The following is a 230,686-nucleotide window of genomic DNA, read 5'->3' on the forward strand; positions in this document are numbered from 1 at the left end:
TTTATTTTTTTCTTCATCGACTATTATAATTTTATTTATATCCTTATCTTGAACTTTGATTTCTTCCTTTTCATTCTCTTTATTTAACACAAGTACTTTAATTAATTCTTGTTGACTCTCATTTGTATCTACATTACTAATATTATCTTTATTCAAAAAAACCAAACATCGATTTATTCCATTTTTCTCTTTTTGTATTCCCCAAAAAGTATTCCTACCATCTTTTGAACTTAATTCTGTAATATTATATTCATAATGTCTAGACATCATATCTATAAGAAACTTACTAAACTCTTCTTTTTTCATACTCTATCCTCCAACATTCTTATGGTATATGTAAAGAAAAAATTACAGTTATAAACACTTTATTTCCATAAGTATCTATAACTGTAAATTTAATTTCTGTCATTGTTATTTTCACACTACAGATTCAATAACAACATCACTATGCTTCAACAAATCAATCTCATAAAAAGGTATTCCTTTTCGCGTTTCTATCTCATATAAAACTCTTATAATAGGTCTGTCTGGAAATCCTTTATTTTGCTTTATTACGTATCCCTCTATACTATTTGAAAGTCTAACACAGCAACCTAGGGGATAAATGGCAAAAGTATCTTTAAAATTTTGTACCATATCTACATCAAACATTTTTCCGCTTCCCGCCAAAATCATCTCATATGCTTCATTGGGACTGAATTTATTTCTATAGCTCCTATCATTACTAATGGCATCATAAACATCGCATATAGAAACTACTTTACCATATTTTGAAATTTGATTTCCTGATAAACCATATGGGTATCCACTACCATCAACTCTCTCATGATGTTGTTCTACTGCCTTAAGTATATCCGTTGGTATTTGTATATTATTTTCTAATATTTTTCTACCATATATAGGGTGCTTCTTTATTTCTAAAAATTCTTTATCTGTTAAAGAACCTTTTTTATTAATAATCTTACTAGATATTTTAGTCTTACCAATGTCATGAAGTATTGCGCTAATTCCTAATCCCTTTAATTCACACTCACTAAAATTCATAGATACCCCTAAAAAAGCGGACATAATACCTGTATCTAAGCAGTGTACATATGTGTAATTATCATATGTCTGTATATCATATAAGCTTTTATTTACATCGCCTGCATCAATTATATATTCTATTAGATTTTCTACAATTCTAAAGGAATCTCTAGTTTCCGCCTTATTAGCCGCATGAATGTTCTTAATTATTTTAGCCATATTCTTCATAGCAACCTGTTTTAACTTAACAAGACGTTCATCTTCCATCATAACATCATCTAATCTTTCGTCCTCTATATAAACATATAACACACCTAATGTTTTAAGCTTTGATATATATTGTTCACTTAATTGTACTCCTGCTCTTAAAAGAACCCCTCCATCATTGGTAAGAATACTCTTTCCTAAAACCTCTTTCTCTTTAACCCTATTTATAAATTCAAGTCTCATATTACACCTCATAGTAACCCTGTATTTCCGTTTTTAATACATCAATTACTTCTATTATATTACAATTTATTAAACATTTCATTAATTTCCTGCATATTTTTTAACATTTGGAAATACTTTTTGGTATAAATATGGTTAAACTTAAATTCATATTAAATTCGTTTTTTATTTATCCAGCATATCTAAAAGTTCATTAAATCTATTTATTGTATCCTCTATTGGCTTTGAAGTTGTCATGTCGACTCCTGCTTTTTTAAGGATATTTATAGGATAATCTGCTCCTCCACTCTTTAAGAAACCTTTATATTTTTCTACAGCACTTTTGCCTTCCTGTACAATATTTTTAACAAAAGAATTTGCTGCTGAATATCCTGTCGCATATTGATATACATAAAAATCTCTATAGAAATGTGGAATTCTAGACCATTCCATATCGATCTCTTTATCTATAATCATATCTTTTCCAAAATATTTAACATTTAAATCGTGATATATGCTGCATAAATCTTCAGAAGTCAGAGGCTCACCATTATCAATCTTCTCATGAGTAATCTTCTCAAATTCAGCAAACATTATCTGTCTAAACACAGTCGTTCTAATTTGCTCAAGTTGAGTATTTATAAGATATAATCTCTTTTTTTCATCCTTCTCATTATCTATAAGATAATTTATAAGTAAACACTCATTTACTGTAGAAGCCACTTCTGCACAGAATAAAGTATAATCAGCATATACATATGGCTGTTCCTTTCTTGAATAATATGAGTGTATAGAGTGTCCCATTTCATGAGCAAGAGTTGATACATCATTTAATTCATAATTATAGTTTAAAAGTACATAAGGCATTGTATCATAGCATCCCCATGAATAAGCTCCTGTTCTTTTACCCTTGTTTTCATATATATCTATCCACTTTTTCTCTATTCCTTCATTAAATATCTTTAAATACTCTTCTCCTAATGGCTTAATAGCTTCTTTTACTGTTTTAACTCCTTCGTCAAATTCAATATGAGTCTTTGGTGTATCTATTACAGGCACATACAAATCATACATATGAATTTCGTCTAACCCCAATAATTTTTTCTTTACTCTTACATATCTATGAAGACTTTCTATATTCTTATTTATAGTCTCAATAGCATTTTCATAAACCCTTACTGGAATATCATTTGGCTCCAAAGAACTTTCTATAGAATTTCTGTATTTACGAGTTTTTGACATAAAAGAAAAATTCTTTATAGATGAAGTAAGCGATGAAGCTAAGGTATTTTTATATTTTTCATAAGTTCCAAATAAAGCTTTGAATGCAGCCTCTCTAACCTTTCTATCTTTAGATTTTATATACTTTGAATAGTTTCCTTCTGTTAACTCTACTTCATTTCCTTCTTCATCTTTAATATTAGGAAAAGTCATATCTGCATTTGATAACATACTAAAAATATTACTTGGTGCATTTAAGCAATCAGATACTGATGCCATAAGCTCTTCCATCTCGCCGCTTAATGTATGAGGTTTTCTCTTTAATATTTTTTTAAGCATAAACTCATACATTTTAAGTTCAGGCAGCTCTTCAATTGCCTTTTCAATTGTTCCTTCTTCATAAGATAATATTTCTGGAACAAAAAATGATCCTGCAGCCATAAGTTCAGCTAAATATGTTTCAATCTTACTCTTTAATGCTTGAAAGGTTGTATTGGTAGTATCCTCATCTGATCTTAAGAAAGCATAAACAGTTAGTCTATCTGCAAGTCTTGATATCTCTTCATCTAGCTTTAGAAAAGCAAGCAGCTCTTTAGCATCATTTAGTTTTCCCTTAAACGCTCTAAGCTTTGGAGTAGTTTCTTTAAGTCTTAAAAAATCCTTTTCCCACTCTTCAATACCTGAATAAACCTTTTCTATATCCCACTTATACTCATTTGAAATTTCTTCTCTCTTTTTAACTATCCTTACATCACTCACAATATCACACCCCAATCTTTTAAAGGTATTCTTCTTTTTTCTTTTCTGCCTCTTCAAAAGCATTCTTTATTTCTACGCTGATAAGCTCGCAAACATCAGTTAGCTTTTCTTTCATATCACTATGCTCCTCAATATAGTCAAACTCAACAATCCATGTTGGATTATATTCATCATCCTTCTCTTCTATTCCATATCCCTTCTCTTCAAAGGCTTCTAAATTAAATAAATCATATATAGCAGTATACTGCCACTCTTCAACATCTTCTTTAGTATCAAAATATAAATTTATTTTATCCTCTTTGTAAAAAAACTTAGTTACATATTCAGCTCCTTCTAAAACATCATAGCTTCCAAGTTCTCCTACAAATTTATTATCCTTGTCTACTTCCATAAGTACTAATGATGAAAATTCCATTTTATTATCCCTACCTTTTCAAATTATTTTTTACTTACTTTCCATTTTTCAATTTCTTTTCTTTCATTTAAAGGTTGATTCATTCTACATTCTTCACAAATACACCTTAATTTAATCTCCTTTTCTATAAAGGTGAATCCTGTTTTACTCTTTATTATTTCTTCAACTTGTATCATAGGACAGTCAATCTGTACTTCTTTATGACACAAATGGCAAAATATCGTATGCTTGTGGCACTTGTTTTTTAATATGTAATTATATTTTCCTTCACCTACATCAAACTTATTCAATATATCTTTTTCTTCCAGCAAATCAAAGGTTCTATAAACTGTAGATAAATCCACCTTTTGTCCTTTCTCTTTACATTTCTCAAAAATATATTCCGCAGTAACTGATGCTTCACTTTCCTCTAAAACTTTCATTATAGCTATTCTATTTTTAGTACTTCTTATATTATTTTCCTTTAAAATCATTTCTATATTCATATTACCACCTTAGAATAGTTTTACCACAATTATAACATAAAAAAGCCAATAGAACATTTAGATTTCACGTTCCACTGGCCGTAGTTATCACATTAAATAGCTGTTTCTTTAGTTTTGTTCCACTCTAAAAATTGTATTTCCTGGGCAACAACCTGACTTATATATCTCTTCACTCCATCTTTACCTTCATAGGAAATCATCTGAAGTCTTCCGATTACACTAATAAGATTTCCTTTCTTTGTATGCTTAGCTAACTTCTCAGCATTTCTTTCCCACGCAACTACTGGAATAAAATCTGTTACCCTTTCACCTTTTTCATTAAGAAATGGTCTATCAACTGCTAAAGTAAAATTGGTAACATTTTTGTCATTTTCCTTTATATGTTTTAGTTCTATATCTTTTGTAAGCCTGCCTATAAACAAAACCTTATTCATATATATTCCTCCAATAAACTGTAATTTTTATTTTAAATTATAACCATATAAATTTTTATTAATCAGCAGGATTTTAAATTTATAGAAATATCATCTTAAGCCCAAATAAAATCAAAATAATTCCTCCAACATAATCCGCATACTTTGCAACAACTTTAATTTTTCTCAAATATTTTGAAATAACAAAAGCAAAACCTGACATAATAAGAGAAACTAAACCTATAAATAAAGTATATTTAAGCAATAACAACTTGTTAGCTATATTGTTAAAAACCGTAAACCCAACAACTGCTGCATCTATACTTACAGAAATACCAAGAATAAAATACATTTTTTTATCTAAAAGAATATTTTCATCCTTTTCTTCTAAGCCTTCTTTTAACATAAGTGCTCCTACAACAGCTATTATTACTCCACCTATAACCTTTGGCAAAGCCAATACATATGTAGTAAATAAAAATCCTGCATAAGCACCTATAAAAGCAAAAAGAAATTGAAAAAATCCAAAAGATGTAGAAAACCAAAGTTTATTTTTAAATTTTATTCCTTTATTTATGCCTATACTTAAAGCTACTCCAAAAGCATCTAATGCTAAGGCTAAAGCTATTATTAACAGTGAATACAGATCCATAAAACTTTCTCCTTGTAATATACAAAATATATACATATATTATGAAAAATTCTTTTGGATTATTCATATCTAGTAATTTTATCTATTGTCATCAGCATAAATTTGCACCTCATATGTTCCTGCTTCTGTAAAAGTTAAATATATCTTAGCTGTTACCTTCTCTGTAATTTCACCTAAATCATATTCTTCATTTTTATTTGCTTGAATTTCAGTATAGTCTTGCTTATTTTTATTCTTTGAAACTATTACACCAGTATTATTATTTAAATTTAGCATTAGATGTGCGTTATGAAATCCTAACTTGTTAATCACCTTTTCTGATACATTAATAAATACTGTTTCTCCACTCTTTACATTTAAAGTAATTTTTCCTTTCATATCTTTAGAATCATTACTACCTTCCACTATTTCACCAGTTAAGTTAATTGGATCTACTCCTTTTTTATTTATAGTAACCTTCTCTTTTACTTTTATAAGTTCAGGAAGTTCACCATCAATAACTATATCTACAAATTCTCCGTCAGCAGAATCTAAAGTTACTTTCTTATCTACAATACCCTTTGGTAAATTATATTCTCCCCCTTTTAATTTAATTACCTGTCCCTCATCAGCAGCCTTTATTGCCTCATTTATCTCTGAATATGTATATTTATCTCCATCTCCAACGTCAACTTCTCTTTCCACTACAATTGTTGTAGTTAACGAATTTGATATCTGTTTTGCAAATACTTTTGTTGAACAATTTAGTACAGCCAGTGCTGCACCCATTAATACTATAATCTTAAAAATTTTATTTCTTATCATCTTATTATCCTCCTACTATTCTTTATAGTTTTCAGCATAAACTCTCAGATTGTATGCACCTTTTTTCTTGAAAATAACACTTACAGTATAAGTTTTATCATTCTTCACCTTACTTTCCTTTATAATTTGATATTTGCCTTTATAACCCTTAAGCTCTTTATCTTTATAAATTAAAGTAATATCATTTTCTGATATATCCTTATCAGATTTTTTCCACTCCATCACATAAGCTACATTTTCTACAGCGTCAGTATTATTTTTCAATTTAGAAAAGATAGTGATATTCATCTTTCCTCCTGTAGTATTTATTGAATTTACATTATTCCACGAAAGGATAATAGGTCTATCACATTCTTCATCTACATTATTTTTAAATGTATCTACTGCTTCCTTATTCTTTAAGGTTTTATCAAAATCATAGTTAAAGACTATAATACTTAAGAATACAACTAACAAAAGACATAAAAAACTTACTATAACTTTAGTGTTTTTCATCTTAACACCTCATTCTTAAAGCTCATTCACTTTACATCATATCCCTTTTTTTATAATTTAAACCATATAATTATCTTTATTTCCAATTTTAGATGTTCTATATTGCTTTTATAAAATATATATTAGAATAAAGATTTTTTTTCACAATAGGGGTGATATAATTAATGAGAGTAAAGAAAGCAATAATACCTGCAGCAGGATTAGGTACAAGATTCTTGCCTGCAACCAAAGCGCAACCTAAAGAAATGCTCCCTATAGTTGATAAACCTACCATTCAATATATAATTGAAGAAGCTGTAGCATCTGATATAGAAGAAATATTAATTATAACTGGAAGAAATAAGAGAGCAATAGAAGACCATTTTGATAAATCTATAGAACTTGAATATCAGCTACACCAAAATAATAAAACTGAATTACTAGAGTTGGTAAAAAACATATCCAATATAGTAAACATCCATTATATAAGACAAAAAGAACCAAGGGGACTTGGCCATGCCATAAGCTGTGCTAAAACCTTTGTAGGAAACGAACCTTTTGCTGTTATGCTTGGAGATGATATAGTTGACAATGAAGTTCCCTGCTTAAAACAATTAATAGATTGCTTTAATGAATATAAAACAAGTATTATAGGAGTACAGCCTGTTCATGAAAAAGATGTATATAAATATGGAATAGTAAATGGACTGCATATAGAAGATAAAGTTTATAAAGTTAAAGACCTTGTAGAAAAGCCAAGTATAGATGAGGCTCCATCAAATATAGCAATACTAGGAAGATATATAATAACACCTGAAATATTTAACATATTAGATCACACTAAGCCAGGAAAAGGTGGAGAAATTCAACTTACCGATGCTCTTAGAACCTTAATCTCAAAAGAAGCTATGTATGCTTATACTTTTGAAGGAAGAAGATATGACGTAGGAGATAAATTAGGGTTTTTGCAGGCTACTGTAGAATTTGCCCTAAGAAAAGAAGAGCTGCAAAAGCCTTTTATAGAATATTTGGGGAAATTACTCGATGATCCTCAATTTAAAAAACTCTACTCTGAACTAGAATAAAAAATAATCCAGCAGAACTTCAATGTTCTACTGGATTTATTTTTATATTTTTATATAAAAATTGTGACCTGACCCCAAATTTCTCTTATTTAACTACTATCTTCATCACTGCTCCTGCAGTTAAAGATTTTCCAGCTTTACTTTTTATCTTATCATTTACAATGAAATAATATGTCTGATTTTCTTTAAAACCTTCTTTTAAATTTACAACTACTTTATTTTCCTTATCTAAAGTAAATTCCACAGGAACTTTTTCAATACTACCTTCTGCAACTAATTCTATATTTTCATTATTTACAGTGTTTGCATCTATCTCTTGATTAAATGTTATAGATATAGTTTTATCATTTTTATCTTTTACAATCTCTTTTAATTCTTTGCTGTTAAGTTTAAATAACTTTCCATCCTCATTTATATTAGATAGAAGTAATGCTGCTGTCTCAAAAGAATCCTTGGTAGACGTCTCAAAATCTGGAGTAATACCTTTATGCTGAATTACATTTCCCTTAGGAGAGAAAAACTTAGACGTTGTAATCTTAATAAAACTTCCATCACTCAAAGGAAACATATTTTGAGCAACCCCTTTTCCATAAGTAGTTTTACCTATGAAAAAGGCTTTTCCATAATCCTTCACTGCTGCTGATAAAATTTCAGAAGCACTGGCACTGTATTCATTTACAAGGAATATTATAGGCTTTTCTACAATTTTATTATGATCATACCCATAATAAGTATAAGTTCTTTCAGCATTATCCTTCATTACAACTACAGGCTTGTGCCCAACAAAATGTCCTCCAATATCAAGGGCTTGAGTTACATATCCTCCCCCATTAAATCTTAAATCTATTATATAACTCTTTACGTTTTCCTCTTCTAGTTTATTTAAACTATTTAAAAATTCATCTCCTGTTTTTTCTCCAAAAGAAGAAATTCTTATATATCCTATATCATTCTTTAAGACTTCATTAATTACTGTTGGATTAGTTATAACTCCTCTTGTAACCTGAAAGTTTAAAAGTTTTGATTCTCTTTTTACTACAAGCTGAATCTTAGTTCCTTCTTCCCCTCTTAAATATTTAGAGGCTTCTTCTGAAGATTTTCCTTGAAGAGTATTTCCATCTACCTTTATTATGATGTCACCAGATTGAAGTCCCGCTTCTTCTGCTGGTGAATTTCCAATAGTAGATAAAACCTTAACCCCTTCATCCACTATATCTAAATAAATACCTATGCCGCAGAACTTATTATCTATAATATTTACAAAGCTCTCATATTCTTCTTTTGTAAAATAGCTTGAGTAAGGATCATCTAAAGCTTCAATCATTTCAGAAACAGATTTTGAATCCTCAATTTTGTCACTTACGTCTTCTATATAGTAGTTATTTATTAAGGCTCTTGCTTGTGTTAAAGTTGTAAAAGCTTCTGTCTCTGTTGAAACTTCTACTACCTGACCCTGCTCTGCAATCTTATCTGCAGCAGAAACATTTACATAAGAAAAGTTTAATGCATATATTAATGATACTAAAAATAAGAAAAGCGTGTTCATCTTATTATTAATTTTTTTACTTTTAAATAAATTCATGTTTTTCACCTACTGTTCTCATAAAATTAGAACTGCCCTCTTTTTGAAGGCAGTTCCTTAAATATATTAATTTCAAAGTTCTATTCAATAGAAGTTATTTCTAGAGCATCCTCTGCTCCTTGGCTTCCTGTATCCTTATCAGAGTAAGTTATCTTACCGTTACTTGCAGTTACATCCTTTACAATCTTAGGTACAGTAGTCATAGTTGCTCCTTTATTTTCAGTAAAATCATCTAATGAGAATGCTTTATTATTGATATTTGCATCCATAAATGCTTTTTTTACTTCTTCATAATCAACATATTTTTTTGTATCATCATGAAAAGCGTATAGACCATTCTTTGAGAATAATCTTTTGTAATCATCGTATAATGCATCAGAACCATTAATATTATAGTTCATAAAAGATTTTACTAGGGCTTGTCTATCAAATTCATATACAGTACCTGTACTCTTATCTTTAATTAAGTACGCATCTGTCTTGGCATTAGCCTTTGCACCCATTCCTAACGCAACACATCCAGCTATAGCCAAAGTAGCTAAAACCTTTACTCTTTTTTTCATGAAACCATCCCTCCATAACTTTAAGCATAAGTATCTTTTTATTTTTTCATAAATTAGATATTCAATATCTATTAATAAATAACCCAAACCTAATCAAAGTTCGCAGGAAATCTCACAAACTAGGATCTTTGATATTGGTTCCTATTTCTTTAAAGCAACTTTTACATTACTTCTTATTGCATTTTCATCTGTAGTTTGTATAACTCCATGGAATAACTTCTTAGAAGGAACATACTCAAGCTTTTGTCCCATTACTTCTACGGAATATTTAGTAGGATCGTCAGTTTTTAACGTTATAGCTACATATCTATCCATTTCAGTTAAACCACTTTTTATAGTTATAGTTTTCTCTGGTATATTATCGTCTTTTTTTGCCTCATCTTTAGGCGTATCATATATATTAGATTCTGATACTTTTTCACCATCATATACTACATCAACACTTACATCTTTTCCTTTATTCTTCTCTTTAAGTTCTTTAGCAAGTTGATCTGCAACCTTGTCCGCTTGAATTTTATTTGCTTCTGAAGTAATAGTAATTGTAGCTTTTACTACTTTATCTCCAGCTTCAATCTTTGCATTTTGCATGTCTTTTTTTAGACCTTCAGTTATTTCCTTATTAATTGGTTGAGTTACTTCTTTACCATTTTCCTTCTGCTTGCTTTTTCCGCCTCTTAAAGAAGCTATAGTTGCAAACGTACTGCCTACAAGCGCTAATGTAAGTAACGCAACTAATATTCTTTGAGTCTTTTTTCTGCTATTATTGTTCATCTTTCTTCTCATCTCCTGTGGAAATAGTATTCGTCATAGTAAAATTAACTTTCCATTTGCTTAAATTAGCCCTAGCTTTATTTATTTCATTTTTAGAAAACGTAAAGCTGTAAATTCTAGCCTTTAAAGGACTTATTATAACATTATCTAAATAGAATATTCCAGCTGCAGCTATCTCTCCTGTTGCATCTAAAATTGTTATTGGAACTTTTTTCACTCTAATTCCCTTATCATATCCATTACGTATTACTATAGTTACTGATATTCCACCATCATCCGTTTTTACAACTTCGTAAGTGGACATAGTAAATTTTCCTTTTTTAAGCAAAGGAAGACTCTTTAAAAACTTAGTATATTTCTCTTTATTTTCCATAGAAATTTTCTTAGGAAGATTTTCATACTCTACCGTAACAATAGTTTCAGCCTTTAATTTTTTTTCAAAAACAAGCTTTAACTTTGTAAGATCCTGTCCTTCCAAATCCACCTCATCTTTAGAAAAATATATTTTCCAAGGTCTTACTCCATGTGGTGGTATATTTCCCGCTTCTCTCAAATCAAAAAGCTTTCTTGCCAGAATCTTTTCTTCACTATCTACTATAATAAAAGGAACATATTGAAGCATTAAATCCTGCTGAAGACCATTTCTTATGAAAATACTTGTTTCATAGTTGTCTTCCATATCAAATATAAAATCTGTAGTTATATCAACCTCTCCTTCTCTTATAGATGGCAATTCAGAAATTTCATCCTCCAAACATTCTTTTTGGAAATCAGAAAGTCTATCTTCTATCTCAGGATGAATGGAAAGCTTAGTATCAACCACTTTTCTTTCATCATTTGAATTCATTGTCATAGTTTCCCTCCAACTTTTATGAATTTTATCATATTTATAACATTATAAGTATACCATATCTGTCTAATTTATAGAATAATATTTTCTTTCATATTAAGTAACTAAATTGTTAACTTTCTATGATATTTAAATAATGTTTAAACTTACAAGGAAAAGCCCCTGAAAGAATATTTCTTCCCTGGGCTAGTTATAGTTAATACTATATGTTTAAAATTTATGTCAGTTCAAATTTATGGAGTAACATCTGTGATTGCTTTATATACTCCTGTTGTAGATTCTCCAACTGTATTCTTTGTATATACTGCTAAATGAGTTACTCCTGCTGATGGTGTACCTACTACAATATCATACTCATTTGTTCCTACTGCTACTTCTCCTAATTTTGTTCCTTTTGTACTTCCATCTGTTGATGTATATATCACATAATGCGTTACATTTGATACATCTGCTGGTGCTGTCCATGTAATCTTTCCACCAATTTGATTCACACCTGTATCTCCATCTGTAAATTCTACTGCTGATACTTGTGCTGTTGGCACACTTGCTTCAACACTAACTACCTCTTTAGCCTCAATAACTGCACTTTGAATATTCTTACACATAGTCTTACTTCCATTTATGCCAACTGCTATTACTGCTATATATATGCTCTTTTCAGCAGCATCATTATTAGTAAAACGAACTGTACCTGTACGTTTATCAGCTGCAAAAACTGTACCAGCATTTGATAATGTAGGCTGACTACCTTCTTTTACAACTACTTCATAACGTGCTATATTATTTGACTCTGGTGCTTCCCAAGTTACTGTAATTTCACTAGTTACATCATCTATTTTATTTACAGTCACAGGATTCATATTAACTTCTATCTGTTTTACTGTAACATACAATTTCTTTATAGCTGTTTCTGACCCTTTAGTTATAGTAGCAGTTAGTGTAACTCTTTCATCTCTACCTACTGGTCTGTTTACCTTTCCTAGATTAGACCCTACACTAGAAAGTATGGAATTTTTATCAGAAATCCATGTAATATTAACATCATTTCTGAATTTACCTTTTGTTGGTAAAACTATATCTTCTGTTATATTACTCATATTCTCTATTGTAAGCCCATTCTTCTCAGCAAGAACTATTTCCTGATCTGTAGCATTTGCATCTGGCACACCAATGTCAATCATAATTGTCTTCAATCTATCTGCTGCATTATCTATATCTCTTTGAGAAACATTTTTAAAGTTTGTTGCATTCATATGAACTTCTTTAGCCTTAATAACAGCATCATTTAATTTTCTTCTGCTGTCACCATCTAATGTTAATAACACTCCATTAGCTTGATCAATTAAACCCTTCAAAATATCTAAATGTATCCATACCGTAACATATTTTACTTCTGAAATATTTCCTACCTCATCAACAGCTACTATTTGATAATTTGTATTTATATTTGTAGTAGCTGCTTCCAGCTTATCGGTACTCATATATTTAGGAATTCCAGTTCTTGCACTTCTAAATTCTTTACCGATTTTAGCTTTAACAGCTTCATTAATTAAATCTATGCTGTCTATATTTCTAATATCTTTACTTATAATATATAGATCACTATTTTCATCACTAGTAGCTTTGAAAGCTTCTCCAAGATATAACTTAGCTGCATCGCCTACATCAACTCTATCCCATAATGTTACTGTAGGTTTTTTGTTATCTACAATGACTGTATAATCTGAAACTGGAGATGCTCCAACATTATTAGTAATTACAAGTTTGTATTCTATATCTTTATAGTTTGGATCATTTGGCTCCATTCCCTTTGGTGCATTCATAACTTTAGTAGCACCATCACCTTCTAAACGGGTAACTGTCTTATTAGCAATATCAGTACTAGTAAATGGCCATGGTTTTCCACTTAGTGTTGTCCAATTTACTACTTCACCTATTCTACTAACAGGTATTAACCAAGCTGTTTCTCCTCTAGCTGGTGTTGTATTTAACTTAACATCATCATATTTTTTAACCTTTTGCTTAGAAAAACTTGGTTTTTTAGGAAGCATCTCATCGTCCACATCTATAGTTACACCATCACTACATACATATCCTTCTACATCTGGATCCTTACCTCTGTCGTCTGATGAAGCCCATCCCTCAAACTTACCTGCTACATATATATTGTATTTACCTTTTCTAAATGTAGTTCTCTTACTGTCCTTTGTTAATTTTTCATCTCCATGCCATGTGCTTCCAGTAGTTGAATTTCTAACACCTATTTCATCTATTTTATCAAAGTCACTCTTACTTAAATCAAGTTTAGTACTACCATAAAGTATATATACATGATACTTCTCAGGAGATCTTACTTGAGAAGGTACCCATTCCACTATTTCAAAATCTTTTCCGCTTACTCCTATACCTTCATCGTCTCCATCTTCCGCTCTAAGTATAGAAGGTATATCTGCCTGCTTAACTTGTGTTGGTTTACTTTCTGCCTTTCCTTTTCTCATAACTGTAATCCAAATGCTCTTTTGTCCATATTTATCTAATTCTAATCTTTGAACTGTTGCTCTATTATATTTTCCTATCCTAGTTACAGTAGCCTTCCCTAGAGATTTCACACAATCTTCACTATCATAAATATTTATTACATCACCAATATTAAGCTTTCTTGGCTTAGCTGATGGATTGTTGTCAAATACATTTTCCACCTCAATTATATCTGTATTTCTGCCAGGATTGTTGTAAATTCTTATTGTATTAGTTTCATTAAGCTTTTCTGAAGCTAACCAAAGCTCTAACTTAATTTTTCTATTAAATCCAACAATCTCTCCATTATAAGTACGCACACCATTTCTCATAGTCGCTTTTTCAGTATCCCAAATTACAGAAAATTGATGCATTGTATTATCATCCATAATTCCTGAAACTTTCTCAGGTAAATATTCATCTTCTAACTCTGAAATTTCCAAATTGACATCTGAATAATCAACAGTTACCTTAATGTCATCCATTTCTATTATTTTACTTGCAGTTTTACTTTTTCCTATAGCTTCTGCCTTTTCTTTTCCATTTGTATCACTAGGAAGCTTATAAAGCTTTCCTTTACTTGTATAATAAATAAAATTATTTACTATACTAATGTAATCAACTTTCTCATTAGTTAATTTATATTTAGTACCACTTCCATCTGTACTAATCTTATACAGTTTTCCACCGTCCTGATGGTTGCTATAATAAATCCATTTTCCAACTACATTTAAATGGAATCCCTTATCAAACTCTCTAGTTTGTCCTTGTATAGGAATAATGCTTCCAGTACCATCCTTTTTAACTTTACTTAAAACTCCTGTACTAGAAGTATAGTAAACCCAATCTCCCTTAACTTGTATTGAATTTGCCCATTCATCACTTAACTTAGAAACATAGTTTCCACTCCTATTAATTACATAAGGTTTGTGTCTATCATTTATGTTTGTGTAATATATCCATTCTCCACATACATTAATATAAGCTACTTCATCCTTTAATATACTGCTAACTACTTTTCTTTCAGTACCATTTGTTCTTATTTTATACAATCTTCCACCATCTGAATGATTGCTGTAATAAATCCAATCTCCTGATATAGTAACATACGCAGCCATATCATCAGATATTTTTTTTCTTCCAGTACCATCTTTTCTTATTTTGTATAGTTTTCCGCCATCTGAATAGTTACTATAGTATACCCAGTCATTAAAAACATTTATGTATTGAGCCTTATCATTACAGATAGCATTATTAAATACACCATTTGTATCTAGCTTGTACAGTTTACCACTATCTCCTGTATTATTGAAATACAAATATCCATCTCCATCTTCTGTTACATATCCATTGTTATTTATGTTTCCAGCTGTATTACCGTCAAGGTCACTATTTGCAATTCTAAGAGAGTTTTTACGATCATTAGAATTTAAAGTATATAAATTTCCTGTAGCTAAAACAGTTTTGTTACTAGATAAAATTTCAATTTTCTCTACATAACTTGAAGATGCAAACACAATACGGTCACCTATTTTTTTCATACTGTTGCCGTGTTGTACTCTAAAATATTCAGCCCCTTCAATACCTTGTACACTATCTACCGTAACCGTTATAACCTTAGCACTCGAATTAACTGTTACGTCTGCATATACAGCCGGTTCAACCAATTCATATTCTGATATTTTTTTATTCCATTCATATATTAGCTTTTCTCCATTTGGACCAATATAAGTCATTTTATCATAGTGTTTAGGCTTATTTTTACCACTAATATCTATATCCCCAAAGATATTTTTTATCTTTCTAGCAGTAGGTGTATAAGCATAATAAACATCATAATGCTCATTTAGAAGTTCATTTTTTAGTCTAGAATTTTTTGCAAGATAATCTATTGAATATGCTGTATCCTTTAAAATAATCAATCCATCTTCGGAAGGAAGTCCTGCATATACATTTTTTACTATAAAAGAAATTTTATTAGCCTTAACTAATTTTTTACCATGTTTAGACTTGATATCTTTTAAAATTATATAATACTGCTTACCCTGAAGGTAATCAGATATTGGTTTTATAGTTATCTCTTTTTTATCTTCTGATACATGTAAATTCGTGTAAAATTTGCTTCCCTCAGAATCTTCCACATATACATTTGAAGAGTGTATAGTACTTTCATCTAATTCTCTGTTAAATTTTATTTTCCACTCCTTGTCAACTGGAACTCCTTCATTTCTATAGGTTACCTTATAGTCTATTTTTTTATCTTTTTTGTCCTTAGTTGTATATGCCAAAGCTGTTTCCGGCATAACTAAAAAGACTATAAGCAATAATAGAGATATTACCCTATTAAACTGATTTCTTCTCAAAGTTCTCCCCCCTTAATAAATTTAAAAGATAAATTTAAAATATTCATCTTTTTTGGTCATCATTAGTATAAATGATATTTTTCTAATTAAATATAATTTATAATTAAATATAATTAAATATAATTTATAATAATATTATAAATTATATTATTTAGAATGTCCATTAATATACAGTAATTTAAGGTAATTACAATAACATTGCCTCTATATGTGTATATACGTAATAAAATTATAAAAGTTCTATATATTTTTATTATTCTCTTCTTTAATCATAATTGCCATTTTCTTAATTACTCTATTTTTTCTCTTGCAGCAGGCTTGATATTTCATATTTTTAATTTTTGCATAATTCACCATAGCTCCTCTTTCATTTTTGTAAATGTATTCTACTAATTCTCTATCCTTTGCCGGAAGCTTGTCCAGCATGTTACCAAATTCCCAGTGCTTTTCTTTCTTTATATACTCTTCTTCTATATTATACTCTATATTATAAGAGGTATAAAATACTTCTTTTTCCATTCCACATTCTATAATTTTATCTAAACTTGCTTCATAATTTCTTTTACTCATTTTTCTTATATTATTATAGTAGTTATTTTTTATAGTCTTTATAAGATAGGCTGTAAAGTTTTTGTTCTTACTGCTATCATAAAGTTTAATAGCCTTCATTATAGATAGATATCCTATTTGTTTTATATCCTCCATTTCATATCCCTTTATATATATACCGCTTGCTGTTTTTGCCACATATTTAGTAAAGCGATTTATTATTTCTTCTGCTGCCTCCTTATCATTTAATTTAGCTTTTTCAACTAATTCATCTAGGTCTACTTCCCCTTTCATAACATATCCTCCTATTTTATTAACATTATTTTTCCTTATAATGTAATTATATCAGAACTTATGTTCGGCATAAAGATATATTTGATAATTATTCCAATTTCCACTAGACAGAAAACATAAAAAAGTCCTATGTTTTTACATAGGACTTTCAAACTTAATATTTATTTTTTCCTAATATGTTCCCGCTTTTACTTCTACACCATTTGCATAGTTATCATTTTTGCTGTCATTGTAATCAACTAAAGATTTCATATTTAATATGTATTCTTTATTATCGTCCATATCTTCAAATTTTAAAATAATTGTTGTTGGATTTACATATTTAACTTCGCTACAGCCTATAGTTATTTTTTTATTTTCTCCTTCAGTACGTTCCAATAAATAATTTAACGGATCTATATTAGAATCTCCATTTTTCATTTCTTGTCCAAATTCAACTTTTACATGATTTTTACCTACAGTTACAACATTCTTAATATATGGAAGCTCATCTGAACTGCCTAATCCTTCAAAATTATGCTTAATATCTTTTGTAGACTCCTCTCCATATTCATCTTTAAGGTTATCTGAAGCAATTACTCTGTAGGTCTTATTATAACTTAGTGATTTTCCTAAATACAGTTTTACAGTTTTACCATCCTCTTCTTTATCAAAGAATACATCTCCTGGTGTCTCCTTACTGTAAGATTTATCTGTGACTCCTTCAACTTTAAAATTATATCTATCTAAAGCTTTTTTTTCATCTAAGTTTCTATCAAATTTCACAACAACAACCCTATTTGATAGAGCTTCTGCACTTACAATAGAAAGATTGTAATCACTTGCACTCATTTTTTCACTTAAATAATCTGTTTCACTAAAAGTGCTCTCTTTTATGTTATCTTTAATATTTCTAACATTTATTTTATACTTGTGATCCTTTTTAAGAGTACCTTCTACTTCTAAAACTACCTTGTCTCCTTCTTTACTGACTGTAGCTTTAGTTACCTTTCTTGTTTCGCTCTTTTCTGTATCTCTTACAGAATAATTCTCAATATTTTCAGCTGTTTTAATGTCAACTGCCTTATTAAAGCTTAGTTCAAGATGATTACTGTTTCTTACTACAGCTTCTAATAAAGAAAGTTCTACATTTTCCTCTGAAGTACCTTTGAAGTCCAATTCATCTCCAAACCCATCTAAAAGTCTAACACCATAACCACTTGTTAAATCTCCAAGGATTTTCATTGTATAGTTTTCATCTTCTGATAAACTCTCTTCTTTTAAATAAATTTGAACACCATTGTTACAGTCTTTAAGAGCTTGTACATCCATACTTCTATATCCACCCTTAACAAAACTTGATCCATCTTCAAGAATTTCATAATATAGCGACTGCTGAGCTTCCTCATTTATTGGATGAGTAAAATATACATTAATAACATTTTTACTAACAGCTTCTATATTTCTTATTTTAAAATAATCTGAATCTATTTTCTTTACCTTGAATTGAAGCTTATAAGGAGTTACTAATTTTCTTCCTCCCTTAGATTTTACTCCATTACTTACACATATTGAGTAAGTTTCATTTTGTGTATATTCCTTTGTTGGAATAATCTTAACTTCCTTAACCTCTTTCAATCCATCGGTTGAACCTTCTATATCACTTTCTACAGGTTCTATTTTAATATCCTCAAACTTTCTTTTCTTTGAATCTTCTATGTATATGTTGCTATCTGTAAGTGTTCTTTCATCTACCCCTGTAGTAAAAGTAATTTTCCACTCCTTATCCGGAAGTACAGATTCCTCTTTTACTTCTGTATTCCAATTTTGTGTTTCGGCTGCAGCAAAGGCTTCTTTTAAATTAAATGAAAAGACACCTAATACCAGAGCTAAAAACATAATAAAATTCAAAATTCTCCTATTGTTCATTCACAATTCCTCCCACTGTATGTACCATTTTTTCACTATACATTATAACATAAAAAATTATTACTCTAGTTACAATTTATGCGAATAATTTTAAATATTTTTGAAAAAAGTATTTACATCACTCTTCTTTATTAGTGTGATATATTGTCTATTTTAAATAGAATTTAATCTCTATTATTATATAATGTGTCAATTATGGACATTAATGTGTTGACAATTTTAAACATTAATGTTACTATTACCACATAATATCCATGGTATTCCATGGTAATATAGTTATACATAGTATTAATTTAGGAAGGACATGAAAAAAATGGACATCGGAAAAAATATTCAGAACTTGAGAAAGAAGACTAATATGACACAACAAGATTTAGCAGATACTTTAGGCATAAGTCGTTCAGCTGTTTCTCGTCTAGAAAGCAAACCATCAATAGATACTAGCTTACTAGAAAAAATTTCAACTGCCTTCAACGTACCTATAATATCTTTAATTTGTAACGAAAATGAAGATACATCAGATGCTATAGCAGCTGATGTAATTAATTCTGTTAAATCTATAAGAACACTGCACTCTAATAGCATAGAATTATATAGAAAATTACCTGACAAAACTAGAAATTTCACAAGAGCTTTAGGTATTGAAATATATAAAGAAATTATTGAATGTGAATGTGCTTCTATAAAAAAATTTGCAACAAGCTTAAAAATAAATATAAATCCTTTATTTGATAATAATAATAATAAACTACAAAAAAACTGCACACAGTTTATAGATACTTTTACAGCAGATTGGATCGAAAATACTTATAAATGGAAGGAGCTATAGACTTGTTACTAAGAGATGCAATTAAAAGATTCAAACAATATTTAGTAATGACAGACAAAAGCAGCGAAACAATTCGCTCTTATTCAACAGACCTTGCTAACTTCGAAAAATTTCTTGAACATAAATATAACTGTCCACTATATCTAAATGAAATACAAGTAACGGATATAGAAGACTACCTATACTATCTAAAAAAGAAAAATTTACAAACAGCCAGCAGAAGTAGAAATTTACATACTCTACGTTCTTTTTGGAATTATTCATGTAAAAATAAATTGTGTAATTTTAACCTTGCCATGACTGTTGAACCAATTAAAATTCAAAAAAAAGAACGTACATATCTTTCAACAGAAGAGGCATTTCAGCTCATAGATGCAATTGAGCATCCTTTGATTAAGTTAGTTATAAAGACACTATACTATACTGGACTTAGGATAAATGAATGTCTTAACCTCAATATAAATGATGTTGACCTTGAAAACAAAATTATCCATGTTATAGGTGGGAAAGGTAATAAAAACAGGGATATTCCTATAAACCAAAATCTTATTCCCCTATTTGAAAATTACTTGGCCAATGAAAGACCTCATGTAAATAGCCAATATTTCTTTGCCACAAAGAAAACTGGCAGTTTAAGTGCTAACTATGTAAATCAATCTTTGAGAGAAACAGTTCGAAAGCTTGGCTGGAAAAAGCATGTTAGTGCTCACATACTACGTCACAGCTTTGCATCTAATCTAATAAAGAATGGTGTAAACCTAGTTTATGTACAAAAATTATTAGGTCACTCAAATTTAAAAGTAACTTCCATATATACTCACGCAAATATAGAAGAATTAAATAAATCAGTCAATGTATTATAAAACATCAAATTACTAGAAAGAAGTGAATTTTATGACTATACAAACTAGCAATAATACTTTTTCTCGGTATGAAGAAATCACCAGAAGTGAAATTGCATCAAATATAAAAGCAACATATGATGAAAACTATATAGTAAAAAGCTTATTCTCTGGAAAAACCCGTGATGAGTTAGCAAAAGAATTTAATCATAAAAGCTACAGAACCTTAGATATGTTCATGAGAAGACGTGGATATGTTTGGAATTCTGTTAAACAAAATTATGTAATAAAACCATTAGAAACTCCAAAAGTTGAAATAAATCCTAGTACATTTAAGGTTGAAAAAATAATTTCCTTGTTTGCTGCTGGACTTGAACCAATAGAAATTGCAAAAAAAGTAGGAATGAGGGATCACCGAACCATAGCTATGTATATGAAAGATAAAGGCTACATATGGTCCAGTGAAAAACAAAATTATGTTCTTTTAAAAGGTGAGCAGCCTGAAGTAGATTTTATTGATGATAGTTACGAAGAAGAAATTGCTGTAAATTCTACTTCTAATGATTTTTCTCCTTCTTACTACGATAATTTTTCAAATGATTTTAATAATGAAGAACTTCCTCAAATGGATAGGTTTCAAAAGCTAATTCCTATGCTGGAAATGATTGATCGTAATAAAGATAAACTTGCTGAACTTCTCTCTATAAATACTGGGGGAACTATTCCCCGTTATGTAGTTGGAGGAATAACTATTACAAAATCTCTTTGTATGTCCCATAATCTTGCAGAGCTTATAAAAGACTTCAGCAAAGAAAAGAATATAAGCCAAAGAGAGATATTTGAAGTAGCAGTTATAGAATTTTTGAAAAAATACGGTTATGAAATTGAAGTAAATGCATTGTTTACATCTTAACTTTAATTATGAAAAGGTGGTTTTTGCAAAAGCAAAACCACCTTTTTAATATACAAAATAAAAATTAATATTTGAATTTAATTATAACTTCTTTAATTTCACCCTTACTATTCTTTCTAATATTAAAGTTCTTTATATCTTCATAATCATTTTCTAATTGATGGTTTAATTCATTGATAGTTGCTTTTATTTTTTTTACTACGTCATTATCTTCTACTACTGTATATCTATCTTTTCTTGTAACAACTTCTTGTTGTTTATTGTCTAAAATAACATAGTAATTGTCCCCCTCTTCAATTACTACATACTCACTTCCTTTAGTAATTGTTGAACATAAATAATCATCTACACATTTAACTTTCATAAAATGCCCTCCTCCATATTATAGTGTTATGTATTCCAAATATACTACTAAAATTCACACTTATATTATACCAATATAGGAAATATAATAAAAGGAAAAGCTGAATTTGATTTATAAATTCTATTTTTATTTATTTATTACTTATTATGGGTTTACTTTATTTTTATAATATTATTTATTGTAAACAATATTTTTATAATATTAAATTATTAATGTTTTTTTTACTAATATTATAAATTGCACTATTATTATAATAAATGTTTTACACTTGTAGAATTTTCCCACACCTCCGTGGACAAGCCATATAGCCATTCTCCCCTTGGAAAATAATTCAATTTTTTTTGGAAATATAAGTGCTATTAACGCCGCACAAGTTAAAGTAACATTCAGTAACACATTAACAGGAGATACTAAAGACGAAGCAACAGATTTAGATAACTATACTTTAAACAACTCTAAAGGTAACGAAATAGAAGATGCATTTAAAGCTGTTGATGTAGAAGAAGGATCAAAAGAAGCTATCTTAACAGTTGACTTCTCTAAAATCGGGGATGGAGACGACGACTACCAAAACCAAGCTGATTTTGAATTAGTTTTAAACAAAGATATTACAGGCGAAGAAACTAAAAAAGAATTCAAAGTTTCAGACTTTGATATTCCAGAAGTTGAATCAGCTGAAGTTGCTGGTATCAGAACAATAAAAGTAAAATTATCAGAACCAGTAGTTTCTAAAGCAAGAGCAGGAGCGGATTTATACAAAGACTTAGAAAATGCTTTTGAAGTTAATGATGGGGACTATTCAATAGAAAAAGTTGAAGCTATCAACAATGGTAAAGAATTAAACATCGTTCTTTACAGTGACTTAAAAGATGGAGAAAAATTAACAGTTGAAGTTAAATCAGAAGCAGAAGACTATGCTGGATATTCATTAAAGAAGAGTTCACATGATGTAACTGTAGATATCAATAAAGATGACGTAGCTGTAGTTGGTTATGAAAAAGCTAAAGACAGTGAAATAACTTTAGTATTTAACAAAGATGTTAAATTCCACGATTATGAAGATGAAACTAAATTAGTTAAAACTTCAGTTAAAGATCAATATGCTGGATACAAAGACTTAGCAGACGATAATGATGTATTTGGTAAGTTCTACCACACTACAAGCAAAAATGAAGTAGAAGCTGTTGAAATAGATGGAAATAAAGTTACTTTACACTTTGCTTCTGATGACTTATTACCAGAAACAGCATATATATTCGTAGATTCTGATGCATTAGAAGATCTATGGAACAAAACTAACAATGACTTAAATCAAAAAGTTACTATAACTAAAGACTCAACTAAACCAGAAATAAAAGAACTTAAACAAGATGATGATTCTAATAGAAAAGTAGTTATAACTTTCACAGAAGAATTAGATAAAGAATCAGCTGAAAAAGAATCAAATTACACTGTTACAGATAAAGATGGAAAAACTGTAAGAGTATCTGATGCTAAATTAACAGATGAAGAAGAAGTTACATTAACTTTATCAAAAGATTTAGACGATAGCGAAAAATATAAAGTAGCTATTGAAGATGTTGAAGATAAAGCTGGAAACAAAATATCTGATGTTACTAAAGAATTTACAGCTAAAGAAACTGAAGCAGTTACAAGTGTAACAGCAAGATACTATGATCAAGGTAAGAGCAGCCAAAAAGTAGTTATTGACTTTGATACAAAAATGTTAGCTGATGGAAGCAGATATGCTATCAACAACCTTGATAACTATGATTTAAAAGTAGTTAAAGGCGGACAAACTTACACACTTAACTTAGCTGATTATGATGATGCTAGCATAAAATCAGTAGAAGATGCTCATAAAGCAGAAATTAAACTTCCAGGAAATGATGAAGATTTAGATGATAGATTTGATTTCACAGGTGCAACTGTTACTGTAACAATAAATAAAGTAGACGATATTAATGAAAACAGAAGTGAAATAATATCAAATGTAACAGTTAATCCAAAAGCTACAAATATTGGATTAGATTCAGATAATGATGCTCCAATAGCAGTAGATACAGAAACTGTAAAAGTAATATTTGATGATGAACTTAGCTTTGAAAAAGATGATGTTCAAATTGGTTACATGGACGCTGGTACATTTACACAAGTAACACCATCTTCTACAAGAGTTGATAAAGAAAACGGTAAAACAACTGTAACTTATACTTTAAAAGAAGCAGATCAATTACAATATGACGGAACTTACGCAGGTGATAAGCAATTCGTTGTTAAAACTATTGCAAGCCCTGAATCAGAAAATAGCTATGGAGATACATTAGCTGCAAGCCAAACATGGAACCTTAAAGATGAAATAGTTCCTGTTTTAGCTAAATTAGCTGAAACAAGTGGTGGAGATGCAACAGCAACAGTTAAATTTGACGTAGCATTAGATGATAGAGATGATTATGAAGATGCAGTAAAAGTAGTTAATTACAATTCAGCTGATAAAACAGCTTCTGTAGAATTAACATTCCAAGAAGAATTAACTAATGCTAACATCAACAAATATGTATTCAAAACTGATGATGATGATGTAGATGTAACAGCAGCTGCACTTAAAGATGGAGATGCTAAGACAGTAGTATTAACACTTGATGCAAGTGGAGATGGATACACTGCAGCAGCAGACTTTGTTGGATTAGGAATTTCAACAGGTTCTAATGAATTATTTGATACAGCTGCAGAAGCTAACAAAGCTGTAGTTGATGCTGAAATAGAAATCGTAGATACAGATGCTATAGATGCTATAGCAGCTAAAGAAGCAGCTAAAACAGCATTAAATGCTAAAATAACAGCTGCACAACAAGCTCATGACGTTGCAACAGAAGGTGCTGTAGTTGGAAATACTATAGTAGGTTCAAAAGCTACATTACAAACTGCAATTACTGCTGCACAAGCTGTATATAATAACGCAGCAGCAACAACTGCACAACTTACTCAAGCAACAACTGACTTAAATACTGCAGTAACTACATTTGAAGCTTCTAAGGTTGTAGCTTTAACAGGATTAACAGCTCCAACAGGTCTTAAAATGGATGCTGCTAATGGTGGAGCAGGTGCTGTAACAGCTGGAGCTATCACAGGCGTAACAGCTGGAGCTGGTGAAACATTAGAAGTAACAAGTGGTGACACAAATGTATTAACAATTAATGCTGCAACTGGATTAGATGTAACTGGAAAAGCGGCAGGTACTGCTACAGTAACAGTTAAAGTATTAAATACAGCTGGAGAAGTAATTAAAGTAGGAACTGTTGACGTTACTGTTGGTGCTTAATAAGTAGCAATCGTAGTATAAACAAAAAGACAAGCAACATTCTGAGAAGGATAGCTTAGCTATCCTTCTCAATTTCAAAAGAACGGATTAAAATAAAAGATTTATAAAGAACGGAAACAATTCAAAATAAATCATATCTAAAAAACACAAATAATAAATACACTGCATTATATACTGCAGGTCCCCCCAAAAAAGTTCTTATAAATTTCAATTCTAAAAAAGACTAACAGGCATTTGCCTGTTAGTCTTTTTACTTATATAAAGAAAACCACCAGCTTAGCTGGTGGTTTTTTATTATAAAGCTCTTTTATTATAATTCTTGAATTTTTCTACTGCTACATAATAGTTTAGCTTTGCTCTGTTATATTCACATGAAGCCATTAAAACACTTTCTTCTGCTGCATCACACTGTATCTTTGTACTTCTGCCTGCATCAAATTTAGCTTTCTCAGTCTTTAATAAAGTTTGTGCTTTTTCATAATCTAGCTTCTTAACTTGAACATCATCTTTTGCATTCAATATACTGTTGTAATCCATTCTAATCTTTGCTTCTATGCTTTTCTTCTCATCATCCATTTTATATTTTAATTCTATTAATTGATCTTCTAAATCCTCTATTCTTGCCTTATAATCACCACTTGGATTTGCAGCTCTTTCTAATTCACTAGCATTGGTTGCATTCTCATAATCCTCTAAAATATCTTTTTCTTTAATATCTATCTTTTGTTCTTCTATCATAGAAGTTATAGTGTGAGATTTTGTTAACATCTTTTCAATAACAGCTTCTAAATTTTTAACCTCATAAGGTTTATAAGGAATCTCTGCCTTCTTTAAATTAAGCTTTTTATCTACAGGATTACCTATTTTCATGTTCAGCTCCATTCTAAGGCTTTCCTCAGAGTTTTTAAGCTGCTGTAGTTTCATCTCCGCATCCTTCAAGTTTGTCTCATCATCAATCAACGAAGTAGCTGCCTCTGTTCCAATCTTAATCTTTTCTTTCTTGTATTCTAAAAGCTTTTTCAATCTTTCTATTTTTTTCTCTTGAAGTTCTATCATCTGATTTTGAAGCATTATATCATAATAAGCTTTAGTTGTAGACAGTACAACTTCATCTTGTTTCTGATCTTTCTGCCACTCAAGATTTTTGATTTCTTCCTGTCTTCTAAAAGGATTAATATATTTCCTCATATCCTTTTGATAATTTGATTCCTTGCTCTTTTCCTCCAAAGCATCATGATACCATTTATCTCTTACTTCTATTTTCTGTTTAAAAACACTTAACTCTGAATTATTAGATGTAGTAAGTCTGATTATATCATTTATATCAATCTGTGAATTTTTATCAGCGGCTCCCCATGCAGATTTAGCCCCCACGCTTAAAATTCCAACTAAAGCAATTGCTGCAGTTAATACTTTTATTTTCTTATTCATCTTAATTTATAACTCCCTTCCTCTAATATGCTGGTCCTATTTTACTAGCTTTTTCAAGTTTATATAATGCTATATTGTAGTTTCTTACAGCAGTGTTGTAATCCATTTTTGCTTTGTTTAATCCAAGCTCTGCATCCCAAGTTAATGATACAGGTTTGGTTCCAAGCTTATAAGCTTTTAAAGCAGAATCAAGCTGCTGCTTTGCCTTCTCTAGGTTTTTAGAAGCTAAATCTATTTGTCCTTTTTTATGAATAACGTTCAAATAAGCATTTTGCATATTCTCTTCTACATCCTTTTTAGCTTCATCTAGTGCCAACTGTGCTTCATCCAATGCCTTTTGAGCATTCATATATTCATAGTCTTCATCATCAAAATAATCTTTTAGAATATCCATAGTTCTTTTCTTTTCTTTCAAATCCACGTCAGCGTCAAATATTTCGCTTCTAGTACCCAAGGCACTACTTAAGTATTTTTCGTAGCTTAGAGGGGCTTTCACGTCCATATTTAAAGTATCTATAAGTTGTATTTCACGTGATAAATTTACACCCAAAGCATTTTTAAATTGAATTTCACCATTTTCTATATCTCTTGATAACTTATCTAACTCCAATTTTGTTTTATCAAGTTCAATTTTAGTCAAATTCTTTTGAAGCTCAGAAGCTTGACCAACTTCACAAGTCTTAACTAAATCATTATATCCTTTAAGCATTCTGTCGTATAATTGTTTTTTTAGCTTATAACCTTCCTGAGCATAAAGAAGATTATCATAAGCTTCTTTTATCATAACATCAGCCATAACATTAGCTACTTCTTTCTTCTTAACTGTCTTTTCAATCATGCATTGAACAGTATACCAACCTATATCCTTAGGCATAATAAAGAAATTATATTCTTCTTTTGCTGTTAAATTTTTTGGCTTTCCAGTATCCTTATCAGCAAGACCAGTAGCAATAAGTTTTGCTTTAGCAGCATTAAATTCTGCAAGTTGAGTTTCCATTTCAGCATATTTTTCTCTCATATCATCTATGGTAGCTGGTTTAATTTCATTCTCTATATACTTCATAACACCCTGTGCCTGAGCAATTCCTGCTTTTATTTGTGCAATAACCTCTTCTGGTGTACCTTCAGGAAGGCTTGCTAATTTTTCTTGTAATTCCTTAAGTGTTTTCTCAGCTTCGTTGTAACCTTCAACAGCATCTACTAATTTCTTGCTTTGTTCTTTAAACTCATCACTATTAATCTTTTTATAAGCATCTTTGTAATCCTCAAATCCATCCATAGCTTCTTCAGCTTCTTGGCTTAACTTCTTATACTTTTTAAATTTTCTATCCAGCGTATCCATTCCAGTATCAAGCCTTTTCATATTATTACTGTTTTTTATTGACAGCTGGACAGCTTGTTCCTTCGTTAGACTCAGCACACCCTTTGAAGGTGCAGCACTTACTGAAAGCACTGCACCTCCTACAAAGATGGATGCAAAGCCTAATGATAACATCTTAAATATAGATTTTTTTTTCATAGCTTTTTCTCATCCCTTCAAAGTATTTCCATTATTCATTTTAACCTGCTTTACTTTGTTTTTTAACTGCGCAGAACGACTTTCAATTAAATGATATAAGACAGGTATAACAACCAGTGTTAACAATGTAGATACAATCAATCCACACATCAATGCAACTGCCATAGGAACAAACATAGGATTCTTAGATGCCACTATAGGTGCAAGACCCATAACTGTTGTAAAAGCACTTAATATAATAGGGCTAAATCTCTTACTCATTGCATCTTTACAAGCATCCTCCAGTGAAAAACCTTCATCTCTTGCCTTATTGATATATTCAATTAGCAATATAGCATTTTTTACAACTATTCCAACCAAACTTACAATTCCCATAAGAGCCATTAGGGATAGTGGTTGTTTAAATATAAATAATCCTACAATTGCACCTATAAAAGACAATGGTATTGTTAAGAAAATAATAAATGGTTGCATAAATGAATTAAATTGTATAAGCAATATTATATAAATAAAGAAAATCGCAACTCCTGCTGACACTCCTAATTTACCGAAGTATTTTACTATATCTTCTTTTTCACCATGGAACTCTATTCTAATTCCAGGTAAGTCCATAGTTTTTAATTTTTCTTCTATAATGTTCTGAATATCTACAGCATTGCCGCCTGGTTTAACACCAACATATACATTAACGCAGTTTTCTTTATTGTATCTTTTTATGGTGTCAATTTGAGGGCGTAGTTTAATTGCTGCAATTTCCTTTAAAAGAACCTTATGACCTGCAAGAGTAGATTTTATTCCTAAGTTCTCCAGCTTTTCTTTAGTGTCAATATTACTGCTTACAATAATACTAAATTCTTTACCATTCTTCCTGTATACAGAGGCTTCTGTACCTCTTAAAGCAATATTTATCTGTCTTTCAATATCATACTTCATAATTCCAAGCTCTGATGCCAAATCTGAGTCTATATCCACTTTGTATTGATATGTTCTCTCTGCTGCATCATCACGAATCTTACATGTACCTTCAATTTCTCTAGCCATTGCCTGAAGTTTTTCAGATGCTGAATATATTTTCTCCATATCCTCGCCTAAAACCCTCATTCCAATAGGAGCTTCCTTAGGCATTGCATACTGAAGGGGATAAACTGTTGACTTAGCACCTACAATCTTGGTATCAAGCTGTTCTTGAAGATAATTTGCAAACTCCTCATTACTTTCAAATCTTTCACCTTTTTTCAAATCAAAATCAATTTTAGTCTGTGAAAAATCATTAGAAGGCACTGCAGTTGGCATAGCAACCCAGAATTTAGGTACTCCATCTCCTATTCCTGTGGTGTAGTTTTTAATTTCAGGTTGAGCTTTTAAAACCTTCTCAACATCTGCTGAAACCTTTTCTGTTGCTTTTAAATCACCTTTCTTTTCTATAGTTGTGTTTATATACATCATGTTCTTATTGGCATAAGGGAAAAACTCAAGTCCTAATGTTGTAGCTAATAAAGCTGTTAACCCTAAAAGTACAACAGCAATTGCAATTGTAGTTCTTCTCCTTTTAAGTCCAAAGTCTAATAACTTCTCAAAAACACTACGAACTTTTGTTATACCTCTACCTTTTTTCTTATCTTTAGTTTTCTTGAAGAATAAAGAAGCTAAAGGTGGAGTTATAAGCATAGCACATATATAAGATGCAATTAAAGAAATAATAACAACTTTAGGAATACATTCTACATATTTTCCTGGTATACCTGGTATTGTAAGTAGCGGTGCGAAAGAAGCAACAGTTGTCAATGTAGATGTAAATATAGGTACAGCTGATTCCTTTGCTCCATCAAAGGCAGCTTTCATGCTGTCTATTCCTTCATCAACCTTAACCTGCACTACGTCACTTATTACAATAGCATTATCCACCAGAATACCCAGTGCAATAATAAGAGCCATAGTTGAAATCTGGTGTATTTTTATCCCCAAAACTTCCATGATAACAAAACTGATTAATATTGATATAGGAAGAGCAGTGGACACAACTATAGAATTTCTTATTCCAACTCCTGCAAATATTACAACAACAACTAATATGATACCTTCTACCAAATTAGCCATAAAATCTGAAACTGCGTTATCTACATCTGTTGGCTGGTACAGTACCTCGTAGAAATTCAAATCACTTGGTAAAGATTTTTTTATTTTATCTAATTCTATTCTAACATCTTTACCTATTAATACAATGTTTTTGTTTTCTTCAAAATGTCCTGTAAGCAAAATAGCATTTTTACCGTCCTGCTTATATTTGGAAGCATCATCTTCATATGCCATATGAATCTTTGCAATATCCTTAAGTCTTACAACAGCTCCTGTATCCTCTGAAATATATACAATTACATTTTCAATATCCTTTACAGATTCAAAACCATTGCTTGTAATTACATCTATTTTTGAGCTTTCATTTTCTATAGCTCCTGGTGGTATTTTTATATTTTGAGCTTGAAGAGCCTTTGTCACATCTTCTACAGAAATAGGGTAGTTATTTAACCTTTCAATGTCTATGTCTATCTTAACTTCCTTATTAAGCTTACCATCTACATCAAATCGCGTAACTCCATCTATTTTACTTAGTTTTCCTTTAATTTCTTCTGCATAGGAATCTAACTGATCGTAAGAATAATTATCTCCTGACAAGCTTATTATCATTCCTGCTGTTGAAACTAAATCAGTATTAATTTCACTAGCAAAGCACTCTTTTGGAATCTCTGCTTTTTTATCTTCTACGTTCTGTCTTAATTCTCTCCAAGATTTATCCTGATCGGCATCATCTTTTAAATACACAATTAAAACAGAAACACTATTTTTAGAATAAGATTCCACATAGTCAAAACCATCTATTTCTGAAGCTGCATCTTCTAACTTCTTAGTAACTAAATTCTTTACATCATCTGGAGTTCCTCCTGGGTATATAGTTAACACCCTTGCTATTCCAACAGAAGCATCGGGATTTTCCTGCTTAGGTATTATTCCATAAATCTTAAATCCAAATATTAATATCAATATAGTCAAAAATATAGTTATCTTTCGCTGTTTAATTGCACTTTTAACTAAACCTGACATATCTCCATCCCCTCTTATTTAACAACTTTTACTTTATAACCTGGTTTAATATTTTTCAAACCTTCAGTTACAATCTTGTCACTTAGGGATACTCCATCTATTAAAACCTTATCTCCGTATATACTTTTAATGATTATATTCTTTCTTGAAATTCTATCTTTGTCTACTACATAAACATAATCTTCCCCATCATTTAAGATTGTTGTTATCGGCAGCCATATACCTTTTTTATTTTCTAATTTAATATTAACCTTTGATACAGAGCCTACATAAAATTTATCCTGTGGAATTCTCTTATTCATCTTAATCTTTGCCTTATATGTTCTGCTTTTAACATCAGGTGTCTGCTCTATTTCGGTAACCACACCTTCCGTTTCTATGTCATTAATTTTTATGCTAGCCTTTGTACCTGTAGTTATTCTTTGTATATCATTTTGAGCTATTTGTATATCAATAACCTGCTCTTCTGTACGAATTACCACAACAGGATATCCAGCAGCTGTATTTTCACCAGCTTTATTTAGTACCTTCACTACATATCCCGATATTCCTGATTTAAGAACTGTATCCTTCAACATGCTCTGCTTGGCTTCATATTGAGTTGTTGCTGCTTCATATTGTGATTGTGCTGCTTCGTATTGAGCCTTTGCTCCATTATACACAGCAAGAGCACTTTCCTTATCCTCAGCTCTAGCTCCATTTTCAGCCTTAGACAGTACTTCCTTTGAACTATCTAAAGCAACCTTAGCACCATCAAGCTTAATCTTTATGTCATCAAGCTGTTGTTTTGAAACAATTCCTTCCTTATACAGTTTTTCTGCTCTACCATGGCTTTCTTTTGCATAATTGTAGTTGTTCTCAGCATTTTTAACAGCTAATCTAGCATTATTTATGTCTTCCTTCTGAGCTCCATTCATAGCTTTATCATACTGTGCCTTTGCAGCATCTGCTTGAGCCTGTGCCATAGATACTTTTCCTTTTGCAGCTTCCATCTGTCCTCTTGCTCCATCAACTGCAAAATTGTAATCTTGATTATCCAATACGGCAATCACTTGTCCTTGTTTAACATACTCCCCTTCTTTAACAGATATTTGTGCAATTTTTCCTGGTACTTTAAAACTATATTTTATGATATCTTCTGAATTTGTATTACCTAAATACTCTAATAAAATAGGGTAATTTTCTTCTTTTGCTTCCATAACCTTTACAGGTATTATTTTTTCTTGTTCACCAGCTTCAGCATTTTTACTGCATCCAGCCATTGAAAACACCATAGCTCCTGTAAGCAAAAATGAAACTAATTTTTTCATAGAATCCCCCCAGAAGAATTATTTAGTTGTAGCGACCACCTTGTCGCTCAATATAAAATAATATTATCACACCATGAAAATACTGTCAATTAGCATAATATTAACTTTAACAATAAGTTAATATTGACAATATTCTCTAAAGGTTTTATACTTTAAAGTGACTAGATGGTCGCTTGTTGGGAGGGGATTATTTGCCAAAACAAACTTTTTTAAATCTACCTATAGAAAGACAAAAAGAAATTATTGATATATCCTTAAAAGAATTTTCAGATCACAACTTTGAAACAGCATCTATGAATAAAATAATTACTGAAATTGGTGTGGCAAAAGGAAGCTTTTATAGATATTTTGAAAATAAAAAGGATTTATATTTATTTTTGCTTGAACATGCATTAAATAAAAAAATAGACTATTTAGAAAAGAATATAGATACAACTACTACAGGAGATTTTTTTGAAATCTATAAAAGTACCGTATTTAACTATATGAAATTTGACTTAACATTTCCAATCATAAGCAAGTTTTTAAGAACTGCTGTTGAAAGTAAATATATTGAGGAAACACAAGTCCTAAACTCTCTACATGGAAAAACCTTTATAACAAATCTAGTATCAAAAGGGCAGGGGGAAGGACAGATAAAACAATCTTTAGATATTGATTTTGTGATTTTGTGCATAATGAATTTATCAGAAGCTATGCTAAACTACATAAATGTTAAACTGGGACTTAGCTATAAAGAGCTGCTTGAAATAATGGAAGGTGAAGTTACTACTTCTAAAACTGAACTACAGAATATATTTGCACAATTGATGGAGGTTTTAAAGACAGGACTAAAGCCAGCAGAAGCTTAAAATAAGCTCTGCTGGCTTTTATTATTTCTCAATTAATATATTTGCTACGTTCTTACCACCTTGTACTGCCTGCACATTGATAGTCATACCTTTATATTCTTCTTGTAAATTCTTATACTGTTTCTTTAGTTCCTGAGCATATTGATTAGCTATTTTAGTAATATTCTCTTGCTTAACTCCTTTTTTTATAATCATAGTAGCTGTTATTGTCTTTCCTTTAATATAAACCTTGCTACCAGATACAATATCTTCTTTTGTTATCTTTTCAGTCATTGCTTTATCTTCCACCTTTGCCTTTTCATCTTTTGGTGGTGCAACTGGCTTTGGTTTACCGCAAGCAGCAAGCGATGCTGAAAGGGCTAATATAGAAACTAAGGCTGTTATTTTTTTTCTTAATGATTTTTTTGTCATTTCAATATCCTCCATTATTATTTAATTGTGCATTTAATTATACTATAGTGAAAAAAATAATTCTAGTTAAGAAAAACATGTTAACATATTATTTAAAATAATGCAGCATAATAATTTATGCAATGATTTTGAGGAGGTAAAACTATGCAAAATAAAAGAAAATCCATATTATTTGTAGTTATATCAATACTTGCTTTAAACCTATTTGGCTGCGCACCAAAATCTAAATATAAAGGAACTGTATTAGAGCCTATAGATAAGCTGGTAAATGTGCTGTATTTCAATACTGGTACATATTCAGATTATAAAGCTATATTCACTAACCCTGATACTGCTTTAACCGAAGAAGAATTTAATAACTTTAGAAAAAATCCAGATAAAAATGAATTTAAATATGGGACAGATTCACCTGATGAAATTATGTCCCATATAAAAGCTATTCCAGAAAATGATAATCTCGCCACTGTATACTATTTAGAAGACGTAAATAAAACAGATGAGTCTGAATCATCTATGCAGTGGAAAGTTGAAAACAAAGCGGGAAAATGGCTTCTTAAAAATGATTAAAGATAAAGACTAATGGGTAGATAATGCCTATTAGTCTTTATTTTTTTCTTAACTGTAATATTGTAATCCCTGTTAAACTAACATCTAATAAAGATTTTCTCACTACATTACACTTTATAGAAATACCCCACTAAAAAAAGTTGTCCACTTTTTTAAACCTACTGCATATTTAAAAAATAAAGAGATTTTTTACGAAAGGAGACAACCTTACCATGAATAATAATGAAACAAAAAAGCCAAGTAGTTCTTTTGGCAATATATTTGAAAATAATAATACATACTGCAAATATGTAAAGAAAAATATAGTTCCAGTATCCAACTTTATAATTAATCCTCTATATGTAGTGGAAGGAGAAAATGAAAGTGAAATTACTTCACAAATAATATGCAAGGATGGGTCTGTATTTGAAAGAACCTTTAATCTAAACACCTTTTCAGATATTGCAAGCTTTAGAAAGTCACTAAATAATCTAAAGCTTTGTTTTGCAGGAAATATAGAACAACTTCAATATATCAAATCTATAATATCTAGCAAACCTTATAAACATATCAAAGGAGTACAAGCTGTTGGATTCCATAAAATAGATGGAGTAGAATTATTTATAACAGGAGATGCAACGGTAGACAAAAATATGAATCTCTATGAAAAAGCAGCTATGATAAGAGGCTATGAAGAACTTACTACAGATATTTTAAGATACACTGAAATCTCAAAAGATGAACTAGAAAGTATAGCAAAATCTCTATTCAACTTTAATACCCTAAACATTACTTCTACTATAATGGGCTACATAGGCAATACTTTCTTAAAAGGTAAGTTTTGTGGAAACAATATAAAATACAACCATCTGATTATAGAAGGACAGAGCGGCAGCGGCAAAAGTGAAACTCTTGAAAATATAATAATGCCCATTTTGTCTATAAGCAAAAATCCTATGAATGCCAGCGAATGTACTCCCTTTGCATTAAATAGATCTGCCAGCAGTTCAAATTTTGTACCGCTTATATTAGATGAATACAAACCAAGTAAAATGGGAGCAAATAAGCTTTCAGCTATATCCAACATAATGAGAAACTCCTACGACAAGCATACTACCATAAAAGGAGTATCTACGCTAAAAAAGAACAAGGAATTTAAGGTACAAGCCTCTTTAATCATATCTGGTGAAGGTGGAATTACTGAAACTGCCAATATTGAAAGAAGCCTTAGAGTTATATTTTCAACCTCTTTTCACAGCGAAAAAAGAGAAAAGCATATTAAACATCTAAAGAAAAACAAAGTTCTTTTAAATAAACTTGGAAAAAGTCTTTTGTCCCTAGGAATGAAGATGGACAGCCAGCAGCTTATGGAAGTTTACAATAAAATAGAAAACAGTATATGTGCAGATGTTATTAAAAATAGCAGAATTAAAAACTCTGTAGTAAATGCTTTTTTAGGTATTGTACTTATAAAAGCACTTTTTAAAACTCTAGATTTAGATTTTGAAAAATCTGTAGGACATACCATAAAAGAAATAAAAAACGCCATAATAGATAATGCTAGAAGTGATTTGTTAGATGACAGCTGTGGAAGTAAGGGTGTTATAGATTATACCCTTGAAACCATAAATAGAATGGCTATAAACGGAATAATAAATAAAGAACATGATTATGCAGTAGTAAAGGATAAAAATAAAAATACTATTTTAAAACTAAATTACATATCCTTCTACGATAGATTCTTAAAATATTGCAGAGAACACTGTATAGAGCATGAGGTGCTCCCTCTAAGCAGCTTTAAAAAGCAGCTTAGCAAGATGGAATACTGTATGAGTTTTAACAAACCGCTAAGCTTTAAAACATTCTCAGGATATATTAATGAATACAAAACCTTTAGATGTGCAGTTCTTGATGTAAACTTATTAAAAAATATAAATATTGATTTAGATTATATTTTGAATATAAATTGAAGAATTAATAATAACCCCTATATAAAAAAAGTATAATATTGATAAATTTTAGGCTGAAAGTGTTGATATGCCTAGAATTACAATATTACACCTATTTTAAAGGTCTCTAGCTAATAAGTAACCATTACATCGCCTTTATTAGTTTTAATCTTTATAGGAGTATCTTTTTTACTAGGTACAACTACTTTATTACCAGTAACATTATAATCATCTGGTTTTAAGTCATTTCCAGATACATTAACTCCTGAAACTTCTATGCCCTTTGGAAGGGTTATAGTTACTATATCACCTAATATTAAGTTATAACTTACTGTGCCCTTAGCAGTAATATCTGTTTTTGAAGATTTATTTTCTTTGTCTTCACCTGACTCTTTCACAGTAGAGCTTGTATTATTTTTATTTTGAGTATCCTGTTTTTTATTAGAAGTATTATTAGAATCAGAAGATTTTTTATCTGATGCTGATTTGTCAGAATTAACAGCTTCAACTTTTTCTACAGGTTTAACATTATCTTTAACACTACTATTAGATTTTGAACTACACCCAACTAATGATATTAATGACGCTATTACTAAACTTGTTGCTATATTTTTTATCGATTTCTTATTCATTTAAACTTTCCTCCATGTTACTTAAATTATCCATACAAACATATTATAATTACCTCAATTAAATAATTAAGTTAATTAATTTTATTATTTGCAAATTTAACAGATAATTTTTCTAAATTATATTGACTTAAATCTAATTTATCAGTATTGACAACAATATTAAATATCTTAGCCTTTAGTGAACTTACTTCTAGTGACTCAATATTTAAAATATCAGACCAAATAATTTTATTATCAGCATCATAAAGTGTTAATGGAAGCTTTTCGACTTTAATTTTTTTATTATGACCATTACGTATTACAATTGCAATATATATTTTGTTGTCAACTTCTATTTTTATATCATATGTATTTAAACTTATATCTCCTCGTTTTAATAAAGGAAGATTTTCTAAATACTCATTAAGTTTGTTTTTTAGTGATACTGCTAGATTATCTGGAGCATTTTCATATGCTACCTTAACAGTTTTTAAAGCTTGGATATTTCCTCCAAAAACAATTTTACAATTATCCTTTGATACTTCCTCAGCAAATACATTTTCTTTATCAAAAAGCAACTTCCAAGGTCTTGCACTTAAAGGAGGGATATCTCCTATTTCTCTTAAATCAAAAATTTGACTAGCTAGTACATTTTCATTACTATCTATTATAGATATAGGAATTTTATCAAAATTAATTTTTTTCTTAAGTCCATTTCTAAAAAAAATACTTGCTTCTAATTTGTCACCTAAGTCAAAAATATAAGAAGTACTAATATTTATATCATTCTCTTTTATATCTGGAAATTTTTCTAACTCATCGTTTATTAGTTCTTTTTGCAGTTTTGACATTATTTCACTAGCTTTTTGATCTAGTGATAATTCTAATTGAACATCTTTTTTTTCGTTATTTAGTTGATTTTTGCTACTCATAATTACCTCCATATCTCTAAAATTTTCATAAATATAGTATATCATCAAAGGGTACAGATTAAAATATATTATAGATAATATTTACTATTTTTAATAAATAGAGTTATAATTAGAAAACTTTACAATATAAAAAGACCGATGGATATAAAGATACCCATCAGCCTTTTAGATATGTTATTTCGATATGATTATTTAGTTTTCACTGCAAGATGTGAGTGCAGTATGTTTATGAATTTAAGATATGATTTTTTTGAAAAGTTTCCGTTCATTTATTTGAATTTGAGAAGGATTGCTAACTATTCAGCAGCTTTTACTGTTATTGTTGTAACATCTACAGGAACAGTTTTTCCGTCAGCTGTTATAGTAATTACTATTTCTCCTTTATCATCAGCAGCACCAGAAGTAACTTTTAGTTTTGAATCAGCAATAGCAACTTTTCTTGCAGTATCGCCAACTTTATTAGTTACAGCTGATTTTGCATTAATCATACCTAATGTAATATCATCATCTGCAGAATATCCGTCATTAGCAACTTCTATATAGATAGTTCCATCTGCATTTATTTCAACTTTGTCATCACCTGTTATTGCTACATCTTTAACTATATTATTTAAAGCTAGTTCTCCATCTCCAGCCATTGTTAAGTCTGAACCAAAAGTAACTCCTGTCATTGATGGTGTTGAATCTTCAACTTTAACTGTATATGAAGCTCTAACTACTGTTCCTTCTAAAATATTAATTGTAGCTGTACCTGTCTTAGTACCAGCTGCAACTGATATAGCACCCTTTGCATCAACTGCTACAGTAGCTATATCCTTGTCTGAAGTAGTTACAGCATAAGTTTTTCCTGTTTCTGCTATATCAGTTTCGGCTCCAACTAAGTATCCATTTTCATTATATTTATTATAGCTTAATACAATTTTATTATCTTCGGCATTATATATATCTATAACATTATCTTCAGCACTAGTTTCTAATTTTCTTGTTACATTTTCACCAATAGCTTCAACTGAAACTGGTATACTTAATAACGTCTTGTCATCTGATTTAATTTCAATGTTACCTGTTCCGACTTTAGCTGCCTCTGCTGTTACAGTTAATTCAACTTTTCCATCCTTATTGGAAGCATCTGGATTAGCTATAGTTGCTATCTTATCTTCTGTTCCTGTTTTTACAACATTGATAGCATCTAAATCAAGTCCTGCAAATAAATCATCATATTGGTCTTTAACAACAAGATTTACTACTTTTTCACCACTATTTACAAGTTTAACATTTGTAGCATCTGCAGTTACAGTAGTAGCTTTTCTACTTTCAGCAACAATTACTACAGGTACTTCTAAAGAAACATCACCTTTAGTAATTGTAAGTACTACTGAACCTGGTGATACTGGAGTTATCTTTCCACTAGCATCAATAAGAACTACTTTATTGTCAGATGATTTGAAAGTTGCATCTGCAATTGTTGAGTCTTCTGTTCCAGCTAATAAAGTTCCTTTAACATCTCCAAGTGTAACTACGTCATCTAAAGCAATTTTTCCGCTCTTAATTTCCACAGCTTTATTTGTTTTTAAAGTATATGAAGTAATTTCTGTTACTGTTGTAGCATAATCAACAACTGTAACCTTTACTAAATCAGATTTAGCAACTTCTTTTCCGTCTTTAGAAATCACAACTTCATATTCAAAAGTTGTTGCTGCTACTAAAGCATCTGCAATTTTTCCATCTGCTGCAACTTTTGCGCTAGTTGAATTAAACTTTACAGTATAACCAGCTTCAGTTAATTTTGCAACATCAGCAGCTTCAGTTTTACCGTTAATAGCAAACTTTAATTGTTGACCTGCCTTAGCATCAATTGACTCAGTAATAGCTTTAACTGAATTTACCACTAATCCTTGATTAAAATCATCTGCTGGTCCTACTTCTTTAACTGTTTCTACAGCTTTAAATATGTTTTCAGCAGTTCTATCTCCTTCAGGTATTGCTCCAACTTTTGTATTAACTTCTGCAAAATTATATACTTTTCCATTATGTTCATAACCATATTGATCTGCAGTTAATGCAGTATCGAATGCAAAATGCATTTTTTCTTTAAAACTTTGGCTGTGGCTTAATACCATTTCTTTAGTATCTAATTTATAAAAATCACCATCTGCTGCAAATGCTGTATCTACAGTAGCCATTGTCATAATCCCTGCTATTGCAGCTGTTGATAATACTGCTACATATTTATTCTTATTCAACGTTGACTCCTCCTCTTATTTTCAATGTTAGATTTCTCTTGAAACTAGAATAGCTTCAAGAGAAATCTTAATATTGTTCTTATCTATAATTAGAATTTTACAGTTACATCTTTTTCGTCTGCTGTAATTACGATATTACTCTTTGATGTAGCTTGTAAAGTGATTGTATTTCCTTTTTTAACCATATCATCTTCAGTTAAAACAGTGTCATCTACTTTTACTGCAGTAACTTTGCTCATATCTGAAACAGTAACTGATACTACATTACCACCTATAGCTATGTTATAGCCTAAGTCTTTTCCAACTGCAGTAAATACTCCAGCTGCTGCTTTAACTTCAGCAATTTTATCTTCTACAGCTTTAATGTTAGCATAATTAGTTAATTCAGAAGTTTTAGCTCCTAAATCTGTTGCTTTTTTAACTTCAGCTTTAGCTGCATCTACTTTAGCTTGTGCTGCATCAGCTGTATCAACTGTTATAGTATCAACTGCTGGTAATGCTGCTATTGCTACATTAGCTGCTTTAATTGCTTTTTCTTTTGCAGTTTCTTCTGGTGTAGCAGCATCTTCATCTACGATTTCTACTGCAGCATCAACTTTAGCTCTATTAACATCTGAAGCTGTATCAAATAATTCATTAGAACCAGTTGTAACTCCTAATTCTTTGAAGTCAGCTATCTTAGTATAGTTATCGCCAGCATCAGTTGAATCAAGTGTTAATAATATTGCACTGTTTGATCCAAATTCACCATCTACAAGTTTAGCATCTTTTACATCTACATCATCATCATCAGTTTTGAATGTGTGTTCGTTAATGTTAGCTGAAGATAATGATTCTTGGAATTCTAATCTTACAACAGCTTTATGAGTGTCATTGTCATAGCTAACTATTTTTACTGCATCATCAAAATCATCTCTATCATCTAATGGCACATTAAATTTAACTTCTGTTGTTGATTCTTCATCGCTATCTTGTTTTAATTTAGCTAATGCAGGAGCAATTTCATCTTTAAGAGTCCATTCTTTGCTTCCAATTAATGTATCTCCATAGTTATTTTCTGATTCAGGAGTTGGTACAGTTTTAACTATGAAATCGTAACCGCCTTTATATTTTCCATCATATTGTAATTCATCATCGTCTTTTAATGTATAAGTTACAATTGTTTTACCATTATCTTTCTTTATGTCTGTAGAAGATGGTGTTACTTCTTCAAATTTGTTATCTGCATTATAGTAACCAAGTTTAATATCTGATTTTTCAATTTTTAATTCATCAGCAAAGATTACTTTTACAGTTTCTGAATCTACTGCTATTGGTCTGTCATCATCTTCGTCTAATCCAATATTTGTATCTTTTGATTTAACATCAATACCAGAGAATACAGTACTCTTGTTTTCATTAGCATCTTCTACTTTATTTACTTTTAAAGTAAGTTTTGCATTTTCAAAGTTAAATCTGTCATCTAAATCTTCATTATTTCCTGGAAGTTTGATTTCAGCTTTATGAGCATCTTCTACTGCTTTTATGCTAGCATCATCATAGTCATCTAAGCCAATTTCATATGTTTCTCCACCTTTAACTATTGTTAAGTCATAGTTTTCAAGGTTATTGATAGCATATCTGCTTCCATCAGCTAACATTTTCTTGTCAAAGTCAACAACTATTTTTTGACTGCTCTTATGAGCATCATAGTATCTTACTTTTATATCTGATTTTGAAACTGCATCAGCATCTTTAGCTGTAAATTCTTTAGTTACATCAGAAATTTTGTTTTCAGCTTTATCTTCAACATCTTCTATAGATACTTTATATTTGTCTCCATCTTCTAAGTCTTTTCCTAGAGTTAATGTAACTTCATCGCCATCTAATTCAGCTTTAGCTACTCTTACAGTCTTATCGTCTTTATCTTTAACACTATAGTTTGATGATTTTTCAGCTGATTTTTTATCCATGTCTTCTGTGAAAGTTATAACTATTTTTCTATTTGAATCTTCATCTTGTTCAAGTTCTTTAATTTCTGGTTTAGTCATGTCTTTAGTTACTTTAACTTTTACATTTAAATCATTGTTTTTCTTTTCCCATAGATCTTGTAATACATCAGCTTCTACGAATACATATGCTGTTTCAGGTAATAAATCATCTGAATTGAAATGTAAAGTAACTTTGTTTCCATCTATTTCAATAGCTTCTGCTTCATTTTTAGCTGAAGAATGATAGAAAGAATCAAATATGTCATTGCTGCTTCCTACTTCTTTAAATTCTTTATTATCTTTATCAGTATTATATTTAGAATCAACATTGCTCTTAACTATTTTAGTATCATCTTCAAAATCTGTGAATTTAACATCTTTGTTAAATACTAAAGTAATTTCGCTATCTTTAGCTTTTTCATAACCAACTATAGCTAAATCTTCTTTATTAACATCTACTGTTGTTTTAAATGTGCCTTTCTTTAATGAATATCCAGCATAGTCTACAGCTTCTGATTTAACTTTAACTGTTAATTCTTTTCCATCTTTTAAGTCACTGTAAAGAACGATGTTTAATTCTTTACCGTTGTCGATAGGATCAACTTTTTCTATTGAATAATCACCATCGTTAACTTCAAAAGCTTCATCTAATTCTGTATATAAATCTTTAAAATCGTTACTTTCTCTCTTTTTAGCAACTACTGGTTCAGATAATTTCACTTTTATTGTTCTGATACCAGCAACTTCAACTGATTCAACTTCAGGAGTTTCAAAGTCTTCAACTTTGAAGTCTTTTTTAACTTCTTGTCCTGTAATGTTTTCATCAAAAATTAAAGTATATTTAGTTTGGTTTTGATAATTGTCTTCTTCATCGTCTCCAAGTTTAGAGTAGTCTACTGTTAATATAGCTTCTTTTGAACCTTCTTCCATGTCAACAGCTTTGAATACATCTTCTATTTCATTACCTTCAAGATTTTCTAATTTGTAGTTTTCTACATCAGTTGCTTCGTCTTTAGCATCTTCAGTTAGAACTTTGTTAAATGTAACTTTTACTTGTGCAGCATTAATAGCACTTACTGATGTAACTTTTAAGTCACCAGTTTGAGAATCGTCTCCATCATATACAACTTCACCATCAACAAGAGTTGCTTTTTTAACTGTAGGAATTTCTACAACTTCAGCTTCTTCTGATTCAGTGAAAGTATCTAATGCGAAAGATTTAGTGTCATCAGTTTGAGCAGCTAAGAAAGCTTGCTTTGCTGATTCATAGCTTACATATCCTTTAACATCATCGTTGAATGAATGTAATCCGTTTTCTTTCATTTTTCCTGCGAAATCTTCGTATAATTCTGCTCCTTCTTGTTCAGTTTGAGCAGCTAAGAATGATTTTGTTAAATCAGCTCTGTCATATTGGAAAACATCTTCCCCTACTTTAACTTGATAAGAATCAACTTTTGCAAAAGCTTGAGATGATAAAGCAGCTGATGCTACTAATCCAGCTAATGCTGCTGTTGAAAGAACTTTAACAGCTTTTCTTTGTTTTGCCATAATTAAGTTACCTCCCTGGATATTATATTTAAAATAATATATTTTTAAATTTAATAATTAATTAATTTAGTTAGTTTGATTATTTTGCTTCAACAACCGCTCCAGCTTTAATAGCTTCTTCGTCTGTTGAGTTAACTACTCCGTTGAATATTCCTTTTGATTCAACATATTCTAATTCTGTTCCTAAAACAGTTACTTTGTAGTCTTGTGGAGTTTCAGTATCTAATTTAACTTCAACATATCTGTCAAATCCAGTCATTGTTGCTCCAACTGTTACTGTTGCGTCTACATCTACTTTTGGAGCTGCTACTAATTTAACTTCTGCTCCAGCTTTGATAGCTTCTTCATCAGTTGAGTTAACTACTCCGTTGAAGATTCCTTTTGATGCAACATATTCTAATTCTGTTCCTAAAACAGATACTTTGTAATCTTCTGGTTTGTCAGTGTCTAATTTAACTTCAACATATCTGTCAAATCCAGTCATTGTTGCTCCAACTGTTACTGTTGCAGTTGGTAATTCAGTTGATTGTCCTTCTGTTACTGTTACAGCTTTAAGAACCCAACCGTCATATTTGTTTGTGCTGTCAGCTTTCTTACCCCAAACGTCAACAAGGTAAACACCTGGTTTTTCGAATTTGTAAGTAGTAGCTTCAGCGCCTTCGTATGAATCATCTATCATCCATCCTTCTGCTCTTACTGGAACTGATGGATCGTAGATGTGTAATTTATATTGATCGTCTCCTTGAAGAGTTACGCTTTCACCTACTTTGTAAGTGTCTTTAATTCCTAGTTCGTCCATGTTTGCTCTTTCAGCAAAATATCCATCTTTTTGGATTTTGAAGTTTCTTACAGCATAGCTGTCAAATTTAGCTTCTGAACCAGCTTTTCTTACCCAGATAGAAGCTTTGTATGATCCTGCTTCTAAGTCAGCAATTGTTGCTGGTACGAAAGGATTTGTTCCTACTTCTGATAATTGGTAACCATCAGTAAGTTCTATCCATTTACCTGTTTTAACATTTTGAGCCCATACTCTGTACTCAACTGCTTCATTAGTACTTGCTTGAAGAGCAAATTCCATTTTGTTATCAGTTTCAATCATTGTTCTTGCTGGTGCTGCATAAGTTACTGCTACTTTAGTGTCTGCTACTGCTTTAGTTGCTGGACTAGCTACTGCAACTCCTGATGCTACTAGTACTGCAGCTAAAAGCATGCTCATTTTCTTTTTAACCACTTTAATTCCCTCCCATTTTGATTAAATTAAAAGTTTTATAATTTTTTAAATTATTAACTAATTGATTGAATAATTTATATGAAATTGGGAAACATAACTCATATAAAATTATATTTCCTTATTATCATCTTAACTCAAAAATAATTTTAGTGCATTATTTCAATATTCTACAATGAAAGAAAATTTCCTTCTTTTTCTCTGTAAAATCTTGATTTTTAATGCGAAATGTATCTATTCATGCCTTGTTGTCGTGTGTGGCAACTTAGCACATTAATAATTATATAGGTTTTTGTCCTATATATCAACATAAATTATACATTTCATGCGTGGTAATTAATAACATAGATTGTTTTACCACTTTCTCTTATTCATTTCATAAAATTTACCTTATCGTTATGATTTTATACTATCTTGGCATAAAATGCAATACTTTTCATTGATTCTTTTACATTTCACGGGTATTACCTTATATCTTATTTTCTTATCTTCATAAATATTCTTAGGAGTTTTTAGAGCTTTTATCTCTTCTCTCCCTGTCCTATTTATTTTTCGTTCTTAATGTCCCTTACTTTATACCCTTTTTATTAGTAATGTTTTCTAAAGAATGTAAGGTTTTATGCCCTTTTCCATCTTCTTCATTTTCATTGATAATGCAAAGGTTTCAGATGTTTAATCTCATTTCCTTTTGTCTTATATCATTTTTCGATATTAAGTTCCCTTACTTTATACCTTTTTTCTTAGCAATGTTTTCTAAAAGATGTAGACTTTATGTCTGTATTTGTTCATTTTCACTTAGTATTACGTATTTATTTTATAAAAAGTTACTCATTAGTCATAAAAACTTTAATTTTTTTTATTATTTATTATAAAATTTCTTTAGGTTGAATATTACTACTATAATTAACAAAATATATTCTAGGTAAATACTTTATTATTATAAATGTGATTGAGGGGTTATGAAATTGAAAAGTAAATTAAACAAATCTGTTTTTCTAAGGCTGTTAAACAAGTTAAGAGAAGATGATATTTTTGCTTTAGGCTCCCAACTTGCCTACAGCTTGCTTTTAGCATTTTTTCCTTTTCTCATTTTTTTAATGACTGTTATTGGCTTTAGTTCTGTAACAAGCAGCGATGTTCTATTTAACCTAGAAAAGATATTACCTGGACCTGCATATGAATTAATTTCTACTACTATAGTAGAAATCTTTGATTCTCAAAATAGTGATTTGCTGTCCTTCAGTTTACTTATTACTATTTGGGTATCTTCTAATGGATTTTATGCTGTTATAAAAGGACTTAATAAAGCTTATGCTGATAATGAAGAGCGTCCTTTTTGGAAGCTTCGTATTACATCAATTTTATGTACATTTGTTCTTATTTTGATGATTATATTTTCTTTGCTTCTTTTAGTGCTTGGAAATTTACTCGGAATTTATTTAACTAGGTGGCTGAATCTGTCTTCGAGCTTTAATCTGTTTTGGCAAATTTTAAGATATATTCTTACACTTATATCTATGGTGTTTACTTTTGCTATCATTTATATACTTACGCCTACTAGGAACTTAGTTCTTAAGCAAGTTCTGCCTGGAGCTGTTTTTGCTACTATAGGCTGGATTCTTGTTTCTATAGGTTTTGCTTTTTACGTGGATAATTTTAATAACTATTCCCGAGTCTACGGAAGCATAGGTGCTGTTATTATTCTTATGATATGGTTATTTTTAAGTTCAGTTATTCTTCTTATTGGAGGCGAGATTAACAGTCTATATAATGATACAAAAAATAAATTGACCAGTTGAGAATTGTCAACTGGTCAATTTGTTTTTATACTGTTAATTCTTTTTTTCTTCTCTTCTTTCTAAACCTTCTAGTTCTAAGGTCATCAAATAAAGTATACACTACAGGTATAAATACTAAAGTTAATACTGTAGAGAATAATAGTCCTGAAATAACTACTACCGCCATTGGCGCTTGCATTTCTGAACCTTCTGCAATACCTAGTGCCATAGGTAAAAGTCCTAACATTGTTGTTAAGGCAGTCATTAAAATAGGTCTTAGTCTTGTTGGACCTGCAGTAAGAATAGCTTCTTCTCTTTCTTCTCCTCTGCTTCGCCTTATGTTTATATAGTCTATTAAAACTATGGCATTATTAACTACTATACCCGAAAGAACTATAACTCCTAAGAAAGCTGGAACAGATAAAGTTTTTCCTGTTACAAATAGTCCTAAAGCTCCTCCTGCAAGAGCTAATGGTACTGTGAACATAATTATAAATGGATTTAATAAGGATTCAAATTGTGAAGCTAGTATCATATATACAAGAAGCACAGCAACTATTAACGCTTGAGCTAAGCTAATAAATGCTTCCATCATTTCTTTATTGTCTCCACCTATTTCATATCTGTATCCCTGCGGCATCTCTATCTTACTTATACGCTGGTTAACATCTTTCATAACACTACTTAAGTCTCTACCATATATTTGGCTTGAAACAGTTAGAACTCTTGTTTGATTTTCCCTTTGTATCTGTACAGGCCCTTTTTCTATTTTTACATCTGCTACTAGGTTTAATGGTATACTCATTCCACTAGCAGTTTTAATATTTATATTTTGAAGGTTTGATATACTTTCTCTGTATATTTCATCCCCTTTTACAACTACATCTATTTCATCACCATCAGCAAGCTTGTATGTGGTAGCTGTTTTACCTGAGATAACCATATCTACTTGTGATGCAACTGTTCCTGCTGTAATTCCATATTGAGATGCATTTTTTCTATTCAATTTTATTCTTACTTCTGGTTTTCCTTCTCCAAAACTTGTTTCTACTTCTCTTGTTCCTTTTACTTTAGAAATCTCCCCTACAAATTTATCTCCTAATTCTTGAAGAGTATCTAAGTTGTCACCTTCTATTTTTATGGATACAGGAGATGAGCTTCCCCCCATAGCCTGCTGAGAGCTAAAGCTTAGTTCAGCACCTGGAACATCTTTAGTTTCTTTTCTTACCCAGTCTACAATTTCATCTGTGCTTCTTTTTCTTTCTTTAAGATCTTTTAATTTAACTGAAATTGAAGCTTGATTTTTACCACTTTGTCCAAACATAGAAGCTCCACCTATTTGTACATATACTGTATCTATCTCTTTTACTTTTTCAAGTACAGCTTCTATTTGATTTGTAACTTCTTGCGTATCATTAAGGTTTGCTCCTATTGGAAGCTCTGCATTTATTGTAAACTGCCCCATATCTGATGCTGGCATAAATTCAGCTCCAACCATAGTTAAAGACAGCATACTTACTATAAATATTGCTATACCTGCAAATACTGTAGATTTTCTGTGTTTTAATGCCCATTTCAATATCTTTTTATATTTTGTTTCTACAGAGATAAAGCCTCTTTCAAAAGCATCTCCAATCTTTGTGAATATATTTGTTTTTCTTACTACATCTGCCCCTTCTATTATTTTTTCTTCTTTTAATAATTTAGAAGAAAGCATTGGTATAAGTGTAAGTGCTATTATTAATGAAGCAACTAGTGAGAATATAACTGTCAAAGATAATTCTTTAAACATCATTCCAGTTATACCAGCAGTAAACATTATAGGGAAAAATACTGCTATGGTAGTAAGTGTAGATGCTATAACTGACATTGTTACTTCCGATGCACCCTTGACTGCTGCTTCTTTTACTGGATATCCTTCCTGTATGAATCGATATATATTTTCAAGTACAACTATGGCGTTATCCACCAGCATACCTATTCCCAGTGATAACCCTCCAAGAGTCATTAAGTTAAGTGTTATATTATTAAGATATAATAAGCAAAATGTACCTATTATAGAAATTGGTATAGCTGTTCCTATTATTAATGTACTTCTTATATTTCTTAAGAAAACTAATAGAACTAAAATCGCTAACAATCCACCTTGGATTGCAACACCTGAAACACCATCTATGGATTTATTTATTGGTTCTGCCATGTCCATTAGAATTCTAATATCTAAATCTGGATAGGCTTTTTTAAGGTTTTCTACCTCTTTTTTTACCCCCTCAGCTACTTCAACTGTATTTGCATCGGATTGTTTTTGTATACTTATACTTAAACAAGTTTCTTTATTAGCTGTGGATATTTGACTTACTTCCTTATTATTACGGTTTACTTCTGCTACGTCTTTTAATGTAATAACTCCACCAGTTTGAAGTGGTATCGGAATTTCTTTTACTTCTTCAACAGATTTAAATTCCCCCATAGTTCTTACTAACAGTTCCTGATTACCTTTATATACTTGACCAGAAGGTAAATTTAAATTTTCTCCACGTAATATATTAGAAATATAATCTATACTAAGGCCGTACCCCTGAAGTCTTTCTTCATTTACTCTTATCTCTATCTGTTCTTCTACTCCTCCAGATATATCAGCTGAGGCAACACCCTTTACTCTTTCAAGCTTGGATTGAATATTTTCTTCTACTATATTTTGTAGTTTAGCTAGGTCCTTAGCTTTTTTTTCAGTTACGCCTAAAATCATAATCGCTTGAGCATTTGGGTCTATTTTCATAACCATAGGGTTCTTAACACCATCTGGAAGATACCCTTTAATCATGTCTACTTTTTCTCTCATATGAAGAGCTGCAAACTCCATATCTGTACCATCTTTAAATTCTGCTATGATAAGAGAATTTCCTTCACTATTTCTAGAGCTTACCTTATCTATACCTTGTACTGTAGCTATCGCTTGTTCTATAGGTTTTGTTACAAGCTTCTCTACTTCTTCAGGTCCTACATTTGGGTAGGATGTAGATACAATAGCTATTGGCAACTCTATCTTTGGGAACATGTCTACAGACAATCCCAAAAGAGATATTGTACCGAAAAGTATGATAATAAGCATGCACATTATTGTTGTTACAGGTCTTTTAACAGAGAATTGAGGCAAATTCACTATTTTTCACCCCCCACTCCATTTTCTTTAGGAGTTTTATCATCGATAATTTTTACATTAGAACTGTTTTGTACATATTGTTGTCCTTTTACAATAATTTGTTCTCCTTCTTGTATTCCGCTTTTTATTTCTGTATATTTTCCATTATCCATTCCTACTTCAACTTCTTTTTTATGAGCTTTTCCATCTTTCACTACATATATAATAGTCTTTCCTTCTTCTACAAGTATGGCTTCACTCTTAACTACTATTACATTGTTTATAAAGTCTGTCTTGAAGTAAACTTTACCAAACATTCCTGGTTTAATTCTATGATCTTTGTTGTCCATTTCTATTTTTACAGCATACAAATTAGTTCTTGAATCTGCTGCTGGACTTATAGTATATATTTTACCTTTTACTTCTTTTGCACCTATAGATGCTATATCTACATCAACTTCACTGCCTTTTTTTAATTTGTTAACTAAGTTTTCTGTTACACTAACTTCAACATAAACCTTATCCATGTTAACAATAGTCATAGCTGGCTGTGCATTTGATGCCATTTCTCCTTTTTCAATGGTTATACTTGATACCATCCCACTAATAGGCGATGTAACTGTCATATCATTTAAAGCCTGTACTGCTTGGTTATAGCCAACTTGAGCTTGACTATATCCTGCTTGAGCTTGTTTAACACCAACATTTGAATTCTGAGATGATGCCATTGTTTGTTCAAAAGATTTTTTTGCTTGATTATATCCTGCTTCTGCTTGATTAAGCTGTGCTTTAAATATTTCTATGGAATTATCAGAAGCTGCAAGTTGTGCCTGCTCATATTCAGCCTTTGAAACTATTCCTTGTTCATAAAGACTTTTTACTCTTTCTAAATTAAGCTTTGCATTTTGAATTTTTTCATTATTCAATTCATAACTTGCTTTTGCAGTTTCATAAGAAGCTTTTGCAGATTCAAGCCCTGCTTTTGCCGTTTCTATACCTTTATCTGTAGAAGTTACACCAACTTGTGCTTGTTCAACTGCAGCAGATGCTGAATCTAAACCCGCTTTTGCTTGCTGAACTTTATTTTGTGCATCTGTTTTATCTAGAGTAAATAACGTTGTGCCTACATTTACAGCATCTCCAACTTTTACCCCTACACTCTCTACCTTTCCAGGTATTTTAGGTAAAATTACTGTGTCCTTATCTGCGGTAATTTTACCTGTTATAACAACAGAATTATATAATTGATCTCTTTTAATATTTTCAACTTTAACTGGTGTGTAATTTTCCTCCTGAGCTTGAGCTGCATTTTTAGTTCCTTTACCGCATCCAGTTAAAATACCCATTCCCAAAACCAATGCCATTCCTATTGATAGTGCTCTTTTTTTCATTCTGGCTCCTCCCCGTAACATGATTTTATTTATTTGTTTTTATGAATCTTGTTCATAAAAAAACATACCCATAATTAGACCCAACTATTCTTAATGTATTACATTCAGGTAAATTTGTCAAGTAAATACATTTGAGCATTGAGTAAAATTATGGGGCATATTAAAATTTCTACATATATATAATTTTAAATAATTCGTTCAAGAATTTAATATTTTTTTCTTTTTCATCTTGATATCTAAAATGTTCTATTGCTGTTAATATAACAAAAGCTTCACTAAATCTATCTTCCATGTCCTCACTAATCTTGAGCCCATGCTTTTCTTTGATTTTAGATATTATGTCTTGCATCATTGCAGTTAATCGTCCAAAGAACTCTTTTCTTATATCTATCATCATTTCAAATTCCCTTTGGGATGTAGTATTTCTTAAATGACGATCAATGCCTTTTCTAATATTTAGATCCTGATGTACTATTTCAATAAATAAATTCACCTTTTCCACTGGTTCATTTGGTATTTTCATTGCTTTCTCTAATTTACATACTGTATCCTGCCAGCTCAACTTTAACACACTTATAAAAAGTTGGTTTTTATTTTTATAATAATTGTATAAAGTCCCTACACCTACACCAGCCTTTTGTGCAATTTTTCTCATATCTATACTTTCCCATCCACCTTCATTAAAAAGTTCATAGGCTGCATTTAGTATCTTTGTTTCTATGTCTTCTATAATTTTAGGCACAAAAACCCTCCTTTTACTCTTTTTCAATAAAGGCCAATCCAACAAGTCCTGGTCCGCTGTGCATTCCTGAAACTGGACTTATCTGTCCTCCAAACTGTATAGATTTGACGCTATCTAACTTACTTATTTCTTCATACACGCCTTGCGCATCCTTGTAACCGTTACCGTGCATTACATATACATCACATTTTTTACCCTGAGTAACTTCTTTAAAGATATTCAGAAGCTTGCTTAGTGATTGCTTTCTTCCTCTAACCTTATCATAGGTAAAGTATTTTCCGTCTTCTCCAATACTGATTATAGGCTTAATATTTAAAAGTTGTCCTATAGTACCTGCTACCCTACCTATTCTTCCACCTTTTTTTAGATACTCAAGAGTCTTAACTACAAAAAATACATGTGATTTTTTTACTAATGAAGGAAGAGTGTTAACAATTTCTTCAAAACTTTTCCCTGCTTCTATCATCTTGCCGCATTCTTCTACAAGAATGCCTTCTCCTAAAGATATAGATTTAGAATCACATACATAAGTAGTTATATTTTCATGGTTTTCACTTACTAGTTTTACTGCATTTGAAATTCCTGATAAGCCTGATGATAATGTTATAGCAACTGCATGAGTATATCCTTCTTCTTTTAATTTGGTGAATATCTCATCCATATCATTCATTGATGGAAGAGATGAAGTTGGAACTTCATTAGGAAGTTCATCATAAACCTGCTCTGGTGTAATTTCTATTTTATCTTTATACTCTCTATCTTTATAAATAATTCTAAAAGGTAATACTTTTATATTATATTTCTTTATTACTTCTTCCGTTAAATCTGCTGTAGTATCAGTTATTAAAGCTATCTTACTCACCCATATTCCTCCTTCTTTTGTTGCCTAAAACTATATTAAACTTGTTAAAAGTTAATTGTCTAAGCTGTGTAAATTGAACATTATACTTATTAAACATTTTTGAAAAATAATATATTGTTATAAATATAATTTTATAAGTATATTTTGTGTTAAAAAGAATTTATTAATCTTTAATTTTAACAATAGATTATCAACTATAATGAACTATAATTTTTAGAGTTAGTTATCTATGTTAATGTACTATTAATATTTTATGAATTTTATTTTAACATTACTTTTAATTTTATTACCTTATATAAAATTTGTAAATAAAATTTTCTTATTTTGTAATAAATACTAACTTTTTGTCAGTTAATCATGATATATTTATATTATAACATTTAAAGTGTTAAAACTTAATTTTTATTAAGAATTTTAAAAGCAAAGTATCCTTAACTACAATAAATATGTCTTATCTTACGAAAGGATGTGCCTTTTTATGAAAAGAAAATTTAGTATTTATTATATAATTCTCAGCATTTTATTTTTTTGTGTAGGTTGCTCTAATGACAAGCCTACAGTTTCTAAAATCTCTAGTACAGTTTTACCTGTATCATCTACAATTCCCTCAAAAACTGCATTAGTAAAAGAAGATAAAAAAACTGAAGTAAATGCTGCTAAGACAGCTCCTCTCACTAAAAGAGAAGGGGGAATACCTGTACTTATGTATCATTCTATAGGTTTTGAAAAAGACAATCCTGTTAGGCTTCCTGTTAAAAACCTTGAAAAACAAATGAAATATCTAAAGGATAATAACTACACTACCTTATCTTTAGATGAGGTTTATGATTATTTTCAAAACAATAAACCTATTCCTGAAAAGTCTATAGTACTTACCTTTGATGATGGTTATTTAGACAATTACACTAAATTGTATGCAGTGATGAAGAAATATGAATTTAAAGGAACTATATTTGTTATAACAAAGGCTATTAACAATGAAAAAGATTATTTAACTTCTAAGCAGCTTAAAGAATTGGAAAATAATAATTTATCTATAGAAAGCCATACTGCTTGCCATGAAAATTTGTCAGAATTATCTTATGATAAACAATTAAAAACACTAAAAAATTCAAAGGAGTTTTTAGAAAAGACTCTAAATAAAAAGGTTAAATATATTGCCTATCCTTATGGAAAATACAATAAAGATACTCTAAAGGCTGTCAAGGAAGCAGGATATGTTATGGCCTTTACTACTGATGGAAAATGGTCCGATAAATCTGACGGAATTCTAACTTTAGATAGAGTTTATGTTAGTGGTTTCTTTGATATGGATACCTTTATAAACAGGGTAACTAATCCAAACTATGAGTATAATTAAAATTTAAAATTAAGGGGTCAGGTCACAACTTTTATGTGGAAAAATGGGGGTCAGGTCACAAACTTTCAGCTTTAAGAAGCAACATAACTTTTTGGGTCAGGTCACAATTAAAAAGATAGCATGAATTTAAGTTCATGCTATCTTTTTATGATACATATGATAAACTAAATTTTAAAGGAGAAGTCTTAATAATGTACTTGCTAAAATTAACATGAACGCTCCACCTATACGGGATGATATTTGTGCGAAAGGCATAAGTTCCATTCTTTTTGATGCTGAAAGAACTGCTACGTCTCCAGTACCACCCATGTTTGCCATACAAAGTCCTGCTGTTATAGCCGCTTCTATTGGATAGAACCCAACTAATCTTCCTCCAAATCCTGCACCTATTACTGCACCTATTATTACAACTGCTACAAGAACTATATATTGCCAGTTAAATGCTGCTACAACTTGACCAAGATTTGTGTATGCAACTCCTATTCCTACTAAAAGTGCTCCAGTTAGGTTAGTCATTACAAATGTGAACCACTGTTTTGCTGCAAGTTCATATTTTCTTGGTATAATTCCAAGCATTTTTACTGCTGCTACTGTAATTATCATCCATGCATAAGTATGGATTACTGGTAAGAATTTATTTACTATACTTCCAAAAGTATAGAAAGTTACTGCCATTAATAATCCTGTTCCCATCATTTTTAAATCAATTTTGTTTTCTTCTTCTTCTTCAACTACATCGTTTCCTGAATCTTCTACAAGTAGTTTTCCGTTTCCTGTTAGAGAAGGTTTTAATTTTCCAAGTCTAGCAAGTAATCCACCTATAACTATTGCCATTGCATTTCCAAGAGCTACTGCTGGTACCATAACTGATAACATTTGTGCTGGGTCTGTTGACATTGCTTCACCAAATATTTTTGCAAGAGGTACAGCACCTGCACCCATACCACCTCCCATGATAGGGATGCCTATATAAAATATTGCCTTTTGCGCTCCATAACCTATAAGTGCTCCAACTGCTCCTACAAGTCCCATTGATACTAATACTCCACATATGATTGCTGGTAAATATCTAACTGATGCTTTCATTAATAATTTTCTGCTCATTCCAAGAATACTACCTGTTATAAGTGCTGCAATATAAAAGTTTAAGAATCCGCCACTTTTCATGAATGTTGTTACATTATCTACTGCTGCTTTTGGAAGTATATTGTACGTTACAAGTGCTGCTGAACCGAAAATAATTACTATTGGACCTCCACCTAAAAAGCTGTTAACTATAGGAGTTTTGTTTCCTATTTCATTTAATATTGCCCCTAATACCATCATTAATGCTAGTGCCCCTATCATTCCTTTTGGCAATTTTCCTATAGAAGTTGCGGCAAAAATTACTGCTGCTATGATTGCGAAGGCTGCTACTGGAAGCCCTAATATTTTATAGCCTTGTTTCTCACTTACTTTTGCAACATTTTGCATACCCTTTCCTCCTTTGGTTTTTATTTTATATATTATTTTAATTATTACCTTTTATATTTTAGCGATTCCTGTTTCTCTTGCTATTCTAGCTACTTCCTCAGCTACAATTGGTGCTACTCTTTCATCAAAAGCTCCTGGAATAATATATTCTTCATTTAATTCTTCATCGGAAATTATACTTGCTATTGCTTTTGCTGCTGCTAATTTCATTTCTTCAGTAATATCAGTTGCTCTAACATCTAAAGCCCCTCTAAAGATTCCTGGGAATACTAAAACATTGTTAATTTGGTTTGGAAAATCTGATCTTCCTGTTGCAATTACTCTTGCTCCACCTTCTTTAGCTTCATCTGGCATTATTTCTGGTACTGGATTTGCCATAGCAAATATAATTGCATCTTTGTTCATAGTTTTAACCATATCTGCATTTAACACGTTAGGTCCTGAAACTCCTATAAATACATCTTTTTCTTTTATGATTTCTTCTATTGTTCCCTCTTGCATATCTCTATTTGTTCTCTTTGCTATTTCTGCTTGAGCTGGATTCATCCATTCTGCACCTTCTACTAGTGCCCCTTTTCTATCACACATTGTTATGTTTTTAGCTCCGTATGAAAGTAAGAGTTTACAAATTGAAATTCCTGCTGAGCCTGCTCCATTTATAACTATTCTTGCATCCTCAAAAGTTTTTCCTACTAGTTTTACTGCATTTATAAGTCCTGCTAAAACTACTATTGCAGTACCATGTTGGTCATCATGAAATACTGGAATATCTAACTCTTCTTTTAATCTTCTTTCTATTTCAAAACATCTTGGTGCTGAAATATCCTCTAAATTTATACCTCCAAAAGTTGGTGCCAGGTATTTTACTGTTTTTATAATTTCCTCAACATCTTTTGTATCAAGACATATTGGGAAAGCATCAACATCTGCAAATTCTTTGAATAATATTGCTTTTCCCTCCATAACTGGCATTGCAGCTTCTGGACCTATATCTCCAAGACCAAGTACTGCTGTTCCATCTGAAACTACTGCTACAAGATTTCCTTTAGCTGTATATTTGTATACGTTTTCACCATTTTCATGAATTTTTCTACAAGGCTCAGCAACTCCTGGCGTATAAGCAGTGCTTAATTGCTCTCTATTCTTTACAGAAACTTTGGATACTACTCCTACTTTTCCTTTATTTTCTTCATGCATTTTCAAACTTAATTCTTTGTAATTCATTCTTGCTTCCTCCTTTAAATTTTGTAGCCTTTTACAAGTTTGTAACTTTTGTAGTTCTTTACAAGTTTATAGGTTTGTATTTTTTTAAAAGGTTTGTGAATTTGTATGACTTGATTTTTCTTCAAGTTCGGGATTTACTTATATTTTAATTTAAACTTCCAAAAAAAAATACATTTAGAAATTAATCTAAATGTTTTGTAAATAAAATAAATATTGTTATTTTGTTAACGTTTTCTTAACAAATTATGAAGTGTTGCATTCTTCTAAAAATTGTGACCTGACCCCAACTTTTAGTCTTTCCATTTATACTTAGTGCTTGGCCTTCCAACAGTTCCATATTCTATATCACTTTTTATATCCCCTACTTCAGCCATATAATTCATATATCTTCTTATAGTAACTCTAGACAAAACCACTGCTTCTGCAACCTCTTCGCTTGTGAAATATCTATCACTGTGATCTTTCATGAAGTCTCTAATCCTCTGTAGAGTTCTTTTATGAAGACCTTTTTGCAGTTCAGTATTTAAATTCACCTTATTTCTACTGGTAATTTTATCAATATCTTCTTGCTTTATAACCTTTTGCTCTTTAAAAAATTTATATCTCATTACGAATCTATTAAGAGCTTCTTTAAATCTCTCATATTCAAATGGTTTTATGAGATAATCTACTGCCCCCAGCTTTAAAACCTCATCCAATTTATCTACTTCATGAGCAGCCGTAACCATTATTACGTCTGTCATTATATTGTGCTTCCTCATTTCCTTTAAAAAGGTTATTCCGTCCATCTTGGGCATGTAAACATCTAGAATTATCAAATCTATTTCCGTATTTTTTATAGTTTCTAAAGCTTCTTTTCCATCCTTACACACCCCAATTACACTTAAACCTTTTATGCTTTCTGTATATGACTTGTTAATTTGAGCTACCATTGGATCATCTTCTACTATTAGTACTTTAATCATTCTTTTCCTCCTTTGGTATGGTTATTATAAATTTTGTTCCTTCTCCCCTTTCTGTTCTAATGTCTATTCTTCCATTTAAATTATCTATAATATTTTTTATTAAAAATAACCCTGTACCCCTATTTTCTCCTTTAGTAGAAAAGCCTTTATTGAAAATTTTAGATAACTGACTCTCTTTTATTCCACCCCCTGTATCCTCTACTCTAATTGTAATTGTGTCATCAGTTTCAAACATCAGTACTTTTATAACCTTTTCTCCTTCTTCGGTTAAATTTATTGCTTCTATAGAATTTTCTATTAGATTTCCTAGGATAGTGACTAATGCATTGCTATTTATTCTGCCACTTATTTTTTTTAAACAACTTTTAGAATCTAAATATAAGTTTATCCCTGCTTCTTTTGCTCTACTTATTTTTCCAAGCATAAGTGCCGCAATAGTGGGTTCTTCTATTTTTCTCATGATTAAGCTTGCCTTTTGCTGCTGTTCCTCTGTTACATTTAAAATATATTTTTTTGCTTCCTCTGGTTCTTCAATTTGGATTAATCCTAAAATTACATGGAGTTTATTCATAAATTCATGAGTATTTGCCCTGAGTGCTTCTACTATTTGTTTTACCCCCGTAAGCTCCTCTGCAAGTCTTGTAACCTCTGTTTTGTCTCTAAAAATTGCAACAGCACCTATTATTTTATTATTTTGCTTAATTGGAATTCTACTGCTTAATATTAATGTTTCATTTATTATCATATCTTTGTTGTATTCAGATTTATCACTTTTCATAATTAAAGGAAGTCTGGAATTAGGCACAATGTTATAAATATTTCTTCCTATTATATGTTTATTTTTTATATTAAGCATTTGTATAGCTGCATTATTAAATAAAGTAACGTTTCCATTTTCATCTATAGCAATTATTCCTTCAGCCATAGCATCTAATACTTCTTCTTTTTGCAAATAAAGCTTTGTTATCTGCTCTGGCTCATATCCTAAAAGAGTCTCTTTTATATTTTCAGACAATATTACCGCACCAATAGTACCTATTACAAACCCTATTAAAGATAGAAAAAGTAATGTTACTGTAGCATCCCACTTTTCCTTTTCTATACTTTCTGTTAATGTACTTGCCATAACAAAACCAACCTGTTTCCCCTGCTTATCTATTACAGGAACAAATGCTCTCATTTGCTGTCCAATTGTTCCTACAGCCACTGATACATATCGTTCACCTGTGTCTATTACTTTTTTTTCATCTCCTCCAACAAATTCTAGTCCTACTTTCTCCGTATGTGGATGAGCATATCTTATACTCTTCATATCTGCAACTGTAATAATATCTATCTTTTTAGTACTGTTTAATATTCCTTGAACATATTTTTGAACTTCATATCCTGGACTTTGATTCTCTAATGAATCAACCACTAAAGGAGATTGCGCAACAATTTCTGCAACATTCATAATATTAATTTCAATTTCTTTTTTTATATTAGCAATTTTAGATCTAGTAATGAAAAACATTGTAATTACTAAAGAAACAAAAATTAAAGATACATTTAATAGAGTTATTTTTGTTTGAAGTTTTAAATTAATTTTTTTCTTCATTTTTTACTCCTTCTTAATCTTAATCCTTTGTTTTTTCTTGGATTTTTATCTTCATTATTTCCTTTGTCTAATTTCATTTTAATTTTGTCTTTATTTCTTTAATTAATTATATATTATTTGTTAATAATTATAAAGTAATGGGGGCAGGTCACAATTTTTATCTATATTTAAAAATTCTTCATAAGTCTGTCATCAAACTGTAACAAAACAAAGTTACTATATACTCATAGCAACGCAACACCTATTAAAATAAATAGTTGGATCATGTCACAAACTTGAAAAGATTATATAATTATAAGTCATGTAGGCTAAACTATTAAAAAGCTACTGATTGCATTATTCTATAACAATTATTTACTAATTCATAAATACTTTAGGAGGTAATCTATATGAGTATGTTTAACAACAATGATGATTTTAACAAGGAAAGAAAATTTATTGAGGGAGAAATTATTGAAACTAACTCAATACAAAATGAATATATAAAAACTGATTCTACAACAATATCTAAAAATAATAAAAGAAAAGGGTTCGGCAAAAGAATTATGTCCTATGTCCTTGTTGGATTACTTTGTGCTTCACTGGGCGGTACTGTTTCAACAATAGCAACTATAAAATATCTAAATAAAACATCTTCACAGGAAAAAACTAGTCAAAGTGAAAATAATATTAACAATAATATTAGTAAAACATCATCAAATACAGTACCTCTTTCTGTAGCTAATATAGCAAAGCAAGTAGGTCCAGCAGTAGTAGGTGTTTCTACAAAAAGCATTAAATCAGTTGATAGGTTTGGTTTTCCGGAGCAACAAGAGGGAATGGGTTCTGGAATAATCTTTAACGAAGATGGATATATACTTACCAACTACCATGTTGTAGCTGGTGCAAGACAGATAAATGTAATTTTCAATGATGGTAATTCAGGTAAAGAAATACCAGCAAAACTAGTTAACTACAACGCTGAAATGGATATAGCTGTTATAAAACTAACACAAAAAGTAAAAGTGCCTGCAGTTGCTGAATTTGGTGATTCAGATAGTCTTCAAGTTGGTGATGCTGCAATAGCTATTGGTAACCCTCTTGGAAAAGAATTTTTGGGTACTGTAACCTCTGGAGTTATAAGTGCTGTGAATAGAGAAATAGCTATTGATGGGCAAAAGCATAAATATATTCAAACAGATGCAGCTATAAATCCTGGAAACAGCGGTGGTGCTCTTGTAAATGCATATGGACAGGTAATTGGAGTTAATAGTGCTAAAATTGGCGGAAGTCAAGTGGAAGGTATTGGATTTGCTATCCCTATTAATGCGATTAAACCTGAAATCGAAGGTCTTTTAAAGCCTATCTTAAAAATTGGTATTGGTGTAAGAGATATAGATGAAAAAATTTCTAAACGATATGATATTCCTGTGGGAATCTATGTGCAACAAGTTGAGGAATTCAGCCCTGCTGAAAAAGCTGGATTAATGCCTGGAGATGTAATTACAAAATTTGATGGTAAAAAAGTTAAAACTGTAAAAGAACTTAATGAATTAAAACAAAAACACAATGTTAATGATACTGTAAGTATAGAAATTATTAGAGATGGTAAGAAAAAGGCTTTAAGCTTAAAGTTAGCTGAATAAGATATAAATCAAATAGCAAAATTCACTAAAATTGTGTTAAATATAAAATAAGCTGCTGCATTTCCCCCTATAATATAGCAGCTTATGCAAAAGGGGGTCAGGTTATAAAGTTTAGAAACTTTATAACCTGACCCCCTTTTTCTTATTTCTTAGGTTTATTTATTATTTTTCTGTTAATAATCAAAATATAATTTTATTTTATAAAACAAATATTTATTAATGACAAAATATTAAAGAAAGGATGATTTTTGTAATATGCCAAGATCATTAAGAAACACTGACATTTATGGAACAAATCATATAATGAATAGAGGCAGCAGTGATACGATTATATTTGAAAATGACAAGGATAAAAAAGTATTTTTAAACATAGTAAAAAAAGCTCAGAAAATTTATAACTTTGTTCTATATTCCTATTGCATAATGGATACTCATTTTCACTTATTGATTTATTCTAACGGAGCAAATATAAGTACTTATATGAAATATATTCAGCAATGTTTTGCTATCTATTATAATAAAACTTATTGTAGACATGGCCATGTTTTTGCTGATAGATTCAAAAGCGTTCCAGCTAAGGCTGATTGTCGTTTACCTATTTCTTTAGCAGAATTGAATATTTCAGCTTATATTCATAATAACCCTAAAGATGTTCAGGGGTATAACAGCAACATGGAAAACTATACATATTGCAGCTTTGGCATATATATGGGAATAAAAAAAGATAAGTTAAATATTTTAAATACTGATTATATACTTTCATTTTTTCATTCTAAAAATAAAGGTATTGCTAGAAAAAAATACAGAGATTTTGTTTATCAATTTCATAATATTGAGATAAAAGAAAACATAGAATTTCAGAGCGAACCTTTGAAATATCACTCAGATAAAAAACTCTTAGTGAATAAATTTACTCCTAAACAAATTATAGATTTTGTATCCGTATATACTGGAGAAGATTTTTGTGTACATATGAAATATAATCATAAAAATTTTAAAATGAAGTCTTTGTGCGTAATCCTTATGAGATCTGTATGTGGGCTAACACTTAAGGAGATAAGTTCAATATTAGGTAATGTAACTTCATCTAATGTATGGAAACTATGTGAAAATGGACTTACACTTATAAATAAAGAATACAAGAATATTATTGATGATTTTATAAAATATAATAAAATTCACTGTAATTAAGCAATCAAAATATGTTGAATAACTATAAAACTTTCTCTTTTACTGATCATTATACTGCTTAAGCAAATTTTTTTAAAATTTTGTATTTTGAATTGCATTTTCTTTTTCTACAAGGACAAGCACTAACTCTTTCTTTGTTTATTAGATAAAATTCATGGGGTCAGGTTACAAAATTTATTTATGTAAATTTTGTAACCTGACCCTTCTATCTTAATTCTAAAGTAAAATAAAATTTAACACCATTCTCAGTATTTTCAGCTCCATATTCACTTTTATGAAGTTGTAAAATATTTTTAACTATTGCAAGTCCTAGTCCAGTTCCTCCAAGACTTCTATTCCTTGATTTATCTACCTTATAAAATCTATCCCATATCTTTGAAATTTCATCTTCTGGTATTTGATTTCCTTCATTTTCTATTTCAATCAATACCTTATCTTCTCTTAATATTGTTCTAACAAAAATTCTCCTATTATCCTTTGTATGCCTAAGTGCATTAGTTAAAAAGTTAGTTATAACCTCTTCAATTCTCACCTCATCACCTAAAACTACTAAATCACTTTCAATGTTAGTTATTATCTTAACACCTTTTTCTTCGTCTTTTTGTGACCTGACCCCATTCAGTCTTCTTATTATTTCTGAGATTGTATTGTCTAAAGCAAATTCCTTAATATTAATCTTAAAATTTCCTGATTCCAGTCGCGAAAGCTCCAACATATCTGATACAAGCCTTCCCATTTTATGAGACTCATCTATGATTACCTCCAAATAATATTCCATATCTTCACCTTGAACAATTCCATCTTTTATTCCTTCTGCATAACCCTCAATCAAACTTATAGGAGTTTTTAACTCATGTGAAACAGAAGCTACAAATTCCTTTCTCATCTTTTCAAGTTCTTTTTCTTTTTCTATATCCTGCTTTAATTTTTTATTGGATGCTGTAAGTGAAGTCAGGGCAGAATGTAAATTTTCAGATAAAAAATTTAATGTACGTGCAAGGTTTCCTATTTCATCCTCTCTATCACTATAACATTTTTCTGTAAAATCAAATCTAGCCATTTTCGAAGCAGTTTTATTCAAATCTACCAAAGGCTTTGATATCATCCCTGAATATACAAAAGATAAAATCAAAATTAGTCCAACAGCAGCTATATATATGTATATATAAAATTCCTTCATTACGTTGGCAGCTTCATCAACTGGCTGTAGTGATGTTAATGCAAATATAACCTTAGCTGGAATATTATTAACGAGTACTGGACATACGCTTACAATATTTTTTATATTGTAAAACTTGCTATCAAATCTATAAGTAATTGTCTCATCTTTTTTTTGCATTTCAATAAAAGCATCAGGATTAGATGTCCACTGATTAATTATTGACTTTATTACATTAATTTTAGCAGAGTCATTTAACTCATTTTTAAAATCAGTTATATAATTTAACAATCCATTACTTTCTAAAATAACTATTTTTGCATTATTAGTTTCTTCAAAATCCTGAATAATCCTTAATGTTTCTTTTCCCCGTCTAATATTCCTTATATAATCTTTTTCAAATTTCTCAAGCTGAGTTTTAAGATTATTAGTTTTTCTACTTATATAAAATTTTTGAAAAAATAAAGATTGAAAAAGAAGCTGTATACTTATAAAAGATATAAAGAATACCGCTGTTACTATAAATAATTTTAGAGTAATATTTTTCTTCATTTTTTCACCTCAAATTTGTACCCACTTCCTCTGACAGTTTTAATAAGTTCAGCCTTAGATTTTAACTTTTCTCTAAGTCTTTTAACATGAGTATCTACAGTTCTTAAACCTCCATAATAATCATATCCCCATACCTTATCTAAAATTTTTTCCCTACTTAATGCTATACTTTCATTTTTTGCAAAAAACAAAAGTAAGTCATATTCCTTAGGTGAAAGCATCACATCCTCACCCTCTATTTTTATTTCATGATATAATTCATTTATTTCTAATCCCTCAAAATTCATAGTTGAATCTTCAGTTCTATTTTCCGAATTAACTCTTTTTAATAATGCTTTTCCCTTAGCCACTAGTACCTTTGGACTAAAAGGCTTTGTCACATAATCATCTGCTCCTAGTTCATATCCCAAAAGCTTGTCATCTTCTTCTGATTTAGCGGTTAAAATAATTATTGGCACCTCAGAACTTTTTCTTATATTTTTACAAACTGTCCACCCATCCATATAAGGCATCATTATATCAAGAATTACTAAATCTATTTTATTATTTTTAAATGTCTCTAAAGCTTTTATACCATTTTCAGCCTCAAATATTTTGTATCCACTAATAATAAAATAATCCTTTAAAAGTTTTCTCATTCTTTGTTCATCTTCAACTAGCAAAATAACTTGTTCCATTATGCCACCTCCTAAAATCACCTAAAATTATGCCCTGCAAAATTGTAACCTGACCCCATTTACTATATAATTATTTTAGCACACTTACAGTAATTTTTGTGACCTCACCCTTTCAACTTTATTATGTAACTACTAAGGAATTTTTGTGACCTGACCCCAATTTTCACCCCCTATTTTAATCAAAAAAGCACGCTAAAACCTCATCACTTGATATATTTGCAAAATATCTATTTATATCAACTTTATACAAAATTGTTTTAATCTCTTCCTTTTTATATCTTATTCCCTCTATCATTTTTTCTAAGTTCTTAATATCCTTAGTTCCCAAAAAATCTCCATGAATATTACACTGTTTTATTATTCCATCCTTAATATCTAAAGCTACTTCAATTCCTCCACCTGAGAATCGCTTATAATTCTTATAGTTAAAAGCAGGAGATTTTCCATAATTCCACTGCCACGTAGAATACTTTTCTTTAACCAGTTTCTCTATTGCTTCTAACTGTTCTTTATTAAAAGTACATCTCTCAATTTTACTTCCTTCAAATTCAAATATATATTTTAAAATTAATTCCCTAAACACCTCAATATTTATGTTTTTATTCAGATATTTACTTATATTAGTTACTCTACCTCTTACGGATTTTACACCTTTTGATTGAAATTTTTCTTTTTTAACCTTCAATGCTTTCTGAAGCGCATTAAGATCTGAATTAAATAGAAGTGTCCCATGATTAAGCACTCTTTTTTTATAAATACTTTGTGAAATTCCTGAAATTTTTTTTCCATCAATGGTTATATCATTTCTTCCTGTTAGTTCTGCATTTATTCCCATACTTTTTAAAGCGTTTCTAACTGGAATAGTATATTTTTTAAAATCTATTTCTCTAATATCTTGTGCATTAGTAATAAAGGTAAAATTTAAATTTCCTAAATCGTGATATACTGCCCCTCCACCTGTTATTCGTCTAACTACGTTTATATTACGTTCTTTTACATATTGAAAATTAATTTCTTCAATAGTATTTTGATTTTTCCCAACAATAATTGATGGTTCATTTCTCCATAGAATTACATACTCATCCGCATAATTTAACTTTTTAAATACATATTCCTCTAAAGCCAAATTATAATGAGAGTCTAAAAAATTATTTTCTATATACTTCATTCCTTTCGTCACTCCTTAAACTATAAGTTTAATAAATTTTATTAAAAATACTCTGTTACTATTCTAAAAATATATCATCTTTATCTTTCTATAAATATATAAAAAATAGTGCACAATAAATGCACTATTTCAAAGTAAACTATTTTAATATGCCACTTTTATCTATGTTTTCTATAGCCTTTAAAATTCTTTCCTCAGACTGCACTAAAGCAAACCTTACAAATCCTTCTCCCCTATTTCCAAAGCTGCTTCCTGGAACTACTATAACACCAGTTTTCTCTAATAAATCAAAGGTAAAATCTATTGATGAAGTATATTTATCAGGTATAAGAGCCCAAAGAAACATAGTTCCTTTAGATTTATCAATCTCCCACCCAATTTTTTTAAGTCCTTCTACAAGTATCTCACCTCTATTTTTATAAATTTCTCTAGTCCTATCAACACAGTCTTGAGGTCCACTTAAAGCTGCAATAGCTGCCCTTTGAACTGGAAGAAAAACACCATAATCAATATTAGATTTTAAATTTCTAAGCTGACGAATTATATTTTTATTTCCTAAGGCAAAAGCAATTCTCATGCCTGGTATACTATAAGTTTTTGATAATGAATTAAATTCAACTCCTACCTCTTTTGCTCCTTTAATACTCAAAAAACTATTAGATTCTATATTATCGAATACAAGCTCATTATAAGCATTATCATGAATAACTGCTATATCATATTTTTTAGCAAACCATACTAATTTCTCATAAAATTCCATAGGTGCAATTGCAGTAGTTGGGTTGTTAGGATAAGATACTATCATCATTTTAGTTTTATAAGCTATATCAGAACTTATTGAATCTAAGTCCATTATGTAGTTATTTTTTTTAAGAAGTGGTATTCTTTCAACTTTTGCTCCTGACAAGAACGGTCCAATATTAAATATTGGATAACCAGGATCTGGAGTTAATACTGTATCTCCTTCATTAACTAGAGTTAATGCAATATGAGCAAGTCCCTCCTGAGAACCTTGCAAAGATACTATTTCTTCTTTTTTTAATTCTACACCATACCTTCTGTCATACCACTTTATAACCATTTCCGTTAGTTCAGGTAAATCATTTACTGCATATCTATAGTTCAAAGGATCAGCCACTGCCTCTTCTATAGCCTTTACAATATGTGGTGCAGGTAAAATATCTGGTGAACCAATACTAAAATCAATAACCTCTTGCCCCTGTGCTAATAATTCTTCTTTTTTATCTCTTAGCTGTGAAAATATTGCTGATGTTAGCCCCTCCATCTTTCTTGAAAAATTCATCTTTAGCCCCCCTATAAAATAATTCAGAATTAATAAATTATCAAATAATATTTTTACTTGTACCTATAGATTTAATAACTATTATTTCTTATCTTTAAGTTTTTATTGAATTTGTTAAAATTATTATATTTGTTAAAATTTAACCAGTCAACATATTATTCTCTTACAATTCAAAATATTATGTAACTTAGGGGTCAGGTCACAATTAAAAATTGTGACCTGACCCCTTTTTTTCTTGCATCAATAACCAATTTATGGTAAATTAGATATGTTCGCATTATTTTTAAAACTCTTTTTCAATAATTATGTATGTATATTACATGATAAATAAGCTATACTGTTCATGCAATTATACAATCACATAAAACTATATATCATATACTATTTCTATTTATTATATGATATAATACTATTATTAATTTTAACTTAGACATTATTCATAAATATTAAAGGAGGAAAACACATGACCTTCTGTGATGAAAACAATATAGAATTAATCAAAAATGATTTACGTTATTTAGAATTACTTGCAAAGCAATATCCTGATGTTTCTTGTGCAAGTACAGAAATTATTAACCTACAAGCAATTTTAAATCTTCCGAAAAGTACTGAGCATTTTATAAGCGACATTCATGGAGAATATGAATCCTTTACTCATATGCTGAAAAATGCTTCAGGTGTTATAAAACGAAAGATAGATGACATATTTGGAAATTCCTTGAGAGAAAGTGAAAAATCCAATCTAGCCACTTTAGTTTATTACCCTGAACAAAAGCTAGATTTAATAAAACGTACAGAAGATAATTTAGACGATTGGTATAAAATAACTCTATATAGACTTATTGAATTGTGCAGAGTAGTTTCTTCAAAATATACCCGTTCAAGAGTTAGAAAAGCTCTTCCAAGTGATTTTGCTTATATCATTGAAGAATTACTCCACGAGCAAGATGGAAAAATAAACAAGCATGAATATTACAATGGAATAATTAACACAATAATTGACCTTGACCGTTCTCCAGATTTTATAATTGCTATCGCTAAAGTTATTCAAAAACTTATTGTAGATAGACTTCACATTATAGGTGATATTTATGACAGAGGTCCTGGAGCTGAAATAATAATGGAAGCATTGATGAAGCATCATTGTGTAGATATTCAATGGGGAAATCATGATATTTTATGGATGGGTGCTGCTGCTGGTTCTGAGGCTTGTATATGCAATGTACTTAGAATTTCTCTAAGATATGCAAACCTTAATACTATTGAAGATGGATACGGAATAAATTTACTTCCTCTAGCTACTTTCGCTATGGAAGCTTATGAAAATGATCCATGTAAAAGCTTTACTCCAAAAACCTTAGATAAACAGATAAGCAAAAAAGATCTTGTACTGCTTTCAAAAATGCATAAAGCTATCTCTATTATTCAATTTAAATTAGAAGGACAAATTATAAAAAAACGTCCTGAATTTACAATGGATGATAGACTTTTACTAGAAAAAATCAATTACGAAAAAGGTACTATTGATATTTATGGGAAAACTTACACATTAAACGATAAAAATTTTTCTACTATAGATCCTAAAGATCCTTATAAGCTTACTCCTCAAGAGAAATGTTTAATTGCTAAATTAAAACGCTCCTTTGTTCATAGTGAAAAACTTCAAAGACATATTCGTTTTATGTATAGCAAAGGAAGTATGTACTTAGTATATAACTCAAACTTACTTTATCACAGCTGCATACCACTTAATGAAGATGGTACTTTTAAAGAAGCTAGAATTGGTGATAAAAAATATACAGGCAAATCTTTACTAGACAAGTATGATACCCTTGCAAGAGAAGCTTATTTCTTTAAAAATGATTCTAGTAAGAAAATTTATGCTATGGATATGATGTGGTATTTATGGTGTGGACCTGATTCTCCTGAATTCGGTAAAAACAGAATGACAACTTTTGAAAGATATTTTGTAAATGATAAACAAACTCACATAGAAAATAAAAATCCTTACTATAAATATAGAGATGACGAAGTATTATGTAAAAACATACTTAAAGAATTTAATTTGGATCCAACTTCTTCTCATATAATAAATGGACATATTCCTGTCAAAACTAAAGAAGGAGAAAGTCCTATTAAAGCAAACGGTAGACTTCTTGTAATAGATGGAGGTTTCTGTCGAGCTTATCAACCACAGACCGGAATAGCTGGATATACTTTAATATACAATTCTTATGGTCTTCTTCTAACATCTCATGAACCTTTCGAATCTATTAGAAAGGCGATAGAAGAAGAAAAGGATATTTTATCCTCAACAATCATATTAGAACATGTTGTAGCTAGAAAAAGAGTGGAAGATACTGATATTGGTGCAGAACTAAAAAAACAAATTAAAGATTTGGAAATGCTGCTTGTAGCATACCGTAAAGGACTTATTAAAGAAAATAAATAAAGAACGAGGTATAATATAGATTTTCTCTATACTATACCTCGTTCTTTTAACTTAAATATAATTTTGCCTCAACAAAAACATCTTCACTTTTATCTCTAAACTCTCAACTACAGCTTTCCTTACGCCTTCATAATATTAACTTTATCATGAATTAAGTATGAAGGATATTCAAATTCATACCATTTTTTTACTTTAGCCTTGTCCCCTAATAGTTTAAACTTTGGAGAATACTCTTTTGTAAAATCAATATCCGTAAGAGTATTAAATAAGAAAATTCCATCTGCTCCTGCTTCGTAAGCCTCATAAGCTCTTGCCAGATAATCTTCTGCAGTCAGATATTCATTTTTAGGTACGTAAATTCCTTGTTTAATTAACTCTTCAGTTTCTGGCGTTAAATCTTTTCCTTTAAGATTAGCTGAAACTCCAATATATAATTCAACCTTTGTTCCTTTTACCATATCTGCAAACTTATCTATATCATAAAAGTCCTCGTATCCTATAGATGAAGGAATTAATCTATCAATAAGCCCTTCTTTAGCCCAAGTTTCCACATCAAGACCATATGAAAGAGTATTAAGCCAAGGTACTCTTACAGATATTTTTTTATTAGGAATTTCCTTTCTAACTCTTCTTAAAAACTCATTCATAATTCTAATCTTTTGTTGTTGTGAAGCTTCTTTTCCCATAACTGTTGGATATCTACAAAAATCAAGCGTTATAGCTTCAACATTATCAACTCTTGAAACTTCCTTAAGTACATTCATTATATAATTTCTATATCTTGGGTAAAAATAGCTTAGTACATAACTGTCTTCCTGAGTACAATTCTTATATTGATCATACATCTTCCCATTTAAAAATTTTGTAGCGATATCACTATAAAATGAATTCATACGCATAGAAGCACTTACTCTTATTCCTTTTTCTTTTCCTCTCTCTGCAACAATTTCTAGAGGTGATTTTCCTGTATCTAATATATTAAGAATTTGTTTTCTTGCTAATTTATCTCCATCTCTGGTATATGAATCATATTTATGAGAACCTTCAAAAGCTTTTCCTGCATAAGCACTATTATAATTAAGGAATCCTGTAGTTCCTATTTCATAATTAACTTCACCAGTTCTTGCTCCCTTTAAAGAATCTACAGCTACATTTTTTAATTCATCAACACTTGGACACTTTCCCCAGAAGAAATCTGAAAATCCATCGTTATCATAAACTACCCTACTATATCTTCTATATTCATTATAGCTATTGTATAATTTAATTTGGTCATCTGTTAATCCAACTAATCTTATATATGCGATTCTCCCTTTTTTTCCTTCTACACCTTCAATAGAAATTGTCTCATCCTTAAAATCTGCTGCAAAGGCAAAAGCTTCATTAAGATACTCTACGCCCTTGACATATTCTATTCCATTTTTATCATCAAATACCTTAATGTTTTCTTCTTTACCTGCACCCTTTACTTTAATCTCTTCTGTACCTGTAACATAACCTATGTATACTCCAAACCAGCCATTAAGCTTTGTTTGAAGGTGTAATTCTTCTGCATTTTTAGTACTTTCTATATATATTTTATTAGAATTAAATTTATTTAAGGTATATACTGACGCTTTCCAATTTGTATAAACTACTTCCCTGCCATCTGCATCTGTAAGTTTGTTTACTTTATCATAAAAATATTCTTTTCCCTCTTCTGAAGTTATACTACTTCCTTCTTTTATTTTTACAGCATCTTCATATCTATCTACTTTTTTTATAGCAAATTTTATTTCTTTACTTTTTTTCATCTTATTATTTTTAGAAGACTGTATATCTTTTGCAATCTTTAATGTATAAATTTCTCCCTCAGTATATTGTTTTATTGGTGGCTTTACCAAAATAGCTTTACCATCCTTACTAAGTTGTAAACTAATATTAACCTTATATCCATTTTTATCAACTACACTAATTTGATTCCTTGTATTCTCATCTAATTTTACTTTTTTGCTAAAATTGATACTCCACACTTTATTTTTATCTACTACTTTAACATCATTAGTCTTTGCAGTAACAGCTTGTCCACCAAAACTTATTAACATTAAACTTAACATTAAAATTCCAACCAATTTTTTGTATATTATTCTAATCATTTTTTCCCCCTCTAGATGCATAATAATTCAAAGCGTTAATTTACATTCTTCTCTATTATAAACCATTACTCTGAAAAAAATCTATCTCTTTATATTAATTTATGACGAATTATATTATTTTTTCTATTTTTTATAAAAAAAATGAGAATTTTCCTTAAAGAAAATTCTCATTCACTACTAATTATATTAAATAAATTTCTAAACTTCTTCGTCTTTTTCTACTCCTATAATAGTAATATTTCTTAAATTCCAATCTCCTGTCAGATCATATACTTCACCATTTTCTAAAATCTTTACTACTGGACGTGTTGAGCATTCCTCATTATTTTCCATTACAATCGCCTTTTTTCCGGTACTCAGCTTTACTATTGTTCCTAAAGGATAAGGAGCTACTTTTCTTAAAAATAATTTAACTAGTTTAGGATCAAATATACTTCCATTATAAGCCATAATATATTCAATAGCGTCTGATGGAAGATATGCTTTTTTATTTGGCATCTCAGAAATCAAGTTATCATAAGCATCACAAAGACAAATTATTCTTCCAAAAAGAGATATATTTTCACCTTTTTTACCATCTGGATATCCTTTTCCATCATAGCGTTCATGATGCTGTAATATTCCTACATAAGATGTTACTGGAATATTGTAATACTTCTTTATATATCTATATCCTTTCTCTGCATGAGAGTTCATGATTTCTTTTTCTTTATCTGTTAAATTTTCTTGTCTATTAAGAATTGCTCTAGGTATAAATACCTTTCCAATATCATGTAGCATGGCTGAAGTTATTAATTTTTCTAACTTTACCTCATCTAAATTTAATGCTATTCCTATTACAGCAGATAAAACTCCCACATTAACTGAATGGCTGTATAAGAAGTCATCAAAGGACTTTATATCAATCATATTTATCATTATGCTTTTATTTGCTAATATTTGATCCATCATGTTTTTAGCCATAATTTCTACTAAATCTAAACTCTTAACTATACTGCTTGGATTATTATAAATGTCCTTTATGGTTTTAACTGCACCAACTCTAAGTTCTTCTGATATTACATTTTCAATTTTTATATTTTCAGATAAACTATCCTCTATATATACTCCATTGATTACAAGCTTATGTATATCCTCAATATACTTTTTTGTTAATACAACATCTTTAGCAAGTAAAACTATGCCACTTTTAGAATATACATTTCTTGCCAATTTCATTCCTTCACGCAAACAATTTGCTGGAACATATCTCATACGCACACCTACTTCTTGTTTTTATTAAAATTTAAATAATATATAATTTCAAATTTAAATTAATATAATTATATTATCGTATATGAATCACATAAGTATAGTGTTTTTGCATTGTAATTTTATGTAATACACTCCAATTACTAGTGACAACACTCAGTTACTAGTACCAATTGATAATAAAAGATACTTTGCTTTAGTAAATTTAATATATTTTAGCTTTGCAATAGCAAAGCACCTTTTACTCTCAGCTATTCATTCTTCATTTTCAACTATATAGAATCCTATTTATACTAGTAGCTAAAAACTTATTTTATTGAACTTATTAATATATACGTAAAAAATAACTATTTTGACCGGGTATTTGTGACTAATAATTAAATAATTTTTTTTACATCATACAAAGAGTTCAAAATTAACCAATTTTGTGGGAAATATTTTGTTATCGTCCAATAACTTATTCCTCCAAGTTTATATTTGTTAGCCGTTTCCAGCTTAGCTTTTATGCTCCGTGCATCTTCAAACCATACCTCATGCTGCTTTCCATTCATATCGTAGTACTCAAAAAATGGTGCTTGAGCTTTCCAGTCATATTGTATGATTGCACCTTCTTTGAATGCCAAATCCACAGCCTCAGTATTTGATACTGTCCTTGCCATTGTTCCCTTTACATAAGGTAATGACCAATCATATCCATAATTAGGTATACCCATAAATATTTTTTCTCTAGGTATAGCACTTATAGCATAGTTAAGTACTTTTACAACTTCATTTAATGGGGCAACCGCCATTGGTGGACTAAAAGTATATCCCCATTCATATGTCATTAGTATAACATGTTCTGCCAAAGCTCCATGAACAGGATAATCATGAGCTTCATATAATATACCTTTCTGATCTTGTGAGGTCTTAGGTGCCAAAGCAGTAGTTACTGAATATCCTAAGTCATTAAGTCTTTTCACAGTCTTTCTTAAAAAATTATTGTAATCTTCTCTGTTTTCAGGATATATATACTCAAAATCTATATCCAGTCCAAAATAATTTTTAGCCTTAAGAGTTTGAATTACATTATTCAATAAATTTTCTTGTGCAGTATCATTTGTAAGTATTGCTTTAGCTATGTCACTATTAAAGCCTTTTCCTTCTTCTATATTGGTAATTACCATAATCGGTGCAACATTAAACTCTCTTGCAGCTTCTATTAAAGGTATATCATCAATACTCTTTAAATTTCCGTCTTTCATTACTTGATAACTAAATATACTTAGATAAGTTAAATTAGGAAGAGTTTTTCTGAGGGTTTTCATATCAATTTCAGGAAATGAATATCCATTTACTTCTATGGTTCCAAATTTTTTTGTTCTTTCTGGAATGATTATGATTTGTCCTGCAGAAATTGCAGAAGGATTTGTTATCTCAGGATTAGCTTCTAATATATCTCTTATACTTAAACCATAATTACTAGCTATTTTGTAAATTGATTCACCAGTAGCTGCAGTATGCTTTCGTTCTCCCTCTATTATTACAAGACTTTGTCCTATTACTAGATGACGAGGATATTTTAATTCATTATCCTTTGCTATTTTATTAGGTGAAAGTCCATATATACGTGATATAGAATATAAACTTTCTCCTGGCCTTACTACATGAATAATCAAACATATCACCTCTTATCTATACTAATTTACTATATGCAAATTAATATAAATAAGACACTCTTATAACAGTTGAAAGCTAAAAAGTATAATTATTTATAAAATTTATTCAAAGATATTAATATCTCCACAACTTTGTACATATATTTCCTATATACAAATGTTAGATGTGAGGTGTTATTTATATTTATTGTAATAAAAAAATCTAAATTAATTTTAATATTTTTAAGTATTCTAGCTATAATATCTATGATATTTTTATATTACTTTTCTCATCCAACAAATACAAAATTTTTAGTAGATGCTTCAGATAAAGAAAAAATAGCTAATGAGGTAACAGAACTATTTCAAATTAGAAATAAAGCCATTCTTATGCAAGATTTAGAAGCAATAGACTACATATATGACAAAAATACTAAATATGGAACTTGGGCCTATAATCATGAAATAAAAAAAATGAAGTATTTGATTAATTGGTCTGAAAAACAAGGCGTAAAATTTGTAGATATCGTTCCTATGGTAGTGATAAGAAGTATTAAAGGCTCTAATAATTATTATTCTGTAAATCTTATCTGCTCTACAGAATACAAGTATGTATATGAAAATGAAGAGTTAGGTGATGGAAATAAAGTAAATATGTTTAGAATAGGTACAGCTCACTCTGTAAAATTAGCTAATAAAGATGGTATTTGGCAAATAACCAAAGAATGGTATACAGATCCCTTTGCTGACTCTCTAAATTTAGAAAATATAAAAGCTGATAGCATTAAAAAATATATTTTATCTCAACCTTATAGAGATTTTTCAAATCTAAGTAAAAGAAGAAGTTCTGCTGTGGCATATGCTGATAAATACTGTGGTATAGCCAGCGATGAAGAATTCGGCTTTAAATATAATAAAAAATATGGTGACTATAATCCACTTGGTGGCGATTGTGCTAATTTTGCTTCTCAAATATTATTTGAAGGCGGAAAATTCAAAAAAACCTCTACATGGAATTTTGATGGAGGAGGTGGCAGTAAAGCTTGGTTAAATGCCAATGCCTTCAAAGATTTTATGATAAATAATGGTAGAGCCTCTTTAATAGCTCGAGGCACCTATGAGAAAGTATACAAAGCAGCTTATAAACTTAAACCGGGAGATTTTGTTGCCTATGAAAAGAATGGTAAGGTTGTTCATATCTCTACGGTAACTGGAGCAGATTCAAAAGGATATTCTTTAGTAAATTGTCATAACACTGATAGATATAGAGTTCCTTGGGACCTTGGCTGGAGTAATAGGAAAATTAAATTTTGGTTAGTTCATGTACACTATTAAATAATGTTGCAAAGCAATATTATTCTAGTAACCAGTACCCATATACCAGTAACCAATAAAGTAAGTTTTACTAACACAAAACCTAAATTCAACTAAAAAAAGTAAGAACATAGAGATTTTCTATATTCTTGCTCTTTTTTATGCTTCTTTTTATTCTCTTTTCTTATTCACCATCCTCCAGAGGAACCACCGCCGCCGCTGTCTCCTCCTCCGAAGCCACCGAAGCCGCCTCCTGAACCACCGCCTCTGCCGCCGCGTCCTCCACCAAAGAAGGAATTCCAAAATAACATTTCAAGAATAAATCTTATAATTCTTCCTCTATTAAATATTACATCTAAGAAAACCAATCCCATTATTATATAAATAGGAATAGAATTTCCTTGTGTATTTCTTGCTTTTCCATAATTTAAATCTATTTGGTTATTTTTTTCTAATGTTACTCCATATTCCTTAGCTATATTATCTACAAAAACAGAATAGGCATTCTTTAGTCCCACTCCAAAGTTATTTTTCTTAAATGCAGGTACAGCAACATCCTGCATAACTCTATTAGTTAAAATATCGGGTATCGCACCTTCAAGTCCTCTCCCTACTTCTACTGACCATGATCTTTCCTCCATAGCCATCAAAATTAACAAACCATTATCTTTGTCTTTTTGCCCTATTCCCCATTTTCTAAAAAGCTTAATTCCATAGTCTCTAATTTCATTTCCTTCTAATGAATTTACAACAACAATAACAGCTTGTGCGCCTGTTTTATCTTCTAGTTCTTTTCCCACCGATACTATATATTCTTTTGCTTCATTATCTAATATTCCAACATAATCATTGACATACTTTAAACTTGTAGGTGCTGGATATACTGTTTCAGCCTCTATTTTCTGAAAGGGAATTAATAATGTAAGTAGTACAAATATAGCAATTAAAAAGTTACTAAATTTCTCTTTTAAATTTTTCATTTTTTAGCCCCCTTCTTTTTTAAGGTTGCCAGATTATCAGAGTACCAAATGAATTATTTAGTAAAATCAACTTTTGGTACATCTTTAGCTCCTTCTGCAGCTTTATAATAATCTTTAGATTCAAATCTAAAAATACCTGCAATTATTGAATTAGGAAACTTTCTGATTGTAGTATTGTAAGTATCAACCATTTTGTTATAATCCTGCCTTGATATATTAATTCTATTTTCAGTTCCTTCCAGAGCCACTGTTAAATCTTTAAAATTTGCACTAGATTTCAAATCTGGATATCTTTCTACCACTACTAGTAATCTAGATAAAGCTGAAGATAGTTCACTGTCTGCATTAGCTTTTTCACTAACTGTCTGAGCTCCACCAAGCTTTGCTCTAGCATTTGCAATGTCAGTAAATATCTCTTTTTCTTGTGCTGCATATCCTTTAACGGTACTTACAAGGTTAGGAATCAAATCACTTCTTCTTTGTAACTGAGTGTCTATATTAGATTCTGCTCTTTTAACCTTTTGATCTAAGCTAACCATTGTATTGTAGCTTCCTATTATAGGTACTGTTATTACCAATATCACAGCAATAACTATCAGTACTGTTTTAAGTGTTTTATTCATTTTCTTACCTCCAACAAATTACATTCATAATAATATTATTATCAGCACTGCCCAATTAATACACTTACTTTAAATTTATTGATTAAACTGTTTCAAGAACAAAGGTATATATTGCTATAAAGACGTTTCACTTCACTAAGAAAGTCTAATTTATTTTCTTAGATATATGCTGAAAAACATAAACTCGCTATTGCTCAAACATATGTCTTTCTTTACGCATATATCACGAAAATAAATAAGACTTTCTAAAGTTTGTTCAAATGCCTTTTACACAATATATACTTTTTTAGGATACTTAAGGTTGGAAATTATAAAATTTCAAACAATATTTTATACTACCACTAAAAGTTATCCACAAGTTTAAAATTTTATAATTTCCTACAGCAAAATAAAAGAATGTTGCGACGCAACATTCTTATAAGTATAGTCTAGTTCCTATTCTTCTATCGTATTGTGACCACGTATTAGGTTCTGTAATCTGTTTAACCTGCCATATCTTATTAAGAACAGCATCTACACTATCTGCAAGGTTAAGAATAAATGACTCCTCTAAGCTAGCAGCTTTAGGTGAACCAAATTCTACTTTACCATGGTGCTGTACAATACATCCCTTCATTCTGCTTTTAAACTCCTCGCTGTATATATCTCCACCAGCCTGAAAAGCTTCTTCTAACATAGTTATACCTATAACTATGTGTCCTTCCATATCTCCTCTTAATGTTACATCAAAAGGACCATTTGTAAAATATTCTTCTATTTTTCCAATATCATGAAGCTTTGCTGCAAGAATAGCAATTTCTTTATTTCTACAATCATACCTATACGCAAGAGTTTTTGTTATATACATTACATTTAAAGTATGTTCCGCAAGTCCACCTATATAATTATGATGCTGTCTAAGTCCTCCAATACCCTTTTTGAACTTATCTACAAACTCTTTATTTCCGAAGAAATATTCATTTAAAGCTCTGCTTTCTTCACTTTTAAATTCTTCATCTGATATTTTTTTAATTTCTTCCATAATATCTTTTATATCAGCATCAACTGTAGGAAGAAAATCTTCTATTTCATATTCTTCTTCCTTTGTAAATTCCTCAATTACTGATAGCCTGCTATCAAAACGAACCTTAGCATTAATTACATCCCCAACCTTTAAAGTATCCTCAATATTCCTAATAGATGCTTTAATATCTCCTGTCTTATCTCCAATATAGGCAATAATATTTTCCCCTTCTCTGTCTAATATCTTCATTATCATAAAACTTATTTCTATAGTTTGGTTTTCTTCTAAATCAATAGACTTTAAATCTTCTGTAAACATATTTTTCATAGTTATCGCCTCACTATTTCATATCAAGATATATGATTATTTTTCACCAAACTATTTTTTTTATCCCTAAGCTTTTGAAACAGTAAATACACTTCCTACTGCTATACAAGAATAAAATGTAATAATTCTCCAAAGAAGTATGGCTGGCATTATGGTACTCTGCTTAAAAAATAAGCTAAAAAGTAAATAAAATCCACCTTCCGAACCTCCTGATGCTCCAGGAAGAGGTATAACAGCTACAATCATATTTAAAAATGTTTCGGCAGCAACCATGTTCCAAAAACTTGCTGAATTCATATTAAAACCCCTATAAATAAAATAAGGGATAATAAAATATGATGTTAATTGAACAAAGGTAAGAACTGAGCACTTAACCAAGATTTCAAAATTCTTACTCATTTCAACTGCATTTTTATGAAAATTAGATAATTCGCCTTCTATCTTTATTAAATTTCCCTTCACATCTTTAACCAAACGAATTTTATTTAAAAATGTAAATATACCTTTTAAAATAGACTTTGTCATTTTTTTGTTAACAGAAGCTATTAATAAAAATAAAATTACTCCTGTGTTTATTATGAACCCTATAATGGATATGTAAAAAAAATTGGGTAAATTTTCTTGAAAAAAAGTAAATTTTAAAATAATTGCAATAAGAGAATATATAGTTAATACCCCTTGATATACAATCAATTTCATAGTCAAAATAGAACTAGCAGACCCTCCATTAATACCTCTTTTCATCATAAAATATAATTGGGCTGGTTGTCCTCCAGAAGCAAAAGGAGTAACTGAATTAAAAAATTGTCCTACCATAGTTATTTTTAAAGACTCTCTAAGTTTCTGCCTCAAATTTAGTGATTGTATAAAAATATTCAGTACAATACTCTCAATTATCCAATACATGAGCATACAAAAAACTGCTAGTAAAATCCACATATAATTTAAATTTTTTAATTGACTAATTAAATGCTCAAGTCCCTTTGAAAATATAACAAATCCCAAAAGTATTGCAGTAGATAATACAATTATTGTTGTATTAAAAAGTTTATTCTTCATTTCGTTGCTTACACCTCTTAATTATTTATAAACTCCTATCTCTATCTATTTCTTTAAATCCATTTTTAAACCAATACTGCAATGATTTATAAATAGCTTTATCCTCTCCATCTTCTCTTGAATATGTCTTTAAGCTTTTATATCTATTTATAGACATTGATAGATAATTTACAGCATATTGAGTAATATTATTTATAGAAACAGCAGGTCTAATTACCTCTTCCCCCTTTTTGCACTTAGCTGAATCTGATACGGTAAAAAATTTTCTACAATTAAAGGGTCTTACTTCATATATAGAACACGAATTATCCTCTTTTAGAAAAATACAAGGTATGTTTTTCTTACTGTAATCTGCAATTACCTTATCCTTATTTTCTTCATTTAATACATCTTTATATGAAGGAACTTCATTTATAGTAGCTTCAATCTTCTTTTCAAGCTCCATAATCTTCTCTTCACTAAAATTTTTCACAACGTATTCTCGAACAAGTTCTGCTTCAACTGCTGTACAGTCCATGTATATATGGCAGCAGTGACTACATCCCTTGCTACAAGGAGCATACTTAGTGAATTGTTTCATTCCTTCTTCTTCCATACTATATAGTTTCTTTAAAATTTCTTTTCCCTTTGTAACACTAATCCCACCATCTGCAATTTGCGAAAGAAGAAGTTGAGATATTTCATCATATTTTCTGCTGCTCTCAGTATAGTCAAATATTATTTCTCTATCTTCATAATTTTCCCCCAAAATTCTGTATTCATGTTTTTTATCTCTACAGCAGTTTTTAAACTTTAAACCACTGCCACAAACACACTTATCATTTGGATTTATTTTAATTTGTTTTTCAACATTAGTCATTCTATTTTTCATGTCCTCACTCCCACTCATTTCTATTCACATTATTATATCACACCTATTTTTTAGGTTGCTAGTTTGCCCGGAACCAGTAAGTAATAGTTAAATTTTCATTTCTTTTAATGAATAAAGTATTACTAATAGATTGTATATAAACTCACGATAAGTAAATACTAATTCTAGGGTGATGTTGATGGTTAACAATAACATTGAAGAAAAAATTAATTTTATTCTAAATGAAGTGGGACTCAAAAATCCTTTAGTTGTAAAAAAATTTTTTATTGGAAAAAAGAATCCTTTATTAGCTTCTCTTATCTACATAGATGACTTAACTAACAAAACTATAATTAATAGAGATATTCTAACTCCATTGATGTTTAAAATAGAAGAAGAGTTACTTATAGAAAAAGCTACTATAGATTACATATGTAGAAAATACATTCCTATGAGTAATACTATTATTAAAACTGACCTTAACACGGCTGTAGATTCTATAAAAATAGGTAAAACAGTCATTTTAATAGACGGACTTGAAGATTTTATAATTACAGACACTGTAGGTGGAGAACACCGAAGTATATCCGACCCATTGAATGAATCGGCCATAAGAGGTTCTAGAGAAGGCTTTGTTGAAAATGTCAAAACTAATATAAGTATATTAAGGCGAAAAATAAAAGACCAAAATTTATCTCAAGAAACTTATAAGATAGGAAGACGTTCTCAAACTGATTTAGTTCTTCTGTATATTGATGATATTGTTGATAAGGATGTTTTAGAAGAAGTGCGCAGCAGAATTAAAGCTATTGATATTGACTCAATTAATGATACAGGTATGCTTGGACAATACATAGAAGATCACCCTTATTCTCCTTTTCCACAAGTTTATGGAACAGAAAGACCCGATATTGTAAAAGCCAACTTAATGGAAGGGAAAATAGCTTTTTTGTTGAATGGGACCCCTCATGTCATTACAGCTCCCGCTACATTTGTAGAATTTTTCCAAGGAGTTGAGGATTATCATGAAAGAACCTTAGTGTCTTCTTTTTCTAGAATTCTTAGACTTCTATCAGTTTTAATAATAATAACCTTATCACCTATATATTTAACTCTGATAAACTACAATGTAGAACTAATACCAATTAAGTTTATAACACCTATTATTGAATCAAGAAAAGGTATAGCTTTACCTCCATTTCTTGAAATATTGTCCATGGAGGTAGTAGTAGAGTTTTTAAGAGAAGGTGGACTTAGGTTACCACCTAAAGTAGCTGGGACCTTAAGTATAGTTGGAGGTATTATTATAGGAAATACAGCAGTTGACTCTAAAGTTGTAAGTCCTACTACCTTATTAGTGGTAGGTATATCCGTTGTTTCTACCTTTTTAATACCTAATTATGAAATGTCTTTAAGCATAAGATTTTTAAGATTTCCTATGCTTGTTCTAGCCAATGCTATGGGATTTTTAGGCTTAGCAGCTGGTTTGTTCTTCTTATTAATTCTTCTTTCATACATGAAAAGCTTTGGGATATCCTATTTTTCAATAAAAAGCAGCGATTTAAAAGATATATTTATAAGAGCACCTTTATGGTATATGAATAAAACTCCTGAAGCAGTACCAAGTAATAATCCTGTTCGCCAAACAGATTTTAGAAAAAAATTATGGAGGAAAAGAAAAAAGAATGAATAAATCAGAGACTGAATTTTTAACAACTAATCAGATCACTGCCTTATTGGTAGGATTTACTGTTGGTCCAGGATTATTGAGATCTCCTAACGTACTTGTAAAGATTGCTAAGCAAGATGCATGGATTTCTTCTATTATAGGTCTAATTTATCCAGCTTATATTCTTCTTGTAAGTAATTATATTATAAAAAAATATCCTAAAGATAATATCTTAAGTTTGAGTAGGCGGTGTTTTGGTAATACATTAGGTACTCTCTTAAATTTTATCTTTATATGTCAGTGGACTCTTTATGCTGCAACTATAACATCAGATTTAATTAAAATATCTAGAATTTACTTTGTAAGTTTTTTAACTCCCCTAAAAGTTGCCCTTGCTATAGTTACTATAACCTTTTGTGCAGCTTATACCCAAATAAAATCTTTAGGAAAAATAAATGAAGTATGTATGTATCTCTTAACAGTTATAATGCTTTTTTCAATAGCTTCATTAAAATACGGAAATATATTGAATGTTCAACCAATATTTAATACCAGCTTAAAGGATATGCTAAGGGCGAGTATACTATCTGTATATTATTATGCAGGTTTTGAATGTTTACTTTTAATTCATCCCTTTGCCCAAAACACTAATGAAATAAAAAAAGCAAGTATGCAAGCTTTATTTATTTCTGGATTAATATGGGTATGGATTGCTTTTATAACAATCTATTATCTAGGCATAGATATAATTCCCAAAAGTCATTGGTCTTTTATATTAGTTTTTGAAAGTATTAATATCCCCGTAATCAATAATTTTAGATATGTATTTATGTTTGTCTGGAGTTTTATAGTATTTAGAATAACATCTAATTTTTGCTTTATTACATACTTTTTTCTAAACATGATAACAAAAATAGATATAAAAAAAATACTAATTTTTCTATATCCATTAATATTAATTTTATCCTTACAATTTTTAAATACAGCATTGTACCAAAAGGTATTAAAGGTTATTTCTCCAGCCTTTACTTTATTTAATATTATATATATCTCTTTTATAGCCTTATCCATATTGGTTAAAAACAAAAATACTGTACTTTACAAAAGCTAGTATTAATCACCGATAATTATTGTAAAATAAATTCAGGAGGAAAAAATGAATTACAAGAAATTTTTAGTTATTTTATTTTTCTGTCTAGGAATATATATTTTTTATACTCGTGGTATAAATTTTGTTCCTGCAGAGGAACTTGCAATACCATCTACTATTGGCTTTGATATTACTCAAGAAGATTCTGGAGAAATAAAGTTCAGCATACCTATTGCAGTATATAATTTCACTGGTGAAGCAACGCCTTCCACGCTTATACAAACAGGTGTAGGTAAAACCATAGGTGACACTAGGGAAGACCGTCAGGCAAAAGCTGATCTCAAATTTATATTAGGTCTTGAAAAAATAATTATTTGGGGAGAAGCTGCAGCCCAATATGGATTAGAACCTGAAATTGATATATTATTTGCCAATCCTAATGTAAATGATACAGGACTTAATGCAGTGTGCAAAGGAGATGCTATGGATATACTTAAGTCTAATGTTGAAGGATATCCTAATCCTGGTGATTATCTATCAAATGTAATAAAACATGCTACTGAATTTAATTTTTTTTCAGATAACTATAAATTAATGGATATATATGTAAGGATAGGTGCAGAAGGAAGATCCTTAGTTCTTCCTTACATAGAAATAAAAGATAAAAAGCCTGCAATTACTGGAATAGCTCTCTTTGTCAAAGATAAAATGGTAAAAAAAATAGGTATGAAAGAAGCAAAAATCTTAAATCTTCTAAAAGTAGATAATGTTAAAGGGATACTTTCATTGGGTGATAATTCAAAAGAATATATAGATTATTATGCAACTTCTAAGAAAAAAGTTAAGTGTGAAAAAGTTAAAGATAAATATACCTTTTATATTGATTTATCTTTAACAGGAGATATAACAAATAATAATTTATATGAAGATATAGCTAATAATCCTGATATGGCAAAAAAATTTGAAGGCAATATGAATAAAAAAGTAGAACAAATGTGCTATGAATTTATTGATAAAATGCAAAATGAATATAAAATTGACTGTCTTGGTCTTGGAAGAGTAGCAGCAGCAAAATACGGAAGACATACGGGTACTGATTGGAATAAAGCAGTGTCCGAAGCTGATATAGTAGTTAAGGTAAAAACTAAAATAGATAGATTTGGTAGAGGAGATTATTAAAGACCAGCCAATTAGCTGGTCTTATTTAGCATATGAATAGCTTCTCCTTGCAATCCCATAACACTTTCATAAAAAGCTTCTGATAAGGTTGGATGTGCATGAATTACCTCTTTTATATCCTCTACCTTCATCTTTTTACTTACAGCAAGTGCTCCTTCATGAATGAGATCAGAGGCATGAGGTCCCATAATATGAACACCTATAATCCTATTATCATCCTTTCTTCCTATAACCTTTACCATTCCCTCCTCTTCCCCAAGAGCAAGAGCTTTACCATTTGCACCAAAGCTAAACTTGCTAACCTTATAATCTATTTTCTTTAATTTTGCTTCCTCCTCAGTAATACCTATAGAAGCAATTTCAGGGAAGACAAAAATGCAGCTTGGTATCAAATTATTTTTTTTCTGGCTTCTTACCCCCATTATGTTTTCTACAGCAGCTATTCCCTGATGTGCCGCTGCATGAGCCAACATGCATTTTCCATTTACATCTCCTATAGCATAAATACCTTTAACATTGGTTTCAAAATTAGAATCTACTTTTATACCTTCTCTTGTAAACTCTACTTCTGTCTTTTCTAAATTCAAACCTTCAGTTAGAGGAATGCGCCCTACAGATATTAATACTGTATCTCCTTTAAACTGAAGTTTACCCTTTTTCCCTTCAGCATAGACTATAAGTTCCTCATTACTTTTTTCTATTTTGCAAACCTTTGTAGAAATATTAATTTTTATACCTTTCTTTTTAGCTAAAATGGAAAACCTTTTGCTTATTTCCCTATCAACTGAAGATAAAATATTAGGTAAAGCTTCTATTACACTAACCTTTGCTCCCATAGAGTTAAATATAGCTGCAAACTCCATACCAATAACTCCACCCCCAATTATAATTAAGTCTTTTGGTATTTTAGTTAAGTTTAAGATTTCTTCACTTTTCATTACTTCCGATAAATATGCTCCTTCTATAGGTAATGATGTAGCTTTAGAACCTGTAGCTATAATTATATTTTTAGTAGAAATTTTTATTTCTTCTCCCTTTTTATTCTTTACCAATACAGTATTTCTATCTAATATTGATGCTGTTCCTTCTATCACTTCTACTCCATTTCTCTTTAAAAGTAGTTCCACTCCACTTACCAATTTATCCACAATACCTTGCTTTCTTTTCATAATTTTATCTACATTTATTTTATATTCGTGAATATTTATTCCAAATTTTTCAGTATTCTTTAAAGTATTAAGTATCTCTGCATTTCTGTATAATGCCTTTGTTGGTATGCACCCTCTATTTAAACAAGTACCTCCTAATCTATCCTTTTCAATTAAACATACCCTTCCTCCCAATTGAGCTGCTCGTATGGCTGCTGTATATCCTCCTGGACCTCCACCAATTACAACAATATCCTTATCCATTTTTCTCACTCCATTTCAAAATAGGTTTTCTTGCAGCTTTAACCTCATCAAGCCTTTTTACAGGAGTAGAATGTGGTGCCTCTATTAAAAGCTCAGGACTCTTTTCTTCTTCTTTTGCTATTTCTTTCATAGCCTCAATAAATCTATCTAAGGTTTCTAAGCTTTCTGTTTCTGTAGGTTCTATCATAATTGCATTATCTATTATTAATGGAAAATATATTGTTGGTGGGTGGTACCCATAGTCAAGAAGTCGTTTTGCAACATGTACAGTAGATATTCCTCTGTTTTTTGTCTTCAATCCTGACAACACAAATTCATGTTTACATACTTCATCAATAGGAAGTTTATAATATTTTTTCAAGTTATTTTTTAGATAATTAGCATTAAGTACAGCAATTTCACTAGCTTTTTTAAGTCCTTCTGCTCCCATAGTAAGAATATATGAATAAGCCTTTATCATAACACCAAAGTTGCCATAAAAATTCTTAACTTTACCTATAGATTTTTGTATATCATAATTAAAAAAATACCTATCTTCTTTTTTATCCACAACAGGCACCGGAAGAAAATCTTCTAACTTTTTCTTTACTCCTACAGGCCCACATCCAGGACCGCCGCCTCCATGAGGCGTTGAAAAGGTCTTATGAATATTTAAATGAACCACATCAAAACCCATATCTCCTGGTCTTGCTATACCCATAATGGCATTTAAATTTGCACCATCATAATAAAGTAATCCTCCTGTTTCATGAACAAGTTTAGAAATTTCCTTTATATCTTTTTCAAATAATCCTAATGTATTTGGATTAGTCAGCATAAGTCCTGCTACTTCATCATCCAAAGCTGCTTTAAGACTTTCTAAATCTACTTTTCCTTCCCTATTTGACTTTATCTCTACAACCTGAAATCCAGCCTGCTTGGCACTGGCAGGATTAGTTCCATGAGCAGCATCAGGAATAATTATCTTTTTTCTTTTATAATCTCCTTTACTTTCATGATAAGCTTTTATAAGCATAAGTCCTGTCAGTTCTCCATGCGCACCAGCTGCAGGATGTAGAACTACCTTATCCATTCCAGTGATTTCTTCTAATTTATGACTAAGCTCATACATTAATTCTAAAGCTCCCTGTACAGTCTCCTCTCTCTGATAAGGGTGAAGATTTATAAATTTTGAAATACCCGCCATATCTTCATTTATTTTAGGATTATATTTCATGGTACAGGAACCAAGAGGATAAAAACCTGTATCCACACCATAATTTTTATTCGATAAAGCTGTATAATGTCTTACTACATCTACTTCACAAACCTCTGGAAGCTGTAAGTCTGTTTCACGTAAAAATTCTTCACCTATAATTTCTTTAAGTTCAGTATGGGGCACATCATTTTTAGGTAATGTATAAGCTTTTCTGCCTTTCTTTGAAATTTCAAAAATTAATTTATCATATTCCATTACTGCACCCCCTTGAAAATCCTAGCCAAAGTATCTATTTCTTCTTTTGTCCTTTTTTCTGTTACACATAATAATAAGGAATTATTAAGAGAATAATCTCTTCTTAAGTCATAACCTCCAATAATTCCTTTATTTAAGAGTTCCCTATTTATCCTTCCTGCAGCAACCTCACTTGTTACTGCAAATTCCTTGAAGAAAGGTTTATCAAATAAGGGCTTAAATTTTCCTTTCTTAGTAATCTCTTTAAAAGCATAGTGAGCTTTTTGAGTACACTGCAATGCAACCTCTTTAATTCCTTCTTTACCCATGGTTGAAAAATATACAGCTGCTGCTAGAGCATTTAAAGCTTCATTGGAGCATATATTTGAAGTGGCTTTTTCTCTTCTGATGTGTTGTTCTCTAGTCTGCAAAGTTAACACAAAACCTCTTTTTCCTTCAATATCTTCTGTCTGTCCTACAATTCTTCCTGGAATTTTGCGCATAAGCTTGGAAGTTACCGCCATAAATCCAATGTATGGGCCTCCAAAACTCAGAGTACTGCCTAAAGACTGACCTTCTCCTACAGCAATATCAGCTCCAATTTCTCCTGGAGTTTTTAATATACCTAGAGAGATCGGATCTACACTCATAATTAAAAGTGAATTATTTTTGTGAGTTATTTTTTCAATCTCTGTAAAATCCTCAATTATTCCAAAGAAATTAGGATTTTGAACAATTACTCCAGCAGTATTCTTATCTACTGCCTTTTCTAATTTTTCTATATCTGTAACACCATCTAAATAATCAATTTCTATTACTTCTATCCCCTTAAATCTCATATAAGTATTAATAATTTTTCTGGTCTCTGGGTGAACAGTTTTAGATACAACTATTGAACCCCTATTTCTCTTCTCTCTAACAGCCAGCATAGCTGCTTCAGCTGCTGCAGTGCCTCCATCATATATAGAAGCGTTAGATACATCCATACCTGTAAGATTACATATCATTGTTTCGTATTCAAATATTGACTGAAGAGTTCCCTGACTTATTTCCGGTTGATAGGGAGTATAGGCTGTATAAAATTCTGACCTGGAAGTTATATGCTTTATTACTGAGGGTATATAATGATCATAAGCTCCTGCCCCTAAAAAACATACTAATTCATCCAAACTCTTATTTTTATTAGAAAGCTTTTTCATATATTTTGAAAGTTCTAATTCTGACATAGGATTTCCAATATTCAATTCTCCTTTTAAACGAATATCCTGTGGAATATCAGTAAATAAATCTTCTATAGAATCTACACCAATACTTTTAAGCATTTTTTCTTGTTCTAAAACATTTGGTATATAGGGAAACATTATCATTCCTCCCTGCTGGAAAATTCTTTATACTCTTCAGCATTCATAAGCTCATCTATTTGTGACTCGTCATATAACTCTACCTTTACCATCCAATTTTTATAGGCATTATTATTTACAAGTTCAGGCTCATCTACTATATCTTCATTTATTTCTAAAACCTTACCATCTACAGGAATATAAATATCCGATGCAGCCTTTACCGATTCAACTACACCCAAAGTATCACCAGCTGTAAACTCTGTCTCCTCTTCTGGAAGGTCAACATATACTATATCTCCTAAAGCCTGCTGTGCATAATCTGTAATTCCAATATAAGCCTCATGTCCATCAACTTTTATCCATTCATGATCTTCTGTGTAATATAAATTTTTTAATACTTTCATTGTTTATCCCCCTCTATTTTTTATGATTTTTATTATAAAATTTTTTCTTTATTATCTTTGCTCTAACTCGCTTCTTTCTTATGATTACCTCAATTTCTGTACCAAGTTTGGTATATTTTGTATCAAGAATAGCATGACCAATGCTTTTCTTTAATGTAGGTGAAAAATACCCTGTAGTTACAAATCCTATTTCTTCATCATTCTTTATAATAGAATAACCATGTCTTGGAATTCCCCTTCCTATCATTTCAAAACCTACAATTCTTCTCTTTACTCCATCTTTATTCTGCATAACTAAAGCATTTTTTCCTATAAAACTAGCTTTATTAAGCTTTACAAAATAGCCCAAGCCTGCTTCTAAAGGAGTAATATCCTCTGAAAGCTCATTCCCGTACAACGGAAGAGCAGCTTCAAATCTCAGGGTATCTCTACATCCAAGACCTGCTGGTTTAATCCCATCTTCTTTTCCAGTTTCTAATATTTTATTCCACAGCCTTTCTGAATTTTCAGTCCCAGTATATATTTCAAAGCCATCCTCTCCTGTATACCCGGTTCTTGAAACTAAGCATTTAACACCATCTATCATTACATTTTTGTTGAAGCGAAAAAATTTTATATCTGAAAGCTTGAAAGGCGTTAGTTTTTGAAGAATTTTTTCACTTGTAGGTCCCTGTAGTGCCAACTGTGCAATCTTATGAGAAATATTGTTGATTTCCACATTAAAATTATCTTTATTGCTGCAAACCCATAAATAGTCCTTGTCCACATTACTTGCATTTACCACAAGAAGGTAATGTTTATCTGAAAACTTATATACCAAAAGGTCATCTGCCACTCCTCCGTCATTAAAGCACATTAAAGTATATAAAATTTCATTATCTTTTAGTACAGAAACATCATTAGTAATTAAGTTTTGTAAAAAACTAAAAGCATCTTCACCTTTTATCTCTATCTCTCCCATATGTGATACATCAAAAAGGCCTGCTGCATTTCTTACTGCCTCATGTTCTTTTATAATACCTTCAAACTGAACCGGTAGCGCCCATCCAGTAAAATTAATAATTTTTCCTCCATATTTTTGATAAGCATTAAACAAAGGCGTTCTTTTTAAAAATTCCATTTTAACTCCCCTTTTCAATATCTTCTTTGTACTATGAATATTTATTTAGGTATAAGAAAAGACCAGCTATTTTGCTGGTCTTTGTTAAAATCTACTATATTCAATTACAATATCAAATAAATATAATATTAATATGCTACATTTCCAACAACAGTTAAACCTCTTCTTTCACCATAAAATATTTGAGTTACTGATGAATAACCTGTAAAGTATCCACATACTTCAATATAATCATCTTTATTAATGTGAGTAAAATCTCCTGTCATAAATAAATCTATTAAATAACCTTCATCAGAAAGTATATATATCCTACCTACATTTTTTTGTCCATTAAGAATAGAATAAGGATTACTCGCTGATAATTCTTCAATATTAATAACAGTACCACTTATTCTCAAATCTGTACCTATATATTTAGTAGGTGATTTATGTACTTCTTTTACCATAATATTTTGACTATGATCAAATATATAATCTGGTGATATTTTTTGTAATTTTCTTATTGCAATAGGTGTATTAAGATTTACATCCGCATCTACACTCAACTTGTTCCAAATTACTTTACTTTCTTTATCTTTTTCCTGCTTATCTTTTTTCTTATTAAAAATACTTGTAAATTTTGATAAAATACTTCCTTTATTATTACTAGCATTTTCTTCACTTTGTGTTGGAACTTCTATTTTTCCTTCTTCAATTTTTTTATCTCTTTCGTTTAAAGCGGCTATTTGTGCTGCTGCCATTTCTTCGCCCTTTTCTTTTATCTGTACTATATCTTTGCTAACAGCATCCTTCATTTCTGAAAATTTAGATACTTTAATCTCACTTTTTACAAGTTGAGACTTACTCAAATCACTAATTCCTACTTTTTCATTAATACCCTTTACAGTATATATATTATTATACTCTCTAGTTTCTTCTTTCCCATCTGTATAGTATATATTTATCTTTTCATTAACCTTAGCCGAATATTCATTTTTGTTTAATTCCTTTATTTCTGCTAACTCATAACCTAATAGATTTATCTTCTTTATGTTTTGAGATTTCTTCTCAATATTTTCTTTTTTACTATTATAAAAATTACTTTCAGTTAATATGTATTTTTCAACCTTTTTAAAATCTTTACCATTAACAGCTTTAACATTTGCCTTCTCATAATCCTTTATTAATTTTTTTACTGTGGCTTCATCCAGACTTTTCATATTATTTAATCGTTCTCTTTCAGCTTCCTTAACGGCTTTTTCCTTCATTGCTTGCTGCTTCTGCAATTCTTTATACTGAGGTGATTCAAATTTTGAAAGTCCTCCTATTGCACTACTTAATAGAATGACAGTAACGCAATACCCTAAAATATTATATAAAACCTTTCTTTTTTTGAACAATGGTAGCTTGTTCCTAATATTTGCTACATTAGTAATAAGTAAAAATGGAATAATAAAAAGTATTAAATATTCAATTATACCTAAAATCCTGTCTCCTACAGTTACTCCTGTTGGCGTAAAAATTCCACTGATCATTATAATATACCCTATAACTGCAATGAACATTTTCCACCTTTTTCCCGTCCTAAATCCTGGAATGTGTTTCAATATTCGACTTAACATTACATAACCTCCTTATATTCCCTAAAATTATACTATATTATTTGAAAACATTCCACACAATGTTAAAAATTTGAATATAAAGAAGGACATACAGCACACAAAATGTATGCCATATGTCCTTTTTTATCTAATCATAAGTTAATACTTTATTCTCACTGCACGTTATAGTTACTTCTTTTCCTTTTAAAACAGTTTTAAGACAAACCCTATGCTTCCACAAATCTACGATATATTTTACTGTTTCTTTTGCATAATCAAGCTGTAGGTCTCTTCCATCATAAACATGCTCTAAAGTTAACGTTTTATCTCCCTTTGCCATATCTACTACTCTAATGTGTGGAATCATTCCCATTCCGCAGGAACTACTTAAAGTATTCCTTATTTTTTTCCATCCTTCCTCATCCGATACCTCTGTAATTACATAATTCATATTCTTTTTAGCATATTCAAAAAGATTTACCTCTTCACATAGTTCTTTTGTTAAATATCTTCTTATAAATGATTCGTCTCTTTCAAGGTATCTAACCTCAAATATTTTTTCAACTCCATGTTTTTCTACTAAGTCCTCATATATCTTAAATCCTAAGAAATATGGATTTATACGTCCTATCATTGGAGTTATTACATCATTGTGTCTTTTAATAAATTCTAAATGAAGAGAAGGCTCTAAATCTAATTTTTTTAGAATATTATAGTGCCAATAACTAGCCCATCCCTCATTCATGATTTTAGTTTCTATTTGAGGAACAAAGTATCTAGTTTCTTTTCTAACTATTTCTAAAATATTCTTTTCCCACTCAGCTAAATCTCCGTAATGACTTATAAAATAAAGTAAATCATCTTCTGGATTTAATGGTACCTTATCTACATTTGGAGGTTCTTCCTTTACATACGGCTCAATAATACTATAATTTGAATTCTTTTTCTTATAGTCATCAATTATTCTTTTCTTTAATTCTTCATCAGTTACTCTTTTTTCCCCAATAGCCCTTGAAGTCTGAAGCTTAATACCATGAGCTCCATTTAAAAGCTTTTCTACATTTTCATATCCTATACTAGGATCATTTATATAACTTCTTATATTATTGCCGTGGTTTTTAAACATTTCTAAAGTGTACTTAGCATGAGTTCCTTCTCTGAACAATCTATTATTCTTAAAAAAATCATTATGTCCATAAACATGAGCAATAGTCAATATCTGAAGAAGTAATGTATTGTCCTTCATAAGATAAGCTATGCAGGGGTCAGAATTAATAACCATTTCATAAGGAAGTCCTGTTAAATTATATTTATAAAGAGTTCTAAGCCTTTCATAAGCTTTTCCAAAGCTCCAGTGAGGATATCTTGATGGCATTCCTACATATACTTCATAAGCAAGCATGTCATTATAGCTTATCATTTCAAACTCTTGTGGATAATAATCAAGTCCTACCTTTTTAACAATAGCCTCAATTCTTTCATTCCATTTTTCTAAATCTCTTACCGTATATTCCAAGATATCACCCCTCTTTTTCATTGCCTTTTAGCATATCTCTTAATGAAGGCCAAAGTTCTTCTTTATTTTTCATTGTTGTAACAACAAAATTTTTGTGTTGTATTTCCTGTGTATATTTTTTCTTTATTGTACTTAAGACTGTTCCTGGCATAACTTCTGCATAACCAAAAAGATTACATACGTCACAAAGCTCTTTAGCTTTTTGCACTGCTTTTTGATTATCCTCACTCCAGTTATCTCCATCACTTACATGAAAGGCATATATATTCCAAGCTTCTGGATTATACTTATCATCTATAATTTCAAGAGCCTTACTATATCCACTAGAAATATAGGTTCCGCCTGACTCCATCTTATGGAAAAAATCATTTTCATTTACAACTTTAGCACGAGTAGAATGAGCTACAAATACTACCTCTACCTTTTGATATCTCATCTTTACAAATTGATATAGTAAGAAGAAAAAGGATCTTGCCAGATATTTCTTTGTTCTATCCATAGATGATGAAGTATCCATAATACACATAACTACTGCATTATATTCCCTTTTTACGGTTTGCTTAATTCTATGATATCTTAAGTCATCTTCCTTAAAAGGAAATCTTTCTATCTCTTCATCTCTGTTTGTTTCTTGCAAAGCTCTTTTATATCCTTGCTTTCGCTTTAATTTTTCAACTACAGTACGCTTTTTAGCAAGCCTTGGTCTTATACCATTTTTTTGATATCCTGCTCTTTTTTTAGCATGTTCAGACATAATTTCAGCAGATTTTTTCTTATCAAGATTAGGAAGCTTTAATTCTTCAAAAAGATAGTTTATTACATCCTCAATGGATACTTCTGCCTCATATACATCATCTCCATCAGCGTTACCAGCTCCACCACTTCCTTTACCTTGCCCCTGTTTTTTACCAGTTCCTATTTTATCTCCTCTTTTTTCTTCTCCTGTTCCACTTCCTACTCCAGAGGCATTTTCTCCAAATATAAATTGAAATTCCTTTAGTCCCTTTATAGGAATTTTAATCTTTTTATCTTTACTCTGACCTATTATGCTTTCTTCTGATAAAATATCAACTAAATTTTTCTTTATAGAATCTTCTACAAGCTCTTTATGTCTCCTCTTATCTTCTACAGCTCTATCATGGTCTATAGGATTGAAATCTCTAAATATTGCCATATTATCAATCCTTCCAAAGGTTATTTGCGGCATATTTCAGTATGACATCACAACAGTGATCGCAATATCCATTAGCCTTCATTTCCTCTACCATAGAATTATATTTTTTACCTTGATCCTTATCTCTAACTTTTGATTGAGTAATAACTCTTGATAAATCTCTTACAGAAGCAGTTAATTTCTTTTCAATGGCTTCTTTTAAAGGCTCATAAGAATCATAATTTATTTTTCCACCATTTCTGATTAGATAGAACATATAAGAGGTAACATCCAATCTGAATCCTTTTGCAGAACTTTCACTTACTCCTATTTGACCTTCAATAGAACGCATAAATGTTTCATCTGGTTCTAATTCTTCTCCTGTATATTGATCCTTAAGTTTTGTTTTATTTACATAAGCTTCTGCATTATCAAGATAATTATTGAAAAGACTTTCTGCCTGCTCTTTAAAGCTGCTTATAAATGCTTTTGTTACTTCTTTTTCTAAAATTTTGTTGTATTCTTTTCTTATAGTGTCCTGAACAAAAGCTAAATACTTCTTCTTATCCTCTTCATTCGTATCTAAATCTTTAATAGATTTTATTATACTTTCCATTACACTTAAAGGATTGATACAGTCATATTCAGAATTTGAAAGAGCATTATCGATGGCTTTTACTATAAATCTAGTAGATATTCCTGCCATACCTTCTCTAAGTCCAGCTTCTTCTCTTAATTCTATAATATCTATCTTTTTAGTAGTTCCTTTTTCAACTATTTCTTCTCCATTATATATTTTTACCTTTGTAAGAGGATCAACCTTAGTTGATGGTGCCATTCTTGAAAGTACTGCAAACATTGCTGCAACCTCAATAGTATGTGGAGCAATATGAGCTTTAAAATTACTCTTACCCAAAATTTTCTCATATATTTTTATCTCTTCATTTAATTCAAGACAATAAGGAACCTCTACTTTTACTATTCTATCTAATATAGCTTCATTTGTATGATCTGATTTAAACTTATTCCACTCAGCTTCATTAGAATGAGCCACAATTACTCCATCGAAATATATCATAGAATTTTTTCCTGGAGATGGTATAGACTTTTCTTGTGTCGCTGTTATTATTGTATGAAGATATTCTACATCATTTTTAAATACCTCTATAAATTCTACCATTCCTCTATTACCAACATTGAAAGCACCATTTAATGAAAGAATACGTGGATCATCCTCTGGATATAAATCCATCTTAGATATATCTACAGAACCTGTAAGCACGGAAGTATCTTGGTTGTTAGGATCAACAGGTGGAACAACTCCTATTCCTTTTCTTGATCTTATTGAAAAATCTGTACTTACAACAGGGAATTTTTCATATTCTCCATGGAATTCATTTTTTAATCTATGTCTACATACTGGACACAAATCGCCTTCTACTTTTATTCCAAGTTCATCTTCAAACTCACCTCTTAAATGCTTCGGAATTAAATGTAGAGGCTCTTCTCTCATAGGACATCCCTCTAATGCATATACAGGTGGACAGTTTTCTATTGCTTTTTTAAGAGCTTCTACTAATGAAGATTTACCTGCTCCAACTGGTCCTACTAAATACAATACCTGCCTTGCTTCTTCTCCTTGCATAGCTGCTGAGTAAAAATAACTTACTAACTTCATTAATACCTTATCAATACCATAGAAATCCTTCTTAAAAAAGTTATAGCTCTTTATAACGTCATTTCCATATATTTTTCTTATTCTTCTGTTTTCCTCGGGTTTTAAAACTTCAAATCCTTGCGCCATAATAATGTCATACATTCTTTTATGGGAAAGCTTAACTATATCTGGGTTTTTCTTAACAAATTCAAGATATTCTAATAATGTTCCATTAAACTTATTCTTCTTTTTATTTTCTCTATCCATTTTAATAATCTGTTTAAAATCCACTAAGTCTCCCTCCTTTTAAAAACCTTTATATAATTTTAAATTATGTTTGTATCAGTTTATTTTAATTTATATGTATGCTTTTTGCATATTATGCAAAAAAAACAAAAGACCAGCTATTTAGCTAGTCTCTTCTAAAATTACTTTAGTTCAAATTCCACTTCCACTGGATTATGATCTGAATTTTTAAATTCTAAAGAATATCCTTTAACATTTTTAATTTCAATATTGGATGAAACCAAGAATCCATCTATTATTGATAAATAGTTAATTCCTTTCTTATAAGGTATATCTATGCTTCTATTACTAGGCACTAACGTATCTACTGCCCACTTAAAATCTTCTGATTCAAAATCCTTCGGAATTTTTTTAAGCCATTCAGGCCACTCCTGTTCAGATTTGAAAATATTGGGGTCAGTTCCCGGAATCACATGATTCCAATCGCCTCCTACTATTATATAGTTTCCTTGTTTATATTCTTTTTCTATGTAATCTTTTAAAAATTGCAGCTGCTGTTTTCTTATTGTTCCACCTTTGTCATAAGCTGAAAGATGTGAATTAATTAATATAAGTTCTTTACCACCTTCAACTTTTAATCTACTTTCTATGAAACATCTATCTAATAAAGCAAGCTGTCTTGGCCATTTTTCATTTCCAGGATATTGATATCTATCAGATTTCTCTATATTATACTGGGAAAATGTTGCTAGTCCAGCTTCAACTTTTCCATGAGGCTTAAAAATAGGTACAGGAACCCACGGTACTTTATAATTTAATGCAAAGGTTGAACTGTAATCTTTTAGATTATCTTTTACATACTTATACTCATTAATGTAGAAGCTTCGTGTACAATTCACATCTATCTCCTGTAAAAATATAATAGAACTCTTTTCTTTCTTTAAAAACTCAGTAATTTCATTAAGATTTTCTAAAGTTTTTTCTTTGCTTTGTGAACGTGACCCTGTACCACCATCCATAAAGAAATCCTGGTCTTTATCTAAACCACAAAATCCAATATTAAAAGTTAATATTCTTAACGGAATATTCTTTTTTATTACATCTTGCTTATTATTTTCAATCTTTAAACTTATAACATCCTTAGGTTTATAATCAGTTACTGTCATAAATATCAGATAAGATGCCAAAATTATTACAAAAATTACAATTATCCATAAAATAAACTTTAAGGTTTTTCTTATCATACTCTCCTCCTGATGGTTAAATTATTTAATTATTCCTTATAACTATAATATACCTGTACATCATTATACATACTTTTGCAATAAGTGGCAAAAAATTAAACATTAGCAATTATGCTAATGTTTAATTCTACTTAACTTATAAAAGCTATTTATAGCTTAAATTTATTAACCTCTTCCATTGTTTTACCAGCCATAACAGAAAGCATTTCTGCACTGCCTGCTACCTCTTCTGATGAAGAATTCATTTCTTGCGCTGAAGCTGATATCTCCTCTGAAGTAGCTGAGTTTTCTTCTGCCACTGCTGAAGCTGTTTCTACCTTACTAATAATTTCATTTTTATCATTATTAACTCTATTAATTTCAGAATTTACACTTTCTATTAGAGGTAGTATATTTTCTATAGCATCTATTATTTCTTTAAAAGAATCTATAGAACTATCTATTATACTAACTTGATTTGTAAGTTCTCCATTTACTTCATTTGTTGTATTAATAACACCATTAGTTTCTGATGTAATTAAAGTTAATACATTATCAATTTCTGTTGAGGAACTTTTACTTTGTTCAGCTAATTTTCTAATTTCATCTGCAACAACAGCAAAGCCTTTTCCAGCTTCCCCTGCTCTTGCTGCTTCAATAGCAGCATTTAATGCAAGTAAATTTGTTTGATCAGCTATGTTATTTATAAGAGCTGTAATTTCATTAATTTTATTAACACTCATTCCAAGGTTAGATATTTTTGTGCTTACATCTTCAAAAGATTTATTTATATTATTAATAGATGTAACCAATTGCGTTAACTGATCGTTACTTCCTTTAGCCATTTTATCTATATTTTTAGCATTAGCATCAACATCTTCTACAGATAAAACAATATTATCTACAGCATTTCCAAAAGTATTTAAAGTATTCGCCATTTCTACCAGTTCGCTAGCTTGTGATGTTGAACCTTCTGCTACTCCCTGTACAGCATTAGCAACTTCTTGTGAGGATGAAGTCATCTCTTCTGAAACTGCTGATAAAGACATAGATTGCTCATTTATTGTATCTGTATTTTCCTTAACTGATTTTAATATATTAGCTATTGAAGAAATTGTTAAAGCTAATTCTTTTTTCATAACTCCAAATTCATTCTTTTTATCTTTTTCTATTTCTACTGTAAAATCTCCAGAAGAAAGTATATTCAATATTCCTGTGAATTCTTTTATAGAAGTTCTTATTGAAACAAGAATTAAAAGTGATAATCCTGTTACAAAAGTAATTAATAAAATTAATATTATTATAAAAGTAGATTTGCTATTATTATACTTGTCAATAGATTCCTTGTGAATAACTTCTGCAGCTTGTTTCTCATATTCTACTAAAGTTACAATTTCAGCAGATATTTTATCACCAAGTCCCTGTATTGGTTTCATATCTATTGCTTCACCACGTAATTTTTGTCCTTTTATGGAACTATACCCCTTCATATAGCTTCCGTAATTTTCCATCAAAGAATTGATTATTTCTAATTTTTTATCATCCTTGCTAACCGCTTTAACTTGTTGTAGTTTTTCCCTAATTAATTTATCATTTTCTTCTACAATTTTAGTATATTCCTCACTATACTCTCTCTCTATTACCTTTGTAAAAGCATTCCTCAAAACTCCCATTTCTCCATTAACTTCCCCTATTACTACAATTTCTAAAAGGTGTTTATTGTAAATTTTCTCAATATTTGTGCTTAAATTCTTCATGTTCATGAATCCTGTTACCCCTATTACAACTGTACTAATAAGAGATAAACACCAAAGCAAAATTATTCCATGTATTATTTTAAAATTTTTGAATTTTTCAAACACTTTACTTCCTCCTATCTCATCTTTTGTTGTTTGTAATCATATTATCGTAATTACGCCTTAAATCTTTCCATGATATTTATGGAAATTATTTATTTATTTTTTAGTTCTATACCATATTTCATGATGATTATATATAAATTTATATAAATAAAAAAGACTAGCAATTAAGCTAATCTTTCTTAACTCGAACAAATTTAAGCAACTTGTTTCCTTACATTACTATGTTCTTCTAATTTTAATATCTTAGCTAATAATTTAGAAGTACTCGCTTGGAAAGTAAGGGTTACTATTATGGCCATAAAAGTTACTGATGATATAATTTGAGCATTTGGAATTTTCATAGTAACCATCATTCCTGCTAATGCTGCTGGTATTACTCCAGTTTCTCTAATCCACATCATATATACAATTTCTTTAAAATTCCATTTTGCTTTTCTATCAAGAGAAATAGATATAAAAGCTGACACTGGTCTGGAAACAAAGATAAGTACAGCAACTATAAGTAAAGACGCTTTCCAGTATTTAGCCAAAATTTCAAATTGTACTTGGGTACCTAGAAGTATAAAAATCATCATTCTTAAAATTACAGTTAAAACTTCTTTAAATCTAAGATGTGTTATGTAGCTTTCTTCTGGAAGTCTTAGATTTACCATTTTTTTATTTCCACATATCATACCTACAATGAAAGTTGACATGTATCCACTAAATCCAAGCTTTTCTGAAATAAGATAGGCAACTCCTACTCCAGCTATAGCCAGTTGTGAAGGATATTCTTTTAATATGCCGTATTTATCTTCAGATATCAATATAGAATTTATAACACCAACTACAACACCAACTAATATACCTCCACCAGCACTTAAAGCTAATTTTAAAAGACTACCTTTTAGTGAAAATGTTCCTCCTTGTATAATTCCTAAAATAGCAAAAGTAATTATTGCTGCTGCTACATCATTAAAAGCTGATTCTGATATTATTGTTTGTTTTAATTTACTGCTTATATTCATATTCTTGAATAAGGGTATCAATACTGAAGGATCTGTAGAAGCTATAATTACTCCTAATAAAAGTGCACACATAAAATCAATATGAAGTATCTTATATGCAAAATATCCGGTAATAAATGTTGAAATAATGACCCCCATAGTAGCTAACAAAATAACTGTATACTTTACTTTATTTAATATCTTCAATTCTACTTCTCTACCACCATCATATAAAATATAAGCTGCACCAAAAGTTAAAATAAATTGATTTCCTATAGGATATTTATCTATATTAATCCAATTTAAAACATGAGGCCCTAAAAGTATACCTGCAAATATAAATAAAACTACATCAGGTAAATGGACCTTCTCACTTATCTTGGCAAAAACAACACCTGATAATAAAACTAAAACTAATAATTCCAATAATTTTTCACTTGCAACAATTGCAGTAGACTCCATATATATATACCTCCTTTGTAAAATTGTATATAAAATTTAATTAACAATTTCTAATAATAACAGCTTAAAATTCCTTTTTCAATAGAAAAACAAATGTAAACATTCTCAATTTTTACCAAATCATTACCCTTTAATCCTGATGTTTTTACACCTTAATATAGCTATAAATACTGCAAAAGAACATAAAAAAAACTAGCCTATATGGCTAGTTTAACTTGCTATTATTTACCTGGCATATGTTTTATATCCTTAGTATTTACTATACTTCTTTCTCTACTGTATCCTCCATTATTATTACTGCTTACTACAATCATATACGGCCACCAATTATCCATTGAACTTCTAACATCTTCTGAAGAATAATATCTATCTTTTCCTTTTTTTGAACCATTTTCATAAACTTCGCCCCAGCTGTTAGGATCATATACTTCAAAGTAAGTTTTATCATCTACCACCTTATATCCTTTTATAACTATAAAATGACCTCCTCCGAATTCATAATGGCGTCCCACATGTTCTTCTTTATTTGGATTATAAGTTATATAATTACTATCAATACAAAGTATTAAAACATTCCCATCTTTTAATTGATTTTTCACAGAATTTTCCGTTATATCCTCTACTACATAATTCTCAATCTTATATTTATCTAAATAATTTGTAATATCATAAGTATACCACCATCCACCTTCACTTCTATAAGTATTTCTAGCATCTTGTGCTGTTTTATCAAAAGAAGGGTTGGCCCACTTTATAGCCATAGTAACACTTGAAGGTCCACAGTTTTCATAGTTATGAGTTCCTGTGTTAAATTGATCTATATACCATTCATACTCTCTGTCATTATGAACGTATTCTGTTTCATATTTTCCAAGTCCTAATGATTGTTCTAAATGTTTTCTAACTCCAAAACTAACTTCTTTAGATTGTTTTAATTTTGAACCTGAAACACTTTTTATATTTGTTCCAACAGTTAATGTATATCCCTCTCCTAGTTTGTATCCTTCTACTGGTGAACTGACTAATATACTTTTAGAATCATCGCCTAGTTCTATATTTACAGAAATAGGATTATCTTTACTATCTTTAACTTTAATTTCATTCTTAGTAGAAGCATCAATTTCAATCTCTTTATTAAAATTAATCTTCCATACCTTATCTGTATCTACTATCTTATCGTATTGATGTTTGCTTTCTTCACCTTCTTTTTCTTGTGTAGAACTTTTATCTATTTCTATATATTGCTTGTACACATATCCATAAGAAGAGTTTAGTTTAATTTTATACCAGTCTCCAATAGTATCTACTATTTTTACAGAACTATTAGGTTCTAATTTAAATAGAATCTGTGATTCTAAACTTGGACCTTTTCTTACATTTAAATTGGTACTCGTTGTAACCATGCCTTTAGGTGAATTTATTGTTTTAGCTAAAGACGTTGATCCAACAATAGGACTTAAAGCTATTGAAAACGCCAGAATAGCTGATAGTATTTTTTTATTCTTCATATTTCCTCCTCATATACATATATATTTTTTATTTATCTTTCTATAAATTATATTGTATAATTTGACCATTTACTATTATTTTTTTCATTTTAACTCCATTTATATTATAACATTAATATTTTCTAAATGTCATATATTTGCACATATACTTTTTCCAATACATATACTGTATTGGATACATATTCTTATTTAAAAGAGGTGATGTTATATAGGTAATTTAATAATACACGCCTGTAAAACTTTAACCATATCAAGTAAATTTCCACAAGAAAATATAAATGGAGAAACAATAATAGTTGGTAATGATGGAAACGATTTTTACGGAAGTTATCTTTTTTTCGATACTTCCTCTATACCTGATAACATTTCAATACACTCATCTGAAATTGTGCTGTTTAAAGTTACAGATTTTTTTTATGATTATAATAAAAATTTTTCTATCTGTCCTATTGCAGATTATTTTAGTAGCTTTACCTCTTATGAAACTCGTCCCAAAATATATAAAAATTTTTCAGAAATCTTTAACCCATTTACATGTGGTGTAGCTGTAGAAATTGATATCACGAATATAGTACGCGGCTGGTTACAAAATCTCATTATAAACAAAGGTTTGTTTTTGTATAGTAGTAATTCTAACTCATCATTAACTTCCTTTGGTTCAGCCTTAAGTAAAGATAACTATCTGATACCTATTTTAAGAGTAAGTTTTAAAAAATCACCTATTCCAGTTAATTTGCCATATGTACCTATAAATAAATATCCTTATATTTTATCTAATCCTTAAAAATTATCCACAAGTTTAAAATTTTATAATTTTCTATAGAATAAAAAAATAAGACCTCCTATTAGAGAAGGTCTTATTTTTTATATATTTTAAGTGAAAGGTAATTATATATTTAAATTTTATAATTAGGTCTGTTACTTATCAAATGATAGTTACTATACTAATATTCCTGCTAAAACTGCAGTCATGAAGGCTGCTAATGAACCACCTATTAATGATTTCATTCCTAATTTAGCAATTTCAGAACGTCTTTCAGGAGCAAGTCCACCTATTCCCCCGATTTGTACTGCAATTGAACTGAAGTTAGCAAATCCACAAAGAGCATATGTTAATATAGTTACAGTTTTAGGACTTAAAGTTGCATTTTCTATATGTGGCGCTAAATTAGCATAAGCAACAAATTCATTTAAAACTATTTTTTGTCCTAATAAATCTCCTGCTGCAATAATATCATTAGCAGGTACACCCATTATATATGCTATAGGTGCAAATAGTCTTCCTAGTATCCAGTTTAGACTTAAGTAGTCCATTCCTACTAATCCACCTATCCATCCAATTAAAGCATTTACAAGTGCAACAAGAGCTACAAAAGCAAGTAACATAGCTCCAACATTTAACGCAAGAGAAAGACCTTCACTAGCACCGTTAGCAGCAGCATCTATAACATTTGCACTTGTTGATTCAAGTTCCATTTCTACTTTTCCTTTAGTTACTGGAGTTTCAGTTTCAGGAACCATTATTTTTGCAATAATAAGACTAGCTGGCGCTGACATTATGCTAGCGGCCATTAAGTGACCTGCATTTACTCCCATAGCAACATATCCAGCCATAACGCCTCCAGCAACTGTTGCCATACCACCTGTCATTACAGTTAATAATTCTGATTTTGTCATAGATTTTATGAAAGGTTTGATAACTAAAGGTGCTTCAGTTTGTCCAACAAAGATGTTTGCTGTTGCTGATAAAGTTTCTGCACCACTTGTTCCAAGTAGTTTAGCCATTACTTTAGCAAGACCTTTAATTATAGGTTGCATAGCACCCACGTGATATAAAACGCTCATTAATGCTGAGAAGAATATTATTGTAGGTAAGATTTGTAATGCAAATAAAAATCCAAATTTGTCAACTTTTATTAAATCACCAAATAAAAAAGCAGTTCCTTCCTTGGTAAAATCCAATAATTTAGTAATACAATCACTTGCAACTGCAAAAGCTTTTTGTCCTGGTGGAAATTTAAGAATTAAAAGAGCAAATACCAATTGTAATACAATTCCTGTAATAACTAATTTCCAATCAATTTTTTTCTTGTTATCTGATAATAAATAAGCAATAAAAACTAGAACAAATAAACCTAATATACCTATTAATTTATCCACTTTTAATTTCTCCTTTGTAAATTTAATTTTTTCATTTGTTTTTTATTATTTTATTCTTTCGTTAATCTTCATTTTATTACATAATAGTATAATTATTACATCGAATTCCGTCACCTAATACCCAGTCCCCAGGTGAAAAATCTCCTTTACTGGTGACTGGCTATTGGTAACTATAATAATATGAGTTCTAAAACTTTATTAAACTTCTTTTATAATGTTTCTCATCAGCTTAATGAACTTTTCTCTAGCCATTGCTGAAGTTTCCATTACTTCACTATGATCTAATGGTTGATCTAAAATTCCAGCTGCCATATTGGTCATGCAAGAAACTCCAATTACTTTAACTCCACTGTGAACAGCTACTATTACTTCTGGAGCTGTAGACATACCTACAGCATCTCCGCCTAAAGTACGTACCATTCTAATTTCAGCAGGTGTTTCATATGTTGGGCCACTCATGCAAGCATAAACACCTTCTTGTAGTTCTATATTTAAAGATTTTGCTATTCCCTTAACTTTTTCTCTTAATTCTTTATTATATGGATCTGACATATCTGGGAATCTAGTTCCAAATTCTACTAAGTTCTTTCCTATTAATGGATTGTTTCCTGATAAATTTAAGTGATCTTTTATAAGCATTAAATCTCCTGGTTTATAACTTGTGTTTACAGCTCCTGCAGCGTTTGTAACTATTAAAGTTTCAATTCCTAATAACTTCATTACACGAACTGGGAAAGTAACTTCTTGCATATGATATCCTTCATAGTAATGAAAACGTCCTTGCATTGCTACAACTTTTTTTCCCTCTAAAGTTCCTATAACTAAACGACCTGCATGACCTTCTACAGTTGAAACTGGAAAATGTGGAATTTCATTATAAGGATAAAACTCTGCATCTTCTATTTGATCTGCAATAGCTCCAAGTCCTGATCCTAATATAAGTCCCATTTCAGGTTTAACCTTTGTTTTTTCTAAAATATACTTAGCTGCTTCATTTATTTTAACTTGTAAATCCATACTCTTATCTCCCCTTATACTATTTAATAATTTTATCCGATAACTAACAATTCTAACACTCCCTTCTCTACAAGAGGGAGCTAAGAATTGTAAAGTTCCTGGATTGGTTCAACTAGAATTTAGATGGAGTAAAAATTCCATCTTAATTAAGTTTCACTTTATCTAAGAAACTTTCTCCATTTTTAATAGGTTCTACTGAAAATATTTCTGCAACTGTTTGACCCATATCAGCAAAAGTTGTTCTAGTTCCTAAATTAACATTGGATTTTAATGCTTTACCATATGCTAAGAAAGGAACATATTCTCTTGAATGGTCAGTTCCAGGCATAGTTGGATCACAACCATGATCAGCGGTAATAAATAATATATCTGTATCTTTCATTGCCTTTAATATTTCAGGAAGTCTTGCGTCAAAAGCTTCTAAGCCTTTTCCATAAGCCTCTACATCATTACGATGTCCCCATTTCATATCAAAATCAACAAGGTTTGTAAAAATAAGACCTTTTTTATCTTCTTTGATGTAGTTTAAAGTTTCATCTACCCCATTCATATTATCTTTAGTATGAACAGCCTCTGTAACTCCTTGACCTGAGAAGATATCTTCTATTTTTCCAACTGCCATCACATTTAAATTATTCTTTTTCAAAATATCTAATACAGTATCGTGTGGTGGCGTTAGTGAAAAATCTCTTCTATTTGCAGTTCTTACAAAGTTTCCTGGTTCTCCAACAAAAGGTCTAGCAATTACACGTGCAACTGCATGATCTCCTGTTAAAATATTACGAGCTGTTTCACACATTTTATATAATTCTTCAACAGAAATAACTTCTTCATGTGCAGCAATTTGGAATACGCTATCAGCAGAAGTATATACAATAGGATTTCCTGTTTTCACATGTTCTTCTCCAAGTTCTTCTATAATTGCAGTACCAGAAGCTGGCTTATTTGCTATCATTTTTCTCCCTATTGCACTTTCAAATGCATCTACAACTTCTTTAGGGAATCCATTTGGATATGTTGGGAAAGGATTTTCTGAATATATACCTGCCATTTCCCAGTGACCTGTAGTTGTATCTTTTCCATCTGACATTTCTTCAAAGCGAGAATAACACCCTATTGGATTTTCTACTTTGTTAAGCCCTTTTATACCTTCAATATTTCCAAGTCCTAGTTTTTCCATGTTAGGAAGCTTTAATCCGCCTAAAGCTTTTGATATATTTCCAATTGTATTGCTACCTACATCTCCATATTTTTCAGCATCAGGTAATGCTCCCATTCCAACACTATCTAGTACAATCCATATAACTCTATCTATCACTTTAACCCCTCCTAAATGCTACTCTAAATTAAATTAGTATCCAGCATTTTCAGTCTTAGTTCCTTCAACAATTGCTATTGAAGCACTAGCACCTATTCTATTAGCACCTGCTGCAATAACAGCTTCAGCATCTTCTTTAGTTCTTACTCCACCAGATGCTTTAACTCCCATTTCAGGTCCAACAGTTTCTCTCATTAGCTTTAAGTCTTCAACAGTTGCTCCTCCTGTAGAGAATCCAGTTGAAGTCTTTACAAAATCAGCTCCAGCTTCTTTTGATAATTCACATGCTTTAACAATTTCCTCTTTTGTTAAAAGACAATTTTCAAGGATAACTTTTACTAAAGCTTTTTCCTTTGCTGCATCTACTACTGCTTTAATATCTTCCTTCACTACATCATACTTTTTATCTTTTAACGCACCAACGTTTATTACCATATCAACTTCATTTGCACCATTTTCGATAGCCTGTTTTGTTTCAAACGCTTTCACTTCTTTTGTTGTAGCACCTAGCGGGAAACCTACAACTACACAAGTTTTTACGTTAGTTCCTTGTAACTCTTTACTTACTAATGAAGTATAGTATGCATTTACACATACTGAAGCAAATTCATATTTCTTAGCTTCTTCACAAATTTTTATAACTTGTTCTTCTGTTGCTTGTGGTTTTAATAATGTATGGTCTATGTATCCATGTAGCTTCATTTTTATCCTCTCCTTTTATTTTTAATTTATTATTGTCATTTCAACAACTTTTTATTTTATAACTTTCTTTTCTTAACTTTTGATCAATCTTGTGTACATTTAATTTTTTTGATGTGAAAGCGCTTACATACAAAGTAAATTTTAAAATGTGAATAGTATAAATCCACATCTTATTTTTTTATATACTTCTCTGACCCATTTAAAACAAGTTCTGGTAAAAGAGTAATTCTTTTTATTTCCTTCTTTTCTTCGTTCTTTAGAATATCAATAAGCAACTTCATGCCAATACTGCCCATTTCTCTAGTAGGTCCATTAATAAAGCTAATATTCATTCCAGCTATAGTTAATATTTCTATCCTATCAAAACCTATAATAGCCATATCCTCTGGTATCTTCAAATCATCTTCATGAAGTGCTTTGATACATCCCAAAGTCATCAAGTTACTGCATACAAAAATAGCAGTAGGTCCATCTTCCATCATTACCATTTCTTTTGTAAACTTATATCCACTTTCTTGTCTATAATCCCCATAAAAAATATATCTTTCATCTATAGGTATATTATTCATCGCTAAAGCTTTTTTATATCCAATCAATCTATCCTTTGCAGGTTTAGAATTCATACGTCCTGTAATTATAGCTACTTTTCTATGCCCCGCTTTTATTAAAGCTTCAGTTCCTTCATAAGCCCCTTTTATATTGTCAACAAAAACTCCACTAAATGTAGAATATTTTACATGTCCATCTACTAAAACAATTGGAATTCCTAAATTTTCAAGTGTACTTAAATATTCACTATTGAAATCATCTTCAACGGAAGTTGGAGTTATTATTATTCCTTGAATTCTCTGCTCCTTTAGAAGCTTAAGAGCTTTTAATTCTTTTTGCATACTTTCATCAGTGTCACAAAGAATTATATTTAAATCATGTTTATCAGCTATTTCACTGATTCCTTTTATTACTTCCCCAAAGAATGGGTTATTTATGTCTGGAACTATAACGCCTATAGTATTCGTTTTATTTGTAGATAAACTTCTTGCTATAGCACTAGGAGTATAGTTTAGTTCTTTTATTATTTTTAAAATCTTTTCTCTTGTTTCTTGCTTTACATATCCTGAATTATTTAAAACTCTTGATACTGTTGCTGGGGATACTCCTGCTGTTTTAGCAATATCACTTATTGTAACTGACATTTTAGTTCCTCCTCATATCTTTAGGAAATCGCTTACACATCTTTTGTACATTCACAATATTATTATAAAACATAATTGTAAAAATTTAAATATACTTTGTGCAAATTATCTAAAAATAATTATCAATAAATCTATCATCAAGAATATATAAAGTTTTTATCTTATTTAAAATTCAACCGAAACTATATGTTAGCGGTTTCATATTTAATATACATTAATTTTCGACACTTTTCAATATATTTTAGTGTATTTCTTTATATTACCATACGTTTTTATAAATATTTCTTTATTATGATTTAAATTTAACAAAAACATTTGTCAAACAATTCATTTAGCTATTTCAATTTATGCAACTTCATCTATTTCAATTTTATCAAGATTGTTATTTTGGGTCAGAATATTCAGAATTATATTGGTTAATTTTTCAGAAGTGTATCCTAATAAGGATCCTATAGTCATAGAGATAACCGTTATACTAAAGTTCATTCCAGATGCAATAAATGCAGACCATCCAATAAAAGATGCAGGAATAAATGCTACTAAGTGTAATTTAGACTGTATGCAAATACCTGCTGATCCTAGTCCATTTCCTATAGTTATTCCAGTTACTTCGCCTAAATGTGGTGACAATAAATTAGATAGTTGAAGAGTTAAAAATCCCCAACATATTCCACTTAAATTAGCTATTAGTGCTTTTTTTACTCCTTTTTGGCCTCCTCCTGCTGCAAAAAAGCTAGACCAAGCTAAAAAACCTGCAACAGTACTTAATCCCAAAGAAAAACTACCTATTGTCCACAATACTGCAATGATACCACTACTAATTCCTATAGCTACTACCTTTTTCATAAAAAACCTCCTCATTAATATTTTATGTAAAAAAATAGTCCCTATACATATTCTGATAAATTTACAGATATATATAGGGACGAATTATATTCGTGTTATCACCCTGTTCTACGATTATAAAATCGTATTCACCATGTAACAGTGGTTAGCCATAAATCTTAAAAGATCTCTAGTTTTATTAACTTTTTTCGACACAAAATACTATAATATATTTTTTTATGTTTATCAAGTGGAATTTAAAGTAAGATTTCACTAAGTTAGCTTTGTAATTTCTTTCATTTATTTTAATCAAATTTAAATTTAGTATCAAATTTACAATTATTCCAAATTGGTTTCTATTAAATAATGCCCTTTATCATTACCAAGCAATATTTTTATCTCTTTCAATATTTTGTTTCACTATTTTTTATTTTATTAGATATTTAAGTATTTAAAAATTCAATTATAGTTTAAATTTCACTTGACAAATAATCTAAAAAATTGTATATTTTGAAATGAAAATTCAAGAAATTTGTAAAAGTTTCCGGTATGCCACCGTTATATGGTTGATATAGATTTTGAATCTATATCATAGGGTGATAACACGAATTTTATTTCGTCCCTTAGATAAATTACACAATTTATCTAAGGGACTCTTTTTTGTTGCATCTTTTTATAAGATTTTACATTTCTAATTAATTTATAGAAAATATAATATACTAGGAGGAAAAATGAAATGAATAATACAAACAAAATTAGAGAAAGTTATTTGTTAGTTGCTATATCCGCAGCTTGTTGGGGTATGATGGCAATATTAACACGAAAGTTAGAAGAATTAGGCTTTGATTCCATATCAATATCAGCACTTAGGCCTACTGTCGCAGTACTTTTTTACGTGTTATTTACTTTAATCAAAAATCCTAAATGTTTTAAGACTGATTTGAAAGGTATTTTATTTTTTATTGTATATGGTGTAATTGCTTTAGATGGAATGTTTCTTTCTTTTACTTATGCAGTTAAATATACAAGTATTGCAACAGCTTCAGTTCTATTGTTTACAAATCCAATATTTGTAATGATTATGTCATATTTTGTTTTTAAAGAAAAATTTACGCTAAAGAAAGTTCTTTCATTGTTATTAGCTATTTTAGGATGTTTTTTAATTTCTAGAGGATATGATAGTCAAGCATTTAAAATTGATAATTTATTTGGAATAGGTATGGGAGTATTATCTGGCTTTACTGTTGCATTGCAAAATGTATTAGGTAAGATTGGTGGAAAAAAATATCCTCCAAAAACTCTTTTGGTTTATTCTTTTATATTTGCTACTATATTTTTGTGGTTCTTTAGATCTCCAATATCATTGATACAACATACTAACAATTTAACAGCACTTTTTTATGTTATTGCAATAGGTTTTGTAGCAACAGTTATACCAAATGGATTATTTGTAAAAGCATTACAACATGTTGAATCTAGTAAAGCAAGTATAGTATGTAGTATAGAACCTATAATAGCAGCCATATTAGGTTATGTTATTTATAAAGAAGTTCTAGAAATTCCTCAAGTTATAGGAATGGTATTAATATTATTTTCAGTAGTATTAATTCAGTTAAAAGATAAAAAAACTAAAGATTATATGAATGAAACTGCAGAATACCCAAAAGCATCTTAATCCTATAAAGATTTGATTTTAATCTTTATAAAATTATAATAAATAAAATTGAAGATATGTATTAAATTATAAAAACAATTCAATATAAAAATTGAATTGTTTTTATTGTATTTTCGTTTATTTAAGAGTTGGGAAAGTATTTGCTCCATGAGTCATAACATACGTTTTTAAATTTTCACCTTTTTGTTTATACGTAATTTCTAATGCTTCTTCTATAGTTTTAACTGCAGTTATGTTAGCTTTCTTTAGAAGATTTGAATCTATATCAGATACTAAAATCACATCAAACTTATCTGCTATATCACAAATAATATAAGCTATGTCTTTTGAAATACTATATTTTTCTCTTAAATCTTTTTCTCTGTCTAATAGATTATCAAAATTAAGTAATATATGTTGAACATCAGCATTTCCACCAAGTCCTTCTGAACATTGACTTAAAACTATTATTGTTCCACCTTCTTTTACAGCTTCTCTTGCATTCATAAGAGTTTTACTTGCTTGATAAAGGTTTATATCCTTAGGATATCCTCCAGCTGTTGCAATAGCAAGGTCAGCTTTTTGATCTATATATACTCCATCTATACTCTCAACTATTTTACATCCCTCAATATGTGCTTTTATATAATCCCCAGCAACAGCAGCTCCAATGTTACCATTCGGCTCCATAATTACATTAAATATGAATGAAGGTTTTACAAATGCTGAAGCTTCCATCATATCTTCATGTACAGGATTGCCTTTTAATTTTCCGCCTCCTGCTTCTTTGTTTTTTCCTTCTCCTAATGTTTTACTAAGTGAAAGTTCATGGTTTTTCATTATAGTATCATAAGATACTATTCCTGGAAGAATACTCTTTCTCCCCCCTGACCAACCAGCAAGAAAATGGTACACAATTCCACCTGCTAATACTATATGATCGCATTCCACAGCTTTTTTGTTTACATGTATTTTATTTCCAAAAGATGTTTCTCCAACAAAAACTAAATTATCTTTATCAAAACAATCATGGTCTAAAACATCAAATCTTTCGATTAATTCTTTACCTATAAGCATTTCATGTTCTTCTTTTGTTTGCTTTCTGTGAGAACCTGCTGCACTTATAATTACTATATCTTCATCTTTAATACCACCTTCATTTAATTCCCTAATGATTTCTGGAAGAAATTTAGGTGTTTGCTGCCACCCTCTTGTAATATCAGGAATTACTAAACATACAGTTTCTCCTTCCTTTACAATATCTTTAAGTCTCGAACTTCCTATAGGATTATGTAGAGCATCAGTTATTATTTCATCTACTGTTTTTGTAACTTCAAATGGATTTCCTTCAATTTCTCTAAGTAAATTTTCTTCTTTAACAGGTACATTCATTTTTATTTTTCCATACTTCATCTTAAAGTTTTTCATAGGTTATCCTCCCTAAAAATTAAAATTTATAAAAATCACTCTGTCACAAAGGTTGTTATGAGTACAAATTATAATCTGCAGTAAATTTTTTTTCAACTAAACTTTTCCCTGATATATATGAATAACATTAAAAAAGTAGAAATTACTCTATAAAACACTTTAAAACAACACATTTCATAAATCTCACCATAAAAGTATAGCCAAATATCTCAGATTATGTTATTATATTTTCATCATTGTGTTACACAATATCTATTATTACACCAGATATGTGTTATACTATATTCAGGTATATATAAACAAAGGAGGAAATTATATGAATACTTATTTATTATTTTTTATAGCATTAGCGCCTATAGTATGGTTAATGTTATCCTTAGGTGTACTTAAAATGCCTGGACACAAAACATGTCCAATAACATTAATTGTAACTATTTTATTAGCAGTATCGGTATGGAAAATGCCTATTCCACACGCTATGACTGCAACCCTTGAAGGTATTACCCTTGGGCTATGGCCTATAATGCTTGTAATTGTTGCCGCAGTTTTTACTTACAACCTTTCTATTCATACAAAGAGTATGGATGTTATAAAACAAATGTTAACAGGTATTACTACAGATAAAAGAATTTTAGTACTTATTTTAGCATGGGGATTCGGAAGTTTTTTAGAAGCTATTGCAGGTTTTGGTACAGCAGTTGCAATACCAGCAAGTATTATGGTAGCTCTTGGATTTGAACCAGTTTTCGCTGCTATTATATGTCTTATAGCTAATACTACGCCTACTATTTTTGGAGGTATTGGAATACCTACAGTTACATTAGCTAAGGTTACAAACCTTGATGCTGCAGCTCTTAGCTATCCAATAATACTTCAAATTTCAATATTAAGTTTAATAATACCTATAGTACTCGTAATACTAACTGGTAAAAGTGTCAAAGCTATTAAAGGAGTATTAGGCGTAACCCTTATTTCAGGCTTATCATTTGCACTTCCATCATTTTTAGCAGCAAAGTATATGGGAGCTGAACTACCATCACTCCTTGGAAGTATAATATGTATGGGTACTACAATTTTGGTAACTAAACTATTTTATAAAGATGCCTCTACTAATGATATTGAGAAGGTTTCTATGAAAAAAGGTATTATGGCTTGGCTTCCTTTTATATTAGTATTTTTATTTATTATACTTACAACACCATTGTTCCCAGCTATACACAATTCACTTTCATCAATTAAATCATCTATCCCTATATATACAGGACCTAACGCAAAACCTTTTGTATTTAAATGGATAGCAACTCCTGGTTCGTTAATTATAATTGCTACATTTTTAGGAGGACTTATTCAGGGTGCAAAATTTAATGAAATTGCAGGAGTTTTTGTACAAACATGTAAACAAATGACCAAAACAGCAGTGACTATTTTATCTATTATAGCCATTGCAAAAGTAATGGGATACAGCGGAATGATAAAATCTATCGCTCAAGTGCTTGTAATAATAACTGGTGATGCTTATCCAATATTTGCACCAATTATAGGGTCTCTTGGAACATTTGTTACAGGAAGTGTTACTTCTTCAAATGTTTTATTTGGTGGGCTTCAAGTTGAAGTTGCTAAATCATTAGGAATGAATCCTTATTGGCTTGCAGCAGCAAATGGTTGTGGTGCTACAGCCGGTAAAATGATATCTCCTCAAAGTATAGCAGTCGCTACAGCTGCTATAGGTATGCAGGGATCTGAAGGAAAAATATTAAATGCAACTTTAAAAGTTTGTGTAGTGTATGTAGCATTTTTAGGAATCATTTCATATTTTGCAGCACCATTGTTTGGAATTTAATAAAAATAGAATTTATGTTAAGATATCTATGGAAACGTAAAACCATACTATTCTAAGGACGTGATTAATTTGTACTATATGGATTATCATTTACATTCGCAGCATTCTTTTGATGGAAAATCAACATTGAGTGCTATATGCAATAGTGCTGTAAATAAAGGTATAAAAGAGGTTTGCTTTACAGAACATTTTTCCGTAGATCCTGAAGTTCCTACTTATGGATATTTAGATTTTCATAAATACTTTTCTGAAATAGATGAATGTAAAAATAAGTACTCTAAAAATTTAATAATCAGAAAAGGTGTAGAAATATGTGAGCCACATTTAAATAGTAAAAAATTACAACAAACTTTAAAGGATAAAGATTTAGATTTTATAATAGGCTCTGTACACAATATAGACAAGTTAAAATTAAGAAATTATATTAAAAATAAAAATAACTTTGAAGCATATAAGGGATATTTTAAAGAAGTATATAATGCAGTATCTTTAGGTGATATGGATATTTTAGGTCATCTAGATTTATTAAAAAGATATGCTTATAATGATTTAGGTAACTACATATTTCCTAAGTTTGAAGATATTCTAACTAAAATACTAAAAAAACTTATCGAAAGAAATATAGGACTTGAACTTAATACTTCTGGACTTCGAAGTGATGTTAAAGAAATTTTTCCATCTGTACATGTGTTAAAGCTATATAAAAACTTAGGTGGTGAAATTATTACCATTGGTTCTGATTCTCACTCCAGTGAACTTATAGGAGAAGGTTTTAAATTAGGAATAAACATCCTTAAAAGCTGTGATTTTAAATATGTATTTACCTTTGAAAAAAGAAAACCTAATGCAGTAAAAATATAAATATCTAAATATAAATTAGGAGTGCTATATGAGCACTCCTAATTTATTTTCCAAAAACATTTTTTACTATACATTCCACAATTTAATTCTATTCAAAAACTTTAATCATTCGATAATTGTATTATATGATAATAACCAAGGAGGAATGTAAATGAAACACAAAAGTAAAATTTTAGCACTAGTAATGATTTTTAGTTTAATTTTCTCATCATTTCTACAAGCACTTGCTGCACCTAAATCCAAAAGATCAACAGCACCTGCAGCGCCCTCTTCAATTTCTGCTTCGCAAATAACAGAAACTGAAATTACATTAAATTGGTCAAGAGTTAGAAAGGTTTCTGGATATAAATTGTATATAGCAGAAAATATTGATTCTAACTATTCTTTAATTGCAACTACTACTTCAACATCTTTTAAAGTTACAGGTCTTAAACCCAATACTGATTATTGGTTTTTCGTGAAGTCTTATAAATCCTCTAGTGATTCTGCTGATTCCAAGCATATAAAAGCAACTACTTTAGCACCAGCTCTTCCTCCCGAAGAACCTGTACCTCCTGTAGATACTGAGTCTGCTAAATTAGTTTTAGGCTTCACAACTTACTATTATTCTGGTGATAAATCATCTTACAATTCATTAGTAAACAATTCTCAGTTAATTGATGAGATGGCAGCAGCAGCATATTCCATAGATGGACAAGGTAATATTTCTGGTCTTGTTCCTACTGAACAAATTACTTATTCAAACGATAATGGAATTACTTCACTAGCTCTTGTTGCAAACAATTTTGATGGTAGCATAGCAAAAACACTTCTTGAAAGTGCTGAAAACAGAAAAAATTTCATTAATAATCTTATTATAGAACTAGAAAAATATAATTTTAAAGGTGTAAATATTGATTTTGAAGGTGTTTATTACTATGATAGAAATTTTTACACTACATTTTTAAGTGAACTGTATAACACTTTAAATCCGCTAGGATATATTGTATCAGTAAGTGTACCTGCAAAAACTAGTGACAGCCCAACAAACAGTTGGAGCGGAGCCTATGACTATGCTCAAATTGCAAATTTTGCAGATCAAATAATCATAATGACTTATGATGAGCATTATCCTGGTGGTTCTCCTGGTCCTGTAGCTTCTATTAATTGGTTTCAAAAAGTAGCAGAATATGCAGCTTCAGTAATACCTAAGGATAAAATTATACTTGGTACTGCTGCTTATGGATATGATTGGTCTCAAAATGGCACAAAAGCATATAGTATAAATGGTATGTATAATTTAGCCGCTTCATATAACGCTGAAATAAAATGGGATTCTACTTCACAATGTCCTTACTTTAACTATACTGACAGTACTGGTATTTATCATACTGTTTGGTTTGAAAATAGTACAAGCCTTTCTTATAAATTAGATGTAGTCAATAATATGGATTTAAAAGGTATTGGAATATGGCGTTTAGGTATTGAGGATGCTGACTATTGGACAACTATAAAAACAAAATTTAATAAATAAGAATTCATTTTTTGTTATATTTTCAAAGACCCTATGTTAAAAAACATAGGGTCTTGTCAATAATCTCCACTTTCTTATACATTATCAGAAAAACTTACAAAAAAGCAAATGTCCTCCCCTTCACACTGAGTCCAAATCTTGCCTCCATGCATTTCAACAATACTCTTAGAAATAGCAAGTCCAAGACCACTTCCACCACTTTCTGATGCCCTTGATTTATCCACTTTATAAAATCTTTCAAATAAATACTGAAGTTCTTCTTTCGGTATATTCTTACTTTTATTTTTAATACCTACTATTATATTATCTTCTTTTTTATAAATACTTATTTTAACCTTTCCAGGTTTAAAACTATACTTTACAGCGTTCATAATTAAATTTTCAAATACTCTTACTATTTTATCTGGATCTAATTGAACACTAAATTTTTCTTCTGAAAATTCTTTTTCTATTTCCAACTCATTTTCTTCAAATACAGGAACAAATTCTTCTACTAATTGAGCTAAAAGTTCATTCAATATAATTTCTCTTTTATTTAATTTCATACCTTTATTTGCTGCTTTAGTATATTCAAACAAATCATCTATTAATATTTTTAATTTTTCAGATTTGTTGAATGCAATATTGGTATATTCATTTAACTGTTTCTCATCATTATATCGCTTTTCTTTTATAAGTCCTAAGTATCCCATTATTGAAGTTAAAGGTGTTCTTAAATCATGAGATACATTAGTAATGAGATCATTTTTAACCTTTTCTATTTCTCTTTCTTTCTTTAGCCTATATTCTAATTCTTTTGCCATATAATTTATATTAACCGCAAGCTGTGAAAGTTCATCTTTTCCCTTTTCAGCTATTGTATAATGTAAATTTCCATTTGACATTTGTTTAACTCCATTATTAATCTGCTGTATATAGTTAACTTTTCTTTTAGTTATCAACAAAAACAATAAAATAAATATCAAAACTCCTAAAATAACTACTGCTGCAAACTCTTCATCTTTTAATACAGTATTATATTCTATTTCTCCTTCTGGTACACCTTTTACTATAAAATAAACTTTATTATTATTAACTTTTATTGGATAGAGACATACATATTCTTTATTGCCTAATTCATCAAAATCTCCATGCCTCTCAAAGCTTTTATTTTTTAATTCCATAATGTTCTTCATTGTAGTGTATATATCTATCTGAACTTCATCCACATTATCTGACTTATATATAACTTTTCCATCTAAATCTACAACCATACAGTTATATCTGTCATCTATGTCATTTTGTTTCAATATCTCTTTTATGCTTTCATTATTTTTAATTTTGTTCTGATTCTTATTAATTTCAGCCGCTGCATTTTCAGCTTTGTGTAACATCATATTTATACTGTAGCTATAATCTATTGATATCTCTCTACTCGCCATATACCTGCCACTAACCGAATAAACTCCAAATGCTGCCAAAGCACAGATTGTACAGGTTAAAATAAGCTCGATTCTAATATCTTTTTTCATCTTATCTATAAGTAAATTGATTGAATCACAACTCCATTTAATAAATTTTATTTCTAAAATCTTTCTTTTAAAATTCAATAGTTTTTCTTTAACCGTCAACCTTATATCCCACTCCCCATACTGTCTTAATATATTCTGGCTTTCTCGGATTCTTTTCTATCTTTTCTCTTATCTTTCTAATGTGAACCATAACTGTATTATCAGAATCAAAAAAATCTACCTTCCATACCTTCTCATAAATTTTCTCTATGCTAAATACAACACCTTTATTTATTGCTAAAAGTTTTAATATATCAAATTCCGTAGGTGTAAGTTTAATATTTTTTCCTTCTACTTTAACTTCATGGGTATCAACATTTATGAGTAAATCATCTATTTCTATAATAGAATTATTGACAGGTTTTGAGGTGTTTAATTTAAAATATCTTCTAAGCTGTGATTTTATTCTAGCAACTAGCTCTAATGGGTTAAAAGGCTTTGTGACATAATCATCTGCTCCTGTTGTAAGGCCCATAATCTTATCCATATCTTCACTTTTAGCTGAAAGCATAATGATAGGCATATTTCTGTTTTTTCTAATTTTTAGACAAGCTTCTATTCCATCCATTTTGGGCATCATTATATCCAATACAATCAGATGAACTTCATCATTTTCAAGAACCTCTAATGCTGCTTCTCCATCTTCAGCTAAGATAACATTATACCCTTCATTCTCCAAATATATCTTAATCAATTCTCTAATTTCTTTTTCATCGTCAACAACAAGAATACTCTCTTTTTCCATATAGTTTCACATTCTCCTAACATCAACTTGCTATTTTGTATAATAGGAAATATAAAATCTTAAATTGCTTCTTTGTAATTTTTAAGGTCTAATTCACTCTTAGCACACGAGAATACAAAAGCTGGAGGAATATTTTTAATTTCAAAAGTTATTTTAATATCACTAAAAAATTGGTTAATTAGCTTTCTCTTTAACAAAGTATACTGAAAAGTAATAAACTTTCCATCTTTATTTAAAGTTTTCAAAGTATTATCTAAGATATTTTTTGTTAACTGCTCTGGGAAAGCTGCAAAAGGTAATCCTGATACTATGTAATCTGCATTTTTAAATCCATGTTGTTCTACATATTCCCCTACCTTTTCTGCAGAATCATTGATAATGTATACATTTTTAGTTTTTTCATATTTCTTTTGTAAAGAATTAAATAACTCCTCATTTAATTCTAAGACTAATAAAACAGTATCTTCTTTCTTTCTCTTTATTAGCTCATTTGTAAATACTCCTGTTCCTGGCCCATATTCCACAATACATTTTGCATTTTTAAAATCAACATTTGCTACCATTTTTTTAGCAAGATATTTTGAACTTGGGCAAACAGCTCCAATCATTTTAGGATATTTTATATAGTTTTTTAAAAAAGAAATAGCTTGCATCTATAATCTCTCCTTATTTTTTATTAATAATCAATAATTTTTACTTCTTATTGTAATATTATAACAAAAATATCTTAACAAAACCCCTTCTAAATTCTTAAGAAATTCTTAAATATTAAAATTTACAACTTAGATACAAGTAAACAACAATTTTGAAACAACCCAATAATATAATTTTAACACCAAGTATTTACTTAAAGATGAAGATATATCAAAGTAGATATGCTTTTAAATACAAAAATTAATTTTGAGGATGTGCATAAAATGAAAAGAAATTTATCTGGACTAATATTATCTTTAATAATATCAGTTACAGCTATATTTATGCTAACAAATTGTACTCATAATGATCAATTTACAGTTTGTATAGATGCTGGACATGGTGGATATGATAATGGTACTAAAAGTCCTACTAGTATCTTAGAAAAAGATATTAACTTAAAGGTTGCACTTAAACTTGGTAAGATTTTAGAAAAAAACAATATTAAAGTAGTATACACTCGAACTAATGATAAAGTGCCATGGCCTTCTAATCAAAAATCTTCTCTTAAAGAGAGATGTTACATATCCAATAAAGCTAAAGCAGATTTATTTATATCTATACATTGTAATTATGATGAATTTTCTTCTATAACAAGAGGTCCAGAAACCTGGTGTAGATTCTCTGAAACCCCTGAAGAAAATCTAGCTAAAAACATACAAAATGAATTAGTTAACTTGAAATATTCACATAATAGAGGATTGAAATATGAAAAAAATGGAGGATTATATGTTTTAAGACATACTAAAGCAGTTTCTGCATTAGTTGAACTAGGTTTCTTAAGCAACTCAAAAGATACTAAATTTTTAATTACTAATAAAGCTCAAGAGAAATGTGCCCAAGCTATAGCTAGAGGAATACTTAATTTCAAAAACTATAAAAGTTAAATAATTTCTTATTTCAATATCCCTCATATGTTAATACATATGGGGGATAAATTTACATAAACATATTGTAACCATCATGTAAACACGAATATATTATGTACTAAGCCCACTAATAAATCAAACCTAAATATGGGTTTATCTATAATTCTGAACAAGAAGGGATATAAAGTGAGTAAACATAATTCAAATAATGTGATTACTATAGCCGAAGCAAGAAATCAACTCAAACGCACAAAGGTTAAAGTACAAGGAATTGTTACTTGTAACAAAGACGAAGTATTCATACAAGATAATACAGCTGGAATCAATTTGTATAAAAAAGTTTATGGAGATACTTTTGATGAAGGAGATTTGATAGAGGTAAAAGGTAAGATAAAAATATATAAAGGATTAGTTAGAATAAAAAAATATAAAGTTAAAAAAATATCATCAGGAAATGCTCTTCCACCCCCTCTCAATACAACAATACAAGATATTATTAATGAAACACAAAATAATTATGCATCTAAACTTATAAAAATAAAAAATGTTAAAATTGAAAATCTTAATTTGCCAATACCTCTTAGGATAGTAGATAATAAGGGAAATAAATTATATATATGCAATAACTTAAATTTACCTAATATCATTAATGGAGATTGGGTTGATATTACAGCTATTGTTTATATAAACGATAACCATCAACTATATATAAAAAGTCCAGAAGATATAGTTAAAATTCATTCTCCAATATCATTTAAGTTTATACCTGGAAATATGTCTTCAACATTTAATAGAACTCCCAAAATATGTGCTTTTTTAAAACAAGGAAAAAGTTTTTTAAATTTATCTACCTCGAAGTTATATGTAGATGATAAAGAAGTAGTGCCAGTAATTCATGAAAATACTATAAACTATACTCCTAGCAAAAATTTATCTTATGGTAAGCATTATATTAAAATGACTATTTATGATGCAGATAATAATATTCATAAATTTGAATGGTATTTCTTGATAGAAAACAAAGATATTAAATATAATTTTTATTATGGAGTACCTCATGCCCACACTTCTTATTCTGATGGTAAAGGAACACCTACTGAAGCATATATGCATGCAAAAAATGATAATCTTGATTTCCTAATTATAACCGATCATTCAGGTAGTTTAGTCCGTTCCAAACTTAATAAAGAAGTTCCTAATTATGAAATGCTAAAAATTGAAGCAGATGTGATTAACCAAAAACATAATGACTTTCTTGCATTAATAGGATTTGAAACCAAAACAGCACTTTGGCATCACTGCAACGTTATTAATGCAAAAGATGTTATTGGTAAAAAAACTCGTAAAAAAACTGAAAAATTATACGACTGGTTGCACAATAAAGATAATATAGTGCTTTCTATTAATCATCCAAGTCGTTCATGTAAAAACTTACCTTATTTAATTGAATTTGATGAGTTTATAAACTTAATAGAAGTAGGAAATGGTTCACCTCCACGTGAATATAGACGTTCTGAAGAATACTACTTCAAAGCTTTGGATAATGGATGGCATGTTGGTGCAATAAATGGTCAGGATAATCACAGCGAAACTTGGGGTGATGCTGATAATTTAACAGTTGTTATTTCTGATAAACTAGATATAGATTCATTTATAAATGCAATGAAATTAAGAAGAGTTTATTCAACAGAAACACGAACTCTTAAACTTACTGTAAAAGGCAATGATCATTGGATGGGAAGTATACTTGATTTAAATAAAGGGGATAAACTGAATTTACAAATCGCTGCAGAAGATAAATCAAATCCTATAACAAAAATTCAGATTATATCAAACGGAGGAAATATACTTAACGAAAAGATGTTTTCAAAAACTAATACAGCAGAATGGGATTTGTCATTCACAATTACTGAGGATTCTTCTTGGTATGTAGTTAAAGTAATACATTCAAATGATAAACAAGGAATATCTTCTCCTATTTTTGTACAAACATCTTAGACCAGTATTTCTACTGGTCTAAATTCAATTTGTCTTATTATTTCATTGCTTTTTGCACTTTAACTTTTTTTCCTTTTATAGTTTTATCTTTAAATGCCTTTAGTACAAGTTCTCCTTTTTTTCCAAGTACATCAACATAGGAAAAATTATCTTGTATGTCTATAATGCCAATATCATCTGAACTAACCCCTTCAATACTATTGATTGCTCCAACAATATCTCCTGCTCTTATTTTTTTCTTTTTCCCTGCACCAATATATATCTTTGTAATTTCTTTATTCAGTTCTGAACTCTTGTCTTTTTTGGGTTTATGGTTAATTTTCTTTTTAAAAATCTTCTTTCCCTGTTCAACTTCTTCTTGTGATGGAATTTCCTTCTTTGATATATTACAACCTGCATATTCTTCAATACCAGTTAAAAATCTTACTTGATAAGGACACACAAAAGTAATTGCAGTACCTTGCTTACCAGCTCGACCAGTTCTTCCAATTCGATGAACGTAACTGTCTTTTTCCATAGGCATATCATAATTTACAACATGTGTTATATCTTCTATATGGATTCCTCTAGCTGCTACATCTGTAGCAATTAGAAAAGGAAATTCTCCTCTTTTAAATCTTTGCATTGTATCTAATCGATCCTTTTGATCCATTCCTCCATGCAATCCGCTGCAGCAGTATCCTTTATCCTTCATCTTTCCTACTAAATTACCAACCTTCTCTTTTGTATTGCAAAATAAAATACAGCTATCTGGTCTTTCAGTATAGATTATTTTATTTATAAGATCAAACTTTTTATTTTCTTCAATTTCATAATAGAATTGTTCAATTTTATTTGTAGTAACACTTTTAGAGTTAATTTCTATATTCTTAGGATTGATCATGTGTTTATCACATAATGCTTGAATTTTATCTTCCATAGTTGCTGAAAATAACATAGTTACTCTGTTATTAGGTAACTTGTTTATAATCGCTTCAACTTGAGCAATAAATCCCATATTCAGCATTTCGTCAGCCTCATCTATAATTAGATATTTTACCTCTTCTAAATCTATATTTCCTCTTTCAATATGATCTAATGTTCTTCCTGGTGTACCAACAATAACATGAACTCTTTGTTTTAACTCCACCATTTGAACTTTCATAGGTTGTTTACCAAAAATAGCAGCACATCTTATTCTTTTAAATCTTCCTATATTAGAAATATCCTCTTTTACCTGTACAGCTAACTCTCTAGTTGGAGTAAGAACTAATACCTGTGGTTTTCTTTTCTCTAATTCTATTTTTTCACAAATTGGAATGGCAAACGCTGCAGTTTTTCCACTACCTGTTTGTGATTTTACTATGATGTCTTTATCTTCAAGAACAAAAGGAATAACTCTCTGTTGAACCTCTGATGGTCTTTCATACCCTAATTTTTCTAGTGCTTTCAACATTTCTTCACTTAAACCCAAGTACTTAAAATTTAACTTATCCATAATCTTTTAACCTCGTATATTACTATATAAATAGTCTATTTTGTCGAATCTATTTCTTATTTTAGCATTAATAAAATCAAAATACCACATTAAGCATATTTCTTAATATGATATTTTGATTTCAATGATAGAGATAATTTATAATCTAATACATCTTCCAATACTTTTTATTTATTGGCTCTGTTTTAAAAGAATGTCGATTTTTACATTCTTTTAAAACTTCCATTAGTAGCTTAAGGCTGTGTTTTAAATTGTTGAGTTCATTATAATGAGAAGTTACAATTCTTATTTAGTTTAGCTCATGAAGCGTTAAGAAATTTCCTTGTTTGAGCTATGCGAGTTAGGAAATTTTAGCTGCATTAGTTATACTAAATTTAGAATTGTCTTCGATATTATACGAAATCAATAATTTCTTAAAACATAGCCTATTTATTAGAAAAAATCCTTCTAACTTCTTTAAGCTCTTCTTCTTTCACAAAATCCTTATCATCAAATTTTTCGTTAATGAAGTTTTTAATGAAGTCTTTTTTTCGTTCTTCTTTTTTTTTTATATTATTTTTAGTTAACTCTTCCTCACTAATTTCTATTTTTCCTCTACTGATTTCATCATCTTGAATTTTTATATTCTCAAGATTTATAGCCTTACACTTGTTTTCCTCTTTTATGTTATTAATACACTTATTTTTTTCATCTATAAATTTACTTATATCTTGTATTAATTCAGTATTCTTCTTTATTTCTTTAGACAACAATTCGTTTAGATTCTCTTTAGAGTTTTTTATTATTTCACCACATTCTATAATTTTATTATTTATAATTTCTTCTTGACTTGATCTACAAATTTCCATTTGCACTGCCTTTTCTTTAGCCATAGCCTTTATTAATTGTGTCCATTCATCAGCTTTTTTTATTGCATAAGTCATAAACTCTTCTGATTTCATTTCTAATTCCATTTCTTTATTTAATGCATGTAATTCTTCTTCTAATGTTTTATTTTCACTCTCTAACTCATTAATTTTGTGTTTGATATTCTTTAATTTTACTTCTTTTTCATCATATATATCCTCTATATACTCTTCAACTTCCGTTCTATTAAGACCAAGTAAACTAACTCGAAAATTCATTGTATTTTCAGGCATAGTCTTTACCTCCAAATATTAATTTTCCATAATGTTATTAATATTTAATATGAGAGTATTTATAGCTAAATTTATTTGTTCATTTTTGTCTTCCAATTTTTTTATAATTTCATTCTTATCTTTAATCATCTTCTCTAATTCTATTTCTGAATTGTATATTTCAGTTACAGCTTCAATATGTAAATTATATAATACCTTTTCTAATTCTTTACGTAAGTCTTTATAACTCTTCATTTTTTCATATACTTCATTTATGTCTTTTTTTAGCTTTACGTTTTCTTTAGTTAAATTTTTTTCTCTTTTTTTGTATTCTAGTAAAACTTCGTTTATTTCTCTTTCTATTTGATTCAATTTTTGATTTACTTCTTGTGGATTATACCCTATTAAAGTTTTAGAAAAGTTTTCTTCCATACGTTAACCAACCTTTCCTTTAACATAAGCTGAATTATTTAATACTATTATATTGATGAAGTCTTTCCATATTATTCTTACTTATTATAAGCATTTGCAATTTTTATTAAAATATGTGTGAATACAGTTACTTTTTTCTAAAATTGATGATAATTTTATTTTTATGAAAATTAAATAAGACCAGCATTTCTGCTGGTCTTTATATTAGCCAAGTAAACTTTTTACCATAGGATTAATTTTTGATCTATCAAATTTCCCACTAACTTTTGGCATAATTTCTTTCATTATTTTCCCCATATCTGATGCTGTATAATTTCCACTAGCTATAATTTCTTTTAACATGCCCATTACTTCTTCTTCACTTAATTGTTCTGGAAGGTATGGAGTTAAAACTTCAAGAGTAAAATTTCCTTCAGCTATTTTTTCTTCATTATTTGCCTGCTTAGCATATTCTAAAGCTTCTCTTGTTTGTTTTATATTCTTTTCTATTATTTTTATAACACCTTCATCAGAAATAGTTTCTCTTTCATTAACTTCGAATGCTTTAATACCAGCACTTACTAATCTTAAAACACTTACCTTAGCCTTATCTCTTGCTTTCATTGCTGCTATTTCATCTTTTTTTATCAATTCTTTTAACATAATATATAGTTAGTAGACTTTGCCTGCTAACTATTCACCTCTTTTCTCTAGAATAATTTGTATATTAAAATTATACCAATATTCCATATAAAATCAAATTTCTATATAAAAAAAGTCAGTCAAAGTAACTTTCTTCCACTCTAACTAACTCTTTAATATACCTCATATTATACTACTTTAAATCATTAGTTTGGATAATTGGCTTAACTCTTTTTTCAGTAGCAAAATCCATAACCGTAATACCAAATTTTCCAGAAGTATTTGTAGCAAAGAATTTTTCCATATTAGAATTTATCTCTTTTGCAACACCATATATATCTGGTATACCAAACGCTAATGGTCTATATCCACTGCAGTAATTAATATACCACCAATCTCCACTGTTTTGGTTAGCTTCATTGTACATATCTTCAATTTTAGACCATTTTTCATCATTATCAGGAACTTTATATTGATCTTGAATTTTTATTTTTGCATTATTTTCTATGGTAAAAGTAGTATTATCTTGCCACTTTGTTAGATCAATACCTTTTGGTAAATTTACTGCATCAAATCTTCTCATAAGAACTATTTTACCTCTTGATTGACCTAAAGTAGGAATAGTATCAGTCAAAAGCCATTTATCTGGATTTTTAGCCCTATAATAATCAAATGTTTCTTCAAATGTACGTGTATTTCCTACTGATGTATGCTCTGGTTTTATACACATTATAATAGTTTCACTTGGGTTATTATTTAAAAAAGGTATGCATGCATTTAAGACATCATCAAAGTTAATATGTTGATGTATACTTCCATGATGTATTTCGAATGTATCATAAAAATGACGACACCTAATATCTAAATAACGTACACCACTCTCTAACTGTTCTGCTATCTTTAGATCTTGACATTTAGCTGTATTTATAACATGTTCATGATTGGCACCAGAATCATGACTTCCTGGAATTGATATTTCAGAAAGCCTTTTATTATCATCTATGGATTTCATCCACTCTGAAGTATTGTAAGCACTAGCCTTTTGAGAAAATAATACTAAACTCATAACAACTCCTAACAATAGTAAAGAATAAAATTTTTTTAACATAAAAGCCCCCCTTTTAAAATTATTATTCTTTTTTCTAGAATCTACCTTCTTAAATATTTACGCAGATCTATCATTAAAGCTTACTCTAATGTCTTAAGCTAAATTATAAAGCTATATATAATTCGTTTCCATATATTTTTTTTCATTTTAATAGTGACAATTTTTACCATATGTATTAATATAAAAAAAATCGCTTAGCTTAATATGAGTAAAGCATCTTTTATTTTTTTCTAGATATTATATAATATTAACATAATATATTTAAGGGAGGCTTCGGTTTTTTATGAATAATACATTGACAGAAGAAAACATAAAAAAATTAAGAGAAGAATTAGACTATAGAATGACTGTGAAAAGAGCGGAAATAGCAAAAGAAAAATTAGAGGCTGCTGCACATGGCGATAGATCAGAAAATGCAGAATATAAAGAGGCTTGTAGAAACTATAGAGAAAATGATAATAGAATTCAATATTTATTAACTATGATTTCAACAGCAACTGTAATAGATGATAAAAATGTTGATAAATCAATATTAGGAATTAATAGTAAAGCTAGAATTAAATTTATAGAGGATGAGGATGAGGATGAAGCTATTGTATCATTAGTAACTACTATGGATTCATCCCCTAAAAATATGCGTATAAGTATAGAATCAGATTTAGGAAAAGCGTTATTCGGGAAAAAAGTTGGAGACATAGTTGAAGTTAATGCTCCAGGAGAAAGATATACAATAGAAATATTAGAACTACTATAAAACATATTTCTTTAACTTATAAGGGAATATCTCAAAATTAAATCTATTATCTGGTATTATTGACCGTGAAGGAAGTATTGTGTAGAAATGTTAATAGAGAAAGATTTTTTCTATGTATGGTGGAGACGAAGCATGGTTGGTGAAATCCATTATACAATTATTTCACCTATTGACAATCATTTTACATTTCAACTATCTCTAATAATCTTAATTAATACTCATACGAAAATTTATAATGATCGGCAATCTTCGTTAAATCTTCCCTATTTTTTGATGTTTTGTAATATTATTTTATATTATTTCTAAACTTAATTTATCTATTCTGATTATTTTTTCATTTATATTACTTAATACTTTTTCTCGAATTTCTTTATCTCCAATATAAAAATGTATTAAGTCATCTATTAATGAGCCTTCTATATATAATATTTCTTTAATTAATTTTTCTTCAATATCACTAGAGATTTGTTTATTTTTAGTGAAAGCAAGTAAATAATTATCTAAGTAATTACCTTTTCTCCAAAGATATTTATTTATTAAATTTAATTTGAATACTTCATCATAATCAATGCCTTTTTCTATATCTAAAGCATCAAGAATATCATTATTTAATAGTTTATAATTAATAATTAAATCTTTAATAGCATTTTTAAATGAAAATGGATATATCCACTTCATAGCAATATATACTAAAATAGAGCTAATCAAAATAAACCCTACCCTATCAAAACCTAATACATATATATTTATAACAATTTGTGAAATTCCAGCAGCTGAAATTGCAGAAAATGTTATAAATATTGCTCTTATATCGTAAGCTGAAATATAAATTATAAAATATAAGGATATAAGTACAAGTATTATTATGACAATATTTGAATTTACACATAAAAATACTAAACTTGATAATAAAAAACCACCTATAGTTCCTATAATTTTTCTTTTAGTTTTTTCAATACTATGTTCAGAAAAAGGAGCATAAGTTGCAAGTATTGTTCCTAATAACCACATTCCATTAGGTATTTTAAAATAGTTGATAAAAAAATATACAATAGCAAGTAATATTGTTTCCTTAATTGCAAGATTAAAACTTAAAGAATTCATACTAATTTTAAAATCATACCCTAAATTGTATCTTCTACTATTTTATTTAACTATTTTATTTATTTTTTCTCGTTTTTCTTTATGTATATCTTTTAAATCTTCTTCTATTAAACCATCTTTAAGTACTGAAGCTATACTAATTGTTAAATGGTTGCTTTTTTGATTTTTTTGTTCTCTATAATAAAATTATCAATATAAGTAATAAATGTAGTTTCATCTTCTTCTTTATTATAAAATTTCTTTAACATACTCATAAATTCTAACTTTAATTTTATTATTTCTGAATTAGTATTTACTTCTGATATTTTATTAAAAACTTTTAAAACAGATATAATACTAGATTTTAAGTATAATTGATTATTATCTTTCATTTAACCTTAAATACTAAAAAATACAACCCAAATGTAACGAATACACCATATGCATTTATTAATAGTCTAACTGGCAACTGACTAATAGGTATTGGATTCCATATTATAAACATATAATATCCCATAGAGAACAAAGAGATTGAAATCCTGTTTTCATATGAAAATAAATAAAATATGAAAAATCCCACTATACATGTAACTAGAGTACATATATATATATTATTATTAGCTACTAATGTCCCAATTATGGATAAAATAAGTATTATCGCCATATTTCCAAATATTGTTTTTAGTTTATTTTCTGTATAATTCTCTCCTATAAATGCAAAAGCTAAAATTATTGATGTTATACCTAAACCTATTCCATAGCTTCCAAATGGAATAAATGTTAGTAATGCTATAATTACTATACACAAAAAAACAAATGCATTTTTCTTACTCATAAAGTTCTCCTCCAAAATCAATTAAGTGTATTTTATAAAAAATTATAAAGTATGGAGTAACTCTAATGTCAATATTATTATATATATTAATTAGTATTTCAATAAAATATATTCCTTTGTATTGTTTGGGAAAATAGCTTAAAATTTTCATAAGTATATCAAGTTTTAACTATATCCTTGGTTATAATATCAATATAATTTATTATTTCTTCTTTATTTCCTAAGAATATTGCCAAAATAAAATTACCCTCTAGCTGTATCTTTTCACAACTTATTTTATCGTTACTATACAGTAAATTAAGGAAATCTTCATTCTTCTCACACTGTTCAATATAATCAAAATCATCATCTAAATCGATACTATTTTTTTCTTTTTTATAAACCCTATAATATTCTTACTTTTTAAAACCATATTCTAAAGTTCTTAAAAACTTTTTAAATTTATCTTGTTTTAGAATATCAGCTAGATTTATTTTTATGAATTTTTTTTTATACCATTTATAATTAATTCCTCTGTATTATAATTATTTTTAAAATCTTTTATGCCATTTAATCCATTTTTTTGTTCAAGGATATTTGACTTTATTTCTTTAAGTCTATTTATTTTAGAGTTTATGGCTCTTTCCTCTTTTTCTAAAAGTTCATAGTACCTACTTATATTAGTATCCTTTAACCATTTTGTTATATCATTTATCAAAAAGTCTAACGCTCTTGCTCGTAATATCTCAAAGTATCTTTACTAATATTTAACATTCTACTAACTTCCCCAATTATATAAGTATTTTTCATGTAAAACTCCCCTTCGTAAACATATTTTTATAATTATATAAATTTTTTCCACTACTATATAATTTATTCTACCTACTCCTTATCTTTCATATAACTGTACCAATTTAGCAAATTTATTCATCACTATACTCCAACTAAATTAAAATACAAGAAAACCTATAGCAATCAAAGAATCTGTAAGTAATTGTGGTGAACCTACCCACATTAATCAAAAACACAACCGCTTGTAAACAGCTATTAAAGCTACCTACAGGCGGTCATGGATTTTAATGGTGGAGGTAAACCGTACCGTATCAAATATACAATTTATATCGCTATATAAATCTAAACATAGCTCTTTAATAAAGTTAGTTTTCCTTCTATACAATACCTACCTAAAGTAGCTGGTATTAATACACTATCACCTTTATATATTTCTGTATTGTTACCATCTTCGCTTCTTATAAATCCAGTTCCCTCTACGCAAGTAAATATAAAAAATCTATTTTTATCACTTTCTTCTTTTACCGCTTCTTCAATAACATACTTTTCTATAGTAAAGTATTCACTTTGAATTAGTGTACATTTCTTATACCCTTTATAGTCTTCTAGTTTCTTTTCACTTGCATTTACAGCTTTTAAATTAAAGCCTATAACATCTAACGATTTTTCTACGTGTATTTCTCTTGGTCTTCCATAGTCATATATTCTATAAGTTATATCACTATTTTGTTGTATTTCTGCAATTATAACGCCTTCACAAATAGCATGTACAAGTCCACTATTAATAAGGAAGCAATCACCCTTTTTTACCTCTATTTTATTAAGGTACTCTTCTGTCTTTCCTTCCTTTATAGCTTTTTCAAAAATACTTCTATCACAATTCTTTGTTCCAACTATAAGAGATGCTCCCGGTTTTGCATCCACTACATACCAAGCTTCTGTTTTACCTAAAGAATTCTCTACTCTTTTTGCATAATCATCATTTGGATGAACTTGTACAGATAGTTTTTCTTTTGAATTAATTAATTTTACTAATAAAGGAAACTCTTCTTTAATAAAAGCTTCTCCTAATAAATCTTTACCATACTGCTTTATAAGCTCATCAAATCTTTTTCCTTTAAATTCACCATTTTTAACTATACTCATACCATTAGGATGACATGCTAAATCCCAACTTTCACCTATATTACCTTCTGGTACATTATCTCTAAAACTTTCTAAGTCTCTTCCACCCCATATTTTTTCATAATATAAGTTTTCCAATTTTATTGGATACATGATTTTAACTCCTTTACATAAAAGTTTTAAATTCATTTAATGATTATATTTTTCTAATTGCAAGTTTATTGTAAACTCCAGAAAACAAATCATAAAATAGATTAACACCAGGCCCAACTAATAAAGTACTTAAAATAGTTCCCACTCCTATAGGACCTCCAACTATAAAGGCTCCTAATAAACAAAAAATATCTATTCCTATCTTTGCCTGAATTATTTTTAAATTGTACTTTTCCTTTATTGATACCATTAAATAATCAATTGGATTTGGTGGAAATTTAGGCAATAGATATATACCAATTCCAAAGCAAGTTATTAAAACTCCCAAGAAAAATACTCCATATCTAATAACTATATCATTAACTGTAAAACTCCCCAATACATAAAGCCAAAAATCCATAAAAGAACCTATTATAAACGCTGTAATAAAGCTTATAAACTTAGGAATTTCTTTATTTATAAGAGCTGTAATTAGCAATATTATAAAAGAGTTAACATTTATCCAAAAACCTACACTCATTCCTACAGTTTTATTTAATCCAAAATTTATTCCATCCCATGAACCAGATCCTATATCTGATTTTAATGTAATACTAACTCCAAATGTAAATATACATATTCCAAATATAAATACTATTAATTTTACTACTTTTCTCATATTCATCACTACAACACACCACTCTAATTAAAATATAATGTTTTAAATTCGCTACCCTCTATATCAATAGAGATATTTTCTTTACTTTCTAATTTTTTCTTTATTGTAACTTCATCTAACAATACTTCAAAAACCTCTTTACTTCCAATATCTATTAATCTGATTTCATCCTTCTCACTCTCTTTAACATTTCCATTAAAAACTCTTAGAATATATCCATCCTTATTTTCTACTTTTTTAAATGCGCTCAGCACTAAATTTTCTTTTGTAAATTCTAATAAGGAATAATTTTCTTTTCTATCCCTATCTTCACTTCTATTTAAAATAAAATATTGGAAATTATTCTTAAATTCTGCTGCTTGATAGACTTGCAATGGAGTAAATTTTTCCTTAGAAAGTTTTGATAAGTAATTTTCCTTATCTTCTTTATATAATAATACTGAGAAATTAAAGTTCATTTCTTTCAATAATTTTGCATCTGGAGTTTCCCATTCCATACCTGATGCTCTACCTGGTCTATCTAATAAATTTCCTTTACCCATATAAGGAACTGACCTAAACAATGTAACTGCTATTGTATCTAATTTTTCACCAACTATTTGATATTCTCTAACACAATCAGTAAGTATAGCTACTCCGTATTCTTTATTTTTTAAGGTTACAAAGCTTTGCATTGGTTCGATAGTTCTAGGCTTTTCTACCCAGCCTTCTTTCTCCCAAATCTCTATTTCTTTTAAATAAGTTGGTCTCTTAATACTTCCAAATTGTTGGTCTGCAATTGATTCTTCAGACTCTATTTCCGTTTTAAATAAAACTCTCATTCTGTGTTCAATAGCTTTATTATATATTGATACATTAAAGTCTACTTTTTTATCTCCAGCTTTAATAGTCAATTCAACTTTTACATCTATTTCACTATCTAATACATCTTTTTCTCTAGAAATAAGATCTTTAGGTATTCTCATTTTCATAACATAAAAAGCCTTCTGAACTAAAGAATTTCTTTCTATAGTCAAATCTACTATATCTAGGTGATTAGAATAGTAGTATCTATCTTTTCTTGGTTGTGAATAATCATAGGTATCCCCATCATCACCACTATCCTCTACCATAAAGAAGCCTTTAAATTCATTACCTGTTTCTTTATCAGTTATAACTATTCCATCTTCCTTTGATATTTTTAACTTTATAACCTCATTCTCTATTATAGAACTTTCATTTTCAAGGGAATTACCCTCTACTATTTCTTTTAACTTCTCAAAATATAAAGTTTTATATCCCATTGATTCTACATCTTTAACATATATGTACATTTCAGTCTCATATATTTTTATCTTTTCTTTTGCCCACTTTGGATTATATTCTCCATTTACTCCTATTTCTTTTAAGGAATCATTATTAATCTTTTCTGTAACATCCTTACTATTTATAATATGATGTTTTTGTTCTTTTCCTTTAGAATCAACTACTTTAAAATTCATACCTGGAGTAAACAATGTTACCTTTATAACCTCACTTCTCTTGTATGGAAGATAGTTATATACTTGGAACTGAAATATATCCTTTTCTGGTATTCCTTGTCCAATAAGTCTTGCAACTATTTCAAATAAATTATCTACTAAGTCATTTACCCTCTTATATCTGCTTTCAATATCTTTATTTACAGTATCAGAGTTGCACATTCCTATACTATCATGTGCAGCATTTTCAAACATTAATTTCCACATTTTCTCCATAGCTTTATGATTATATCTAACCCCTAAACTATAAGCTATAGTACACATTGGCTCTATAATATTTACCAATTTATTTTCTGTCTTATTATTTAATATTTTCAAATCAGCTCTTGTAGAAAAAATTGATTTATGCACCCTACTTTTTTCTCCAAAAGTAAATTCCCCTATATATGTAGGAATATTACCATTTTTAATTCCTTCTTCTTCTAAATCATCTAAAGTATTATATAGATTGTTAATTTCTATATTAATACCTTCTTTTTTCGCTTTATCTATAATTTCCAATAAATCTTTTCTTATAGGTCTTTGGTCTTGTCCATTCATAAGTAAAATATGATTACTTGTTGAAAAAGGAGCTAGTTCTTCTATCTTTTTACTAAAATACTCTTTTATTTCTTCTTGTTTTATAGGTGGATTAATCATATTACCATAATCTATAATGTTATGAGTAAATACTTTTGAATTTGCTACTCCTTCCCAATAAAATTCTGACTTATCAATTTGCTTCTCTGATTTACCTCTTCTAAAAGCACACTTGTTTATATTAAAAGCATTGTATATTTGTGGCATTTGAGCTGATTGACCGAAACAATCTGGTACATATCCTACCATCATTGCATTTCCAAGTTTTTTAGCTCTGCTCATACCGTAATAAAGATTTCTAACTATTGATTCTCCACCTATAACTAGAAGATCCGTTTGCGTATACCATGGTCCTATAATTAACCTTTTTGCAGACACAAGTTCCTTAATTAACTCCTCATCTTCTGGATAATACTTTATATAATCATCAATAATAGATACCTGTCCATCTAATAAAAAATATTTAAACTCCTCATTTTTTTTTAAGTAATCCATTGCTTCTTTAAAATTATGAAGTGAAAACATTAATGATTTTGCTGAAGTAAAATACCATTCTCTATCCCAATGAGTATGTGGCATAATTGAAATTTTACCCTGTGTGTTCATACTAAATTCCCTCCGTATCCAAGAAGGTTATGCTCTAACGGCATAACCTCCCTATGTTATAATCATATATTCTTATTCACTAATAACACTTATTAACTTTTCTAGTAGCTCTTCTTCCTTGTTAGCATTTAATAAATCATGTACGAATTCCTTGTTTATCAAGCTTCTTGCAATATTGGATAATAATTTAATATGAGTTGTTCCTGCTTCTTCTTCTGGTATAGCTAAGCATATAGCAAGTTTTACAGGTTCACCATCCAAAGCTCCCCAATGAATTTCATTGCTAAACTTTTGTACTAAAACTGTTGCTTTTTTTACAGTATTAGATTTGCAATGAGGTACTGCTACATTTGCTCCAATACCTGTTGAGAATTCCTCTTCTCTCCCTAACAATCCATTTAAAAATTCTTCTTTGGAATTTATGTACTCTAATTCACTTGCCATTTTAGCAAACATTACCAAAGCCTCCTGTTTGGTTTTAGCTCCTTCTACAAATTTTATAGCTTCTAAGTTTAACATTATATCCCTCCTAAAATCATAACTTCTTTTTATACTATATCTCTATCCATATATTAAATTCAATTCTATAATTTGTATAAGCATAGTGCCAATATATATACGTAATTTATTTTTCATTTAAAAGAGTGTTGACTATGCCAACACTCCTTTATAAATTTAATCTATATACTTTCTAGTTCTACCGCTAACTTAGCTTGTTCTTTTTTATATAAATGATTTCTTCTAAATACTGAAGCAACTGCTACAAAAGCTACCCCTGTTGCTAAAGATATTAAGAAACCTACAATTCCTTCAATTAGTGGCCATCCATAAAATCCCCATGGTACTCCTACATATGCCATACATCCAAATCTATAGGATACTGATGCTCCAATCACTCCACCAATAACATTTATAACAATTGTTCCTAGGGGATCTGATAAAGCAAAAGGTATAGCGCCTTCAGATATTCCTAAAAATCCTAATAAGAAACATGGGATTCCACTTCCTCTTAATTCAGGTGGAAAAACCTTTTTACCAACAATATATTTATCTATTATAGTAGCTAGTCCTAATCCTATAGGTGGAATAATTGCACCTAAGATAACTGGGACTTGTGAAAATCCTGCATCTATAGTTAATTGTTTTGATACTGTATTAATAGTTTTATTAACAGGTCCTCCTAAGTCAAAGGCCATTCCTCCACCTAATACAGATGCTATAACTACTCCTCCAGCACTTCCAATAGCATTAACTAAAGCTATTACTCCATTTGTAAATGCAACACCAATTGGTCCAACAACGTATAAACTTAATAAAACAACTGCAATTGCACTTCCAACTGGTAGAATAAACATTGTTTTAATACCTATATATGTTCTCTTAACCTTAATATTTTCTATCATAAATTTAGTTACATATCCAGCTAAAATACCTATTAATAATGCTCCTAAGAAACCTGATTTCATGTAATTAGCTAATAATCCACCTAGGAAACCTGCTCCTAATCCTGGTCTATCTGCTATTGAAAATGATAGATATGCTGCAAATACAGGGAACATTAAATTCATTAATTGTTTTCCCGCTACTTGTTTCATGAATGCACATAATTTAATTAAATGATTGCTACTATCTAATAACTCCTTAGCTCCTGCATTAAAACCCATAGCTTGTCCAATAAGTATTGCTATTCCCATAATAGTACCTGATGCTACTATAACTGGAACCATATAAGAAATACCAGTCATCATATGCTTTTGTGTCTCTTTTAAGTTATTTTTAAAATTTTTTTTACTCACTATATCTACCTCCCTCTATAATCTTTAAATTTCTCCTTAATAAATATAACTTAATATTCTATTCTTATAGTTTTTCTGCTAAAATTTTATCCATTTTTGCGATAGCTGTTTGAAGTGGAACTTCTAATATCTTATCTTCATATCCTTGAAATCTTTCAAACTCTCTTAATTTAACTGCTGCTGAAACAATTATTAAATCTGCTTCTTTTATATCTTCCTCTGATAATTTTTCCTCAATTCCTATTGAGCCTTGAGTTTCAACTTTACACTTACATCCTAGTTTTTTTGCAGCTGCCTCAATTGCATCTGCTGCCATATATGTATGTGCTATTCCTGTTGGACATGCACATATTCCTACTACTTTTTTCATAATTAATCCCTCCATTAATTTGTTGTTTAGTTTTTTTAATTTCTATATTTATATAATAAACTGTATGTAAACGTATATCAATTTGCATTTTTTCACCAAAGCAGTGCCATTATAACTCATATTTCACTAAAATAAATTTACCAGTGTTATATAATAAATTGTTGTGATATGATATTTATAATTATGAATATCATACTGATAACACTAGGTATACTACAGAAGTTGTATCATAATTTACAGTATTTATAGTGATGTCGTACTCCACAAAAGCAGAAACACTAATTTCAGAAAATATTTTCTAGGATCCACCATATATAATTCATCAAGAATTTCAGCAAATCTATCATCATTTATCTTTTCAATATCAATCGCTTCTTTTTAAATAGTATTTTACAATTATAATAAAGAAATTTATGCATTTTATATATATAATTTCAATTGTTTAATTGGTAATATTAGTTATGTAAAATATGAGTTATAAAGTAACATTACTGTGCCCATTTCACAATTTTTTTTGAAACAAATTAACCCTCTTGTTTTTTAACAAGGGGGCAATAAACAGTCTAAGCATAACAATAATTTGCACTATAATTTAATTACTTATACTTTTTACCTTCATAATATTTTTATTAAAACTTATCTTAGATATTAACTCATTCATATCTATATACTTTGGAATACTAATAGTATAGGCTTCACTCCATTGATCAAAAACTTCATCATTGAATTCTCTCTCATCACACCCTATATATTTTAATTCCTTTATAGTTATATTCTTTTTTTCAAAAAATGTTTTTAAAAAAAATATAGACTCTTCTTTATTAATATATTGTATTTCAATTTTGTATAATCCAGCTTGAGTAATAAATCTATTTTGAAATTTCTTTAAAACACCAAGTACTATAGCTATAAATACCACGCCAAAAATACTTATATAATAGTATCCCATTCCAACTGATAAGCCTATACAAGCTACTACCCATAAAGATGCAGCAGTGGTTAATCCTCTTATAGACCCTTTTGTATGCATTATTGTCCCAGCCCCTAAGAAACCTACACCTGTTATTACTTGTGCACCTAAACGAGCATAATCCACTTTGATTACCTGTGCTAAATCTGGATTATTGGTAACCAATACTATAGCATTTTCAGCCATAGATACCTGAATTAAAGAAATAATTGTAGCTCCTACACAAACTAAAATATGAGTTCGAAAACCTGCTGGTCTATTTTTAAATTCCCTTTCATATCCTATAGCGCCTCCAATTAATACGGCTAAAACTAATCTTATAATAATATCTTCTACTTTCATTTACATCCCCAATCCCTTCCTATTTAATTTTGGTGAAAATATATAGGATTAGTAAATGCAATCATTCGTTCCTTATCTCCGACTATTTCATATAACTCAGCTATCATCCAATTTATTTCATCATTATATGATAAAGATAGTGTCATGTTCTCTCTATTATTAACTTGTAAATCAAACACTTCTCCTCTATTGCTTTTCACCTTAACAACTAAATTTTTTTCATCAATTTCACTTTTAGAATCTGTGTCTCCCTTTACAACTTTAATTTCTAATTTAAGGCTGTCAGTTATATTTTTTGTACTAATTCTATCGCCTATATTAAATACTTTATCCTTTTCTTTTATTTGGAAAGTTACCTTATATCCAAATCCGACAACACACCTACCATACTTAATAGCTTCTATTACATTCTCACTATTATGCCTTTTATGATCGTCTAACCCTACGTAAGTGCATGAAATATACTTATCATCTGGTTTTGATTTATGCCAATCTCTACCAGATACCGCTGAAATCTCCAATCCAGAGTTTAATAACTTTGTCCATAATTCATAAGCTCTCTTATTCATTTGTTTTTCACTTGGAAGCATGCCAGACCACACTTCAATATAATCAATATCTTTCCACTCTTCAATATTGTACTCAAAAAAACACCCAGTTCCAATAGGTCCACCTAACCTATATGGATGTGCTACTCCAATAAGCTTACTTTTATTTTTAGCTTCTCTTAACTTTCCATTAAAATTCTCTAAAGTAACCTCTCTCCAATCAACATACTCATTTATTCCAACTAATAATATATGTCCCCAAAAAGTTGTCCACTCTAAACCTTTTATAATATTAATTCCATATTCTTTTGAAAGACTCTCTATTTTATCAAAAGTTGAAATTGTATTATGATCAGTTATAGCTATTCCTTTTAAGCCTATTTCTCTTGCGGATTTTAAAAGTTCTTCAAAAGTATGCTTGCCATCACTATGATTGGTATGATTATGTAGTTCATATGGTATCCATTTAATCACATTCTTCACCTCTCTTTATAATTTTCACCTTATAAAAGCATTCATCAGTTACCAAAGCATGTACACTTAGTATTACCTTAAAAGCTCCTTTAGGTACTAATCCTTTTATAAAACCAGGTGATGCATATTCTTGTGATATTATATGACTTTGTTCTTTATCATGCCTATGAGCACATCCTCTAAAACCATTTTTATCATCAAAAGAAATTGTTACAAGATTTTTTAAATTCTTATATTTATCCCAAATCACTTTTTCCTTTTCTTCTCCAATTATTTGTTTATCAATAAGATCCTTTATTATTATTTCTGCTTTTTCATCACTCTCAACTAATTTAGGAGAGTATTCAAAATTAATTTCTATCCCTTTGTAATCTTCCTCAAATATTCCTTCGTATACTATATGCCTTCTATCATATTCTTTTCCTATTCTGCCTTCCTGCTGAAAAAGGATATTCACTTCCCTCACCACCTATTTCTCTATTTGTAATTTTCTATTTAATAAATCTACTCTATCTGTAGATATAGAATCTACACCTATCTCAATCATTTTATCCATAATCTCTTCTTCATCTACTGTCCAAACTGATATAAAGATTCCTGCTTCATGAAAAATATTTACTAATTCCTCACTTGCTCTAGGATAATGTAAATTTACTCCTTTAACGTTCATGGTTTTTATATCATCTACAAGTTCCTTTAAATAATCAATCTCTGTATTTCTTTCTACATCCAGTCTATAATTAACTAACATAGGTAACTTGTAACCTTTTTTATTTAATTCTCTTACCATCTCAGGCTTTACACCAGATAAAAACGCTCTGTCTAACATATCTTTTTCAATTATTAAATTCTCTAATACTTGAAATTTGTCTAATTCCTTAATATCCAAATTCAACTGTATGTTTTTATAAGGCTTAATAACATCTATTAAAGACTCTAAGCTTAAATAGCCATCTAAATTCTCCTTATCTAATTCATCATGGTTCAACAAAACTTTATTATTTTCAGTATATCTAATATCTACTTCTATAATATCTACATTCATTTGCATGGCTTTTTTTATATACTCCATACTATTCATCTTTGTGTTTAAGCATCCTGAATGGGATGTTATTAAAGTTCTCTTCATTTTTAATTTTCTCCTTAATTATAATTCTTTAACTAGTAAAAACATTTATTATATCCTCTATATTTTTTGATTCTAAAATTTTATTTAAAACTTCTTTATCTTTAGTCTTTTTATTTATTATTGGAAAAAGCTTTTTTTCTATTTCTAACTTTGGATTAATACAACATAAAATTACCAACTTAACCTTCTTTGTTTTCCACCTTAAAGGCTTTTTTAGTGTAACTATAGCGCCTATATTTTCCCCTGATTTAATACAGTGAGGTAATGCTACTACTTCATTTATAATAGTTTCGGATAATTCTTCCCTATTTAAAATATCATTAGCTTCATTTTCTGTTATATATTCTCCTTTAACCATTTCTGATAAAACAGAGTCAAAAAGTTCTTTCTTTGATTCATACTCTTTATTTAAAAATAATAACTCATTAGGTATTTTTCTAAAAAAGTGCTTAGCAACACTAAATTTATCAATATAATTTTTAATATTTAATATATCCTTTTCCTCAAGGTCATAATTAATTTTCAAAATAGGAATGTCCAAATCTTTATTATTTAAATCAATAGTAGAAATAATTAAATCGTATTCATTCTTTTGAATATTATCTATCATATATGTTGGTATAGTATCAACTATACTAATATTACTTATTTTCTCTTCAAGCTTAGACTTTACCAGTTGAGAAAACCCAATTCCATTTTTACATATAATACATATCCTAGATATATGCCCTCTATTTCTTTCAATAGAAGCCGCAAAATGCAACGCGATATATACAATATCATCCTCACTTAGAGTGATATCGTATTCATATTTTAGAATTTTATTACATATCAATGCACAATTATAAGATTCAATATATTTAGATTTTATTAAATCAATCATTGGATTATAGATACTACTACCAACACAATATCTTCCCAAAGACGAATTTAAATGAGCTGCTAACCCATTAATCAACTGAATATCATTTCTGAAATCTAATTTTATTACATTAAATACTTCTTCCAAAAACTTGTTTACAAGTTCTAATAAATTTTTATCTTTTAAAATTAATTTGTTACTTGCTAATGAAAGACTATCATCTACATATGTATTACCAATTATAAATGAAATATAGATAATTTCATCTATGGGTAATTCAATCTTAATTGTCTTCTCGATGATTTTTGCAATTTCCTTAGCTGAATTAATAGTATTTACATTTACTGTTATTTTTTCTTTTTCATCCAAACTAATAATATTTCTATTATTTACTCTCATTGCAATTACTGCCGTATATCTTTGTATTAAATTGATATAATTATCATGCTTGCATATACCATTCTTTATAATAACCTTAATTATTTCATCCTTTATTTTCATATATCTTGCTAAGCTTATTAAATTCTCTAATTCTAATGTATCTATATTTTTTAATATAACCTCTTCTAAGTATGTTGCCAAAAATTTCCTCTTATTTGTTTCTTGACCTTCTACGTAATACCCGTAATATGGTTTATTAGAAAGCTTTAAATGATAAATCTCCAATAACTTCTTAACTTCACAAATATCCTTACTAACAGTAGACCTACTTAAAAAAAGCTTATCTCCTATTTTTTCAGTTGTAGTGTGTTCCTCAATTACCAATATAACTGCCATTAAGATTATTCTCGTTTTATTTGAAGTATTTATTTCACTTAAGTTATTTTTACAATTAGCTTCTATATCCCTATTAAACTTATCATAATCTTTTACTAATAACTTATATCCTTTGTTTGAACTTATGATTTCGAAAAAATTATCTTTATTATTTGATATCAAAGCTTTTAACTCTCTTTTAATAGTACGACTACTTACCCCAACAACACTAGCTATTTGGTTACTGCTAACAGCTTCCTCATGTTGAGTATATAAATATTTTATTATTTTCAAAACCTTTTCTTCTATCATTAGTACTCCCCCTAATACTTTAATTTAATTATAATACTATAGATAATTTTCCTCTATACAATTTTTTTCATTTTCATAGTGACAACTTTTTATCATCTGAGTCTATTAATATAAACTTTTAACTAAAATATATTGTATTTTAATTCTCATTGTTTCTTTCTACTCTAAAGCTATGTCTATATTTATCTACTTAATTAACCTTTTAAAGACTAAACATATTTAATCCCAATTATTCATAACTAAAAATTAACTGTTTGATAGCTGTTTAAAATTAGCCGGTAGGCTGGTATATATAACTTCATCCAATAAGTGGAGCAAAAAAGTATATGAAAAAAGCCTCAAATTTGTTATTGTTTTATGTGCAACCAAAAAACAAAAAACAAAGGAGAGACTTCTTTCTATGAATAATTTATGTGAAAAATCTATAAATTTCAATAAAAAAATCAAAATTAATTTTGATAATAGATTAACTAAAAACACAATGAAACAACTTCAAAAAATCAATGAAATACTGATGGATAAAATTTATTTTATTGAACCAATTGAAAATATTGTATTTGATCTTCATTCTACGAATTTACAAACATATGGACAGCAACATGGTTCTTCATTTAATTATCACTATAGCTCTACAGGTTATCATCCACTACTTATGTTTGATGGATTAACAGGTGATTTAATAAAAGCGGAGCTACGCTCAGGAAATGTTTATATATCAAGACAGGTAGTAATATTTATTGGATCCGTTTTAAAAAGATACTTAAAAAATATTCATGGGTAACAAGATGTATACGTGCAGATAGCGGATTTGTAGTTCCAGGATTATATGAAATTGCGGAGCAACTGGAAACACTATATGCTATCAGATTAAAAACTAATGCTACTTTATATAAATTAGCTTCAGAGCTTGCTAGCAAACTAGAAGAAAATTGCACAGAAAATATATAGATGTGTATCTCCAATTAAAATAATATAACTTTTCATACTACTATTTATTGCAAAAGGTAAAACCACGACATTAATGTCGTGGTTTTTTAATGGTGGAGGCGAGGGGAGTCGAACCCCTGTCCGAAAGTAGTCTCACCACGGCATCTCCGAGCGCAGTCAGTAATTTAACATTCCCTCCATGAAACTCCTACTGACAGGATTCTCATTTTAGTAGCTTCATAAATTCCGTTCCATCCTCAAAGCTTTGGATGGCTCGGTTCCCCACTAGTTGGCGCCCTATCCCGAGTCGTGGGACTCTCAGGTAGAACGAGCAGCTATATTAGGCTGCTAATGCAAAATTGTCTTCTGCGTTTACATTTAGTTCCCAGTTTTTTAACGCGGGTCCAGGAAGCCCTCGGCTCGCTTCCGCAGCACAACATACCCCCGTCGAAAGCCAAATACGCCCCCATGTATATAGTTAATAATTACATGGAATGTATTAGCAACAACATTGATACATTATGTCGTAAGCTCTCCACTATTTAATTTTTATTACTTACTATTTATTTTCCCTTAGTGCATAATCAATTTTACTACACATATTCTCTTTTGTAAAGTGGGATATTTAGTATCTACTTCTTTCTTTTAACTGTCTGTCAATATCTCTTTTTGCAGCTTTTTCTGCTATGGAATGTCTCTTATCGTAATTATGTTTACCTCTTGCTACTCCTAAAGCAACCTTAACTCTACCTTTTTTTAAGTATAGAGATAGTGGAACTAAAGTATATCCTTTTTGAGCTGTATATCCTAATAAAGTATCTATTTCTTTTTTATGAAGGAGTAATTTTCGCTCTCTTAAAGGATCTTTATTAAATATATTTCCTTGTTCATAAGGACTTACATGCATGTTGCACAAAAATACTTCTCCATTTTTAACTTGGGCATAGCTATCTTTTAGATTGGCTTTTCCTGCTCTTATAGATTTAACTTCTGTACCTACAAGTGCCATACCTGCTTCAAAAACTTCATCTATAAAATAATCATGTCTAGCTTTTCTATTTTGTGCAAGAGTATTATCGCCTTTTTTATTTTTACTCATATAAACACCTACTTTATAGTACTCAATTGTAGTATTATATTATACATTATAAAACTAATTAAGTCAATAATATGAAAATTAGAGGTTTAACACCTCTAACTCTTTAGTATAACTTAAGTTTATTTTAATTCAATTAAATCCATTAAGTCCAATTTCTCTTTTTCAAAATCAAATTGTTTTTCATTAAAAAGTCTTAAACATGCCTCTACAACATCAACATCATAAAAAATACCTTTATTATTACTTATTTCTTCTAATGCTAGCTTTCCATCCAAAGCTGGTCTGTATGGTCTATGAGAAGACATAGCTTCAACTACATCAGCTACAGCTATAATTTTCGCTTCTAGTAAAATTTCATTATCCATTAATCCATAAGGATATCCTGCTCCATTTATCCTTTCGTGATGTTGAAGTACTATAGTATCAATTGGCCATGGGAATTTTATTTTATTTAGTATATCATAACCAACTTGTGGGTGAGACTTGATAATGTTAAATTCTACGTCATTTAATTTACCTGGCTTACTAAGAAATTCAGAAGGAACATATATTTTACCAATATCATGAAGAATTCCTGCTATATAAATACTATTCAATTTTTCTTTTGGAAGTCCTAATTCCTTCGCTATATTGTATGCAAGATATCCTACCCGTTGTTGATGATTAACAGTATATGGATCTCTTATATTCATTATTTGTAATACAACATTGATACTACTATTAAAACTTTTCTTTAAAAGTTCAATGTTTTCATTAAGTTTTTCTTCTATAATTTTTCGTTCTTCAGTTCTTTTTTTAACTTCTTTTTCTATCTTATCATAATTATTTAGTAAATTTTCTTCTCTTCTTTTCAATTTATTAATATCTGTCCCTATAGATTGAAGTTCTATAACTTTATCATTACGGTCAAAAAACGCAGTATCTGTCCATCTTTGCCAGTTTTCTTCTCCATTTGAATCTATTACTCTATATTCATAAGTTATCGAATTATTTTCAACACTAAAAGAATCTAGTTTTTCTAAAATCTTTTGATGATCTTTCTTTGGGACTAATTTCAAAAATTTACTTCCAATTAATTCATCATATTTTAAATTAAAACAATCACAATAAGCTTTATTAACAAAAGTTAGTGTGGTATCAGGTAAGAACCTACAGATTAAATTACTTTGATTTTCTACAATAAGGCTATATTTCTTTTCATCAATTTTAAATAGTTCTTCATTCCATTTATTTTTAGTAACATCTTCTATTTTGCAAATATTATACTTAACATTATTACTTTGTTCTTTCATAATATGTTGTTTGTCCTTTCCTCGTTTGTTATGTGTTGGACCTTAAATTTTATTAAATATAATTAATATTCATAAAATATATTTTCTATTATGTACTTATTTATAATTATACACTTATTCCTAATATATTTCTATATTTTAAACCAGCAGCATTAAATACCTCTTTTTAAAAGACCCTTTGTAAAACAAAAGTTCTTTAAACTTAAAATAATAAGGTTAAAGAACTTTTTCTCTCTTTATAATATTAAATTTTCATCCAATCTTTAAATACAGGTTGATATCCTACTTCTAACAATCCTTCTCTTACCTCATCAACACTTCTACCATCTACTATATCAAATTGAGGATCATTATTTTCTTCTGAAGTATGTCCCCCTACTTCTGTAGATACTCCTGCTGATATTTTATTAACACCTAATGGTATTAAATTATTTTTGAATTCTGCACTTTCTCTTGTAGTCATTGTAATTCCTAAACGAGGTAAAAATACTCTACATGCCAATATCATTTGAACTATATTTCTATCATTTACATCATGTATATCTGTAAAACTTCCTGCATGAGATCTTATTCTAGGAAGTGCAACTGCTACATCAATATCAAAATATTTATCTTGAAGATATTTAGCATGAAGTCCTACATAGAAAAATTCTTTTCTCCAATCATCTAATCCTAAAAGAGCACCTATACATACACTTCTCATTTTAGCTTTACAAACTCTTTCCGGAGCATCTAATCTAAACATATAATTCTTTTTAGGACCTGCAATATGTACTTTATCATATATTTCTTCATTATAAGTCTCTTGAAACATAGCAAAACCGTCTACTCCAGCTTCAGAAAGTTGATTATATTCCTCTTGCTTAAGAGCATATACCTCTATGGATATAGAATCAAAATATTTTTTTAATATTTTAACTGCATCAATCATATAAGAAACTGGTGTTTCTTTTCTTGATGATCCCGTTAAAATAAGAATATGTCTTAATCCTGTGTCATGAATTCTTTTAGCTTCTTCTTCTATTTCTTCCATTGTAAGTTTTTTTCTTTTTATATGATTCGTATAATTAAAACCACAATAAGCACATTTATTCACACAATAATTTGCTAAATACATTGGTGTAAATAGCAATACAGCTTTTCCAAAATTATTCAATGTCAATTGATGAGCCTTTTCAGCTATTTCTTCAAAATAATTTTCTGCAGCAGGAGACAACAACGTTAAAAAATCATACACATCTAATTTATGCTTATTTATAACTCTCAGAACATCTTCTCCAGTTACATTTTCCCAAAAATTTTCAAAATCAAATTCTTTATATTTTAAATATTCATCGTAAAAACTCATTTTTATGCCTCTCCTTCATTTAAAAATCCTGTTAAAGGTGAAGATGCATTAGCATGTTTTCTTACATCTCCTGTTTTTGCAACATAAGCCATCCTTCCTGCTTTTACTGCAAAATTAAAAGCTTCTGCCATTTTAATAGGATCTCCTGCCGTAGCTATCGCTGTATTTACTAAAACCGCTGATGCTCCCATTTCCATAGCCTCAGCAGCTTCGGATGGTTTACCTATACCTGCATCTACAACTATAGGAAGTTCTATCTCATCAATTAAAATTTGAACCATTTCTTTAGTTCTTATACCTCTATTAGTTCCAATAGGCGCTCCCAAAGGCATAACTGCTGCTGCACCAGCCTCTACTAATCTTTTAGCATCCATTAAATCTGGGTTCATATACGGTAAAACAATAAATCCTTCTTTAGCTAAAATTTCTGTTGCTTTAATTGTTTCCTTATTATCTGGAAGTAAATATTTATTATCTGATATAACTTCAATTTTAATCCAGTTTCCACAACCACTTGCTTTAGCTAATCTTGCAATTCTAACAGCTTCTTCAGCATTTCTAGCTCCAGAAGTATTTGGAAGAAGGATTCTATCTTTAGGTATATAATCTAAAACATTTTCTTCTTTAGAAGTTATATCCACTCTTCTTAACGCCATAGTTATTACTTGTGATTCTGATTTTTCTATAACCTCTGTAAGCATTTTTTTATCTGGGAACTTACCCGTTCCAGTAAACAATCTATTTTTAAATTCTACTCCACCAATTTTTAAGTTGTCCATAATCCACACTCCTATATATTTTTTTCACCCATTATTAGTCTTAAAACAGTGTTAGCTTGATGATTTGCTGCAATAGCAACTCTTGGTGCCATCAACCCACATCCCGGTTTAGCTTCATAAGTTTCATCTCCAATTAAATAAAAGTTATCATTGATTTTTTTAGTTTTTATAGTATTATTAGAAAAATACCCAGCCATTCCTGACGCAGCAACTATAATTTTATTTCTTTTTTTACTGAATATTGTATTAACTAATACAGCTTTAGCCTCTGGATTATCAAAAGCTTCAACTATAATATCAACCTCTTTAAAAACACTTAATGCATTTTCTTCTGTAATATATTCATTTTTAATTTCTACTTCTACAAAAGGATTAATCTCTAAAATAAGTTCCTTCATTGCCTCTACTTTCGTCATACCTAAATGTTTTATTAAATATTGCTGTCTATTTAAGTTACTAGGCTCAACTATATCAAAATCTACTAATACAAGTTTACCTATTCCTAGTCTTGCAAGAGACACTGCTGCATTTGAACCAAGTCCTCCTAAGCCTGCAATTCCTACGCAAGCTTTTTTAACTTTTTCATGTACCTTTGGAGTATGACGTGAAACTAAAAGATGCTCTAATTCTCCTTTAGTTGGGGTTTTACCTTTTTCTATTAAAATTATTTTATCTTTTTCTTTTAGAATAAAATCTTCTTTTATAATAAATCCATTTAAAATTACTACATCTGCATCTTTCTTAAAAATATCTCTAACTTCATAAGCAGTAATATTATCTTCTACGGTTAAATGTTTTTCATTTACAAATATATTCATGCAATCAGCCCCCACCTACAAAGCTTATAATCTCAACCTTATCTGCTTCATTAAGTACAAATTCATTATATTTTTCCTTTGTAACTATTTCTAAGTTAGTTTCTACAACCACCTTGTCCAAATTTAAATCAAGCTTTTTAAGAAGTTCTTCTATAGTTACTCTTTCATCAAAATTCATCTCTTCACCATTAACTACCATACTTTTCACCCCTCCTCTTATGTGTATAAATATATTTATATACTTTGAATTTATTGTATAATTCAAAATATTCTGATTATATTTGATGCTGTTTTACCCAAAAACTAAGCTTATTTTATTTTTTAATTCTGTTTTAAATTGTTGATTTCTTAAAACATAGCCTATTTTTCAATAACTTTGTAGCTATATATGGATCTTCAGCTGCCATAATATAAGACATAACTGCAACTCCACTAGCACCAGTTGAAAGAACCTGCCATACATTTTTTTCATTGATGCCACCTAAAGCTATTACGGGTATACTTACATTTGATGTGATAGATTTAATAAACTCCACTCCTCTTGGTCTTAATCCTTTTTTACAATTTGTTTCATATACGTGCCCTGTTAGTATATAATCAGCTCCATTTTTTTCTGCTAATACTGCTTCTTCTAAACTATGTACTGATACCCCTAACAAACCATCAAATTTATATTTTTGTTCCATAAATTTTTCAAATCCTATATGAAATCCCTGAGCTTTTATTTTTCTTGCTAACTCAATATTTCCATTAACAATTAGTTTTACATTTTCACCTGATGTTATCTCTTTAATTTTCTTTGCAATTGGCAGCAATTCTTTAAAAGACAAGTCTTTTTCTCTAAGAATAATAGTATCTACGCCACCATCAACAGCTTTCTGTACAACACTACATAAATCACCAGATTTTACAATATTTCTATTAGTTATAAGATATAACACTTTTTATCATCACCATTCTCTCCCTTATTTCTATTAAAATATTTTACAAAAACAAAAGCTTACCCGAAGGTAAGCTTTTTATATAAACATCTAAAATCTACTCTAATAAAAATTAAAGTATTGCTTTGCTTTTCCTACGATAATACTAATTATTTCAGGTTCAAAGGATTCCGACATAAATCGATCTCAGCCATTTGGCACTCCCAGCATCTTTTATTTATTAACTTTTACATGTATATTATAACTTATTATACTATATTTGTAAAGCTTATAAAAACAACTTGTTATTCATTACAGTAATTGAAATTCTTCAAATTCATTCTCTTGTTTCTCTTTTTCAAGCTCATCTAGTTCCAAATTGGGATAGTCAGTATTTTCTTCTTCTATGTTCTGTTTTATAACATCAAAATAAATCTCATGTGCATCCATGTCAACTTTAGATACCTTTATTTTAATTTCATCACCTAATCTATACTGATTCTTTGTTTTCTCTCCTATTAAGCATAGATGCTGTTCATCATATACATAATAGTCATCAGCCAAAGTACTCATATGAACTAATCCTTCTACTGTATTTGGAAGTTCAACAAACATTCCAAAGTTGGTAACTGATGAAATTATTCCACTATACTCTTCACCTATTCTTTCACTCATGTATTCAGCTTTCTTTAAATCATCAACTTCTCTTTCAGCCTCTACTGCAAGTCTTTCCATATCAGAGGATTGAACTGAAGCATATTCCACAGCTTTATCAAGCTGCTTTATTCTTTGTTCATCTATGGTACCCTCTAAAGATTGCTTAATTATTCTATGAATAATTAAATCTGGATATCTTCTTATTGGTGAAGTAAAATGACAGTAGTATCTTGCTGCAAGACCAAAATGCCCAACACATTGTGGTGCATATCTAGCTTGTTGCAGCGATCTAAGAAGTAATGTATTTACTACAGTTTCTTCTTTCTTTCCTCTAACTTTTTCAACGATATCTTGAAGAGCCTTTGGATGAACCTCTTGACCCATCTTTACAAAGTATCCTAAATTATATGCAAACTCTCTAAATCTTTGAAGCTTTTCTTCATTTGGATCTTCATGAATTCTATACACAAAAGGTAATTTAGTCCAATACATATGTTCAGCTATTGTCTCATTACAAACTAGCATAAATTCTTCAATAATTCTATTAGCAATAGCACGCTCATATGGTTTTATATCAATTGGTTTTCCATTATAATCTAGAATTATCTTACATTCTTCAAAATCAAAATCAATTGCTCCTCTGTTCAATCTCTTCTTATATAGAATTCCACATAATTCTTCCATAAACTTAAATTCTTCATATAAATACTTATATTTCTCTATAAGCTCTGAATCTCCATCTCTTAATATCTTTGTAACATCAGTATATGTCATTCTTTCATTAGTTTTTATTACACTCTTTGTTATTCTATAATCTACAACTTTTCCCTCTTTATTTATTTCCATGAAGCAAGTCATTGCAAGTCTATCTACTCTAGGATTTAAGCTGCATATTCCATTAGACAATTCCTTAGGAAGCATAGGTATAACTCTATCAATTAAATAAACTGATGTAGCTCTCTTTAAGGCTTCTCTATCAAGAGGATTTTTTTCTCTTACATAGTGAGATACATCTGCAATGTGTACTCCTAAATAATAATTTCCATTCTCAAGCTTTTGTATAGATACAGCATCATCTAAATCTTTAGCATCTGCTCCATCTATAGTTACCATCTTTAAATCTCTTAAATCTTCTCTTCTTGCATACTCTTCTTCTCTAATTTCATTAGGTATTTTTTCAGCAAATTTTTGCACCTTTGGTGGAAACTCTTCTGGAAGCTTAAACTTCTTAATTATAGTTAAAATATCAATTCCTTTTTCACCTTTTTGACCTAATATTTGCTTAACTCTACCTTCTGGATTTCTTCTTTTTTCTGGCCACTCAGTTATCTCTACTATAACTATATCTCCAGTTTTGGCACCATTCTTATCACCCTTTGGAATAAATATATCATGATTTATTCTTTTATCCTCAGCAATTACGAAACCAAAATTCTTACTGTTTTCATATACACCTATTATAGTTTTATTGGCTCTTTCGAGAATTCTTATAATTTCTCCTTCACATTTTTTACCATTTTTATCTTCTTTAATAACTCTAGCTACTACTCTATCGCCATTCATAGCACCGTTCATATATGAAGATGTTATAAATATATCTGGTCTATCAGTATCAGGTATAACAAATCCAAAGCCTTTTTGATGTCCTTGAAGTTTTCCTGTAATAAGTCCCATTTTTTCTGGTATTCCATAATGATTTGTACGAGTCTTTATTATTTGTCCATCCTTTTCCATATCGTTAAATAAATCCTTAAAATCATTCATATCACGCTTTGATATTCCAAATACTCTAGCTAATTCTTGTATGTCCATAGGCTTATATGCCTGTTCTCTCATAAAATTCAAAATAATTTCTCTTATATTCATTTATTTCCCTCCAATCTTCCTATTTTATCTAAAACAAACTTCCTTTATTTATTTTCTACTAATTTGATGCATAATATTCAAAAATTTATTTTATAGGCAACAATAATATATATTACAATAGTATAGTAAAAGAGAATACCAGTCAAACGTTTCTACATATAAGAATGTTGAGAAGCAATATTCAATAACCAGTAACCAGTAACAAATAGCCAGAAAGAAAAATAAAAAGAGCAAGAATATAGAGAATATCTATGTTCTTACTCTTTCTTTTATCTAAGTTTAGGTTTTACCTTAGCAAAACTTTCTTCACTACTAATTACTGGCATCTCGCTACTGATTACTAAAATAAAATTACTTAACAATTTTATTTTACAGTGTTTTTATTTAAAAAGATTTAATAAAATTCCTCCATGACTTGCTATTACTCCGGCAAATACCAAAGATACAATTGTCATAAGCTTAATTAATATATTCATTGCAGGTCCTGAAGTATCTTTAAATGGATCTCCTACTGTGTCACCAACAACTGCTGCTTTATGAGCATCACTACCTTTTCCTCCATGTACTCCACCTTCAATATACTTCTTAGCATTATCCCAAGCTCCACCTGCGTTAGCCATTAATATTGCCATAAGTACTCCTGATGAAACGGCACCAGCAATCAATCCGCCAAGTGCTTCTGTTCCAAGAAGCATACCTATTGCTAAAGGTACAACTATTGCAAGTATTCCTGGAAGAACCATCTCTTTTAGTGCTGCTGCTGTTGAAATATCAACACATTTTTTATAATCCGGCTTAGCCTTCCCCTCCATTATTCCTGGAATATTTTTAAATTGACGACGAACTTCTTCAATCATCTCATTAGCTGCTTTTCCAACTGATTCCATAGTTAAAGAACCGAATAAGAATGGAAGCATAGCTCCTAATAATAACCCTACAAGAGTAACAGGTGTTAATAAGTTAATAGCACTTAATTCTGTTTTTTGTGCATAAGAAGCAAATAAAGCTAAAGCTGTAAGTGCTGCGGAACCTATAGCAAATCCTTTTCCTATAGCCGCTGTTGTGTTACCTACTGAATCAAGCTTATCAGTAATATCTCTAACGCTTGAAGGAAGTTCTGACATCTCAGCAATTCCTCCTGCGTTATCAGCAATAGGTCCATATGCATCAACAGCAACTGTAAGTCCAGTAGTAGAAAGCATTCCTACAGCTGCAAGAGATATTCCATATAAGCCCATTGAAATATCACTAGCTCCTCCCATAATATAGAAAGAAAACAACACACCAACCGCTATAAATATTATAGGCATCATAGTAGAATACATTCCTACAGCAAGCCCTGATATTATAGTAGTTGCTGGCCCTGTTTCTGATTGTTTAGCTATTTTTTTTACATACTTATATTCATCAGCAGTATATATTTCTGTAACTTTACCTATTAATGTACCAACAACTAATCCAGCAAGTATTGCCCCAAACGCCTTATAATCTCCAAAAACTTTATTACTAAGTATAAATGCACCTATTATAACAAGTATACCTCCAATGTATGTTCCAGTATTAAGTGCTTTTTGAGGATTTTCTCCTTTGCTTTTTCTTGCAAAAAGAATTCCTATAATTGATGCTATTATACCAATTGAAGCTAACGTTAAAGGAAACATTATTTTGGTTTGATCATTGGTAAATAAAAAATATCCCAAAGTTAAAGCTGAAATTATTGATCCTACATATGATTCAAATAAATCTGCTCCCATACCAGCAACATCACCAACATTATCACCAACATTATCTGCTATAACTGCTGGATTTCTTGGGTCATCTTCTGGTATTCCTGCTTCAACTTTACCAACAAGGTCTGCTCCTACATCTGCGGCTTTAGTATATATTCCTCCACCTACACGAGCAAACAATGCTATAGAACTTGCTCCAAGTCCAAATCCAGTTATGAAATTAACATCATTACCAAAAGCTAAATAAAATACAGTAAGTCCTAAAATTCCTAGCCCAACTACTGATAGTCCCATTACCGCTCCACCTGAAAAAGCTATTTTTAGAGCTTTGCTCTGGCCATGTCTTGCGGCTTCTGCAGTTCTAACATTAGCTTTTGTAGCTACTCTCATTCCAAAATATCCTGCAAAAATAGAAAATATTGCTCCAAAGACAAAGCATACTGCAGTTTGAAAACTTATTGCTAATACTATTACAATTGCTACAACAATTATAAAGATTGCTAAATATTTGTATTCTGTAATTAAAAAGGCCATAGCTCCTTCATGAATGTACCCTGCAATCTCTTTCATCCTATCGTTTCCTGAACTTTCTTTAGTAATTTCATTACTAAAAACAAATGCAAAAAGTAAAGCTAAAATTCCACATATAATTGGCAAATATGTATTCACTTTCTTCTCCTCCTTTTTTCTTTATATTCGCCTTCCCTTGATGCTAAAATTCTTTGGTATTTTTGGTAACAAATATTAATTTGGATTAACTTTATACTTATTATACATCATTAATTTTACATTTTCCATAATTTTATACTTATTTGTAAATTTTATACATAATTTTACTCTTTATAGTTAATATTTTTCATAATAAAAAAATAAAACATATAGACCTCAACTAGGTTTATATGCTTTATTTTTAATTGATACTGCTATATAAAGTTATATTTTACATTATTTTAATAAATTTAAAACTATTGTAACTGCAGCAAATATTATAGATAAAATTACAGTTGACTTAGCTAAAACACTTTCATATGTTTTTGTTTTATTTTTAGAAAAAAATGTTTCATTTCCTGAAGATACTAAATTAAATCCATCAGTTTTACCAGGTTGTTTTAAAACAGTAATAATTAATGCTATTGCAACAATTACCTGTACAGCTATTAAAAATGTATGCATTACATACACCTCCCACTTCTTCAGCATATTTATATTAAATAGCTTAATTTACATTATCACTAAATATTTTATCACACTAAAAAAGAAAAAACAATAAAATAAAATTGCTTAATTTGTTAGATACTCTTTAAAATTGAGTATATTAAAAGATAGAGTCACAACACCAAGTTTGTGACTCTATCTAAATTTATTTATAATTTTAACATGGGCAAAATTTACTATTTATATTATTTTTTTATGTTATAGAAAGCGTTAAGTCCTCTATATTCTCCCATATCTCCTAGCTCTTCTTCAATTCTTAATAATTGGTTGTATTTAGCAACTCTTTCACTTCTTGAAGGAGCTCCAGTCTTGATTTGTCCTGCATTTACAGCAACAACTAAGTCAGCTATTGTAGTATCTTCAGTTTCTCCTGATCTATGAGATACAACTGCAGTGTATCCAGCTCTTTCAGCCATTTCTATAGCATTTAATGTTTCAGTTAATGTTCCGATTTGGTTAAGTTTTATAAGAATTGAGTTTGCAGTATTTCTTTCAATTCCCATTTCAAGTCTCTTAGTGTTAGTTACGAATAAATCGTCTCCTACTAATTGGATTTTTCCACCAAGTTTTTCAGTCATAATTTTCCAACCATCCCAATCTTCTTCAGCCATACCATCTTCGATTGAGATTATTGGGTATTTTTCTACTAAACTAGCATAGAAATCAACCATTTCTGCTGGAGTTAAAGTTTTACCTTCTCCTGTTAATTCGTACATGTTAGTTTCTGTGTTGAAGAATTCAGATGAAGCTGGGTCTAAAGCTATGAAAAGGTCTTTTCCTGGTTCATAACCAGCTGCTTTTATAGCTTCGATTATAACTTGGATAGCTTCTTCGTTGCTGTTTAAGTTTGGAGCGAATCCACCTTCATCACCTACACCAGTAGCTAATCCTTTGTTATTTAATATTCCTTTTAATGTATGGAATACTTCTGAACACATTCTTAAAGCTTGAGAGAAAGTTTCTGCTCCTGCTGGCATTATCATGAATTCTTGAAGGTCAACGTTGTTATCAGCGTGTGATCCACCATTTAATATGTTCATCATAGGTACTGGTAAAACTTTTCCATTTACTCCACCTATATATTGATATAATGACATTCCTAAGAATTTAGCAGCTGCTTGTGCACATGCAAGAGAAACACCTAGCATAGCATTTGCACCTAATTTTCCTTTGTTTTCAGTACCATCAAGTGCTATCATAGCTTTATCTATAGCTACTTGGTCAAGTACGTTCATTCCTACTAATTCATCAGCAATAGTTGTGTTTACATTTTCAACTGCTTTTAAAACACCTTTTCCTTTGTATACTTCTTTATCTCCATCTCTTAATTCTACTGCTTCGAAAATACCAGTTGATGCTCCTGATGGAACTGCTGCTCTTGCTACTGTACCATCTTCTAATTCAACTTCAACTTCTACAGTTGGGTTAGATCTTGAATCTAAAATTTGTCTAGCATAAACGTCTATAATTTCTACATATTGTTTCATTAATATCTCCTCCTAAAATTAAATAAAAGATTAATTTATTTATGTATACAGCAAATACTAAAACTTAATTTTATTATCTACTGTTACCTACATTTTTATTAAATAAGACTTTTACCAGTCATTTCTGATGGTATTTCTTCTTCCATAGCAGTAAGCATTGTTGGTGCTATATCTGCAAGGATTCCACCTTTTCTTAATTCTTTACCTTCTGCTTCTTTAGATACATAAACAAATGGTACAAGATTTGTTGTATGAGCTGTCATAGGATTACCATTAGAATAATCTATCATTTGCTCACAGTTACCATGGTCTGCTGTAATAAATACTGTACCGTTTTTCTCTAGTATTTTATCCACAACTTTGCCTAAACATTCATCAACTGTTTCAACTGCTTTAACAGCTGCATCTACAACTCCTGTATGTCCTACCATATCAGGGTTTGCATAGTTAAGTATAATTACATCATATTCATCAGTATCTAATCTATTTAATAATTCTTCAGTTACTTCATAAGCACTCATTTCAGGTTTCAAATCATAAGTTGCAACCTTTGGTGAAGGTATTAATGCTCTGTCTTCATCCGGATTAGCTTTTTCAACTCCTCCATTAAAGAAGAAAGTTACGTGAGCATATTTTTCTGTTTCTGCAATTCTTAATTGTTTTTTACCTAACTTACTTATATATTCTCCTAAAGTATTAAGATATGCTTCCGGTTTGAAAGCAACTTCTACATTTTCAATAGTCTTATCATACTCAGTCATAGTAACAAAAGTTAAATCTAAATTGTTTCTTTTGAAACCATCAAATACTTTATCATTTAATGATCTTGTTAATTCTCTTGCTCTATCCGGCCTAAAGTTAAAGAATATAACTGAATCTCCATTTTTGATAATATCTATAGATTTATCACCTTTAGTTATAACTGTTGGAAGAACAAACTCATCTGTTTTATTATCATGATAAGAGCGTTCTATAGCTTCTTTTGCACTACTTGCGTATTCGCCTTTACCTAAAGCTAAAGCATTATATGCAAGTTCTACTCTTTCCCATCTATTATCTCTATCCATAGCATAATATCTTCCTGAAACAGTAGCTATAGCGCCTACTCCTATTTCACTCATGTAATCTTCTATTTCTTCTACATATTTTATTGCTGATGAAGGTGGAGTATCTCTACCATCTAGGAAAGCATGTACATATACTTTTTCTAATCCCTTTTCCTTAGCAAACAGTAATAACCCTTTTAAATGGTCAATATGAGAATGTACTCCTCCATCAGATAATAATCCTAATAAATGAAGAGAAGAATTATTCTTAATTGCATTATCTACAGCTTTTACTAAAGCTTCATTTTCAAAGAAATCTCTATCTTCAATAGATTTTGTTATTCTTGTAAGTGCTTGGTACACTACTCTTCCTGCACCTATATTCAAATGTCCAACCTCTGAATTACCCATTTGACCGTCTGGAAGTCCTACTGCTAAACCACTAGCTCCTATTTCTGTATGAGGATACTTATTCCATAAGCTATTAAAGTTAGGATGTTTAGCTATTCTAACAGCATTTCCATCTTCATAATTTGATATACCAAATCCGTCTAAAATCATAAGCATTACAGGATTTTTAGCCATTCTTCTCACCTCCAGTAAAATCAGTTTGCAGTTTAGAATTTACAGCTTAAAGTTAATTATATTTTACTTAAGCAAAATCTCCTTAACTGTTCACTGTAAACTAAACCTTAAACTTTCTTTTGTTTATTTATCGTAATTTACTATTGCAGCGAAATCTTCTGCTTTTAGTGAAGCTCCACCTATTAATCCTCCATCGATATCAGGTTTTGCCATTTGTTCTTTTATTGTAGCTGGTTTAACTGAACCACCGTATTGTATTCTCATCTTTTCAGCTGTTTCTTTTCCAAACATTTCTGCAACAACGCTTCTTACATAAGCTATTGTTTCATTTGCTTGATCAGCAGTAGCTGTTTTACCTGTTCCTATAGCCCATATTGGTTCATATGCTATAACAGTTTTTTCAACTTGTTCTGCAGTTAATCCTGCTAAATCAAGTTTAATTTGTTTTCCTAATACTTCTTCTGTTATATTTCCTTCTCTTTCTTCAAGAGTTTCTCCTATACAAAGTATTGGAATTAAATTATGTTCGAAAGCTTTTTTCATTTTCTTATTTAATGCTTCATCAGTTTCAGCAAAATATGTTCTTCTTTCACTGTGTCCTAAAACAGCATATTGTACTCCCATTTCCTCAAGCATAGCTGGTGCAGTTTCTCCAGTAAACGCTCCGCTTTCTTCAAAGTGCATGTTTTGAGCTCCAACCTTTATGTTTGTTCCTTCAGTAGCTTTTACTACTGCATCTAGACATATAGTTGATGGACAAACTACTACATCACAGTTTGCATCCTTAACTAATGGCTTTAATTCTTCAACTAATTTTACTGCTTGTGAAACAGTATTGTTCATTTTCCAGTTTCCTGCTATAATTGCTTTTCTCATTTAAAACACCCCGCTCTTTTTTAGTTGGAAGTTGAAAGTAGATAATGGAGAGCTATTTTTACATTACTCTCAACTATCTTTATCCAACTTTCCATTTATATATTATTATTATTTATTGATGGTTAACATCAGTTTGTTAACATTATTTATCACTTAATGCTACTATTCCTGGTAATTCTTTTCCTTCTAAGAATTCAAGTGAAGCTCCTCCACCTGTTGAAATATGAGTCATTTTATCTCCAAATCCTAATTGGTTAACAGCAGCAGCACTATCTCCACCACCAATTATTGTTGTAGCATCAGCTTCAGCCATAGCTTCAGCAACAGCTATAGTTCCTTTTGCAAAGTTTGCAAATTCAAATACTCCCATTGGTCCATTCCATACAACCGTTTTTGCACCTTTTACAGCATCTGCATAAAGTGTTGAAGTTTTAGGTCCTATATCTAATCCCATATATCCTTCTGGTATATTTTGATCTTCAGTTACAACTGGTTCAGTTTCTGCTGAGAATTCAGCTCCAACTACATTATCTACAGGAAGTAAGAACTTAACTCCTTTAGCTTCAGCTTTTTCCATCATTTCTTTAGCATATTCAACTCTATCTTCTTCTACAAGTGATTTTCCAATTGTGTATCCTTGAGCTTTTAAGAATGTGTAAGCCATTCCTCCACCTATAATTAATGTATCTACTTTTTCAAGTAAATTGTTTATAACATTAATTTTATCAGAAACTTTAGCTCCTCCAAGAATTGCAACAAATGGTTTTACTGGAGTTTCAACAGCATCTCCTAAGAATTGTAATTCTTTTTGAATCAAATATCCACATGCTGCTTCTTCAACAAACTCAGTTACTCCAACAGTTGAACAATGAGCTCTGTGAGCAGTTCCAAAGGCATCATTTACAAATATATCTGCAAGTGAAGCTAATTCTTTTGAAAAATTTTCTTCATTTTTAGTTTCTTCTTTTCTGTATCTAGTATTTTGAAGTAAAACAACATCTCCATCTTTCATATTAGCTACAGCATTTTTAGCATTTTCTCCAACTACATTATCGTCAGCTGCAAATACAACTTCACATTCTAACATTTCTGAAAGTCTTTTTGCAACTGGTGCAAGTGATAATTCAGGTTTTGCTTCTCCTTTTGGTTTTCCAAGGTGTGAGCAAAGTATTACTTTTGCACCATTTTCCATAAGATATTTAATAGTTGGCATAGCTCCTACTAATCTATTTTCATCAGTAATTACTCCGTCTTTTAGTGGAACATTGAAGTCGCATCTTACTAGTACTTTTCTGCCTTTAACATTGATATCCTCTACAGTTTTCTTGTTCAATTTCATAATAATATCTCCTCTCATTTTTCTGGAAAAATATTTAAATTTATAAAATTTGCAAATTACTTATTAAAAATTAGTTATGAAAACATACCATATGTACTAAATCTTCATAATTATTATTCTACACTTTTTTTATAATATTTATTATTTATATTAAATATTTAGGTCTTTTTATGTCCCACCTTATTCATTAATGTCCCACTTCCATTATAATGTAAAGTAGATAATTTTAAAATAGTATTTGTAAAAAAATTTAAAAGAAGTTTAGGAAAATATATTTCATACTTAATCCCTAAACTTCTTTTGTTAAACTTATTTTATATTATTTTAGATTATATTTCTCTTTTTTAACTTTTCTTATCCTATCTTTCTCCCTTAATATATGGTTCACCATCTGCTTTAGGCGGCGTAGTTTTTCCAACAAAACCAGCAAGAGCTAACATTGTTAAAATGTATGGAATACTTGCATAGAATTCATTTGGTAAATGTATAGCAGTAAAACTTTGAGCTGCCATTTGGAAAGCACTACCAAAAGCAAAAAGCATACATGCCCACATTGTTCCAGTTGGTTTCCAGTTACCAAATATCATTGCAGCAAGAGCTATGAATCCACGACCTGCTACCATACCTTCTTTATAAACAGGAGTTATACCTATAGATAAAGCCGCTCCCCCTAATCCTGCTAATACTCCTGATAATATAACACATAAATATCTCATTTTATAAACATTTATTCCAAGAGTATCTGCTGCACTTGGATGTTCTCCAACAGCTCTTATTCTAAGTCCTAACGGAGTTTTAAACAATACAAAATTTGATACTAAAACTAATACAATTGCTAATATAACAAACCAGTTTAAGTCCTTTAGCACTGGAACATTCTTTAAAAATCCTGGAAGACTATACGATAACCCTTTAACTACATCAGTTTGACCACCTGTTTTAAATATTGGTCCTATCAAGAAACTAGCTAAAGCTGTTGCAAAAAGATTTATAGCTGTACCTGATATAACCTGATCCGCTCTTAAATTTATACTTAAAAATGCATGCACTGCTGCAATAGCTCCCCCAGCTATCATTGCAAATATAATTCCCATAATAGGGCTTCCTGTAATATATGATCCTAAGACTGCAAAGAAAGCTCCTATTATCATCATACCTTCTAACCCTATATTAACTACTCCTGATCTTTCTGAAAAAACTCCTCCAAGTCCTGCAAATATAAGTGGTGCTGCCATTCTTAATGTGGAGGCTATTAATGGTATTATAACATTATCCATTTATTACCTCTCCTTTCTTTTTCTTATCTGCAAAGTACTTAACAATATAATCTGTTGCAACAAAGATTATTATAATTGATTGAATTAAAAATACAATTTCCTTTGGAATATCATTAAACTGAAGCATTGTAGCACTACTCTTTAGAGCGCCAAATAAAACTGCAGAAGCTATACAGCCTATTGGATTAGACTTTGCAAGAAGAGCAACTGCTATACCATCAAATCCAAAGTTAGGAAAAGCCATAAAGTCTTGAACTTGATATGTGATACCAGCTACATGTGTAGCACCACCTATACCTGCAAGAGCTCCTGATAATACCATTGCTAAAACTATATTTTTAGTTACATTTATACCACCATATTCTGAAGCTGAAGGATTAATACCTACCCCTCTTATTTCATAACCAATAGTAGTTTTCCATAATAACCAGTAAATAAATATTGCAAAGATTATTGCTATGAAAATACTTATATTACCCTTACTTATATTACTTAAAGGCATTAATCTAGCACTTTCTTGAATTAACGGAGTAGATGATTTTCCTGGAACAGCAAATACAGATTTCTTTATTATCCAGTTTGCAAAAAACATACCTATATAGTTCATCATAATTGTATTGATAACTTCATTTGTACCAAATTTAGCTTTAAGAATTCCTGGTATTCCACCCCATATAGCTCCTATTACAATACCTCCAAGTATAATAAGTATTACGTGTATTACAGGATTTAGCCCAGGAATTAATCCAATTATTCCACCAGCAATCATTCCCATTATAAATTGTCCTTCAGCACCTATATTAAAAAGACCACATCTAAATGCTATTGAATGAGCAATCCCTGTAAAAATTAATGGTGTTACATAAGTTATAGTTGTAAGTGTATTTCTTTTAGTAGCAAAGCTTCCCTGCCAAATTGTACTAAATAAATCACTTAAAGCTGAAAAATATTGTGTTATAGGATAACCTTTAGACCACATTACAAAAAATACTGCTACAAATATAGAAACAATTATTGCGAATAATGGGAAAATAAGGCTTTTTATTCCGTCCTTAATATTGTTTAAAACACTATTATCTTTACTCAACTTTGCTCACCTCTTTTTCATCTAAGCTTCCTCCAGCCATAAGTATACCAAGCTTTTGTTCGTCTGCATCTTTTCTGTCCAATATACCTACTATTTTTCCATCATACATAACTGCAATTCTATCTGATAAAGCTAAAACTTCATCTAGCTCAAAAGATACTAAAAGAACAGCTTTTCCTGCATCTCTTTCTGCTACAAGTCTTTTATGTATGAATTCGATAGCTCCAACATCTACTCCCCTTGTAGGTTGCGCCGCTATTAATAAATCAGGATTTTTAGATATTTCTCTAGCAACAATTAGTTTTTGCTGGTTTCCACCAGATAATGCAGAAGCATGAACTTCATCATTAGGAGTTCTTACATCAAATTCTTTTATTATTTTCTGTGCAAATTCTCTTACTTTCTTATAATCTATAACTGTATTCTTACTGAAAGGAGCTTTATGCTGCATTCCTAAAATTGAATTTTCAAATAAAGAATATTTAAGTATAAGTCCTCTTTTGTGCCTATCTTCTGGAATATGTCCTACTCCACTATCTACAATTTCTCTAGGTGTTTTGCCAAAAATATCTTTACCATTCAAAGATATTTTACCATTTTGGGGTTTTCTAAGACCTGTTAAAACTTCTAAGAATTCAGTTTGACCATTTCCATCAACTCCTGCAATTCCTAAAATTTCTCCCCCATTTATTGATAGATTTATTCCATTTATAGCTGGTAAATCTCTATTATCATTTGCATGAAGATTTTCTATTTTTAATACTTCTCCTCTTAATTTACTTTCTTTTTTTTCAACTATAAGATTAACCTTTCTTCCTACCATAAGTTCAGCAAGCTCATCTATAGATGTATCCTTTGTATTAACTATACCCGTCACTTTTCCACGTCTTATAATTGTAACTCTATCACTCATACTCATAACTTCTTTTAGCTTATGAGTTATAAGAATTACTGATTTTCCTTCAGCCTTTAAATTTTCTATTATAATTCCTAATTCTTCAATTTCTTGTGGAGTTAATACTGCAGTTGGTTCGTCTAGAATCAGTATTTCTGCACCTCTGTATAAAGCCTTTAAGATTTCTACCTTTTGCTGTTGTCCAACACCTATGTCTTCTATAACAGCATTTGGATCAATATTAAAGCCATACTTTTTAGCTAACTCTTCAACATCCTTAATAGCTTTATTTATATCCAATTTAACACCTTTTTTAGGTTCCATTCCCAATACAATATTTTCTGCTACAGTAAAGTTATGAACAAGCATAAAATGTTGGTGTACCATTCCTATTCCTAATTTTATTGCATCATTTGGATTAGTTATTTTAACCTCTTTACCTCTAACAAAAATTTGTCCCTTTTCTGGTTGATAAAGTCCATATAAAACATTCATCAATGTAGTTTTTCCTGCACCATTTTCTCCAAGTAAAACGTGTGTTTCACTTTTTAACAATGTAAAATCCACATTATCATTAGCTGTTGTACCTGGAAAAACCTTAGTAATCTCTTTCATTTCAATTACTTTATCCATTATTGTCCTCCTTTCACATATTCAAGTCCAATTATGTTCATTATTAAAATCTATATATGATATAAGATTTTTGAAAAGGCTAGATGTATAATACACCTAGCCTTTGTTATTACACCTAGCTTTTAATCTATTTTCACTATATTCTTTTATAAAAACTTTTACTTTTTAACTATTTTATAGCATCAGTTGTAAAAGTTTTAGCTTCTTCTGGTTTTTGTGGAACTGTTATTTTTCCTTCTTTAATAGCAGCCGCATATTTATCTACTAATTGTATAGCATCGTTAGATACATTTTGTTTAACTATATCTTTTACATCATCTGGAATTTCACCTCTTGAAGTTGGAGCTATACCAACACCATCTTCTTTAAGTCCAAATACTTTATTAATACCGCCTTTAAAGTTTCCTTCAACTACTTCTTTTGCAGCTAAATATGTTGCAGTATCAACTCTTTTTATCATACTTGTAAGTATTACATCAGCATACATAGGTTTTTTATTAGCATCTGTAATTGTTAATACTTGGTCTTGGTCAACACCTATTGACCAAACTTGTTTTCCACCATCTTTAATTTCTTTAGCTGCTTTAAATAATCCTAATCCTACTCCACCAGCTGCATGGAATACTATATCACAATCTTCACCATATAATCCTTTTGCAAGTTCATAACCTTTATTTGCATCACCAAAGCTATCAGCATATTTAACAACTACCTTTATGTCTGGATTTACAGCTCTTGCTCCAGCTATGTATCCTGCTTCAAATCTTCCTATTAATGGACCTTCTTTTCCACCTATGAATCCTATTTTGTTAGTTTTAGTAGTTTTTGCAGCTATTGCACCTACCAAAAACGATCCTTCTTCTTCTTTAAATGTTAAATATTGAACATTTCCAAGATAATCTTTTTTCTCATTTGGTACAGAGTCAACTATTGCAAAGTTTTTGTCTTTTGCTTGTGTAGCTACTTCTTTTAAAGCTTCCGCCATTTGATATCCAATAGCAAATGTTAAATCTGAATTTGCATCTAAGGCTAAAGTTTGAAGATGTGGAACAAAGTTTTCCTTTTGAGTTGATTCAAGTGGTTTATACTGAAAACCAAATTCTTCTTGTGCTTTCTTGATACCTTCATTAGCAGCTTGGTTAAATGATTTATCATTTAATCCACCTTCATCCGTTGAAAGACCTATTCTTACGTCTGATTTTTGTGCCTTTTGTTCTTGACCTGGTTTCTTTTCTGTGTTCTCAGTTTTTCCAGCACAGCCAGCAAATAAAGACGCTACCACTGCAACTGTTGCTAGCATTGCAACTAATCTTCTTTTTTTCATTTACTACCCCTCCTAAGACTAACTTAATTAGATTAAGTAAAGGTTTACAATATGAAACCGCTTACCTAAAAAATTATTTGTTGCTCAAGGTTAAATTTTATAGAAAAAATAATAAATATTGTTTAAACTTTCTATAAAATCATTACTTATATGATACGATATTAATATGTAAAAATCAAGTAAAACTTTTAATTTACTTCTCTAATACTCTTCATTAATTAGTATGTTTAAAATCATTAAAAATTATTAGTAAATAATAAAAAAAGACTTCATTTTTTCATAAAATAAAGTCTTTTTTTATCAAATATAAATTTTTTTATAATCTATCAGCAACAAATTTAGTTAAATCTGCTAATCTATGAGAATATCCTGCTTCATTATCATACCAAGAAACCACTTTTACTAATTTTTCTCCCATTTTCATAGTTGACAATCCATCAACTATTGATGATCTTTCATCTGCTCTATAATCCATTGATACTAATGGTTCTTCACTAAATCCAAGTATTCCTTTTAATTCTCCTTCAGCAGCAGTCTTGAATGCAGAATTTATTTCTTCAACTGAAGCAGCTTTATTTAATGTACATACAAGGTCAACCATTGAAACTGTTGGAGTTGGAACTCTTACAGCCATTCCGTTTAATTTTCCTTTTAATTGAGGCAATACTAATGCAACCGCTTTTGCAGCACCAGTAGTTGTTGGTATCATTGATTCTGCAGCAGCTCTTGCTCTTCTTAAGTCGCTATGAGGAGCATCTAATATTTTTTGATCATTAGTATAAGCATGAATAGTAGTCATTAATCCAGCTTCTATTCCAAATTCTCTGTCAAGTATTTTAGCAAATGGAGCCAAGCAATTTGTTGTACATGAAGCATTTGATATTATATTGTGATTTGCTGGATCATATTGTTCTTCGTTAACACCCATAACGATTGTTACATCTTCATCTTTAGCTGGAGCTGAAATAAGAACCTTTTTAGCACCTGCTTCTAAGTGTAATTGAGCTTTTTCTCTGTTTCTAAATAATCCTGTACATTCTAATGATATATCTATACCCATTGCTGCCAATGGAAGATTCTTTGGATCTCTTTCAGCTGTTATTTTTATTTCTTTTCCATTAACTACTATAGCTCCTTCTTTAGCTTCTACAGTTCCATCAAACTTTCCATAAAGTGAATCGTATTTTAATAAGTGAGCTAATGTAGCTGGATCAGTTAAATCATTGATTAGTGCTACTTCTAAATCATTACTGTAATTTTTCAACAACGATCTAAATACATTTCTTCCTATTCTTCCAAATCCATTAATTGCAACTTTTTTCATTTAAAATTACCTCCTACAATACTTTTAATAATTTTATTTATATATTATATATATATATCTAATTTTAATTATCTATATTAGTGTTCTCATTTTTCGTTATATTTATAATCGCTTTAAAAGATGTAATTTATAATTTACTATAACGTAAAAAAACACATCTATCTTGTTATTTATACAAGATAAATGTGTTTTTATATTTTAGTACATATACAGTAATTTTTATTAAACTTGTCCTATTTTAAATTATTTTGCAAGGTTTGCAAAGTATTTTAAAGTTCTGATTAATTGTGAAGTATATGACATTTCATTATCATACCAAGAAGCAACTTTAACTAATTGTTGTCCATCAACTTCCATAATCTTAGTTTGAGTTCCATCAAATAATGATCCAAAGTTAATTCCTACTATATCTGATGATACAATTGGATCTTCAGTATATCCGAATGATTCATTAGAAGCAGCTTCCATAGCAGCATTAACTTCTTCAACAGTAACCTTTTTATCTAAAGTACATACTACTTCAGTTAATGAACCAGTTATAACTGGAACTCTTTGAGCGTTTCCATCTAACTTACCAGCTAATTCTGGAATAACTAAAGCGATAGCTTTAGCAGCTCCAGTTGAGTTTGGAATAATGCTTGCAGCTGCAGCTCTTGCTCTTCTTAAATCACCTTTTTTGTGTGGAGCATCTAAAGTATTTTGGTCATTTGTGTAAGCGTGGATTGTAGTCATGAATCCTTTAGTTAATCCAAAGCTGTCATTTAAAACTTTAGCCATTGGAGCTAAGCAGTTAGTAGTACATGAAGCACCTGATATAACTGTTTCATCTCCTTTTAATATATCATGGTTTACGTTGAAAACTACAGTTGGAAGGTCGCTACCAGCAGGAGCTGATATAACAACTTTCTTAGCACCAGCTTTTACATGAGCTGAAGCTTTTTCTTTTGAAGCAAAGAAACCAGTACATTCTAAAACTATGTCTACTCCTAATTCTCCCCAAGGTAAGTTTTCTGGGTTAGCTTCTGCAGTAACTTTTATTTCTTTTCCGTTAACTATGAAAGCTCCTTCTTTAACTTCGATTTCACCATTGAATCTTCCTTGAGCTGAATCATATTTGAATAAGTGAGCTAAAGTTTTAGCATCTGTTAAATCATTTATTGCAACCACTTCAAATTCTGGGTTGTCAATCATTAATCTTAATGCTAATCTTCCTATTCTTCCAAAACCATTAATAGCTACTTTTGTCATTAAAATTACCTCCTAAAATTTTTATATCAATATATTTTTAATATAATTTTAACTGTTTTATTTAAATGGATTTATTATCTTGTTCCTTTTTTATAATGTTTATAATCTCTTTCGCAGCACCTTCGTCTGTTATTAAGATATTTTTTGCATTATATCTTTGAACACCAATAATTGCTTCTGCTTTACTCTTACCTCCAGCAATAGAAATGCGATATTCTATCCGTTTAGTATCTTCACTTTTTATTCCAGCAGTATGGCTTAAAAAAACAATATTTCCTTTCCTGTCAAAATAACATCCAAAGGCTTCTCCAACTGCTCCATCTTCTTTAAGTTCGCTTATTTTTTCTTCTTTGCTTCCTCTTCTTCTTGCCATTTCATCAGCTTTACCTATTCCATAAACTAATACATTAGCTTTACCTATGCTTTCTTGTACTTCCTTTATACTTTCCTCATTTAATATAGCAAATATTTCGGCATAGTCAACATTTTCCAAGAGTTGAAGCATTTTATAATCAGCTGATAACTTCTCTGCAAGCTTAGCAACTAAAGTATTTGCTTGTATTTCAACATTTCTTCCTAGCCCACCTCTTGCAGGCACAACCAGTAGATGTCTATAGTCACTTGTTTTAGGCATATTATCAACCATTTTTTTTATAGTTGTACCACCAGTTAAAGCTATTATCATTTTATCGTCTAGTAAATCTTTTATATAGTTAGCGGCACTTTTGCCCATTTCATCTAAAACAAGTTCATTTTCGTCAACATTACCTGGAACAACCATAACATCTTTTAAATCCAAATGTTTTCTTAAAAAGTCCTCCATCTCAGCTAAACCTTTTAATTCATGAACAAACTCTTTTAATTTTTCTAAGATTTCTCTTCCTTCTGGAGTCACTGTCATTCCATCACTGTTAATATCTATTAAATTTTGTTTTTTGAAGAAACTAACCTCATTTCTTACTACTCTCTCACCAATTCCCAAATAATTAGCAAGCATTCTTCTACCTATTGGTTGGTTATAATATATTGTTGTAAGGATATTATATCTTTTATCTAATAACTCCAATAATTCTGGTACTATCTTTTTCTGAATTTCTAGGTTATATTGCAAACAAAACACCTCTTTGGTCGTTTCATGTCCCACTTGTTTAATTTACGTCCCACTATTATTATAAACTGAATATAGATTTTTTAAAAGGTATTTTCAAAAAAAATATTGTTAATTTTTTTTCCATATACCATTATCACTATTTTTTTGTATAAAAAAATCCCCTAAAGGGGACTATCAATAAAGTGGTTTCTACCATATTTCTTTTTTATCTAGTAAAGTTATATCTCTATTCTGTCTCTTCCATTTGCCTTTGCACTATACAAAAGCTCGTCTGCCTTTTTAACTAATTCTATTGGGGTTTCTATATCTAATTGTACAACTCCTCCACTAATAGTAATTCTTAATTCTTTATAATCAAAAATTAATTCTTTGATTTCTTTTCTAATTTTTTCTGCTATCTTGTATGTATTTTCTAAATTTTGTTGTGGCAGAATAGATAAGAATTCTTCTCCTCCATACCTTCCAACAATACCTGCTTGTCCAACATGAGTTTCAATACATTTTGCAACTGTTTCTAAAACCTTATCTCCACATTGATGCCCATAAATATCATTTACTTTTTTAAAATGGTCTATATCTAACATAATAATAGAAAGCGGTTTTTGTTCTTCATTTGCTCTTTTTATTTCTTTTTCCAAGTTCTCGTACATATATTTATGATTATACAAACCAGTAAGTCCATCTGTAATACTAATTTTTTTCAACTCATTATTCATCTCTTTAATTTTATTTTCTATTTCATTTCTCTCTTTAATCATATTATTAGCAGAATTAGCTAATTGTTTTAATTCTGAGTAATAAATTTTATCAACATCAATCTCCACATATTCACTTGAAGCCTTCTCAAAAAAAGAAAAGAAAACTTTAAAGCTTTTATCAATTAAATCCTTTATAATTTTTGCCAATATACCCACTAATAAAATGAGACTAAGCACAATAATACTTATCTTAATTATCCTTGTTTTCACTTCTTTTTCCATTTCAATTCGCTTTGCATTAATAACGGCTTCAATCTCATCAGTATAAATTCCTGTTCCAATAACCCATTGCCATTCTGGAATCGCCTTAACAAAATATAATTTTTCAGAAGTCTTGTCTGAATTTTTTTTAAACCAATTCTGTTTTGTAAAAGCTCCTTCAGGATTTTGTTTAGCAATCATTATTTCTTCTTGAACAAATTTTATACCATTGTCATCTTTCAAATCCCACAAATTTTTTCCAACTACTTTTGGAAACATACCATTAACTAGCTCTATCCCTTTATAATTTACAATAAATATATATTGATCATTGTTATATCCAAAACGAATTTGTGAAATTCTTTTACAGATTTTATCTTGCAGATGTTTTTGAACAATATCTTCTTTTAATTTTGCTTCTGTTTGAGCTTTTTCAAATTCAATATACTCAATAATTCTATTTACTTCATTTTTTAAAAGTATTTGCTGATTTTGTATATATTCATTCCTTAAAATTTTAGCTTCATCATTGAATCGTGAATATTCTCTATTTATCCACATATACCCCAAAACCAATCCAGTAATAACCACAAATGTAATCATGTGTACAAAAATAGATCTTACTATGCTGCGTCTTATTTTTCTCACCTTGCTTTCATACAATATATCTATATTTTCTTCTTATTATATCTATCATTTTATCATATTTAATTTAGCTATGTAATTGCTTTATACCTTACTATATATGCTTTTTCGAATTTTTTTCAATCTTCTTTAATTTTTGTTAAAACAAGCAATATTTTATACTGCCATTAAAAATTATCCACAAGTTTAAAATTTTATAATTTCCTAGTAAGTAAAAAAATCCCCCTAAAAATTAAGGGGATTTTCTTATTTAAATATATTTTCTATAATTTTTAGCATTTTCACTCAATCTCTACCTTCGCCTCTTTATTAAAGGGGTTTGTCCTAACTGCTAGTGAAAATAAGTATGGATATTCTTTTTGTAAATGTTCTATGTAATTTACCCACTCCAATATTAAATTACCATATACTCTAGATATATCATTAGAAATATGCTCTAAATCTTCTTCAGATGAATAATCTATATTTTTTCTATTAGAAAGTTCTTCTGTAAGATGAAAAACTGACCATAATAAATCTGTAAAAGATTGATGTTCTAATAAATTAGAGTTTTGTAAAAGATTAAGCATAAATTTTCTTCTGCCAACTAAAAATTCTTTTAATCTTTTAATACCTTCTATTCCTAGTGAAAACTCAAGATTTTCATTTTTAACCTTATTTTTTAATTCTGTAAATTCTTTTTTAGTCCACTCATCAGAAAAATTAAACGTCTCAGCTCTTTCATATAAATTAGGCTGTTCTTCAATGATTATTTTAATCAATTCATCTCCCATTTCAGCAAAAAAGCACCCTATTACCATGTTTAATTTTTCCATAAGTTCCTGCTTTTTATTATGATTTATCAATTTATTAAGTACAAAAGTAACTAATAAAGTTGAAAGGGGTAAAAAACCTAATTGTACAATAACTGTTTTAAATATGTACATATTATCTCTAAATATTAAATAATGTAGAGTATAAACTGTACAGGATAATGCTATAAATAATATTACCAACTTCATTTTCCAATTATTTTTTTTCAATATAATCCCTACCTATCCATTTTAAAATTTGCATAAATATAATATATCATCATTTGAATTTTTGTCCAATATAAAAAGGTAAAAATTTAAAGGAAGATAAAAGTATCTCCCTTTTTGATTAATATACTATTTATATAATTTTTTAAACTCTAAATATCCATTCTTTCTTAATTGGCAAGCTGGACATTCACCGCATCCATTCCCTTTGATGCCGTTATAGCAAGTTAAAGTTTCTTCTTTAACTATATCAAGTACACCTAAATCATCTGCCATTTTCCATGTTTCTGCTTTGTTAATCCACATTAGCGGAGTATGAACTACAAATTGATAATCCATAGCTAAGTTTAATGTAACATTTAAAGACCTTATAAATACATCTCTACAATCTGGGTAACCACTAAAATCACTTTGTGATACTCCAGTTATAATGTTATTTATTCCTCTTTGCTTTGCAAATACTGCAACAAAAGTTAAAAACAACATATTTCTTCCATCAACAAAAGAGTTTGGCACCTCTCCACTTGGTGCTTCCTTATCAACTTCTATATCCGTTCTAGTTAATGAGTTTGGTGCTAATTGATTTAATAAACCTAAATCTAAAATATGATGTTCTACATTATATTTTTTACAAATATCCTTTGCACATTCTAATTCTAATTTATGCTTTTGATTATAATCAAAAGAAACTGCTATAACCTCTTTAAATTTTTTCTTTGCCCAAAATAAACAAGTTGTACTATCTTGTCCACCACTAAATACAACAATTGCTTTTTCTTTATTCACAATACAACACCATCCATTTCATTAGTATTTTTACTTGTACATCATCATCAATTTATTATTTAAAATTGGATCAGTATTAAATCTTCCTCTTAATGTAGTAGTTATTGTTTTTGCATTTGTTTTCTTTATTCCTCTAGTAGTCATGCATCCATGTTCCCCTTCAATAATAACTGCCACATCTTCTGAACCCGTTATCTTCTGCATGATTTCTACTATATCTGTTCCTATTCTTTCTTGAAGCTGTAATCTGCGTCCCACCATATCAGCTATTCTAGCAATTTTACTTAAACCAATAACTTTCTTTTTAGGTATATATGCTACAGCTACTTTCATATTGTACATTAGAGCTAAATGATGTTCACAATGACTAAAGATTTCAATATCCTTCATAAGAACTATATCTTTATTACCGTCTTCAACACTTAAATCATCTTCAAAAGTCTTTTCAAACATTTCAGCGATTTCATCATTTGTATAGCACATTCCTTGAAATACCTCTTCATACATTTTAGCCACACGTTTAGGAGTATCCTTAAGTCCTTCTCTATCTGGATTTTCTCCTAAAGCTATTAACATTCCTCTTATATGCTTTTCAATTTCTTTTGTATTAATTGCCATACTCCCTATACACCTCTTTTCTCAGGTTCCCATATTACTTTGTGAAGCTGCATTTGCAGAGTAACTCCGTTCATTTTATTATCTTTCATATATTCAACGATGTCGTCCATATTGATTTTTCCAAATACTGGACTAATATATACATTAGTTATATTTACAAGTTTATATTTATCAATTATATATTTAGCTCTCTCCAAATCCTCAATACTACCTGATACAAATTTAACTGTATCCTTCTTTGTTAAATATTTAAAATTATCTGTTAACATCTTATCTTCCATATTACTTGAAGGAAGCTTATAATCCATTGTAAAGCTTGGTGGATTTTCTATCTTAGAAAACTTTTCTAAAGAAACACTTCCATTTGTCTCTATCTCTATTGAAAATTCCTTATCTTTAGATAATATTTCTAATAATTCCAAAACTCCATTTTGAAGCAAAGGCTCTCCTCCAGTTAAAGTTACATTTTTAACCTCTGTAGATTTTATATGTTTATATATTTCTTCTTTAGTCATCAGTGTATAATCTACTTCTTTTTCATTAGCCCATCTTGTATCGCAGTAACTACAGTCTAAATTGCAGCCTGCAAATCTTATAAATAAAGCTAATTGTCCAGATAAACGCCCTTCTCCATTAACACTAACAAACTTTTCAACTACCTTAAACTTCATCTACTTCACCTCACTCTTTTCATATGCAGCACTATTTGTAGGTGTTTCATACACAGTAGCTCTTTTTACGTTATATCCCTTTTCTTTCATATGATTAAAGAAAAATGCTGCAAAGTTTTCTGCTGTTGGTCTAAAATCAACCTCTAATATCCTGAATCCATCTCCTAATAGACAATTCAATGTTTCTTTTCTCATTGTTCCTTGTTGTATTATTAAAGCGTGGTCATAAAAATCAACTATAGCTCTAACATCTTTTTTTAAATCACCAAAGTCTATTACCATTCCATCAAGCTGACCACCTTCTACTAATGCTTCTGACTGTACTTCAATTTCTACTTTCCATCTATGTCCATGAATATTTCCGCATTTTCCTTCATAACCAGCAAGAAAATGGGCACTATCAAAGCTATGCTCTGCTTTTAAAATATACATCTATATTCCTCCTAAATTTACTTTAAAAACTTGCTTCCGTAATAACAACATCCTATTGATCCATTAAACTGAGGATCTTCAATAGAAACTATCTGATCGTAATCCTTCTTAAGATATTCCTTTATTGCTGCATTATTTGCAACTCCACCCGTTAAAACTAATTTTCTCCCTCTAAATTTAGTTAAAAGGGGATTTAGTCTCTTATATAAGGAATAATTAACACCTGCACACAATCTTTCTATAGTTATTCCCTCAGCTATTTTCCCAATTAACTCTGATTCAGAAAAAACAGCACAAGTTGAATTTAACTCTACAGGATTTTCATAATGTTTACTCATATCATCAAGAGGTATTTCCAGAACACTTGCCATATTCTCTAAATATCTTCCACAGGAAGCTGCACATTTTTCATTAAGTTCTAAATCTGTAGTAAGTCCTTTTTCGATTTTAACAACCTTAACGTCTTGTCCCCCTACATCTAACAATATAAAATCCTTTAATCCTGTTTGATAAAATCCACCGTAAACATGGGCTTTTATCTCATTTATAGCTGTAAACTTGTTTAAATCAGTATTATTTCTACCGTATCCTGTAGATACAAATCTATCAATATTATCTATATTAAGTTTCTTCAAATCCACGGTAATCTTGCCATCATAACTGCAGTAATCTCTATAAAAGGACATTGTACTTACCTTTTGTTTTTTTATTATCTTGTTATCTTCCATTACTGCAATCTTTACTTCTCTACTGCCAAGATCGATACCTAGTATTCTCATCTTAACTCCTCCTTTAAATCTGATAACATGTCAAGGAAAGCCTCAAGCCTAAGCTTAGTTCTTGCATCTAATGTATTTAGCTTATCCCCTTCAATATTTAAAATTGGAATATCAAGCTTTTGCTTTAAAACAATGTCTTCAACTGCTCTATAACAAAATGCTTGAGTATAGTGAATAATACCATCTAATTTTCTCTCATTAATTTGCTTCTTTAATTCTTTAATTCTAAAATTTGTATCATAGGGATAAGTATAATCATAGTACTGCTCGTATATATTTAAAGCTTTGTCTGCTCTTGGAAAAGCAAACTCTCTTTGAACTTCATTATACACAAATTGTGCATTAAAATTTTCCACAAATTCATATATATCTCCAGTCATAGGTGGCACCCCTATGTATCCTAATCTAAGCTTTTTCTTATTTGATTTTCTCTCTTTTATCTTTGAAATAACCTTTGTAAGTTCTTCTTCAAAAGTATCAATATTTCCATTTAAATCACTTAGGCTTACTTGATATAAGTGATTTTCAAATCCGCTGGCTTTGTTGCTTATATATGTTAACTCATCAATTTCCTTAGCTAGTTCTCTAATTTTATTTAATCTATTTCTTACCTTTTCAACCTCTTCTAAGCTTACATTAAAAATACTCATAAACTTATCTATTTCTTTGTGCACATCTTCCTTCTTATGGCTGTGTGGGAATGAGAATTGATAAACCTTAACTCCTCTTAATTCCAGTACCTCTATAAGTACTTTTGTATTAGAACAATCCCCTTCCATAACTCCAACTATTTCTTTTATGTCATTCTCAACACAAGCTCCATATATCCCTTTTATCCAAGCGCATAAGCTTTTAGGAAATCCATCTCTTTCAGCTATATCTATATATCTTGAATAATCTTCAGAAATTATAAAAAGATTGTTTAAATCTACAGGAGTATATCCCGCTGCTAAAAGAACTTCTACAGGTACTGTAGTAGTTAAACCTATTTTTTTCATTTTACTACTCCTCCTTATATTGGTAAAAAAGGACACAAAAAAAGGGCATAACTGCCCTATAAACAAAAAACTACCTAAGACGGTAGCTTAAGTCCTAGTTTTGTTTATAGACAGGATGGTTACGAACTGTCTTGTTCTGTTATATAAGTTAGTATAACATATCATCATAAAATTTTCGACAATATTTTTAATAAACTATATTTTCTTAGTGAGAAACTTTTAAAGTTAAAAAGTCCTTTTTATAATAATTAAATTCATACCAATGGTCATTAGAATTCTTTATTAAACTCTTTTCATATTTTATATATTCTTCAATCTCACTTCTAATTCTAACATCATCTACATCTAATAACTTTATAACCTCTGGTGCTGCATCATATGATAAGGTTTCGATGTAGCCTATATCTATTTTTTTTGTTTCGTTATATCTTGCAATATTATTTCTAGCTATAATTTTATCTACATTCATAAAATTTAATGCAATATAAATTATGCTCGATGCTATTACAGCACATTTTAATATATGAATTTTTTTATTCCATATACCTATTAATACTATTATAAGCAGTACACCTAACAAAAGCATAAACACATGTACAAATATTCTTAAGCGTGTATAGCCAAATGCTTTCTCATATAAGTTCATCTTATAATTTGCTGAAAATAACATATTAAATGTAAATATTATTAATAAGCTGTATGATATATTTGCTATCTTATTTATTTTTACATTGCTCTTATTACAAAGTTTCATACTTAATAACAATATAGTAAAATTTATTAAGGTAACTAAAATAAGCTCGAAAAATCCCTTTCTAGCATACTCTGAGTGTGAAAATCCTTTTGGAAGTGCACTTGTACCTCCCCCATATAAATATGAAAATTGTATTATTGAAAATAGTAAATATACTATACATATAACAAAAAGTATTGTTATTATTGTCACTGGCTCCCAATTAACAGAAGCTTTGCTTTCCTCTATATGTTTATACTTTTTCTCCTCATATTTAAAGCTCCACAAAAATCCAAACATGTATAAAGTAACAGTCATTATTATAATTGTATGCCCTATAAAACTCCATATATTTAAATTTAAAAATATATTTCCTATATTTTCAACATAATATTTAAACATCATATCTGCAGATGTAAGCAATCCTACAATAACAAATAACAGCGGTACAGAAATAAGTAATCCCTTAAGTATGTTCTTTTTTGTTGAATTTTCCTTAGGGCTTTTTCTAGAATTTATCATTGCCTTTATAGCATCAAAAAACTTAGGTGTAAGAGCAAAGGATAAATAAAATATTCTACTAAAAATCATCTCTAAAAAATATAAATTTATATCTTTTATATTTTCATATCTGATAACTATAACATAACTAACAATCAATAATGGTATTAATATTGTATTTATATATCTCAAAACCTCATTGTTATAAATACAGTATGTCAAAGATAAAAAAGCAATTGGTATTAAAAATATCCAACTTAACTTTTTATTTATATTACTTTTGGGATATATAGTCCATATTGCACCACCAATTACTACAGCATTAAAAATCACTCCTGAAATACCTATAGAATCCCAAATAAAAAAATAATTAAATAAAATCCCTATTCCCAAAGCTAATAACATAACCTTCAACTTTTCATTAATATCTTCTTTTGAATCCATTAATATTCTTTCATCTTTTTCATTTACCATAATATAAACCTCTCTAATACTAATTTTCTATTCTTCATCAGGTACATATTCTAATATATCACCTGGTTGACAATCTAGCTCTCTACATATAGCTTCTAAAGTAGTGAATCTAATTGCCTTAGCCTTATTATTTTTTAATATTGATAAATTAGCATTTGTAATTCCTACTCTCTCTGCTAATACCGATAAGGAAATCTTTCTCTTCGCCATCATAACATCTAAGTTAACAATAATAGCCATAACTTCACTCCTTTAGATAGTAAAATCATTTTCTTCTTTAGTTTCAACTGCCTGCTGAAAAACTTTTGATAATATCAAAATAAAACATCCAGCAAAAAAGAATATAAAGAACTCCATATCAGTATGAACACCTCTTGCATCTATTGCTATTAAATGAAACTCTCCATATTTAGGATTCATAAAAAAGTTTAATAAATAACATGTAGCAACAGTAAAACATTCTATCGATATATTCCTTAAACTCCGTACATTTTCTCTTACAAATGGATTAACAATTATTAATGACTTAACTATTTTTCTTAAATTGTAAACTATTAATATTAAAGATATACTCCCTATCAAAAATAAAGAACAAATAAAAACCTTTCTAGACGTGCTTATTTGAAGAGCATCCGAAGATAATGCATTTTTAGATATAAATATAAACATTCCTATTCCAATCAAAAGTAAAATATCTAACATTATCTTTAAAAAATCTGCCAAAGAATGATTTCCATAATACTTCATTGTCATACCTCCTCACTAAATTTTACAGTATAATATTATCACTTATCGAAATGATATTCAATATTTTTTTATCGAAAAACAATAAAATTTTATTATAAAAAAATATTAAGAGGTTATCTAATGTTCTGATAACCTCTTAATATTAATAAGCTTACTTAAAAAATATTTTTTAACGTTTCTATATCCTTTATAAGAATTTTCTTATTTCCAATAAGCTCTATTATTCCTTCCTCCTGCATAACAGCTAATTTTCTACTTATTGTCTCTCTAGTAATCCCTGCATAGCTGCCCATTTCTTCTCTATTTAAAGACATATCCAGTATTATTCCCTTTTCTGTCTCTACTCCAAAGTCTTTTATAAGGCTAAGTAATACTCCTGCAACCTTCGCCTCTACATCCTTTGTGCTTAACCTCTGCACCAAATTTTCCACATTAACTACCCTATCATAAACCTTTTCTAATATCTTTAAGGTTATTTGAGGATTCTTAATGATTACATTATCAAAATCCTCTTTATTTAAAGTACAAACTCTAGTATTCTCTAAAGCTTCTGCATTGAAATCAAACTTGTCCTTTTTGAGTAAGTTTAAAGCTCCAATAACTCCTCCATTTGAAAGTATATATAGTATTTGTTCTTTTCCTTCTTTTGTATGCTTAAATATCTTTATTTTGCCTTTGGAAACAATATAGAGTTTCTCTGATACATCTCCTTGAAAAAAAATAGTTTCTCCTTTTTTATACTCTCTTGTTACTATAAGATTAGAAATTTCTTTTAGTTCTTCCTCTTGTAATGTTGAAAACAAAGATATGTCTTGCACACAGTACTTACCCTTACACTTTTTACACCTTGTGTTTATAATCTTGCTTTTATTAATTATAATCACCTACTCTAAATTAAGTTTACAAAAATCTTATTGTAATAAATATTATAATATACAATACATTCATACTCTATTATATTATTGCCTTTATTGTAATAACATTTATTAAATCTTACAAAAATGTAAGCTTATAATTCAAATTGTAAGATAAATCAATGGCTATCTAATAATGAAAATTCTATAATTTAATTGTAAGGTTAATTAAATCTTGCACTAAATTATGGGGAGGAAGTCAACATGAAAAAAATAATTACTATCTTATTAATAATTACTTTAATACGTGGATTACTCATTTTTAAAAATACACCTAAGAAGATAGCAATAAAATCTTTTACTGTTGAAAAATCAAGTCAACTTCCTATTAATATACAATCAGATAATACATATTTAGATAAATTCTATAACAATAATATAGTTTTAATACAAACCCATATTAATAATACTTTAAGTAATAATTATAAAAATATATTAAGGCATAAATATTTTTATAATCTGCGTACTACTATTTTTAAAGTCTTTAAATGGTACAAGATTATATAATATATAGATAGAAAAAACACATGTAATAACAAAATTACTTGTGTTTTTTGACTTGTCTTTCTTGTTTATTAATTAAAAAATTAAAAAACTCCCAAAACTATATAGAGTAGATGTTTATATTGAAAATACTATATAATATACTTAAATAATTTTGTACTTATTAAATATCTATTCACTTTTTCTTTAATTATTTAAGTGAATGCAGTGTAAAAAATTAGAGAAATGAGGTATTAACAAATGTTTAAAATAATGATAGTTGAAGATGACCCTAAAATAAGAGAAATAGTACTAGAAAATATTACAAAGTGGGGATTTGATGGATTAGGTGTTGAAGATTTTAGTGAAGTATTTAATACTTTCATAAAGTATGAACCCCACCTAATTTTAATGGATATAAATCTGCCTTCTTTTGATGGTTTCTATTGGTGTAATAAAATAAGAGAAGTATCAAAAGTTCCCATTATATTCGTTTCTTCAAGAAATACTAATATGGACATTATTATGGCAGTAAATATGGGTGGAGATGATTTTATACAAAAACCTTTTTCTTTAGAAGTATTAATGGCTAAAATGAATGCTATTTTAAGAAGAACATATTCTTATACCAGTGTTGAATCTAATATTATTGAACATAACGGTGCTGCATTAAATCTAAAAGATAGCACCATAATTTATAATGAACACAAATTAGAACTTACTAAAAATGAATTCAAAATTATTTATCTTCTTATGAAAAACAACGGCGGTGTAGTGAGTAGAGATAAAATAATGAGAAGTCTTTGGGAAGATGAAAGCTTTGTAGATGATAATACTTTAACAGTAAATATTAATAGACTTAGAAAAAAATTAGCTGATATTGGACTAGATAATTTTATTCAAACTAAAAAAGGTCAAGGATATATAATTCTATGAAAATGAAAGAATATTTAATAGATAAAAGATATTTAGTTTTATTTTACATTATTTTAATGAGTTTCATATCAGCAGTAATATATTTAGACCCAACAGTAAAAGTTAATGTAAATAACATACTATATATAAATTTTGTTTCTTTAGTTTTCTTTTTACTTTACCTAACAGGTATATATTTATTTCAAAAAAGATATTATAACATTATTACTGATATTATTAACAACCAAGAAGAAGGTATAATTCATTCTTTACCTGAACCTAAAACTTATGAACAAAATTTATATAATCAGCTTCTTAGAGAGATATCTAATGAAAAGGATATCCAAATTCAACAATTACACGAAGAAAAAAGAGAAAATCTCGAATTCACTACTACTTGGGTTCATGAGATTAAAACACCTATTGCCGTTAGTAGATTGATTATGGAAAATAGTCTTGAAAAAAATTTAGATGAAGTATTAGATAATTTAGAAGATGAACTAGATAAAATAGATAATTATGTTGAACAATCACTATATTATTCAAGATTAGATTCTTTTTCAAAAGATTACTTTATAACAGAAATAGATTTAGGGAAAGTTGTAAAAGAAATAGTAAAAAAACATGCTAAGACATTTATAAATAAAAAAATAAGAATTGAAATAGAGGACTCAAACTTAAATGTATCTACTGATAAAAAATGGCTTACATTTATTATTAATCAAATTTTATCTAATTCACTAAAATACACTAGTGAGTGTGGACGAATAAAAATCTGTTTTGAAAAAGATGAAAAAGAGAAAAAACTTATTATAGAAGATAATGGTATAGGGATAAAATCAGAGGATATAAGAAGAGTTTTCGATAAAGGTTTTACTGGTCACACTGGAAGACAAGATTACAAGTCTACAGGAATGGGTTTATATTTGGCTAAAAAACTTGCAAGAAAATTAGGTCATGATATAACCATTAATTCTGTGTATGGAGAATATACAAAGGTTACAATTCACTTTCCAAAACTTATAGATTACTTTAATGTTACAAAAAGGTAGAAGAGATATTCTACCTTTATTTGTTTTTAAATTCAAACCTTACAAAAATGTTAGTTTAGAACTTCAAATTGTAAGTTCAATCAATTTTTTATTATTTATAAATCGATTATACTCTTTATTGTAAGATATATTAAAAATTAATAGACGATTGCAAAATATAGGAGGAGATACACATGGAGAATGTTTTAATAGCAAAAAATCTAAAAAAAGTATATGGTTCAAGAGGAAATGTGTATACAGCACTTCATGATATAGATCTTGAAATAAAAGAAGGAGAATTCGTAGGTATAATGGGACCTTCTGGTGCAGGGAAAACTACCCTTTTAAACATTATATCTACTATAGATAAACCCACATCAGGAACAATAACTATAGATGGAGACAATATAGTAAAAATGAATGAAGATAAATTATCTTCATTTAGAAGAAATAAATTAGGCTTTATATTTCAAGCCTTTAACTTGCTTGATACTTTAACTATTAAAGAAAATATAGTACTTCCACTAGCTCTTTCAAAGGTAAATCATAAAGAAATAGAAACAAGAGTAAGTGATATAGCTGACACATTAGGAATAAAAGAAATTTTAAATAAATATCCATATGAGGTTTCAGGGGGGCAAAAACAGAGAACAGCAGCAGCTAGAGCCATTATTAATAAACCTACATTAATATTAGCTGATGAACCTACAGGAGCTTTGGATTCTAAATCATCTCAAGAACTTTTACAGTGTTTAAGTGATTTAAATGAAAACAATAAAGCTACAATAATGATGGTTACTCACGATGCTTTTGCTGCAAGCTACTGCAAGAGAATATTATTCATAAAAGATGGGAAATTATTCACTGAACTTGTGAGAGGAGGCTCACGTAAAGATTTCTTCCAAAAGATACTTGATATTTTAAAAGCCCTTGGAGGTGACAATAATGACCTTATTTAATATAGCCATTAAAAATGTAAAAAGAAATTTCTATAATTATTTTATCTACTTTGTTTCTATGGTATTTAGTATAATGATTTATTACACTTTTACATCAATACAATATAATGATCAAGTTATAAAACTAGTTTCAACTAGCAGAAAGATAGGCGGTGGACTTGAAGAAGCATCTATAGTAATTGCTATATTTTCAGCTATATTTATATGGTATTCAAATTCTTTTTTTACGAGAAAAAGAAAAAAAGAAATAGGTCTTTATTCTTTAATGGGAGTTAGAAAAAAGCAGATAGGAAGAATGCTATTCTATGAAAATATAGTTATGGGAATATTGGCACTTGGTGCTGGGATTTTTCTAGGAAGTTTGCTATCGAAAGTATTTGTAATGCTCTTAGTTACTCTAATGGGATTTTCTGCAAATATAAAATTTACTATAATTCCAGAAGCTATTGTTAATACCCTTATTACTTTCGCTATATTGTTCTCAATTACATCAATTCATGGATATACTATAATTTATAGATTTAAGCTTATTGATCTTTTTAAGGCTGAAAGTAAAGGTGAAAAAGAACCCAAAACCTCAATAATAACTGCAATACTTTCACTTATTCTAATAGTTGGTGGTTATACCTTATATCTAAATGGTTTGGGTGAAAATTTCCATATAAATGTACTAATAACTTTAATAGTTGTTGTACTTGGAACTTACTTATTCTTTTCTTCCTTCGTAGTATTTATTATTAAATTCTCAAAGAATAATAAAAGAAGATACTATAAAGGTATAAATATGATTGGTATTTCCCATCTTTTATATAGAATAAAAGGTAATGCAAGAACCTTAGCCACTATAGCTGTACTTAGTGCTACCACATTAACTGCTATGGGAGTAACTTCTAGTTTTTATTATGATTTTCAAACAAAGCTGGATGCTAGATATCCATTTACCTATATAAATGCTCTCAATGATAGAAGTTTAGATGAAAAGATAGAAGATATAATGAACAAATACCCTAAAAATAAAATACTTGATTCTGTTGATATTGAATTTCTTAAATTAGAAGGTAAATTGCCATCTGTATTTAAAGAAAAAAACTCTAAATCATTTAAGCCTGATACTATTTATATTATTTCTGAAAGCAAATTTAACGAAATAGCTAAAGCTAGAGGTCTTACAGAAAAAATTAATCTTACCAATTCAAATGAAACAGTATTATTTGATCAATTTTATAGAGAAAGATTCATGGAAAGCTATACAGGTAAAAATGTGGAAATCAACTTAAATGATGCGAAGAAACAATTTAAAATTATAGATTTCAAATCATATTCTTTAGTTAATGAATATATTGCAACTGAAACACTAGTAGTTAAAGATGAAATATACAGTAAATATTATAATCATAAAAATATATTTAGAATAAAAGCTTATATGAATGACAATAAAAAAGATAGTGACGAATTGACAAAAGAATTAAAAAAAGTTATATCTGAATATAAAAAAGATTCAAAAGAAAAAACTTTATTTTTTCAATTCTCTTCATATTATGAAAGCTATAAAGGTGGATTAATGCAGTCTGGATTACTTATATTTACATCAGGTTTTCTAGGATTAGTGTTTTTAGTTGCTACAGGAAGTATAATATTTTTCAAACAATTATCAGAGGCTAACAATGACAAGGAAAGATATACAATTATTAAGAAAATTGGAGTTAATAAAAAAGAAATACGAGCTTCTATTGCTAAACAAATTCTATTTGTATTTCTCCTTCCACTAATTGTAGGAATTGTTCACAGTCTTGTAGCTGTATCAATTTTAGGAGATGCTTTAAAGTTAAACCTAACCATTCCTATAGGCATAAGTGTTGGTGCATATACATTGATTTATATGGTGTACTATGTGCTGACCGTAAATTCATATACTAAAACTGTAAACTCATACTAAAATAAAAACTGCAGACAACTTAATATAAGCTGTCTGCAGTCAATATTTCAACTAATTAACTATGCAACATATTTTTTAATAAAATCAGGCATGGTATCCTTTTCAATACTGATATTTAGATAAAAATCAACATTATTTTTCTTTGCCAATCTTTCTATATTATAAAATAAATGTGCAGCATCTTGAAGATTTCCACCTACAATGTTAAATAAACCATCAATATATATGGTCCCAACATCATAATCTTCCGAAATAATGCCACACAAAAATCCATAAAAACTATTATAATTTTTTAAATTAAACTCATCTGTCGAAATAAATCGTATTCTTCTATCTAATTGCAATATATGTCTATTATCATCATCAATATAAACTATATTGCCCTTAGATACATTAATTTTTTCATTTGCGGATTGGATTAAAGCTTTTGTTTTACCTGAACCTTTCTTGTCACAAAAAACATGTAGCATGTTAACCACTCCTTTTAAAAATATTTTTATAAAAATTCTAATAAATATCTTTTATTTAATTATATAATATTCCGAATTTTCTTTCAATATTCTTCTTGTATAATATTTCATTTAAAGTTATTTATTCCCGGATAAATAACTTTAAAATTATTTTCCTTCAAAGAATTTATAAACATTACACTTCCATATTTTTTAAAGGCTTTTTTCATTCTTGAAAAACCTCTTCCAGATTGAATAAATCTTTTTTTCTGGTCTAATGTAATTAATTTTTCATAAATCCACATATTCCTTTTTATATAGTTGTGTGAAAAGCCATTCTTAGAATTCTTTATTAATATACCAGGGCTTATTACTCTAACACTGTTATAATCTATAACTACTTCAATTTCTTTATTTATAATAGTATAGTCTCTATACAAAACTGCATTTTTTATTCCTTCATAAACAGCTCCATATGGATAACTTTTAGGAAGAATGGATAAAAGCCACTCTTCACTTTTATCAAGCATTGAGATCAAATCTCCTTGAATTATAATTATTTCATCTAAATCTTTATTTACTTTATTTACTATCCTAATCATATTATTAGGAGTATATAAATAATTTATTTTTGAAAATACTAATAGTCCTCCTAAAGTAACATAATATTCTTTATCTTCTTCCTCTAAAAATACTATTCTCGTATGTTCCATAAAAGCTATTCTATTTTCATCGTTTATATCTATTCCGTGTAGTTTAAAATATTTATCTATTAATCCCACATCAAGACTATCTATTCTACTTCTTACAATAGGAGTAAATTCTATATTTAAACTCATGTTCTCTTCAAAAGCCGAAATTAACTCTTGTTTTCTCATTGTATCTGTTGTTGAACCACGTCTTATATAAAAAGCACCGTTTTCTCTAAATTGATATGGCTTCTGATTACTTTGAAAAATTGTAATTACTGCTACATCTTTATTTTGATAATTTATAACTTCTAAAGATATAGGAATTGGTGGTTCACATCTTGAACTTACAATCTGCTGAACTTGTTCTTCTGTAAAACTTAATTTTTCAATCCCTATAACTCTTTTTGTTTTATCTTCAATTCCAATAATAAGATAACCTCTTCCCCCTTTGGAATTAGCTATTGCACATACATCTTTTGCAAACTCTTTTCTTCCACTTTCCATGCTTAAATCTATTTCCTGTTTAAAATCTAATTTAACACCTTCATTCCTTTTAAGAAGACTTCCTAATTTTTTTTTATTCATTATATCCCAACCCTCAATTTCCTGTTTATTATATATTATTCAAAAAAAGACGATGAATTACACATCGTCTTTATTTATTCACAACTTTATTTTTACCTGTTTTTTTGGCAACATACAGCCTTGCATCAGCTACACTTATAACATCCTGTAAATTTTCTCCATCTATAGGATAATAGCTTATACCAAAACTAGCTGTAATTGAAATTTGCATATTACCATAAATAATAATATTTTTACTTATCTTTGATCTTATATTATCTATTTTTCTATATACTTCTTCAATATCTTTTGAATATTTTATGTAAATGACTATTTCTTCTCCACCATATCTTGATACAATATCATTCTTATCTATATTATTCTGTATAATTTTAGTTGTTTCCTTTAAAACTTTGTCCCCTAATTGATGTCCATATAAGTCATTAGCTTTTTTAAAATTATCTAAATCTACCATAACTATGGCAAAAGTTCTCTCAGAAATTCTTTCTATTTTATTTTCCAATAAATCAAAAAAATATTTTCTATTATATATTCTAAGCAGTGGATCCCTTATAGCATTTTCTCTTATCTGATTATATAAAGCATTATTTTCTAGTGCAATAGCTATTTGATTTGCTATAGTAGAAATAAATGTTATGAGATCATGTCCAAAAAAATTATAAAGAGCATGTTCTACTATGATATATCCAATAAATTTTTCTCTTAAATTTATAGAAACGCCTATTAATGAATGAATTTCACTTTTTTGTGAATCATGAAAAAACAAAGGAGTTTTAGAATTCATAATAAAAGGATTACCATTCATTAATTCTTTATAATCTTCTTCACCATCATAAAATTTCTTTTCTTTATTATTAATATTAGTCGCTTTTATAACTAGTTTATCATCTTCCATCAAGTAGATAGAAGAATAAGTAGCTCCTAATATTCCTATTATCATATCATTTATCATTGGAATCAAATTTTCATCACTTAGGTATGAATTTATATACTTAGTAATCTCTACTATATTAGTTATTGCATCTAATTTTTTTTCCAATTTTGCATTTCTCTCATTAATAATTTGAATATTACTTTCTGCAAAATTTTGATATGTTTCAAATTCATCTTGTAATTTTAAATACTTTTCTTCATAATATTGACTATTAAAATCAGCATCATATTTACTCATAAAGTCTCACTTTCCCTTAGAATTTAAATTATCAGTTTTAATTACCTAATACCATTCTACACTAAAAATAAAATTCCTTCTACATAAGCAACTGTATATTTATAAAAATACAATTATATAATATGCACATATATAATACTCTCAATCGCTTAATTATAAATAAAGCTTGCTAACAACAATCCTAGCTTTAGTTCACTACTGAATTGTTTAGCAAGCTTATATGTTATAGATTTATTTTTATAATATAATGCTGTTTTTATAAATTATAAAGAAATATTAGCTTTTTTCAATGCTCTTTTTAAACTTATACTCAAAGGTAATCCTATAACTATTCCTGCAACTACTTGTGATATATTACCAGGTATATCCTTTATAGCTATAATGAACGCTTCATTTAAGGTAGCTGTTTTAAGCATAATGAATCTTGCCATAGCTACTCCACTTAAATAATAAGCTCCTATCATAAATATACCTGCAACACAAAACGCAAATAAATTATTCCATGGATTTTCTCCCTTATAATTTTTTCTGTATGCAATGCTTCCTGCTATATACCCCATTACACCCTTTATTACAAAAGTAAATGGTGCCCAATGTCCATACCCAGTTAAAATATCGAATAAAGTCATTCCAATAGCTGATGAAACAGCACCTTTCTTTTTCCCTAATAAAATTGCTGCCAAAAATATCATACTATCTCCTAAATGAACTACTCCCATAAAGGATGGTATATGAAACATAGCTGTAGCTACATATGTTATAGCTGCCATCATACCAACTTGTATAATATAATTTACTCCTGTTGAACTAATTCTTAAATCCTTATGTTTATTTTCCAACATAACCACCCCCATCAAATTTTCCTTTCATTTTTTAATTATATGTAAATATGAACTTATTGCAAATGTATCGATACAACCCATACAATAAAACAATTAATAATTAACTTAAACTTTGTCAATAATAAGTAATATAAAATTCTTGGAGGGTTTATTATGAATTTTCTTAGGTGGTTAGGAGGATTTATCCTTTTATTCTGGCTAATTGGCTTAATACTTAGAATTGGCGGAACTGCAATAAACATTTTACTTATTTTTGCAGCTATAATTTTTGTTTCAGATGCTTTATTTGGCAAAAGAAAATCAATGTAATTTTTAAACTCATGAAGCTCTTGCTTTAGTTTCATGAGTTTAAGTACATTTTGAGAGGAGTGAAGGCTGCTTAGTGTAGCATATATGATGATATTAACTTCGGGAAATACTTACTGGAACTCTATAAGCAAAGGATATAAACGCTATCCTACATTAAATTGTAATCAAGAATGTGATGTTGTAGTTATTGGTGGAGGTATAACTGGTTGTTTAACTGCCTATTATCTTTCTCAATATAATATAAATACAATTTTACTTGAAAAAAATTTAATAGCAAACGGAAGCACAGCAGCTAGCCCCTGTCTTTTAGAATATGCAATAAATACAGAATTGCATAACCTTATAAATCTTTTAGGAAAAGAAACAGCTATTAGAGTTTATAAATTATGTCAAAAGTCTATTGATGATATTGAAAATATACTTTATAACATAAGGCTGCATTGTGATTTTCAAAGAAAAGATAGTATATACTTATGTAGTGATTCTAACAATGAAAACATTATGAAAACTGAATTTGAGCTTAGAAAAGAATTTAATTTTAATGTAGAATATATGGTCAAAAAAGAAATAGAAAATAAATTTTCTTTTTCTTTTCCTTGTGGTATATACTCTAAAAATTGCGGTATACTTGATCCTTTTAAATTTTGTCATGCTCTCTTAAAAGGTTCATCTAAGAAAAATACCAAAATATATGAAAATACCTCTGTTGTAAATTTCGATTACTACTCAAACAATATAAGGATTAATACAAATAATGATTGTCATATTTATTGTAAAAAAATAGTATTTGCTAATAATTTTACAGCTCATAATCTCCTTAAAGATACATCTGTTGTAAAATTAAAGACTATCTATTCTATGGCTACTGAACCTTTAACAACTTATAATGGATGGTATGAAAAATGTTTAATTCGTGAATCTTATGATCCTAATTTTTATATTAGACCTACTGGAGATAATAGAATTTTAGCTTGTGGATTTGCTGATGACTTTAAGTCTAGTAATTACTGTGCAATAAATATAGAAAGAAAAGCTTTTAATATACTAGAAAAATTAAAAAACTTATTTCCTTATATAGATAATCTTAAACCAGATTATTGTTGGTGTGGAACCTTTGGAGAAACTAAAGATAGTCTTCCTTTCATTGGAAAACACCCTAAGTTTCCTCATTGTTACTTCAATTTAGGTTTTAATGAAAATGGAATTTGCTACAGCGTCATAGGAGCACAGATTATAAAAGACCTTATTTTATATAATAATAATCCGGATGCTAATATATTTAGCTTAGACAGAAAAAGCTTAAAATAAAACAAAAATTTAAAGAACCTAAATATAGAATTTTATCTATTTATAGGTTCTTTTTAATGTTTTTTAATTTAGTTTTTAATTATCCATTGTCATCTGTCAAATGGAGGCTGCATTACAACATTCCTATTCTCCACTTTTACCTATATCAGATAGTACAAGACCTTTATTATGATCAAGTGCCCAGCTTATTCCCCAGTCATTTGTGAATAATAATAAGTCGTTATCTTTTAAGTCTTTTACAACCTTTGTATCACTTGTTACACTTAAATTCTCTGGTTTTATTTCTGTACTTTCAATCCATCTAATATTTCTAAAAGGTAATCTTTCAATTTTTATATCAACATTATATTCATTCTTCAATCTATATTCTAAAACTTCAAATTGCAGTACACCAACAACACCTACAATTATTTCTTCTACTCCTATATGAAGTTCTTTAAATACCTGAATAGCACCTTCTTGAGCAATTTGAGTTATTCCCTTTATAAATTGCTTTCTCTTCATAGTATCTACTGTCCTTACTCTTGCAAAATGCTCTGGAGCAAAACTTGGTATTCCTTCAAACTTAAATTTATTAGAAGCAGGACATAATGTATCACCGATTCCAAAAATCCCTGGATCAAATACACCAATAATATCTCCTGCATAAGCTTCTTGAACAATTTCTCTATCTTCTGCTAAGAATTGCTGTGGTTGAGTTAATTTAATTTTTTTACCTTGTTGAACATGATATACATCCATACCTTTAGTAAATTTACCAGAGCAGATTCTCATAAATGCAATTCTATCTCTATGAGCTTTATTCATATTTGCTTGAATCTTAAATACAAATGCTGAAAAATTATCATCATAAACATCTACTTTACCTTTATCAGAATTTCTTGGTAACGGTGGTGGAGTAAGTTTTAAAAATCCTTCTAGAAATGGCTCTACACCAAAGTTAGTTAAAGCACTACCAAAAAATACTGGTGTAAGTTCTCCAAACTTAATTTTTTCTAAATCAAATTCTTCTCCAGCTTCATCTAAAAGCTCTATTTCTTCAAGTAATTTTTCATGTAAATCTTGGCCAATTAATTCTTTTATTTTTTCATCTTCTAAAGAACCTTCTAAAATATTTACTTCACTTTGACCATGGTTTCCACCTTCAAAAACTAATACATGTTTTTTTGCTCTATCATATACTCCTTTAAAATTAGCTCCACAACCTATAGGCCAGTTCATAGGATATGATTTTATTCCAAGTTCAGTTTCTAACTCTTCTAGTAAATCAAATGCATCCTTAGTTTCTCTATCCATCTTATTTACAAAAGTAAAAATAGGTATTTCTCTTAAACTACATACGTGGAATAATTTCCTTGTCTGTGCTTCTACCCCTTTGGCTCCATCAAGAACCATAACAGCACTATCAGCAGCCATTAATGTTCTATATGTATCTTCACTAAAATCTTGGTGTCCTGGAGTATCTAATATATTTATACAATGATTTTCATAATTAAATTGCAAAACTGAAGATGTAACGGAAATTCCTCTCTGCTTTTCTATTTCCATCCAATCTGATACAGCATGCTTTGAAGCTCTTCTAGCTTTAACAGATCCCGCCTCACGAATTGCTCCTCCATATAACAAAAGTTTTTCTGTAAGTGTCGTTTTACCCGCATCTGGGTGAGATATTATAGCAAAAGTTCTTCTTTTCTCTATTTGGTTTATAAAATTCGCCACTTATTTCTCCTCTTTCTCCTATATTTTTTACTTTCCATTATGATTTTAACTTTATTATATATAACTGTCAAACATAAAAAAGGTTTGCTGTAACTGCAAACCTTACGCCTCTTTTTCAATTTGATTCAAGCCAATTATATCCATTATATTTCTAGCTCTTTCTCTTGTTGAGCCTTCTATAACAGTAAAAGGTATGTTCTCTGCAATTAAAAAGTGCTTTATTGCCTCATCAACTTTTTTTGCTATTTCTTCATCCTGCCATCTCACACCATCTTTTAAATATCCAAATTCCCTTGGAACAAAGAATATGTGATCGTATTTAGGAATATCTTTTAACGCTAAACAATATAAATCTTTTAATATTTCAATTTCTTTTTTAGTTCTTTTCTTATCTCCAAGCATAAATCTACCATATATATAAGGAACAAAAGTTGCATAATCTGTTATAGCATAATCAAAGCCATTTAATTTTTCTTCTCTCATCATTTGTCCTAAATATATGCCATATTGTTCTGAAATTGATTCAATCATACCCTTATCACTAAGATAATCTGTAGAATATTCTGCTTCAGCACCTACTGATAATCCCATTATTTTCATATCAACATATAATTGCTGTATAAGTGTAGTTTTACCACAACGTGGTCCACCTAATATCGCTATTCTTATAGGCATATCCTAACCTCCAAAATAAATTCATAACAATCTAAATTATATCAATTTAAATATAATATTTCAACTTAAACTAAAATTATGTTAACACTAAACAATTTCCTTTATTTTTTAATAAAATTTTGTACTATTTGTGTTAAAATATAAACTTGTATAAATACTTATCTAAACTCTTTAGGGACTCTCATGTTCCCACATATTATTTGGATAACTATTTTAAATTAGAAATTGTTACAATTTATTGATTAATGTAGAATTCTATAAACAATTACTAACTATACATAATAATAGAATCGGAGGTATATATATGTACAAATTAATTGCATTAGATATGGATGGAACATTATTAAAAGAAGATAAAAGTATATCTGAGGAAAATTACATAGCCATTAAAAAAGCTAAAGAAAAAGGGGTTAAAGTAGTTTTATCAACTGGAAGACCTCAAAAAGGAATAGAAAAATATTTAAAAGAATTAAATCTTCTTTCTGATGAAGATTATTGTGTAACATATAATGGTTCTGTAATTCAAAATACAGGAACTAATGAAATACTTTATAAGAAATTATTAACTTGTGAAGATGCTCATTACTTATATGACTTAAGTAAAAAACTTGATATAAACATTCATGCCTTAACTACAACTTCATGTATCGCTCCTAAATTAACTAAGTATACTGAACTCGAAGTTACTATGAACGGTATTAATTTTGAAGAAGTAGATTTTGCTACATTAACAGACTCTACACCTATTGTAAAAATCATGTTAATAGACGAACCTGAAAAACTATCCGAAGCAATAGAAAAACTTCCTGAAGAAGTATACGAAAAATATACAGTAGTAAGAAGTGCACCTTTCTTCTTAGAGTTTCTAGATAAAACTGTGAATAAGGGAGCTGGCGTTAAAGCTCTTGCAGAAAGCCTAGGAATAAACCAAAATGAAGTCATTTGCATGGGAGATGCTGGCAACGACCTTCATATGATTAAATATGCAGGATTAGGTGTAGCTATGGGAAATGCTTTTTTAGAAGTAAAAAAAGCTGCTGATTACATTACTTATACTAATGAAGATGATGGTGTAGCTCATGTTATAAATAAATTTATATTAGATAGCCCTAATTTCTTTATAGAAGATGACGAATCAGAAAATGACCAAGCTGTATAATTTTAATTAGTTTCATTACTACTAAGTAATTATAGGAGGGTCAATATGTATAAACTAATAGCAATTGATATGGACGGTACATTATTAAAAGATAATAAAACCATCTCAAAAAAAACTTACGATGCTATTCAAAGTGCTAAATCCAAAGGAGTTAAAGTGGTGTTATCTACAGGACGACCTATTCAAGGAATAGAGCAAAGTTTAAAATATTTAACTTTAACAGGTAATAATGATTATATTGTTGCCTGCAGTGGAAGTGTTGTTCAATGTGTAGGTACTAAAAAGTTTTTATTCCAAGCTAAATTTTTAAAAAAAGATATAAAATATTTATATGATTTATCTAAAGATTTAAATATAACTTTAAATGGAATGACCTCAAATTATCTTTTAACTTCAAAATTAGATTTTACAACTAAAATTGAATCGCACCTTGTTAACCTTCCTATAAAACTTGTAGATTTTAATAACATAAAAGAAAATTTAATAATAAATAGTATGGCTTATATTAATGAAACTCATAATTTTATAAATAAATTAAAATCTTTTTATAACAATATAGATATAAACGACTCAAATTTAGAATTTTTAAATACAGATGATGATTTATTGAGTGATTTAAATAACCTACCTAGTGAATTACGCAATAGATATACTTTATTAAAAACCTCTAACAACTCTTTAGAAATATTAAAAAAAGATGTTAATAAAGGTACTGGAGTTGCAACTATTGCAAAAAAATTAGGTATAAAAAGAAAAGAGATTATTTGCATAGGAGATTCTGGAAACGATATTCATATGATAGAATTTGCTGGTCTTGGAGTTGCTATGGGAAATGCCTTTCCCGAAGTAAAGGAAATAGCAAATTATATAACTCTCACTAATGAAGAAGATGGAGTTGCACATGTTATAAATAAATTTATATTAAAAAAATAGAAAAACTGTATAACTCCATAAAATAAAAGTACAAAATAAGTTGATAAAAACTTATTTTGTACTTTTATTTTATTACTAATTATTTATTTTTTAGGTATAAATCCCATTTTCTTTTGTACCTTTCTAAGTGTCTTATTAGCAACATAATTTGCCTTTTCAGTACCATTTTTATAGATACTTTCAAGGTAAGTTTTATCTGAAAGTAATTCCTTAACTTTCTTTTGAATTGGTTCTAATTCTGAAACTATAGCTTCAGCAACATCTTTTTTAAATTGAGCATATCCTTGACCTTCATATTCTTTTTCAATATCTTCTGGAGTTTTTCCTGTAATTACACTTAAAATAGTAATTAAATTTTTAACCCCTAGTTGCTCATCTGAATATTTAACAACACCAATACTATCTGTAACAGCTCTGCTTATTTTTTTTCTAATAACTTCTGGTGGATCCATTATAAGAATATAAGAGTTAGCATTGTCAGATGACTTAGACATCTTTTTAGTAGGCTCTTGTAAATCCATAATCTTAGCTCCTGCTTTTGGTATATAAGGATCTGGAATCTTAAACGTAGGACTATATGCATTATTAAATCTTTCTGCTATATCACGAGATAATTCTAGATGCTGTTTTTGGTCTACTCCAACTGGTACTAAATCAGTTTGATATAATAAAATATCTGCAGCCATTAGTACTGGGTAATTAAAAAGACCTGCTGCAATATTATTGCCATATCTTTGTGACTTATCTTTATATTGAGTCATCCTACTTAATTCACCCATATATGTATTACAATTTAAAAGCCATCCTAATTCACTATGTGCTGGTACATGGGATTGTATGAACAATGTATTTTTTTCTGGATCAATTCCTGCCGCAATATATATTGATAGCACTTCTAGAGTTCTTCTTCTTAAATCTTTAGGTACTTGTCTTACCGTTATTGCATGTAAATCAACTATACAAAAATAACAATCATATTCATCTTGAAGCTTAACCCAATTTTTTAGAGCTCCTAAGTAATTTCCTATAGTAAGCTCTCCCGATGGTTGTATTCCACTAAAAATGACCTTTTTTGCTTCTTGTTGTTCCATTTGGTATCCCTCCAGTTTAATTTTATAATATGTAAAATTTTATAATTATAAAAATTTTTAATAAATAAAAAGCCCTACACAACATTTTTTGTTATATAGGGCGTATTATACACGCGGTACCACCTAATTTCGAAAAGCTAAAACTTTTCCTTCTTTCAGATACACTATGATATCCTGCCTTTATAACGTAAGGCTAACGTCTCAAACTACTTAATTTTCATTTTGAATCTCCAAGACCCATTCAGCTTAAGCATAATTATTGCAATCTCACCATCTACAACTCTCTTTAAATCTGTTTTTAAGCTTACTTACTTCTCTTCATAGATTTTGATTCTTACTTTTTTTATATGATATTCTTATTATAAGTTTTTGTCAAGTCTTCATTACTTTTATTTTTGCTCTAATTTTCAAATTTATTTCATTAATTATTTTCTTTTTTAGTGGAATACTAATTTTTGAAGAGATGAATTGAGAAAGGGGTTTAATAATTATGCCTAAGAATAAAAAAAGAAATGTACAAGAAACTATGCAAAATAATACATCATATGGTCCTCATGAAAGAGGCTTTTTTGAAGAAAAACCTAAAACTATAAAAGCTCATTCAGCAGTTGATTACACAGAACTTCCAGACCCTGTACGAGACCCTATAGTCTCAAATGACATATCAAACGCTGAATTTGACTATACCTATAATGGTGGTGACGATATTTAAAAATTTAAATAAGGAACTCTATTATTCCATGGAGTTCCTTTGTTAAAGTTATAATTTTTTTATCCATATATTCATATCTTCTAATTGTCCACATATATGACAGTGATTTATAAGACGTCCACCATACTCATATCCATGCTTTGAAAATACAATATTCATACCAGGAGAAATAGCTCTAGCCATACTATATAAAACCTTATAGTTTGTTTTTTTAAGCGCTTCCTCGAGTTCGTATATAAGTCTTCCCATAAGTCCCTCACCTCTATACTGCTTTAGTGTTGCACAATCAGTCATTTCTGCATTTAAATATCTTGAGTCCATGTCAGCAGAAGCAGAACTAATAATTTTATCATCCCAAAGTATTAGTTTAAATAATACATCATTATTAATTGCTGATTTAATAAACTTCTCATCATGTAGGGGTGTAGGATATGTTTCAAAAACTTCATTATATAATTGTGTCATTTTAAATACATCATCTTCTTCAGCTGTTTTTATAGTAAATTTTTTATCCATAGGATAGTAATACTTTTCATCTATATATTCTCTTGCTTTGATTAATATTTCTTCCTCTTCTGGAATGCTAATACTCATTTTTCTTTTAGTTGTTAAAAACTTAGAAAGAAAATATCCAGATTTTCCATTTAAAAAATTATCAATTTTTGCTTCCATAATAAAACCTTGTTCTTTAAACTTTTCTATATCTTCCTCAAGAGAAATATAAAAAATTTTAGCAAGTTCATGTTCCTCAATCAATGGCTTTAACTTTTGTAACAATTCTTTTAAGTCTCCAGTCAATTGAAGAATTTTTATTCTTTTATTAAAAGTATCAACTTTTATTTTTGCATTACCACTATTAAGTGAAATCATTTCAGTTGTAGGTGTATCTAGTATCATAAAATCACCTCTCAATTTGCTAAATATATTCTTATTTTATATGTTTTAAATGATTACTCTTGTAACAATATTTAAGCAGACATGAAAGATTGATTTTAATATATGCTTTTTTTAATCAACTTTTCATGCCGCTAATTTATTTACAACACTATTCTATACTTTACCAACAAGTGCCATCTCAGGTTGAAGAAGAACTTCTACGTGGTGAACTCCTGATCCCATGTATGGAATTATATTATCTTCTAATACCTTGCCATCCATTTTTACTTTATTTTTTTCACCTTTAGTAACTTTTATAATATACTTACATTCTCCCCTATTATACTCAATTTCAAATTCTCTCCAATCTTTTGGAACAGTAGGCTCTACAACAAAACCTTTTTCTCCTCTGAATTTAAGTCCAAGAATTCCTTCAATAGCTACTCTATACATCCATCCAGATGTACCTGTATACCAACTCCAACCTCCTCTTCCTATATGAGGTTCTCTACCATATACATCCGCAGTCATTACATAAGGTTCTGCTTTAAATCTTTCACATTCATAATAAGATTTTGTATGATTTATAGGATTTAGCATATTGTAAATTTTCCAAGCTTTATCTCCATAACCAAGTCTTGTCATTGCAAGAACCACCCAAGTTGCTGCATGAGTATACTGTCCTCCATTCTCACGTACCCCAGGAACATATCCTTTTATATAACCTGGTTCTTCTCTACCACTTTCAAAAGGAGGTGTAAGTAGGAATACCATTCCTATATCCTCTTTAATAAGATACTTTTCTAAAGCATTCATAGCTTCTTTAATACGAGTCTTATCTCCTGCATTTGAAATCACAGCCCAAGATTGTGATAAGGAATCTATCTGACACTCATCATTTTCGATAGAACCAAGTGGAGTTCCATCATCAAAATATGCTCTTCTGTACCAATTTCCATCCCAAGCATTTTTCTCTAAATTTTCCTTTATAAAATCTTTCATTTCATCATATCTTTGTGTTCTATATTCATCGCCTCTTACTTTACATATCTCTTTAAAATTATCTAGTATACTGTATAGGAACCATCCAAGCCATACGCTTTCACCTTTTCCTTTATTTCCCACTTCGCTCATTCCATCGTTCCAATCTCCTGAACCCATAAGAGGTATATTATGAGGTCCAAATCTTAAACCTCTTTCTATGGCTTTTATACAGTGTTCATAAATAGATCCTTTTTGTTCTGAGCGTTTAGATATAGTATATCTTTCGTCCTCACCCTCGTCTAATGGTCTATCTTCTAAATAATATGCTTCCTCATCAAGTACACTATAGTCTCCAGTTCTATTTATATAATCTGCTGTTACATATGGAAGCCATAATAAATCATCAGAGAATCTAGTTCTTATACCACTATCAACTCCCGGATGCCACCAATGCTGTACATCACCTTCTAAGAATTGTCTAGAAGCACTATAAATTATATGATCTCTAGCCATCTTAGGATCAACATATGCTGCAGCCATCACATCTTGAAGCTGATCTCTAAATCCATAAGCTCCTCCTGATTGATAAAATGCACTTCTAGCCCAAATTCTACATACTATAGTTTGATATAATAACCATCCATTTAACATTATATCCATTGTTTTATCAGGAGTTTTTACCTTAATTGTATGAAGTAATTGTTTCCAATAATTTTTAACATTATCTAATTCTTCTTCTGCCCTTTTTTTATTTTCATATTTTTTAATTACTCTCTCTACAGCTTCTATACTCTCATCTTCTCCAAGCATAATTAAGAGAGACTTTTCTTTTCCCGCTTTAATACTAAATTTTACATTTTCACAAAGACAAGGATCATAACCTCCTCCTACTGAGTTAGAAAGTCTAATTCTTTTTAAAGCTTCTGGTTTCTCTATACTTTTTCCTCTTCCTATAAATTCTTTTCTATTTCCAGTAAAACTTTCTTGTTCTCCTCCTACAACCTTTAAATAAGCATGTAGATTTCCAAAGTTTTCACTATATGGATTCTGAGCTGAAATATATTTTTTCTTACTATTTAAAGAAGTGGCTATATGAGTAGCTGTATGTTGTGGTACAACCCCTAAAACAGTCTGTGCAAAATAAGTTAAAGACATCTTTCTATCTTCTTTAGAATTATTTTTCAAAATAATTTTACACAATTTAACATTGTCTTCTTTAGGTACAAACATTGTCATTTCTCCAATTATTCCATATGCCTCATGCTTAAAATTGGAATATCCAAAACCATGCTCTATAATATACTCTCCACTATCTCTAATAGGTTTTGGTGTAATACTCCATACATCTCCAGTTTCTTCATCTCTTAAATAAGCAACTTCTGAAGGCGTATCACTTACCCAATCATTTGACCAAGTTGTTATCTTATTTTCTCTACTATTCTTATACCATGTATAAGCTGATCCACTTTCTGAAACATGAAATCCAAAATTCCTATTTGCAATAACATTTATCCATGGCGCAGGAGTATTTCTTCCATCCTTTAAATGAATAACATATTGATCATTTTCTAAATCAAAACCTCCTATGTTATTAAAATAATGAAGTTTATTTACATTAAAATTATAAGGTTTGTATACGTGTTTCTTATTAACAACAGGCAGAAGTTCCATATTTTTTTTCTGTTTTTTCTCTGTTTTAATCTGACTTACAACAAGACCTTTATCTCCTTCTATAACTATTCTGGCAATAGCCATCAATAAATCAATATCTTCCTTTTCAATAGTGGCCTTATTATTTAAAAATACTCCTCCTGACTTGTTTTGTTTGTCTCTCGCATGACTTGTTGCAATTAAATCTCTAATAGAATCTTGAAGCGGCTGTGTATATGCTGTTTCCTGTAAATTTAATATTATAAGATCAACCTTCAATCCTTTTGTACTCCAATATTCATGAGCATTCAGCATTTGTCTTACTACATCTTTGTGTTTTTCTTCTTTTATAGTTACAAGAACAATAGGTGTATCTCCTGATATACCATATTTCCATAAAGATGGCTGACTTTTTTCCACAGTTTTTATATATTCTGAACGCTTCTCATACAATGGACTTAAATATAGTATCTTAGAAGCCATCGATTGATAAAGATTAGCCTGTGGTGCTTTTATACCTAAATACTTCATTTCAACTATATTTTGTGTCCAAGCAAGTTCAAATACTCTATTAATATTATTAAACTCACTGTACTTTTTAGCAAGCTCAACAGCGTTTTCTTTTGAATCAGCAACTGCTGTTGTATAAGCAAGTATACAAGTATCTCCTGGTTCTATTCTTACTCTCTTTCTTATACTTATTATAGGATCCAGTACAGCTCCTACAGTATTTTGAAGAGGAGTATCTCCTTCCATAGCACTAGGAAATGTTAAATTTTTTCCTCTCCCTATAAAGTTAACTCTACTAGTTTCATATTGTACAGTTCCTACAGAATTTCCATCTAAAGCAATAGTTTGAACAACAAAAGGTTTTTTCTTTCCTTTTGCTCTTGGTCTTCTATTAGCAATAATACACTCAGGATTTTGAATAAACTCTGTTCTTATAAAAAGATTGCTAAAAGCAGGATGTACTACATCTGAATTTAAAGGAGCTAACGTCACTTCGCAATAACTGGTTATTTCTATATTTTTAGCTTCATTTCCATGATTAGTAATAGAAATTCTCCTTACTTCTGCATCATCTTCATTAGATACTGCAATCTCAGTATAGGTCGCAATATCATTATCCTCTCTTTTGAACTCAGCTTTATCTAAAGAAAAGATAACCTCATACTTATTACCTTCATTTTTACAAGGTTCATAAGCTGCACTCCAATATTTATTACTCTTAACATCCTTTATATAGAAGAACATTCCACTTGCGTCTAAAGTTACATCTTCCTTCCATCTATAAACTGTCATATCATCTTTTTTACCATATCCACTTCCACTATTAGAAATCATTAATGAATAACTTCCATTAGATAATAACTGTGTATGAGGAGTTTCTGTAATAGCTGTATTGTATTTTCTAGCTATTACATTTTGTCTATCATAAGTTACATCTGAAACTTCAAATCTCTGTTCTCTTTCATAAATAATCCTATTTGGAATTTTTTCTTGAAGTAATAATTCTGTTGCCTTTACCTTTGGAATATTATGAAATCGTCTTTGAAGGATATTATCTTTTAATACATTATCTAAAGCCATTAAGCTCATTCCTTCATGATGAACCATAAAACATTTTACTATACAATTTTTATTCCCCTTTGGTATTCTATCTTTTGTATAATCTACAGCTTCATAGAAACCATATCTTCCCTCTAATCCTTCAGCTATAAGTCTTTCCATATTTCTTATAGAACCTGGTGTATCTACTTGAAGTGCCATAACAGTAGAATATGGTGAAATAACAAGTTCATTGCTAAGTCCTCTTTTTAAGCCTATACCAGGTACGCCAAAAGCTTTATATTGATAGTTCCTACTTACATCAAAGCTTCTAAAAGCTGATTCTGATATTCCCCACGGTGCTTTTTTTCCTCTACAATATCCTTTTTGTCCTTCTACAACAGCTTTATAAGTGGCATTTAAAAGTGTATCTGGATAAGATTTCATAATTAATAGAGGCATTAAATATTCAAACATAGTTCCACTCCATGAAACTAACCCTTTACGTTTTCCCATTATTGTCATAGCTCTTCCAAGCTTAAACCAATGTTTTTGATCTACATCTCCTTTTGCAATAGCCATAAAACTTGCTTGCCTTGCTTCTGAAGCTAATAAATCATAGTAACTCTTTCCTAAGCTATCCTTCTCAATATCATAACCAATAGCAAATAAGCCTCTCTTTTTATCATAAAGCATTGTAAAGTCTGTATCTCTAGCAATACGGTTAACCATATCTTTAAGTTTATCTATTTTTACCAATACTTTTTCAATCTCTACTTTACTATTTTTTAATAATTGACCCAAATCTTTATCAAACTTCTTACATTCTTTAGCTATATTATCTAATTCTTTATTAAAACAATTTAATGGATTCTTTAAAGCTAAAGTATTTAATTTATCATATACTTCTCCTATTTCTTCTTTTTTTTCATTTACCAAGTCTATCCATGGTAAAATTCTCTGCATCTCACCCAAAGCTTTAGCTACAGTATTCTTTACTTTGTTATTCCAATAAAGTTCTGTATCATTTTTAGATTTTTCTATATCAATAGCTTTACTCCAAATATCAGAAAGTATTTTCTTCCAAGATACTATATCTAAATTATTATTTTTAATTTTATTTATTATATCTGCATAGGTATTTTTTAACCCTAATTCTTTTTCTAATTCCTCATCAGCCAAAGAAAGAGTATCACATATACCATTCATCATGTTACTATTTATAGATGAATTGCTTTTATATTCTTCTAAGTTTTCTGCTATAACCCATAAATAACCAACTAAATTCCCACTATCAACTGTTGAAATATATTTAGGATTAAGTGGACTCATAGTTTCAGTATTATACCAGTTATAAAAATGTCCTTTGTATTTCTTTAGTTTTTCCATACTATCCATGATATTACTTATTCTTTCTAAATTTTCTTCAAGTCCTATATATCCTAAATCATAAGCTACCAAATTAGAAGTTAATCCCATAGCAATATTAGTAGGAGATGTTCTTGATGCAATACCATTAGGTGGATTCTCTTGATAGTTATCTGGAGCTAACCAATTATCCTTTTCATTAACAAAATCCTCAAAATATGCCCAAGTCTTTCTACTTATTCTTCTTAGTATTTTTTCTTGACGGTCTGTTAATTGAACTTCTTTATCCTTAATATCTTTACTTACATAATAAGCTATATAAGGACTTATAAACCATAAAGTACAAGATGGAATCATAAATAATCCAGAACTTATAGATTTTAAAAATGCTATTGTAAGTATACCTGCTGAAATTAAACTTCCAGTCCACATAGATGCTATATAATCCTTTAATTTTTTTCCTGATTTTGCTTCCACATCAGCAGCAGTCTGCCATTCTAAAAGATTTTTTTTGCTTATGACTAGTCTATAGAGAGTTCTAACTATTGCATCTACCATTAAGTATGCTGTATAAGGTAAAAAACAAAATATTAAAAATACTTGTTCAATAGCAGTTTTTCCACTGTTAATTTTTCCTGATAAACTAATTCCACGAATTGGTGAAACAACAGTTTCACTTACATCAAAAAGTAGTGGACTTATTAAAGCTAAAATTGCTGCAATTATCCATTTATCAGTTCCATCTGGTAAAAAGTTAAAGGACAAAGCAAACAAAATCATGATTGAAGGTGAAAGTAAGCTTCTTCTTAAATTATCAAGCATTTTGAACCTAGACAACGGTCTTAAAGATTTTTTATTTTTAAACCAAGGAAGTAATTGCCAATCTCCTCTAACCCATCTATGAAGCCTTTTAGTACTAGCATTGTAGTAAGCAGGATATCCATCTATTAACTCTAAATCAGTAATCAAAGCACATCTAGAATATTCTCCTTCTAATAAATCATGACTTAGTATTGAGTTTTCAGGAATTTCTCCCTTTAACATATAATTAAAAGTATCAATATCATATATTCCTTTTCCTGTAAAAATACCTTCTCCAAACAAATCTTGATATACATCTGATACAGCAGTAGTATATGTATCTATACCTGTTTCTCCGGAAAATATTCTTGAAAACCATGTTTTATTTGCACTAATAGTACTTACTCCTACTCTTGGCTGCATTATTCCATATCCTCTAAAAACACGTTTTCTATCTTTTTCAATATGAGGTATATTCAAAATATGTGCCATTGCTCCTACTAACTTCTTTGCTGTATCTCTAGGAAGTTGTGTATCACTATCTAATGTAACAATATATTTTGCCTTTTTAAGTTCACTGATATTTCCACTTATCACATCATAACTTGTTTTTTTACTTCCTCTGATTAGGTCATTAAATTCCATAAGCTTTCCACGTTTTCTTTCCCATCCAAGCCATTTTCCCTCTTTTTCATTGTACTTCCTATATCTACTTAAAAAATAAAAAATATCTTCTCTACCTTTAGAATATTTTTCATTCAACTTCTTTATCTCTTGTAAAGCCACTTCAACTATTTCTTTATCTTCTTTTTCTTCTTTTTTGCTGCTATCCTTAAAATCACTTAAGAGAGCAAAGTATAAATTTCTATCGCAATTAGCTAAAAAATATACTTCCATATTATTCACTAATTCATGTACCTTTTTAACATTATTTATAATAGTAGGAATTACAACTATGGTTTTATTTTGTTCTCCCATTCCTTCTCTAAGCTCTAACTTAGGAATAAATCTTGGAGTAGTTAAGTGATTAACACTCCAATTTAATATAGATATTACAATTTCACTACATGGAATTACTAAAACCACACCTGCTATAATATATTTCCATAGCACTCTTTCAAAATCATTAATATAACTTAGTGATATAAATATCCCCATAGTTATTGCTGTAAATAAAATTATTGTTCCAATATAATATCCAACAGCATGTTTTTTAATATTATTCCTAATTTTATTTATGCCCTTATTTTTAAATCCAGCTTTTGTTTTTAAACATTCTAAGCCTTTATCAAGAATATAATATCCTACATGCTTTTCATATTCTTTTCCTTGTATTTCCTCTGCATCAACTGCACATTCAATAGCTTTTTTGGCTATAAAGGACTCTGGCTTTCTTGTTCTTTTAGAAAGCTTTTCTACCATATGCCTATAATAATCTCTAGATTCAAAATCCATCTTTTCATAAATTTGAGCTGGATCTTTTATTAAGATATTTTCTACAAAACTAAGTCTCTCAAAACTCTGTCTCCAATTTAACGCCTCTACCGCTCTAATTGAACTAATGGAATTTCCCATTGCAAACTGGTAATCAGCCTGTTTATGATGTTCCAAACTTATTACTTTTTCTGAATTAGTCTCTTGTACTTCTAACTTTTCATCTATCCATTTATATACAGCTTCCACATCAATTCCATTATCTCTTAGAACCTTTAAAAGCCTTTCAGTAAAATGAGAGGTAAACATTATATCTTCATTAGCTATCTTTTCTAATTCCTCTTCTATTCTTTTATCAGCTAAAGCATCAATTAATCTATCGGATATTACATCAGCTCTTCTTTTTTCTTTTTGAGCAAAAACTATATTTTCCGTAATCTTACTTATATTTTGTATTAAAGCTATTCTAAGCATTATAGGTAGAGCCCAAATTTCTCCAGTTGTAAGAACAGTATTCGTCTGATATGATTTTACAAATCTTTCTATAGTCTCCTCATCTATTCTTCCATCAGTATGAGATACTAATTCAACAGCAATATGGTATATTCGCGGATATCCCATCATTATTCCTTTATCAATTATAGGTAAATTTTTATAATATTTTTCTGGCATGCTATACTTTATATGTTTATATTCTTTTTCTATTAGATATAAATTATCCAAAAGCCACTCTGCTGCTGGAACAACTTCCTTTTTCTCCCTTACGTCTTTGTCAATATATTCATATCCATTTATTATTGTATTGTAGCTTTTATCCAAATTTCTTATGAGTTTTCTTTTAGAATTAGTGTTTTTTGTACTTGAATAGTGATTAGCTATTTCAACAGCATGCTTTTCTAAATCTTCTCTATTCACATCTATTACAGGCATATCTTCTAAAATATTTTTTTCTCTTTCATTATCCCTTTTAAAAATTATGTAAATTGCTGCTACCACTATAAGTATAAGCCCTATTATATAAGCTATATAATTCATTTCAGCCACCCCTTCATTATGTTTATCTCATTTATTGATTAAAAATTTATGCTTGATTATTGTTCCCAAAAATATATAATCTTAAACAAAAAATAAACAAAGGACATATACTGTTCTCTTTCAGCATATATCCTTTATTTAAAATATATATTTTATTAAATTTGACTGTCAATTTATTTAAATTTTAAAGATGCACTTCATTTAATATTAAGTCTTCATAAGATTGGCGTCTACAAATAACTTTAGCCTCTCCATTTTTAACTAAAATTACTGCTGCTCTTGGTATCTTATTATAATTACTAGCCATAGAATATCCATAAGCTCCAGTAGTTAAGACAGCAAGAATATCTCCACTTTTAGCCTTTGGTATCTCTACATTATTTAGTAATATATCTCCTGATTCACAACATTTACCTGATACAGTGACTTTTTCCTTACAAGAAGTACTCGTTCTATTTGCTATTACGCATTCATATTGTGCATTATACAATGCAGGTCTAATATTATCAGTCATTCCACCATCTACTGCTACATATTTTCTAACCTCTGGAATTTCTTTTATAGACCCTACAGTATATAAAGTTATTCCTGCATTACCAACAATAGACCTTCCTGGTTCTATTGTAAGCATTGGTAATTTTATATTAAATTCCTCTGCTTTTTTATTTGCTTCTTCAAGTATAGCTTCACAAAAGTTTTCTGGTTCACAAGGGTCATCCCCCTCTTCGTAATAAATTCCAAAACCCCCACCTAAATCCAATTCCTTTATTTCATAACCTAATTCTTCCTTAATATCTTTAATCAATGCCATCATTATATTCACTTCATCACGATAAGGTTGAATATCAAAAATTTGTGAACCTATATGACAATGAAATCCCATAAGTTCAATATTCGAAAGCGAATTTGCTTTTTGTACTGCTCTCATTGTCTCATTTTCCAACAATGTAAAACCAAATTTAGAATCTATTTGTCCAGTTTTAATATACTCATGAGTGTGTGCCTCTATTCCTGGTGTTATTCTTAAAAGAATTTTTTGAGTTTTATTATATTTTCTAGCTATCTCATCTATCTTTTCTATTTCATAAAAGTTATCTGCAACAAATCTTCCAACTCCCAATTTAATACCCATTTCTATTTCTGCAGGAGTTTTATTGTTTCCATGAAAATATATTTTTTCCATAGGAAAATTACTTTTATGAGCTGTATATAATTCTCCTCCTGAAACTACATCTAAGCACAATCCTTCTTCAGCTATAATTTGACACATAGCTATAGTTAAAAATGCCTTTCCAGCATAAGCTACTCTATTAATTCCCGCTTTTGCCTTAAAACTTTCGTAATACCTTCTACAGTTTTCACGAATAAGTTCTTCATCCATTACATATAAAGGAGTTCCAAATTCCTTTGCTAACTTAATAGTACTCATTCCACCTATATATAATTGATCATTTTTTGTCTCCATACTTCCAAATAATTTCATTTTATAGCCCCCATTTTAAAAATATTTAAAGATAAAATTCTTTTGCTGCAATTTCTATTGCCTTTGTCTTATCCTGCTGACTTATTGCACAAGTAATTCTGATTTCTGATGTTGTAATCATTTTTACTTCTATATCATTTTCACTAAATACCCTAAACATTTTAGCCGCCACCCCTGATGTATTTTTCATACCTATTCCTACTACAGAAAATTTAGTTACATCATCATCAATTGATATATTTTGCATTTTGGAAAAATTCTTAATAATCTCCATACACTCTTTCTGTTCATCTCTTGGAATAGTAAAAGATACATTCACTTTACCATTTATAGGTGCTGTTTGGCTTATCATATCTATATTTATTTTTTTACTTCCTACAGATTCAAATAAGTTAGAAAGTATATTTATATTTGCATCTATATCTCTTAAAGTTACAGCAATATCATCATCACTTGTTGCAAGTCCAGTTATCGGTTTGCTCTCTAAATTCATCTTATTTACCCCCTTGATAATTGTTCCTTTAATATCACTATTACTTAACCCCACATATATTGGTATTTCATATTTTTGTGCAAGCTCAATTGATCTTGAATGCATAACTTGCGCACCTAAACTTGATAATTCCAGCATCTCCTCATAATCAATAAAATCTAATTTTTTTGCATTTTTATATTTTCTAGGATCTACACTATAAATTCCATCTACATCAGTATATATCTCACATATACCTTTAAGTTTAACAGCAAGAGCAACTGCTGAAGTATCTGATCCACCTCTTCCTAAAGTTGTAATATCCCCTTTTTCATTAATTCCTTGGAAACCTGCTACTATTACAACCTTTCCTTCTTTAATACTCTCTACAATTTTAGTAGAATCTATATCATCTATTAAGCATTTTCCATATTGTCCTTTTGTTTTAATACCTACTTGATAAGCTGTATAACTTACTGAATCATATCCTAACTCCTTAATTGCCATAGATAATAGAGCACATGACATCATTTCTCCTGTAGACAAAAGAACATCTAATTCTCTTTTATCTGGATTATTTGAAATCCCCTTAGCTAAGGTAATTAAATCATCTGTAGTATCCCCCATCGCAGATACTACAACTACAAGATCATCCCCCTGTTTTTTTCTTTTAATTAAAGTTTTTGCAATATTCTTAATTTTTTCCGTAGAAGAAACAGAACTTCCTCCGTATTTTTGTACTACAATACTCATGTACTAAGCCCCCTGATTTATAGTTGATATATGACAAATGTCAATAGTATTAGCCCCTTTTAAATATTTGTATAAATAATAAAAAAAAATAATTGCAGCAAGGAACACTCCCGCTGCAATTATAAATAATATCCGCAACTCAGTGTACCTTGTAGCTCTTCACGTAAATGCTTACGTGACAGCCCTGCACATATTTTGTGCAAAGCCAGAAAATAAATTTACCAATTTATTTTCTTCGGCCGTAATTCCTTTCTTCACTCATCAAAGCTTGCCAGCTCCGAATAAATACTCTTAATTACAGCACCTCTACCCTAGGCAACTAATTCTTTTATTAAATTGTACTTAGTTTATCATAAGATTTTAAATAGTGCAACACTTTATTTGAAATAATTTAGAGTTATATTATATATTTTATTCATCCCTAATACAATTGTTGATGCATAAATAAAAATATTTATAACAATATAGTTAAGATTAACACCAATAAACAATATACTATATTATATATAAATATATAATTAACACTTTATGATAATTTTCAACTGGTTTCTAGCTACTTTTAAAAAGATAGGAGTGTTTAAATGAATAACAGAGAAGAAATGCTTAATAATGCTAAAGTAAGCAGTGTTCTTTTTAAATTAGCTCTACCCGCTACAATAGCAATGTTTGTAAATGCATTATATAATATTGTGGATACCATTTTTATAGGTAGAGGAATTGGAACTCTTGGCATTGGCGGAGTTGCAATACAACTTCCAATACAAATGATAATCCTATCTTGTTCCCTTCTTATTGGAGTTGGTGCTGGCTCTATGATATCTAGAAATCTTGGAAAAAAAGATATGGAAATAGTAAACTATATTGCAGGAAACTCATTTCTATGTATAGGAATCATTGGAATTATCTTTTCTACTTTGGGATATATATTTACTACGCCTATAATAAAACTCTTTGGTGCTACGGAAAATATACTTCCTTATGCAAGAGATTATACAAAGATAATATTTATAGGCAGCTTATATTTTCCCTTTTGTGTTTCTACAAATAATTTAATTAGAGCGGAAGGAAATTCAAAAGATGCTATGATATCAATGATTATAGGTTTTGTACTAAATATAATACTAGATTATATTTTTATCTTTATATTTTATATGGGAATCAAAGGCGCTGCCCTAGCAACTATTCTCTCAAAACTAGGTTCATTTCTATATATAATTAACTACTTACACAGCAATAAAACCTCTATAACAATAAAAACTAAATATTTTATTCCTCAAAAAAATATTATAAAAGAAATTCTTTCTGTAGGCTTTTCAGCTTTTGCAGTTCAAATATCTGGAAGTATTGTTGCCATTCTATTAAATAATTCCCTAGCATATTATGGTGGTGATTTATCAATTGCAATTTACGGTATAATTCATAAAGTAACCCTATTTTTATTCATGCCTTTAAATGGTATGATTCAAGGTATGCAGCCTATAGTTGGATATAATTACGGTTGCAATAATATGTCTAGAGTTAAAGAAGCAATAAAACTTACCATTATTTTTTCAACTTTAATTACTATCATAGGAGTACTTATTGGCGAACTATTTCCTTCTCAAATTATAGGCTTATTTAATAGAGATAAAGCTTTATTATCAAAGGGAATATCTGCTTTAAGAATTGTTATTGTAATGACTCCTGTTATTGGAATTCAAATGACTTGCTTAGGACTTTCTCAAGCCTTAGGTAAAGCTTTGACTTCTTTTATTCTTTCAATACTAAGACAAGTAATATTGTTTATTCCATTTGTTCTGTTCTTGCCTAATATTCATAATCTTGGAGTTTTAGGAATTTGGTTTTCCTTTCCTATAGCTGATTTACTTTCAATTCTTATTACAATACCAATTTCTAAAAGGCAACTTAAAAAAATGTCTTTTAAAAATAAAACTCTCTAAAATTTTTTCTGTCTGTATTCTTTAAAAAGTATTTTTTTATGATTCTTCTTACTATTCTTTTAAAATCTATACTCCATATAATAAAAATATTTTGTCGTCCTCTGTATGAATTTTTTATATTTTTATGATTAAACTTAAAAGATTTACATTGTTTATTGTTGGTAATAGATGATTTTGTGTACCCATTTTTTATTTCTTCTAAATCTATATCGTTCAACCTATTTTCTTGTAACATTTGCTTTTTGAATTTATTATGTCTTTTTTCATCAGATAAGCTTGAGCAGCCCCCTAATATAACTGATAATATTAAAAGCAATATCAATATTTTCTTATTCATAGTGCTCCCCCAATAATACTTTAATCTAATATACAGTATACATTGCCTAAATAACTAAATTGTTACAAGACAATTACAAATTTAAATACTAAAAAATATCAGTAACCAAATTTTGTATTTTCCATATACTACTATTGTGTGAAAATAATTTGTAGAGGTGTAAAATTTATATGCATACTTATTCTTGTATGAAATCAATGGATTCTATGACTAGCATGTATTCAATGAGTTGTATGAAATCTATGCAGCCTATGCAACCTATGCAGTCTATGTGCTCTATGCAACCTATGCAACCTATGCAGTCTATGCAATGTATGCAGTCAATGCAATCAATGCAGTCTATGCAATGCATGCAATCAATGCAATCAATGCAATCAATGCAGTCTATGAAACCTATGGATTCTATGTCTTGCATGCAATGCATGACTCCTATGGATATGAAAGAAGAGGAAGACGAGGATTAAATTATTAATATAATAAAAAATGTGAGTCAAAATATTCTTTTTGACTCACATTTTTTATTATAGATTTAATTGTCTTTTTATATCTTGCTGATTTATTTTATTTAAAGCATAGCTATCCTTCAAAGTCTTATATACTTTTTCAACGGTATGATATGAACATGATCCTTTAACATCACATTTTTTACAATTCCAACATTTTAATTGTCCATAACGTCTAAAAATTTCTTTTTCATTTCCAAACAGGTTTATTACTTCTTTAATCATAATTGTAGGATAAAATTTACTTAAAACTGTTATAGTATCCATTTTATCTAAATTATCCATACGAGTTCCTATATAGTCCCTAACGCATTTATAATAAGTCATTATTCCTTTATTATAAGAATTAATTTTAACATAATTCAGATATCTATCAAATTGATTATACGCCTTATCAAATTTACCTATTTTATAATATAAAGCTGTGATAAACAAATCAATATTTACATAGTACCAAGGAAATACATTCTTTGCAGGAAGACTTAATAAACCTACTATAGAAGCTTCATGATTATAATCTATACTACTAAAATAATTAATCATTTCCTCTAATTCTTTATTGGACACATTATCTAAATTTCTTATATATCTCTTCATCTTATTATACTCAGAATACTTATCAATAGGCTTTACATCATCAATTTTTTCAATTTCACTAAATCCTGGAACAATTACATGATAGCTAGAAAAGCCTAAATATGATACATCTCTAACCAAAACTTCATACCCTTTTTTTTCTAATAATTTAATTAAATAATCTAATATTTCTTTATTACTCTGTCCTTTAATCCTTGCAAATCCATTAAATTCATAGCTGAAATTCTCACTAAACAATTCACTAGGATAAAAACCTGAACCATTTGCAAGTATACTTATCAAATTTTGTTCTTCATCCTTAATTTTCTTTTTATAAGAAAAGTCCTTTACTCCCATCATATTTTTAATATCTTGACCCTGAAGAAGTTCAGTTAAAGTTCTTTCTATAGCAATTTCAAATATTGGATGAGAACCAAATTTTACAAAATAGGTTTGATCATCTTTATTTAGGAAAATTACTCCTATAACTGGATAGTCTTCTCCCAAAGAACAATCTTTAACTATAACCTTAAAATTACCACTTGATTCTATTTTGTTTATCATATCATATATTCCAGGAAATTTTTGTATATATTTAGTAGGTATCGTAGGTGGAGTAATTTTATCTTTTACAATTGCCTTATTTACAACTCTTTCAAAAATTTCTGATAATCCTTGAACTAGTGCCTCTTCCACACTATTGCCAGCGCACATTCCATTAGACATATACATCTTTGAAATCATCTTAATAGGTATATAAGACAACTTATTATTTCTTAAATTTACATAAGGCAAAGTTACAAAATCTGAAGGAACATCCTCGTAAGAAACAGGTAACCATTTTTTCAAAAGTTCTTTTTTACCTATACTTGAACTTAAATTTCCTAATTGTATTCTACTCCAATCTTCTGTACTATTTAATAATTCTTCAATACTTATATATTTTTCATCAGGAGCATAGTAAAATCCTTTATACTCTAGTGCTTCTTGACTCATATCCATAGATAGTTTAAAAAAAGCTCCATTCTGTAGTCTTTCCATAAACTCACCATAAGCACTAGCTAAAGCATACTCCTGAGTAGTCCCCTTTCCATTAGTACCTAAATTAGTATTTTCAACTGATACTCTTACAGAATAAAAACCATCAGCTGAATTCTTCCAATTTGTTTCTACTGTTAAAATTCCTAATTTTCCAAGTGTACTTCTAATTTTGTTAATAGTATTTTTGGGTAGATCATCTTTGTATTTTCTTTTACGTAATGACTCCATTAATTTAATTCACTTCCCCCTTATATTAGCTACAATATAAATTATATTTTCAAATAATATTAAATATGAATTGTATCACTAAAAGGGATATTCTCCATTAAAACACCCAAAACAAAAATTCTTATTTCCCCCAAGTACTTTATGTAGACCTTTTAAACTTAAATAATAGAAACTATCTGCTCCTAAAATATTTTTTATTTGTTCTATATTCATAGAAGATCCTATTATTTCTTTTTTATGAAAGGTATCTATTCCCAAATAGCAACAATGTCTTACAATTGGAGAAGCAATAATAAAATGTACTTCCTTAGCACCTGCCTTTTTTAGAGAATTTACTAATCTTTTACTAGTAGTTCCTCTTACCATAGAATCATCTATTACTATAACTCGTTTATTTTCAATGTTAGATTTAAGAGGAGTTAACTTTACTGAAACATTCTTTTCTCTTAATTCTTGGTAAGGTGCTATAAATGTTCGTCCAACATATTTATTTTTCACAAATCCTACTCCATAAGGTATACCAGAAGCTTCTGCATATCCCATAGCTGCTGGAATACCTGAATCAGGTACTCCAATTACTATGTCAGCATTTACAGGATGCTCTTCATATAGCTCTTTCCCAGCTAAAACTCTTGAAGAATAAACTTCTATTTCATCTATAACACTATCTTCTCTTGCAAAATATATGTATTCAAAAGCACAAGAAGCATATTTTCTTTCATTTGAAAACTTAATTGATTTAATATCATTATTATCAATAACTATCATTTCACTGGGTTCAATATCTCTTATAAATTCTCCTCCGACAGCATTCAAAGCACAGCTTTCTGAACAAATAATGTAATTATTGTTTATTTTCCCTAGACAAAGAGGTCTTATGCCTTTTGGATCACGAATTCCTATTAACTTGTCCTTAGTTAATATAACTAAAGCATAGGAACCTTTAATATTCTTTGCTGCCTCACAAATAGCTTCTTCAATACTTTTTTTCTTTTCTCTAGCTATAAGATTTAATATTACTTCTGAATCAGTAGTAGTTTGAAAATTACTTCCCTCTTTTTTTAAATTATTCTTTAACTTATCAGCATTTATTAAATTTCCGTTATGTGCTATAGAAATTTGCCCTAATTTAAATTCAGTTAGCAATGGTTGAGCATTTATAATACTACTATCTCCTGTAGTAGAATACCTTACATGACCAATAGCTGATATTCCTTTCATTTTATTTAAAACCTTTTCGTTAAAAACATGAGAAACTAGTCCCATACCTTTATAGGAAATTAATTTTTCTCTGTCCGAAACAACTATACCTGCACTTTCTTGCCCCCTATGCTGTAAAGCATAGAGGCCATAGTAAGTTAAAAGAGAAACATCTATTTTTTCTCTAGAAAATATTCCAAAAACTCCACATTCCTCTTTGAATTTATCATTCTCTTTATACATCTAGTCATCATCTCTTAAAACGTTTAGATTCTTTCCACTCATTACTTTATTCATGTTTCTAACAGCACACATTTTTCCACACATAGTACATGTTTTTTCATCTTCTGGTCTAGAATTCTCTCTATATTTTTTTGCCTTTTCAGAATCTATAGCAAGTTCAATCATTTTATTCCAATCAAGATTTCTTCTAGCTTCACTCATCTCATTGTCCCATTTTCTTGCTCCCTTAATTCCTTTTGCTATATCAGCAGCATGAGCAGCTATTTTAGTTGCTATAATTCCTTCTTTTACATCATCTAAATCAGGAAGTCTTAAATGTTCTGCTGGAGTTACATAACATAAAAAGTCTGCTCCATTTGATGCTGCAATAGCTCCTCCTATAGCACTTGTTATGTGGTCATATCCTGGTGCTATATCAGTAACTATAGGTCCTAATACATAGAAAGGTGCATCATAACAAAGTTTCTTTTCAAGTAACATATTTGCTTCTATTTCATTTAAAGCCATATGTCCTGGTCCTTCTATTATAACTTGTACATTTCTTTCCCAAGCTCTCTTTGTAAGTTCTCCTAAAATCATTAGTTCTTTAATTTGGCTTGGATCTGTAGAATCTGCAATTGAACCTGGACGACAAGCATCTCCTAAACTTATAGTTACATCATATTTTTCACATATATCTAAAACTTTATCAAAATGTTCATAGAATGGATTTTCTTTACCATTTAACTGCATCCAAGCAAACATTAAAGTTCCACCTCTTGAAACTAAGTTAGTAAGTCTTGGATTTCTTTTGAAAACTTCTGCTGTTTCTCTATTTATACCAGCATGGATAGTCATAAAGTCTACTCCATCTTTTGCATGAGTTTCTATAACATTTAACAAATCCTCAGCAGTTAAATCTTTTAACTCTTTATCATAGAACCCAACAGCATCATACATAGGTACTGTTCCAATCATACCTGGGTACATGCCTACTAATCTTTGTCTGAATTCTTGAGTTTTACCGAAACAACTTAAATCCATTATGGCTTCAGCCTTCATATCAATAGCTAAGTTAACCTTTTCAAGTTCTTTTTCTATATCATTACAATCTTTAGAAATTCCAAGGTTTACATTTATTTTAGTTCTAAGCCCTTTACCTACACCTTCTGCCTCTAAATTTTTATGATTTTTATTTGCAGGTATTGCAACTTTCCCTCTTGCAACTAATTTTATTAAGTCTTCAACTTTCATTCCTTCTTTTTCAGCTACCATTTGCATTTCCTTTGTTACTATTCCTTTTCTTGCAGCATCCATTTGTGTTGTATAGTTCATTTTATATTTCCTCCTCATTTTTATTTAGCAATTATTTAAATAAAAAAGGGAAGCAAAATTTGCTTCCCTCATAAATACTTATATAAACTATGTAATCGTATAATTACATAATAAAAACACAACTTTATATAGCGTAAAAATTGTGTTTTCATATACATAAAGTTCTTCCCTACGTTAGAATTAACTAAATCAGGTTATGAGGGTCAGAGCTAATTATCTCTATCTCAGCCTATTTATAGGCTCCCCTAGAATTATTCAATTTTAACTTACTAAGAAAATTATAACATATTCTTTCAATTTATCAAACTATTTTTATTAATCTTTAATATCAAGTTTTAATATATAAATTCTACATTAACGATTTTGAAGCAAGAATTATTACTAATTCTTGCTTCAAACTTTATTACTAATATTATTTTTCTGGCCATATTTTGGCATCTGGATCATCTAACCATTTATGCTCATCTGTAAATATTGGTTTAATATATGGATTATTATCTAAATGTCTTATAACCCATATATAATACATTGCATATCCAGGTGCTGCTACTTGAGGATGTACTAAATTTGGTTCTATCATAACAGTATCATCATGTCTAAGTAATACCCCTTCTTCCCCAAGCTTTAACAATCCAAATCCATTTTCTGGTTTGAATTTATAATAGTAAATTTCTGGTTGTGGATGATAATGTGAAGGGAATCCTGACCATTTTCCTGGATAGTGAACGTCTTCTCCTAGCATTAAATTAGCATCTGGAGATATAGATTTATCTAAAATAGTTCTTACTATTCTAGTACCTACTTCATTCATTGTTCCTTTTCCTCTAACTTCAATTCTACAGTCATTTTCTGTATATAGTTTTGATGCAAATACAATATCATTTTTTGTCTTATGAACTGCTATTTCAGTATTTTCTGAAACTCCAGTTATTTTAACTTCCACATCTTTAGGAACATGCAGGCACCACGGATTATTATCAGTAAATGATTCTCTTTTAGCATTTACTTTATTGCCTTCCCATTCAAAAGTAACTTCACCTTCAATTAATAAGAATGCTCTTTCTTTTTCTTCTTTATTTACTTCTTGTTGTTCTTTAGACATTCTTAATATTCCAAAATCCATTAAATAGTTGCTATATTCTCCATCAATGTCTACAACACTATTATAACCAACTTCAAATCCATTTTTATGTTCAAATTTCTTCATGAGCTATAACATCTCCTATTTTCATATTATAAATTTCTCTCTATTATAGTCCTGTTTTTTCATTAATAAATGTTCTTGCTTTTTGAGCATATTCTAATGGATCTGCAATTCCTGGGTCTTGTTCAGCTTCAATAACTAACCATCCTTCATAATTGCTTTCATCTAGTATCTTAAACACTTCATCCCATGCAACCATATCTCCATCTCCTGGAACAGTAAATATACCAGCTTTAACAGCTTGTAAGAAGCTTAAATCTTCTTTTTTAACTTTTTCTAAAATGTTACTTCTAACATCTTTAAAGTGAACATGCTTAACTCTATTAGCATATTTTCCTAAAACTTCAACTGCATTTTCTCCTGCAAATGTAGCATGTCCTGTATCAAATACTATTCCTACTAATTCTGGATCAGTCATTTCCATAAGTTTATCAAGTTCTTCTAATGATTGAACTCCCGTTCCCATATGATAGTGATATGCTATTTCCATTCCTTTTTCTTTAGCTAATCTTCCTAATTTTTCTAATCCCTTAGCTAATTTTTTAAATTCCTCATCTGATAATTTTGGAGCTTTTGACAATATTGGCATTTTTTCATCACCATGAATAGTTCTTCCGCATTCAGCAAGTCCAATAACTTTTGCACCTAAATCATGAAGGAAATCTCTATGTTTTATGAACTCATCTATAGTTTCTTGTTCGTCTTTAGTTGTAAAAAAGCAGCTAAACCAAGCATTACAAATGCACATATTTCTCAAATCTAAAGCTTTTTTTAGTTCATCAATATTTTTTGGATATTTATTACCAATTTCACTTCCTGTAAATCCTGCAAGAGCCATTTCACTTAAACATTGTTGATATGTAAGCTCTCCTCCTAATTCTGGTAAATCATCATTTGTCCAGTTTATTGGTGCACATCCTAATTTTACTTTATCTTTGTTTAACATTTTATATCCCCCTTATATCTTTTAATTTTATATAATTTTTATATAATATTATTTTTTATAATAATAATTATCTATTAATATGGTTTGCATTTTGAAACCATGTCTTTCATTGTTTCATATGCTTCATTAACTTCTTTCTTTTCAGAAACAGCTGGTGTTCCAACTCTCCAGAAACTTTCATATCCATCTGTCATTGTTCCTGGTTTAACCTTAATTTCTATTAATGTAGATACAGTATCTTTTTTAGATTGTTCAATAGCTTCTTTTAATTCTTGAAGATTTGTTACAGTATATCCTTTAGCTCCATAACTTCTAGCATTTGCTGCAAAATCTATAGGTGCATATTGACCTGTTAGTTTATTGGTATTATCTTCTCTATAACGGAATTCAGTTCCAAAACTTCCTATTCCTTGGTTTCTTTGAAGATTATGAATACATTGATGTCCTGAATTATCAAATAGAAGAACATTTATTTTAATTCCTTCTTGAATACTTGTATAAAGTTCAGTATGAGCCATTAAGTATCCACCATCTCCAACAAAAGTATATACTTCTTTATCCATTTCTGCCATTTTTACTCCTAATGTTGCTGGAACTTCATACCCCATACATGAGAATCCATATTCTAAGTGATAAGTGTTTGGTTTTTCTGGATTCCATATTCTTTCTAAATCTGATGGTAAACTTCCAGATGCAGAAACAATTATATCATCTTCACCTAATAATTTATTTAACTCTCTTAATACTCTTGTCTGAGATAATCCATCTTCAAGTTCTATTTTTTCCATCTCTCTTAAAATTTCTTTCCAATCATGTTTTGCTTTTTCTATCTCCTCTATATAAGCTGACTTATAATTGTTATCTTCAAGATATTTTTCTAAGTTTTCTAAAGCATCTTTTGCATCAGCTACTACTGAAATAGCGTTCATCTTAACTGAGTCAGTACCATTAATATTAACATTTACTATTTTGGCATTTGGATTTTGATATGCATATTTTGATGACGTAACAAAATCATTTAATCTTGTTCCAATAGCAAGCACTAAATCTGCATCTTTTGCAATTACATTAGATGCTTTTGTTCCACAAACTCCAGAACCACCTAGGTTTAAAGGAAAACTCCAAGGAATAGTTCCTTTTCCAGCTTGAGTTTCCATAATAGGTATATTGAATTTAGTCGCAAAAGACTTAAGAGCTTCTCCTGCTTCCGAATATCTTACTCCACCACCACATATAACAACAGGTTTTTTACTGGCAAGTAACGCTTGTCCTGCCATTTCTAAAGTTCTTTTGCTTATTGCACGTCTTTCTATTCTATGCACTCTTTTTTCAAAGAACTCTACTGGATAATCATATGCTTCTCCTTGAACATCTTGAGGTAATGCCAAAGTTACTGCACCAGTTTCAGCTGGATCTGTAAGAACTCTCATAGCATTAATTGCAGCTGTCATTAATTGTTCTGGTCTTGCTATTCTATCCCAATATTTACTAACAGCTTTAAAAGAATCATTGCCAGTTATATTATAATCTGTACCATTTTCTACTTGTTGAAGTACAGGGTCTGGTTGTCTATTTGCATAAGCATCTCCTGGTAAGAATAAAGCTGGTATTCTATTAACAGTTGCAGTTCCTGCTGCTGTAACCATATTTAACGAACCAGGTCCAATAGATGCAGTACATGCATATATTTGTCTTCTATTTTTTTGTTTTGCATATGCAATAGCCACATCTGATATACTTTGTTCATTTTTTCCTTGATAATATGGGAAATCTCCTTCATAAGTAGCTAATGCTTCACCAAGTCCTACTACATTACCATGACCAAAAATCCCCATTACACCTTTTACAAACTTTTCTTCTTTACCATCGAATTCTACATATTGATTATCTAAAAATTTAATAAGTGCCTGAGCCATTGTCATTCTTACAGTTTTCATTTTTATACCTCCCCATTAAAATTTATAAATTGTTTTATTTTTTATTTAAATTGTTTAATATAGTTCTGAATTTTCTCAACTGAAGGCATTGCACTAGAACAACTATTCTGCGAAATAACAATTGAAGCGGAAGCAGCACCAAACTCTAAGCATTTATCAATAGACCACTCCTGCATTAACCCATATATAAATGCTGAAGCATATGAATCGCCTGCACCTTGAGTTTTTAATACTTTTGATGGGAAAATTCTGCCTTCATAAGTTTCTCCATCCTTTGTATAAGCTATTGATCCATCTTTACCATGTTTAATTACTACAAGCTTTCCATTATATTTAAACCATCTTTTTGCTGTCTTATAATCATCAGAATTTTCTGAATCAGTTATATGCTCCATCACATCAAACTCGTCTCTAGTACCAATAATAACATCACACTTTTCAGCGGCTAAATTATAATAAATACTTGTTTCTTCCTTAGATTTCCATGAATATGGTCTATAATCCAATTCAAATATTACGATACATCCATTTTTTCTAGCATACTCTAATGCAACAAATACTGCCTCTCTAGAAGGACTTTTTGCCAAAGCTGTTCCTGAAATTAGAAATACTTTTGAATTCTTAAGATAATCTTCATTTATATCTTTTAAGTTTATTTTTAAATCTGCTGCGTTATCTCTATACATAACTATACTACACTCAGTAGGGCTTTTAATTTCTGTAAAAGCAAGTCCATTAACTGCTCCAGTGTTATCTACTACAATTCCAGAAGTATCTATATTGTTCTCTTTAAAATAATTTATAACATATTTTCCAAGACCATCATCTGATACTCTTCCTATAAATCCAGTTTTCATTCCTAGTTTAGCTGTACCAACTGCAATATTAGCTGGAGAGCCACCTACATGTCTAGTAAAAGTCATTGATTCTTCTAATGGTCTATTTATCTCATTTGGATTTAAATCTATACCTGCCCTTCCTATAGCTATTAAATCCATTGGCTTGTTTTTATCAAAATTTAGTATGTTGCTCATTTTAAGCACCTCCTCAAATTTAAAACATTTGCAACTTACATTAGTAAATTATATAAATTAAATATTATTTTTTAAATGTTAATTCTTCGCAACATAAATGCACAAGTTATAACTTATTATCTAATGCACAAATTATAATAAACCAATGCACACAGTTGCATAGCAATGCAAAAATAATATCTTTTCTTAACAAGTTTCTCTTATAATTAATCTCGGCTGCACAAACTTACTTTGATGTGAATGTATTTGTTTACCATTTAACAGTTGAAGTAATCTTTCACATCCGATTTTAGCAATTTGTTCTCTAGGTTGACGAATAGTTGTAAGTAAAGGTAAAAAATAAGAACCAATATCCAAATCATCATATCCTATAATAGCTATATCTTGAGGAATTTTTACTCCTATTTCTCTTAGAGCCTTAATAGCGCCTAAAGCCATTAAATCTGACTGTGCAAAAATAGCAGTTACAGTTTTAACTATATCTATATTTTGCTTCACAATATTGTAGCCTGATTCAAATGAAAAATCCCCTTCAAATATCAATTTAGTATCTACTGGTAAACAGTTTTGTTTAAATACTGATGTGTAACCACTTATTCTTTGCTTAACTTCTTCTTCAGTTTTATTACCTGTTAGACACATAATACGTTTATGCCCTAATTGTATAAGATGACTTGTAGCTAAAATTCCTCCTACAAAATGATCAGTACTTACAAAATCCACTTCTGCTTTCATGTGTAATTTAGGCATATAATGTAAAAATATACACGGTATTCTCGATTCCCTAATATAGTCCCAATCTTCTGAATTTATATCAGAATGAACAATCATTAATCCATCAACTTTCTTTTTGCTAATTAACCTTTTTATATTGCTTTTCATGGTAAACCTATTTTTAGGGAAACTAACAATACTGTCTATAAGTTCTTTTTCTAAAATACCTCTTATATCATTTAATAAAGAAGTAAGATATACACTCATTCTAATCTCTGCTGTTTGTTCTGGATAAATAATACCAATAGTTCCAGTTTTATTCGTATTCAAAGATTGTGCGCTGGAATTAAATTCAAAATTCAACTCTGTTGCTATTTTTTTTATCTTTATTTTCGTTTTTTCAGAAATCAACGAACTATTATTTAAACTACGTGATACCGTAGAGTGACTAACTCCAGCAATTTCAGCAATTTCCTTTATTGTAGTCAAATTTTCAAATCACCTTCTTTACATGTAATTATTCACTTATATTGCACGTAATTTTACTTAAAATTTACTATATACTAAAATCCTAGTAATCTAAACTTTTCTTTAGCTTTTTCTTTAACTTTAACCATTGCTTTTTCAGTGAAATACATTCTATCAAATTCTTGTGGATTTTTTTCCATTTCTTTTCTTATAGTATTACCAAATTCCATTCTCAAAGCTGTTCCTATATTTATTTTACCAATACCACAATTTTTTAACTTTTTAAGATCTTCATCTGATATACCAGTAGAACCATGGACAACAAGCGGCACATTAGCTTTGTCCTTAATTTTTCCTATTAAGTCAAATTTAATATCTGCATTTTGAATCTGCATTTTATGAACAGTACCAACTGCCACAGCAAGCCAATCTACCTCTGTCTCTTTATAAAATTTTTCTGCTTCTTCCGGTTTTGTAAATGACGGCTTGTACTCTTCTAGTGAAACATCACTATATGCTACAGAACCAATTTCAGCTTCTACAGATACATCTAATGCATGAGCTAATTTAACAATTTCTTTTGTATTTTTGATATTCTCTTCAATAGGTAACTGAGAACCATCATACATAACAGAAGAATATCCACTTTTAATAGCTCTAGCTATTGTTTCATAATCTTTACCATGATCCAAATGAATAGATACTGGAACTCTAGCATCTTTAGCTATTTCACCTAATATCTTACCCCAATATTCAACTGGCATAAAATTAATAGCAAACTTATTCGTCATTAATAGCACTGGAGCATCCATCTCTTCAGCTGCCCTAACTACAGAAATAGCATCTTCATATCCAAATATATTAAATCCTGGAACTATACAATTATTTTTAGAAGCATGCTGTATTGTTTCCCTTAAGTTGCTTAGCATATTTTAATCTCCTTTCAAAATATAAAACATAAAAATACATTTGAAAATATTTACTTTATCTTTGAATTCATTCTATTACTTTTTTGTATATTTTTCAATACTTTTTCTTATCTTTTTTTATTTTTTTTTATTTTTTTTTATTATTATTTGTTTTCATTATGTATTTCCTTTTATTTTCCTGCATTTAACTTTTCTTATTACATAAATACATTTTAAATATACGCTTTTAAAACACACTTGTTGTATAATTCCAATATTCGAAATCATACAACAAGTATAACTAATCAACTAGCTCAAGCAGCAATTCCTATATTTGAGAAGAATGCATATATTACTAGTATCATTATGCATATAAAAACTGATACAGGTTTAGCATAATTCCAAGGAGTTATATCTACCTGCTTAGTGTATTTTTGTACATAATCTGTTTCTCTTGGACGTATTTTTCCAATAAGTATCATAAGAGAAACACTTACTATAAATAATACAAAGAGTACATGTAAGAAATGTATATCCCTTGCTACAAATTTAGAAGTACCATACAAAATAATATGAACAACAAGTGCTATTTTTGGAGCAATAGCTGGAACTTTTTTACTAAAGAATCCAACCATAACCGCTGCTAAAATTGGTATATTATAAAAACCAAAACATTCTTGTAGATATACAAATAATCCTGATGGAGCATAAAGAATAAATGGAGCTATTATCATTGAAGCAATAGCTAGACAGATGCCAAATCTTTTACCTACTTTTACCACTCTTTCATCTGTTGCAGTTGGATTAATTGTAGGTTTATAAATATCTAGCGTAAATAATGTTACTGAACTATTTAGCGCACTATTGAACGAACTTAAAATCGCCCCAAACAATACTGCTGCAAAGAAACCCGCTAACGGTCTAGGTAATACATCAAGTACCAAAGTAGGATATGCCATATCTGCATTTGAGATTGAATTTCCATATAAATTAAAAGCAATAATTCCTGGTAATACTAAGAAAAGAGGTCCCCATAACTTTAAAAACCCTGCAAAAAGAACTCCTTTTTGTCCTTCTTTTAAATTTTTAGCTCCAAGGGTTCTTTGAATAATAGATTGATTTGTGCACCAATAAAATAAGTTGTTAAAAGTTAACCCAGTAAATAAAACTGGCCAAGGCATAGGCGAATTTGCTCCACCTATAGCATTTAATTTTTCTGGATGTGCTGTTACCAACTGATTAATTCCAGCTGTAAAACTACCTCCCCCCAGCTTAACTAAACCAAGTATAGGAATCAATAATCCCCCAATTATCAAACCTACACCATTAAATGTATCTGATACAGCAACCGCTTTAAGTCCACCAAAAATAGCATAAATAGAACCAATTATTCCTATTGCCCAAACAGTTATCCAAAGAGCTGGTATTTCTCCTATACCAAAAACTTCTGGTATATTAAATAATTTAACTAAAACTAACGCTCCTGAATACAATACCGTTGGTAGATAAGTTGCAGCATATCCAATCAAAAACAAAACTGATATTATTTGTCTTGTTTTTTTATCGTAACGTTCTTCTAAAAAATCTGGTATTGTTGTTATTCCACTTTTTAAGTATCTAGGCAAAAATATTAAAGCCATACATACTAGTGCAAAGGCAGCTGTTATTTCCCATGCCATTAAAGCCATTGTGTTATTATAAGCTTGACCATTTAAGCCAACTACTTGTTCCGTTGATAAGTTAGTCAACATTAAAGACCCACCAATAAAAACACCTGTCAAACTTCTTCCTCCAAGAAAATACCCATCTTGTGTATCTACCTTATCATCACGCGTCTTATACCATGATAATATTGCTACTAATGCTGTAAAACCAACAAATGATAGAACTATTACTGCACTCATATGTTCTCCCCCTATTATATGATTTAATTTGTACATTATCCCCTTAAAATCCTATAGCTTATATTCATCTTTGGTTTATTTACACTTTTAAATTACAAAATTGATGCATACCCCCTTATTTAATTAAATTCACATTATTTTTTTGAATATTGAGCAATTGACAAAACGTTTACAGTAATCAAATAAAAAAATAAATATCACTTTTGCTTGTTTGTTAGTTTTTATTTTTGTTTTTGTTTTTGTTTTTATTTTTTATTTTTTACTTATTTTTATTTCGTTTATTTTATTATAAACATTTTTTTCTAAATTGTAAACCTTTTTCAAAATATTTTATTTTTTTATTTTTTTGATTTTTATTCCATATATGGAAATTGAATTTGTTTAAAATAAAAAACACAAGTTTATTATTAAAATAAAACTTGTGTTTTCACTTAGAATTTTTGCCTATTCAAATTCTCTCTTTATAAATCTGCTTCTATTTCAAGTTATCATTCACATATAAGTACATCAATTCCTTTTTCATCAAATTCTTTTTTATATTGATCATCCATTTTATTGGTAATAATACAATTTGGTGAGTCAAGAGAAGCAGCATAAAATAGACCTATCCTATTATATTTAGATTCATCTATCATCAGCGTCCAATTATTAGTAATTTTTGATATATGTTTATATATATATACACTGAACTCTTTAGTTACTGTTAGTCCAGCATTTAAATCTACACCTGTTACACTAGTAAATGCCTTATTAACATATACGCCTTCAAGTGAATTACTAATTTTTTTCCCTCCTAAAGTAAACATTATTCCATTTTGAGAAATAACTTCTCCTCCAATTAATACAACATTAACACAATTAGGAAGAAGAATATTTAATGCACTTACATTGTTTGTAACTACAGAAATTCTATCTTCTTTTCTTATTTTTTGTGCTAATAAATAACTAGTAGTTCCTGAACCTATAAATATTGATTCTCCCTTTTGTATTGTTTTATACGCCATTTCAGCAATTTTTTCTTTTTGTTGCAAATTGCTAATAATTATTTTTTCATTTTCAAAGTTATCTTTTGATTCAGCTAGAATTGCTCCACCGTGTATTTTTTTTAAAAATCCCTCTTCTTGTAATTTATCCAAATCTTTTCTTACAGTTACATCACTAACTCCTAACATTGAAGTTAATGAATTAATATCTATTTTTTTATCATTTCTTAAAATTTGCTTAATCATTTCCATTCTCTCAACAACTAACATCGATGTTCCTCCCTTTCTTATTAGATAATGGTTATAATATCAATAAAAAACAAATTATCAAATCTAATAATTCATTTGCTATATATCTATTGAATTTGTTATTTTAGTATAATTAAATGTAACCCCTTCCATATGTATAAAATATGATTGCCTCAATTAAATATACTATAATATTTAATAATTTTCTTCTCATTCTAACCATCTTCTGCATAAATTTTTATATAAAAAATTTTACTTTAATTTATATTCTACTTTTTCTTTCTAAAATTATATTCTACTTTTTCTTTGTAAAACCTTTTTTTATACTGATTTATGTTTATTTTTTATTTTTTACTTATGTATTTTTTTAATTTTATATTTTAAAAATTTCCTACAACACATCATTTCAGCATTGAATAATAGCTTAACTCAATAAGCATTATATAGCAATAAAAAAACGCCTGAGTCCCAAAACAACACAGGCGTTTATCATATCTTTAACTATAATGTAGTTTATTTATAAGTAACCCACTTACAGCCATTATCAGCTGATTCAACACAGTTTTCTAGTAATCTAACACCTTCGATACCTGCATCAACTCCAGGAAACCATAGATTATCAACAGTTTCTTTATCTCCTCTATCTGTAGCATCCATTGCTAGAGCAAAGCGGTGATAAAGGTTAGACCAAGACTCAAATAAACCTTCACCATGACCACAACCAATACGATCAGCGCTAACTGCTGGATCTTCATTGTAAAGGTAGCCATGTCCACGATCTAAAATACGCTTTGGTTCACCCTGAACTTCATATTTTAGTTGATTTGGATGCTCGTCCCACCATTCGATAGACGCTTTAGAACCAACAACACGGATTTTTTGTTCATGTATTCCCCCAGCGTTAACTGCAGATGCCCAAAGATTCCCTACAGCTCCCCCTTCAAAATTCATTAATACAAAAGCATTGTCTTCTAAAGGAGAACGACTCTTAATGAAGCTTTGACGAGTACACATTAATTCTTTAATCTTCAAATTAGGAACCATAACTTCTGCAAGATAGAATGCGTGAGTACCAATATCCCCTAGTACATAAGTTGGGCCTGATACTTCAGGACTTACACGCCATTTTGTTCCAGGGTCATTTGCTTCTACTTCTTCTGAATGCCATCCGTGAGCAAACTGCATGTTTATGATACGTATTTCACCAAGATCTCCATTTTCAATCATCTTACGGGCTTGATGCACCATTTGATAACCTGTATAACCGTATGTTACACCAATTACTCTATTTTTACTCTCAGCAAGTGCTTTTAATTCTTCTGCTTCCTTAACAGTAAAACAAAGTGGTTTTTCACAAATTACGTGTAAACCAGCTTCCAAAGCAGCTTTACACATCTCATAGTGAAATTTATTTGGTGTAGCAATTGAAACTGCTTGAATACCATCTTCACGTTTTGCTTCTTCTTCAAACATTACTTTGTAATCTGAGTAGCAACGCTCTGGATTAACCCCTATATTTTCACCAAAATCAACACAACGCTCTGGGTTGATATCAAATGCACCAGCAACTAGTTGAAAAAGATTGTCGCGTGCAGCAGCAGAACGGTGAATATAACCAATTTGACTACCACGTCCACCTCCAACCATTCCCCATCTAATTGGTTTTTCAAATCTTCTTTCTTCATTAAACATAATGTATACCCCCTATAAAAATTATTTTTAGTCAATTGTAATTTTTTATATTTTTAAACAGATTATCTCTGCTTATTTTTATAATGATACTAATATCCCATTTTAGCCAGATACCTCAAACTTTGACTCACATCGGCAAAGCTACCATCTGCATCTTTAGGATCTCTTTCCTGTTCAATGGTAATCCAACCTTTATAATCGATTTCAAGAAGCGCTTTATTGATATCATCATAGTCAATAATTCCCTGCCCAATAGGGCACATTACATTTTCCTTACAAGCCTCAAAAAAGCCAATTTCACGTTTAATTACATCTTCATAAATCTTCTGGTTTATATCTTTAAAATGAACATAATCCAAACGTTCTGCATACTTTTTTAACCATTCTACTGGATTCATACAATCATAATATAAATGTCCTGTATCAAGACAAAGTCCAGCTATTTCAGAAGGAACATCGTTTAGAAGCTGAATTGTTTCATCTGCATATTCGATATATCCTCCAGCATGAGGATGAACCACAGAACGAATGCCATACTCTTCCCTCGTGATTTTTGCAATTTCACGAATATTTTTTATCATCTGCTTCCATTCATTAGTAGATAATCTTGGAGCTTTATCAGGGTGCCCTGCAAATGGACTACGCACTTTATTCACCTGATCAATCACAACAAGGTAAGGTGTAGGATAATGCTGACCTTCCACCTGAGATGCTTTTGGAAGCTGAGAAATCAACTTACATGTAATATGAGTTTTTGAAACCAGATTTTCAAAATTCTCTGGAGAAACTAAATCATCATATAGAGTTCCTGCAACGATTTGCAGCTCCCTTTCTGTCAGAGCATTCTGCAGTATACCAACATCCTGAGGTAAATATCCAAAAGGTCCCAATTCCAGACCTTTATAACCTGCCTGAGAGGCTTCATCCAGAACTTTCTGCCAAGGCGGGTTGTCTGGGTTATTTGCGTCTTCAACTCCCCAAGAGCAAGGTGCGCTTGCTATTTTAAAATTCATACCATCCCATCCTCCTTCTATATTTTTCAGTTATCTCCGGTATTTTTAAAACCATTTTCTTTTTCAAATATTTTTCATAAAATTTGTTTTGTGTAAATAAAATAGAAATTAAGTAAAAAAATACCTTATATGAAATATATTAATTTATATATTCTTCGTAGTCAAGATATTTTGTTATTTTTTATTATTTTTTTT

At 29.5% G+C, this 230,686-nt stretch carries 187 protein-coding genes, 1 other RNA gene, 3 riboswitches and 1 other annotated feature (1 of these 192 only partly in view); of the genes, 38 read left to right on the forward strand and 150 right to left on the reverse strand.

Annotated elements, in window-relative coordinates; all coding sequences use genetic code 11:
* From OXH55_RS10005 to OXH55_RS10045, 9 genes are all read right to left on the reverse strand, one after another.
* Positions 1 to 306: the start of a rhomboid family intramembrane serine protease gene (locus OXH55_RS10005; protein WP_268049796.1), read on the reverse strand. The gene continues 663 nt to the left of window position 1, outside the view; only the first 306 of its 969 coding nucleotides appear in the window; its start codon is at positions 304 to 306; its stop codon lies off the left edge, out of view.
* A 111-nt stretch (positions 307 to 417) separates the two neighbouring features.
* A complete protein-coding gene (locus tag OXH55_RS10010) occupies positions 418 to 1,476 on the reverse strand; it encodes an HD-GYP domain-containing protein (RefSeq protein WP_268049797.1) in 1,059 nt (352 codons plus the stop codon).
* Positions 1,477 to 1,641: 165 nt separating this feature from the next.
* Positions 1,642 to 3,435 (reverse strand): oligoendopeptidase F, encoded by a 1,794-nt coding sequence (gene pepF, locus OXH55_RS10015; RefSeq protein ID WP_268049798.1) that lies wholly within the window; start codon positions 3,433 to 3,435, stop codon positions 1,642 to 1,644.
* Positions 3,436 to 3,454: 19 nt separating this feature from the next.
* On the reverse strand, positions 3,455 to 3,850 hold the full coding sequence (locus OXH55_RS10020; RefSeq protein WP_268049799.1) for a DUF6762 family protein: 396 nt from the start codon (positions 3,848 to 3,850) through the stop codon (positions 3,455 to 3,457).
* A gap of 23 nt (positions 3,851 to 3,873) precedes the next feature.
* Positions 3,874 to 4,335 (reverse strand): Fur family transcriptional regulator, encoded by a 462-nt coding sequence (locus OXH55_RS10025; protein ID WP_268049800.1) that lies wholly within the window; start codon positions 4,333 to 4,335, stop codon positions 3,874 to 3,876.
* Positions 4,336 to 4,427: 92 nt separating this feature from the next.
* Complete coding sequence (locus tag OXH55_RS10030; protein ID WP_268049801.1) at positions 4,428 to 4,769, reverse strand: single-stranded DNA-binding protein; 342 nt, start codon at positions 4,767 to 4,769, stop codon at positions 4,428 to 4,430.
* Between the two features lie 79 nt (positions 4,770 to 4,848).
* Entirely contained in the window at positions 4,849 to 5,400 is a 552-nt protein-coding gene (locus OXH55_RS10035; RefSeq protein ID WP_268049802.1) for a manganese efflux pump, read from the reverse strand.
* Positions 5,401 to 5,478: 78 nt separating this feature from the next.
* Positions 5,479 to 6,204, reverse strand: coding sequence for a hypothetical protein (locus OXH55_RS10040; protein ID WP_268049803.1), 726 nt, complete (start codon positions 6,202 to 6,204; stop codon positions 5,479 to 5,481).
* Positions 6,205 to 6,219: 15 nt separating this feature from the next.
* Positions 6,220 to 6,699 (reverse strand): hypothetical protein, encoded by a 480-nt coding sequence (locus OXH55_RS10045; protein WP_268049804.1) that lies wholly within the window; start codon positions 6,697 to 6,699, stop codon positions 6,220 to 6,222.
* Positions 6,700 to 6,863: 164 nt separating this feature from the next.
* Here OXH55_RS10045 and galU point away from each other — a divergent pair, with 164 nt between their 5' ends.
* On the forward strand, positions 6,864 to 7,763 hold the full coding sequence (galU, locus tag OXH55_RS10050; RefSeq protein ID WP_268049805.1) for a UTP--glucose-1-phosphate uridylyltransferase GalU: 900 nt from the start codon (positions 6,864 to 6,866) through the stop codon (positions 7,761 to 7,763).
* Positions 7,764 to 7,848: 85 nt separating this feature from the next.
* Here galU and OXH55_RS10055 read toward each other — a convergent pair whose 3' ends face one another.
* From OXH55_RS10055 to OXH55_RS10085, 7 genes are all read right to left on the reverse strand, one after another.
* Positions 7,849 to 9,345, reverse strand: a complete 1,497-nt coding sequence (locus tag OXH55_RS10055) for a S41 family peptidase (protein WP_268049806.1) — start codon at positions 9,343 to 9,345, stop codon at positions 7,849 to 7,851.
* 80 nt (positions 9,346 to 9,425) lie between these two features.
* Positions 9,426 to 9,908 (reverse strand): hypothetical protein, encoded by a 483-nt coding sequence (locus OXH55_RS10060; protein WP_268049807.1) that lies wholly within the window; start codon positions 9,906 to 9,908, stop codon positions 9,426 to 9,428.
* Between the two features lie 141 nt (positions 9,909 to 10,049).
* The gene (locus tag OXH55_RS10065) at positions 10,050 to 10,679 is read right to left on the reverse strand and encodes a hypothetical protein (RefSeq protein WP_268049808.1); all 630 of its coding nucleotides are present in this window, start codon (positions 10,677 to 10,679) and stop codon (positions 10,050 to 10,052) included.
* Positions 10,669 to 11,532, reverse strand: coding sequence for an SLAP domain-containing protein (locus OXH55_RS10070; RefSeq protein ID WP_268049809.1), 864 nt, complete (start codon positions 11,530 to 11,532; stop codon positions 10,669 to 10,671). Before OXH55_RS10070 ends, OXH55_RS10065 begins: the two co-directional genes overlap by 11 nt.
* A 230-nt stretch (positions 11,533 to 11,762) precedes the next feature.
* The gene (locus OXH55_RS10075) at positions 11,763 to 16,409 is read right to left on the reverse strand and encodes a DUF5050 domain-containing protein (protein WP_268049810.1); all 4,647 of its coding nucleotides are present in this window, start codon (positions 16,407 to 16,409) and stop codon (positions 11,763 to 11,765) included.
* A gap of 240 nt (positions 16,410 to 16,649) precedes the next feature.
* Positions 16,650 to 17,252: a sigma-70 family RNA polymerase sigma factor gene (locus OXH55_RS10080; protein WP_268049811.1), complete on the reverse strand. Its 603-nt coding sequence runs from the start codon at positions 17,250 to 17,252 to the stop codon at positions 16,650 to 16,652.
* Between the two features lie 171 nt (positions 17,253 to 17,423).
* The gene (locus tag OXH55_RS10085; RefSeq protein ID WP_268049812.1) at positions 17,424 to 19,160 is read right to left on the reverse strand and encodes an Ig-like domain-containing protein; all 1,737 of its coding nucleotides are present in this window, start codon (positions 19,158 to 19,160) and stop codon (positions 17,424 to 17,426) included.
* Positions 19,161 to 19,473: 313 nt separating this feature from the next.
* On the opposite strand from OXH55_RS10085, the gene OXH55_RS10090 reads away from it, so the two are divergent.
* From OXH55_RS10090 to OXH55_RS10100, 3 genes are read left to right on the forward strand one after another with little or no spacing between them, the layout of a single operon-like run.
* Entirely contained in the window at positions 19,474 to 19,989 is a 516-nt protein-coding gene (locus OXH55_RS10090; RefSeq protein ID WP_268049813.1) for a helix-turn-helix domain-containing protein, read from the forward strand.
* Between the two features lie 2 nt (positions 19,990 to 19,991).
* Positions 19,992 to 20,852 carry a site-specific tyrosine recombinase/integron integrase gene (gene xerA, locus OXH55_RS10095; RefSeq protein WP_268049814.1) on the forward strand — a complete coding sequence of 287 codons (861 nt, stop codon included), beginning with the start codon at positions 19,992 to 19,994 and terminating at the stop codon, positions 20,850 to 20,852.
* A 31-nt stretch (positions 20,853 to 20,883) separates the two neighbouring features.
* On the forward strand, positions 20,884 to 21,744 hold the full coding sequence (locus OXH55_RS10100; RefSeq protein ID WP_268049815.1) for a hypothetical protein: 861 nt from the start codon (positions 20,884 to 20,886) through the stop codon (positions 21,742 to 21,744).
* Positions 21,745 to 21,808: 64 nt separating this feature from the next.
* Here OXH55_RS10100 and OXH55_RS10105 read toward each other — a convergent pair whose 3' ends face one another.
* A complete protein-coding gene (locus tag OXH55_RS10105; RefSeq protein ID WP_268049816.1) occupies positions 21,809 to 22,108 on the reverse strand; it encodes a M26 family metallopeptidase in 300 nt (99 codons plus the stop codon).
* Positions 22,109 to 22,427: 319 nt separating this feature from the next.
* Between OXH55_RS10105 and OXH55_RS10110 the strand changes: the two genes are divergently transcribed.
* Positions 22,428 to 25,430 carry an Ig-like domain-containing domain gene (locus OXH55_RS10110; protein WP_268049817.1) on the forward strand — a complete coding sequence of 1,001 codons (3,003 nt, stop codon included), beginning with the start codon at positions 22,428 to 22,430 and terminating at the stop codon, positions 25,428 to 25,430.
* A gap of 294 nt (positions 25,431 to 25,724) precedes the next feature.
* On the opposite strand, the gene OXH55_RS10115 is transcribed toward OXH55_RS10110, so the two are convergent.
* Genes OXH55_RS10115 through OXH55_RS10130 form a run of 4 tightly spaced genes read right to left on the reverse strand, consistent with a single transcriptional unit; the run spans position 25,725 to position 32,789 of the window.
* Positions 25,725 to 26,861: a TolC family protein gene (locus tag OXH55_RS10115; protein ID WP_268049818.1), complete on the reverse strand. Its 1,137-nt coding sequence runs from the start codon at positions 26,859 to 26,861 to the stop codon at positions 25,725 to 25,727.
* Between the two features lie 22 nt (positions 26,862 to 26,883).
* Positions 26,884 to 28,380, reverse strand: a complete 1,497-nt coding sequence (locus tag OXH55_RS10120) for a TolC family protein (protein WP_268049819.1) — start codon at positions 28,378 to 28,380, stop codon at positions 26,884 to 26,886.
* Between the two features lie 9 nt (positions 28,381 to 28,389).
* Complete coding sequence (locus OXH55_RS10125; protein ID WP_268049820.1) at positions 28,390 to 31,479, reverse strand: efflux RND transporter permease subunit; 3,090 nt, start codon at positions 31,477 to 31,479, stop codon at positions 28,390 to 28,392.
* A gap of 14 nt (positions 31,480 to 31,493) precedes the next feature.
* Complete coding sequence (locus tag OXH55_RS10130) at positions 31,494 to 32,789, reverse strand: efflux RND transporter periplasmic adaptor subunit (protein ID WP_268049821.1); 1,296 nt, start codon at positions 32,787 to 32,789, stop codon at positions 31,494 to 31,496.
* A gap of 191 nt (positions 32,790 to 32,980) precedes the next feature.
* On the opposite strand from OXH55_RS10130, the gene OXH55_RS10135 reads away from it, so the two are divergent.
* Positions 32,981 to 33,640, forward strand: coding sequence for a TetR/AcrR family transcriptional regulator (locus OXH55_RS10135; RefSeq protein ID WP_268049822.1), 660 nt, complete (start codon positions 32,981 to 32,983; stop codon positions 33,638 to 33,640).
* Positions 33,641 to 33,661: 21 nt separating this feature from the next.
* Here the strand turns inward: OXH55_RS10135 and OXH55_RS10140 are convergent, their stop codons facing one another.
* On the reverse strand, positions 33,662 to 34,051 hold the full coding sequence (locus OXH55_RS10140; protein WP_268049823.1) for a hypothetical protein: 390 nt from the start codon (positions 34,049 to 34,051) through the stop codon (positions 33,662 to 33,664).
* A 144-nt stretch (positions 34,052 to 34,195) separates the two neighbouring features.
* Between OXH55_RS10140 and OXH55_RS10145 the strand changes: the two genes are divergently transcribed.
* Together OXH55_RS10145 and OXH55_RS10150 are read left to right on the forward strand one after the other, a co-directional pair.
* Positions 34,196 to 34,618 (forward strand): hypothetical protein, encoded by a 423-nt coding sequence (locus OXH55_RS10145; protein ID WP_268049824.1) that lies wholly within the window; start codon positions 34,196 to 34,198, stop codon positions 34,616 to 34,618.
* 212 nt (positions 34,619 to 34,830) lie between these two features.
* On the forward strand, positions 34,831 to 36,567 hold the full coding sequence (locus tag OXH55_RS10150; protein ID WP_268049825.1) for a hypothetical protein: 1,737 nt from the start codon (positions 34,831 to 34,833) through the stop codon (positions 36,565 to 36,567).
* Positions 36,568 to 36,677: 110 nt separating this feature from the next.
* On the opposite strand, the gene OXH55_RS10155 is transcribed toward OXH55_RS10150, so the two are convergent.
* The 5 genes from OXH55_RS10155 to OXH55_RS10175 form a co-directional block, all read right to left on the reverse strand.
* Entirely contained in the window at positions 36,678 to 37,178 is a 501-nt protein-coding gene (locus tag OXH55_RS10155) for a hypothetical protein (protein WP_268049826.1), read from the reverse strand.
* A gap of 71 nt (positions 37,179 to 37,249) precedes the next feature.
* Positions 37,250 to 38,089 (reverse strand): SLAP domain-containing protein, encoded by an 840-nt coding sequence (locus tag OXH55_RS10160; protein WP_268049827.1) that lies wholly within the window; start codon positions 38,087 to 38,089, stop codon positions 37,250 to 37,252.
* A 296-nt stretch (positions 38,090 to 38,385) separates the two neighbouring features.
* Complete coding sequence (locus OXH55_RS10165; protein ID WP_268049828.1) at positions 38,386 to 40,332, reverse strand: hypothetical protein; 1,947 nt, start codon at positions 40,330 to 40,332, stop codon at positions 38,386 to 38,388.
* 89 nt (positions 40,333 to 40,421) lie between these two features.
* Entirely contained in the window at positions 40,422 to 43,850 is a 3,429-nt protein-coding gene (locus OXH55_RS10170; protein WP_268049829.1) for an Ig-like domain-containing domain, read from the reverse strand.
* A gap of 79 nt (positions 43,851 to 43,929) precedes the next feature.
* Positions 43,930 to 45,081 carry a hypothetical protein gene (locus OXH55_RS10175; protein WP_268049830.1) on the reverse strand — a complete coding sequence of 384 codons (1,152 nt, stop codon included), beginning with the start codon at positions 45,079 to 45,081 and terminating at the stop codon, positions 43,930 to 43,932.
* A 956-nt stretch (positions 45,082 to 46,037) separates the two neighbouring features.
* On the opposite strand from OXH55_RS10175, the gene OXH55_RS10180 reads away from it, so the two are divergent.
* Positions 46,038 to 46,877, forward strand: coding sequence for a YihY/virulence factor BrkB family protein (locus OXH55_RS10180; RefSeq protein ID WP_268049831.1), 840 nt, complete (start codon positions 46,038 to 46,040; stop codon positions 46,875 to 46,877).
* A 25-nt stretch (positions 46,878 to 46,902) separates the two neighbouring features.
* Here the strand turns inward: OXH55_RS10180 and OXH55_RS10185 are convergent, their stop codons facing one another.
* From OXH55_RS10185 to OXH55_RS10200, 4 genes are all read right to left on the reverse strand, one after another.
* On the reverse strand, positions 46,903 to 50,019 hold the full coding sequence (locus tag OXH55_RS10185) for an efflux RND transporter permease subunit (RefSeq protein ID WP_268049832.1): 3,117 nt from the start codon (positions 50,017 to 50,019) through the stop codon (positions 46,903 to 46,905).
* The gene (locus OXH55_RS10190) at positions 50,019 to 51,389 is read right to left on the reverse strand and encodes an efflux RND transporter periplasmic adaptor subunit (protein WP_268049833.1); all 1,371 of its coding nucleotides are present in this window, start codon (positions 51,387 to 51,389) and stop codon (positions 50,019 to 50,021) included. The genes OXH55_RS10185 and OXH55_RS10190 overlap by 1 nt, the downstream gene beginning before the upstream one ends.
* 169 nt (positions 51,390 to 51,558) lie before the next feature.
* A complete protein-coding gene (locus OXH55_RS10195) occupies positions 51,559 to 52,131 on the reverse strand; it encodes a TetR/AcrR family transcriptional regulator (protein WP_268049834.1) in 573 nt (190 codons plus the stop codon).
* 13 nt (positions 52,132 to 52,144) lie between these two features.
* Positions 52,145 to 52,993, reverse strand: coding sequence for a DegV family protein (locus tag OXH55_RS10200; RefSeq protein ID WP_268049835.1), 849 nt, complete (start codon positions 52,991 to 52,993; stop codon positions 52,145 to 52,147).
* 478 nt (positions 52,994 to 53,471) lie between these two features.
* Here OXH55_RS10200 and OXH55_RS10205 point away from each other — a divergent pair, with 478 nt between their 5' ends.
* Complete coding sequence (locus tag OXH55_RS10205) at positions 53,472 to 54,353, forward strand: polysaccharide deacetylase family protein (protein ID WP_268049836.1); 882 nt, start codon at positions 53,472 to 53,474, stop codon at positions 54,351 to 54,353.
* 171 nt (positions 54,354 to 54,524) lie between these two features.
* Here OXH55_RS10205 and OXH55_RS10210 read toward each other — a convergent pair whose 3' ends face one another.
* The 4 genes from OXH55_RS10210 to OXH55_RS10225 all read right to left on the reverse strand — a co-directional run bounded on the left by OXH55_RS10210 (position 54,525) and on the right by OXH55_RS10225 (position 59,612).
* On the reverse strand, positions 54,525 to 55,826 hold the full coding sequence (locus OXH55_RS10210; protein ID WP_268049837.1) for a 2-hydroxycarboxylate transporter family protein: 1,302 nt from the start codon (positions 55,824 to 55,826) through the stop codon (positions 54,525 to 54,527).
* Between the two features lie 51 nt (positions 55,827 to 55,877).
* Entirely contained in the window at positions 55,878 to 57,050 is a 1,173-nt protein-coding gene (locus OXH55_RS10215; protein ID WP_268049838.1) for an NAD(P)-dependent malic enzyme, read from the reverse strand.
* A gap of 290 nt (positions 57,051 to 57,340) precedes the next feature.
* On the reverse strand, positions 57,341 to 58,015 hold the full coding sequence (locus OXH55_RS10220) for a response regulator (protein WP_268049839.1): 675 nt from the start codon (positions 58,013 to 58,015) through the stop codon (positions 57,341 to 57,343).
* Positions 58,008 to 59,612, reverse strand: coding sequence for an ATP-binding protein (locus tag OXH55_RS10225; protein WP_268049840.1), 1,605 nt, complete (start codon positions 59,610 to 59,612; stop codon positions 58,008 to 58,010). Before OXH55_RS10225 ends, OXH55_RS10220 begins: the two co-directional genes overlap by 8 nt.
* A gap of 389 nt (positions 59,613 to 60,001) precedes the next feature.
* Here OXH55_RS10225 and OXH55_RS10230 point away from each other — a divergent pair, with 389 nt between their 5' ends.
* Both OXH55_RS10230 and OXH55_RS10235 read left to right on the forward strand, forming a co-directional pair.
* Positions 60,002 to 61,237, forward strand: a complete 1,236-nt coding sequence (locus OXH55_RS10230) for a S1C family serine protease (RefSeq protein WP_268049841.1) — start codon at positions 60,002 to 60,004, stop codon at positions 61,235 to 61,237.
* Between the two features lie 255 nt (positions 61,238 to 61,492).
* On the forward strand, positions 61,493 to 62,428 hold the full coding sequence (locus OXH55_RS10235; protein ID WP_268049842.1) for a transposase: 936 nt from the start codon (positions 61,493 to 61,495) through the stop codon (positions 62,426 to 62,428).
* A gap of 205 nt (positions 62,429 to 62,633) precedes the next feature.
* Here OXH55_RS10235 and OXH55_RS10240 read toward each other — a convergent pair whose 3' ends face one another.
* From OXH55_RS10240 to OXH55_RS10255, 4 genes are all read right to left on the reverse strand, one after another.
* Positions 62,634 to 64,139, reverse strand: coding sequence for a sensor histidine kinase (locus OXH55_RS10240; RefSeq protein WP_268049843.1), 1,506 nt, complete (start codon positions 64,137 to 64,139; stop codon positions 62,634 to 62,636).
* On the reverse strand, positions 64,136 to 64,816 hold the full coding sequence (locus tag OXH55_RS10245) for a response regulator transcription factor (protein ID WP_268049844.1): 681 nt from the start codon (positions 64,814 to 64,816) through the stop codon (positions 64,136 to 64,138). The genes OXH55_RS10240 and OXH55_RS10245 overlap by 4 nt, the downstream gene beginning before the upstream one ends.
* 175 nt (positions 64,817 to 64,991) lie before the next feature.
* On the reverse strand, positions 64,992 to 65,984 hold the full coding sequence (locus OXH55_RS10250) for a lipoate--protein ligase (RefSeq protein ID WP_268049845.1): 993 nt from the start codon (positions 65,982 to 65,984) through the stop codon (positions 64,992 to 64,994).
* Positions 65,985 to 66,123: 139 nt separating this feature from the next.
* On the reverse strand, positions 66,124 to 67,287 hold the full coding sequence (locus tag OXH55_RS10255; protein ID WP_268049846.1) for an aminotransferase class I/II-fold pyridoxal phosphate-dependent enzyme: 1,164 nt from the start codon (positions 67,285 to 67,287) through the stop codon (positions 66,124 to 66,126).
* 463 nt (positions 67,288 to 67,750) lie between these two features.
* Here OXH55_RS10255 and OXH55_RS10260 point away from each other — a divergent pair, with 463 nt between their 5' ends.
* Positions 67,751 to 69,739: a fructose-1,6-bisphosphatase gene (locus tag OXH55_RS10260; RefSeq protein ID WP_268049847.1), complete on the forward strand. Its 1,989-nt coding sequence runs from the start codon at positions 67,751 to 67,753 to the stop codon at positions 69,737 to 69,739.
* A 119-nt stretch (positions 69,740 to 69,858) separates the two neighbouring features.
* Here OXH55_RS10260 and OXH55_RS10265 read toward each other — a convergent pair whose 3' ends face one another.
* The 3 genes from OXH55_RS10265 to OXH55_RS10275 form a co-directional block, all read right to left on the reverse strand.
* Positions 69,859 to 71,874 (reverse strand): glycoside hydrolase family protein, encoded by a 2,016-nt coding sequence (locus OXH55_RS10265; protein WP_268049848.1) that lies wholly within the window; start codon positions 71,872 to 71,874, stop codon positions 69,859 to 69,861.
* A 198-nt stretch (positions 71,875 to 72,072) separates the two neighbouring features.
* Positions 72,073 to 73,128 (reverse strand): HD-GYP domain-containing protein, encoded by a 1,056-nt coding sequence (locus OXH55_RS10270; protein WP_268049849.1) that lies wholly within the window; start codon positions 73,126 to 73,128, stop codon positions 72,073 to 72,075.
* 374 nt (positions 73,129 to 73,502) lie between these two features.
* Positions 73,503 to 74,783, reverse strand: coding sequence for a LysM peptidoglycan-binding domain-containing protein (locus OXH55_RS10275; protein ID WP_268049850.1), 1,281 nt, complete (start codon positions 74,781 to 74,783; stop codon positions 73,503 to 73,505).
* Between the two features lie 246 nt (positions 74,784 to 75,029).
* On the opposite strand from OXH55_RS10275, the gene OXH55_RS10280 reads away from it, so the two are divergent.
* A complete protein-coding gene (locus tag OXH55_RS10280; protein ID WP_268049851.1) occupies positions 75,030 to 76,097 on the forward strand; it encodes an amidase domain-containing protein in 1,068 nt (355 codons plus the stop codon).
* Between the two features lie 167 nt (positions 76,098 to 76,264).
* Here OXH55_RS10280 and OXH55_RS10285 read toward each other — a convergent pair whose 3' ends face one another.
* The 5 genes from OXH55_RS10285 to OXH55_RS10305 form a co-directional block, all read right to left on the reverse strand.
* Positions 76,265 to 77,056 carry a TPM domain-containing protein gene (locus OXH55_RS10285; protein ID WP_268049852.1) on the reverse strand — a complete coding sequence of 264 codons (792 nt, stop codon included), beginning with the start codon at positions 77,054 to 77,056 and terminating at the stop codon, positions 76,265 to 76,267.
* Positions 77,057 to 77,109: 53 nt separating this feature from the next.
* Positions 77,110 to 77,679 carry a LemA family protein gene (locus OXH55_RS10290; protein ID WP_268049853.1) on the reverse strand — a complete coding sequence of 190 codons (570 nt, stop codon included), beginning with the start codon at positions 77,677 to 77,679 and terminating at the stop codon, positions 77,110 to 77,112.
* Between the two features lie 415 nt (positions 77,680 to 78,094).
* Positions 78,095 to 79,009 carry an HD domain-containing protein gene (locus tag OXH55_RS10295; protein WP_268049854.1) on the reverse strand — a complete coding sequence of 305 codons (915 nt, stop codon included), beginning with the start codon at positions 79,007 to 79,009 and terminating at the stop codon, positions 78,095 to 78,097.
* A gap of 66 nt (positions 79,010 to 79,075) precedes the next feature.
* Complete coding sequence (locus tag OXH55_RS10300; protein WP_268049855.1) at positions 79,076 to 80,068, reverse strand: lysylphosphatidylglycerol synthase transmembrane domain-containing protein; 993 nt, start codon at positions 80,066 to 80,068, stop codon at positions 79,076 to 79,078.
* Between the two features lie 25 nt (positions 80,069 to 80,093).
* On the reverse strand, positions 80,094 to 80,939 hold the full coding sequence (locus OXH55_RS10305; RefSeq protein ID WP_268049856.1) for an SEC-C metal-binding domain-containing protein: 846 nt from the start codon (positions 80,937 to 80,939) through the stop codon (positions 80,094 to 80,096).
* A gap of 178 nt (positions 80,940 to 81,117) precedes the next feature.
* Between OXH55_RS10305 and OXH55_RS10310 the strand changes: the two genes are divergently transcribed.
* From OXH55_RS10310 to OXH55_RS10320, 3 genes are read left to right on the forward strand one after another with little or no spacing between them, the layout of a single operon-like run.
* Entirely contained in the window at positions 81,118 to 82,611 is a 1,494-nt protein-coding gene (locus OXH55_RS10310; protein WP_268049857.1) for a spore germination protein, read from the forward strand.
* Positions 82,604 to 83,698, forward strand: a complete 1,095-nt coding sequence (locus OXH55_RS10315; RefSeq protein WP_268049858.1) for a GerAB/ArcD/ProY family transporter — start codon at positions 82,604 to 82,606, stop codon at positions 83,696 to 83,698. Before OXH55_RS10310 ends, OXH55_RS10315 begins: the two co-directional genes overlap by 8 nt.
* Before the next feature lie 45 nt (positions 83,699 to 83,743).
* The gene (locus tag OXH55_RS10320; RefSeq protein ID WP_268049859.1) at positions 83,744 to 84,856 is read left to right on the forward strand and encodes a Ger(x)C family spore germination protein; all 1,113 of its coding nucleotides are present in this window, start codon (positions 83,744 to 83,746) and stop codon (positions 84,854 to 84,856) included.
* Positions 84,857 to 84,867: 11 nt separating this feature from the next.
* Here OXH55_RS10320 and lpdA read toward each other — a convergent pair whose 3' ends face one another.
* The 13 genes from lpdA to OXH55_RS10385 all read right to left on the reverse strand — a co-directional run bounded on the left by lpdA (position 84,868) and on the right by OXH55_RS10385 (position 102,760).
* Positions 84,868 to 86,268, reverse strand: coding sequence for a dihydrolipoyl dehydrogenase (lpdA, locus tag OXH55_RS10325; RefSeq protein ID WP_268049860.1), 1,401 nt, complete (start codon positions 86,266 to 86,268; stop codon positions 84,868 to 84,870).
* Positions 86,261 to 87,721, reverse strand: coding sequence for an aminomethyl-transferring glycine dehydrogenase subunit GcvPB (gcvPB, locus tag OXH55_RS10330; protein ID WP_268049861.1), 1,461 nt, complete (start codon positions 87,719 to 87,721; stop codon positions 86,261 to 86,263). Before gcvPB ends, lpdA begins: the two co-directional genes overlap by 8 nt.
* Positions 87,721 to 89,061, reverse strand: a complete 1,341-nt coding sequence (gene gcvPA / locus OXH55_RS10335) for an aminomethyl-transferring glycine dehydrogenase subunit GcvPA (RefSeq protein ID WP_272509025.1) — start codon at positions 89,059 to 89,061, stop codon at positions 87,721 to 87,723. Before gcvPA ends, gcvPB begins: the two co-directional genes overlap by 1 nt.
* Before the next feature lie 2 nt (positions 89,062 to 89,063).
* On the reverse strand, positions 89,064 to 89,447 hold the full coding sequence (gene gcvH, locus OXH55_RS10340; protein ID WP_268049862.1) for a glycine cleavage system protein GcvH: 384 nt from the start codon (positions 89,445 to 89,447) through the stop codon (positions 89,064 to 89,066).
* Between the two features lie 13 nt (positions 89,448 to 89,460).
* A complete protein-coding gene (gene gcvT, locus OXH55_RS10345) occupies positions 89,461 to 90,567 on the reverse strand; it encodes a glycine cleavage system aminomethyltransferase GcvT (protein WP_268049863.1) in 1,107 nt (368 codons plus the stop codon).
* A 128-nt stretch (positions 90,568 to 90,695) separates the two neighbouring features.
* On the reverse strand, positions 90,696 to 92,168 hold the full coding sequence (locus OXH55_RS10350; RefSeq protein WP_268049864.1) for a TcaA NTF2-like domain-containing protein: 1,473 nt from the start codon (positions 92,166 to 92,168) through the stop codon (positions 90,696 to 90,698).
* Between the two features lie 127 nt (positions 92,169 to 92,295).
* On the reverse strand, positions 92,296 to 93,663 hold the full coding sequence (locus OXH55_RS10355) for a SpoVR family protein (RefSeq protein ID WP_268049865.1): 1,368 nt from the start codon (positions 93,661 to 93,663) through the stop codon (positions 92,296 to 92,298).
* 4 nt (positions 93,664 to 93,667) lie between these two features.
* Complete coding sequence (yhbH, locus tag OXH55_RS10360) at positions 93,668 to 94,837, reverse strand: sporulation protein YhbH (RefSeq protein WP_268049866.1); 1,170 nt, start codon at positions 94,835 to 94,837, stop codon at positions 93,668 to 93,670.
* Between the two features lie 4 nt (positions 94,838 to 94,841).
* Positions 94,842 to 96,764, reverse strand: a complete 1,923-nt coding sequence (locus OXH55_RS10365; protein WP_268049867.1) for a PrkA family serine protein kinase — start codon at positions 96,762 to 96,764, stop codon at positions 94,842 to 94,844.
* A gap of 137 nt (positions 96,765 to 96,901) precedes the next feature.
* Positions 96,902 to 97,960 carry an endonuclease/exonuclease/phosphatase family protein gene (locus OXH55_RS10370; protein ID WP_336296773.1) on the reverse strand — a complete coding sequence of 353 codons (1,059 nt, stop codon included), beginning with the start codon at positions 97,958 to 97,960 and terminating at the stop codon, positions 96,902 to 96,904.
* Positions 97,961 to 98,112: 152 nt separating this feature from the next.
* Entirely contained in the window at positions 98,113 to 99,804 is a 1,692-nt protein-coding gene (locus OXH55_RS20120; RefSeq protein WP_268049869.1) for a methyl-accepting chemotaxis protein, read from the reverse strand.
* Between the two features lie 194 nt (positions 99,805 to 99,998).
* Positions 99,999 to 101,252 (reverse strand): cation:proton antiporter, encoded by a 1,254-nt coding sequence (locus OXH55_RS10380; protein WP_268049870.1) that lies wholly within the window; start codon positions 101,250 to 101,252, stop codon positions 99,999 to 100,001.
* Positions 101,253 to 101,473: 221 nt separating this feature from the next.
* A complete protein-coding gene (locus OXH55_RS10385) occupies positions 101,474 to 102,760 on the reverse strand; it encodes an SH3 domain-containing protein (RefSeq protein ID WP_268049871.1) in 1,287 nt (428 codons plus the stop codon).
* A gap of 247 nt (positions 102,761 to 103,007) precedes the next feature.
* Between OXH55_RS10385 and OXH55_RS10390 the strand changes: the two genes are divergently transcribed.
* Positions 103,008 to 103,544 (forward strand): DNRLRE domain-containing protein, encoded by a 537-nt coding sequence (locus tag OXH55_RS10390; RefSeq protein ID WP_268050076.1) that lies wholly within the window; start codon positions 103,008 to 103,010, stop codon positions 103,542 to 103,544.
* A gap of 155 nt (positions 103,545 to 103,699) precedes the next feature.
* Here the strand turns inward: OXH55_RS10390 and OXH55_RS10395 are convergent, their stop codons facing one another.
* From OXH55_RS10395 to OXH55_RS10420, 6 genes are all read right to left on the reverse strand, one after another.
* Positions 103,700 to 104,920, reverse strand: a complete 1,221-nt coding sequence (locus OXH55_RS10395; RefSeq protein ID WP_268049872.1) for a NupC/NupG family nucleoside CNT transporter — start codon at positions 104,918 to 104,920, stop codon at positions 103,700 to 103,702.
* Positions 104,921 to 105,118: 198 nt separating this feature from the next.
* The gene (locus OXH55_RS10400; RefSeq protein ID WP_268049873.1) at positions 105,119 to 105,937 is read right to left on the reverse strand and encodes a purine-nucleoside phosphorylase; all 819 of its coding nucleotides are present in this window, start codon (positions 105,935 to 105,937) and stop codon (positions 105,119 to 105,121) included.
* Between the two features lie 142 nt (positions 105,938 to 106,079).
* Positions 106,080 to 107,255, reverse strand: coding sequence for a phosphopentomutase (locus tag OXH55_RS10405; protein WP_268049874.1), 1,176 nt, complete (start codon positions 107,253 to 107,255; stop codon positions 106,080 to 106,082).
* Positions 107,256 to 107,288: 33 nt separating this feature from the next.
* Positions 107,289 to 107,957: a deoxyribose-phosphate aldolase gene (deoC, locus tag OXH55_RS10410; RefSeq protein WP_268049875.1), complete on the reverse strand. Its 669-nt coding sequence runs from the start codon at positions 107,955 to 107,957 to the stop codon at positions 107,289 to 107,291.
* A 170-nt stretch (positions 107,958 to 108,127) separates the two neighbouring features.
* Entirely contained in the window at positions 108,128 to 109,150 is a 1,023-nt protein-coding gene (locus OXH55_RS10415) for a LacI family DNA-binding transcriptional regulator (RefSeq protein ID WP_268049876.1), read from the reverse strand.
* Positions 109,151 to 109,495: 345 nt separating this feature from the next.
* The gene (locus OXH55_RS10420) at positions 109,496 to 109,996 is read right to left on the reverse strand and encodes a DUF1097 domain-containing protein (protein ID WP_268049877.1); all 501 of its coding nucleotides are present in this window, start codon (positions 109,994 to 109,996) and stop codon (positions 109,496 to 109,498) included.
* Between the two features lie 715 nt (positions 109,997 to 110,711).
* Here OXH55_RS10420 and OXH55_RS10425 point away from each other — a divergent pair.
* Positions 110,712 to 111,650 (forward strand): DMT family transporter, encoded by a 939-nt coding sequence (locus OXH55_RS10425; protein ID WP_268049878.1) that lies wholly within the window; start codon positions 110,712 to 110,714, stop codon positions 111,648 to 111,650.
* 117 nt (positions 111,651 to 111,767) lie between these two features.
* Here OXH55_RS10425 and OXH55_RS10430 read toward each other — a convergent pair whose 3' ends face one another.
* Entirely contained in the window at positions 111,768 to 113,057 is a 1,290-nt protein-coding gene (locus OXH55_RS10430) for a lactate racemase domain-containing protein (RefSeq protein WP_268049879.1), read from the reverse strand.
* Between the two features lie 316 nt (positions 113,058 to 113,373).
* On the opposite strand from OXH55_RS10430, the gene OXH55_RS10435 reads away from it, so the two are divergent.
* The 3 genes from OXH55_RS10435 (at position 113,374) to OXH55_RS10445 (ending at position 117,271) form a co-directional block, all read left to right on the forward strand.
* Entirely contained in the window at positions 113,374 to 114,897 is a 1,524-nt protein-coding gene (locus tag OXH55_RS10435) for an L-lactate permease (RefSeq protein WP_268049880.1), read from the forward strand.
* Positions 114,898 to 114,975: 78 nt separating this feature from the next.
* Positions 114,976 to 115,758 (forward strand): histidinol-phosphatase HisJ family protein, encoded by a 783-nt coding sequence (locus OXH55_RS10440; protein WP_268049881.1) that lies wholly within the window; start codon positions 114,976 to 114,978, stop codon positions 115,756 to 115,758.
* A 151-nt stretch (positions 115,759 to 115,909) separates the two neighbouring features.
* Positions 115,910 to 117,271, forward strand: a complete 1,362-nt coding sequence (locus OXH55_RS10445; RefSeq protein WP_268049882.1) for a glycosyl hydrolase family 18 protein — start codon at positions 115,910 to 115,912, stop codon at positions 117,269 to 117,271.
* 74 nt (positions 117,272 to 117,345) lie between these two features.
* Here the strand turns inward: OXH55_RS10445 and OXH55_RS10450 are convergent, their stop codons facing one another.
* Genes OXH55_RS10450 through OXH55_RS10460 form a run of 3 tightly spaced genes read right to left on the reverse strand, consistent with a single transcriptional unit; the run spans position 117,346 to position 120,219 of the window.
* Positions 117,346 to 118,881, reverse strand: a complete 1,536-nt coding sequence (locus tag OXH55_RS10450; RefSeq protein ID WP_268049883.1) for a HAMP domain-containing sensor histidine kinase — start codon at positions 118,879 to 118,881, stop codon at positions 117,346 to 117,348.
* Positions 118,871 to 119,566 (reverse strand): response regulator transcription factor, encoded by a 696-nt coding sequence (locus OXH55_RS10455; RefSeq protein ID WP_268049884.1) that lies wholly within the window; start codon positions 119,564 to 119,566, stop codon positions 118,871 to 118,873. The genes OXH55_RS10450 and OXH55_RS10455 overlap by 11 nt, the downstream gene beginning before the upstream one ends.
* 59 nt (positions 119,567 to 119,625) lie before the next feature.
* Positions 119,626 to 120,219 carry a class I SAM-dependent methyltransferase gene (locus OXH55_RS10460; protein WP_268049885.1) on the reverse strand — a complete coding sequence of 198 codons (594 nt, stop codon included), beginning with the start codon at positions 120,217 to 120,219 and terminating at the stop codon, positions 119,626 to 119,628.
* A 264-nt stretch (positions 120,220 to 120,483) separates the two neighbouring features.
* Between OXH55_RS10460 and OXH55_RS10465 the strand changes: the two genes are divergently transcribed.
* Both OXH55_RS10465 and OXH55_RS20125 read left to right on the forward strand, forming a co-directional pair.
* A complete protein-coding gene (locus tag OXH55_RS10465; RefSeq protein ID WP_268049886.1) occupies positions 120,484 to 121,146 on the forward strand; it encodes an N-acetylmuramoyl-L-alanine amidase family protein in 663 nt (220 codons plus the stop codon).
* 168 nt (positions 121,147 to 121,314) lie between these two features.
* The gene (locus OXH55_RS20125; RefSeq protein WP_268049887.1) at positions 121,315 to 123,126 is read left to right on the forward strand and encodes a CehA/McbA family metallohydrolase; all 1,812 of its coding nucleotides are present in this window, start codon (positions 121,315 to 121,317) and stop codon (positions 123,124 to 123,126) included.
* 37 nt (positions 123,127 to 123,163) lie between these two features.
* Here OXH55_RS20125 and OXH55_RS10475 read toward each other — a convergent pair whose 3' ends face one another.
* The 5 genes from OXH55_RS10475 to OXH55_RS10495 all read right to left on the reverse strand — a co-directional run bounded on the left by OXH55_RS10475 (position 123,164) and on the right by OXH55_RS10495 (position 127,882).
* Positions 123,164 to 124,603 (reverse strand): DEAD/DEAH box helicase, encoded by a 1,440-nt coding sequence (locus OXH55_RS10475; RefSeq protein ID WP_268049888.1) that lies wholly within the window; start codon positions 124,601 to 124,603, stop codon positions 123,164 to 123,166.
* A 425-nt stretch (positions 124,604 to 125,028) separates the two neighbouring features.
* Positions 125,029 to 125,742: a hypothetical protein gene (locus OXH55_RS10480; protein WP_268049889.1), complete on the reverse strand. Its 714-nt coding sequence runs from the start codon at positions 125,740 to 125,742 to the stop codon at positions 125,029 to 125,031.
* An 18-nt stretch (positions 125,743 to 125,760) separates the two neighbouring features.
* Positions 125,761 to 126,153, reverse strand: a complete 393-nt coding sequence (locus OXH55_RS10485; RefSeq protein WP_268049890.1) for a hypothetical protein — start codon at positions 126,151 to 126,153, stop codon at positions 125,761 to 125,763.
* Positions 126,154 to 126,357: 204 nt separating this feature from the next.
* The gene (locus tag OXH55_RS10490) at positions 126,358 to 126,795 is read right to left on the reverse strand and encodes a GatB/YqeY domain-containing protein (protein WP_268049891.1); all 438 of its coding nucleotides are present in this window, start codon (positions 126,793 to 126,795) and stop codon (positions 126,358 to 126,360) included.
* A 172-nt stretch (positions 126,796 to 126,967) separates the two neighbouring features.
* Positions 126,968 to 127,882, reverse strand: a complete 915-nt coding sequence (locus OXH55_RS10495) for a phosphatidylinositol-specific phospholipase C (RefSeq protein WP_268049892.1) — start codon at positions 127,880 to 127,882, stop codon at positions 126,968 to 126,970.
* 283 nt (positions 127,883 to 128,165) lie between these two features.
* On the opposite strand from OXH55_RS10495, the gene OXH55_RS10500 reads away from it, so the two are divergent.
* Positions 128,166 to 128,636 (forward strand): GreA/GreB family elongation factor, encoded by a 471-nt coding sequence (locus tag OXH55_RS10500; RefSeq protein WP_268049893.1) that lies wholly within the window; start codon positions 128,166 to 128,168, stop codon positions 128,634 to 128,636.
* 291 nt (positions 128,637 to 128,927) lie between these two features.
* On the opposite strand, the gene OXH55_RS10505 is transcribed toward OXH55_RS10500, so the two are convergent.
* From OXH55_RS10505 to OXH55_RS10575, 16 genes are all read right to left on the reverse strand, one after another.
* Positions 128,928 to 129,740, reverse strand: a complete 813-nt coding sequence (locus OXH55_RS10505; protein ID WP_268049894.1) for an FUSC family protein — start codon at positions 129,738 to 129,740, stop codon at positions 128,928 to 128,930.
* Between the two features lie 143 nt (positions 129,741 to 129,883).
* Positions 129,884 to 130,111, reverse strand: a complete 228-nt coding sequence (locus OXH55_RS10510) for a hypothetical protein (protein WP_268049895.1) — start codon at positions 130,109 to 130,111, stop codon at positions 129,884 to 129,886.
* Positions 130,108 to 130,554, reverse strand: a complete 447-nt coding sequence (locus tag OXH55_RS10515; protein ID WP_268049896.1) for a hypothetical protein — start codon at positions 130,552 to 130,554, stop codon at positions 130,108 to 130,110. Before OXH55_RS10515 ends, OXH55_RS10510 begins: the two co-directional genes overlap by 4 nt.
* A gap of 475 nt (positions 130,555 to 131,029) precedes the next feature.
* Positions 131,030 to 131,251, reverse strand: coding sequence for a hypothetical protein (locus OXH55_RS10520; protein ID WP_268049897.1), 222 nt, complete (start codon positions 131,249 to 131,251; stop codon positions 131,030 to 131,032).
* A 5-nt stretch (positions 131,252 to 131,256) separates the two neighbouring features.
* Positions 131,257 to 131,343: a MerR family DNA-binding transcriptional regulator gene (locus OXH55_RS20215; protein ID WP_418921838.1), complete on the reverse strand. Its 87-nt coding sequence runs from the start codon at positions 131,341 to 131,343 to the stop codon at positions 131,257 to 131,259.
* 324 nt (positions 131,344 to 131,667) lie between these two features.
* Complete coding sequence (locus OXH55_RS10525; protein ID WP_268049898.1) at positions 131,668 to 132,603, reverse strand: type I phosphomannose isomerase catalytic subunit; 936 nt, start codon at positions 132,601 to 132,603, stop codon at positions 131,668 to 131,670.
* Between the two features lie 43 nt (positions 132,604 to 132,646).
* On the reverse strand, positions 132,647 to 133,267 hold the full coding sequence (locus OXH55_RS10530) for a YczE/YyaS/YitT family protein (protein ID WP_268049899.1): 621 nt from the start codon (positions 133,265 to 133,267) through the stop codon (positions 132,647 to 132,649).
* A gap of 17 nt (positions 133,268 to 133,284) precedes the next feature.
* Positions 133,285 to 135,966: a glycoside hydrolase family 38 N-terminal domain-containing protein gene (locus OXH55_RS10535; RefSeq protein WP_268049900.1), complete on the reverse strand. Its 2,682-nt coding sequence runs from the start codon at positions 135,964 to 135,966 to the stop codon at positions 133,285 to 133,287.
* 72 nt (positions 135,967 to 136,038) lie between these two features.
* Complete coding sequence (locus OXH55_RS10540) at positions 136,039 to 136,485, reverse strand: fructose PTS transporter subunit IIA (protein WP_268049901.1); 447 nt, start codon at positions 136,483 to 136,485, stop codon at positions 136,039 to 136,041.
* A gap of 161 nt (positions 136,486 to 136,646) precedes the next feature.
* Complete coding sequence (locus OXH55_RS10545; protein ID WP_268049902.1) at positions 136,647 to 137,762, reverse strand: fructose-specific PTS transporter subunit EIIC; 1,116 nt, start codon at positions 137,760 to 137,762, stop codon at positions 136,647 to 136,649.
* 64 nt (positions 137,763 to 137,826) lie between these two features.
* Entirely contained in the window at positions 137,827 to 138,132 is a 306-nt protein-coding gene (locus OXH55_RS10550; protein ID WP_268049903.1) for a PTS fructose transporter subunit IIB, read from the reverse strand.
* A gap of 592 nt (positions 138,133 to 138,724) precedes the next feature.
* Entirely contained in the window at positions 138,725 to 139,444 is a 720-nt protein-coding gene (locus OXH55_RS10555) for an MgtC/SapB family protein (RefSeq protein WP_268049904.1), read from the reverse strand.
* A 23-nt stretch (positions 139,445 to 139,467) separates the two neighbouring features.
* Complete coding sequence (locus OXH55_RS10560; RefSeq protein ID WP_268049905.1) at positions 139,468 to 140,466, reverse strand: CehA/McbA family metallohydrolase; 999 nt, start codon at positions 140,464 to 140,466, stop codon at positions 139,468 to 139,470.
* Complete coding sequence (locus OXH55_RS10565) at positions 140,459 to 140,923, reverse strand: hypothetical protein (RefSeq protein ID WP_268049906.1); 465 nt, start codon at positions 140,921 to 140,923, stop codon at positions 140,459 to 140,461. Before OXH55_RS10565 ends, OXH55_RS10560 begins: the two co-directional genes overlap by 8 nt.
* A 12-nt stretch (positions 140,924 to 140,935) precedes the next feature.
* The gene (locus OXH55_RS10570) at positions 140,936 to 141,595 is read right to left on the reverse strand and encodes a glycerophosphodiester phosphodiesterase (protein ID WP_268049907.1); all 660 of its coding nucleotides are present in this window, start codon (positions 141,593 to 141,595) and stop codon (positions 140,936 to 140,938) included.
* 28 nt (positions 141,596 to 141,623) lie between these two features.
* Positions 141,624 to 143,525, reverse strand: a complete 1,902-nt coding sequence (locus tag OXH55_RS10575; protein WP_268049908.1) for a BglG family transcription antiterminator — start codon at positions 143,523 to 143,525, stop codon at positions 141,624 to 141,626.
* Between the two features lie 400 nt (positions 143,526 to 143,925).
* On the opposite strand from OXH55_RS10575, the gene OXH55_RS10580 reads away from it, so the two are divergent.
* On the forward strand, positions 143,926 to 144,306 hold the full coding sequence (locus OXH55_RS10580; RefSeq protein WP_268049909.1) for a transposase: 381 nt from the start codon (positions 143,926 to 143,928) through the stop codon (positions 144,304 to 144,306).
* Between the two features lie 257 nt (positions 144,307 to 144,563).
* Here the strand turns inward: OXH55_RS10580 and ssrA are convergent.
* The 34 genes from ssrA to OXH55_RS10750 form a co-directional block, all read right to left on the reverse strand.
* Positions 144,564 to 144,920: a transfer-messenger RNA gene (ssrA, locus tag OXH55_RS10585) on the reverse strand.
* Positions 144,921 to 145,077: 157 nt separating this feature from the next.
* The gene (smpB, locus tag OXH55_RS10590) at positions 145,078 to 145,551 is read right to left on the reverse strand and encodes an SsrA-binding protein SmpB (RefSeq protein WP_268049911.1); all 474 of its coding nucleotides are present in this window, start codon (positions 145,549 to 145,551) and stop codon (positions 145,078 to 145,080) included.
* 119 nt (positions 145,552 to 145,670) lie between these two features.
* A complete protein-coding gene (locus OXH55_RS10595) occupies positions 145,671 to 146,843 on the reverse strand; it encodes an HD domain-containing phosphohydrolase (protein WP_268049913.1) in 1,173 nt (390 codons plus the stop codon).
* 244 nt (positions 146,844 to 147,087) lie between these two features.
* Complete coding sequence (thiH, locus tag OXH55_RS10600) at positions 147,088 to 148,191, reverse strand: 2-iminoacetate synthase ThiH (protein ID WP_268049914.1); 1,104 nt, start codon at positions 148,189 to 148,191, stop codon at positions 147,088 to 147,090.
* Positions 148,192 to 148,193: 2 nt separating this feature from the next.
* Positions 148,194 to 148,970, reverse strand: coding sequence for a thiazole synthase (locus OXH55_RS10605; RefSeq protein WP_272509029.1), 777 nt, complete (start codon positions 148,968 to 148,970; stop codon positions 148,194 to 148,196).
* Between the two features lie 11 nt (positions 148,971 to 148,981).
* Positions 148,982 to 149,788 (reverse strand): sulfur carrier protein ThiS adenylyltransferase ThiF, encoded by an 807-nt coding sequence (thiF, locus tag OXH55_RS10610; RefSeq protein ID WP_268049916.1) that lies wholly within the window; start codon positions 149,786 to 149,788, stop codon positions 148,982 to 148,984.
* A gap of 4 nt (positions 149,789 to 149,792) precedes the next feature.
* Positions 149,793 to 149,987, reverse strand: a complete 195-nt coding sequence (gene thiS, locus OXH55_RS10615; RefSeq protein ID WP_268049917.1) for a sulfur carrier protein ThiS — start codon at positions 149,985 to 149,987, stop codon at positions 149,793 to 149,795.
* A 133-nt stretch (positions 149,988 to 150,120) separates the two neighbouring features.
* Positions 150,121 to 150,729, reverse strand: coding sequence for a thiamine phosphate synthase (thiE, locus tag OXH55_RS10620; protein ID WP_268049918.1), 609 nt, complete (start codon positions 150,727 to 150,729; stop codon positions 150,121 to 150,123).
* Positions 150,730 to 150,842: 113 nt separating this feature from the next.
* A riboswitch (TPP riboswitch) is annotated at positions 150,843 to 150,944 on the reverse strand.
* Between the two features lie 76 nt (positions 150,945 to 151,020).
* Positions 151,021 to 153,231, reverse strand: coding sequence for a ribonuclease R (gene rnr, locus OXH55_RS10625; protein ID WP_268049919.1), 2,211 nt, complete (start codon positions 153,229 to 153,231; stop codon positions 151,021 to 151,023).
* 380 nt (positions 153,232 to 153,611) lie between these two features.
* Positions 153,612 to 155,630 (reverse strand): sodium-translocating pyrophosphatase, encoded by a 2,019-nt coding sequence (locus OXH55_RS10630; protein ID WP_268049921.1) that lies wholly within the window; start codon positions 155,628 to 155,630, stop codon positions 153,612 to 153,614.
* Between the two features lie 276 nt (positions 155,631 to 155,906).
* Positions 155,907 to 156,134, reverse strand: coding sequence for a preprotein translocase subunit SecG (gene secG / locus OXH55_RS10635; protein WP_268049922.1), 228 nt, complete (start codon positions 156,132 to 156,134; stop codon positions 155,907 to 155,909).
* Between the two features lie 227 nt (positions 156,135 to 156,361).
* Positions 156,362 to 157,663 (reverse strand): phosphopyruvate hydratase, encoded by a 1,302-nt coding sequence (eno, locus tag OXH55_RS10640; protein ID WP_268049923.1) that lies wholly within the window; start codon positions 157,661 to 157,663, stop codon positions 156,362 to 156,364.
* Positions 157,664 to 157,761: 98 nt separating this feature from the next.
* Entirely contained in the window at positions 157,762 to 159,294 is a 1,533-nt protein-coding gene (gpmI, locus tag OXH55_RS10645; protein WP_268049925.1) for a 2,3-bisphosphoglycerate-independent phosphoglycerate mutase, read from the reverse strand.
* 123 nt (positions 159,295 to 159,417) lie between these two features.
* On the reverse strand, positions 159,418 to 160,170 hold the full coding sequence (gene tpiA, locus OXH55_RS10650) for a triose-phosphate isomerase (RefSeq protein ID WP_268049926.1): 753 nt from the start codon (positions 160,168 to 160,170) through the stop codon (positions 159,418 to 159,420).
* A 142-nt stretch (positions 160,171 to 160,312) separates the two neighbouring features.
* On the reverse strand, positions 160,313 to 161,509 hold the full coding sequence (locus tag OXH55_RS10655; protein WP_268049927.1) for a phosphoglycerate kinase: 1,197 nt from the start codon (positions 161,507 to 161,509) through the stop codon (positions 160,313 to 160,315).
* 359 nt (positions 161,510 to 161,868) lie between these two features.
* A complete protein-coding gene (locus tag OXH55_RS10660; protein ID WP_268049928.1) occupies positions 161,869 to 162,786 on the reverse strand; it encodes an ABC transporter permease in 918 nt (305 codons plus the stop codon).
* A complete protein-coding gene (locus tag OXH55_RS10665) occupies positions 162,779 to 163,873 on the reverse strand; it encodes an ABC transporter permease (RefSeq protein ID WP_268049929.1) in 1,095 nt (364 codons plus the stop codon). Before OXH55_RS10665 ends, OXH55_RS10660 begins: the two co-directional genes overlap by 8 nt.
* Positions 163,866 to 165,401 carry an ABC transporter ATP-binding protein gene (locus tag OXH55_RS10670; RefSeq protein ID WP_268049930.1) on the reverse strand — a complete coding sequence of 512 codons (1,536 nt, stop codon included), beginning with the start codon at positions 165,399 to 165,401 and terminating at the stop codon, positions 163,866 to 163,868. Before OXH55_RS10670 ends, OXH55_RS10665 begins: the two co-directional genes overlap by 8 nt.
* A 169-nt stretch (positions 165,402 to 165,570) precedes the next feature.
* Positions 165,571 to 166,725: a BMP family lipoprotein gene (locus OXH55_RS10675; RefSeq protein ID WP_268049931.1), complete on the reverse strand. Its 1,155-nt coding sequence runs from the start codon at positions 166,723 to 166,725 to the stop codon at positions 165,571 to 165,573.
* Between the two features lie 316 nt (positions 166,726 to 167,041).
* Complete coding sequence (gap, locus tag OXH55_RS10680; protein WP_268049932.1) at positions 167,042 to 168,049, reverse strand: type I glyceraldehyde-3-phosphate dehydrogenase; 1,008 nt, start codon at positions 168,047 to 168,049, stop codon at positions 167,042 to 167,044.
* A 243-nt stretch (positions 168,050 to 168,292) separates the two neighbouring features.
* Entirely contained in the window at positions 168,293 to 169,297 is a 1,005-nt protein-coding gene (gene gap / locus OXH55_RS10685) for a type I glyceraldehyde-3-phosphate dehydrogenase (RefSeq protein ID WP_268049933.1), read from the reverse strand.
* Positions 169,298 to 169,358: 61 nt separating this feature from the next.
* On the reverse strand, positions 169,359 to 170,408 hold the full coding sequence (locus tag OXH55_RS10690) for a sugar-binding transcriptional regulator (protein WP_268049934.1): 1,050 nt from the start codon (positions 170,406 to 170,408) through the stop codon (positions 169,359 to 169,361).
* A gap of 218 nt (positions 170,409 to 170,626) precedes the next feature.
* Positions 170,627 to 172,015, reverse strand: coding sequence for a sensor domain-containing diguanylate cyclase (locus OXH55_RS10695; RefSeq protein ID WP_268049935.1), 1,389 nt, complete (start codon positions 172,013 to 172,015; stop codon positions 170,627 to 170,629).
* Positions 172,016 to 172,293: 278 nt separating this feature from the next.
* A complete protein-coding gene (locus OXH55_RS10700; RefSeq protein ID WP_268049936.1) occupies positions 172,294 to 173,034 on the reverse strand; it encodes a hypothetical protein in 741 nt (246 codons plus the stop codon).
* A gap of 126 nt (positions 173,035 to 173,160) precedes the next feature.
* Positions 173,161 to 173,817, reverse strand: coding sequence for a 7-cyano-7-deazaguanine synthase QueC (queC, locus tag OXH55_RS10705; RefSeq protein ID WP_268049937.1), 657 nt, complete (start codon positions 173,815 to 173,817; stop codon positions 173,161 to 173,163).
* 30 nt (positions 173,818 to 173,847) lie between these two features.
* Positions 173,848 to 174,435, reverse strand: a complete 588-nt coding sequence (gene folE / locus OXH55_RS10710) for a GTP cyclohydrolase I FolE (RefSeq protein ID WP_268049938.1) — start codon at positions 174,433 to 174,435, stop codon at positions 173,848 to 173,850.
* 5 nt (positions 174,436 to 174,440) lie between these two features.
* Positions 174,441 to 175,106, reverse strand: coding sequence for a putative 7-carboxy-7-deazaguanine synthase QueE (queE, locus tag OXH55_RS10715; protein WP_268049939.1), 666 nt, complete (start codon positions 175,104 to 175,106; stop codon positions 174,441 to 174,443).
* Entirely contained in the window at positions 175,107 to 175,538 is a 432-nt protein-coding gene (gene queD / locus OXH55_RS10720) for a 6-carboxytetrahydropterin synthase QueD (RefSeq protein WP_268049941.1), read from the reverse strand.
* A gap of 17 nt (positions 175,539 to 175,555) precedes the next feature.
* Positions 175,556 to 176,317: an acyl-CoA dehydratase activase gene (locus OXH55_RS10725; protein ID WP_268049942.1), complete on the reverse strand. Its 762-nt coding sequence runs from the start codon at positions 176,315 to 176,317 to the stop codon at positions 175,556 to 175,558.
* Positions 176,314 to 177,315, reverse strand: a complete 1,002-nt coding sequence (locus OXH55_RS10730; protein ID WP_268049943.1) for a 2-hydroxyacyl-CoA dehydratase family protein — start codon at positions 177,313 to 177,315, stop codon at positions 176,314 to 176,316. Before OXH55_RS10730 ends, OXH55_RS10725 begins: the two co-directional genes overlap by 4 nt.
* Positions 177,316 to 177,520: 205 nt before the next feature.
* Positions 177,521 to 179,023, reverse strand: a complete 1,503-nt coding sequence (locus tag OXH55_RS10735; protein WP_268049944.1) for a DUF4153 domain-containing protein — start codon at positions 179,021 to 179,023, stop codon at positions 177,521 to 177,523.
* A gap of 27 nt (positions 179,024 to 179,050) precedes the next feature.
* On the reverse strand, positions 179,051 to 179,263 hold the full coding sequence (locus OXH55_RS10740; protein WP_268049946.1) for a helix-turn-helix domain-containing protein: 213 nt from the start codon (positions 179,261 to 179,263) through the stop codon (positions 179,051 to 179,053).
* 12 nt (positions 179,264 to 179,275) lie between these two features.
* Positions 179,276 to 179,770: a DUF2975 domain-containing protein gene (locus tag OXH55_RS10745; RefSeq protein WP_268049947.1), complete on the reverse strand. Its 495-nt coding sequence runs from the start codon at positions 179,768 to 179,770 to the stop codon at positions 179,276 to 179,278.
* Between the two features lie 155 nt (positions 179,771 to 179,925).
* Complete coding sequence (locus OXH55_RS10750) at positions 179,926 to 180,588, reverse strand: Crp/Fnr family transcriptional regulator (protein WP_268049948.1); 663 nt, start codon at positions 180,586 to 180,588, stop codon at positions 179,926 to 179,928.
* Between the two features lie 300 nt (positions 180,589 to 180,888).
* Here OXH55_RS10750 and OXH55_RS10755 point away from each other — a divergent pair, with 300 nt between their 5' ends.
* The 5 genes from OXH55_RS10755 to OXH55_RS10775 all read left to right on the forward strand — a co-directional run bounded on the left by OXH55_RS10755 (position 180,889) and on the right by OXH55_RS10775 (position 186,008).
* Complete coding sequence (locus OXH55_RS10755; RefSeq protein ID WP_268049949.1) at positions 180,889 to 181,191, forward strand: hypothetical protein; 303 nt, start codon at positions 180,889 to 180,891, stop codon at positions 181,189 to 181,191.
* Positions 181,192 to 181,428: 237 nt separating this feature from the next.
* The gene (locus OXH55_RS10760; RefSeq protein WP_268049950.1) at positions 181,429 to 182,103 is read left to right on the forward strand and encodes a response regulator transcription factor; all 675 of its coding nucleotides are present in this window, start codon (positions 181,429 to 181,431) and stop codon (positions 182,101 to 182,103) included.
* Positions 182,100 to 183,134, forward strand: a complete 1,035-nt coding sequence (locus tag OXH55_RS10765) for a sensor histidine kinase (RefSeq protein WP_268049952.1) — start codon at positions 182,100 to 182,102, stop codon at positions 183,132 to 183,134. The genes OXH55_RS10760 and OXH55_RS10765 overlap by 4 nt, the downstream gene beginning before the upstream one ends.
* 173 nt (positions 183,135 to 183,307) lie before the next feature.
* Complete coding sequence (locus OXH55_RS10770) at positions 183,308 to 184,072, forward strand: ABC transporter ATP-binding protein (RefSeq protein WP_268049953.1); 765 nt, start codon at positions 183,308 to 183,310, stop codon at positions 184,070 to 184,072.
* The gene (locus tag OXH55_RS10775) at positions 184,059 to 186,008 is read left to right on the forward strand and encodes an ABC transporter permease (RefSeq protein WP_268049954.1); all 1,950 of its coding nucleotides are present in this window, start codon (positions 184,059 to 184,061) and stop codon (positions 186,006 to 186,008) included. The genes OXH55_RS10770 and OXH55_RS10775 overlap by 14 nt, the downstream gene beginning before the upstream one ends.
* A gap of 59 nt (positions 186,009 to 186,067) precedes the next feature.
* Here OXH55_RS10775 and OXH55_RS10780 read toward each other — a convergent pair whose 3' ends face one another.
* From OXH55_RS10780 to OXH55_RS10795, 4 genes are all read right to left on the reverse strand, one after another.
* Complete coding sequence (locus OXH55_RS10780) at positions 186,068 to 186,478, reverse strand: hypothetical protein (protein ID WP_268049955.1); 411 nt, start codon at positions 186,476 to 186,478, stop codon at positions 186,068 to 186,070.
* A gap of 107 nt (positions 186,479 to 186,585) precedes the next feature.
* Positions 186,586 to 187,734, reverse strand: coding sequence for an AlbA family DNA-binding domain-containing protein (locus tag OXH55_RS10785; RefSeq protein WP_268049956.1), 1,149 nt, complete (start codon positions 187,732 to 187,734; stop codon positions 186,586 to 186,588).
* A 70-nt stretch (positions 187,735 to 187,804) separates the two neighbouring features.
* Positions 187,805 to 188,905, reverse strand: a complete 1,101-nt coding sequence (locus OXH55_RS10790) for a sensor domain-containing diguanylate cyclase (protein WP_268049958.1) — start codon at positions 188,903 to 188,905, stop codon at positions 187,805 to 187,807.
* A gap of 263 nt (positions 188,906 to 189,168) precedes the next feature.
* Positions 189,169 to 189,744 carry an ECF transporter S component gene (locus OXH55_RS10795; protein WP_268049959.1) on the reverse strand — a complete coding sequence of 192 codons (576 nt, stop codon included), beginning with the start codon at positions 189,742 to 189,744 and terminating at the stop codon, positions 189,169 to 189,171.
* 156 nt (positions 189,745 to 189,900) lie between these two features.
* Here OXH55_RS10795 and OXH55_RS10800 point away from each other — a divergent pair, with 156 nt between their 5' ends.
* Both OXH55_RS10800 and OXH55_RS10805 read left to right on the forward strand, forming a co-directional pair.
* Positions 189,901 to 190,056 carry a DUF5670 family protein gene (locus OXH55_RS10800; RefSeq protein WP_268049960.1) on the forward strand — a complete coding sequence of 52 codons (156 nt, stop codon included), beginning with the start codon at positions 189,901 to 189,903 and terminating at the stop codon, positions 190,054 to 190,056.
* Positions 190,057 to 190,140: 84 nt separating this feature from the next.
* The gene (locus OXH55_RS10805) at positions 190,141 to 191,364 is read left to right on the forward strand and encodes an NAD(P)/FAD-dependent oxidoreductase (protein WP_268049961.1); all 1,224 of its coding nucleotides are present in this window, start codon (positions 190,141 to 190,143) and stop codon (positions 191,362 to 191,364) included.
* 123 nt (positions 191,365 to 191,487) lie between these two features.
* On the opposite strand, the gene OXH55_RS10810 is transcribed toward OXH55_RS10805, so the two are convergent.
* Entirely contained in the window at positions 191,488 to 193,083 is a 1,596-nt protein-coding gene (locus OXH55_RS10810) for a peptide chain release factor 3 (protein WP_268049962.1), read from the reverse strand.
* 102 nt (positions 193,084 to 193,185) lie between these two features.
* Complete coding sequence (locus OXH55_RS10815) at positions 193,186 to 193,758, reverse strand: ATP-binding protein (protein ID WP_268049963.1); 573 nt, start codon at positions 193,756 to 193,758, stop codon at positions 193,186 to 193,188.
* A gap of 304 nt (positions 193,759 to 194,062) precedes the next feature.
* On the opposite strand from OXH55_RS10815, the gene yidA reads away from it, so the two are divergent.
* Together yidA and OXH55_RS10825 are read left to right on the forward strand one after the other, a co-directional pair.
* Entirely contained in the window at positions 194,063 to 194,917 is an 855-nt protein-coding gene (yidA, locus tag OXH55_RS10820) for a sugar-phosphatase (protein ID WP_268049964.1), read from the forward strand.
* Positions 194,918 to 194,962: 45 nt separating this feature from the next.
* Positions 194,963 to 195,850 carry a Cof-type HAD-IIB family hydrolase gene (locus OXH55_RS10825; protein ID WP_268049965.1) on the forward strand — a complete coding sequence of 296 codons (888 nt, stop codon included), beginning with the start codon at positions 194,963 to 194,965 and terminating at the stop codon, positions 195,848 to 195,850.
* A gap of 83 nt (positions 195,851 to 195,933) precedes the next feature.
* Here OXH55_RS10825 and trpS read toward each other — a convergent pair whose 3' ends face one another.
* The gene (trpS, locus tag OXH55_RS10830) at positions 195,934 to 196,941 is read right to left on the reverse strand and encodes a tryptophan--tRNA ligase (protein ID WP_268049966.1); all 1,008 of its coding nucleotides are present in this window, start codon (positions 196,939 to 196,941) and stop codon (positions 195,934 to 195,936) included.
* Between the two features lie 93 nt (positions 196,942 to 197,034).
* Positions 197,035 to 197,272: a binding site (T-box leader), on the reverse strand.
* Between the two features lie 159 nt (positions 197,273 to 197,431).
* Between trpS and OXH55_RS10835 the strand changes: the two genes are divergently transcribed.
* Positions 197,432 to 197,653 carry a hypothetical protein gene (locus tag OXH55_RS10835; protein ID WP_268049967.1) on the forward strand — a complete coding sequence of 74 codons (222 nt, stop codon included), beginning with the start codon at positions 197,432 to 197,434 and terminating at the stop codon, positions 197,651 to 197,653.
* A 48-nt stretch (positions 197,654 to 197,701) separates the two neighbouring features.
* Here the strand turns inward: OXH55_RS10835 and ablB are convergent, their stop codons facing one another.
* The 4 genes from ablB to OXH55_RS10855 form a co-directional block, all read right to left on the reverse strand.
* The gene (gene ablB / locus OXH55_RS10840; RefSeq protein ID WP_268049968.1) at positions 197,702 to 198,550 is read right to left on the reverse strand and encodes a putative beta-lysine N-acetyltransferase; all 849 of its coding nucleotides are present in this window, start codon (positions 198,548 to 198,550) and stop codon (positions 197,702 to 197,704) included.
* A gap of 153 nt (positions 198,551 to 198,703) precedes the next feature.
* Complete coding sequence (locus OXH55_RS10845) at positions 198,704 to 207,349, reverse strand: GH36-type glycosyl hydrolase domain-containing protein (RefSeq protein ID WP_268049969.1); 8,646 nt, start codon at positions 207,347 to 207,349, stop codon at positions 198,704 to 198,706.
* A gap of 184 nt (positions 207,350 to 207,533) precedes the next feature.
* Positions 207,534 to 208,832, reverse strand: a complete 1,299-nt coding sequence (lysA, locus tag OXH55_RS10850; protein ID WP_268049970.1) for a diaminopimelate decarboxylase — start codon at positions 208,830 to 208,832, stop codon at positions 207,534 to 207,536.
* Positions 208,833 to 208,857: 25 nt separating this feature from the next.
* Entirely contained in the window at positions 208,858 to 210,057 is a 1,200-nt protein-coding gene (locus OXH55_RS10855; protein ID WP_268049971.1) for an aspartate kinase, read from the reverse strand.
* A 144-nt stretch (positions 210,058 to 210,201) separates the two neighbouring features.
* A riboswitch (Lysine riboswitch) is annotated at positions 210,202 to 210,374 on the reverse strand.
* Positions 210,375 to 210,638: 264 nt separating this feature from the next.
* Here OXH55_RS10855 and OXH55_RS10860 point away from each other — a divergent pair.
* Entirely contained in the window at positions 210,639 to 211,997 is a 1,359-nt protein-coding gene (locus OXH55_RS10860) for an MATE family efflux transporter (protein WP_268049978.1), read from the forward strand.
* Here the strand turns inward: OXH55_RS10860 and OXH55_RS10865 are convergent.
* Positions 211,978 to 212,334 carry a hypothetical protein gene (locus OXH55_RS10865; RefSeq protein WP_268049980.1) on the reverse strand — a complete coding sequence of 119 codons (357 nt, stop codon included), beginning with the start codon at positions 212,332 to 212,334 and terminating at the stop codon, positions 211,978 to 211,980. The two genes, OXH55_RS10860 and OXH55_RS10865, sit on opposite strands and share 20 nt — an antisense overlap.
* Before the next feature lie 188 nt (positions 212,335 to 212,522).
* Here OXH55_RS10865 and OXH55_RS10870 point away from each other — a divergent pair, with 188 nt between their 5' ends.
* On the forward strand, positions 212,523 to 212,798 hold the full coding sequence (locus tag OXH55_RS10870) for a hypothetical protein (RefSeq protein ID WP_268049982.1): 276 nt from the start codon (positions 212,523 to 212,525) through the stop codon (positions 212,796 to 212,798).
* Positions 212,799 to 212,855: 57 nt separating this feature from the next.
* On the opposite strand, the gene OXH55_RS10875 is transcribed toward OXH55_RS10870, so the two are convergent.
* From OXH55_RS10875 to OXH55_RS10935, 13 genes are all read right to left on the reverse strand, one after another.
* A complete protein-coding gene (locus tag OXH55_RS10875) occupies positions 212,856 to 214,682 on the reverse strand; it encodes a YcaO-like family protein (protein ID WP_268049984.1) in 1,827 nt (608 codons plus the stop codon).
* A 78-nt stretch (positions 214,683 to 214,760) separates the two neighbouring features.
* Complete coding sequence (purF, locus tag OXH55_RS10880) at positions 214,761 to 216,125, reverse strand: amidophosphoribosyltransferase (RefSeq protein WP_268049985.1); 1,365 nt, start codon at positions 216,123 to 216,125, stop codon at positions 214,761 to 214,763.
* A complete protein-coding gene (thiC, locus tag OXH55_RS10885) occupies positions 216,126 to 217,439 on the reverse strand; it encodes a phosphomethylpyrimidine synthase ThiC (protein WP_268049986.1) in 1,314 nt (437 codons plus the stop codon).
* 149 nt (positions 217,440 to 217,588) lie between these two features.
* Positions 217,589 to 217,696, reverse strand: a riboswitch (TPP riboswitch).
* Positions 217,697 to 217,851: 155 nt separating this feature from the next.
* Positions 217,852 to 218,646 carry a 5-deoxy-glucuronate isomerase gene (locus OXH55_RS10890; RefSeq protein ID WP_268049987.1) on the reverse strand — a complete coding sequence of 265 codons (795 nt, stop codon included), beginning with the start codon at positions 218,644 to 218,646 and terminating at the stop codon, positions 217,852 to 217,854.
* A 43-nt stretch (positions 218,647 to 218,689) separates the two neighbouring features.
* Positions 218,690 to 219,589: a myo-inosose-2 dehydratase gene (gene iolE / locus OXH55_RS10895; RefSeq protein ID WP_268049988.1), complete on the reverse strand. Its 900-nt coding sequence runs from the start codon at positions 219,587 to 219,589 to the stop codon at positions 218,690 to 218,692.
* Positions 219,590 to 219,663: 74 nt separating this feature from the next.
* On the reverse strand, positions 219,664 to 221,526 hold the full coding sequence (gene iolD / locus OXH55_RS10900) for a 3D-(3,5/4)-trihydroxycyclohexane-1,2-dione acylhydrolase (decyclizing) (RefSeq protein WP_268049989.1): 1,863 nt from the start codon (positions 221,524 to 221,526) through the stop codon (positions 219,664 to 219,666).
* 41 nt (positions 221,527 to 221,567) lie between these two features.
* A complete protein-coding gene (iolC, locus tag OXH55_RS10905) occupies positions 221,568 to 222,560 on the reverse strand; it encodes a 5-dehydro-2-deoxygluconokinase (RefSeq protein ID WP_268049990.1) in 993 nt (330 codons plus the stop codon).
* A 186-nt stretch (positions 222,561 to 222,746) separates the two neighbouring features.
* Positions 222,747 to 223,763 (reverse strand): LacI family DNA-binding transcriptional regulator, encoded by a 1,017-nt coding sequence (locus OXH55_RS10910; RefSeq protein WP_268049991.1) that lies wholly within the window; start codon positions 223,761 to 223,763, stop codon positions 222,747 to 222,749.
* Between the two features lie 74 nt (positions 223,764 to 223,837).
* Positions 223,838 to 224,671, reverse strand: a complete 834-nt coding sequence (locus OXH55_RS10915; RefSeq protein ID WP_268049992.1) for a class II fructose-bisphosphate aldolase — start codon at positions 224,669 to 224,671, stop codon at positions 223,838 to 223,840.
* A gap of 293 nt (positions 224,672 to 224,964) precedes the next feature.
* A complete protein-coding gene (locus tag OXH55_RS10920; RefSeq protein ID WP_268049994.1) occupies positions 224,965 to 226,554 on the reverse strand; it encodes a solute:sodium symporter family transporter in 1,590 nt (529 codons plus the stop codon).
* Positions 226,555 to 227,042: 488 nt separating this feature from the next.
* Positions 227,043 to 227,807 (reverse strand): DeoR/GlpR family DNA-binding transcription regulator, encoded by a 765-nt coding sequence (locus OXH55_RS10925; protein ID WP_268049995.1) that lies wholly within the window; start codon positions 227,805 to 227,807, stop codon positions 227,043 to 227,045.
* Positions 227,808 to 228,299: 492 nt separating this feature from the next.
* Positions 228,300 to 229,478 (reverse strand): Gfo/Idh/MocA family protein, encoded by a 1,179-nt coding sequence (locus OXH55_RS10930; protein WP_268049996.1) that lies wholly within the window; start codon positions 229,476 to 229,478, stop codon positions 228,300 to 228,302.
* An 89-nt stretch (positions 229,479 to 229,567) separates the two neighbouring features.
* A complete protein-coding gene (locus OXH55_RS10935) occupies positions 229,568 to 230,491 on the reverse strand; it encodes a TIM barrel protein (protein ID WP_268049998.1) in 924 nt (307 codons plus the stop codon).
* Positions 230,492 to 230,686: the final 195 nt, after the last annotated feature.

The sequence above is a fragment of the Clostridium ganghwense genome (genome assembly GCF_026735165.1).
In the GTDB taxonomy this organism is placed as follows: Bacteria; Bacillota; Clostridia; order Clostridiales; family Clostridiaceae; genus Clostridium_H; species Clostridium_H ganghwense.

Coding starts and splice junctions, on each gene's coding strand:
- OXH55_RS10010 (WP_268049797.1), bottom strand. CDS start 1,476: ATGAGACTTGAATTTATAAATAGGGTTAAAGAGAAAGAGGTTTTAGGA.
- OXH55_RS10020 (WP_268049799.1), bottom strand. CDS start 3,850: ATGGAATTTTCATCATTAGTACTTATGGAAGTAGACAAGGATAATAAA.
- OXH55_RS10025 (WP_268049800.1), bottom strand. CDS start 4,335: ATGAATATAGAAATGATTTTAAAGGAAAATAATATAAGAAGTACTAAA.
- OXH55_RS10030 (WP_268049801.1), bottom strand. CDS start 4,769: ATGAATAAGGTTTTGTTTATAGGCAGGCTTACAAAAGATATAGAACTA.
- OXH55_RS10035 (WP_268049802.1), bottom strand. CDS start 5,400: ATGGATCTGTATTCACTGTTAATAATAGCTTTAGCCTTAGCATTAGAT.
- OXH55_RS10040 (WP_268049803.1), bottom strand. CDS start 6,204: ATGATAAGAAATAAAATTTTTAAGATTATAGTATTAATGGGTGCAGCA.
- OXH55_RS10045 (WP_268049804.1), bottom strand. CDS start 6,699: ATGAAAAACACTAAAGTTATAGTAAGTTTTTTATGTCTTTTGTTAGTT.
- galU (WP_268049805.1), top strand. CDS start 6,864: ATGAGAGTAAAGAAAGCAATAATACCTGCAGCAGGATTAGGTACAAGA.
- OXH55_RS10055 (WP_268049806.1), bottom strand. CDS start 9,345: ATGAATTTATTTAAAAGTAAAAAAATTAATAATAAGATGAACACGCTT.
- OXH55_RS10060 (WP_268049807.1), bottom strand. CDS start 9,908: ATGAAAAAAAGAGTAAAGGTTTTAGCTACTTTGGCTATAGCTGGATGT.
- OXH55_RS10065 (WP_268049808.1), bottom strand. CDS start 10,679: ATGAACAATAATAGCAGAAAAAAGACTCAAAGAATATTAGTTGCGTTA.
- OXH55_RS10070 (WP_268049809.1), bottom strand. CDS start 11,532: ATGACAATGAATTCAAATGATGAAAGAAAAGTGGTTGATACTAAGCTT.
- OXH55_RS10080 (WP_268049811.1), bottom strand. CDS start 17,252: ATGAAAGGGGAAGTAGACCTAGATGAATTAGTTGAAAAAGCTAAATTA.
- OXH55_RS10085 (WP_268049812.1), bottom strand. CDS start 19,160: ATGAACAATAGGAGAATTTTGAATTTTATTATGTTTTTAGCTCTGGTA.
- OXH55_RS10090 (WP_268049813.1), top strand. CDS start 19,474: ATGGACATCGGAAAAAATATTCAGAACTTGAGAAAGAAGACTAATATG.
- OXH55_RS10100 (WP_268049815.1), top strand. CDS start 20,884: ATGACTATACAAACTAGCAATAATACTTTTTCTCGGTATGAAGAAATC.
- OXH55_RS10105 (WP_268049816.1), bottom strand. CDS start 22,108: ATGAAAGTTAAATGTGTAGATGATTATTTATGTTCAACAATTACTAAA.
- OXH55_RS10115 (WP_268049818.1), bottom strand. CDS start 26,861: ATGAATAAGAAAATAAAAGTATTAACTGCAGCAATTGCTTTAGTTGGA.
- OXH55_RS10120 (WP_268049819.1), bottom strand. CDS start 28,380: ATGAAAAAAAAATCTATATTTAAGATGTTATCATTAGGCTTTGCATCC.
- OXH55_RS10125 (WP_268049820.1), bottom strand. CDS start 31,479: ATGTCAGGTTTAGTTAAAAGTGCAATTAAACAGCGAAAGATAACTATA.
- OXH55_RS10130 (WP_268049821.1), bottom strand. CDS start 32,789: ATGAAAAAATTAGTTTCATTTTTGCTTACAGGAGCTATGGTGTTTTCA.
- OXH55_RS10140 (WP_268049823.1), bottom strand. CDS start 34,051: ATGACAAAAAAATCATTAAGAAAAAAAATAACAGCCTTAGTTTCTATA.
- OXH55_RS10145 (WP_268049824.1), top strand. CDS start 34,196: ATGCAAAATAAAAGAAAATCCATATTATTTGTAGTTATATCAATACTT.
- OXH55_RS10150 (WP_268049825.1), top strand. CDS start 34,831: ATGAATAATAATGAAACAAAAAAGCCAAGTAGTTCTTTTGGCAATATA.
- OXH55_RS10155 (WP_268049826.1), bottom strand. CDS start 37,178: ATGAATAAGAAATCGATAAAAAATATAGCAACAAGTTTAGTAATAGCG.
- OXH55_RS10160 (WP_268049827.1), bottom strand. CDS start 38,089: ATGAGTAGCAAAAATCAACTAAATAACGAAAAAAAAGATGTTCAATTA.
- OXH55_RS10170 (WP_268049829.1), bottom strand. CDS start 43,850: ATGGCAAAACAAAGAAAAGCTGTTAAAGTTCTTTCAACAGCAGCATTA.
- OXH55_RS10180 (WP_268049831.1), top strand. CDS start 46,038: ATGAAATTGAAAAGTAAATTAAACAAATCTGTTTTTCTAAGGCTGTTA.
- OXH55_RS10190 (WP_268049833.1), bottom strand. CDS start 51,389: ATGAAAAAAAGAGCACTATCAATAGGAATGGCATTGGTTTTGGGAATG.
- OXH55_RS10205 (WP_268049836.1), top strand. CDS start 53,472: ATGAAAAGAAAATTTAGTATTTATTATATAATTCTCAGCATTTTATTT.
- OXH55_RS10210 (WP_268049837.1), bottom strand. CDS start 55,826: ATGCAAAATGTTGCAAAAGTAAGTGAGAAACAAGGCTATAAAATATTA.
- OXH55_RS10215 (WP_268049838.1), bottom strand. CDS start 57,050: ATGAATTACAAAGAATTAAGTTTGAAAATGCATGAAGAAAATAAAGGA.
- OXH55_RS10220 (WP_268049839.1), bottom strand. CDS start 58,015: ATGATTAAAGTACTAATAGTAGAAGATGATCCAATGGTAGCTCAAATT.
- OXH55_RS10225 (WP_268049840.1), bottom strand. CDS start 59,612: ATGAAGAAAAAAATTAATTTAAAACTTCAAACAAAAATAACTCTATTA.
- OXH55_RS10230 (WP_268049841.1), top strand. CDS start 60,002: ATGAGTATGTTTAACAACAATGATGATTTTAACAAGGAAAGAAAATTT.
- OXH55_RS10235 (WP_268049842.1), top strand. CDS start 61,493: ATGCCAAGATCATTAAGAAACACTGACATTTATGGAACAAATCATATA.
- OXH55_RS10240 (WP_268049843.1), bottom strand. CDS start 64,139: ATGAAGAAAAATATTACTCTAAAATTATTTATAGTAACAGCGGTATTC.
- OXH55_RS10245 (WP_268049844.1), bottom strand. CDS start 64,816: ATGGAACAAGTTATTTTGCTAGTTGAAGATGAACAAAGAATGAGAAAA.
- OXH55_RS10250 (WP_268049845.1), bottom strand. CDS start 65,984: ATGAAGTATATAGAAAATAATTTTTTAGACTCTCATTATAATTTGGCT.
- OXH55_RS10255 (WP_268049846.1), bottom strand. CDS start 67,287: ATGAATTTTTCAAGAAAGATGGAGGGGCTAACATCAGCAATATTTTCA.
- OXH55_RS10260 (WP_268049847.1), top strand. CDS start 67,751: ATGACCTTCTGTGATGAAAACAATATAGAATTAATCAAAAATGATTTA.
- OXH55_RS10265 (WP_268049848.1), bottom strand. CDS start 71,874: ATGATTAGAATAATATACAAAAAATTGGTTGGAATTTTAATGTTAAGT.
- OXH55_RS10270 (WP_268049849.1), bottom strand. CDS start 73,128: ATGAGATATGTTCCAGCAAATTGTTTGCGTGAAGGAATGAAATTGGCA.
- OXH55_RS10280 (WP_268049851.1), top strand. CDS start 75,030: ATGATATTTTTATATTACTTTTCTCATCCAACAAATACAAAATTTTTA.
- OXH55_RS10285 (WP_268049852.1), bottom strand. CDS start 77,056: ATGAAAAATTTAAAAGAGAAATTTAGTAACTTTTTAATTGCTATATTT.
- OXH55_RS10290 (WP_268049853.1), bottom strand. CDS start 77,679: ATGAATAAAACACTTAAAACAGTACTGATAGTTATTGCTGTGATATTG.
- OXH55_RS10295 (WP_268049854.1), bottom strand. CDS start 79,009: ATGAAAAATATGTTTACAGAAGATTTAAAGTCTATTGATTTAGAAGAA.
- OXH55_RS10300 (WP_268049855.1), bottom strand. CDS start 80,068: ATGAAGAATAAACTTTTTAATACAACAATAATTGTATTATCTACTGCA.
- OXH55_RS10305 (WP_268049856.1), bottom strand. CDS start 80,939: ATGAAAAATAGAATGACTAATGTTGAAAAACAAATTAAAATAAATCCA.
- OXH55_RS10310 (WP_268049857.1), top strand. CDS start 81,118: ATGGTTAACAATAACATTGAAGAAAAAATTAATTTTATTCTAAATGAA.
- OXH55_RS10315 (WP_268049858.1), top strand. CDS start 82,604: ATGAATAAATCAGAGACTGAATTTTTAACAACTAATCAGATCACTGCC.
- OXH55_RS10320 (WP_268049859.1), top strand. CDS start 83,744: ATGAATTACAAGAAATTTTTAGTTATTTTATTTTTCTGTCTAGGAATA.
- lpdA (WP_268049860.1), bottom strand. CDS start 86,268: ATGGATAAGGATATTGTTGTAATTGGTGGAGGTCCAGGAGGATATACA.
- gcvPB (WP_268049861.1), bottom strand. CDS start 87,721: ATGGAATATGATAAATTAATTTTTGAAATTTCAAAGAAAGGCAGAAAA.
- gcvPA (WP_272509025.1), bottom strand. CDS start 89,061: ATGTTTCCCTATATACCAAATGTTTTAGAACAAGAAAAAATGCTTAAA.
- gcvH (WP_268049862.1), bottom strand. CDS start 89,447: ATGAAAGTATTAAAAAATTTATATTACACAGAAGATCATGAATGGATA.
- gcvT (WP_268049863.1), bottom strand. CDS start 90,567: ATGGAATTTTTAAAAAGAACGCCTTTGTTTAATGCTTATCAAAAATAT.
- OXH55_RS10350 (WP_268049864.1), bottom strand. CDS start 92,168: ATGTTAAGTCGAATATTGAAACACATTCCAGGATTTAGGACGGGAAAA.
- yhbH (WP_268049866.1), bottom strand. CDS start 94,837: ATGGCAATATTTAGAGATTTCAATCCTATAGACCATGATAGAGCTGTA.
- OXH55_RS10380 (WP_268049870.1), bottom strand. CDS start 101,252: ATGGAGTCTACTGCAATTGTTGCAAGTGAAAAATTATTGGAATTATTA.
- OXH55_RS10385 (WP_268049871.1), bottom strand. CDS start 102,760: ATGAAGAATAAAAAAATACTATCAGCTATTCTGGCGTTTTCAATAGCT.
- OXH55_RS10400 (WP_268049873.1), bottom strand. CDS start 105,937: ATGGATTTACAAGTTAAAATAAATGAAGCAGCTAAGTATATTTTAGAA.
- deoC (WP_268049875.1), bottom strand. CDS start 107,957: ATGAAGCTACATGGATACATAGACCATACATTATTAAAACCACAAGCA.
- OXH55_RS10415 (WP_268049876.1), bottom strand. CDS start 109,150: ATGTCAGTTACAATAAGTGATATTGCTAAAACAGCAGGAGTATCCCCA.
- OXH55_RS10420 (WP_268049877.1), bottom strand. CDS start 109,996: ATGAAAAAGGTAGTAGCTATAGGAATTAGTAGTGGTATCATTGCAGTA.
- OXH55_RS10425 (WP_268049878.1), top strand. CDS start 110,712: ATGAATAATACAAACAAAATTAGAGAAAGTTATTTGTTAGTTGCTATA.
- OXH55_RS10430 (WP_268049879.1), bottom strand. CDS start 113,057: ATGAAAAACTTTAAGATGAAGTATGGAAAAATAAAAATGAATGTACCT.
- OXH55_RS10435 (WP_268049880.1), top strand. CDS start 113,374: ATGAATACTTATTTATTATTTTTTATAGCATTAGCGCCTATAGTATGG.
- OXH55_RS10440 (WP_268049881.1), top strand. CDS start 114,976: ATGGATTATCATTTACATTCGCAGCATTCTTTTGATGGAAAATCAACA.
- OXH55_RS10445 (WP_268049882.1), top strand. CDS start 115,910: ATGAAACACAAAAGTAAAATTTTAGCACTAGTAATGATTTTTAGTTTA.
- OXH55_RS10455 (WP_268049884.1), bottom strand. CDS start 119,566: ATGGAAAAAGAGAGTATTCTTGTTGTTGACGATGAAAAAGAAATTAGA.
- OXH55_RS10460 (WP_268049885.1), bottom strand. CDS start 120,219: ATGCAAGCTATTTCTTTTTTAAAAAACTATATAAAATATCCTAAAATG.
- OXH55_RS10465 (WP_268049886.1), top strand. CDS start 120,484: ATGAAAAGAAATTTATCTGGACTAATATTATCTTTAATAATATCAGTT.
- OXH55_RS10475 (WP_268049888.1), bottom strand. CDS start 124,603: ATGGATAAGTTAAATTTTAAGTACTTGGGTTTAAGTGAAGAAATGTTG.
- OXH55_RS10480 (WP_268049889.1), bottom strand. CDS start 125,742: ATGCCTGAAAATACAATGAATTTTCGAGTTAGTTTACTTGGTCTTAAT.
- OXH55_RS10485 (WP_268049890.1), bottom strand. CDS start 126,153: ATGGAAGAAAACTTTTCTAAAACTTTAATAGGGTATAATCCACAAGAA.
- OXH55_RS10490 (WP_268049891.1), bottom strand. CDS start 126,795: ATGTTAAAAGAATTGATAAAAAAAGATGAAATAGCAGCAATGAAAGCA.
- OXH55_RS10495 (WP_268049892.1), bottom strand. CDS start 127,882: ATGTTAAAAAAATTTTATTCTTTACTATTGTTAGGAGTTGTTATGAGT.
- OXH55_RS10500 (WP_268049893.1), top strand. CDS start 128,166: ATGAATAATACATTGACAGAAGAAAACATAAAAAAATTAAGAGAAGAA.
- OXH55_RS10505 (WP_268049894.1), bottom strand. CDS start 129,740: ATGAATTCTTTAAGTTTTAATCTTGCAATTAAGGAAACAATATTACTT.
- OXH55_RS10510 (WP_268049895.1), bottom strand. CDS start 130,111: ATGAAAGATAATAATCAATTATACTTAAAATCTAGTATTATATCTGTT.
- OXH55_RS10515 (WP_268049896.1), bottom strand. CDS start 130,554: ATGAGTAAGAAAAATGCATTTGTTTTTTTGTGTATAGTAATTATAGCA.
- OXH55_RS20215 (WP_418921838.1), bottom strand. CDS start 131,343: ATGAAAAATACTTATATAATTGGGGAAGTTAGTAGAATGTTAAATATT.
- OXH55_RS10525 (WP_268049898.1), bottom strand. CDS start 132,603: ATGTATCCAATAAAATTGGAAAACTTATATTATGAAAAAATATGGGGT.
- OXH55_RS10530 (WP_268049899.1), bottom strand. CDS start 133,267: ATGAATATGAGAAAAGTAGTAAAATTAATAGTATTTATATTTGGAATA.
- OXH55_RS10535 (WP_268049900.1), bottom strand. CDS start 135,966: ATGAACACACAGGGTAAAATTTCAATTATGCCACATACTCATTGGGAT.
- OXH55_RS10540 (WP_268049901.1), bottom strand. CDS start 136,485: ATGTTAAACTTAGAAGCTATAAAATTTGTAGAAGGAGCTAAAACCAAA.
- OXH55_RS10550 (WP_268049903.1), bottom strand. CDS start 138,132: ATGAAAAAAGTAGTAGGAATATGTGCATGTCCAACAGGAATAGCACAT.
- OXH55_RS10555 (WP_268049904.1), bottom strand. CDS start 139,444: ATGAAAGTAGAAGATATTATTATAAGATTAGTTTTAGCCGTATTAATT.
- OXH55_RS10570 (WP_268049907.1), bottom strand. CDS start 141,595: ATGAAGAGAACTTTAATAACATCCCATTCAGGATGCTTAAACACAAAG.
- OXH55_RS10575 (WP_268049908.1), bottom strand. CDS start 143,525: ATGATAGAAGAAAAGGTTTTGAAAATAATAAAATATTTATATACTCAA.
- OXH55_RS10580 (WP_268049909.1), top strand. CDS start 143,926: ATGAATAATTTATGTGAAAAATCTATAAATTTCAATAAAAAAATCAAA.
- smpB (WP_268049911.1), bottom strand. CDS start 145,551: ATGAGTAAAAATAAAAAAGGCGATAATACTCTTGCACAAAATAGAAAA.
- OXH55_RS10595 (WP_268049913.1), bottom strand. CDS start 146,843: ATGAAAGAACAAAGTAATAATGTTAAGTATAATATTTGCAAAATAGAA.
- thiH (WP_268049914.1), bottom strand. CDS start 148,191: ATGAGTTTTTACGATGAATATTTAAAATATAAAGAATTTGATTTTGAA.
- OXH55_RS10605 (WP_272509029.1), bottom strand. CDS start 148,970: ATGGACAACTTAAAAATTGGTGGAGTAGAATTTAAAAATAGATTGTTT.
- thiF (WP_268049916.1), bottom strand. CDS start 149,788: ATGAATATATTTGTAAATGAAAAACATTTAACCGTAGAAGATAATATT.
- thiS (WP_268049917.1), bottom strand. CDS start 149,987: ATGGTAGTTAATGGTGAAGAGATGAATTTTGATGAAAGAGTAACTATA.
- rnr (WP_268049919.1), bottom strand. CDS start 153,231: ATGAATATAAGAGAAATTATTTTGAATTTTATGAGAGAACAGGCATAT.
- secG (WP_268049922.1), bottom strand. CDS start 156,134: ATGCATACATTTTTAATAGCTGTACAGGTAATTGTTGCAATAGCATTA.
- eno (WP_268049923.1), bottom strand. CDS start 157,663: ATGAAACAATATGTAGAAATTATAGACGTTTATGCTAGACAAATTTTA.
- gpmI (WP_268049925.1), bottom strand. CDS start 159,294: ATGGCTAAAAATCCTGTAATGCTTATGATTTTAGACGGATTTGGTATA.
- tpiA (WP_268049926.1), bottom strand. CDS start 160,170: ATGAGAAAAGCAATTATAGCAGGAAACTGGAAAATGAACAATACTGTT.
- OXH55_RS10655 (WP_268049927.1), bottom strand. CDS start 161,509: ATGAAATTGAACAAGAAAACTGTAGAGGATATCAATGTTAAAGGCAGA.
- OXH55_RS10660 (WP_268049928.1), bottom strand. CDS start 162,786: ATGGATAATGTTATAATACCATTAATAGCCTCCACATTAAGAATGGCA.
- OXH55_RS10670 (WP_268049930.1), bottom strand. CDS start 165,401: ATGGATAAAGTAATTGAAATGAAAGAGATTACTAAGGTTTTTCCAGGT.
- OXH55_RS10675 (WP_268049931.1), bottom strand. CDS start 166,725: ATGAAAAAAAGAAGATTAGTTGCAATGCTAGCAACAGTTGCAGTGGTA.
- gap (WP_268049932.1), bottom strand. CDS start 168,049: ATGAAAAAAGTTGCAATTAATGGATTTGGAAGAATAGGAAGAAATGTA.
- gap (WP_268049933.1), bottom strand. CDS start 169,297: ATGACAAAAGTAGCTATTAATGGTTTTGGAAGAATAGGAAGATTAGCA.
- folE (WP_268049938.1), bottom strand. CDS start 174,435: ATGGCAATTAATACAAAAGAAATTGAAAAGCATATAAGAGGAATGTTA.
- queE (WP_268049939.1), bottom strand. CDS start 175,106: ATGAAGTTTAAGGTAGTTGAAAAGTTTGTTAGTGTTAATGGAGAAGGG.
- queD (WP_268049941.1), bottom strand. CDS start 175,538: ATGTATATTTTAAAAGCAGAGCATAGCTTTGATAGTGCCCATTTTCTT.
- OXH55_RS10725 (WP_268049942.1), bottom strand. CDS start 176,317: ATGAGAATACTAGGTATCGATCTTGGCAGTAGAGAAGTAAAGATTGCA.
- OXH55_RS10730 (WP_268049943.1), bottom strand. CDS start 177,315: ATGAAAAAAATAGGTTTAACTACTACAGTACCTGTAGAAGTTCTTTTA.
- OXH55_RS10735 (WP_268049944.1), bottom strand. CDS start 179,023: ATGGTAAATGAAAAAGATGAAAGAATATTAATGGATTCAAAAGAAGAT.
- OXH55_RS10740 (WP_268049946.1), bottom strand. CDS start 179,263: ATGGCTATTATTGTTAACTTAGATGTTATGATGGCGAAGAGAAAGATT.
- OXH55_RS10745 (WP_268049947.1), bottom strand. CDS start 179,770: ATGAAGTATTATGGAAATCATTCTTTGGCAGATTTTTTAAAGATAATG.
- OXH55_RS10755 (WP_268049949.1), top strand. CDS start 180,889: ATGAAAAAAATAATTACTATCTTATTAATAATTACTTTAATACGTGGA.
- OXH55_RS10760 (WP_268049950.1), top strand. CDS start 181,429: ATGTTTAAAATAATGATAGTTGAAGATGACCCTAAAATAAGAGAAATA.
- OXH55_RS10765 (WP_268049952.1), top strand. CDS start 182,100: ATGAAAATGAAAGAATATTTAATAGATAAAAGATATTTAGTTTTATTT.
- OXH55_RS10770 (WP_268049953.1), top strand. CDS start 183,308: ATGGAGAATGTTTTAATAGCAAAAAATCTAAAAAAAGTATATGGTTCA.
- OXH55_RS10775 (WP_268049954.1), top strand. CDS start 184,059: ATGACCTTATTTAATATAGCCATTAAAAATGTAAAAAGAAATTTCTAT.
- OXH55_RS10780 (WP_268049955.1), bottom strand. CDS start 186,478: ATGCTACATGTTTTTTGTGACAAGAAAGGTTCAGGTAAAACAAAAGCT.
- OXH55_RS10785 (WP_268049956.1), bottom strand. CDS start 187,734: ATGAATAAAAAAAAATTAGGAAGTCTTCTTAAAAGGAATGAAGGTGTT.
- OXH55_RS10790 (WP_268049958.1), bottom strand. CDS start 188,905: ATGAGTAAATATGATGCTGATTTTAATAGTCAATATTATGAAGAAAAG.
- OXH55_RS10800 (WP_268049960.1), top strand. CDS start 189,901: ATGAATTTTCTTAGGTGGTTAGGAGGATTTATCCTTTTATTCTGGCTA.
- OXH55_RS10805 (WP_268049961.1), top strand. CDS start 190,141: ATGATGATATTAACTTCGGGAAATACTTACTGGAACTCTATAAGCAAA.
- OXH55_RS10815 (WP_268049963.1), bottom strand. CDS start 193,758: ATGCCTATAAGAATAGCGATATTAGGTGGACCACGTTGTGGTAAAACT.
- yidA (WP_268049964.1), top strand. CDS start 194,063: ATGTACAAATTAATTGCATTAGATATGGATGGAACATTATTAAAAGAA.
- OXH55_RS10825 (WP_268049965.1), top strand. CDS start 194,963: ATGTATAAACTAATAGCAATTGATATGGACGGTACATTATTAAAAGAT.
- trpS (WP_268049966.1), bottom strand. CDS start 196,941: ATGGAACAACAAGAAGCAAAAAAGGTCATTTTTAGTGGAATACAACCA.
- OXH55_RS10835 (WP_268049967.1), top strand. CDS start 197,432: ATGCCTAAGAATAAAAAAAGAAATGTACAAGAAACTATGCAAAATAAT.
- ablB (WP_268049968.1), bottom strand. CDS start 198,550: ATGATACTAGATACACCTACAACTGAAATGATTTCACTTAATAGTGGT.
- OXH55_RS10845 (WP_268049969.1), bottom strand. CDS start 207,349: ATGAATTATATAGCTTATATAATAGGGCTTATACTTATAGTGGTAGCA.
- lysA (WP_268049970.1), bottom strand. CDS start 208,832: ATGAAATTATTTGGAAGTATGGAGACAAAAAATGATCAATTATATATA.
- OXH55_RS10855 (WP_268049971.1), bottom strand. CDS start 210,057: ATGAGTATTGTAGTACAAAAATACGGAGGAAGTTCTGTTTCTTCTACG.
- OXH55_RS10860 (WP_268049978.1), top strand. CDS start 210,639: ATGAATAACAGAGAAGAAATGCTTAATAATGCTAAAGTAAGCAGTGTT.
- OXH55_RS10865 (WP_268049980.1), bottom strand. CDS start 212,334: ATGAATAAGAAAATATTGATATTGCTTTTAATATTATCAGTTATATTA.
- OXH55_RS10870 (WP_268049982.1), top strand. CDS start 212,523: ATGAAATCAATGGATTCTATGACTAGCATGTATTCAATGAGTTGTATG.
- OXH55_RS10875 (WP_268049984.1), bottom strand. CDS start 214,682: ATGGAGTCATTACGTAAAAGAAAATACAAAGATGATCTACCCAAAAAT.
- purF (WP_268049985.1), bottom strand. CDS start 216,125: ATGTATAAAGAGAATGATAAATTCAAAGAGGAATGTGGAGTTTTTGGA.
- thiC (WP_268049986.1), bottom strand. CDS start 217,439: ATGAACTATACAACACAAATGGATGCTGCAAGAAAAGGAATAGTAACA.
- OXH55_RS10890 (WP_268049987.1), bottom strand. CDS start 218,646: ATGAAGAAATTTGAACATAAAAATGGATTTGAAGTTGGTTATAATAGT.
- iolE (WP_268049988.1), bottom strand. CDS start 219,589: ATGTTAAACAAAGATAAAGTAAAATTAGGATGTGCACCAATAAACTGG.
- iolD (WP_268049989.1), bottom strand. CDS start 221,526: ATGAAAACTGTAAGAATGACAATGGCTCAGGCACTTATTAAATTTTTA.
- iolC (WP_268049990.1), bottom strand. CDS start 222,560: ATGAGCAACATACTAAATTTTGATAAAAACAAGCCAATGGATTTAATA.
- OXH55_RS10915 (WP_268049992.1), bottom strand. CDS start 224,671: ATGCTAAGCAACTTAAGGGAAACAATACAGCATGCTTCTAAAAATAAT.
- OXH55_RS10920 (WP_268049994.1), bottom strand. CDS start 226,554: ATGAGTGCAGTAATAGTTCTATCATTTGTTGGTTTTACAGCATTAGTA.
- OXH55_RS10925 (WP_268049995.1), bottom strand. CDS start 227,807: ATGTTAGTTGTTGAGAGAATGGAAATGATTAAGCAAATTTTAAGAAAT.
- OXH55_RS10930 (WP_268049996.1), bottom strand. CDS start 229,478: ATGTTTAATGAAGAAAGAAGATTTGAAAAACCAATTAGATGGGGAATG.
- OXH55_RS10935 (WP_268049998.1), bottom strand. CDS start 230,491: ATGAATTTTAAAATAGCAAGCGCACCTTGCTCTTGGGGAGTTGAAGAC.